General features: G+C 43.1%; 209 protein-coding genes and 1 tRNA gene (2 of these 210 cut by a window edge). 115 read left to right on the forward strand and 95 right to left on the reverse strand.

The window, feature by feature from the left end:
- The 3 genes from minC to FHS24_RS07350 all read right to left on the reverse strand — a co-directional run.
- Window positions 1-533: the 5' portion of a septum site-determining protein MinC gene (gene minC / locus FHS24_RS07340; RefSeq protein WP_183620259.1), read on the reverse strand. 331 nt of this gene lie to the left of the window's left edge; only the first 533 of its 864 coding nucleotides appear in the window; the start codon lies at window positions 531-533; its stop codon lies off the left edge, out of view.
- Between the two features lie 170 nt (window positions 534-703).
- Entirely contained in the window at window positions 704-1,798 is a 1,095-nt protein-coding gene (locus FHS24_RS07345; protein ID WP_183620260.1) for a hypothetical protein, read from the reverse strand.
- Window positions 1,799-2,086: 288 nt separating this feature from the next.
- Window positions 2,087-3,055 (reverse strand): acyltransferase, encoded by a 969-nt coding sequence (locus FHS24_RS07350; RefSeq protein ID WP_183620262.1) that lies wholly within the window; start codon window positions 3,053-3,055, stop codon window positions 2,087-2,089.
- 574 nt (window positions 3,056-3,629) lie between these two features.
- Here FHS24_RS07350 and FHS24_RS12575 point away from each other — a divergent pair.
- The 7 genes from FHS24_RS12575 (at window position 3,630) to FHS24_RS07385 (ending at window position 12,098) form a co-directional block, all read left to right on the forward strand.
- Window positions 3,630-4,283 (forward strand): OmpA family protein, encoded by a 654-nt coding sequence (locus tag FHS24_RS12575; protein ID WP_183620263.1) that lies wholly within the window; start codon window positions 3,630-3,632, stop codon window positions 4,281-4,283.
- Between the two features lie 306 nt (window positions 4,284-4,589).
- On the forward strand, window positions 4,590-6,044 hold the full coding sequence (locus FHS24_RS07360) for an imelysin family protein (RefSeq protein ID WP_183620265.1): 1,455 nt from the start codon (window positions 4,590-4,592) through the stop codon (window positions 6,042-6,044).
- Window positions 6,045-6,261: 217 nt separating this feature from the next.
- Complete coding sequence (locus FHS24_RS07365) at window positions 6,262-7,938, forward strand: di-heme oxidoreductase family protein (RefSeq protein WP_183620267.1); 1,677 nt, start codon at window positions 6,262-6,264, stop codon at window positions 7,936-7,938.
- Window positions 7,939-8,042: 104 nt separating this feature from the next.
- Window positions 8,043-9,188 carry an imelysin family protein gene (locus FHS24_RS07370; RefSeq protein WP_183620270.1) on the forward strand — a complete coding sequence of 382 codons (1,146 nt, stop codon included), beginning with the start codon at window positions 8,043-8,045 and terminating at the stop codon, window positions 9,186-9,188.
- Window positions 9,189-9,191: 3 nt separating this feature from the next.
- Window positions 9,192-10,745, forward strand: coding sequence for a DUF1513 domain-containing protein (locus FHS24_RS07375; RefSeq protein WP_183620272.1), 1,554 nt, complete (start codon window positions 9,192-9,194; stop codon window positions 10,743-10,745).
- Window positions 10,746-10,747: 2 nt separating this feature from the next.
- The gene (locus FHS24_RS07380) at window positions 10,748-11,416 is read left to right on the forward strand and encodes a M48 family metallopeptidase (RefSeq protein WP_183620274.1); all 669 of its coding nucleotides are present in this window, start codon (window positions 10,748-10,750) and stop codon (window positions 11,414-11,416) included.
- Between the two features lie 79 nt (window positions 11,417-11,495).
- Window positions 11,496-12,098 (forward strand): methyltransferase domain-containing protein, encoded by a 603-nt coding sequence (locus FHS24_RS07385; protein ID WP_183620276.1) that lies wholly within the window; start codon window positions 11,496-11,498, stop codon window positions 12,096-12,098.
- Here the strand turns inward: FHS24_RS07385 and FHS24_RS07390 are convergent.
- Both FHS24_RS07390 and FHS24_RS07395 read right to left on the reverse strand, forming a co-directional pair.
- Entirely contained in the window at window positions 12,079-12,756 is a 678-nt protein-coding gene (locus FHS24_RS07390) for an HD domain-containing protein (protein WP_183620278.1), read from the reverse strand. The two genes, FHS24_RS07385 and FHS24_RS07390, sit on opposite strands and share 20 nt — an antisense overlap.
- Before the next feature lie 45 nt (window positions 12,757-12,801).
- Complete coding sequence (locus FHS24_RS07395; protein ID WP_183620280.1) at window positions 12,802-13,710, reverse strand: hydrogen peroxide-inducible genes activator; 909 nt, start codon at window positions 13,708-13,710, stop codon at window positions 12,802-12,804.
- 276 nt (window positions 13,711-13,986) lie between these two features.
- Between FHS24_RS07395 and ahpC the strand changes: the two genes are divergently transcribed.
- Window positions 13,987-14,553 (forward strand): alkyl hydroperoxide reductase subunit C, encoded by a 567-nt coding sequence (gene ahpC, locus FHS24_RS07400; RefSeq protein WP_183620282.1) that lies wholly within the window; start codon window positions 13,987-13,989, stop codon window positions 14,551-14,553.
- Window positions 14,554-14,737: 184 nt separating this feature from the next.
- Here the strand turns inward: ahpC and FHS24_RS07405 are convergent, their stop codons facing one another.
- Entirely contained in the window at window positions 14,738-14,986 is a 249-nt protein-coding gene (locus FHS24_RS07405) for a YdcH family protein (protein WP_183620284.1), read from the reverse strand.
- A gap of 525 nt (window positions 14,987-15,511) precedes the next feature.
- On the opposite strand from FHS24_RS07405, the gene ahpF reads away from it, so the two are divergent.
- The gene (ahpF, locus tag FHS24_RS07410) at window positions 15,512-17,089 is read left to right on the forward strand and encodes an alkyl hydroperoxide reductase subunit F (protein WP_183620286.1); all 1,578 of its coding nucleotides are present in this window, start codon (window positions 15,512-15,514) and stop codon (window positions 17,087-17,089) included.
- A gap of 68 nt (window positions 17,090-17,157) precedes the next feature.
- Here the strand turns inward: ahpF and FHS24_RS07415 are convergent, their stop codons facing one another.
- From FHS24_RS07415 to FHS24_RS07440, 6 genes are all read right to left on the reverse strand, one after another.
- Window positions 17,158-18,018, reverse strand: coding sequence for a bile acid:sodium symporter family protein (locus FHS24_RS07415; protein WP_183620287.1), 861 nt, complete (start codon window positions 18,016-18,018; stop codon window positions 17,158-17,160).
- 163 nt (window positions 18,019-18,181) lie between these two features.
- Window positions 18,182-18,922: a glutathione S-transferase family protein gene (locus FHS24_RS07420; RefSeq protein ID WP_183620289.1), complete on the reverse strand. Its 741-nt coding sequence runs from the start codon at window positions 18,920-18,922 to the stop codon at window positions 18,182-18,184.
- 152 nt (window positions 18,923-19,074) lie between these two features.
- The gene (locus FHS24_RS07425; RefSeq protein WP_183620291.1) at window positions 19,075-19,407 is read right to left on the reverse strand and encodes a protein tyrosine phosphatase family protein; all 333 of its coding nucleotides are present in this window, start codon (window positions 19,405-19,407) and stop codon (window positions 19,075-19,077) included.
- An 81-nt stretch (window positions 19,408-19,488) separates the two neighbouring features.
- Window positions 19,489-19,815, reverse strand: a complete 327-nt coding sequence (locus FHS24_RS07430) for a protein tyrosine phosphatase family protein (RefSeq protein WP_183620293.1) — start codon at window positions 19,813-19,815, stop codon at window positions 19,489-19,491.
- 215 nt (window positions 19,816-20,030) lie between these two features.
- Window positions 20,031-21,740, reverse strand: a complete 1,710-nt coding sequence (locus tag FHS24_RS07435; RefSeq protein WP_183620295.1) for a SulP family inorganic anion transporter — start codon at window positions 21,738-21,740, stop codon at window positions 20,031-20,033.
- Between the two features lie 56 nt (window positions 21,741-21,796).
- Window positions 21,797-22,168 carry an ArsR/SmtB family transcription factor gene (locus FHS24_RS07440; protein ID WP_406947778.1) on the reverse strand — a complete coding sequence of 124 codons (372 nt, stop codon included), beginning with the start codon at window positions 22,166-22,168 and terminating at the stop codon, window positions 21,797-21,799.
- 283 nt (window positions 22,169-22,451) lie between these two features.
- Here FHS24_RS07440 and FHS24_RS07445 point away from each other — a divergent pair, with 283 nt between their 5' ends.
- Together FHS24_RS07445 and trxA are read left to right on the forward strand one after the other, a co-directional pair.
- Window positions 22,452-23,318 (forward strand): MBL fold metallo-hydrolase, encoded by an 867-nt coding sequence (locus FHS24_RS07445; protein ID WP_183620298.1) that lies wholly within the window; start codon window positions 22,452-22,454, stop codon window positions 23,316-23,318.
- A gap of 241 nt (window positions 23,319-23,559) precedes the next feature.
- The gene (gene trxA / locus FHS24_RS07450) at window positions 23,560-23,997 is read left to right on the forward strand and encodes a thioredoxin (protein ID WP_183620300.1); all 438 of its coding nucleotides are present in this window, start codon (window positions 23,560-23,562) and stop codon (window positions 23,995-23,997) included.
- A gap of 149 nt (window positions 23,998-24,146) precedes the next feature.
- Here the strand turns inward: trxA and FHS24_RS07455 are convergent, their stop codons facing one another.
- The 4 genes from FHS24_RS07455 to FHS24_RS07470 all read right to left on the reverse strand — a co-directional run bounded on the left by FHS24_RS07455 (window position 24,147) and on the right by FHS24_RS07470 (window position 26,738).
- Entirely contained in the window at window positions 24,147-24,548 is a 402-nt protein-coding gene (locus FHS24_RS07455) for a hypothetical protein (RefSeq protein ID WP_183620302.1), read from the reverse strand.
- Window positions 24,549-24,735: 187 nt separating this feature from the next.
- Complete coding sequence (locus tag FHS24_RS07460) at window positions 24,736-25,095, reverse strand: SirB2 family protein (RefSeq protein ID WP_183620304.1); 360 nt, start codon at window positions 25,093-25,095, stop codon at window positions 24,736-24,738.
- 131 nt (window positions 25,096-25,226) lie between these two features.
- The gene (locus tag FHS24_RS07465; protein WP_183620306.1) at window positions 25,227-25,565 is read right to left on the reverse strand and encodes a BolA family protein; all 339 of its coding nucleotides are present in this window, start codon (window positions 25,563-25,565) and stop codon (window positions 25,227-25,229) included.
- Window positions 25,566-25,925: 360 nt separating this feature from the next.
- Window positions 25,926-26,738: a M48 family metallopeptidase gene (locus FHS24_RS07470; protein WP_183620308.1), complete on the reverse strand. Its 813-nt coding sequence runs from the start codon at window positions 26,736-26,738 to the stop codon at window positions 25,926-25,928.
- A 614-nt stretch (window positions 26,739-27,352) separates the two neighbouring features.
- Between FHS24_RS07470 and FHS24_RS07475 the strand changes: the two genes are divergently transcribed.
- A tRNA-Gly gene (locus FHS24_RS07475) sits at window positions 27,353-27,427 on the forward strand.
- A gap of 263 nt (window positions 27,428-27,690) precedes the next feature.
- On the forward strand, window positions 27,691-28,482 hold the full coding sequence (locus tag FHS24_RS07480) for a glucose 1-dehydrogenase (protein WP_183620310.1): 792 nt from the start codon (window positions 27,691-27,693) through the stop codon (window positions 28,480-28,482).
- 162 nt (window positions 28,483-28,644) lie between these two features.
- Here FHS24_RS07480 and FHS24_RS07485 read toward each other — a convergent pair whose 3' ends face one another.
- The 3 genes from FHS24_RS07485 to FHS24_RS07495 all read right to left on the reverse strand — a co-directional run bounded on the left by FHS24_RS07485 (window position 28,645) and on the right by FHS24_RS07495 (window position 31,645).
- Window positions 28,645-29,448, reverse strand: coding sequence for an SDR family NAD(P)-dependent oxidoreductase (locus tag FHS24_RS07485; RefSeq protein ID WP_183620312.1), 804 nt, complete (start codon window positions 29,446-29,448; stop codon window positions 28,645-28,647).
- Complete coding sequence (locus FHS24_RS07490) at window positions 29,448-30,587, reverse strand: MBL fold metallo-hydrolase (RefSeq protein WP_183620314.1); 1,140 nt, start codon at window positions 30,585-30,587, stop codon at window positions 29,448-29,450. The genes FHS24_RS07485 and FHS24_RS07490 overlap by 1 nt, the downstream gene beginning before the upstream one ends.
- A gap of 152 nt (window positions 30,588-30,739) precedes the next feature.
- Window positions 30,740-31,645, reverse strand: coding sequence for a LysR family transcriptional regulator (locus FHS24_RS07495; protein WP_183620316.1), 906 nt, complete (start codon window positions 31,643-31,645; stop codon window positions 30,740-30,742).
- A gap of 135 nt (window positions 31,646-31,780) precedes the next feature.
- On the opposite strand from FHS24_RS07495, the gene FHS24_RS07500 reads away from it, so the two are divergent.
- Together FHS24_RS07500 and FHS24_RS07505 are read left to right on the forward strand one after the other, a co-directional pair.
- The gene (locus tag FHS24_RS07500; RefSeq protein WP_183620318.1) at window positions 31,781-32,170 is read left to right on the forward strand and encodes a DoxX family protein; all 390 of its coding nucleotides are present in this window, start codon (window positions 31,781-31,783) and stop codon (window positions 32,168-32,170) included.
- Window positions 32,171-32,247: 77 nt separating this feature from the next.
- A complete protein-coding gene (locus tag FHS24_RS07505; RefSeq protein WP_227671732.1) occupies window positions 32,248-32,970 on the forward strand; it encodes a YoaK family protein in 723 nt (240 codons plus the stop codon).
- 175 nt (window positions 32,971-33,145) lie between these two features.
- On the opposite strand, the gene FHS24_RS07510 is transcribed toward FHS24_RS07505, so the two are convergent.
- Window positions 33,146-33,496 (reverse strand): GNAT family N-acetyltransferase, encoded by a 351-nt coding sequence (locus FHS24_RS07510; RefSeq protein WP_183620320.1) that lies wholly within the window; start codon window positions 33,494-33,496, stop codon window positions 33,146-33,148.
- A gap of 307 nt (window positions 33,497-33,803) precedes the next feature.
- Here FHS24_RS07510 and FHS24_RS07515 point away from each other — a divergent pair, with 307 nt between their 5' ends.
- The 3 genes from FHS24_RS07515 to FHS24_RS07525 all read left to right on the forward strand — a co-directional run bounded on the left by FHS24_RS07515 (window position 33,804) and on the right by FHS24_RS07525 (window position 36,344).
- Window positions 33,804-34,517, forward strand: coding sequence for a pirin family protein (locus tag FHS24_RS07515; RefSeq protein ID WP_183620322.1), 714 nt, complete (start codon window positions 33,804-33,806; stop codon window positions 34,515-34,517).
- Window positions 34,518-34,582: 65 nt separating this feature from the next.
- Window positions 34,583-35,521, forward strand: a complete 939-nt coding sequence (locus FHS24_RS07520; RefSeq protein ID WP_183620323.1) for a pirin family protein — start codon at window positions 34,583-34,585, stop codon at window positions 35,519-35,521.
- A 211-nt stretch (window positions 35,522-35,732) separates the two neighbouring features.
- Complete coding sequence (locus tag FHS24_RS07525; RefSeq protein WP_183620325.1) at window positions 35,733-36,344, forward strand: nitroreductase family protein; 612 nt, start codon at window positions 35,733-35,735, stop codon at window positions 36,342-36,344.
- A gap of 198 nt (window positions 36,345-36,542) precedes the next feature.
- On the opposite strand, the gene FHS24_RS07530 is transcribed toward FHS24_RS07525, so the two are convergent.
- The 3 genes from FHS24_RS07530 to nadR form a co-directional block, all read right to left on the reverse strand.
- Window positions 36,543-36,995, reverse strand: coding sequence for an Mpo1 family 2-hydroxy fatty acid dioxygenase (locus tag FHS24_RS07530; RefSeq protein WP_183620327.1), 453 nt, complete (start codon window positions 36,993-36,995; stop codon window positions 36,543-36,545).
- Between the two features lie 203 nt (window positions 36,996-37,198).
- The gene (pnuC, locus tag FHS24_RS07535) at window positions 37,199-37,957 is read right to left on the reverse strand and encodes a nicotinamide riboside transporter PnuC (RefSeq protein WP_183620329.1); all 759 of its coding nucleotides are present in this window, start codon (window positions 37,955-37,957) and stop codon (window positions 37,199-37,201) included.
- Window positions 37,958-38,094: 137 nt separating this feature from the next.
- Window positions 38,095-39,135, reverse strand: a complete 1,041-nt coding sequence (gene nadR, locus FHS24_RS07540; protein WP_183620331.1) for a multifunctional transcriptional regulator/nicotinamide-nucleotide adenylyltransferase/ribosylnicotinamide kinase NadR — start codon at window positions 39,133-39,135, stop codon at window positions 38,095-38,097.
- Window positions 39,136-39,678: 543 nt separating this feature from the next.
- Here nadR and FHS24_RS07545 point away from each other — a divergent pair.
- From FHS24_RS07545 to FHS24_RS07560, 4 genes are all read left to right on the forward strand, one after another.
- Window positions 39,679-39,891 carry a PspC domain-containing protein gene (locus FHS24_RS07545; RefSeq protein WP_183620333.1) on the forward strand — a complete coding sequence of 71 codons (213 nt, stop codon included), beginning with the start codon at window positions 39,679-39,681 and terminating at the stop codon, window positions 39,889-39,891.
- 476 nt (window positions 39,892-40,367) lie between these two features.
- Window positions 40,368-41,363, forward strand: coding sequence for a glycine--tRNA ligase subunit alpha (glyQ, locus tag FHS24_RS07550; RefSeq protein WP_183620811.1), 996 nt, complete (start codon window positions 40,368-40,370; stop codon window positions 41,361-41,363).
- A 9-nt stretch (window positions 41,364-41,372) separates the two neighbouring features.
- Window positions 41,373-43,466 carry a glycine--tRNA ligase subunit beta gene (gene glyS, locus FHS24_RS07555; RefSeq protein ID WP_183620335.1) on the forward strand — a complete coding sequence of 698 codons (2,094 nt, stop codon included), beginning with the start codon at window positions 41,373-41,375 and terminating at the stop codon, window positions 43,464-43,466.
- Window positions 43,467-43,643: 177 nt separating this feature from the next.
- Entirely contained in the window at window positions 43,644-43,970 is a 327-nt protein-coding gene (locus FHS24_RS07560) for a hypothetical protein (protein ID WP_227671733.1), read from the forward strand.
- A gap of 127 nt (window positions 43,971-44,097) precedes the next feature.
- On the opposite strand, the gene FHS24_RS07565 is transcribed toward FHS24_RS07560, so the two are convergent.
- Window positions 44,098-44,541: a cell division protein ZapA gene (locus FHS24_RS07565; protein ID WP_183620337.1), complete on the reverse strand. Its 444-nt coding sequence runs from the start codon at window positions 44,539-44,541 to the stop codon at window positions 44,098-44,100.
- Between the two features lie 155 nt (window positions 44,542-44,696).
- Entirely contained in the window at window positions 44,697-45,137 is a 441-nt protein-coding gene (locus FHS24_RS07570) for a hypothetical protein (protein ID WP_183620339.1), read from the reverse strand.
- Between the two features lie 207 nt (window positions 45,138-45,344).
- On the opposite strand from FHS24_RS07570, the gene FHS24_RS07575 reads away from it, so the two are divergent.
- The 4 genes from FHS24_RS07575 to FHS24_RS07590 all read left to right on the forward strand — a co-directional run bounded on the left by FHS24_RS07575 (window position 45,345) and on the right by FHS24_RS07590 (window position 48,772).
- Window positions 45,345-45,998: a UPF0149 family protein gene (locus FHS24_RS07575; RefSeq protein WP_183620341.1), complete on the forward strand. Its 654-nt coding sequence runs from the start codon at window positions 45,345-45,347 to the stop codon at window positions 45,996-45,998.
- Between the two features lie 126 nt (window positions 45,999-46,124).
- Window positions 46,125-46,607: a nucleoside deaminase gene (locus FHS24_RS07580; RefSeq protein WP_183620343.1), complete on the forward strand. Its 483-nt coding sequence runs from the start codon at window positions 46,125-46,127 to the stop codon at window positions 46,605-46,607.
- Window positions 46,608-46,653: 46 nt separating this feature from the next.
- Window positions 46,654-47,904 (forward strand): acetylornithine deacetylase, encoded by a 1,251-nt coding sequence (gene argE / locus FHS24_RS07585; protein WP_183620345.1) that lies wholly within the window; start codon window positions 46,654-46,656, stop codon window positions 47,902-47,904.
- A gap of 127 nt (window positions 47,905-48,031) precedes the next feature.
- Window positions 48,032-48,772 carry a LysE family translocator gene (locus FHS24_RS07590; protein ID WP_183620347.1) on the forward strand — a complete coding sequence of 247 codons (741 nt, stop codon included), beginning with the start codon at window positions 48,032-48,034 and terminating at the stop codon, window positions 48,770-48,772.
- Between the two features lie 95 nt (window positions 48,773-48,867).
- Here the strand turns inward: FHS24_RS07590 and miaB are convergent, their stop codons facing one another.
- A complete protein-coding gene (gene miaB / locus FHS24_RS07595) occupies window positions 48,868-50,370 on the reverse strand; it encodes a tRNA (N6-isopentenyl adenosine(37)-C2)-methylthiotransferase MiaB (protein WP_183620349.1) in 1,503 nt (500 codons plus the stop codon).
- A gap of 403 nt (window positions 50,371-50,773) precedes the next feature.
- Here miaB and FHS24_RS07600 point away from each other — a divergent pair, with 403 nt between their 5' ends.
- The 4 genes from FHS24_RS07600 (at window position 50,774) to FHS24_RS07615 (ending at window position 56,031) form a co-directional block, all read left to right on the forward strand.
- Complete coding sequence (locus FHS24_RS07600) at window positions 50,774-52,972, forward strand: lytic transglycosylase domain-containing protein (protein WP_183620351.1); 2,199 nt, start codon at window positions 50,774-50,776, stop codon at window positions 52,970-52,972.
- 449 nt (window positions 52,973-53,421) lie between these two features.
- Window positions 53,422-54,129 carry a T2 family ribonuclease gene (locus FHS24_RS07605; protein WP_227671734.1) on the forward strand — a complete coding sequence of 236 codons (708 nt, stop codon included), beginning with the start codon at window positions 53,422-53,424 and terminating at the stop codon, window positions 54,127-54,129.
- 454 nt (window positions 54,130-54,583) lie between these two features.
- Window positions 54,584-55,573, forward strand: a complete 990-nt coding sequence (locus FHS24_RS07610) for a malate dehydrogenase (RefSeq protein ID WP_183620353.1) — start codon at window positions 54,584-54,586, stop codon at window positions 55,571-55,573.
- 218 nt (window positions 55,574-55,791) lie between these two features.
- A complete protein-coding gene (locus FHS24_RS07615) occupies window positions 55,792-56,031 on the forward strand; it encodes a DUF2789 family protein (RefSeq protein WP_183620354.1) in 240 nt (79 codons plus the stop codon).
- Window positions 56,032-56,128: 97 nt separating this feature from the next.
- On the opposite strand, the gene ribF is transcribed toward FHS24_RS07615, so the two are convergent.
- Window positions 56,129-57,169: a riboflavin biosynthesis protein RibF gene (gene ribF / locus FHS24_RS07620; protein WP_183620356.1), complete on the reverse strand. Its 1,041-nt coding sequence runs from the start codon at window positions 57,167-57,169 to the stop codon at window positions 56,129-56,131.
- A gap of 329 nt (window positions 57,170-57,498) precedes the next feature.
- Here ribF and FHS24_RS07625 point away from each other — a divergent pair, with 329 nt between their 5' ends.
- Window positions 57,499-58,143 carry a GNAT family N-acetyltransferase gene (locus FHS24_RS07625; RefSeq protein WP_183620358.1) on the forward strand — a complete coding sequence of 215 codons (645 nt, stop codon included), beginning with the start codon at window positions 57,499-57,501 and terminating at the stop codon, window positions 58,141-58,143.
- 30 nt (window positions 58,144-58,173) lie between these two features.
- Here the strand turns inward: FHS24_RS07625 and FHS24_RS07630 are convergent, their stop codons facing one another.
- From FHS24_RS07630 to ampD, 4 genes are all read right to left on the reverse strand, one after another.
- Complete coding sequence (locus FHS24_RS07630) at window positions 58,174-58,812, reverse strand: hypothetical protein (protein ID WP_183620360.1); 639 nt, start codon at window positions 58,810-58,812, stop codon at window positions 58,174-58,176.
- Window positions 58,813-58,946: 134 nt separating this feature from the next.
- Entirely contained in the window at window positions 58,947-60,497 is a 1,551-nt protein-coding gene (gene murJ / locus FHS24_RS07635) for a murein biosynthesis integral membrane protein MurJ (RefSeq protein WP_183620362.1), read from the reverse strand.
- 180 nt (window positions 60,498-60,677) lie between these two features.
- Entirely contained in the window at window positions 60,678-61,196 is a 519-nt protein-coding gene (locus FHS24_RS07640; protein WP_183620364.1) for a hypothetical protein, read from the reverse strand.
- Window positions 61,197-61,243: 47 nt separating this feature from the next.
- Window positions 61,244-61,831: a 1,6-anhydro-N-acetylmuramyl-L-alanine amidase AmpD gene (gene ampD / locus FHS24_RS07645; RefSeq protein WP_183620366.1), complete on the reverse strand. Its 588-nt coding sequence runs from the start codon at window positions 61,829-61,831 to the stop codon at window positions 61,244-61,246.
- Between the two features lie 214 nt (window positions 61,832-62,045).
- Between ampD and FHS24_RS07650 the strand changes: the two genes are divergently transcribed.
- The 12 genes from FHS24_RS07650 (at window position 62,046) to lpxC (ending at window position 77,876) form a co-directional block, all read left to right on the forward strand.
- Window positions 62,046-64,259: an Lnb N-terminal periplasmic domain-containing protein gene (locus tag FHS24_RS07650; protein ID WP_227671735.1), complete on the forward strand. Its 2,214-nt coding sequence runs from the start codon at window positions 62,046-62,048 to the stop codon at window positions 64,257-64,259.
- Window positions 64,260-64,346: 87 nt separating this feature from the next.
- Window positions 64,347-65,204 (forward strand): SDR family oxidoreductase, encoded by an 858-nt coding sequence (locus FHS24_RS07655; RefSeq protein ID WP_183620370.1) that lies wholly within the window; start codon window positions 64,347-64,349, stop codon window positions 65,202-65,204.
- A gap of 66 nt (window positions 65,205-65,270) precedes the next feature.
- Entirely contained in the window at window positions 65,271-66,278 is a 1,008-nt protein-coding gene (locus FHS24_RS07660) for a hypothetical protein (RefSeq protein WP_183620372.1), read from the forward strand.
- A 75-nt stretch (window positions 66,279-66,353) separates the two neighbouring features.
- On the forward strand, window positions 66,354-67,094 hold the full coding sequence (gene pyrE / locus FHS24_RS07665) for an orotate phosphoribosyltransferase (protein WP_221185033.1): 741 nt from the start codon (window positions 66,354-66,356) through the stop codon (window positions 67,092-67,094).
- A gap of 123 nt (window positions 67,095-67,217) precedes the next feature.
- On the forward strand, window positions 67,218-68,189 hold the full coding sequence (gene gshB / locus FHS24_RS07670) for a glutathione synthase (protein WP_183620374.1): 972 nt from the start codon (window positions 67,218-67,220) through the stop codon (window positions 68,187-68,189).
- A gap of 406 nt (window positions 68,190-68,595) precedes the next feature.
- On the forward strand, window positions 68,596-69,681 hold the full coding sequence (gene murG, locus FHS24_RS07675; RefSeq protein ID WP_183620375.1) for an undecaprenyldiphospho-muramoylpentapeptide beta-N-acetylglucosaminyltransferase: 1,086 nt from the start codon (window positions 68,596-68,598) through the stop codon (window positions 69,679-69,681).
- Window positions 69,682-69,773: 92 nt separating this feature from the next.
- The gene (gene murC / locus FHS24_RS07680; protein ID WP_183620377.1) at window positions 69,774-71,213 is read left to right on the forward strand and encodes a UDP-N-acetylmuramate--L-alanine ligase; all 1,440 of its coding nucleotides are present in this window, start codon (window positions 69,774-69,776) and stop codon (window positions 71,211-71,213) included.
- A 29-nt stretch (window positions 71,214-71,242) separates the two neighbouring features.
- Complete coding sequence (locus FHS24_RS07685; RefSeq protein ID WP_221185034.1) at window positions 71,243-72,349, forward strand: D-alanine--D-alanine ligase; 1,107 nt, start codon at window positions 71,243-71,245, stop codon at window positions 72,347-72,349.
- Window positions 72,350-72,916: 567 nt separating this feature from the next.
- Window positions 72,917-73,714: a cell division protein FtsQ/DivIB gene (locus tag FHS24_RS07690; protein WP_183620379.1), complete on the forward strand. Its 798-nt coding sequence runs from the start codon at window positions 72,917-72,919 to the stop codon at window positions 73,712-73,714.
- A gap of 110 nt (window positions 73,715-73,824) precedes the next feature.
- Complete coding sequence (ftsA, locus tag FHS24_RS07695) at window positions 73,825-75,165, forward strand: cell division protein FtsA (protein WP_183620381.1); 1,341 nt, start codon at window positions 73,825-73,827, stop codon at window positions 75,163-75,165.
- A 233-nt stretch (window positions 75,166-75,398) separates the two neighbouring features.
- A complete protein-coding gene (gene ftsZ, locus FHS24_RS07700; RefSeq protein ID WP_183620383.1) occupies window positions 75,399-76,595 on the forward strand; it encodes a cell division protein FtsZ in 1,197 nt (398 codons plus the stop codon).
- Window positions 76,596-76,958: 363 nt separating this feature from the next.
- Window positions 76,959-77,876: a UDP-3-O-acyl-N-acetylglucosamine deacetylase gene (gene lpxC / locus FHS24_RS07705; RefSeq protein ID WP_183620385.1), complete on the forward strand. Its 918-nt coding sequence runs from the start codon at window positions 76,959-76,961 to the stop codon at window positions 77,874-77,876.
- Between the two features lie 298 nt (window positions 77,877-78,174).
- On the opposite strand, the gene FHS24_RS07710 is transcribed toward lpxC, so the two are convergent.
- Window positions 78,175-78,690, reverse strand: a complete 516-nt coding sequence (locus FHS24_RS07710; RefSeq protein WP_183620387.1) for a hypothetical protein — start codon at window positions 78,688-78,690, stop codon at window positions 78,175-78,177.
- Window positions 78,691-78,854: 164 nt separating this feature from the next.
- Between FHS24_RS07710 and FHS24_RS07715 the strand changes: the two genes are divergently transcribed.
- Window positions 78,855-79,583 (forward strand): CHAP domain-containing protein, encoded by a 729-nt coding sequence (locus FHS24_RS07715; RefSeq protein WP_183620388.1) that lies wholly within the window; start codon window positions 78,855-78,857, stop codon window positions 79,581-79,583.
- A 144-nt stretch (window positions 79,584-79,727) separates the two neighbouring features.
- On the opposite strand, the gene FHS24_RS07720 is transcribed toward FHS24_RS07715, so the two are convergent.
- Together FHS24_RS07720 and FHS24_RS07725 are read right to left on the reverse strand one after the other, a co-directional pair.
- A complete protein-coding gene (locus tag FHS24_RS07720) occupies window positions 79,728-80,648 on the reverse strand; it encodes a DOMON domain-containing protein (protein ID WP_183620390.1) in 921 nt (306 codons plus the stop codon).
- A 292-nt stretch (window positions 80,649-80,940) separates the two neighbouring features.
- The gene (locus tag FHS24_RS07725; RefSeq protein ID WP_183620392.1) at window positions 80,941-81,252 is read right to left on the reverse strand and encodes a YhbY family RNA-binding protein; all 312 of its coding nucleotides are present in this window, start codon (window positions 81,250-81,252) and stop codon (window positions 80,941-80,943) included.
- A 391-nt stretch (window positions 81,253-81,643) separates the two neighbouring features.
- On the opposite strand from FHS24_RS07725, the gene FHS24_RS07730 reads away from it, so the two are divergent.
- The 7 genes from FHS24_RS07730 to FHS24_RS07760 all read left to right on the forward strand — a co-directional run bounded on the left by FHS24_RS07730 (window position 81,644) and on the right by FHS24_RS07760 (window position 89,445).
- Complete coding sequence (locus tag FHS24_RS07730) at window positions 81,644-82,276, forward strand: RlmE family RNA methyltransferase (protein ID WP_183620394.1); 633 nt, start codon at window positions 81,644-81,646, stop codon at window positions 82,274-82,276.
- Between the two features lie 460 nt (window positions 82,277-82,736).
- Window positions 82,737-84,632: an ATP-dependent zinc metalloprotease FtsH gene (ftsH, locus tag FHS24_RS07735; RefSeq protein WP_320158066.1), complete on the forward strand. Its 1,896-nt coding sequence runs from the start codon at window positions 82,737-82,739 to the stop codon at window positions 84,630-84,632.
- A gap of 204 nt (window positions 84,633-84,836) precedes the next feature.
- Window positions 84,837-85,733, forward strand: a complete 897-nt coding sequence (gene folP / locus FHS24_RS07740; RefSeq protein ID WP_183620398.1) for a dihydropteroate synthase — start codon at window positions 84,837-84,839, stop codon at window positions 85,731-85,733.
- A gap of 155 nt (window positions 85,734-85,888) precedes the next feature.
- Window positions 85,889-86,170 carry an FAD assembly factor SdhE gene (locus FHS24_RS07745; RefSeq protein WP_183620400.1) on the forward strand — a complete coding sequence of 94 codons (282 nt, stop codon included), beginning with the start codon at window positions 85,889-85,891 and terminating at the stop codon, window positions 86,168-86,170.
- 41 nt (window positions 86,171-86,211) lie between these two features.
- Window positions 86,212-86,670 carry a protein YgfX gene (locus FHS24_RS07750; protein WP_183620401.1) on the forward strand — a complete coding sequence of 153 codons (459 nt, stop codon included), beginning with the start codon at window positions 86,212-86,214 and terminating at the stop codon, window positions 86,668-86,670.
- Window positions 86,671-86,945: 275 nt separating this feature from the next.
- Window positions 86,946-87,674 (forward strand): YidB family protein, encoded by a 729-nt coding sequence (locus FHS24_RS07755; RefSeq protein ID WP_183620403.1) that lies wholly within the window; start codon window positions 86,946-86,948, stop codon window positions 87,672-87,674.
- A gap of 313 nt (window positions 87,675-87,987) precedes the next feature.
- Entirely contained in the window at window positions 87,988-89,445 is a 1,458-nt protein-coding gene (locus FHS24_RS07760) for an anion permease (protein WP_183620405.1), read from the forward strand.
- A gap of 26 nt (window positions 89,446-89,471) precedes the next feature.
- Here the strand turns inward: FHS24_RS07760 and FHS24_RS07765 are convergent, their stop codons facing one another.
- The 3 genes from FHS24_RS07765 to trmB all read right to left on the reverse strand — a co-directional run bounded on the left by FHS24_RS07765 (window position 89,472) and on the right by trmB (window position 93,564).
- A complete protein-coding gene (locus FHS24_RS07765; RefSeq protein WP_183620407.1) occupies window positions 89,472-90,530 on the reverse strand; it encodes a regulatory protein RecX in 1,059 nt (352 codons plus the stop codon).
- Between the two features lie 40 nt (window positions 90,531-90,570).
- Entirely contained in the window at window positions 90,571-91,629 is a 1,059-nt protein-coding gene (gene recA / locus FHS24_RS07770) for a recombinase RecA (protein WP_183620409.1), read from the reverse strand.
- 1,062 nt (window positions 91,630-92,691) lie between these two features.
- Window positions 92,692-93,564 (reverse strand): tRNA (guanosine(46)-N7)-methyltransferase TrmB, encoded by an 873-nt coding sequence (trmB, locus tag FHS24_RS07775; protein WP_183620411.1) that lies wholly within the window; start codon window positions 93,562-93,564, stop codon window positions 92,692-92,694.
- A 260-nt stretch (window positions 93,565-93,824) separates the two neighbouring features.
- Between trmB and FHS24_RS07780 the strand changes: the two genes are divergently transcribed.
- On the forward strand, window positions 93,825-94,754 hold the full coding sequence (locus FHS24_RS07780; protein WP_183620413.1) for a DUF2628 domain-containing protein: 930 nt from the start codon (window positions 93,825-93,827) through the stop codon (window positions 94,752-94,754).
- A 13-nt stretch (window positions 94,755-94,767) separates the two neighbouring features.
- Here the strand turns inward: FHS24_RS07780 and FHS24_RS07785 are convergent, their stop codons facing one another.
- A complete protein-coding gene (locus tag FHS24_RS07785) occupies window positions 94,768-96,654 on the reverse strand; it encodes a monovalent cation:proton antiporter-2 (CPA2) family protein (protein WP_183620415.1) in 1,887 nt (628 codons plus the stop codon).
- Window positions 96,655-96,730: 76 nt separating this feature from the next.
- Window positions 96,731-97,435: a hypothetical protein gene (locus tag FHS24_RS07790; RefSeq protein WP_183620417.1), complete on the reverse strand. Its 705-nt coding sequence runs from the start codon at window positions 97,433-97,435 to the stop codon at window positions 96,731-96,733.
- A gap of 201 nt (window positions 97,436-97,636) precedes the next feature.
- Here FHS24_RS07790 and FHS24_RS07795 point away from each other — a divergent pair, with 201 nt between their 5' ends.
- Window positions 97,637-97,945, forward strand: a complete 309-nt coding sequence (locus tag FHS24_RS07795; RefSeq protein WP_183620419.1) for a hypothetical protein — start codon at window positions 97,637-97,639, stop codon at window positions 97,943-97,945.
- A 129-nt stretch (window positions 97,946-98,074) separates the two neighbouring features.
- Here the strand turns inward: FHS24_RS07795 and FHS24_RS07800 are convergent, their stop codons facing one another.
- From FHS24_RS07800 to gmk, 6 genes are all read right to left on the reverse strand, one after another.
- Complete coding sequence (locus FHS24_RS07800) at window positions 98,075-99,268, reverse strand: cation diffusion facilitator family transporter (protein WP_183620421.1); 1,194 nt, start codon at window positions 99,266-99,268, stop codon at window positions 98,075-98,077.
- Window positions 99,269-99,485: 217 nt separating this feature from the next.
- On the reverse strand, window positions 99,486-101,783 hold the full coding sequence (locus FHS24_RS07805) for a primosomal protein N' (protein WP_183620423.1): 2,298 nt from the start codon (window positions 101,781-101,783) through the stop codon (window positions 99,486-99,488).
- A gap of 145 nt (window positions 101,784-101,928) precedes the next feature.
- On the reverse strand, window positions 101,929-102,309 hold the full coding sequence (locus tag FHS24_RS07810) for a RidA family protein (RefSeq protein WP_183620424.1): 381 nt from the start codon (window positions 102,307-102,309) through the stop codon (window positions 101,929-101,931).
- Between the two features lie 146 nt (window positions 102,310-102,455).
- Window positions 102,456-104,654 carry a RelA/SpoT family protein gene (locus FHS24_RS07815; RefSeq protein ID WP_183620426.1) on the reverse strand — a complete coding sequence of 733 codons (2,199 nt, stop codon included), beginning with the start codon at window positions 104,652-104,654 and terminating at the stop codon, window positions 102,456-102,458.
- Window positions 104,655-105,153: 499 nt separating this feature from the next.
- Entirely contained in the window at window positions 105,154-105,414 is a 261-nt protein-coding gene (gene rpoZ / locus FHS24_RS07820; protein ID WP_011280985.1) for a DNA-directed RNA polymerase subunit omega, read from the reverse strand.
- Between the two features lie 220 nt (window positions 105,415-105,634).
- Window positions 105,635-106,261: a guanylate kinase gene (gene gmk / locus FHS24_RS07825; RefSeq protein ID WP_183620428.1), complete on the reverse strand. Its 627-nt coding sequence runs from the start codon at window positions 106,259-106,261 to the stop codon at window positions 105,635-105,637.
- A gap of 474 nt (window positions 106,262-106,735) precedes the next feature.
- Between gmk and ispH the strand changes: the two genes are divergently transcribed.
- The 12 genes from ispH (at window position 106,736) to FHS24_RS07885 (ending at window position 118,682) form a co-directional block, all read left to right on the forward strand.
- Complete coding sequence (gene ispH, locus FHS24_RS07830; RefSeq protein ID WP_183620430.1) at window positions 106,736-107,692, forward strand: 4-hydroxy-3-methylbut-2-enyl diphosphate reductase; 957 nt, start codon at window positions 106,736-106,738, stop codon at window positions 107,690-107,692.
- 1 nt (window position 107,693) lies between these two features.
- Window positions 107,694-107,933, forward strand: coding sequence for a hypothetical protein (locus FHS24_RS07835; RefSeq protein ID WP_183620432.1), 240 nt, complete (start codon window positions 107,694-107,696; stop codon window positions 107,931-107,933).
- 122 nt (window positions 107,934-108,055) lie between these two features.
- Complete coding sequence (locus FHS24_RS07840; RefSeq protein ID WP_183620434.1) at window positions 108,056-108,871, forward strand: thioesterase family protein; 816 nt, start codon at window positions 108,056-108,058, stop codon at window positions 108,869-108,871.
- A 383-nt stretch (window positions 108,872-109,254) separates the two neighbouring features.
- Complete coding sequence (locus tag FHS24_RS07845; RefSeq protein WP_320158067.1) at window positions 109,255-110,787, forward strand: catalase; 1,533 nt, start codon at window positions 109,255-109,257, stop codon at window positions 110,785-110,787.
- Window positions 110,788-111,074: 287 nt separating this feature from the next.
- Window positions 111,075-113,075, forward strand: coding sequence for a molecular chaperone HtpG (htpG, locus tag FHS24_RS07850; protein WP_221185035.1), 2,001 nt, complete (start codon window positions 111,075-111,077; stop codon window positions 113,073-113,075).
- A gap of 331 nt (window positions 113,076-113,406) precedes the next feature.
- A complete protein-coding gene (locus FHS24_RS07855) occupies window positions 113,407-114,870 on the forward strand; it encodes a C13 family peptidase (RefSeq protein ID WP_183620436.1) in 1,464 nt (487 codons plus the stop codon).
- Between the two features lie 95 nt (window positions 114,871-114,965).
- On the forward strand, window positions 114,966-115,856 hold the full coding sequence (gene fghA / locus FHS24_RS07860; protein ID WP_183620438.1) for an S-formylglutathione hydrolase: 891 nt from the start codon (window positions 114,966-114,968) through the stop codon (window positions 115,854-115,856).
- Window positions 115,857-116,168: 312 nt separating this feature from the next.
- Entirely contained in the window at window positions 116,169-116,447 is a 279-nt protein-coding gene (locus tag FHS24_RS12580) for a TIGR03643 family protein (protein ID WP_406947781.1), read from the forward strand.
- A gap of 130 nt (window positions 116,448-116,577) precedes the next feature.
- The gene (gene rpe, locus FHS24_RS07870) at window positions 116,578-117,267 is read left to right on the forward strand and encodes a ribulose-phosphate 3-epimerase (RefSeq protein WP_183620440.1); all 690 of its coding nucleotides are present in this window, start codon (window positions 116,578-116,580) and stop codon (window positions 117,265-117,267) included.
- Between the two features lie 88 nt (window positions 117,268-117,355).
- A complete protein-coding gene (locus FHS24_RS07875) occupies window positions 117,356-117,745 on the forward strand; it encodes an alkaline phosphatase family protein (RefSeq protein ID WP_221185036.1) in 390 nt (129 codons plus the stop codon).
- Between the two features lie 116 nt (window positions 117,746-117,861).
- On the forward strand, window positions 117,862-118,173 hold the full coding sequence (locus FHS24_RS07880; protein ID WP_183620456.1) for a hypothetical protein: 312 nt from the start codon (window positions 117,862-117,864) through the stop codon (window positions 118,171-118,173).
- A 197-nt stretch (window positions 118,174-118,370) separates the two neighbouring features.
- Complete coding sequence (locus FHS24_RS07885; protein WP_183620458.1) at window positions 118,371-118,682, forward strand: hypothetical protein; 312 nt, start codon at window positions 118,371-118,373, stop codon at window positions 118,680-118,682.
- A gap of 139 nt (window positions 118,683-118,821) precedes the next feature.
- Here FHS24_RS07885 and rpmG read toward each other — a convergent pair whose 3' ends face one another.
- Window positions 118,822-118,977 carry a 50S ribosomal protein L33 gene (gene rpmG / locus FHS24_RS07890; RefSeq protein ID WP_010201403.1) on the reverse strand — a complete coding sequence of 52 codons (156 nt, stop codon included), beginning with the start codon at window positions 118,975-118,977 and terminating at the stop codon, window positions 118,822-118,824.
- Window positions 118,978-119,132: 155 nt separating this feature from the next.
- Window positions 119,133-119,369, reverse strand: a complete 237-nt coding sequence (rpmB, locus tag FHS24_RS07895) for a 50S ribosomal protein L28 (protein WP_010201401.1) — start codon at window positions 119,367-119,369, stop codon at window positions 119,133-119,135.
- A gap of 485 nt (window positions 119,370-119,854) precedes the next feature.
- Here rpmB and FHS24_RS07900 point away from each other — a divergent pair, with 485 nt between their 5' ends.
- Entirely contained in the window at window positions 119,855-121,933 is a 2,079-nt protein-coding gene (locus FHS24_RS07900) for an Ig-like domain-containing protein (protein ID WP_183620460.1), read from the forward strand.
- Between the two features lie 190 nt (window positions 121,934-122,123).
- Window positions 122,124-123,053: a formyltetrahydrofolate deformylase gene (purU, locus tag FHS24_RS07905; protein WP_233449102.1), complete on the forward strand. Its 930-nt coding sequence runs from the start codon at window positions 122,124-122,126 to the stop codon at window positions 123,051-123,053.
- A gap of 96 nt (window positions 123,054-123,149) precedes the next feature.
- On the opposite strand, the gene FHS24_RS07910 is transcribed toward purU, so the two are convergent.
- On the reverse strand, window positions 123,150-123,956 hold the full coding sequence (locus FHS24_RS07910) for a cytochrome C assembly family protein (RefSeq protein ID WP_183620467.1): 807 nt from the start codon (window positions 123,954-123,956) through the stop codon (window positions 123,150-123,152).
- Window positions 123,957-124,407: 451 nt separating this feature from the next.
- On the opposite strand from FHS24_RS07910, the gene ffh reads away from it, so the two are divergent.
- The 7 genes from ffh (at window position 124,408) to FHS24_RS07945 (ending at window position 130,855) form a co-directional block, all read left to right on the forward strand.
- The gene (gene ffh, locus FHS24_RS07915) at window positions 124,408-125,961 is read left to right on the forward strand and encodes a signal recognition particle protein (RefSeq protein WP_183620469.1); all 1,554 of its coding nucleotides are present in this window, start codon (window positions 124,408-124,410) and stop codon (window positions 125,959-125,961) included.
- A gap of 214 nt (window positions 125,962-126,175) precedes the next feature.
- Window positions 126,176-126,874 carry a tRNA (adenosine(37)-N6)-threonylcarbamoyltransferase complex dimerization subunit type 1 TsaB gene (gene tsaB, locus FHS24_RS07920; RefSeq protein ID WP_183620821.1) on the forward strand — a complete coding sequence of 233 codons (699 nt, stop codon included), beginning with the start codon at window positions 126,176-126,178 and terminating at the stop codon, window positions 126,872-126,874.
- Between the two features lie 122 nt (window positions 126,875-126,996).
- Window positions 126,997-127,839, forward strand: coding sequence for an undecaprenyl-diphosphate phosphatase (locus FHS24_RS07925; RefSeq protein ID WP_183620471.1), 843 nt, complete (start codon window positions 126,997-126,999; stop codon window positions 127,837-127,839).
- Between the two features lie 49 nt (window positions 127,840-127,888).
- Window positions 127,889-128,764, forward strand: a complete 876-nt coding sequence (locus FHS24_RS07930; RefSeq protein WP_183620472.1) for a class I SAM-dependent methyltransferase — start codon at window positions 127,889-127,891, stop codon at window positions 128,762-128,764.
- 139 nt (window positions 128,765-128,903) lie between these two features.
- The gene (locus FHS24_RS07935; RefSeq protein ID WP_183620473.1) at window positions 128,904-129,146 is read left to right on the forward strand and encodes a hypothetical protein; all 243 of its coding nucleotides are present in this window, start codon (window positions 128,904-128,906) and stop codon (window positions 129,144-129,146) included.
- A gap of 121 nt (window positions 129,147-129,267) precedes the next feature.
- Window positions 129,268-130,185 (forward strand): 4-hydroxybenzoate octaprenyltransferase, encoded by a 918-nt coding sequence (gene ubiA, locus FHS24_RS07940; protein WP_183620474.1) that lies wholly within the window; start codon window positions 129,268-129,270, stop codon window positions 130,183-130,185.
- The gene (locus tag FHS24_RS07945) at window positions 130,178-130,855 is read left to right on the forward strand and encodes a DUF4112 domain-containing protein (RefSeq protein ID WP_227671736.1); all 678 of its coding nucleotides are present in this window, start codon (window positions 130,178-130,180) and stop codon (window positions 130,853-130,855) included. The genes ubiA and FHS24_RS07945 overlap by 8 nt, the downstream gene beginning before the upstream one ends.
- A 108-nt stretch (window positions 130,856-130,963) precedes the next feature.
- On the opposite strand, the gene FHS24_RS07950 is transcribed toward FHS24_RS07945, so the two are convergent.
- The 5 genes from FHS24_RS07950 to ispZ form a co-directional block, all read right to left on the reverse strand.
- Entirely contained in the window at window positions 130,964-131,581 is a 618-nt protein-coding gene (locus FHS24_RS07950) for a hypothetical protein (protein WP_183620475.1), read from the reverse strand.
- A gap of 184 nt (window positions 131,582-131,765) precedes the next feature.
- On the reverse strand, window positions 131,766-133,910 hold the full coding sequence (gene mnmD / locus FHS24_RS07955) for a tRNA (5-methylaminomethyl-2-thiouridine)(34)-methyltransferase MnmD (protein ID WP_183620476.1): 2,145 nt from the start codon (window positions 133,908-133,910) through the stop codon (window positions 131,766-131,768).
- A gap of 26 nt (window positions 133,911-133,936) precedes the next feature.
- A complete protein-coding gene (locus tag FHS24_RS07960; protein ID WP_227671737.1) occupies window positions 133,937-134,488 on the reverse strand; it encodes a hypothetical protein in 552 nt (183 codons plus the stop codon).
- Window positions 134,485-134,826: a YciI family protein gene (locus tag FHS24_RS07965; RefSeq protein ID WP_183620478.1), complete on the reverse strand. Its 342-nt coding sequence runs from the start codon at window positions 134,824-134,826 to the stop codon at window positions 134,485-134,487. The genes FHS24_RS07960 and FHS24_RS07965 overlap by 4 nt, the downstream gene beginning before the upstream one ends.
- A 147-nt stretch (window positions 134,827-134,973) precedes the next feature.
- On the reverse strand, window positions 134,974-135,525 hold the full coding sequence (gene ispZ, locus FHS24_RS07970; protein WP_183620480.1) for a septation protein IspZ: 552 nt from the start codon (window positions 135,523-135,525) through the stop codon (window positions 134,974-134,976).
- A 202-nt stretch (window positions 135,526-135,727) separates the two neighbouring features.
- Here ispZ and FHS24_RS07975 point away from each other — a divergent pair, with 202 nt between their 5' ends.
- Both FHS24_RS07975 and FHS24_RS07980 read left to right on the forward strand, forming a co-directional pair.
- Window positions 135,728-136,609, forward strand: a complete 882-nt coding sequence (locus FHS24_RS07975) for a PHP domain-containing protein (RefSeq protein ID WP_183620482.1) — start codon at window positions 135,728-135,730, stop codon at window positions 136,607-136,609.
- Window positions 136,610-136,855: 246 nt separating this feature from the next.
- A complete protein-coding gene (locus FHS24_RS07980; protein WP_183620484.1) occupies window positions 136,856-138,403 on the forward strand; it encodes a GGDEF domain-containing protein in 1,548 nt (515 codons plus the stop codon).
- Between the two features lie 64 nt (window positions 138,404-138,467).
- Here FHS24_RS07980 and truD read toward each other — a convergent pair whose 3' ends face one another.
- Window positions 138,468-139,739 carry a tRNA pseudouridine(13) synthase TruD gene (gene truD / locus FHS24_RS07985; protein WP_183620486.1) on the reverse strand — a complete coding sequence of 424 codons (1,272 nt, stop codon included), beginning with the start codon at window positions 139,737-139,739 and terminating at the stop codon, window positions 138,468-138,470.
- A 289-nt stretch (window positions 139,740-140,028) separates the two neighbouring features.
- Here truD and FHS24_RS07990 point away from each other — a divergent pair, with 289 nt between their 5' ends.
- Both FHS24_RS07990 and FHS24_RS07995 read left to right on the forward strand, forming a co-directional pair.
- Window positions 140,029-141,657: an FAD-dependent oxidoreductase gene (locus FHS24_RS07990; protein ID WP_183620488.1), complete on the forward strand. Its 1,629-nt coding sequence runs from the start codon at window positions 140,029-140,031 to the stop codon at window positions 141,655-141,657.
- Window positions 141,658-141,764: 107 nt separating this feature from the next.
- Window positions 141,765-142,439 (forward strand): GNAT family N-acetyltransferase, encoded by a 675-nt coding sequence (locus tag FHS24_RS07995; protein WP_183620489.1) that lies wholly within the window; start codon window positions 141,765-141,767, stop codon window positions 142,437-142,439.
- Between the two features lie 74 nt (window positions 142,440-142,513).
- Here FHS24_RS07995 and FHS24_RS08000 read toward each other — a convergent pair whose 3' ends face one another.
- Complete coding sequence (locus FHS24_RS08000) at window positions 142,514-142,783, reverse strand: hypothetical protein (protein WP_227671738.1); 270 nt, start codon at window positions 142,781-142,783, stop codon at window positions 142,514-142,516.
- 148 nt (window positions 142,784-142,931) lie between these two features.
- On the opposite strand from FHS24_RS08000, the gene FHS24_RS08005 reads away from it, so the two are divergent.
- Window positions 142,932-143,300 carry a hypothetical protein gene (locus tag FHS24_RS08005; RefSeq protein WP_183620491.1) on the forward strand — a complete coding sequence of 123 codons (369 nt, stop codon included), beginning with the start codon at window positions 142,932-142,934 and terminating at the stop codon, window positions 143,298-143,300.
- A gap of 116 nt (window positions 143,301-143,416) precedes the next feature.
- Here the strand turns inward: FHS24_RS08005 and gorA are convergent, their stop codons facing one another.
- From gorA to FHS24_RS08020, 3 genes are all read right to left on the reverse strand, one after another.
- Entirely contained in the window at window positions 143,417-144,772 is a 1,356-nt protein-coding gene (gorA, locus tag FHS24_RS08010; protein ID WP_183620493.1) for a glutathione-disulfide reductase, read from the reverse strand.
- Between the two features lie 218 nt (window positions 144,773-144,990).
- Window positions 144,991-145,443 carry a threonine/serine exporter family protein gene (locus FHS24_RS08015; protein WP_183620495.1) on the reverse strand — a complete coding sequence of 151 codons (453 nt, stop codon included), beginning with the start codon at window positions 145,441-145,443 and terminating at the stop codon, window positions 144,991-144,993.
- 1 nt (window position 145,444) lies between these two features.
- Entirely contained in the window at window positions 145,445-146,260 is an 816-nt protein-coding gene (locus FHS24_RS08020) for a threonine/serine exporter family protein (RefSeq protein ID WP_183620496.1), read from the reverse strand.
- Between the two features lie 161 nt (window positions 146,261-146,421).
- Here FHS24_RS08020 and FHS24_RS08025 point away from each other — a divergent pair, with 161 nt between their 5' ends.
- Complete coding sequence (locus FHS24_RS08025; protein WP_183620498.1) at window positions 146,422-146,703, forward strand: DUF503 domain-containing protein; 282 nt, start codon at window positions 146,422-146,424, stop codon at window positions 146,701-146,703.
- Between the two features lie 602 nt (window positions 146,704-147,305).
- Here the strand turns inward: FHS24_RS08025 and uvrA are convergent.
- Entirely contained in the window at window positions 147,306-150,212 is a 2,907-nt protein-coding gene (gene uvrA, locus FHS24_RS08030) for an excinuclease ABC subunit UvrA (RefSeq protein ID WP_183620500.1), read from the reverse strand.
- 599 nt (window positions 150,213-150,811) lie between these two features.
- On the opposite strand from uvrA, the gene FHS24_RS08035 reads away from it, so the two are divergent.
- The 10 genes from FHS24_RS08035 (at window position 150,812) to FHS24_RS08080 (ending at window position 162,596) form a co-directional block, all read left to right on the forward strand.
- Window positions 150,812-152,176, forward strand: coding sequence for an MFS transporter (locus tag FHS24_RS08035; RefSeq protein WP_183620502.1), 1,365 nt, complete (start codon window positions 150,812-150,814; stop codon window positions 152,174-152,176).
- Between the two features lie 196 nt (window positions 152,177-152,372).
- The gene (gene ssb, locus FHS24_RS08040; protein WP_183620503.1) at window positions 152,373-153,023 is read left to right on the forward strand and encodes a single-stranded DNA-binding protein; all 651 of its coding nucleotides are present in this window, start codon (window positions 152,373-152,375) and stop codon (window positions 153,021-153,023) included.
- A gap of 335 nt (window positions 153,024-153,358) precedes the next feature.
- Entirely contained in the window at window positions 153,359-153,682 is a 324-nt protein-coding gene (locus FHS24_RS08045) for an H-NS histone family protein (RefSeq protein ID WP_183620505.1), read from the forward strand.
- Between the two features lie 207 nt (window positions 153,683-153,889).
- Entirely contained in the window at window positions 153,890-154,726 is an 837-nt protein-coding gene (gene gspN, locus FHS24_RS08050) for a type II secretion system protein N (RefSeq protein ID WP_183620507.1), read from the forward strand.
- A complete protein-coding gene (locus tag FHS24_RS08055) occupies window positions 154,727-155,647 on the forward strand; it encodes a type II secretion system protein N (RefSeq protein WP_227671739.1) in 921 nt (306 codons plus the stop codon).
- 187 nt (window positions 155,648-155,834) lie between these two features.
- Window positions 155,835-158,105, forward strand: coding sequence for a type II secretion system secretin GspD (gene gspD, locus FHS24_RS08060; protein WP_183620509.1), 2,271 nt, complete (start codon window positions 155,835-155,837; stop codon window positions 158,103-158,105).
- Between the two features lie 339 nt (window positions 158,106-158,444).
- Window positions 158,445-158,612 carry a hypothetical protein gene (locus FHS24_RS08065; RefSeq protein WP_183620511.1) on the forward strand — a complete coding sequence of 56 codons (168 nt, stop codon included), beginning with the start codon at window positions 158,445-158,447 and terminating at the stop codon, window positions 158,610-158,612.
- Window positions 158,613-158,734: 122 nt separating this feature from the next.
- Window positions 158,735-159,724, forward strand: a complete 990-nt coding sequence (locus tag FHS24_RS08070) for a TatD family hydrolase (RefSeq protein ID WP_183620513.1) — start codon at window positions 158,735-158,737, stop codon at window positions 159,722-159,724.
- A gap of 208 nt (window positions 159,725-159,932) precedes the next feature.
- Window positions 159,933-160,739: a tRNA threonylcarbamoyladenosine dehydratase gene (locus FHS24_RS08075; protein WP_183620826.1), complete on the forward strand. Its 807-nt coding sequence runs from the start codon at window positions 159,933-159,935 to the stop codon at window positions 160,737-160,739.
- A 21-nt stretch (window positions 160,740-160,760) separates the two neighbouring features.
- The gene (locus tag FHS24_RS08080; RefSeq protein WP_227671740.1) at window positions 160,761-162,596 is read left to right on the forward strand and encodes a GAF domain-containing hybrid sensor histidine kinase/response regulator; all 1,836 of its coding nucleotides are present in this window, start codon (window positions 160,761-160,763) and stop codon (window positions 162,594-162,596) included.
- 171 nt (window positions 162,597-162,767) lie between these two features.
- On the opposite strand, the gene efp is transcribed toward FHS24_RS08080, so the two are convergent.
- Window positions 162,768-163,340 carry an elongation factor P gene (gene efp / locus FHS24_RS08085; protein WP_183620517.1) on the reverse strand — a complete coding sequence of 191 codons (573 nt, stop codon included), beginning with the start codon at window positions 163,338-163,340 and terminating at the stop codon, window positions 162,768-162,770.
- A gap of 174 nt (window positions 163,341-163,514) precedes the next feature.
- Here efp and epmB point away from each other — a divergent pair, with 174 nt between their 5' ends.
- From epmB to FHS24_RS08125, 8 genes are all read left to right on the forward strand, one after another.
- Window positions 163,515-164,522 (forward strand): EF-P beta-lysylation protein EpmB, encoded by a 1,008-nt coding sequence (gene epmB / locus FHS24_RS08090; protein WP_183620519.1) that lies wholly within the window; start codon window positions 163,515-163,517, stop codon window positions 164,520-164,522.
- Between the two features lie 333 nt (window positions 164,523-164,855).
- Window positions 164,856-166,661: a hypothetical protein gene (locus tag FHS24_RS08095; RefSeq protein ID WP_183620521.1), complete on the forward strand. Its 1,806-nt coding sequence runs from the start codon at window positions 164,856-164,858 to the stop codon at window positions 166,659-166,661.
- A gap of 285 nt (window positions 166,662-166,946) precedes the next feature.
- Complete coding sequence (locus FHS24_RS08100; protein WP_183620523.1) at window positions 166,947-169,055, forward strand: EAL domain-containing protein; 2,109 nt, start codon at window positions 166,947-166,949, stop codon at window positions 169,053-169,055.
- Between the two features lie 289 nt (window positions 169,056-169,344).
- Entirely contained in the window at window positions 169,345-169,800 is a 456-nt protein-coding gene (locus FHS24_RS08105; RefSeq protein ID WP_183620525.1) for a c-type cytochrome, read from the forward strand.
- 76 nt (window positions 169,801-169,876) lie between these two features.
- The gene (locus FHS24_RS08110) at window positions 169,877-170,836 is read left to right on the forward strand and encodes an AAA family ATPase (RefSeq protein WP_183620527.1); all 960 of its coding nucleotides are present in this window, start codon (window positions 169,877-169,879) and stop codon (window positions 170,834-170,836) included.
- Between the two features lie 89 nt (window positions 170,837-170,925).
- Entirely contained in the window at window positions 170,926-171,987 is a 1,062-nt protein-coding gene (locus tag FHS24_RS08115; protein ID WP_183620529.1) for a DUF58 domain-containing protein, read from the forward strand.
- Between the two features lie 5 nt (window positions 171,988-171,992).
- The gene (locus FHS24_RS08120; protein ID WP_227671741.1) at window positions 171,993-174,308 is read left to right on the forward strand and encodes a transglutaminase family protein; all 2,316 of its coding nucleotides are present in this window, start codon (window positions 171,993-171,995) and stop codon (window positions 174,306-174,308) included.
- A gap of 67 nt (window positions 174,309-174,375) precedes the next feature.
- Window positions 174,376-174,663 carry a DUF4031 domain-containing protein gene (locus FHS24_RS08125; RefSeq protein WP_183620533.1) on the forward strand — a complete coding sequence of 96 codons (288 nt, stop codon included), beginning with the start codon at window positions 174,376-174,378 and terminating at the stop codon, window positions 174,661-174,663.
- An 81-nt stretch (window positions 174,664-174,744) separates the two neighbouring features.
- On the opposite strand, the gene FHS24_RS08130 is transcribed toward FHS24_RS08125, so the two are convergent.
- Both FHS24_RS08130 and FHS24_RS08135 read right to left on the reverse strand, forming a co-directional pair.
- Window positions 174,745-175,263, reverse strand: coding sequence for a DUF302 domain-containing protein (locus FHS24_RS08130; protein ID WP_183620535.1), 519 nt, complete (start codon window positions 175,261-175,263; stop codon window positions 174,745-174,747).
- A 156-nt stretch (window positions 175,264-175,419) separates the two neighbouring features.
- Window positions 175,420-176,328, reverse strand: a complete 909-nt coding sequence (locus tag FHS24_RS08135) for a LysR family transcriptional regulator (RefSeq protein WP_183620537.1) — start codon at window positions 176,326-176,328, stop codon at window positions 175,420-175,422.
- Window positions 176,329-176,523: 195 nt separating this feature from the next.
- Here FHS24_RS08135 and FHS24_RS08140 point away from each other — a divergent pair, with 195 nt between their 5' ends.
- Window positions 176,524-177,648, forward strand: coding sequence for an S-(hydroxymethyl)glutathione dehydrogenase/class III alcohol dehydrogenase (locus FHS24_RS08140; protein WP_221185037.1), 1,125 nt, complete (start codon window positions 176,524-176,526; stop codon window positions 177,646-177,648).
- A gap of 72 nt (window positions 177,649-177,720) precedes the next feature.
- Here FHS24_RS08140 and FHS24_RS08145 read toward each other — a convergent pair whose 3' ends face one another.
- From FHS24_RS08145 to FHS24_RS08155, 3 genes are all read right to left on the reverse strand, one after another.
- Window positions 177,721-177,969 carry a DUF2164 domain-containing protein gene (locus FHS24_RS08145; protein WP_183620539.1) on the reverse strand — a complete coding sequence of 83 codons (249 nt, stop codon included), beginning with the start codon at window positions 177,967-177,969 and terminating at the stop codon, window positions 177,721-177,723.
- Between the two features lie 205 nt (window positions 177,970-178,174).
- Entirely contained in the window at window positions 178,175-178,843 is a 669-nt protein-coding gene (locus FHS24_RS08150; protein ID WP_183620541.1) for a DsbA family oxidoreductase, read from the reverse strand.
- A gap of 210 nt (window positions 178,844-179,053) precedes the next feature.
- On the reverse strand, window positions 179,054-179,608 hold the full coding sequence (locus tag FHS24_RS08155) for a carboxymuconolactone decarboxylase family protein (protein ID WP_183620543.1): 555 nt from the start codon (window positions 179,606-179,608) through the stop codon (window positions 179,054-179,056).
- Window positions 179,609-180,118: 510 nt separating this feature from the next.
- Here FHS24_RS08155 and FHS24_RS08160 point away from each other — a divergent pair.
- Window positions 180,119-180,970 carry an SDR family NAD(P)-dependent oxidoreductase gene (locus FHS24_RS08160; protein WP_183620545.1) on the forward strand — a complete coding sequence of 284 codons (852 nt, stop codon included), beginning with the start codon at window positions 180,119-180,121 and terminating at the stop codon, window positions 180,968-180,970.
- A gap of 523 nt (window positions 180,971-181,493) precedes the next feature.
- Complete coding sequence (locus FHS24_RS08165; RefSeq protein ID WP_183620828.1) at window positions 181,494-182,063, forward strand: GNAT family N-acetyltransferase; 570 nt, start codon at window positions 181,494-181,496, stop codon at window positions 182,061-182,063.
- 28 nt (window positions 182,064-182,091) lie between these two features.
- On the opposite strand, the gene FHS24_RS08170 is transcribed toward FHS24_RS08165, so the two are convergent.
- The 6 genes from FHS24_RS08170 to FHS24_RS08195 form a co-directional block, all read right to left on the reverse strand.
- Complete coding sequence (locus FHS24_RS08170) at window positions 182,092-182,763, reverse strand: class I SAM-dependent methyltransferase (RefSeq protein WP_183620547.1); 672 nt, start codon at window positions 182,761-182,763, stop codon at window positions 182,092-182,094.
- 370 nt (window positions 182,764-183,133) lie between these two features.
- Entirely contained in the window at window positions 183,134-183,748 is a 615-nt protein-coding gene (locus FHS24_RS08175; protein ID WP_183620549.1) for a hypothetical protein, read from the reverse strand.
- A gap of 67 nt (window positions 183,749-183,815) precedes the next feature.
- Window positions 183,816-184,433, reverse strand: a complete 618-nt coding sequence (locus FHS24_RS08180; protein ID WP_183620551.1) for a hypothetical protein — start codon at window positions 184,431-184,433, stop codon at window positions 183,816-183,818.
- A 189-nt stretch (window positions 184,434-184,622) separates the two neighbouring features.
- Window positions 184,623-185,372, reverse strand: a complete 750-nt coding sequence (locus tag FHS24_RS08185) for a PhnD/SsuA/transferrin family substrate-binding protein (RefSeq protein WP_183620553.1) — start codon at window positions 185,370-185,372, stop codon at window positions 184,623-184,625.
- A gap of 3 nt (window positions 185,373-185,375) precedes the next feature.
- Window positions 185,376-185,870, reverse strand: coding sequence for a PAS domain-containing protein (locus tag FHS24_RS08190; RefSeq protein ID WP_183620555.1), 495 nt, complete (start codon window positions 185,868-185,870; stop codon window positions 185,376-185,378).
- A 387-nt stretch (window positions 185,871-186,257) separates the two neighbouring features.
- Window positions 186,258-186,620 carry a roadblock/LC7 domain-containing protein gene (locus FHS24_RS08195; RefSeq protein ID WP_010201036.1) on the reverse strand — a complete coding sequence of 121 codons (363 nt, stop codon included), beginning with the start codon at window positions 186,618-186,620 and terminating at the stop codon, window positions 186,258-186,260.
- Between the two features lie 695 nt (window positions 186,621-187,315).
- Between FHS24_RS08195 and gdhA the strand changes: the two genes are divergently transcribed.
- The 4 genes from gdhA (at window position 187,316) to FHS24_RS08215 (ending at window position 191,500) form a co-directional block, all read left to right on the forward strand.
- Window positions 187,316-188,662 (forward strand): NADP-specific glutamate dehydrogenase, encoded by a 1,347-nt coding sequence (gene gdhA / locus FHS24_RS08200; RefSeq protein WP_183620557.1) that lies wholly within the window; start codon window positions 187,316-187,318, stop codon window positions 188,660-188,662.
- 443 nt (window positions 188,663-189,105) lie between these two features.
- Complete coding sequence (locus FHS24_RS08205; protein ID WP_183620559.1) at window positions 189,106-189,942, forward strand: amino acid ABC transporter substrate-binding protein; 837 nt, start codon at window positions 189,106-189,108, stop codon at window positions 189,940-189,942.
- A complete protein-coding gene (locus FHS24_RS08210; protein WP_320158068.1) occupies window positions 189,942-190,679 on the forward strand; it encodes an amino acid ABC transporter permease in 738 nt (245 codons plus the stop codon). Before FHS24_RS08205 ends, FHS24_RS08210 begins: the two co-directional genes overlap by 1 nt.
- A gap of 77 nt (window positions 190,680-190,756) precedes the next feature.
- Complete coding sequence (locus tag FHS24_RS08215; RefSeq protein ID WP_183620561.1) at window positions 190,757-191,500, forward strand: amino acid ABC transporter ATP-binding protein; 744 nt, start codon at window positions 190,757-190,759, stop codon at window positions 191,498-191,500.
- Between the two features lie 166 nt (window positions 191,501-191,666).
- On the opposite strand, the gene FHS24_RS08220 is transcribed toward FHS24_RS08215, so the two are convergent.
- From FHS24_RS08220 to uraD, 10 genes are all read right to left on the reverse strand, one after another.
- Entirely contained in the window at window positions 191,667-192,614 is a 948-nt protein-coding gene (locus tag FHS24_RS08220; protein WP_183620563.1) for a DMT family transporter, read from the reverse strand.
- Window positions 192,615-192,861: 247 nt separating this feature from the next.
- Entirely contained in the window at window positions 192,862-193,524 is a 663-nt protein-coding gene (locus FHS24_RS08225) for an anthranilate synthase component II (protein ID WP_183620565.1), read from the reverse strand.
- Window positions 193,525-193,557: 33 nt separating this feature from the next.
- A complete protein-coding gene (locus FHS24_RS08230; protein WP_183620567.1) occupies window positions 193,558-194,976 on the reverse strand; it encodes an anthranilate synthase component I family protein in 1,419 nt (472 codons plus the stop codon).
- Window positions 194,977-195,048: 72 nt separating this feature from the next.
- Complete coding sequence (locus tag FHS24_RS08235) at window positions 195,049-195,339, reverse strand: Trp family transcriptional regulator (RefSeq protein ID WP_183620569.1); 291 nt, start codon at window positions 195,337-195,339, stop codon at window positions 195,049-195,051.
- A 195-nt stretch (window positions 195,340-195,534) separates the two neighbouring features.
- Window positions 195,535-196,056, reverse strand: a complete 522-nt coding sequence (locus FHS24_RS08240) for an ureidoglycolate lyase (RefSeq protein WP_183620571.1) — start codon at window positions 196,054-196,056, stop codon at window positions 195,535-195,537.
- A 163-nt stretch (window positions 196,057-196,219) separates the two neighbouring features.
- Complete coding sequence (locus FHS24_RS08245; protein ID WP_183620573.1) at window positions 196,220-197,056, reverse strand: bifunctional allantoicase/(S)-ureidoglycine aminohydrolase; 837 nt, start codon at window positions 197,054-197,056, stop codon at window positions 196,220-196,222.
- A gap of 78 nt (window positions 197,057-197,134) precedes the next feature.
- Complete coding sequence (gene puuE / locus FHS24_RS08250) at window positions 197,135-198,115, reverse strand: allantoinase PuuE (RefSeq protein WP_183620575.1); 981 nt, start codon at window positions 198,113-198,115, stop codon at window positions 197,135-197,137.
- Window positions 198,116-198,203: 88 nt separating this feature from the next.
- Entirely contained in the window at window positions 198,204-199,541 is a 1,338-nt protein-coding gene (locus FHS24_RS08255) for a urate hydroxylase PuuD (RefSeq protein WP_183620577.1), read from the reverse strand.
- Between the two features lie 66 nt (window positions 199,542-199,607).
- A complete protein-coding gene (gene uraH, locus FHS24_RS08260) occupies window positions 199,608-199,976 on the reverse strand; it encodes a hydroxyisourate hydrolase (RefSeq protein ID WP_183620579.1) in 369 nt (122 codons plus the stop codon).
- A gap of 57 nt (window positions 199,977-200,033) precedes the next feature.
- Window positions 200,034-200,555 carry a 2-oxo-4-hydroxy-4-carboxy-5-ureidoimidazoline decarboxylase gene (uraD, locus tag FHS24_RS08265; protein WP_183620580.1) on the reverse strand — a complete coding sequence of 174 codons (522 nt, stop codon included), beginning with the start codon at window positions 200,553-200,555 and terminating at the stop codon, window positions 200,034-200,036.
- Between the two features lie 303 nt (window positions 200,556-200,858).
- Between uraD and FHS24_RS08270 the strand changes: the two genes are divergently transcribed.
- Window positions 200,859-201,593, forward strand: a complete 735-nt coding sequence (locus FHS24_RS08270; RefSeq protein WP_183620581.1) for a TetR/AcrR family transcriptional regulator — start codon at window positions 200,859-200,861, stop codon at window positions 201,591-201,593.
- 184 nt (window positions 201,594-201,777) lie between these two features.
- Here the strand turns inward: FHS24_RS08270 and FHS24_RS08275 are convergent, their stop codons facing one another.
- The gene (locus tag FHS24_RS08275) at window positions 201,778-203,211 is read right to left on the reverse strand and encodes a uracil-xanthine permease family protein (protein ID WP_183620582.1); all 1,434 of its coding nucleotides are present in this window, start codon (window positions 203,209-203,211) and stop codon (window positions 201,778-201,780) included.
- 725 nt (window positions 203,212-203,936) lie between these two features.
- Between FHS24_RS08275 and FHS24_RS08280 the strand changes: the two genes are divergently transcribed.
- Window positions 203,937-206,045: a TonB-dependent receptor domain-containing protein gene (locus FHS24_RS08280; protein ID WP_183620583.1), complete on the forward strand. Its 2,109-nt coding sequence runs from the start codon at window positions 203,937-203,939 to the stop codon at window positions 206,043-206,045.
- 331 nt (window positions 206,046-206,376) lie between these two features.
- Here FHS24_RS08280 and FHS24_RS08285 read toward each other — a convergent pair whose 3' ends face one another.
- The 4 genes from FHS24_RS08285 to FHS24_RS08300 all read right to left on the reverse strand — a co-directional run bounded on the left by FHS24_RS08285 (window position 206,377) and on the right by FHS24_RS08300 (window position 210,698).
- On the reverse strand, window positions 206,377-207,150 hold the full coding sequence (locus FHS24_RS08285; protein WP_183620584.1) for an ATP-binding cassette domain-containing protein: 774 nt from the start codon (window positions 207,148-207,150) through the stop codon (window positions 206,377-206,379).
- A gap of 80 nt (window positions 207,151-207,230) precedes the next feature.
- A complete protein-coding gene (locus FHS24_RS08290; RefSeq protein WP_183620586.1) occupies window positions 207,231-208,325 on the reverse strand; it encodes an iron chelate uptake ABC transporter family permease subunit in 1,095 nt (364 codons plus the stop codon).
- Between the two features lie 161 nt (window positions 208,326-208,486).
- Window positions 208,487-209,587 (reverse strand): ABC transporter permease, encoded by a 1,101-nt coding sequence (locus tag FHS24_RS08295; protein ID WP_183620588.1) that lies wholly within the window; start codon window positions 209,585-209,587, stop codon window positions 208,487-208,489.
- A gap of 58 nt (window positions 209,588-209,645) precedes the next feature.
- Window positions 209,646-210,698 (reverse strand): siderophore ABC transporter substrate-binding protein, encoded by a 1,053-nt coding sequence (locus tag FHS24_RS08300; protein ID WP_183620590.1) that lies wholly within the window; start codon window positions 210,696-210,698, stop codon window positions 209,646-209,648.
- Between the two features lie 496 nt (window positions 210,699-211,194).
- Here FHS24_RS08300 and FHS24_RS08305 point away from each other — a divergent pair, with 496 nt between their 5' ends.
- From FHS24_RS08305 to FHS24_RS08315, 3 genes are all read left to right on the forward strand, one after another.
- A complete protein-coding gene (locus FHS24_RS08305) occupies window positions 211,195-212,178 on the forward strand; it encodes an energy transducer TonB (RefSeq protein ID WP_183620592.1) in 984 nt (327 codons plus the stop codon).
- Between the two features lie 111 nt (window positions 212,179-212,289).
- On the forward strand, window positions 212,290-212,859 hold the full coding sequence (locus tag FHS24_RS08310) for a MotA/TolQ/ExbB proton channel family protein (RefSeq protein WP_183620594.1): 570 nt from the start codon (window positions 212,290-212,292) through the stop codon (window positions 212,857-212,859).
- Between the two features lie 190 nt (window positions 212,860-213,049).
- A complete protein-coding gene (locus tag FHS24_RS08315) occupies window positions 213,050-213,451 on the forward strand; it encodes an ExbD/TolR family protein (RefSeq protein ID WP_183620596.1) in 402 nt (133 codons plus the stop codon).
- 221 nt (window positions 213,452-213,672) lie between these two features.
- On the opposite strand, the gene FHS24_RS08320 is transcribed toward FHS24_RS08315, so the two are convergent.
- Window positions 213,673-214,212, reverse strand: a complete 540-nt coding sequence (locus FHS24_RS08320) for a DUF2799 domain-containing protein (RefSeq protein ID WP_227671742.1) — start codon at window positions 214,210-214,212, stop codon at window positions 213,673-213,675.
- Between the two features lie 355 nt (window positions 214,213-214,567).
- Here FHS24_RS08320 and FHS24_RS08325 point away from each other — a divergent pair, with 355 nt between their 5' ends.
- Together FHS24_RS08325 and topA are read left to right on the forward strand one after the other, a co-directional pair.
- Window positions 214,568-215,164: a hypothetical protein gene (locus tag FHS24_RS08325; protein ID WP_183620598.1), complete on the forward strand. Its 597-nt coding sequence runs from the start codon at window positions 214,568-214,570 to the stop codon at window positions 215,162-215,164.
- A 282-nt stretch (window positions 215,165-215,446) separates the two neighbouring features.
- Complete coding sequence (gene topA, locus FHS24_RS08330; RefSeq protein ID WP_227671743.1) at window positions 215,447-218,113, forward strand: type I DNA topoisomerase; 2,667 nt, start codon at window positions 215,447-215,449, stop codon at window positions 218,111-218,113.
- 139 nt (window positions 218,114-218,252) lie between these two features.
- On the opposite strand, the gene FHS24_RS08335 is transcribed toward topA, so the two are convergent.
- The 3 genes from FHS24_RS08335 to lon all read right to left on the reverse strand — a co-directional run bounded on the left by FHS24_RS08335 (window position 218,253) and on the right by lon (window position 222,803).
- The gene (locus FHS24_RS08335; protein WP_183620600.1) at window positions 218,253-218,810 is read right to left on the reverse strand and encodes a superoxide dismutase family protein; all 558 of its coding nucleotides are present in this window, start codon (window positions 218,808-218,810) and stop codon (window positions 218,253-218,255) included.
- Between the two features lie 171 nt (window positions 218,811-218,981).
- Window positions 218,982-220,049, reverse strand: a complete 1,068-nt coding sequence (locus FHS24_RS08340; RefSeq protein WP_183620602.1) for an META domain-containing protein — start codon at window positions 220,047-220,049, stop codon at window positions 218,982-218,984.
- 135 nt (window positions 220,050-220,184) lie between these two features.
- The gene (gene lon / locus FHS24_RS08345; RefSeq protein ID WP_221185039.1) at window positions 220,185-222,803 is read right to left on the reverse strand and encodes an endopeptidase La; all 2,619 of its coding nucleotides are present in this window, start codon (window positions 222,801-222,803) and stop codon (window positions 220,185-220,187) included.
- Between the two features lie 331 nt (window positions 222,804-223,134).
- Here lon and FHS24_RS08350 point away from each other — a divergent pair, with 331 nt between their 5' ends.
- Window positions 223,135-224,496: a Na+/H+ antiporter family protein gene (locus FHS24_RS08350; protein ID WP_183620604.1), complete on the forward strand. Its 1,362-nt coding sequence runs from the start codon at window positions 223,135-223,137 to the stop codon at window positions 224,494-224,496.
- A gap of 104 nt (window positions 224,497-224,600) precedes the next feature.
- Here the strand turns inward: FHS24_RS08350 and FHS24_RS08355 are convergent, their stop codons facing one another.
- Together FHS24_RS08355 and FHS24_RS08360 are read right to left on the reverse strand one after the other, a co-directional pair.
- Window positions 224,601-224,834: a hypothetical protein gene (locus tag FHS24_RS08355; protein ID WP_183620606.1), complete on the reverse strand. Its 234-nt coding sequence runs from the start codon at window positions 224,832-224,834 to the stop codon at window positions 224,601-224,603.
- The gene (locus tag FHS24_RS08360) at window positions 224,831-225,553 is read right to left on the reverse strand and encodes a 5-formyltetrahydrofolate cyclo-ligase (RefSeq protein WP_183620609.1); all 723 of its coding nucleotides are present in this window, start codon (window positions 225,551-225,553) and stop codon (window positions 224,831-224,833) included. Before FHS24_RS08360 ends, FHS24_RS08355 begins: the two co-directional genes overlap by 4 nt.
- 140 nt (window positions 225,554-225,693) lie before the next feature.
- Here FHS24_RS08360 and fumC point away from each other — a divergent pair, with 140 nt between their 5' ends.
- Together fumC and FHS24_RS08370 are read left to right on the forward strand one after the other, a co-directional pair.
- Window positions 225,694-227,097, forward strand: a complete 1,404-nt coding sequence (gene fumC / locus FHS24_RS08365) for a class II fumarate hydratase (protein WP_183620611.1) — start codon at window positions 225,694-225,696, stop codon at window positions 227,095-227,097.
- A gap of 379 nt (window positions 227,098-227,476) precedes the next feature.
- Complete coding sequence (locus tag FHS24_RS08370) at window positions 227,477-227,908, forward strand: ACP-like domain-containing protein (RefSeq protein ID WP_183620613.1); 432 nt, start codon at window positions 227,477-227,479, stop codon at window positions 227,906-227,908.
- 88 nt (window positions 227,909-227,996) lie between these two features.
- Here the strand turns inward: FHS24_RS08370 and FHS24_RS08375 are convergent, their stop codons facing one another.
- The 3 genes from FHS24_RS08375 to FHS24_RS08385 all read right to left on the reverse strand — a co-directional run.
- On the reverse strand, window positions 227,997-228,809 hold the full coding sequence (locus FHS24_RS08375) for a MipA/OmpV family protein (protein ID WP_183620615.1): 813 nt from the start codon (window positions 228,807-228,809) through the stop codon (window positions 227,997-227,999).
- Window positions 228,810-228,885: 76 nt separating this feature from the next.
- The gene (locus FHS24_RS08380; protein WP_183620616.1) at window positions 228,886-229,893 is read right to left on the reverse strand and encodes a rhomboid family intramembrane serine protease; all 1,008 of its coding nucleotides are present in this window, start codon (window positions 229,891-229,893) and stop codon (window positions 228,886-228,888) included.
- A 116-nt stretch (window positions 229,894-230,009) separates the two neighbouring features.
- On the reverse strand, window positions 230,010-230,686 hold the 3' portion of the coding sequence (locus FHS24_RS08385) for an alpha-hydroxy acid oxidase (protein ID WP_183620618.1). It continues 511 nt past the right edge of the window; the window shows 677 of its 1,188 coding nt (coding positions 512-1,188); the start codon falls outside the window, past its right edge — the gene reads right to left on this strand; the stop codon is at window positions 230,010-230,012.

The following is a 230,686-nucleotide window of genomic DNA, read 5'->3' on the forward strand; positions in this document are numbered from 1 at the left end:
CTGGTAATTTGCTCAGCGCTGATAAGCGTTTCTGCGGTCAAGGTGGTTTCAGCTACTTCAGGTATCGCGCTTGCTGCAACCGCTTGGTTGTCTGATATTAAGCCTGTATTATCGGCGGTGGTTGCAGAGTCAGTGCTGTTGTTGGGCACAGTAGCTGCGACTTGGCTCAGCTGAGTAATGGCTTTTTTGCTCGGTAAAATACGCTCGATACGTTTGCCATCAGCGGGAAATATTGCCAAACGTAGCTCGCGTGCTTGCGCGTCAAGCAAACCGGTGACCACGCCGATAGGTTGCAAACCCCAAGACCAAAGCAGCTCTACCAACGCCGATAAATCTTGCTCGACCTCGCTGTCAATCAATACTGGAATATTACTGTTCTTATTGCTCAGTGTGGTTTCAAGCTGTCCGGCAATCGCTGTAAAATCATCGGTGCTAAACTGCACCCGTGAAAAGGTCAGCATCTTGCCATAAAAGGCTAGCGCCGGCATGTTGGATGAGGTAAGGGCATGCTGCTCATTGTCTGAAATCGTCATAATATAAATCCTCAAAAATGGTTGTATTGCGGTGTTCACAGTGCCGTTTTTATTATCAAAGTATGGCTATATAAAACTATAGTGATTAAAAGCCAGTTCTTATTAAGTCAGTCTTTGGTAGTTCGTTCTTGGTAATCCTGTTTTTGCTAAGCCAGCTCTGACTAAAAATACTACAACCTAAGCATGTCCTGATGCTTCCACTGCTGCACTTTTATTTGTGCCTCAAACTCATCCAAACTGTCGGCAATAATACTTGATATTAATGTATCAAGGGCACTGTTATCGGTATCGATTTGAGCGACGCCGCTGGCAATAGCGACCATCAAAGCATCGAGACGTTCGGCGTCAAGCAGGCGCTCATTAAGCGCATATACTACATTTTCACCGATATTATGCCCGACATGCTGGAGCTGGGATTCAATTAAGCTACCAGCAATAGGTATCATGCGCAGATAGCGGCGTAGCTCAGGTGTATTGGCCAACCCCTCTTTAATCGCGTTGCCCATTTCGGTCGCGATAATAGTGCCGCCACCTGATGACTCAGTCAGTGCTTGGAGTTTTGGCGCCAGCTCTTTACGCAATAGTGATAACACTGCCGCCTCAATCTCATTGCGATTACGTGCGATGGTCGATTCAATAAACGATTTATGCATTTTAGGGTCAGTGAGCTGCTGCCGAAAAGTTTGAATGGTCGTTAAGATGACGCGGTCAGACAGCTCTTCTAAGAGTAAATCGATATAAAAGTTAATGCGGTTAATCCACGGCTGTGGCAATACTTGATAACCCAATTGATATAATCGGCGTCCGATAATCACCGCGCGAAATAAACGCAGCGCGCGCAGCTGCGGGAAACAGCCTAACACTTCATACCAGTGGACAAAAGGGAAAAAGAACCAGCGGTAATATACTTTTTCCTTAATAGCAATAGCCCAGCGTAATAGCAGCTCTACAATCAAAAATAAGGTAAAGAAGCCACCGGCTGTCCGTAACGAATCATGGATATGACTTTGATACCAGTTTAATGCCTCACTTAGGGTCAACCACTGCGCCGCGTCACGACTAAAACCACTCATTAAAATAGCGTCAATACTGATTAAGAATAAATCAATACTGATGGCGATAATCATTACGATATCATAGGTCAGCTTCAAGCGATTAGGCTTGGGACGATTCGGTCTTAGTGGCGGACTATTCGATAAGTCTGAGGACTGATTGCGCGCGGACGTTGATTTTATAGGCGCGCTGGTAGTAGAAGAGGCGGGCACAGTCATACCTTATTAAGTGATAAATGGCATCAGTAGTGAGTAGCTTTCGGCCAATCACTACCAAATAAGTAACGAGTCTTAACGGTCATTCACATTATCAATGAATCATGCCAAAAAACAAGCCATCAACCATTATAATTTGGTATTTTACTCATTATCTTTTTAGAGAAAAAATCCGCTGACACTATCACCCAATTTTAATAATAGAAAATTTTCAGCGCGAAAAAGTTTAAGAAGGCGTCATAACGTAGGGTAATTAGCTATTTTCTATTACTGACTTTCTGTACTTTAAGCATGACGGTTTTTATTCACTGCCGTCTCATCAAATTCAGCAAGCATCTCAGTAATGCGTTCGTCTTTTTGGCGCCAAATTTGCTCGACCCAATCAAACATCTGTGCTTTGACTGTTTCATCGTTTTCGTAACCACCGTTTTTAATACCAGCAAACAGCTCGTCAGGTATTTCAATATGGCGGACATCGACGCCTAAGCGTTTGATATTACCTTTCCACAAATCGCCATAGGTCGGTACGCCGTCAGGATAAACGATGGTCATATCTAAGATAGCATCCATGTCATCGCCCAAGGCGTTAATAGCCAGCGACAAACCACCGGCGCGTGGTTTTAATAGATGGGTATAGGGTGAGTTTTGTTTATCGTGTTTTTCTTGGGTGAAGCGCGTGCCTTCCAAATAATTCAGCAAGGTAAATGGCTTGTCTTTTAATAACGCACAAGCGCGCTTTGCTTCTTCGATATCTTTACCTTTAAGAGCAGGATTTTTAGCAACCGCTTCTTTAGAGTGGCGGCGCATCATTGGGAAGTCTAAAAAGTAAAAGGCTTGCCCAACGATAGGAATATAGATCAGCTCAAACTTAGTAAAAAAGCGGGTCAGCGGCAAGCGTTTTTCACTGATATATTGCACGATACTGGTATCCACCCAAGATTGATGGTTACTGACCAGCAGGTATTTACCGTCCATATGGACATCATCTGGTAAATGAATGCGCCAGTCTTTACGAGGCAACATATTATCTATCAGCGCATTGTTGCTGCTAATCCAGTGTTCAGCGATTTTAATTACTGTCTTATCGGCGATAGGAGCGCCGGTGATGATTTTACCAACCCCCATTAGCCATAACGGAATGCTACCGCCAAAGCTATTGACAGCGATGACCCCAGTTGCTGTGGCAAGCGACATGGCTTTTGCTAATTTTGGGGTACGTTCGTGTATCTTTTGTATGGCACAGTTTAAGCGCATATCCAATCCCTTCCTATTCATTTCGTTAATCACGTAACTTTTTTTAGAATTTTTTAACCAACCTCAAAATATATCACTGATGTGTCGTTAATGTAGACTCTTATTAATTGGCAAAAGCTATAGAGTATAAAGCTCATGATATAACACTTAACAAGTCATTATTAACAAGCGCCTATACTTCATTGAACCAATGTACTTTTGAATAGATTTTTTAATATTTTGAAAGATTTAATACCTCAACTAAGTTCAGTTGTTATTTCGCTTCAGGTCTTAATATTATTTATGAAATAATCATTTTGTTGGCTGATTTTAGCAGAAAAAAATTAGAGTGTACGACTGTAAACGTGACTTGCGGTAGCAAATTGGCTATGTTGCTAAGCAATAAGTCATAAATACTTATGCACTTTCCATACATAGATGTGACAAAATATTACACACAAATGGATGGCAATTGCCATAATAATGGCAAGTGTAGATAAACATCTAAACGATATTGCTGACCGATAATTGTCATACGTAATATTTATAAAAAGCAAATTTATCTATCGATTTTTTTAACTTAAGAGGAAATATTATGCGTAATACATTAATGATTGCAGCAGTAGCATCAGGTTTGGCTCTAAGCGGTTGTGCTACAGATCCATACACTGGCCAACAGACTCTTAACAAGTCTGCACTTGGCGCATTAGCTGGTGCAGCTGGTGGCGCGACTATCTCAAAAGCAACAGGTGGCGACAAAACAGGTCGTGATGCTGCTATTGGCGCTGCATTAGGTGCAGGCGTTGGTTACTACATGGATCGTCAAGCCAAGCAACTTCAGCAGCAAATGGCTGGTACTGGCGTGACTGTTACACCAAACGCCAACGGTAACATTGATTTGGTTATGCCAGGTAACATTACGTTCTCATTTGATGATGCGTCTTTAAACCCATCATTTAGACCAACGCTTGATAAACTTGCTTCTACAATGAATGAATATAACCAAAACACCATCACTATCGCTGGTCATACCGACAGTAAAGGTACTGATGCTTATAACATGAAATTATCACGTGACCGTGCTTATGCAGTAGCGAACTACTTAAGTGCACGTGGCGTAGCTTCTAACCGTATCAATGTAGTCGCTTATGGCGAGTCGCGTCCAGTTGCTGATAACAACAGTGATTATGGTCGTCAGCAAAACCGCCGTGTTGAGCTAACGGTTAACGCACCAAACAGCGTTCGTTAATCAATATTGATTGACTAAAAATCAAGAAAAAATAAAGAATTAAACAAAAAGACCAGCGCAAAGCTGGTCTTTTTTTGCCTGAAATTTATCATAAAACTTATGTAGGATTTTAAAATTATATTTGATAATAGTTATCAATAACATTATAATTCGCAAGTATTAAATTCTGCCAGCATCTAATGATATTGTTAAATCGACAGTTCTACTCTAATCAATATTTGCTATTTATCTTGCAAAATTCTCACATTCTAACTCTCTAGACTTCTACTTTGCTATTTTATTTAGTGTATCTCATCGAGGACGTGTATGAATATCAGCCCAGCGCCAAGCCGTAAAATTTTACCGACTACTTTAGCTGCTGCACTGGCAGGAATGCTAATGCTCTCAGGCTGTAGTAAACAGTCTGATAACACTGCAAATACGGCTGCTCAAACTGAGACGCAAGGGGCAGAAAATACCGCTACCACAACCTCATCAGCTGCTGCTCAAGCACATATCGATCGCTTGCTGATTAGCTATGCTGATATGGCACACGCCGCATACAAGGATTCTTTAGAAACTGCCAAACTATTACAAACGGCAGTCAATACCTATGTAGAAACGCCGACCGAAGCCAATCTTGACGCTGCTAAAGCCGCTTATAAAGCTGCGCGCCAGCCTTATTCACAGACTGAAATATTTCGCTTTGACGAAGGGTTTGTAACTGCTAATGACAAACGTGCGCTTGGCAGTATTGATGGTTGGGAAGGGCAGGTAAATGCTTGGCCGCTTGATGAGGCGTTGATTGATTATGTGAGTGACAGTTATGAGGGCGAATATAACAGTCAGGACAATATTATTAACAGCGAGAGCATTACAGTCGGTAGCCTAAAACAAGATACGACCACCATTACGCCTGAATTATTGGCTGAGATGAGTGAGATTGGTGGCAGTGAAGCCAATGTCACCACCGGCTATCATGCGATTGAGTTTATGCTGTGGGGTCAAGATACCAATGGCGTCGGTGAAGGCGCAGGCAACCGTCCGGTGAGCGACTATATAACAACAGACGGTGAATGTACCAGCGGTGAAACGGTCAATACTGATGCCAGTATTTGCGAGCGCCGTGGGCAGTATTTAAAAGCCGCTACTCAGCTGTTGGTTAATGATTTGACAGCGATGGAAGCTCAGTGGCAGCCTAACAGCGAAAACACCTTACGTAGCGATATGATGGAACGTAAAGACAAAAACGGTCTGCGTCAAATCATGTACCAAATGGGCAGCTTAGCGCTTGGTGAGCTTGCATCTGAGCGCATACAAGTAGCCTTTGTCACTGGCTCTACCGAAGATGAGCATGAATGTTTTAGTGATTTAACCCATTTAAGCTACGCCAATAATGCCCGTGGTATTCAAAATGTCTTTAATGGCAGCTATAAAACCGTCGCCGGTAAAACGGTTGGCGGATACGGCGTTAAACACTATCTTATCGATACTGGTAATACAGAGGCGGCTGATAAGCTGGCGGCTGATTTTGCTAAAGTAGAAGCGGCCTTTAAGGTAATTGTTGATAAAGGCGAAAAAGACGGTATCAAGGTCGACCAAATGATTGCGACGGTAGGACAAGCAAGCAAGCATGGTATCTCTGCTGAAGAGCAAAAAAAACGCCGTGGTTGGATTAAAAGCAGTATCACCAGTTTACAAGAGCTAACCGCTGGTATTGAAAACGCGGCAAAAGCAGTTGGTATTGATAATCTAGATGCTGATGCAGGCTCACAGTTTTAAGTATGCCTGATAAGTCGCTATACGTGAATGAGAATTATTTTGATGGAAAAGTAATTTAGGTATCATAAGCATGTTGTCGACTACCGTTGGCAGCGTGTTTTTTCATAGCGTATTAAAACAGCTAGATAGGCTGTTGTGCAGTGATTATTTATCGAATAGAAGTGAAAAAATTATAGCACGCGATTTTAATGGCTCCATATTAGAGCTAAGGTTCCCTATGAGCAGCAGTAAGGTGTTAAAAGCTAAACAATTTATCGCGTTTTCTCCCTCTTTGATATTTAAGCATTCGCCACTGAAGCTATCGCTAGGCATAATATGTGCAGCACTATCAATAAGCGCCTGTCAGCCAAGTGACAATCCAAGTAATAATGTTGCTAATAATGCTACAGATGACGGCAAAACCCAAGAAATCAGCCATTCTCAAGCAATTAGTTTTGAACGGGTTCAGACTATTGAGGGTTTAGCTGGCGTGCCTATGCAGCAGCTTGCCAGCTTTGATGCGCAAGAGATTAAGCAAGGCGGCGATACCGGTATTAGTATCACGACTAGCGAGAGCTACTCTAAACCTTCCTCAAATATTACCGCTTCACGCAAAGGTTCTTTCTTTATCGGCAATGCATTTTTTAGGCAGCCATGGGTAGTTGCGCCGGCGAGTACCGATAGCCGTGATGGTCTTGGGGCTTTATTTAACGTGGCTGCCTGTCAATCCTGTCATATCAAAGACGGTCGCGGTCATGCGCCTATGAGCAGTGAAGATGATGCTGATAGCTTGCTCATCCGTCTTGCTATGCCTGCTACTACCGATGAGCAGCGACAAAAATTAAAAGATTCCTTAATAGAAAAAGTTGTGCACCCTATGTATGGTGGTCAATTGCAGGACCGCGGTATTCAAGGCGTACCTGCTGAAGCACGAATTGCGGTACAGTGGAAAGATAAACCCGTTACCTTTGCTGATGGTCATGTCGAAACGTTGCGGTCGCCAACCTTTAAATTAGCCAAACCCGGTTATGGTGCATTTAATGATGAGCTGATGGTGTCACCACGTGTGGCTTTACCTATGATTGGGCTTGGGCTACTCGAGCAAATCCCAGACGAAGCTATTAAAAAGCAAGCTATAAAGACAAATAAAGCCAATGATGATATCAGTGGCAAATTCAACTGGGTTATGGATCCGCAAACGGGTAAAGTGACATTAGGTCGCTTTGGCTGGAAAGCTGGCCAAACTAAATTGATTACTCAAAACCAAAGTGCCTTTAATGAAGATATGGGACTGACTTCCAATATTCGTCCGCATGAATCTTGCATGCCAACGCAGGCCGCTTGTATAAATGCGGCAACGGGTGCTGATGAGCAAGGTAATGGCAAACTACCAGTTGAAGTCAATGATGAGGTGGTCAAGTTTGTTGAATTCTATACTCGTAATCTGGCAGTGCCGCATCGCCGCAATGCTGATGATAAGCTAGTATTAGGAGGCAAAAAACGCTTTTATGATATGGGTTGTCAAAGCTGTCATACGCCACGCTATCAGTTGCCAAAAACTGACGATGACCATCTTGAGCAGCATGGGCAAGTGATTTATCCTTATACCGATTTATTGTTACATGACATGGGAAATGATCTTGCCGATCGTACCATTGCTGGCAAGCTACCATCAAAAGATTTACAAGTTGAGTTTTTAGCCAACTCCTATGAATGGCGCACGCCTGCACTATGGGGCATTGGGCTGGCGCAAACCGTGGATTCGCAAGCGACGTTTTTACATGATGGTCGTGCCCGTACGCTGATGGAAGCGGTGCTATGGCATGGCGGTGAAGCTGAAAAGCAGAAACAAAAGGTGCTTAAGCTTGATAAACAAGGTCGTAGTGAATTAAATGCGTTCTTAAAGTCGTTATAAGAGTTAGGCTACGGGCTTTAAAAGCCATTTAAAAGCTATCCTCATCAAGTATATAGATTTGAATAATTGCTCATATAAATAGCCATATAAATACCGAGAAACCTATGAAAATAAACCATGCTCTAGCAATGGCACTATCAGCAATAAGTGCGGGTATCCTCATCAGCTGCGTAAAACCTGCTGATGAGAGCAAAGCGCCAGAAGTAGATAGCCAAGTTACACAAGATAGCGCTACTTCTACGGCTACAGCTGAAAAAGACAATAGTACAGATAAAATTACCGCTGTCGATATTAGTGACGATACTGAAAAGACCTATTTGACCCATGTGGCAAATGACATTGTTATTCCAGCTTATGCAGATGCAGCGAAGCAGAGTGATTTATTGCATGAGTTGGCACAAAAGCATTGTCAGCAAGCGCAGGTCAGCGGTGATGCGCTAAAAGAATTGCGCGAACAATGGTTGGTGCTCGCACAAGCATGGGCTGGCGCTGAGATGATTAATTTTGGACCAGCGACGGCGAGCATGAGTAATTTATATATCAATTATTATCCTGATGAGCGCGGTCTGGTGCATGGTGGCGTTGCCGATCTCATTGCTGCCAATCCCAAGCTTACCGCTGAGCAACTGGCTAATGAGAGCGCTATTGTCCAAGGTATACCAGGATTAGAAGAAGCGTTATATGCCAATGATAGCTTGGATGCTGGTCAATGTGCTTATGTGCTGACCGCAAGCAGTGCCTTAAGCACGCGCCTTAAAGATATTGAGAAAAACTGGCAGCAGAATGCTACTGATCTATTAGCCATTGATAAAACAGCTAAAAGCGATCAAGGATTGAATCAATGGTTTAATTCTTTATTGTCACTGGTTGAGACCATGAAGTCCAATGCCATTGATCAGCCATTAGGCTTAACCGGTAAGAAAAAAGGTCACCTGCCAGCTGCCACCGCAGGGCAAAGCCGCGCGATTATCAATGCTAAATTGGCCACGCTCAATAAAGCAATGACCGATCCCGTCTTAACCGCTATTCTTGGCAGCAATAATGAAAACGCAGTGGCGGATAATCTATCGACTGCGCTTGCTGATGCGACCACGTTATTGGCGCAAATGCCAGAAGACCTAGCGACTGCCGATAAAGCCACCCAGCAAGAGCTGTATGATAAGCTGACGACTATTACGCGCATCATTAAACGCCAATTAATTCCGACGCTCGGTATCCGTGTGGGTTTTAACAGCACTGATGGCGATTAAAAAATGCATTCTCTAAATACTAAAATAGCAAGTCATTCACAACAGCAGCCACAAGAGAATCAGCCTAATTCTGAGCTGTTTGTGACATCGGCATTGACCATGCTGTCTGCTTTCATGGGTACAGCCGCGCTTGTTAGTATCCATCATCGTTATCGTAAGCAGCGTCATCCTGATGCTAGCTTGCAAGATTATGCGGTAGGTATGCGCTCGCAGTTGCAGTCGCTAAGCTCAACACTAAAACGCGAGCTCGTACAGTTTCGCCATGCTTGTCAGCAAGCTACAACTGCATGGCAACAGGCTTATCGTTTACCGATAGAGGATAAGCAACACACCTATACTAACGGCGCAACTGAATTTAGCGCCGCACATACCACTACCGTATTGCCGCGCACCGTTTGCTGGGTTAGCGGTGTCGCCTCCATGCCAAAAAATATCGGGTTAGCAAATGATGGTAGCGCTGAGGCCTGTCATAATGGAAATGACTTTGGCGTGGTTGGTATCGATGCCGATAGACAAATCGTCTGGCAAACCACTATGCCTGAACGTGTCCACGATATTGTTGTTCAGCCTATTTTTGACCGTAAAAGCACATCTGCTAACCATAAAAAAAATCGTGATGTCGTAGTGATGGGTCGTCGTCCGAGTGAAAAGTTTTGGGTATTAGACACGGCGAATGGACAAGTAAAATTTGCTATTAAAGCATCAAGTAATCGTCATTTCTATGGGCATGCTTGTTATATCCTTGATGGTAAGTTGCTCTATGTCACCGAAAACGATACGATAAGTTTGGACGGTAAAATCGGTATCTATGATGCTGATGACAATTATAAAAAAATAGCAGAATTTGACTCGCATGGCATTGGTCCGCATGAGCTGATTATGCATCCTGACGGCGAGACGTTAGTAATTGCTAACGGCGGTATCAAAACCGAACAAGCGTCGCGTGAAGAACTCAATCTAGATAGCATGCGTCCATCATTGGTTTACCTCAATCGTCATACTGGTGCTTTACTTGAGCAAATTATGCCTGAACACAATCAAATGAGCGTACGTCACCTGGCCATGCATAACGATGGAACGGTGATGATAGGTATTCAGTTTCAAGGTGAAAAGCATATCAATGTGCCGCTAGTATTGACTCATAAACGCGGTGATGCTGATTTTAAAGCGCTTATTATGCCCAATAATCAATGGCAACGCTTTCATCAATATATCGCCAGTGTGGCGGTCGATAGTGGGCGTAACTTATTATGCGTAACCACACCGATTGGCGGCTGTGCGGCGCTCTATGATTTAAATACTCACACCTTGATAGATGATGTTAGCCTGCCAGATTGTGCAGGAGCAGCAGTACTGTATAGCAAATGCACTGATAATATAGATAGTCGTGATGAGCAATCAGGCTTTATTGTTAGTGATGGTCAAGGTCAGTTAACCGCGTTAACTGTTAATAACTTGGCAGCGGCAAAAATGAATGCTGTAGAGAAAAATGAGCGTATTCTTAAAGACAGCAAATGTCATATGATGTCGTTTGACAATCACTTGCAAGCGCTGTGAGTATGAATATGCCGTCTGCATACCAGTCACTTTTACTAGAGAAATCTATACATTATTTGGCGCAAGCGGATATTGAGCTACATATCAGCAAGAAGCGGGTTAAAAATATCAACTTTCGCTTAAAACCCCATAAACTGCTAGTTTCTGTGCCGTTATCTATTAGCTCAGCGCAAGCCGCACTCGCTATAGAGAAACGCGTGCCATGGGCAATAGAAAATCATGCGCAAGTTTTAGAACAATATAAACGCAAGCGAATCCCTTTAAAAGATGCTTCGATTGCCGATAACACGCTGCTATTGTGGGGTGTAAAGCAATCGTTCACGCTGAGTCATGATGAAAAGATTGCCTACTATCGGCAACAGCTTTCTGAAGTTGTACCTGCATTATTTAAAGAATGGCAACCAATTGTTGGTGCTCACGCTAATGAGATACGCCTAAAAAAAATGCATACGCGCTGGGGTAGTTGTAACACGCGTGCGCGCCGAATTTGGTTATCTGTGTATCTGCCTGCTTATCCTATTGAATGTACCGAATACGTCATCGTCCATGAGCTGTGTCATCTGCATCATGCCAATCATAGCCGCGCCTTTTGGCAAACGGTGGCGACCGCCATGCCCGATTATCAGTATTGGCATAATATGCTGGCAGGTAAAACAGGTCAGCTAGATTAAAGGATAGCCTACTTCAAATAACCGGATGTCATGCCTTAATCTGCTAAGATAAGGTTCTTTATCGAGACAAGGATGTGATATGGAAAACGTCAATCAAGTGCAGTTTTGGCAGCAGCGTTATGAGCAAGACAGTATCGGCTGGGATATGGGACAGGTGTCACCACCACTTAAAGCTTATATTGATCAATTACCTGAATCCGCTAAAGATCAAGCTATTCTAGTACCGGGAGCAGGTAATGCTTACGAGGTCGGTTATCTGCATGAGCAAGGTTTTACCAATGTCACCTTGGTTGATTTTGCGCCTGCGCCCATTCAAGCATTTGCTAAGCGTTATCCTAGCTTTCCAGCTGAGAATTTAATCTGTGCTGACTTTTTTGAGCTATCAGCTGAGCAATATCAGTTTGATTGGGTGCTGGAGCAGACGTTTTTTTGTGCCATAAATCCTGCGCGCCGTGATGAATATATAGCGCAGATGGCAGCATTATTGAAACCGAATGGTAAGCTGGTTGGTTTACTGTTTGATAAAGATTTCGGGCGACAAGAGCCACCATTTGGCGGCACAAAAGAGGAGTACCATCAGCGTTTTTCGACTCGTTTTGATATTGAAATCATAGAACCAAGCGATAACTCACATCCCGCACGGCAGGGCAGTGAGTTATTTATTAAGATGCGAGCGAAGTAATCTCACGCTTGATGTTTCGTCGAGCCGGCATTTCTAACCGCGTAGAGTAATAATCAGTTAGATAAAGCGTTGGATGCGCTAATAATCCTTTTAATACTGCTATGCGTCCAACGCGATAATCTTCGTTTGAGATATGCGCATATTCTTGGCGGATAGCTTGCGCGTACTGTTCATACTCCGACCAAGATGCCCCTAAAATACTTAAGTCCATATCTAGTAAATAGGCGGCATCGCTTTTTCTAGCTTTGTATGACCATTCATCAATGTCAGCAATTTGATGGCTAGCCGTCATCATAATCAGCGCGTAGATATGTTGGCATTGCTCAGCAGTTAGATAAGGAGTTAACGATTCTACGGCATATTCTGCACTCTTTAGCTCATTATCTAAGCACGTCGGCTTATATATTACATCATGATAAAACAGTGCCAAAGCAATGATATGCGGCTCATTCAAATGATGCTTAATCTGTTTAAACTGCGCAAATAATTGCTGAACATGACGTAAGCTATGATAAGCGCGCTGGCTTTCGTTATAGCGCACGGCAATATCTTGCCAAAGTGCTATTAATATTGCTGTCTCGATAGCACTATTAATAGCCGTTAAATGCCACTCGAAAAGCTTAGCAAGCTCAGTTTCTATTTGTGACAACCCGTCCATAGTTAACCTTTATTTGGCGACTACCTGTGATTTAAAACTAGCGATTTATTTTTTATTAGCCGCGCCTTCAAATGCTTGTTTAAAGAGCTTACCTAATAAATTGACATCATCGACGCGGGCATAATTTAAACGGGTGACGAAGGCGATATGACGATGCGGTCCTTCCTCGGCTAGTGGCACTGCAACTGCGTCTTGGTTTTGCAGATGCAGCTGATCTAATGCCATCTCTGGCACTAATGTCGTGCCCATATTGGCAAGTGCCATTTGAATAAGGGTGTTTAAGCTAGCATCAGAAAAACTTGATTTCATCTGTGCACGGTCAAAATGACAGACCGTCAAGGTTTGATCGGTTAAACAATGTCCTTCCCCTAATAGCATCAGATTGGCCGTTGCTAGCTCATCAGCATTGATGGTTTTAAGCTTGGCATGGACGTCGTCTTTTGGAAAGACGGCAAAGAAATCCTCCGCCCAGAACTCAAAAGTATGCAAGCCATCTACCGCATACGGCAGCGCAATAATAGCGGTATCAATATGACCGTAACGCACTTGTTCGAGTAAGCGCTCCGTTTGCTGCTCGACAATGGTCATACGAAATTCTGGATAGTGCTCACGCAGCGCAGGCAACACTTTTGGTAGCAGATAAGGCGCAATCGTTGGAATGATACCCACAGTCATAGGGTAGGCAAGGGGTGATTGATGACTATGCGCGCGCGTGGTCAAATCATTGACTTCCGAAAATACGCGCTGCGCCCGCGTTAGGATGTCTTCACCGATAGGCGTAATCAGTACTTGCTTATTATTTCGCTCAAAAATCTGCGTATCAAGCTGTTTCTCTAATTCTGCGATACCAAGGCTCAATGCAGACTGCGAGATATTACAATCCTCTGCTGCGCGTTTAAAGTGACGATGTTTGGCAACGGCTAAGGCAAACTCAAGTTGACGTAAGGTAATCATAAAAACTCTCTATTAATAGGTCTTTAATGCGATTTGTTTTACTCGTTTATCTTGTGTACCATAGCCATTTAATGCCGATGTACAGATAAAAAAGCAGATAGAATAGTTTAACAAGTTTAATAAAACAAAACATCACATTAAAAACTTTTAACTGGATTAACCATAGAATTCGCGTATAGTTTGTCAGGTAGCCCAGTTAAACAAAGGGTTAGTAGAAACAACCAACAATAAGCACTCATTAACTCAACAACAATCAATCAAAAAGAGGAGCCAATCATGGCGTCTATTATCAATCAAGAAATTCCAGAATTTTCAGCAGATGCGTTTGTAAATGGTGAGTTCAAAACCATCACTTCAGAAGACGTAAAAGGTAACTGGGCAATCTTCTTATTTTACCCAGCTGACTTTACCTTTGTTTGCCCAACTGAACTTGAAGACATGGCAGCTCATTACGAAGAGCTTAAAGGTTTGGGCGTAGAAGTGTACTCAGTATCAACCGATACACATTTCACCCATAAAGCATGGCATGATTCTTCAGAAGCAATCGGCAAAGTAACTTACCCAATGATCGGCGATCCTACTGGTCGTATCACTCGTGGCTTTAACGTCATGATTGAAGAAGCCGGTCTAGCTGAGCGCGGTACATTCTTAGTAGATCCAGACGGCTTAATTCAAGTTGCTGAGATTCATGCTGGCGGCATCGGCCGTAGCGCAAAAGATATGCTACGTAAAGTAAAAGCAGCACAGTATGTTCGTGAAAACGACGGCGAAGTTTGCCCAGCAGCTTGGGAACAAGGTCAAGAAACCCTAAAACCAAGCCTTGATTTAGTTGGTAAAATCTAAATAGTAGCTTAACGATTTAGATATTTGTGGTATTGAATATTCTAGTTTTAGTTATATCAATGCGATAAAAAAAGACCCCATCAGCTTAGGTTGATGGGGTCTTTTATGTCTTGTAAGTTATGTCATGCAAGAGATTGTATTTTTATTTTTCGCTAGTCCATATTTTTCATGAAGTAACTGCATGCTAGGCATGAGATTGTAATTTATTTTTATCGATTATTTTATAAATCTCATCTTTTAAATGCAGCTTTCGCCGTTTCATTTGCTCAATTTCTTCATCGCGACTGGCATGTTTGACCAAATCTTTATCTAGCTGGTTGATTTGCTGATCAAGCTGGGTATGCTCATCAAAAATAGTCGCAAAATGACTGTCCTTTTTCTTAAGCTCAGCAATAATATCTTTGTTATCTTGCCATGTATCTGTCTTTCTCATCTTGTCATCCTTGTTATGAAGCGCAAGCCTGCATAAGCATCCGCGCATAGTAGTTAAGATTTTTGTGATGAATTGCTATGATTATGAGACTTAGATTTTATGGAACCAAACCGTTATTTTTCCGAACAACGATTAGGCTTAACATTAGCATATTTACTCTTAAAAAATACTTTTAATAAACAGGTTTATCAAGTACTTATAAAAGAAAACGTGCTATCAGGCGCACAGAGTTTTTCTATCCGCTTTACTCGATTGTAGCGAAAAAAATACCTATATACTATGGTTAGTATTGATTATCATTTGTAAGTAATTTTGGAATTAAATAAAAATAATGATTTATGATAGGTTTTATAAAACATAAAGTTTGAGTTTATCAGCTTGTCCAAGACCGCCAAACCTTTGATAATAGAGGTATCAAAGGTTATATGCTGCATATAAATAGCAATACTAGCATATGACTCTCACCTATTTAAACGCGTAGCCCTGATGCGAACGTTACATATTCGATAATAATGAGGAACAATTATGATAGACCAAAGCTTATTAGATGCAGTCAAAAGTTACAGTGAAAATATGACCCGCCCAATTACCTTTGTATTGGGTAGTGGCGAACACAGTAAGCGCGCTGAGCTGATAGATTTTTTGACCAAAATTGCTGGAACCACAAATAAGATTAATTTTGACAGTACAGCTACCGATGAAAGCTTGCCAAGCCCGATTAGCTTTAAAGTAATCAGCCATATCGATGGTACATTGACCGATACCGGTATTGTCTTTAGCGGTATCCCTGGAGGTCATGAATTTACCTCGTTGATTTTGGCGATTTTGCAAGCGGGTGGTCATACGCTAAAACTTGATGAAGGTATTCAAAAGCTGATTAAGCGCTTTAATAAGCCGCTACAGTTTCAGACTTACGTGTCGCTCTCTTGCCACAGCTGCCCAGAAGTCGTACAGGCGTTGAACCAGTTTGCGCTGCTAAACGATGACATTAGTAATGAGATGATCGATGGTGCATTATTCCAAGAGCAGGTAGAAGCCAATAATATCCAAGGCGTGCCAGCAGTATTTTTAAACGGTAAGCCGTTTGCTAATGGTCTAATTGACACGGCTAAATTGATTGAGAAGTTGCAAGAGCAATTTCCTGATTTATTAGCAGAAGCTGCTGACGACACTGAACAGTTAGAACAGCAAGATGTGACGATTATTGGAGCCGGTCCTGCTGGCGTTGCGGCGGCGATTTACACGGCGCGTAAAGGCTTAAAAGTCACTATGGTTGCTGACCGTATCGGTGGGCAAGTAAAAGACACTCAAGATATTGAGAACTTAATCTCTGTACCTTTAACGACCGGTAGTGAGCTGTCGGCGAACTTTGAAAAGCATTTGCATGAATATGACATTACCCTCAAAGAGCATGTCAGCGTCAAAGAAATTAGCGAAACTGAAGAGCAAAACTATCGCATTCATCTAAATACCGGTGAGGCCTTTGAGACGCGTAGTATTATCTTAGCGACCGGTGCTCAGTGGCGTAAGCTTGGTGTCCCGGGTGAAGATGAGAATATCGGTAAAGGCGTGGCTTTCTGTGCGCATTGCGATGGCCCCTTCTTTAAAGGTAAAGATATCGCTGTCGTCGGTGGGGGTAACTCTGGTATCGAAGCGGCATTAGACTTAGCAGGTATTGTTAAGCATGTCACCGTCCTTGAGTTTGCTGATGATTTGAAAGCGGATCAGGTATTGATTAATAAAGCCAAAGAAAAGGCAAATATCGATATCATTACCAGTGCGGCAACCCAAGAAATTAAAGCGACAAACGATAAGGTATCGTCTCTCGTTTATCAAGATCGTAGCAGCAGTGAGAATAAAGAGCTTGATGTTGCAGGGGTATTTGTTCAGATTGGCTTAGTGCCAAATACTGAGTTTATCAAAGGCTTTGTCGATTTAAACCGCTTTGATGAGATTGAAATTGATGAGCGCTGCCGTACCGATCGTAAAGGTATCTTTGCCTGTGGCGACGTGACCACTGTGCCCTTTAAGCAGATTAATATTGCGATGGGCGAAGGTTCAAAAGCAGCATTATCAGCATTTGAATACTTGGTAATGCAATAAGTTATTTAGCTTTAAATTTAATGTTAAAAGCCATCTCATTGGAGATGGCTTTTTTTGTGCTTATACAATCAGTTTTTATTCCGAATCAACGCAATCACGGGCAGCGCAACCACATACATCAACACACCATAGACAGCAGCGGGTAAAGCGATAGCAGGTAGACCAACGGCTGTTCCCATGATAATAGGTGCTAAGGTAATCGCAGTTGTGCTGTTTTGAATACTGGTCTCAATAGCGATGGTTTTGGTATCAAACCAGCTGAGCTGCATGGCTTTAGAAGTTAAAATACTTAACGCAAATAAGATGATAATGATAAAGACTAGCTCAAGTCCAATAGACGTCAGCTGCTCTTGTAGTAATTGCCAGTTGGTCGCAATAGCAGCAAAGACAATTAAGACAAAAAAGAGACTGGCTAAGCCATTTAGAATGCTGCTTCTACGCACCATAAAATCAGTAAATTTATAACGTGCAAGCATACCTAGGGTCACAGGTAAGGTAGTCAATAGAAACATCACTACACCAATTTTTAGCGCGCTGATAGAGCCTGCTTGGTCTTTCATAAAATAATTAAAAGCCAAAGTGATTAAGATAGGCAGTGTCACCACTGATAACAGACTGACCACGCCCGTGAGCGCCACTGACAGCGCTACATTACCTTTAGCATAGTAGGTGAGCATGTTACTGGTCACGCCGCCTGGGCAAAAGCTAATTAGCATGATACCAAAGGCGATGGCGGGTGGTGGCGACATTAGTAAGACGACTGCTAAAGCCACAAGTGGTACAAAGATAACTTGGTTTACCAAACCCACAAAGAATGCTTTGGGATTACTTGCGATAACCTTAAAATCACTGGGCTTGAGCCCTGTCCCTAAGGTAAACATAATGTAGGCAAGGGCTAACGGCAGCAAAGCTAACGCGGTATTACTCATGGAACATTCCTTGTTAAATGTAGAGGCGTATTAAAGACATATTGAACACATATTGAAAGCGTATTAAAAGTAACTTGCTAAATAGATCACAGTCCTTGTATTCCTATCATCTTAAGCGTTATGAAAAATTTAGCAAACGTTTGATTTTGGCTTTGATAGATTTTTAACTTGCCAATACACCAGCTATCGAAAGTAATTTACCCGCTTCGTCTTCTTTAATCACACGAGTTTCATTGAGTGCTGCTTCTTGCCAAGTTTGTAGATGAGTATTGTTTAACATCGTTTCACAATACTGTTTCGTCATCGGTTTCAACTGTATGCCCGAGGCATCCACATAAGTCCGCAAGCGTAGAACCACAGGGGCGAAAAAAGCATCGGCAGCCGTGAATAGTCCAAATAGGTAGCTGTCTTTTGGGCGATTCTTTAAACAATCTGCAAAGATATTTTCTATACGTGCAATATCACTTAGACAGGCAGCGCTTGGTTGTATCTTCGCGGTAGCTCGAATGTTCATCGGCATCTCACTACGAATGCCCATTAGACCTGAGTGCATCTCAGCGATAATGCTTTGGCAATAAGCGCTGTTTATTCTGTTGCTGGTATTGCTGTTAGTATTAGACTTACTCATTCCTGTCCAAACATCTAAGTTCGTCAGATAATCATTGGCGTGAATAGTAATCGCTAAGGTATCCCAGACCGTGACTTTATCATCACCTTGAGCATAGACTAGAACCGGTACTTTGCCTGTTGGCGCATGTTCATTGAGAATAACTGTCGCTGATGAATGAAAGAGCTCAATCAATTGCTCATCGAAATCAATATTAAATGCTTTGAGTAGTAGCCAAACTCGCAATGACCACGACGAATAATTTTTATTGCCAATGATGAGTAACGGTTTTTGCATCATAAAGTCCTATTAAGGAGTATCAGTAGGATTTTATTATGTCTCCAATATTAAAAATTAACCAGTCTATAGTTGAGTAATATGCAAAAAAATGCCCATCCAAAGTTTGGACAGGCGTTTTTTAAGCAATGACAATTATATTTAAATCAGTATTAATCGTCTAACAAGTCCATACGCTTTGCCGCTTCGTAGATACCTGTTGAGCGGTTACCGGTACGGCAAAAAATTAGCATTGGCTGCTCAGCTTGGTTAAAAAAGTCAGCAAATGCTTCGACATGGTTTTGATTGAGCTCACTACCGGCGAAAGATACTTCTTTATAAGCAAGCCCTGCTTTTTTAGCAGCGGCTTCAATCTCAGCACTGGTAGGTTGATTCGGCTCTTCACCATCTGGACGGTTGTTAATAATGGTTTTAAAACCATTTTCAGCAATCATAGGTACTTGATCAGGGGTGATTTGTCCGGTAATACTAACTTGATGGCTCATAAGAGCTCCTTGTTATTTTTTAGCGTAAAAATGAAACTTTTACGCTTAGATTAAAGTATTTCAATAAAGTATATCTGCTCTCTACAACAAGCCTTGCATCAGCGCACTTTGATACAGTAATTTGGCGCGTGCACCTGTGCCGCAAAACATCAGGATGGGTTTTGGCATGGTGCGATAAAATGCCGCAAATTGCTCGACAGTCGCCATGCTTAAACGCTCATCATCAAATGGCAAATGCTGATAGGTGAGGTTAGCCTTTGCCGTCGCATGGGTGAAATCACAGCTATTAGGCTGCGTCTCTGTCTCAGCGTCAGGTCGAATATTGAGCACAGAGCGGTAGCCAAGCTCGGCAATCTTGACGCATTGGCTTGGGTAAATTTGCTTATAAATGGTTAAATCATCGGTCATAAGTAGCTTAGGTCGCATATATTAAATGGTATTAGAGTTTTTTGTATTTACAAAGAAAGTAATATTAAAGCTAATAGTAATTTAGCATAACACAGCTTTTATCATATCTCTGTTTTGTCAATGATGTTTTATAATTAAGCTTTTATCACTGATGTTTTGACACTTACAATAACGCTTATTAATAATTTAACTTGAGTTGCATAAATGCAGTGTTATTAAACATCCTTAAGCGCGTTGACCGCATCCATGGTGCTCAAATAAACCTGCCCTGATAGATGAGTAATAACTGGTGTATGCTCAATGATGTCCATCACCGGTCCCTTGATAAAGCTAAAGCTTAAGTGCTTTTTTTGATTCAACAGCTCTTGATTGAGGCTAATAAGCATCTCTTGTCCGGTCAAGTCAATATGATTGACCGCCGACATAATAAGAATAATTTCATGCGCTTCGGGGTACTGCAGCGTCGCTTGTATGACCCTGCGATGCACCGATTCACTATTGCCAAAAAACAAGCTTTCATCAATACGCAGCATTAATAAATTGCTAAAGGTCACCACATCATGACGATTGATGTTGCGAAAGTGTCCTGTGCCCGCTAGCTGACCAACAACGGCGACATGCGGTTTACTCGATTGCCAAATTAGGCTGGCAAACGACACCATCAAACCGATGACCAAGCCAGTATTTAACCCAAATATCAGTACGCCGATAAATGCCGCCAGAAAGCTTGCTGCATCTAAGCGGTCGCGTTGCCATGCTGACTTTAAAGTCGCCATATCAATGAGACCGACAATCGATGCCATGATAGTCGCGCCCAATAAAGCATAGGGCAGTGGCGCTAATAAATTGCCAAAAGCGATTAATGCTGCAATCATGACCAGTATCGTTACCAAGCTTGCGACTGGTGTTTTGGCACCTGAGTCAGCATTCATCGCAGTACGTGAAAAGCCGCCAGCGACCGTAAAGCTTTGAAAGAATCCGCCCGCCATATTGGCCAGACCCAAACCAGTAAGCTCACGATTGGCATCAAAGGTTTCACCGCGCAGGCGTGCGTAATTGCTAGCAACGGAACTGCTTGAAACAAAGATAATCAATGCCATCAAACCGGCGCTCGGTAGTAGGTTGAGCGCTTCATGAAAATCTGGCATATACGGCAGGGTAAAAGTAGGCAGACCCTGCGGAATAGTACTAATCGTTGCCACGCCGTGCGTTGTCCAGTGTAAGCTTATACTTAACACGATGGCAAGACCAAGTAAAATAAGCGGAAATAGACGCTCAGCCCACTTAGCATAAGAAGCTGACAACCAAGAGCGCCAAACCCATTTGCTCGCATAACGGTTGGCAAATAACAGCGTAAAAGCAATGACTCCAATAACTAAGGTTAGCGGATGCAGCTGGCGAGCGTACATCTGCATACTCGATAAATAACCGATGAGGCCATTACCTGCAATAGGAATCCCTGTCAGATATTTAAGCTGACTGACAAAAATTAGTACCGCTGCACCGCTGATAAAACCAGCAGACACACCGCGACTGATAAACTGCATAATCCAGCCAAGCTTAAGCCGACCTGCCAGCCATAACATCGTGCCAACCATCAATGACAGTAAACTGGCCATTAATATATATTGCTGCGTGCCCTCATTGGCATAAGGATGCAAACTACTCGCCGTCATAATCGCGGTGATAGCGACGGGACCTACAGCTTGTACATTACTCGAGCCTATCCATGCGTACACCAGCACGGGTACGATAGCCGCATAGAGTCCATAAACAGGTGGCAATCCTGCTAGCACCGCATAACCTAAGCTTTGCGGAATGACGAGCACCCCAACGACCAATCCCGCGATGACGTCAGTCGGCAGGGCAGACAGTTGGTACTGACGTAGCCAAGCAGGAATCAGGCGAGCAGCGATAGAAGGCATAGCAATAGGTCATCACAATAAAGAAATTTAAGAACAGCTAAGAGCTAAATAACCAGTTAGGTGTCTGTTTTGGCACAAAAGCGTTCATACAATAACTGTAGTACCGATAACGCATCGTCGCTTGCGATACTATAATAGATTTGCTTACCCTCGCGGCGGGTCGTCACCAGCTCATCTTTACGTAAGATACCCAGCTGCTGCGACAAGCTTGGCTGCCCGACACCGACTAAGTCTTCAAGCTCGCTGACGCAGTACTCACCTTGGGTCAGCTGACATAGCAGTAATAAGCGATCTGGATGCGAGAGCGACTTTAATAATTGACTGGCTTGCATAGATGCATGTTGCATTTGCTCAGCAAGGTCTTTGGGTGCAAAGTCTGCTACGCTGGCAGATACAGGCTTACCAGTGTGATGAGTAGACGTGCTCAATGCTGAAGTTGAAGTAGTCAGGGCGAACTCCTTATTTAAGATATAGATAAAAAAGGCAAAGTTTATAGATAAGATATGGTTATATATAGTTAATTATCAATGATATCGCAATTTATAGCAAGTTATCATTATTTACATTATATAAATTGATAAATTGTTGGCTGGTTGCTATAGTAGTATGCAAGATAGGTATTATGTACATGCAAATATTATAAACAAGTATTTATTATACGTAAGACATCATTAGATATTAAAAAATTCATATAAAAACAAAGAGGTAGCCATGCAAGTTCATTCTTTCTTACATAGCGACACAGAAACCTACACCCATGTACTCGCTGATGTGCAGCAGCAAGTGTGTGCCATTATCGACCCTGTTTTGGATTTCGATGCCAAGTCAGGACGCACGGATACCGCTAGTGTCGATAAGGTGATAGCGTTCGTGCGTGAGCAGGGTTGGGCGCTGGTTTATATTATAGAAACCCATGCCCATGCCGATCATATATCGGCCGCTATTCATGTAAAAGAGACACTTGGTGGCAAACTGGTCATCGGTCAACATATCACTGAAGTGCAAAAAATATTTAAGCAAATTTTTAACTTTGATACCAGCTTTCGTACTGATGCCAGTCAGTTTGATATCTTGACCGATGATGGAGAAACTTTGGCACTTGGCGGCATTATGATTACTGCCATGTATGTGCCCGGCCATACGCGCGCCGACATGGCGTATCTTGCCGCTGACGATGAAAAAACCGTGGTATTTGTCGGTGATACGCTATTTGCCCCAGATGTGGGTACGGCGCGCTGTGACTTTCCGGGAGGAGATGCCAAAACTCTGTATCAGTCTATCCAAAAACTGCTGGCACTTCCTGATGAGACCATGATGTATCTGTGCCATGACTATCCGAGTCAAGGTCGCAAGCACTGCCCAACCACGACGGTGGCGGCGCAAAAGCTCGGTAATATCCATGTTAAAGACGGCATTAATGAAGCTGAGTTTGTCGAGATGCGTGAGCGCCGCGATGCCAATCTAGAGATGCCGCGGCTGATTATCCCGTCAGTACAACTTAATATCGATGCTGGTCATTTTCCAAAACCAGAAGATAATGGCACCCGTTATCTAAAAGTACCGATTAATGCGCTTTAATTATTAATTGAATTTAAAAAAAATGAAAAATAACTGTTAAGAATTAAGTATAACTAAGCTAAAAGTTACGCAAGCACAATACGAGCAGCGGCTATCCTAATGCTAATCTGTATTATAAGTTGCATAACGAAATGAAGCCAATATAAAAAGCGTGATTAAGATTTTACGAGTCATCCATTAGCAGTGAGCATGGGCTCTCTATTAAGACGCGCGCCAAAGCTATATATAAAGGAGTTGTATAATGAGTGAGCAAAACTCTCATCTGGTCTGCCCGCATTGTCAGGCAACCAATCGCGTACCCGCCACACGTCTAAATGCGGCACCTAACTGCGGTAAATGTGGTCAGCCATTATTAACGGCCAGTCCGCATGAGCTAAACGCCCAGATGGTTAGCAAAGTCATACAAAAAAATGAGGTATTGACCATCGTTGATTTTTGGGCGAGTTGGTGTCAGCCTTGTCTAATGATGGCGCCGCAGTTTAAAGCGGCGGCCAGTCAGTTGCCGCAAGTGGTTTTTGCCAAAATACAAACCGATAAATACGAGCAAGCGGCGGCACCTTATAATATTCGTAGCTTGCCGACGATGGTTGCTTTTAAAAATGGCAAAGAAGTCGCGCGCCAATCTGGTGCCTTACCTAGCGACCAAATTGTGCAGTGGGTAAAAAGCTTAAACGCATAAGTGTTGCTTGAGTTTTTATTCCTGATAGTGAGACACAAAAAAAGCCAATATGCTTATCGCGTATTGGCTTTTTTCTTTTGAACAGCGTTTAACGTCATTGGAATAATAAACTATTAAACATGAGCTATTTAAACACGAGCTATCGAGCATTACTCACCATAAATCTTAATACCATTGGCAAAGCCACAACGCTGGATACGGGCAGACTGAATGATGGCATCACGCTCGCCATACAGTCTTGATAGCTTGGCATCGCGCGCTTTAGTATTGTTGCTTTGACCAACGCCAAAGCTGATATTAGGGGAGATACCCCAGCGTCCAGCCGAAACCCCAACGCCAACACCTGAAGCAGATAGGGTGGATTGCTCATTGCGTGCTGCATCGACATAGCGATTGACGCGGCTATATTCTTGGCTAAGCGCTTGGCAATCATAACCTTGGTAAGTGCTTGGTGGCACATATTGCGGGGTGATATTACCCGTTGAGGCGCAGCCTGAGAGACCAAAAACGCCAGCTGTTGCCAGTAATGTTGCTGCAGTAAGAGTTTTCATAGTGTCTCCATAAGCTAAATGAGTTTGTTTACCGTGCTTGTTAATTGCTGCTGTCCTTAATCAATATCTGTTTTGACGTTAATGAAGAACATTCCATTTTAAACAGGGCATTTTAGAAATGCGCATTTATTTAAGATAGCAAAAAATAGGCGATTAAGATATTGAAAAATATATCGTTTAGCAAGGATTAAAATAAATTACCCGGTTTGCTAAAGGCAAGCACCACGATGCCGATATAAGCCACACCTGCAATCAGAATACCGGTTTTTCTTTGGCTCAATGTTGCATTGTTATTAAAGGCTTTGATACTGGCGCTAAGGGCTGCAACGAGCAAGATGATTTTTGCAAACACCCATTGTACAGGCGCATTGGCACTCATCAACTGCATGAGCATACCAGCCCCTGAAAGAATAATAACGGCATAGAGGATATGGGTAGAGATTTTGAGTGCAAATGGCATTTGCTTGTTTGCGCTTAATACCAGATAGCTTTGATATAAAAACGCCGTAATCAACAGGACTGCCATGAGCATATGTAAATGTTTCATTGGGTAGAATTTCCTTTAAAGTTGCCGTTTATCAGCTGATTTACAGTATTTGAAGATAATGTCTAATCATAATTTTTAATGACAGTATGCAATGGTAAAGATTTAAAAATAGCGCACAATAAAACAGCCAACTAGCCTTTATTCTGTCCAGCACATAATGGACTATCAGGGCTTTGACCTTGCCACTCTGTCGGCGTATAAGCATGAATAGCTAATGCGTGGATTTGACCACCTTGTGAGGTCAGTAGCGAGTTTGCTAGAGCATATACCAGCTGATGACGCGCAACCAGACGTTTGCCTTCAAAGGCATCACTAACAATGGTCAGTTTAAAATGGCTTTCTTTACCGTAAAAGTAGCCCGCATGATTCATCGATTCATTTACCAGCTCAATATGCTGCGCTTGCAAAGCCTGTAGCTCATTATTAAGAGCGTCAGCGGTCGGAGTGTTAGAAGACGTATTGATAGTCATAATCATCCTTTATTTTATAGGGCTTAGCCATTTAGATGGCTGATTGCGCCCATTATAGCAGACGCAGTTCACTGTGCCGCTATGCAGCATTAAGTGACCGTTTATCGACGTGTGATAGTCCGTTTACTATAAAGTCGATACGTTAATAATTAGATGTAACTGGTATAAGTTTTCCTTATTTGCTGCTATTACAGAGGCTACGAACAATTCATCCCAGTCGCACTCGCACTGTATTTTTTTTAAAGTGAATCCACTATAAAAGGTTTTAGCAACACGCATAAAAAAGCAGAGTGTAATAACTATTACACTCTGCTTTTATCATAAATCAGTAGTTACAATGACATTAGTATCTAGACATAATTAACGACGTGATTTTTGATAAAGCGGCATCACTTTAGGCATCAATGCCTGCAACTCAGCAATACGGTTGCTACTGGTTGGGTGAGTGCTTAAAAATTGTGGTGGCTCGCCTTTGCTAGCGCGCTGCATTTTTTGCCACAAGGTAATCGCTGCTTGTGGGTTATAACCGGCACGAGCCATGAGCTCAAGACCGATTTGATCGGCTTCCGCTTCCTGTGTACGACTGTGTGGACGGCTCAGACCCAAGTCCCCTGCAACGTTCGCAAGTTGTGCTTGTCCTTGTGATAGACCAAAGATGCTCGCTGCCATACCAATACCGGTTTGAGTCGCATATTGACGTGATAAGCGCTCACGTGAGTGCTCGCGGAGTGCATGAGACATCTCATGACCCATAATTGCAGCAATTTCATCGTCCGTTAAATTTAAGCGGTCGATAATACCGGTGTAGAACATGATTTTACCACCTGGCAGAACAAAAGCATTCAAGTCGTTAGATTTAATCGTATGTACTTCCCATGGCCATCTTGTCGCATCGGGGCGATAAACGCCCACTTGACCGACCAGACGATTAGAGATTGTTCTTAAGCGATTGAGCTGAGCGGTATTAGTATCAAGCAAGCGTTTCGCTCGTGCTTCTTGTACTGTCTTATTATAACTCTGAGCTGAGAGCTGCAATACTTGCTCGTTTGATACTAATAATAGTTGCTGACGGTCAACGCCGACGGCACCAGTACTGGTTGTACTAGAACAACCGGTCATGGCCAATGCCGACAATGATGCGGCCATAACTGTTGTGGTAAGTAGTTTTTTCATAATAAACGTCCTCGCTGTAAATGGAAAAATAAAGTGGAACAATGCCAATATCAAAACAGTAGGGGAAAGGGTAGCTTATTATTGAAGTATTGCTACCATTTGCCGATCTACCAAAACAGTGAAATTTTACCGCAACTGTCATTGGCCATAAGTATAATAATGTTAACAACCTAAAACCTAGACAGAAAAAGTAACAATAGGCAGTAGGATTGTAAGTGATATTAAAAGGTAAGCAGTTAGCACAAGCACTGATGGAAGTGGTTAAAGAATGTAAAGCCGCTTTATCATTTGTGCGCAAGCACTTCTATTCCTATAATTTCTATGGAAAAGTCGTATTTTATTGGCGTTTTAACGTTGTCAACATAGAGTAAGCAGGCAAAAAGATTAGACTGCTATTATTTCCTCTATTTATTTAAAATTATTATCTTGATAATGTAAATTGAAATACCGCCTAGAATCAATACCCTATACATAGTTTTGTCTTAAAGTAGATTCAAAAAACCATACCTTAATTAAAAATTTGAAAAAAGCTGTTGACACGCACGGAATATTTGCTAAAATAGCCAGCCTATCGAGACGTAGTCGTTGTTAACAACATTGCGATTTGATATTTAGCGGGAATAGCTCAGTGGTAGAGCATAACCTTGCCAAGGTTGGGGTCGAGAGTTCGAATCTCTTTTCCCGCTCCAAATATGGCTTGCAAAAGCACTAAAGCCTCACATCTTATAAGATGTGAGGCTTTTTTTATGCATAAAATTCTTCTCAGTAGCACTGTATAACTTTTAACGTAAATCAATTTTATATTGAAGACGACCGTTACAAAAGACGGTCAATTTGTCACATCAAATCAAGTTGAAACACGCATAATTATAAGGTTAATTACATATAAGTAATAACCAAATTCTTAACGACCAGATAAAAATTATATAAATAACTATTATAAGGAATGAGTATGCAAAATTTTCAACATAAAGCATTCGACGAATTGTTTGATTTGTCTGGAAAGATAGCGATTGTGACGGGCGGCGCTAATGGTATTGGTAAAGCCACGGCGCTACGTTTGGCAGAAGCTGGTGCCAACATTGCCATTGCCGACTTAAAAATTGAAGATGCCCAAGCAGCAGTAAAAGATATTGAGGCCCTTGGGGTAAAAGCTTTAGCGATTGAATGTAATATTTTAAAAGATGATGATTTGGTCGCGATGGTAGATAAGGTTGTCGCTGAATTTGGCACTGTTAACGTCTTAATCAACAATGCGGGCGGTGGTGGTGGCGGTCGTGAAAATCCTACCAAAATATCGGTTGATGACATTCGCCGTGATTTTGAATTAAACGTTTTTAGTGGGTGGCGCTTGTGTCAGCTGTGCGTGCCATACATGAAAGAATCAGGTTATGGATCGATTGTATTTACTACCTCGATGTCAAGTATCAATAAGAGCCCGAATATGAGCGGTTATGGAGGCTCAAAAGCGGCTGTCAATCATATGGTGGCAAACCTAACGCATGACTTCGGTCCTGAGGTACGCATTAATGCTGTTGGCCCTGGTGCCACACGTACAGCGGCGTTAGAGAGCGTATTGACACCTGAGATAGAAGAGAGAATGCTATCGCATACGCCTATCAAACGCTTAGGCGAAGCCGATGATATCGCTGGTGCGATGCTGTATTTTGCGGCGCCTATCTCTGAATGGGTGAGTGGACAGACGTTATTTGTTAATGGTGGCGGTGTGCAAACGTTAGACTAGAATTAAGATTAACGATAATAGCTAGTGTAGAGAACTTGTCATAAAAAAGCGTCACCTAACTCAATGTTGGGTGACGACTTTTTATGGGGATTATTTTTGACTTACTGATTAAAAGTGTGTTGGCAGCGAAATATTAATGCAAATAAGCCATTTTTAGAAATGCTATTTCCTAAGTGAAAAAGCCACCATTTTGCCGCCTACCCAATTGACCCAACTAACGGGGAAAATACGCTGTTGTAATCTAATGAAGTTTGCCATTACACCAGGTACGACTAAAAACTTTCGGTTTTCTACCCCTTTGAGCATAGATTTAACTGCGTTTTCTATTTTAAGCTCGCCTGCTAACTTTTTCATACCAACGCCCGCTTGTGACATGACACCGACTTCAGCTCGGGTGAGTGGTGTATCTATCGGTGGCGGTGCAAAAACAGTGATATCAATGCCCAGAGGCTTCCATTCATAGTTTATCGACTGCATCATACCCCAAATGGCAAACTTCGACGCACTATAAGAGCTGTAGCCATAACTGCCTGTGAATGATGACATAGAAGCAGTCACCATGACTTGATCGCCACGTGATAAAAACGGACGCACAGCTGCCAGTACGTTGCGAGTGCCAAACAGGTTGATATTCATCACCCGCTCAAACTGCTCTTGACTCATATCATCAAAGCTCCAAGGCCCCGTAATTCCCACAAAGTGCATTAGAATATCTGGCGATAAATTCTTAGCCGCAGTCGCCATTTGCTTAGTGGTTTCGTCGGCGTCGGTAACATCCAGCTCATAAGTGGTAATTGAGATGTTGGATTTATTCATTGCTTGTAAAGCAGCTAAGGCTTCATCGAGCGGTTGTACGTCAAACAATACCAAGTTTGACCCTTGGCTGACAAGTTGTCTTGCCGTCTCAAACCCGATACCAGAGGCCGCCCCAGTGATATAAACTGTCTTATTGGTAAAATAACTCATTAAGCAATTTCCTTTTGCAATGCATTGTTTTTTGTGATATCTGTTGGCGCTGAGTGATTTTTTGCCGATTTTTTCTGCAAGCTACCAAATTTTGCCTCACCGATTAAATGACTGACTTTATGGCTGGGGATAAGCCAATAGGGAGTCGCTTCACTGCTTGAGGCACAGTTAGGAAAATCAGGGTTTTGAGAGGGGCCAGCAATGGTTTTTTCGACGACCATCGAGATATATTGGTCGTTACTGCCTTCTAGCGTGTTGCCGTTTAGGATAACTTCCATGCCTGTCTGTTTGGCATAGCGGCGAATTGCATTCACTTTTGAATTCATTGGCTCATAAGCGTCTGCACCCACGCCATTTTCTGAGGTAACTCTTATACCATCTAGCACACGTGCGACTAGCGAATGATTGCCTTCGGTATGACCTGGGGTATGCACCAGCGCCAAGCCTTCGCCTAACTGAATGCTGCCTGTAAACTGAATTACTTTATCAGGATCGACGCCTTCGATACCGTTGGGACAATACCAATCTGCTTGAACTGGCAACAAGGCACCAGTGCTTTGCCATTCTTGTTTATGAATCAAAATCTTGGCATTAGGGAAGTAGGCAGCTGTATCTTTAGTGCCTAGCCAGCGGCGTATATCTTGGGTATGTAGGTGGTCGTAGCTGATGTAATCAACATCTTCCGGCGCTAAACCGACTTCGGCTAGTGCGCCAGCGACATCACGAATGATGGGAGCAACAACACCTTCAAGCGGCAACCAGTTAGGCATCTTTTCCGTTAAGCGCTTAAAGAAGGGTGTTTCACGATCCGCTTCGATATCAGAAGGGGAAAAAAGTAAAGTTTTTAATTCGCCTAAGAAATCATGATATTGAATAATAAAGATGCGGTTTAGGATATGAAGATAGGGGAATTTATAGGTATTTTGCGTGTAGACGCCACTATAAGCATACCAAGTTGGATAGGGCACTCTGACCATATCGGCACTTTGATAAAACTGTACGGGCGGCTCATCCATAAAGCGCTCTCTAAATGCACTTGCTTGCACGCGAGCTGCTTTTAGACGCTCTTCTGGTAATGGACTTTGGTGAACCTGATCGAACTCATGGATGGCTTTTATACCTAACGAGGATAAATCCATAATGCATCTCCTTATGACCAATGGATAGATTTCTGCAGATTATAGTAGCAACATTATTTTGGTCTTGATAGCAGTATTTAGAATATTGCTAGGTTTACCAAGTTTTATCAAGTAGGTTGCTAAGGTATATTAAATAGTTCTATTAGAGCGTATCAGAATTCGTCCCAATAAGGGTCATCGCCAAAACGTTCTGCAATAAAGTCAATTAGATAGCGGCATCGCTGTGATAAAAAGCGGTTCTTTGGGTAAACGGCATAGGCATGGAGTGTGGGTAATTGATACTGCTCAAGAATAGGCACCAGCTCACCTTTGGCCAATCTTTTATAAGCGATAAAAGTTGGGATAAAAACGATACCGTGGCCTTTTACCGCCAAATCAACTAAGAACTCACCATTAGTCGCTTTAATTTTTGCGTTTATTGTATGGTTATGCTTTTTGCCTTGCGCATCAGTCAGCTCGAGATTGCTAGTTTTACTAAGAGCATACTGCAAAAACTCATGTTCTTGTAGCTCCTCTAGTGTCTCAGGCGTACCCATTTTTTCTAGATACTCAGGGCTGGCACAAAGTGCATAACGAATCAGCGCCAGACGCTTTGCTTGATAACTGGAATCTTGTAGCTCCCTAATACGAATGGCCAACTCATATCCCTCTTCAATCAAGTCAACGTGTCGATCAGAAAAGTCTAATTCAAAGTTCAGGTTGGGATGCTGGTTGGCGTACTCGTCAATGACCTCATTCAGGTGCATGAGTCCAAATGATAGCGGTGCGGTCATCTTTAACGTGCCTTCGATGCGTGTAGGCGCGCCACTGGTCTGCTCATTGAGCGCGTCAACTTCACTTAAGATGTTGCTCACTTGCTGATAGTACTGCTCACCTGCCTGTGTCAAGTTGGATTGGCGTGTGGTGCGGCTAATTAGCTGACTGCCTAACCGTGTTTCCAACTCTTTGAGGCGGCGGCTGACGGCTGACTTAGCGATATTTAATTGCTCAGCGGCTTTGGTAATACTACCGGCTTCGACAATGCGCACAAACATTGCCATATCTTCTAACTGTCCCATTTAAGATTCTCCCGACTGTTCTATAAATAAGAACTGTCATTTGTAATTATTGGTGTTTATCCTTTTACATTCAACAATTATACTGGCGCCATTCTATGATTAAAACGTATTTAAACACATTCTTGGAGAGTAACGATGGACAAATTACAACAGCTTAGTGCCCCGATTGGTCGCCTATTTCTATCAATGATTTTTATTTTTTCAGGCTTTACTAAAATTACAGGGTATGCTGCCACTCAAGGTTATATGGAATCGATGGGCGTACCTGGTATGCTATTGCCTTTGGTTATTGCTATTGAGCTGCTTGGTGGTATCGCTATTCTATTAGGCTTTAAAGCGCGCTTAGTAGCGATTTTAATGGCTGGCTTTAGCGTGGTTTCAGCGCTACTTTTCCACCAGTTCTGGATTGATGAATCACAAATGAACCCATTTATGAAAAATATCGCGATGGCGGGTGGTTTCTTGATGATTTTTGCTCATGGCGCAGGCGCTTATTCAATAGATAATAGTAATACGCACAGATAATCACCTATCACTAAAACTAAGAAAACGATGATTAAGTGTACATTGATGCTCACTACTACTTATGCCAGTCCCTTATTATGACAATTAATAATCACAGCGTATCCAATGATAATTTGCCAAGTTTTTGGCAACGTCACCAAACGCCGGTGCTATTAACGGTCGTCGGCGGCGCGATTGATACGATCGGTTTTATCACCTTGTTTGGTTTCTTTACTGCACATGTCACGGGTAACTTAGTGATGGCGGGTAGTGGCTTGGTCAAAGGTGAAGATGGTCTATGGATTAAGCTTGCTGCCTTGCCGTTGTTTATTTTGACGGTCATGGTCACTAAGATATTTATTGATCATAGTAAAAATAAGCAGCTAACGCTGAGCCATTTATTTTTAGCGGAAGCCGTTTTTTTAACCGCCTTTATGATAGCTGGTCTTTACTATCAGCCTTTTGTCGACGCCGGCGATATAAGCGTGGCAATAACGGGTGGACTCGGTCTAATTGCGCTAGCGATTCGTAATACTGCTAGTAAAACGGTGATTAAACATATGAGCCCTACCGTGCTGATGACGGGTAATACCACACAACTGGGTATCAATCTGACCGATTACTTGGTTAATCGGACAGGCGAAAATGGCAAAAAATTGGCCCATAGTTCAGTATTGGTCTTTAGCTTTTTAGTTGGCGCTTTAGTAGGTGCCTTGCTATATACGCAGCTGAGTTTTTGGGCAGTAGGCTTATTTGTATTGCCAGTGTTATATCTGTCAATAATGGCACGCGATAAAGAATTTTTAGAGCATATTGCTTAATAAGTTTTAGCTTAATCATTCCACTGCTTATATTATTGCTATTAGAAAGTATCGCTTATAAAAATCATTGCCCATAAAAAATCCTACCCATACAAAACATTGCCAATAAAAAACGCCATATCCGTAAAGATATGGCATTTTTTTGCTTTCTATTTAAGCGCTTATGTGTAGCTATTTAAGGCGTAGCATTATGAAACACTGAGTTGTCTTGGTACTCTGGATGCTTGTCGATATAAGATTTTACATAAGGACAAGTCGGTTTCACGCGCAAGTTTTTCGCAGCCGCATCATCTAAGATATATTTGACCAAGTAACCTGCAATACCTCGACCACCTAACTCTTCTGGCACTTCGGTATGTTTGTATTCAATACCTTTTTCACCTGCGCTGGTGGTAAAGAATTCATAATCTTCCAAAGCAATCTTGCCATCGATATGAATCTCAAAACGCTTTTTATCGGTATTATCGATAATTTCATAACCTAATGCTTCTCTATTTTTTTTATCTGACTTTGCCGTATCTGACATGGTTAAATTTCCTTATATCGTAAGTATGATTAACATCTTCTAGATTTAATTTACATTTGCTATCGTTGCTTTTTTCATAACACTTTTATCATAACTTTGGCCATAGTAACAGCTTATGCTAGTTGACCTGTTATCCATATATTACGCTATCTTTATGACGTTATTGTTCTAAAAATAAGAATAGTTAATTGCGATTATCATTGTTTATCTATTAGTAGACAACAATTATAATAGATCCATTGTTTAAACAATTTAATGAATCATAAATTCTAAAGCTGTTTAACTTACTAATAATTAAGGATAAATTATGAAAACGATCTATCATGCAGCAGATTCTCGTGGCGATGCCAACCATGGCTGGTTAAAAAGTAAGCATACCTTCAGTTTTGCCAATTATCACAATCCAGAACGTATGGGTTTTGGCGCTCTACGCGTCATCAACGATGACTTCGTTATTGGCGGTCAAGGCTTCGGTAAGCACTCGCACCGCGATATGGAAATTATCAGCATCCCATTATCAGGTAAGCTCGGTCACGGCGATAATATTGGTAATAATGGCATTATCGAGACGGGCGAGATTCAAGTCATGTCAGCGGGCACTGGTATTACGCACAGTGAAATGAATGGCGATGACAAAGAAGATGTGAAATTCCTACAGATTTGGGTCATCCCAAATAAAATGAACGTTGAGCCTCGTTATCAGCAAGTTCGTATGGACGATATCCTTAAGCCAAATAAGTTCAACCAAGTATTGTCGCCAAATAGCGACGACGCAGGGGTATGGATTCATCAAGATGCTTGGTTTAGCATGGGTGATTTTGATAAAGGTATCACCCAAACTTATGAGCTAAAAAACCCTAATAACGGCGTTTATATCTTTGTCATTAGCGGTAAAGTCGTCGTAAACGGTAACACTTTAGATACTCGCGATGGTCTGGGCGTTTGGGATACTAAGAGCTTTACGATGGACGTAGAAGAAGATGCTAAAGTATTGCTAATGGAAGTTCCTATGAGTTTTTAATGCTAAACAATGAGCTTTATCTTTTCGTCACACTATATCCAGTATCAAATAATAAGAGGTGAATCATGAGTATCGAAACCTTAGAACCACGTTTGGCCGATGTTGGCGGTATTCCTATCGCGCGTCTATTACCCAATACAGGCAAAAAGCCAATAGGCGCGTGGTGCTTTTTAGATCACGCCGGTCCTGCCGAATTTGGTGAGGATGAGTTAGGTATGCAAGTCGGTCGCCATCCGCATACCAACTTGCAAACCTTTAGCTGGATGTTAAATGGTGAGGTGCTGCACAAAGATAGCTTGGGTAATGAGCAAGTTATCAGCAAAAATCAAGTCAACGTCATGACAGCAGGTACGGGTCTGACACAAGGTATCAGTCATACTGAACAAAGCGTTTTCCCCGATACGGGCGGCTCAGCAGATGCAGCACGCGGCTTGAGTATGGTGCAGCTGTGGATTGCATTACCGACCGATCAGCAAATCGAGCGTAGCTTCCATCATTATCCAGAGCTGCCAACATGGCGCGAGGATAGCGTCAAGATGATTCTAACGACGGGCAGCTATACCAGCGTATCAGGTGAGCGTTACGAAGCGCCTACCATCCAGTATTCAAAAATGGTTGGTATCGATGTGTATTTCGTTGAAGACGGTGAGGTCACGCTTAACTTAGAGTCGGGCTTTGAATACGGAATCTTGGTGACAGAAGGGCAGATCGAGTCTGAAGGCAAAATCTGCAAGCAAGATCAGTTGTTTCGCTTCCATGATAGCGATGTTGCCAATAATGAAAGCATCAAGCTGGTCGCCAGAAAAGGTACCCGTGTGATGTTTATCGGCGGTGAGCCATTGAACAACCAAGTGTTACTGTGGTGGAACTTTGTTGCTGACAATAAAGCAGAGATTGAGCAATCTATCATCGACTGGAATAACGGTCATGAGCGTTTTGGTAATGTCGACTCTGATATGAATCGCTTGCCAGCGCCAGAGTTGCCTGAAGGTTTCAAAGGTTAATTTAACGGTAATTTTTATTCGTTAAACTATTTTTGCAATAGGCATTCATCATTAAGTTTTTCTTGCAAAAGTAAAGTGCGGATTTATCTCAAACATCCATATAATAATTGAGATTAAAGAGTAGGGTTTTTTTAGATAATTCATTGACCCTATTGATTTAACGGTTATTTTCATTGGATTAAAATTATATTAGTCATATGGAGAAATATATATGTCAGACCTAAAAACATTACAGCAATTGGCTGAAAAGCGTCGTTCTATCTATGCATTGAGCAATCAATTGCCAGTATCAAACGATGAAATCATCAAGTTGGTTGAGCATGCAGTTTTACACACACCATCAGCGTTTAACTCACAATCAACGCGTATAGTCGTTTTATTTGGCGATGACCATAACAAGCTTTGGCAAATTACCGAAGATACGTTACGTGGTATCGTTGGTGACGATGAGAAGTTTAAGTCAACAAAAGAAAAAATCAATGGCTTTAAAGCCGGCGCTGGTACCATTATGTTCTTTGAAGACCAAAGCGTCGTAAAAAGTATGCAAGAAAACGCGCCTTTATATGCAGATAAGTTCCCAACTTGGGCACATCAAACCAGCGCGATGCATCAGTATGTTATTTGGACGGCATTGGCCAGCATCGACGTTGGTGCAAATCTGCAACACTATAACCCTGTCATCGATGACAAGGTTGCTGAAGCATGGAATATTGACAAAGACTGGGCGCTGAATGCACAAATGGTATTCGGTGCCATCGAACAGTCAGCAGGCGATAAAGCATTTAAGCCAGTTGAAGATCGTATGCAAGTATTTGGCAAGTAATATGTTCTATATTAGCGTATCAAACGTATGCTAAATAACGGACGTGTTTAATGCTTGAAGCGAAAAATTAGTAGTGAAAAAGTAGCAAAATCAAAAAAGCGCCATTCAACTATCCGTTGGGTGGCGCTTTTTTTGCATAAATGGTTAGGGCGTGAGCTTGCAAATGCTGAGCTTAAAGATAACGGCAATAGAGAATCGTTAGGATTGACTTTTTTTACGACCCATTAAGCTATTAGCCACCCAGGCTGGACCAATTAATAAGAATTGTAAATCTTCAAAAAATGATGGTTTTTTACCCTCAATCTTATGACCAATAAACTGTCCAATCCAAGCAACGATAAAAATACCTGCCCAAATCTTAAAGCCCCATGGTAATAACGTCATTACTGATAGGCAAATAAGAATAAAGATGCCCATTGCTAAAAACAGCGGTGTCGATAAGCGCATATAGAATATTAAAACCAAAGCGCTCATCACTAAAGTAAACCAGACTGAAAGCGACATACCCATGCCTAGCAAACTGACAAAAATGGCCGGAACACATAGCCAATGGATTTTTTTATTGACTAGGTTTTGATGACTGACAGAATACTCACTGAGCCATTGCTCAAGTGTGCGTTTAGACATGCGATTGTGCGACGTACGAGACATACTAACCTCCCTGTTAGTAAATAAATGACGGTTAAGCAATAACAGCCAGTAGATAAATGGAAAACTCCACTAATTAATACCAGTTGTAGCACTAATTAGCCCAATCTGCCATTTTATCTGGTAGACCGTACAGTCAAAGCTTGTTATCTTTTTAGTCTCATTTGCCTGTTTTTCAACTTTTCTTCACTTACTAAAATTATCCATTAACGTATTGGTTTTGCCAATTCTACAGAATCTTGCTCGCTACGATACCACTCATAGAGTCCGACAAACGAGTTCACTTGATAAACCATGGTTTGGATAGCAAAGATATAATTGCCCGACATTAAGTTGACGGTCAGCCAAACGAAATTTGATAAAATCCATAACCACCAATTAAATGAATAGCGCAGAATCATCGCTGCCTGCGCGGTGATAGACAGTACAAAGGCAATGACGTTAATCCAAAAGAAAGAGATAAGCCCTAAAAATTTACTATTATCATCTTCAACGACGGCATAGCCATAGCTGGCAAGTAAATCATTTACGGTAGGAAATAGCGCCAAACCAATAACCATAAAGGCAATGGTCAGTAGCCAAATCCAGCGACTGGCAGATTTGGGCACCATATCCCCATCGGCATCAGTATGCTTTGACCAATAAAAAATCCCATAAAGATGGCTGAAAAAGTTGAAAAGTGGCGCTAACATCAAACCGACTGCGCCAGAGGTTGCTTGGACGACAAATTCCCCTGCGGTCGCTGCCATGCCAAAGCCATTACCCATTATGTTTTTGCGAAATGATAGTGATACCACGCAAATCAAACCGATAAATGACACGGCTAAGTAAAACCAGTCAAGGGTCGTGTGCTCTGTGGTCAGCCAAAACCCTGCTGATAAGGCAATCACGCCGCAAATAAACCAAATGACAATCCATTGTATCGCCCATTTTCCGGTGATATTGTCTAAGAGTTGAATACGCATAACGCCTTTTTCCTTAAAGTATAAAAGCTATAATAGTTTTTTTCTTATTTTTAGTATGCCGTTTTTGCCATCGCTAATATTTGTCACAATCATTTATTTGTAGCAATCATTTTTGCTTTCGTTCATTTTTGATACCTTTATTTGCCATAAATAACCTCATCGATAATTAATAAGGCTTGCTTATAGCGGGCATCATAATCGGGTTTATCAATCATGTGCGGCTCGATATTATGACGGGCGAAAATATCTAATAAGCGCTGCTCAAAGCGTCCGCGTGCCTCGGGCGTACCCAATGAGCGCATACCATCATCAACCCATGGCGTATTGTTATCGAGCATAATCGTATGATCTAAGCGAAACTCATCGATACAAGCCGCCACAAATGGATGACTACGATCCTCATACTCTTCACAAAAGGCTTGAGTGGTGACAAAGTCAGTATCAATAATAGTGACGGGTGCTGTTGCCCTAGCGGAGGCCTCGCGGATAGCTTGGGCGTGATTGAGCGCAATGGGACCATAATCGCTGTACTGCAAGCCAATCTCGCTACCACCCAAATCTGTACCGACGTATAGCCGCCCCATCTCTAGGGCAAAGCTAGCTCCATAATAATTGGCAAGTTTATGTACTAAGGTTGTCTTGCCTGAGCTTTCACCGCCGACAATCGCAACCGTTTTAGTATAGTCACCGCGTACTTGTGGGTGCAGCGCCGACCAATGCGCGACCGGATTACGCGCAATCGCATAAGAGTCAAATTCAGGCTGTAGTGGAGTGGTAAGCACTGGCATGATTAGCTGCTTACAAACATCGGTTTGTGCCAATGGATGATTTTCTGCGACAAACAATACCGTCTTTGTTGGCAACGCTAACGCGTCAATCAAGCGGTGTAATTTGGCATTGCTAGCAGCCAAATCTATTGCGACGTCAGCAAAGCTCTCATGCAGTGGTAACTCAATCTCATCAGTCGTATGAATATGCACGAACGGCAAATCAGCACACGCCATCTGTAGCCAACGTGCCTTATCTTGTAAAGTGATTTTAAAGTCTGGGTGCGGTGCTGGATGCGCTATAATCACGATATTTAAGGTTTTTGCTTGTCCTGCTGCGTCCAATATACTGCGCATTTGTCCTAAATGTAGCGGTTCAAAATGTCCAATCATTAAGCCTGAATCGTACATAGCTATCCTTACTATTCTAAAAATAATTAATCGACAGTCGTTGTTTTAGTTATTTATCAGCATGGTATAAAGGTTTAAACAGATTTACAGGTAGGTTATTGTAAATTGGCAGTGGTTTATGAGTTTTTTATTGATAAGTAATAACATCAAGCCATTCATTTTCTCGTCATTATTGAAGATAATTCGCAATTTTTGCTAGTAAGTTTATAAGATTTGCTGAGCTATTATTAATCGCCCCTTACTAAGTTTGTAACAAGAGTGGTAAGGTAGGAGCAACAAAGTTGATTATGAAACATTTTGAAATAATTATTTAAAATCAGGGGCTTACAAGTAGTTTTGAGAGGTTAGGGTAAGCTTAAGTAGCATAAATTCACAAAGCACGTCTACATCCTCAACAGATAGAATATGAATAGTTGCTATACTGATTCGTAACTTGAAAAGACTAATATGAATTCAAGAATAGTTTTGAAAAATAATATTCAAAAACAATGATAAATAATAGCTATAAAATAAATATAACCAATATTAAGAGAGGTATTTGATTTGGCTAAGTTAGCAAAATTACATCGCTCACAGAATAATCGCATGATAGCAGGTGTGATGGGTGGCATTGCAGAGTACGTCGGTTGGTCACCTACGTGGGTGAGATTGCTATTTGTTGTTATATCGACAATGAGCGCAGCAGTACCAGGTATTTTGATTTATATCATCTTATGGATAATCATGCCAAAAGCAAGCAGTCAGTCTTATCAATAAGATTTTTCTAAAATTTAAAAAAAGTAATAAAATGCAGAAAACAAGATGTAAAAATTAAGGCCAATAAAAAAATAATAGCCCATGAAAAAATAAAAAGCCTGATTCATCAGGATATCAAAGACATACTTTTCCTCCTGCCCAGATGCTCTGCATTTGGGTATTTTTTTATTTGGGTGTTTAATAACTCATATCCGAAGACCTATGCGGACAGTTCAAGGATAAATAAGACTTATAACTGAGTATTTAAGCTGATTAGACAAATTTAATTGCGCTAAATATAGATAAAATAGTCAATTTTTAGTAAGGTGAGCAGGCAAATAGAGTCGTCGCCGAATAGGCTATACGAGCGCTATCAATATTTTATTTCATAATACTAATTCCACCGTGGCTTTATTACAATGCCCCAAACTATGACAATCCAAACTATGACATCACAAGCGACAAACTCGATGACACAAGAAAAAGACTCTCAACCGATGACGTTTCAAGATCTCATCCTAACTTTACAAAATTATTGGGCCGACAAGGGCTGCGTTATCTTGCAGCCTTATGATATGGAAGTCGGCGCGGGTACTTTTCACACCGCGACATTTTTGCGCTCCTTAGGTCCTGAGCGCTGGAATGCTGCTTACGTGCAGCCATCACGTCGTCCGACCGATGGTCGCTACGGTGATAACCCGAACCGTTTGCAACATTATTATCAGTTCCAAGTAGTTCTAAAGCCCAATCCACCTAATATCCAAGAGTTGTATTTGGATTCATTAAGAGCCATTGGTATAGATCCATTGGTGCACGATGTGCGTTTTGTTGAAGACAATTGGGAGTCGCCAACGCTAGGTGCGTGGGGACTTGGTTGGGAGATTTGGCTCAACGGTATGGAAGTCACTCAGTTTACGTACTTCCAGCAAGTGGGCGGCATTGAGTGCTTCCCAGTGACGGGTGAGATTACTTACGGTCTTGAGCGCTTGGCGATGTATGTACAAGGCGTCGATAGCGTCTATGATTTGGTCTGGGCAGATGGTGAGTTTGGTCGCGTGACTTATGGCGATGTTTTCCATCAAAACGAAGTTGAGCAATCGATCTATAACTTTGAGCATGCTGATGTGCCAATGATGGGTCAGATGTTTGACTTTTATGAACAACAGGCGGATAAGCTAGTTGCTGAGGGTTTGCCATTACCAGCCTATGAGATGGTGCTAAAAGCCTCGCATGCCTTTAACTTACTCGATGCTCGTGGCGCGATTTCGGTGACCGAACGTCAGCGTTTTATTTTGCGAGTGCGTACACTGGCACGTAAAGTCGCCATTGGTTATGTCGAAGCACGCGCTAAGTTAGGCTTCCCATTGGCTGATGAGGCGCATCGTCAAGCGGCGCTCGATAAGTATTTGCCAAAAGAAGAATCGGTAACAGATGACGTTACAGACGCTAGTCAGTCTACTGAAAACAATCAAACTACTAAAAATAATAAATAGGAGCATCCCATGAGTACTATTCTATTTGAACTGGGGTGTGAAGAGCTACCTCCAAAAAGCCTAAAGCCTTTACGTGACGCGCTACAAGCCAGTGTCACCGAGCAATTGACTGAAGCTGATATCACGTTTGATAGCATCAAAGCCTTTGCTGCTCCGCGTCGTTTGGCGATTCAGATTCAAGGTATTAGCGACAAGCAACCTGACCGTAGCGAGCAAAAGCGTGGCCCGGCGATTAAAGCGGCGTTTGATGCAGAAGGTAATCCAACCCGCGCGGCAATGGGCTTTGCCAAGGGTTTAGGTATTGAAGCCAGCGAGCTGATAACCATTAATACCGATAAAGGCGATTATGTGGGCTATGAGCAAGTCATTCATGGTCAAGCGACCACTGAGCTGCTACCTGCGATATTCCAAACGGCGCTTGATAACCTGCCAATTGCCAAGCGTATGCGTTCAGGCGCAAGCCGCAATGAGTTTGTACGTCCGGTGCAGTGGGCAGTCTTGATGCAAGATGGCACTGTCATTGATGCCACTATCCAAGGACATCAGACGGGTACGCAAACCCGTGGTCATCGCTTCCATAGCCCTGATTATCATACTATTGCGCACGCCAATGATTATGAGCAACTGCTCGATGGTTTAAAAGTGGTGGCTGATTTTGATAAGCGTCAAATGCTGATTAAAAATCAAGTTAAAGCGCTGGCCGATGAAGTCAATGCGGATGCTATCGTACCGCAAGATTTATTAGATGAAGTAACCGCGTTGGTTGATTTCCCGATTGCGCTGCGAGCAAACTTTGAGGCGCGCTTTTTACAAGTCCCGCAAGAAGCGCTTATCTCAACCATGCAAGCCGATCAAAAGTATTTTTGCTTGACCGATAAAGCGGGCAAATTGCAGCCGTACTTTATTTTTATTACCAATATTGAGTCAAAAGACCCCAATCAAATTATTGAAGGTAATGAGAAAGTCGTGCGCCCGCGTTTAGCCGATGCCGAGTTTTTCTTCTTACAAGACCAAAAGCAGCCATTATTTGCGCTGACAGAAAGCCTTGAAACGCGCGTCTTCCAAGATAAGCTAGGTACGATTTGGGAAAAATCTGAGCGTATTGCGAAACTTGCCGCTTTTATCGCTACTTTAATGCAGCAGCAAGGTCGTGATATTAGTATTGATGAAACGGTACGTGCTGCAATTTTGTCCAAAGCAGACCTGGCAAGCTCGCTCGTCGGTGAATATCCTGAATTGCAAGGTATCGCAGGCACGTATTATGCGCGTTTAAATGGCGAGCCAGAAACAGTCGCGGCAAGTTTAGAAGAGCAGTATCTGCCCAAGTTCAGTGGTGACGTATTACCGCAGACGCCGATTGGTATTTGCTTAGCTTTGGCTGATCGTTTAGATACGCTGGTTGGTATTTTTGCCATTGACCAAGCACCAACAGGTTCTAAAGACCCGTTTAGCTTACGTCGTTCAGCGATTGGTATTTTGCGTATTTTGATTGAAAAGCAGTTACCGATTAACTTGGTGGCTCTCGTTGAGCAAGCGATTAAAGGCTATAGCACGAGCGATGGTAGCAAGATTGCCAAGATGGGCGATACCTTTACCCAAGTGATGGCGTTTTTAAATTCACGCTATCGTGCTATGTATACCGAGCAAGGCGTTAGCGTCGATACCATTCAAGCAGTGCAAGCAATCAATCCGCATATGCCGCTTGATTTTGATCAGCGTATTCGCGCCGTACAGACCTTTAGTAAAGTGTCACAAGCTTCAATGTTGGCAGATTCAAACAAACGTGTTGCCAATATTTTAGCCAAATCAGAAGTAAGCGTCGCTGATGATGTTGATGAGTCATTGCTAAGTGAGACTGCTGAGCAAGAATTGTATCAAGCTGTTCAGCAAGCGCAAGCGGCTGTTGAACCGTTGCTAGAAACGGCTGACTATACGCAAGTATTGCAAACACTGGTCAGTTTAGATGCGCCATTGACCCATTTTTTCGCTGATGTCATGGTCAACAGTGAAGATGCCGCACTAAAGAACAATCGCTTAGCACTGCTTAAGCAAGTTCGTGCCTTATTCTTAACCGTTGCTGATATCAGTGAGCTGCAGCTATAGTTGGTTCATTATAGTTTGAAAGTTATATTTGACAGTCATAGCCCAATAACACTCTGAGCATTTATGCTTTTGATTTACTAATGAAAAAAAACTGGCTCCATGTGGCCAGTTTTTTATGCGCGTATTCTGCAGCGTTAAGTTTATAATGTCTTAGACCCTATTCGAAGGAGCACTGCCGTGTTGGCCGTTATTATTGTAATTCTTATTATCTGGGCTGTAATGTGGGGCTTTTATAAGTTTATGTATCCGCGCGCGCCCAAAAGTATGATGCCAAAAAAAGGCGATGTAACCACGCCGCGTCAGTGCAATTTTTGCGGCAATAGTTTGGCTGAATATCGCGGTGTGTTAGAGCCCAAGCCCATTTCTGTGGAAGAATCAGCAGCAGATTTGGCGATAAATAGGGACATCGGTAATGATATGAAAGGTCATAAAGAATTGTTCTTTTGCAATTATGAGCATCAAGCGGATTTTCATGCCGGTAAGACTTATCAAATAGATGCCTAAATTTTAAGTCATAAGTGGCAAATCATAAGTCGATAAACTGTTATTTACATTAAAAAAGCGCTTAACTTCAGTGAGTTAAGCGCTTGTCTTTTTAATGCATCACTAGCAATTTAATATCGGTAGCAGCTTATAAAATAGAATGGGCATCTTTCATAATTTTATTTATCAAGGCTTCAGACTGTTTGCTTTGCTGCAGACGATCTTCTTCATTTCTCTGATTGGTATGGATTTTCTCATACAAATTTAAGCAGCATAGTACAAGTAGACTTTCTTGACTCAGGCTTGGCGCATCGCGTTTTAGGTCGAGCGCATAGTTATTGATATAAGAAACAGCCGAGTGCAACTCTTCTTGCTCATGCACGGGACAATAAATCGGATAGGTCACGCCAGCAATCGCCACATCGACCTTTTTGATTTGCGGTTCAGGAGCGCTTGTCGGTTTAGCAGCACTGCTATTTACCACACTGTTATTTGCACTGTTGCTATTTGTATTACTACTATCAGTGTTCGAATTATTTGGCATTGGTTTTTGTGTTTGACTGTCTACAGGGTTTGCGCGGTCATCGGTCATGATAAATCCTACAATATATGTCAGTAAAGTGAGTAATTAACTATCACGGCTATAAATGTGGTAATGATAAACTTAGTGGCTTAATCAGCAAAAAATTAGCAAAAATAGGCAACAAGTTAAGCGTTATTCATTGCAATCGGCGCCTAATATTCTGCTTAGCTTTCTGCTTGATCAATACGGGTTAAGCGCTTTAGTACCACTTGCGTGCGCTCAGCTGCCAGCTCATTTTTCTTCCTCAAATCGTTATTTTGCTGTTTAATATCGCTGTACTGTTGCTTTAATTCATTATTTTGCTGCTGTAGCTCATTATTTTTTTGTTGTAATTGGCTAATCTGTTTTTGCAAATTATCTTGCTCTTCGCCTATCATGTGATGTGCTTCGGCAAGGTTTTGATAACGCTTATCTAAATCGCTCAATTGTTTTTTGGCACCGTCACGCTCGTTATAGCTGCTGTCGAGTTTGGTTTTTAGCGCGACAAGCTCCTTTGGGTCAGTCATTGGTTGTTGCTTGAGGCTGTTAAGTTCAGCACTGACAAGCTGATACTGTTTTTTGATGTCGAGTACCATTTTTTCTAATATTCTAAGTTGGTCATACATAGTCAGTTTTTATCCTTAACAAGTAAGCGTGAATGAATTTTGTTCTCTGCGTTTAATAATGCCATAGGTGACCGCATAATATCTATATCAACAAAGTAATTGTATGCCGCTTTGTCTCGTTGCTTTTAGCAATCGCCGCCTTATTCATAACATCGTGCGGCGTTTGTTTATATTTAATACTATTAATCAATAACAAGGACCTCTATTATGAATGATAATATCTCTGGCTGGAACACTTGGCTGACTGCGTTTGACGACTGGACTGACGTCTCTATCAGTGAGGTACACGGCTTGATGACGGGGCTGATGACCGCCTGTGATGCACCTGATGAGCAGGTATGGGCAAAGGTGTTTGAGGAGCTGAGTTTTGCGCCATTACCTGATGAAGCATTAACATTGTTGACTGAAGAAGCGGAAGACACCGTGTTTCAGTTAAAAGATAAAGACGATGCTTATTCGTATACGCCGCTTGTGCCAGATGATGAACATGACTTGTACGAGCGCGTGATGGCTCTGAAACAGTGGGCAAATGGCTTTATGACTGGTTTCGGTATTACTGACTGTAGTTTGAGTAGCGATGAAAACGAGATGCTATCGGATTTGGCTAAAATCGGTGGGATTCGTTTAGAAGATGACGAAGACTTTGAAGGTGGTGAAGAGTCTTATCTGCATATTTATGAGTTTGCGCGCATGGTGCCAGTGAGCTTTGCTACCCGTAAGCGTAAAGCTGTGAAAGATATTGCTTTGATTGCTGGGTTGGCTATCGATGCCAAAACCACCAAAGAGCTACAAGCAGCAGGTAAGTTGCCAAAACCGATGCCGCCAGTGCTTGATGTGATGAATCAAAACCGTCCTTCATAATAAAGACGCCATCGTAAAAACCAATTGTTATAAAAATCAACTTATCATCAATGCTAGGATTTGCTAAGAAGGTATGATGGATTTTAAGAGCCAGCATTGGCTCTTAATAACAGAAGGGAAGCTATGATGATTACTGACAATGATATGATTTATTTGCGCCGCTGCATTGAGCTTGCTACGGAAGCATTAGAGGCGGGGGATGCGCCGTTTGGTAGCGTATTGGTTGATTGTGATGGCACTATATTACATGAAGATCGTAATCGTGCTAATACGGTCGATGCGACTTACCATCCTGAAATTGCCGTGGCAAAATGGGCCGCTCAAAATATGACCCTTGCAGCAAGGGCAAAAGCAGTAGTCTATACCTCGGGTGAGCATTGTGCCATGTGCTCAGCGGCGCATGCGTGGGCAGGACTTGGTCGTATTGTTTATATCAGCTCATCAAGGCAGCTAAGCGAATGGATGAATGAGATGGGCGTGGTAGCAAAATCGCCCATCAATTCATTAAGTATTCAAGAAGTTGCGCCGGATGTATCAGTATATGGTCCGATTGCTGGCTTAGATGAGGAAATCAAGGCACTGCAACAGCGTTCATTTCAAAAAGACTAATCAAAAGGCTGGGTCTTTTTATCTTGTAGTACGATAAGGATGTCTTATGACGGTAATAAATTACAATAAAGGTAAAGAGCGAGCAACGCCTCATGCTAGTTATCCTACTGCCAATTATCCCACTGACAGCATTGACTGGCTAACACGGCTGATTGCTTTTGATACGGTCAGTCGCCATTCAAACTTAGCACTCATTGAAGATGTGCAAGCTTACTGTGAGCAATTAGGCTTAACAGTAGATTTGACCTTTAATGACGTTAAAAATAAAGCCAATTTATTTGTTACTGTCCCAGCAGGGGCAAACACTGACGAAGTCAATCACGGTCTCGTGCTATCTGGTCATACTGATGTCGTACCTGTCGATGGTCAACACTGGACCTCGGAGCCGTTCACCGCGGCGATACGCGGCGACAAGCTATACGGACGCGGCGCTTGTGATATGAAGGGGTTTATTGCCTGTGCGTTGACGCTATTGCCACAAGCGGTACAGCTATCTAATGCAGGCAAGCTACGTCGTCCATTGCATTTGGCGTTGTCATTTGATGAAGAAGTTGGTTGCTTGGGCGCGCCATTGATATTGGCCGATTTAAAGGCGCGCGGTATCACACCTGACTACTGTATCGTTGGTGAGCCAACCAATATGGCGATGGTGGTGGCACATAAAGGCATCGCGGTTTACCGTTGCCGCGTCCATGGCAAGTCTGCGCATTCATCATTGACTGCGCAGGGTGTCAACGCCATTAGCTATGCCAGTCGTTTGATTGGTTATGTTGATGAATTGGCAGAACAGATTAGTCATCGAAGCGATAACGATGCGCTGTTTGATGTGCCTTACTCGACATTGTCTGTAGGTACCATACAAGGTGGGACGGCGACCAATATTGTCCCCAATCTATGCGAGTTTACCTTTGACTATCGTAATCTGCCGCATATGACGCAAGACGATATCCTTGTACCAATTCAGGCAAAAGTTGCAGAGCTAAACGCGCAAATGCAAGCACGTTCGCCAGAGACGGGAATTGAGTTGCTACAAGAAGAAAGTGTACCAGCGATGACCGATAGCGACAGCGCCGAGCTACAAGCCTTAATAGCAGCTCTGACGGGCGATGATACACGTCATAAAGTTGCTTATGCGACGGAAGGTGGTCAATTTACCAATGGTGGCATCCCAACGATCATCTGTGGCCCCGGCAGTATTGAGCAGGCACATAAAGCCGATGAGTATGTGGCGCTAAATGAGATGGCACGCTGTGATGGGTTTTTACAAAAGCTGCTAAACAGCTGTGCCAGCAATTGATACAATAGGCAGCAAGTAGTTCTTTCCAACATATATGAGCATAAAATACACCGTCTTTATGGCGGTGTTTATTTTTTAAGCATTAAGCATTTAAATTTTTCTATTAATAAAAAGTAGGGGTTAGTTGATGTCTTGGCATCTGTTTGCGGTATTTTTTGCAAGTACGTTTTTTATTTCAGCGACCCCTGGGCCGAATATGCTGCTGGCATTCCAGTATGGTATGAATTATGGCGTGAAGCGCACCTTATGGACGCTGTCAGGTCTGAGTTTGGGTTTGTTTTTACTACTACTATCGACATTGCTAGGCTTGGATGTGATTAGCCGCCAGTCGCCTTGGGTGCTGACCGTTATTAAAGCTGTGGGCGCCGCCTACTTAATCTATCTGGGCATCAGCTCGTGGTGCGATGCTGGTGATAGTAGTTTGATGAGCGATGCCCGTGAAATGGGCGAGGAAGTCGCAGCTGACTATCCCGATACGATGTCAGCTGTGACTGATAAAACAACGCCACAGCCCCGCTCACTATCTAGTGCGGCGGTGGTCAAAGTATCGCCGAGCAATATGACCTTATTTCGTACCGGTATTTGGGTGTCGCTGTCTAATCCAAAAGCGATCTTGTTTTTTGCCGCGTTTTTCCCCAAATTCATTAATTTTAGTGCGCCGCTATGGCCGCAATATATTTTATTGACAGCAGGGCTGTTTTTAAGCGAGACAATTTGGCAAATCGTTTATACCCTAGGTGGTACAAAGCTGGCAAGTTGGCTAGATGTTGGTAATCGTTTAGCGTGGTTAAATCGTGCGTGCGGGGTAATTTTTCTGTTAATTGCAGCGGCTTTATTGGCTGAAGTATTTAATGGTTTTATGAGTTAAAAGGCTATTGCTTTTTGAAACTGTTATGACTCACAAAAAAGCCGTTCACTATTTAATAGTAAACGGCTTTTTTATTGATTCAGTGTCTTAAATGTTTAAGCCAACACTTCGATTAGCTCGCCTTTCACCATATGCGGGCTGACAAAATCGGTAATACGCACACTCACGATTTTACCAAGTAGCTCATCCATTTTATCAACGTCATAAGGGAACATAACCGTACGTGTGTTATCGGCTGTACCAATTAAGCAATCAGGATGACGATTAGCAATTTGTTCGACCAAGACGCGAGTGGTGGTACCGACCATCTCATGGGTTTTGGCAAGCGTTGAGTCGATAATGACTTTTTGGAATTCTGCCAAACGCTCTTTCTTAGTTTTAAAGCTCACATCATCCGGCAACTCTGCTGCTGGCGTGCCTGGACGTTTAGAGTAGATAAAACTATAAGAGTGATCGAAATTTAATTCTTTTGCTAGATTTAAAGTATCTTGGAAGTCTTGCTCAGTCTCACCGGGGAAGCCAATGATAAAGTCGCTCGACAAATGAATATCAGGACGAATGGCTTTAAGCTTATTAATCTGATTGATATAAACATCAATAGTATGGTTGCGCTTCATCGCTGCCAAGATAGCGTTTGAGCCACTTTGTACTGGCAAATGCAAATGTGATACCAGTTCTGGCAATTGCGCATAAGCATCGATGATATCATCGGTAAACTCGAGCGGATGACTGGTGGTATAACGAATACGCTCAACGCCATCAACGTGCGATACATAATGCAGCAGTTCTGCGAAACGGCAAATACTGCCGTCATCTTTTTCGCCGCGATAGCCATTGACGTTTTGGCCAAGTAAATTAATTTCGCGCACACCTTGAGCGGCAAGACTATCAATTTCAGCCAATACATCATCTAGTGGACGTGATAATTCTTCCCCACGGGTATAAGGCACGACACAAAACGAGCAATATTTTGAGCAGCCTTCCATGATGGACACAAAGGCTTTATAACCTTCTACTCTTGGCTCTGGCAGAAAATCAAACTTTTCGATACTTGGGAATGAGACATCCACTGTACCAATGCGATTTTTAGGCGAGATTTCACGCTGTTCGTGAGACTGGTCATACAGCTCTGGCAAACGGTGCAAGGTTTGTGGACCAAAAACCATATCGACATAGGGTGCGCGTTTTTGGATGTTGTCACCTTCTTGAGAAGCGACGCAGCCGCCAACACCGATGACTAAATCTGGACGTTTTTCTTTCAATTTGCGCCAGCGACCCAATTCTGAAAAAACCTTTTCTTGCGCTTTTTCGCGAATTGAGCAGGTATTCATTAAGAGCACATCGGCTTCATCGATATCGTGCGTCACTTCCATACCATGCGAATCACCAAGTACGTCGAGCATTTTGCCAGAGTCATAAACATTCATCTGACAGCCCTGGGTAGTCACAAAGACTTTTTTTGGCGCGCCATTGACTGATGTTTGGGCTATTGATTTTTGGACAGAGCTTGGCGCTTTGAGTGCCGTAACGGCAGGCGCAGTAACCGTTGTGTCAACAGCAGCGTCATCGATGCGGGGATTAAATACAGTAACACTCATAAGCGAAGTCCATGATTGACTAAAAATATAGCGGGGTAGGCGATTAACTGGTGGCGTATTTTATCACAACCTCGCCCCAATGTGAAAAGTTAGCGTACGCTTATAGGGATAATTATGCTAGATTATTTATAATAGTATCAAATGCTTACCTAGTATTATTCAATAATAAATGCTATTAATTACGATTGTCACTGTTTTAAGCGTCGTAACACCTCCGTGTTACGCAGGGCTATCCGATTTATTAACGAAAAGTAAAGCTTATGGTTGAATGTGCAACGAGTATAGTATGATGAAAACAACCATAGCTGCACTATTGTTTAAATGAGTGTTTTGACCAGGATGGAAACATCATTTAAACCTCTATTGAAACAATTTATTTAGACTTATTATAAAGAGAATTCGTATGACAAAGCCGCAAGTTGCTCAAGGTATTAAGGATAAAAATGCCAAGCGCCAAAATAACATGCCAGATCGTCTTAAAAAAACGACGCTAAAAACCAGCGCCTTGGGTTTGGCGACGGCGATGGGTGCAATGGGTTTGTCGCAAGTCGCTTGTGCCGAACTCACTTGGGGTAGTGATAGTAGCTATCCGCAAGAAGGCAAGTATCAGCCAGAAAGTTATCAGCCGCAGAGCTATCAGCCTGACAATTATCAACCACAGAGTGCGCCGTCAAACAGCAGCTATCAAGCAAATAATGGCGTGGGCTCATTTACAGCGGCGGCGATTGCAGCAGAGCGCGGTGATGTCAACGCGCTTTATAATTATGAGCAAGCGATGAGTGGCGGCTTGTTCGCCATGTATCCGACTTATTGGCGTATGAATGTCGATTTGAATTCGCAAAGTCCAGCGGCGGTGTCACAGTTTGTGCGTCAATATCCAGATACGGTGATGGCAGAAAAACTCGCGGCTGATTTTGCGGAAACCAAAGCGGGCTCCAATGATTATGCCGCCGTACGCCAAGTGGCGAACCTGATTACCAACGCTGATGATAGTGAGCGCTGTGCGGTTGCGCTTGGGTTTAATAATGGTGGCGATAGCATGCGCGCTATGGCAGCCAAGCCCGATGTCTGGCTGACCACCAAAAAGCAGCCAGCCTTGTGCGACCAATTGGCGCTAGAGATGAATAATAACGCCCTGATTAGCAATCAAGATAGAGTATCACGCCTCAAGCGTATGCTGCGTAAAGGTAAAACAGGCGATATTATGGCGCTGTCTTCACGTCTGGGTACGCCTATTCCTTACTCGTCGTTGAGTGAAATTCAGCTGAATCCATCATCATTTTTTAGCCGCTTTGCCCGCGAAGCAAATACGCAAACCAATCAATACTTGTATTTATATGCGTTGGGGCGCGTGGCGGAAAAATCCTATCGCGAGGCGGCGCTACAACTAGACTTTGATATTAAGCAAGACAATCAGCGCTCAGCTAAGTTATTAAATGATGACACCCGTCGTTATGCTTATCGTATTCTTGGCGTACAGCGCATGAATCACAATACCGATGATGGCTTTAATGTTGAAGCGGTTGACTGGTTCCGTAATAGTTTAGATGATGACTTTAGCTTTGAAGAAGCCGAATATTATGCCATGGCAGCGATTCGCTTTAGTCGCTGGGATGATGTGGTCGAAGCCATCTCAAAAATGGACGCCGAAACGCAAAAAACCAATCAATGGCAATATTGGCTGGCTCGTGCTTATGAGCAATCAAGTGATGCTAACAAACGCAGTACTGCCAAAAAAATGTATCAAAACTTGGCAAAAAGTAATGAGTATTATGGCTTAATGGCAAAGGATAAAGTCGGTCAGCGTTTTGATGCCAGTCGCTTAGGTGGTAGTAACCTACCCAACGTCAGTACCGCTGACCGCGCGCGCGTCATGCAAAACCCACACTTTGCACGGGCATTTGCTCTATATAATGCCGATGCCAGTCGCGCCTATGCCAACCGTGAGTGGAACTGGGCGGTGAAAAAAGCCCGTGATAGTCGCGATGAGAATTTGATTATTGCCGCCGCGCGCCAAGCGTATGATATGGGCTGGCTCGACCGTGCCATATATGCAATTGACAATACTGACAACGTAAACAGCGTTGCGATATCGCATCCGATGCCGCACCAATCAGCAGTCGTTCGACACAGTCAGTCGGCGGGTATCGATCCAGCGTGGGCATATGGCATCATGCGTCAAGAAAGTCGTTTTGTGGCCTCTGCACGCTCAAACGTTGGCGCCAGCGGTCTTATGCAGGTCATGCCTGATACAGCAAAATATATTGCCCGTAACTTAGGCGAGACTTATAGCGCCAGCCGTGCAAATAGCGGCGATACCAATATCCGTTATGGTACTTGGTATATGGGCGATATCTTTGGCAAATTGAACAGCCAGCCTGTTTTGGCAACGGCAGGCTATAACGCCGGCCCAAATAATGCCAAACGCTGGCAGCCGACTTATGGCTCACTTTCTGCTGACCAGTATGTAGAGTCGATTGCCTTTCCTGAAACCCGTAGTTACGTCAAACACGTGATGGAAAACGCTACTATTTATAGCAGTCTATTAGGTCGTGATCAGCCTATCAGCCAGCGTATGGGAACGGTTCCTGCGGCATTCTAATGCTTTTTCCTTACCCTATAAAACCACTATCAGCTTGCTGCTAGTGGTTTTTTTATAAGCGTTTCTTTTATAAGTACGGTTTTTATATGTAAGGCTTTTATATGCATTACTTTCATATAAGGTGCTTTTGGAGCGCTGATATATGACGGTTTTAAGTCGTACTTTTAAAATAAGTTATTCACTTTTTAAGCACTGTTTACGTTTTTGCTATAGATTAAAAAAAGCAATTTGCTACCATGACTCTAAGTACCGTCTGCGTTTTTCGTTGGTTGATTCTTAGGCTGCTGATATTTTAAAAGCAAACTGGCTTAATGCCGAATACAACCAACTCTAGAAGCTATCTTCTTCATTGTTAAATGCTCTAACCTCTTATGATTAAAAAATATTTCACTCTGCCTATACGGTCGCAAGTAAAGCGTCGGTCATGTGTTCAGACAAAGGTGGGCTCGATGTCAAAGACAAGGCTATCGGAGCATTTTAATCAATGCTTGATCAGCAAAAAGTATGAAAGTAAGGGCAATGTTGCTAATGCTACGATAGGTATTACAGCTTTACTTTTGCTGCAGGGTGTCATGGTATTGCCAGCGCAAGCGGCAAGTGCTGCCAAAACGGGACAGCGTGTATTGATGATTGAGATGACGCCAGCGCTGTGTAGTTTACAACCGACGCGTGCGCGTATGCGCCAGTGTTTGGAAGGCTATTCGTTAACTGTTTCAGGTTTGGATATGGGTTATGGCGAGCGCTGCGGGCGTGGTAGTGAGCCACGTTTGACGCCACTACAATTAAAAGTCGTCAACCGTATCATGCCCGATACCACCGTGCGTACCCAAGCATGGCAACGGTATGGCATCTGTAGTCCGCTTAGCGCCAGTAATTATTTTCGTCAAATCACTAACTATGCCGGCGACTTAAAACTGCCGAGTGAATTGAATACGGGCAACAGTTATACGGTATTAAAATCGCGTTTTGTGGGACAAATGACCCGCTTAAACAGTGGTATGTCAGCGGATAGCGTTGATTTGATTTGTCAGGCAGGTGCGCGTCGTCAAATGGTTTTGACAGATGTCCATGTTTGTTATGAAGGCAGTGCGTTTGGCACTTGTAGCAACGTCGTCGATAACTGTGGCAGTAAATTTATTATCTCAGGCGGCAAGTAAGCAGCAAGTAGGCATTATTCATAATCAGTAATGAACTACAAAGAATATCCCTTTAGATTTTTAGGGCGTGATTATTCATAAGCAAAAACGACCATGTTATGTATTTGACGGTAATACAACTTATGTAGTCGTATTAAATTCTCTTAAATAATGCTATTAAAAGTCCTATGAGTTCTTTTCTTTGACCACCTCTTATATCCCTCTAAGACTTTATTTTTATAGCTTTTTATAACAAGATAAAACATCTGTTCGTATAAAATGTAACAATATAACCAGCATAGTTATCTATCACATTCGCGCTTTCTCTAGACGGTTAATAGGCTGAGGTGCTACACTAGCTCTCGGTTTATGACTGCTATATTCAGCGAGTAAATCGCTATCTAAAACGATCATCCTCAATCAGAACCATCAATCAGAATCATGAATTATCTAATCTATAATTAGGGAGTATTCAATGTCAATGAAACAGCCTTTACGTGTTGCCGTCACTGGTGCCGCTGGTAATATCAGCTATGCTATGTTATTTCGTATTGCATCTGGTGAGATGCTAGGTAAAGATCAGCCAGTTATTTTGCAATTGCTTGAAATCGCCCCAGCACTTGACGCCCTAAAGGGTGTGGTCATGGAGTTAGAAGACTGTGCATTCCCATTATTGGCCGGTATCGTTCAAACTGATGATGCGACCGTTGCATTCAAAGATGTAGACTATGCTTTGCTAGTCGGTTCACGTCCTCGTGGCCCAGGTATGGAACGTAAAGATTTGCTAGAAGCCAACGCTGCGATTTTCTCAGCCCAAGGTAAAGCATTGAACGACGTTGCAAGCCGTGATGTAAAAGTATTGGTCGTCGGTAACCCTGCCAACACCAACGCACTTATCGCTCAGCGTAATGCGCCAGATTTAGATCCACGTAACTTTACTGCCATGACTCGCCTAGATCATAACCGTGCCATGGCACAGTTGGCTGAGAAAACAGACAGCACTGTTAATGACATCAAAAACATGACTATCTGGGGTAACCACTCATCTACTCAGTATCCAGACCTAACGTCTGCGACTGTAAACGGTAAGCCAGCACTAGATTTAGTCGATCGCGAATGGTACGAAGCTACTTATATCCCAGAAGTACAACAACGCGGTGCCGCTATCATTAAAGCGCGCGGCGCATCATCTGCCGCTTCTGCTGCCAACGCTGCTATTGCACACGTACGTACATGGGCACTAGGTACTGATGAGAATGATTGGGTATCTATGGGCGTTTATTCAAACGGCGAATACGGTATTGCTGAAGGCTTAATCTACTCATTCCCAGTAACCTGCGCTAACGGCGACTGGTCTATCGTAGAAGGCGTTGACGTGTCATCAGATTTCTCAAAAGAGAAAATGGCCGCCACTGAGCAAGAGCTTAGCGAAGAGCGTGATGCAGTAGCACACCTGCTTCCATAAGTAGGCAATCTACTTAAGCTGTTATATAAGATTTAATTAAAAAAGCCCTCTACGATAGAGGGTTTTTTTGTGCCTTGCGTAACCATCAATACAATTGCTAACGTTAGCTAAACGTTGGTTAACAGCTATTAGCATCAAGGTTGCTACAATAAAGTGGTTAATTTAAATAATAAGTACAATCAAATCATTATTAATTTTTTGTCATTAAGGAAAAGACTATGTTGGGTGAACCTGAATACAATATGAATGAGTTATTTGCGCAGTTAGGGCTTGATAGCTCGGATGAAGCGATTGATAGTTTTGTCGAAAATAATAAACTGGCAAAAGAAGAAAAGTTAATCGAAGCGGCGGTATGGAATGACAATCAGCGTGCCTTTTTGCAAGAAGAGTGGAATAAAGACGCCGCATGGGTAGAAGTTATCGATGATTTAAACGTGCGTATGCATCCTGATGCCTAAAAGATAATAAAATATTAGACTAAATAAAAACCCACAGACGTTATTCACGCTGTGGGTTTTTTATACATTAGTCTTTTATAGGCTCATAACTACTATTTTAATTCGACTGCTTAGCACGCCATTCGAGTAAATCGATAACATCGTTATGAATACCTGCTTTTAACGCCTCTAAACTCTCGTAATGGCGCTCGCCATGTAAATAATGCAAGAAGCGTACTTGTAAGGTTAAGCCATATAAATCTGCTTGTAGCTTAGGGAAATGTACCTCTAAGCGCCAATCATGCTCTTTATCTACCGAAGGTCTGATACCAATATTGGCCGTACCAAATAAGCTATGCGGGCGTAAACCTGCAATCCCTGGATTTTCGCTATTTGTCAGTGCGGTCAAGCCGTTCGGTATGACATCACCATTATCATCAAGGCTAACGACATCGACAGCAAAGATGCCATGTAACGCTGGTTTTATGCGTTTTAAGTCGACATTGGCAGTGGGGAAGTCCATAGTGCGACCGATTTTATCACCACCAACGACAACGCCTGTCATCGCATAATCTCGACCCAATAAGGCATTAGCCGCATCGATGTCACCGGCCAATAATAGGTTACGTATACGCGTAGAGCTAATGCGAGCGCCTTTACCTTTATCATCGATCACGGTATGCAGATTGGTCACATCTAAGCCATAATCACGCAAAAACTGACTGTCACCGGTACGATCATGACCAAATTTAAAGTCATCACCCAGTACCAATGCTTGTACGTTCAAACGCTGCGCTAAGATATCGGCAAATGCCTGCGCTGATAGCGAGCGAAACTCCGCATCAAAGCTTGCGACAATTAAAGTTTCAATGCCATACTCTGCCAGTAAAGCCTGTTTTTCGGCAAGATTGGTTAAGCGGGCAGGTGCGGTAGCTGGCGCAAAAAACTCACGTGGCTGGGGCTCAAATATCATGACTGCCGAGCCAATATTTTGTGCTTTGGCAATATCACGGACGTGCGCAAGCATCGCTTGATGACCCAAGTGTACGCCATCAAAATTACCGATAGTCAGCACGCAGGGTGCTAAATCTACTGGGCTAGTATTGGCAGACAAAGCGCTTGGCGATGCCATCAGTTGCTCAAGAAAATAGGTGTTCATAAATTTTCAGCTATGATAGATAAGACCAGATAAAAAATAAAAAACACACCTCTACCAAAGATTGATGTGTCTAAAATCAGTCATTATAAAGTAAAATAGCCATACTAACATCCTATAGTCTGCTGATAATCAAACAACCACGTTAACAGCTCAAAAGGTAGCATTTTTATTTTTCTTACGTTGCTTGCTTTGTTAGTTACTTCCGCTACGTACAGCTAGATTAGATAAAAGATGCAACGATTAAGTGTTAAGCCTTAAATACTTATTACTAATCAGCCGTTATTTATTACTTATCATTTATTTTTACTATTAATAACCATGGAAACGCTATGCCTGATGCTATCTCTGTCGCTGCTTGTCATAAAGCCTCTCATTCGATGGCACCTGTCTTGGCAATTAATAAGCTCAATGAGGGCTTTACGGTACAGCGTGCCAATAAAGAAGACTTGCCAGAAATTTTAGCGATTTATAACCAAAGTATCGCGGGCAAACAAGCAACGGCCAATCTAACGCCAGTGAGTTGTGAAGAGCGTCAGGATTGGTTTGATGAGCATGTAAATAGTGCTACGCGACCTATTTATATTGTTCGTGCTGTTGAAGAGTTAGAAGTTGTAGGTACTGAAGGTGAGGCGCAAACAGTATCGTCAATCGTCGCTTGGGGCAGCTTTAGTGATTTGTATGCACGACCGGCTTATCATATCAGCACTGAGATTAGTATTTACTTGCATCAGAATTATCACGGTCAAGGATTGGGTAGCTTATTGACACGTTGGATGCTGACGCAAGCGCCGAGCTTAGGTATTCATAATGTGGTGGCACTTATCTTTGCTCATAATCAACCAAGCTTAGGATTGTTCCGTAAGCTTGGGTTTGAGCAATGGGGCTATATGCCAAAGGTTTGCGATATGCAGGGGTTTATCGCTGATGTGGTGATGCTTGGTAAAGCAGTGATAGCAGCTAATAATGCCAAATGAAGTAAATTTAGATATTAGTAGATAGGTGTTCTATCCTAAAATCTTCCATTTTCCATCTATCTTTTGTAGCTCATAAGCCAAGGGTGCAGGCTCGCTTTGTCCCCTTAGCATCAACTCGCCAGTGATGGTGGCACGGGTTTTATCATTATTGTATTTGGTGTCGGTGATAGTGACGCCATCAACCGTTTGCTGAAAAGCCGACTGGGTCTTAGCAAGCTCTTCCTCGAAATTTGCCATATCTACTTTATAGTAGGTAGCAGCTTGCTTGACGTCGCCATAATACAAGCTGTCTAGAGCTTGTTTAACGGTATCTTCTGGCGTCCCGTCTTGGGTCGGATTGGTGACTAAGCTTTTTTGCTTAGCGGCAGCAGTGACTGGATTGAGATTGTCGTTAGCAATCGTGGTTTCATCCTTTGTGCTATCTGCTGCCTGTTTACTATCAGTTTTAGTGCCTGTTAATTCTACTTGGCTCGCGTCGTTCTCAGATGTTTGCGCGACCGCTGTAGCATCTTCATTATTACTGGCCGCCGTCTCAGTTTCACCCTTACCATTATTGCTACAACCACTTAAAAGTAGTCCGGTGCTCAGGATGCCCGCAGTCAATAGGGTTGGTAAGCGTAACAAGGTTGCTGATAAAGCTGTTTGTGAAGCTGATGATTTAGTCGTCATATTAGTCCTCAAAATTCATTTATTCATTAGACAGTAATTATGGCAACTATCAGCAGCGTTCACTGTCAATTCTCATACTAAGCTTGTTTTGGTTTGGTAAGTTAAAGCCTTGCCTAGTGCTTAAAAGTTAACCCTTAACCATGTTTTAGCTGGCGCGGACGGAAGCCTGTTGCTAATAGCACGACGCCATAAACCACTGCACCGACGACGCACATAATCAGTAGCGCGACGATACGTTTCCATTGAAAATCATTGGTTGGGAAATAGGGCAGCATGACATAAAGCACCGCAATCATAGAGGCGGTAGAAATTCCAAACTGGCCAAAGAGTTTTTTCCAGTGGCTACCAAAGCGGAAAATATCACGCTTATGCAAGAAGTAATATAACAAGCCTGCGTTCACAAATGCTGCGCCCGTGGTTGCCAGTGCCAAACCACCATGCAACGGCATATCGAAGAAGTAAAATATGCCGATAAAAATGACACTAAAAACCATGTTGGCAAAAACGGAAACAATACCAATTCTGACTGGCGTTCTGGTGTCTTGACGGGCGAAAAAGGCGGGTGCGAAGATTTTAATTAACATAAAACCTAAAATGCCGCCTGCCATGCTTTTTAACGCCAATGAGCTCATTTGTGCATCGCGTAAGGTAAATTCGCCACGTAAAAACAGCGCCTGCATAAGTACGTCAGAGAGTATAAATAGTGCCGCCGATGCTGGAACGCCGACCAAAATAATTAAGCGTGCTGCCCAGTCAATGGTCTTTTTAAAGCTAACGTCATCTTTTCGCGCTTCACTTTTTGATAGACTTGGCAAAATGACCGTGCCTATGGCCACGCCAATTAACCCTAATGGTAACTCGCTCATACGCTCGGCAGCATAAAGCCAAGAAACCGAACCGCCAATCATTAATGAAGCAAAGATAGTGTTCAGTAGTAGATTAATCTGAGTGACAGAGACGCCAAAAATAGCCGGCAGCATCAGCTTTAAAATACGGCGAACGCCTTCATGCTGAAAGTCAATCTTGGGTGCAACTAACAGCTTTTGCTGCGAGAGTTGGGGCAGTTGTATCAATAGCTGGAGTAAACCTGCTATAGCGACAGAATAGCCAAGCGCCATAATAGGGACATCAAACATCGGCGCGAACACCAGCGCACCACCAATCATAGATAGATTGAGTAGCACTGGCGCAAAGGCTGGCGCGGCAAAACGGCCGTAGCTTTGCAAAATACCGCTGGCAAAGGCGGTCATAGAAATAAATAATAAATAAGGAAAGGTTAGGCGTAGCAGCTCAGCGGTGATGGCAAATTTATCAGGCTGATTGGCAAAACCGGGCGCAAATAAAGTCACCACCCAAGGGGCGATTAAAATTACCACGACCGTCAGCATGGATAATACTAACAGCAGCGCTCCTGAAGTGCGACTGACTAAAATCTGTACCTGCTGTAGGCTATATTTTTCTTTATATTCTGACAGCACAGGGACAAACGCTTGGCTAAAAGCCCCTTCTGCAAATAGACGGCGCAAAAAGTTCGGTATCTTAAAGGCGACCAAAAAGGCGTCCATCAGACCACCTGCCCCAAAGACACCTAGTAATACGATATCGCGTACCAGACCTAAAATACGCGACAGCATGGTCATACTACTGACCACCATGGTTGAACGAAATAACCGACTTTTTGCCATGAGAACCTATTCTGCTAATTTATTTGATGAAGGTTGTTTGCTGGTGTAGTGTTGTCAAAAAACTGACGGATTATAGCACTTTCATTGTCCTGATAAATGGATTGAATATGGAATATAGAATGATAAAAAATCGTTGATAAGTGGCGATAATTTTTTTAATTGCGACAAATAAATTAAAAATTAAATAGTTTTATAGATTTCATTCAAGAGACTAAATAGCTCGGAGCGTTTATCAATCATAGACTTTCTATAGTTGGTTGTATCATTTGGATCAAAAGGTATATCTATGGAGTCTATTCTTTTTTTAAAAGAGATAACTGTTTCGCCATAATCTCTAAGCTTAATTTGAGCGCTGCTATAGCCAAATAGTAGTAATAAAGATTCCGCTTTCGTTAGCTCACTAAAGCTGTCGAATAATTTATTTTGAGCATCCAAGAATCCATTAGATTTAGGAAGCGAAGAGTCTAAAATTAACCTGCGCCGCCAGTCGGTGGCGAATGCCCAATAATTCAAAGTAATACTATTAAAGTTCTCTACTTTTTCTGGGACTTCCTTTAACATCTCAAACTCGCGTTCTACTTTAGCTTTTTTAAGCTCATTACGATGTTGTGTTGAGGATAATAGAAAAGTAATAACGCCTGCTATCAATGCGCCCAAACCTATTTTTACTGCTGAATCGACCACTTCCATCCAAGTCATAGTTTTTCCAATCGATTATTAATCATTATTAAAGTTGAGTAAGCCTTTTATTTTAATAGAGCTGCAACCATCTCACGCAACTTTGTCCATTCAAAATAATCACCGGGGTCAGTTTTGCGACCGGGCGCGATATCACTATGACCAGTCAGATGCCTGCGAGTTTTTGGATAAGCGTCATAGATAGTGACGATAACTTTGGTAAGCGCTTCATATTGGGCGGCGGTAAAGGACACAAAATCTGAACCTTCAAGCTCAATGCCAATGCTATAATCATTACATTCAGGGCGACCCAAGTAGCTGGAGCGTCCGGCATGCCACGCGCGTTCGTTAAAATTGACAAACTGGGTAATCGCGCCATCGCGCTCTATAAATAAATGCGCTGAGACTTCTGCACCTTTAATGGTTTGAAAATAAGGATGCGCCTCCCAGTCTAATTGATTGGTAAATAAGGCTTTAACGTAATGTAGTCCGTCAGTATCACACGCCCCAAACTCATTGGGTGGCAAGCTAATATTGTGAATAATAATGGCATCAATCGCGACATTTTCAGGTCGTTTATTATGATTGGGCGAGGCAAGCCAAGTCGCAGCTGATAATCGACCGGCATTAATAGTCATTGACGATGCTGTGGACATAATACTCTCTTTTATAATGTGATAAATAAGTGCGCAGTAAATGCTGATGAGTATGTTTTTTTATCAATAAATGGCGTATCTACCTGAAAAGCTGTCATTCGAAACAATAGTTTGAAGCAGTCGTTCAAAACGATAATTTATAATATCACTCTGACAATTCGATAGAACTCATAACGCGATACGCGTCTGACTCCTACAGTGCGAGATGTTACTCATGTCCATATATTCCAAATATTCAAACCTTTTGCCGATAGATTGTACGCCAACAAAGATTGGCAGGCGAGCGCGTTTGCCGCTCACCATAGCCGGACTGCTGCTGACCGCACAGGCACAGGCATTTTTGCCGACGCCCGCATCGCTTGTGACAACAGGGGAGTTAGCGCTAAATACTCCTGATGATAATTCCGCCTCTAAATCACAAAGCAATGAGCCAACATTGGTGGCTTATACTGAGCCAAATAATACCATCAAGCCAAGTATTGGCTCAAATATAGCAGAGACTTCTGCTACGTCTAACCATCAAAGTATAAGTAGTTCCAACGCCCAACAGCTATTAGCATCATGGCGTGCGCAAGCAAAAACAAAAAACCTTGCAAAGCATATAACATGGCGACGGTTATTATATTTCTTTGATGATCAAAAGAATTTAATCGGTAAGAAAAAAGACAGCAGTATCGTTGATGATGCTACATTTTACTTAAATAAAAATGGACAGCAAGATTCAGCGGCTGAGCTTGATGCATTGCTGGTTGCCCTTGCTGACGAAATGGCTACGACTCCGGATAACAGTAATGCTAGTAATAGTGCATCCAATCGTGCGACTAAAAACTCTGTACAAAACTCAGTATTATGCCGTTTCCCAGCGCGCGTCCAATGGCTGACCGATACACTCAATATCGACAAAAGCGGTTTGCAAGTCGACTGTCCAGAGCTGAATGACTGGATGCAAAAGCTGGCACCCGAGCAGCTGTCTATTATGTTTGCGCAAGAATATTTAGATAATCCTATCTCAGCTTTTGCTCATACGTTATTGCGTATTGACTCTAAAGCCAGCGTGGCGGATCCAAGCCAAATTCATCATGCTGTTGCGCTTAATTATACGGTGGGCGGTGACTCAACCGATAATTTTTTGGTATATGCCATCAAATCGATGAGCGGCGGTTATGACAATCTGATTGAAATTGACTCTTATCCAGAGAAGCTGGCGAAGTATCTGCAAGAAGATGAGCGTGATGCGTGGACATACCAATTGGCTTTGACCCCAGCGGAAGTGCAGCAAATTATGTTGCATGTCTGGGAAACCAAAGATTTGAAATTGCCGTATTACTTCACCACTGATAACTGCGCGTCTGAGATTTTACGCTTAATTGATGTGGTGCGCCCGCAGCAGCATTTATTAAGCCGCCTACCTTATGCCGTAATTCCCTCAGATGTCGTGCAGTTACTTAATAGCGAAAACTTACTTGCCAGCACTAACTATACACCCGCTGATAGCACCTTGCGCCAAGCGCAGTTAAATAAGGTTAAAGAGCAGCGCGAGCAATTGGGCTATCATAATAACGCTACGCAGACGTTAAATGAGATTAAGTCTGCCCAGTTAAATCCAACCTCGAGCATAGCTGCCGACGGACAAACGCTACTACCACGCCGTATTGCGGTAGCTGATAACAATCCAATAGACAGGCATCCTCTGCAACTTGGGTTTATCGGGCTAGGGCAGCGCGGTGATAATAATTATATTGATTTGGGCGTGCGCGCAGGTTATCACGATACCCTTGATCGACCGTCAGGATTTCCACAATTCTTTGATTTAGAAGGCGCGGCTGCGACTTTACGCCTGTATGATAACGATAATGATAAGGCCAATCAGCCAAGCAGCGTGGTTTTGCAAAATGTGACCTTGGTGCGAGGGCGTTCGTTTAATCCAGTTAATTCTGCCAAAAAAGGCAAAACGTGGGGCGCAAGTATTGAAGCGACCCGTGTGAACGACGGCTCGCAGCAAGATGGCAGCGATCATTTAGTCGGTAGTTTGGGCTATGAGACGGGTTGGTCGTGGGCGTTTGGCACACCTAGCGCGGGCACAGGCGAGATACCGCCGCAGCTATGTTATACGTTTTTGGCAGGTACGGCGCAAGCAGGGCGCGGTATCAATAAAGGCTATCGTGTTGGCGCAGGCGTCAATGCCGGTTGTCGCTATCAGATTAACAATCAGTTACGTGCGCAGGCTGAATTGCAACTGCCATATTGGTATCATGGCAGCAGCGATGAGTCTAATGCCCGTGGTCATTATTGGCAGCCGATCTCAAGCTTAGGTTTGCAATACGATATCGATAAAAAACAAGCATTACGTATCAATGCCAACTACGAATGGCAAGATCGTATCGATGCCAAGGAAGATATACAGCTGTCGTACAGACGCTATTTTTAGCGCTTGTTATTAAATTATAAAAAACCTTCTTAGCCAGTCATTAGCATAGTCAGCCATTAAAAGCAGCTTTTGAATAAAGGATATATGATGAAAATGCAATATTTACTGATTATTGGTCAAGGTGACATTGGTTTGCCAGTCACCAATAAGCTAGCGCAGGACGGTTTAAACGTCACTGGGCTGGCACGTCGTGAGCGTCATCATTATGCTCTAGATGATAAAGCTAACTTTCTACAAGCCGATGCATTAACGCTAACTGCAGAGCAGCTGCAAGACTTTACGGCGTTGGCGATTATCGTCACTCCTGATGAGTATTCAACCAGCGGTTATCATGACAGTTACTTAGCCATCAGCCAGCATTTGGCAACACTGGCCGACAAACTCACCAACCTTGCGCGCATTGTTTTTATTTCATCAACTGCTGTCTATGGGCAAGATAATGGCGAATGGATTGATGAAGACACCGCGCCTGTGATGCCTGCGCGTGAAGCATCGCAAGTGATATTGCAAGCGGAACAAACACTTCAACAAGATTTTGGTGATAAAACCATCATCATTCGTCCAAGTGGTATTTACGGACGCGAGCGCCTCATGCGTCTGCGTAAAGCTAAAGAGAAACAAAAAGAACCAGTGGCCGCCGCGCATTGGAGCAATCGTATTATGGATCGCGATTTGATTACTATTATCGCTAATGTCATGACTATCGATGAACCAAAACCCCTTTATATCGCCACTGATTATGAGCCAGTCACCACTTTTGAGCTAGGCACTTGGTTAAGTGGGCAGATAGATGAGGTGCCGCCTGTTCTTGATGACAATAAAAAAGTGGTAACGGGAAAACGCCTACACAGTAATATTCCGTTAGCTTGGCTGGATTATCCTGATTGGCAAGCAGGCTACCGAGATATTCTGCACCATCAAGATAAAGAGCAACATCAAGACTAAAATGTCATTTTGATTTGATTGATTTTATTTTTACGACTTTTAAATTTGTAAGCCTAGGGAAAATTCATGACCCAGCATTCTACGTCTGATGACTGGCTATCCAATGCTAGCTTTACAGCAGCAGAGGCTCAGCTTGCAGAAGGGCATGCTGAGCCGTCCGCTGTGTTAGCAAATAGTCAGCAGCCAGCGATTGTACATCCTAATTTTGATCCAAAGCGTTTGCAATTAGACCCTGCACGGCCATTGACTGATATTCCAGAGCCTGCACGGCGCTTAAATAGTCAACTGCGCCGTTTATATGGCAGTTCGACCCGTTTTTATCAGCCCAATACAGACAGCCTATCGAAATGGGCATTGATGGCTTCAGAAGCATTGGCTGAGCATTTATCACTGCTCAGTGCCGCAAAACTGGTTGAGTTGCCCGAGAGTTTCTATCACAATCATAGCGAGCAGCCGTTATTAGCTTCATTAACAACAGACATGACTTTGCTTGATATGGCGGATATCCAGCGCGCGCTGCAAGCGTACCCAAAACTGACGCGTTATGGGTTTTTGGCTACTGACAATATAAATACTGACAATATAAATACTGCTAAGAATATTAAGAAGCCTTTAGCGTCAGAATCTTTGCGAGCATTGACCAAACGTTATAATCCTGATGAGCTACTCAATAGTATCTATGCTGACGATTGGCAAGTAGTATTGCAGCCACAACAATTTGACAGCGGCGAGGGCAGTTTGGCGACTGATCTTATAGCCTGTAGCGTTGCCGTCCATGCTTTAAAGCAATGTAGTACGCGCAAAACTATCAATCACAGCTACAGCGCGGCGCAAATTTGTCAGCATGTTCGCAGCTACTTGCTCAGTCAGATTGTTTTTGAGCCAGCACAGCGCCACGCCTATCGCCAAGTGCGCTTATTCACGGGGCATATTATCGTTGCCGCCTATCATTTGGGCTGGGATATACAAGTCAGTAGCGATGGTCAATGCTACTTTAATATCTCATCGCGTTGTAGGTTATTGACGCGTTATGCGAATATGCAGGATTATGATATCAATGGTTGGTCAAGTTAAACCACGACGACTATAATGCGCTTCACAACTTTTCATTGTTTAACTTTCCATTTTTTTTGCTGATAGGAATACCCTATGCTTAATGCCACAACGCCGAATAACCAACCTGCTAACAACGCGTCATTTTTATCGCATCAATTTATCCAATTAGCGTTAGACAATCAGGTTCTAAAGTTTGGTGAGTTTGTTTTAAAGTCTGGACGTATTAGTCCGTATTTTTTTAACGCAGGTTTGCTGGCGTCGGGTGAGATGTTATCGTTATTAGCACGTGGTTATGCCGATGCTCTAGCTGAAAAAGTGGCTGAGCAAATGGCTGCACAAGGCTTAATGGCAAACGCTGGCACAGATGAGCAAGAGCTGGTTATTTTTGGTGCTGCTTATAAAGGTATCCCATTTGTGGCAGCAACTGCGCAAGCGTTATGGCTACACCATGGCATCAATGCTAAATGGGGCTACAACCGTAAAGAAGCCAAAACTCATGGCGAAGGTGGTAATTTAGTCGGTGCTGATGTCAAGGGCAAAGCAGTCTGGGTGCTTGACGATGTGATTACCGCTGGCACAGCGATGCGTGAAGTGGTTGATATTTTAGAGCAAGCGGGCGCAAGTGTGGCCGGTATTATTGTCGCTCTTGATCGTAAAGAAAAAGGTCTGGCAGAGCATTCTGCTATTCAAGAGCTGGCGTCGACACTAGAAGTACCAGTGCGTGCCCTTGTTGATATCGATGATTTAATCAGCTATTTAGCAGAAAGTAGCCCAGAAAAAGATGCGACCCAGCTTGCAAAAATGCAGCATTACCGCGCCCAGTACGGCGTATAATTTAGCGCAGTCATTGCTATGTTTCAGCTATATTGGGTGAAATTTGAGTCATGTTATTGATGTCTGTTCGAACGATTAATACTATTTTAAATGATTAATACTATAACGTAAGTGAGCCTTACCATGAGCCAAGAAAACCAAAAGAAATCTTTAAATATACTCGTCATCATGGATCCTATCGAGCAGGTCAATTATAAAAAAGATACTAGCCTTGCCATGATGTGGTCGGCGCAAGACCGTGGGCACAGCCTTGGCTACTGTCAGATTCATGATTTATGGTTGGATCGTGGGCAGTTGATGGTGGATACCCAGCCGGTAACGGTCAAACGTGACCCTGAAGATTTTTATACCTTAGGTGATAAAGCGACAGCACCAGTCAGCGACTATGATGTGATTTTGATGCGTAAAGATCCGCCGTTTGATATGCGTTTTATCTATGCGACCTACATGCTTGATCATGCCAAAGCCGCAGGCGTGCTGGTGGTCAACGATCCACAAGCGATTCGTGATTGTAATGAAAAGCTATTTGCCACCTGGTTTAGTGATTATATGAGCCCAACGATTGTGACCAGCAAACAGGCACACATTCGCAAGTTTATTACTGAGCAGCAAGACGTCATCGTTAAGCCTTTAGATGGTATGGGTGGCACTGGTATTTTCCGTTTGACTGCTGACAGTCCAAATATCGGCGTGACGCTTGAGATTTTAACCGAGCTTGAGACGCTACCTATTATGGCGCAGCGTTATTTGCCAGAGATTAAAGAGGGCGATAAGCGTGTGCTAATCGTCGATGGCGAAGTGGTTAATTATTGCTTGGCACGTATTCCGGTGAAAGGCGAGACCCGTGGTAATCTTGCGGCAGGTGGTAGCGGTGTTGCGATGCCGCTCACCGATGTCGAACGTCAAGTGGCAGAAGTCGTGGCACCTATTGTCAAAGAAAAAGGGTTGATGTTCGTTGGTTTAGACTTAATCGGTGGCCGTATCACGGAGATTAATGTCACCAGTCCAACCTGTGTGCGTGAGATTGATGATCAATGTGGTACTGATATTGCAACTGACTTTATTATCGCTATTGAGAAGAAGTTAGCAGTTTAAGTACTGCCGTTTAAGTAATGGCATTTAAATCATGTCTCTTAAATAAAACAATGTATGCAAAGCGGTAAGGATACAGTAATTTATTACTAAGCTATGTGCACAATACTTAAAAAACGGTGTGCTAAGATATATTGATAAACCGTATTGCTTAATAGCGCCTTTAAACAGCGCCAAAACGTCATTAAAAGCGCTGTTTTTATGATTTTTTAAACGTATTTATAAAAGCCAAGCCGCGATTACTCATGGCTTGGATTTTTATTATTTGCGCTGCATAAAGTGCTGTCTATCAGGCAGTGATTTACACTATACTATGCGGGCTTTTATAGGCTCATTTTGGTTCGATAGACAATACGGTCAAAAGATAATAAGTCTTTCATATAAATAAAGAAAAGATAGGCAGGCGTTCATGAAAACACCGCATATATTAATGATGGCAGCTGGTACAGGCGGGCACGTATTTCCAGCGCTTGCGGTTAGCGAAGAATTGACCAAGCGCGGTGCTGTTATTCACTGGCTTGGTACGCCAAATGGTATGGAAAATGGCTTGGTTGCACCTACTGGTTATCCTCTTCATGCGATTGATATGCAAGGATTGCGCGGTAAGGGATTGGGACGCTTGCTGAAGCTACCCGTGACGTTATTGTCAGCGACGATGGCGGCGATTAAAGTCATTCGTGGCAATCAAATAGATGTGGTCGTTGGCTTTGGCGGTTATGTCTCTGCGCCTGGCGGTATTGCGGCGCGCTTGACGAAGACACCGCTTATTATCCATGAACAAAATGCCATTGCAGGTATGAGCAATCGGTATTTGGCGAAGATGGCGACCAAGGTATTGCAAGCGTTTGAAAATACCTTTGCCAATAGCCAGCATGATAGCAAGATTGAAACGGTGGGTAATCCGGTGCGCAATGCCATTAGCGGTGTTGCCGAACCCGGTGTTCGTTACGATGTTAATGACAGCTCGCCGCTTAAATTGCTGGTGGTTGGTGGTTCGCTCGGTGCGCAAGTGTTAAATGAGACGCTGCCAAAAGCACTGGCATTGATTGACCGTCCTTTTGAGGTCCGTCATCAATGTGGACGCAATAATGAGGCTGGCACACAAGCGGCGTACGATACTGAAGATTTAAGCGCTCATCAATTTACCGTACAGCCCTTTATTGATGATATGGCAGCAGCGTACAATTGGGCTGATGTTGTGGTGTGTCGGGCAGGTGCTTTAACGGTCACTGAAATTCAAAATGTCGGTATAGCGGCGATATTTGTGCCGCTACCAAGCGCGGTTGATGACCATCAGACGGCAAACGCGCGCACCTTGACCTCACACAAAGCAGGTATTTTATTACCACAAAGCGAGCTGACTCCCAAAAAGCTGAGTAGTGAGCTTGCGATGCTAGATAGGCGTGCTTGTTTAGAGATGGCAGAAAAAGGTCATGCGCTTGCAAACCGGCATGCCTGCCAACAAGTAGCCGATATTATTTGGCAGGCCTTATAAAAGCTGATTGTCTTAATCACTATTTTATTACCTATTATTTTTATTACTTATTATTAACCAAATTTGTTTGTCTACAATAAAGAGAAAACCCTATGCCAACCTCTGCTAAAGCCTTAACTAAGCGTTTGATTGAAATACCAGAAATGCGTCGTATTCAGCATTTGCATTTTGTCGGTATAGGTGGCTCGGGGATGTGCGGTATCGCTGAGGTCATGAACAATCAAGGCTATGAAGTCAGTGGTTCTGATATCGCTGAGAGCTTGGTGACTAAGCGCTTAGAGCAGATTGGTATTACTATTGCGATTGGACATGATTCTAAAAATATCGCCAATGCCGATGTTATTGTCGTATCGTCTGCTATCGACCGTAGTAACCCTGAAGTCAAAGCGGCGCTTGAAGCGCGTCTGCCAGTGGTACGCCGTGCTGATATGCTCGGCGAGTTGATGCGCTATCGCCATGGTATCGCCGTCGCTGGCGCGCATGGCAAGACCACCACCACCAGTTTGCTGACAACCATGATGGCAGAAGGGCAGCTTGATCCCACCTATGTGATTGGCGGGAAGCTCAATGCTTCAGGTAAAAATGCCGCGCTCGGTAGCAGCCGTTATTTGGTTGCCGAAGCCGATGAGTCTGATGCGTCATTCTTATCTTTACATCCGATGGCGGCGATTGTTACCAATATCGACCAAGACCATATGGAAACCTATGGCAATAGTTTTGACAACTTAAAGGCCGCTTATATCCAGTTTTTACAAAACATGCCGTTTTATGGTTTGGCGGTGGTCTGCGGTGACGATCCTGAGCTGTACTCCATGATTGATGATATCGGTCGTCCGGTATTAACCTTTGGTCTTGAACCCTTTAATGATGTGCAAGCCGTTGACTTGGTAAGCGAAGGAACAAAAACTCACTTTACTGTTTTGCGCCGCGACCATGAGCCATTGCGTCTAACCTTGAATATCCCAGGTGTACACAATGTTTATAATGCGCTGGCTGCGATTACTATGGCAACCGACGAAGGCGTGGATGACGAAGCGATTAAGCGCGCTTTGCAGAAATTCGAAGGCGTTGGTCGCCGCTTTGAGCAGCATGCCTCTGTAGATATCGATGACGGCAATGTTTTGCTCATTGACGATTATGGTCATCACCCAAGAGAAGTCGACGCGACCATTAAAGCGGCCCGTCAAAGCTTCCCTGAGCGCCGCTTAGTGATGATGTTCCAGCCACATCGTTATAGTCGCACCCGTGATTGTTTTGATGATTTCGTCGAAGTACTTTCAAGTGTCGATGAGTTATTGTTATTGGACGTTTATGCTGCTGGTGAAAGTCCGATTGCTGGTGCTGATACCAAAGCTTTAGCACGTAGTATCCGTTTGCGCGGTGCCGTTGAACCGACGATTATCGATAAGGATAATTTGGCACCAGTAATGCAGCGTTTGCTTCAAGCAGATGACATGTTGATTACCCAAGGTGCGGGTAACGTTGGACAAATAGCGATTGAATTGGCCGCCAATAATTTATATATCAAATAAGCCGCAAACGAATTTTAGGAACGAGACTCATGACGACTCATAACCAAGAAAATGAAAGCAACATTGATAAAAGTATTGATAATAAAACTATCGATACCGAAGTAAGCATCTCCATTATCAATCCAGAGGCAGCCCTAGCAGCCGCTGCCCAAGCAGAGAATAACGATGTGGAAAACCAGCAATCAAGCCAAAATACTCTATTAAATGTTGCTCCTAGCAAAGTAAAAGATGCGAGTGAGTTTGGTAAAGTGGCCGTGGTTTACGGTGGCAGTAGCAACGAGCGCAGTGTCTCTTTGGATAGTGGCGCGGCTGTTTTACAAGCGCTACAAAACCGAGGCGTTGATGCCACGCATTTTGATCCGAAACACCAAGATATTACTGAGCTTCGTCAATATGACCGCGTGTTTAACGTTTTGCATGGTCGCGGTGGCGAAGACGGCTTGTTACAAGGCGTACTGCAATGGTTTAATATTCCGCAGACTGGTTCTGGTATTTTGGCATCAGCACTGGGTATGGATAAAGTACGTACCAAGCAGCTGTGGCAAGGTTGTGGTTTATCAACCGCACCTTTTTCATTGCTAACCGCTGATACCGACTGGCAGCAAGTGGTTAATATGTTAGGACTGCCACTGATTATCAAGCCCGTTCATGAAGGCTCAAGCATTGGTATGACCAAGGTTAATAATCTTGATGAGCTTCCTGCTGCTTATTCAACCGCCGTACAGTGCGGTGATGCAGTGATGGCTGAGCGTTGGATTACCGGTCGCGAATTTACCATTGTTATTATCGATGATGAAGCTTATCCGGTTATTCGCCTTGAGCCTGCTGATATCACCAACTTCTATGATTTTGAAGCCAAATACAACCGTAACGATACCAGCTACTACATTCCCTGCGGTCTAAGCGCTGCGGATGAAAAGCATTTGCAAGATTTGAGCTTGGCTGCATTCCGTGCGGTTGATGCAAAAGGTTGGGGACGTATCGATGCGATGCAAGACGAAGCGGGCAACTTTTGGCTGCTTGAAATTAATACCGTACCGGGCATGACCAGTCATAGTTTGGTACCCATGGCAGCCAAAGCTCGCGGTATGGATTTTGAGAGCTTGTGCTGGCATATTTTGGCGCAAACTGTATAAGTATTGATTAATGATTTTGCCGTTAGTTAATAGATGTACGATTAATAAATAGAAGATGCGTGCTTAACAAGCGTTCAATTGGCTATTAAATAATTTATTGGACGTCTTATATATAGGTATGCAGATATTTAACATAAATCTGCTTATTATGTCTCGGCTAAAACAAGTTTTGATAGTTGTTTAATTATGATAATTAGCCTGTCTAAATATAGCCAAATGTATCGCTAGCGCTGCTATAGCACAGCTTCATGTAAACTTGTGTAAATTCGATGTTAGTAGTAGGGGTTAGGCTATTGTTTAAATGTAAAATACGTTAATATTGTAAATATTGGTCTATATTCGTGATATTTATGATTATTTACGCCGTTATCTCTTAAGTCATTCATTAAATGAGAAAAATGTTACGTTTTAATGACGATAAGTGCACGTTATAAACCGTTTTAGATAAATAAATTGATAATATGTTAGTTTTATAGATTCCTGCAATGTTTAGCAGATTTACTTTTAATACAAGCACTATTGGCGTTATGCAAATAGCTTTAAGCAAAAATAGGGACGAAGTTTATTATGACTCAAACTGTCAATGACGTCGCTGACTTGATGAGTGATAAGACCCGTCGCCCGACATCTAGTTTTCAAGTACCGACTACGGTCAGATATTTCTTTACGGTACTGGTGTTGGGTTTGCTTGTGCTGATATTAATCATGGGTGGTAAGGCACTACGCGACGCACCGCCTGCTGCTATTCATGTAGATAATCGAGATTTGACATTTGCGCAGTATCAAGCGTTACAGCATGTCATGAGCCAACAGAGTGTCAGTAGTTTTTTTACCTCTGATTTGCAAGCGCTAAGAGATATTACTACCAGTTTGGCTTGGGTTGACCAAGTAAGCGTGAGCCGTGATTGGCAGCGCGGTATCGTCATTAAAGCCTTACCAAAACAGGCGGTGGCGAATTTCGGCACTGAGCGTTTGGTTGATGCAAAAGGGGCGGTTTTTGTCCCTGCTGATAGTCGAGATTTAACACAAGAGCGTTTTGCGACGTTACAAGGTGACATGGCGCAAGCGCCTGTTATTATGCAGCAAATGCAGCAAGTCAATGATTGGTATGCACCGCTTGGTATGCAAGTTGAAGATATTATCTTGTCACCAAGAATGACCTGGCTAATTCGCTTTGATAATGGTCAACGTGTCATCGTTGATAATGAAAACACTGCGCAAAAATTGTTGAATTTAAGTCAGCTACTTGGCAATCAATTAAGTAACCGCCGCGATGAAATACAGTCTGTCGATCTTCGTTACAAAAATGGATTTACAATCGCATGGAATCTCGCACCGCCAAAAACTATTGAAACACCACCGTAAATGAATAAAACATTAAGGAAGCAGTCAAAACCTTATATTTGTCTGCTTTCTTAATATAGAGAGTTTGAATACAATATCACCGCGTGCTGCTAGCGCTTTTTAATGATTTAATGGAGACGTCATCTGGTCTCCTGTTTAGCGATAATTTGTCTGGTACCATGAAAAATACTGAAAATCTGGTTGTTGTCCATCTAAGTGCCACGGCAGTATATGTCGTCATTGGCAGTGTTGTCTCTGCAAAAGACATTCGTATTATGGGTGTGGGGCAAGTTAAGAATAGCGACTTTTATCAAGGTCAGATAAAGCATCGTGAACGTTTGCAGGGTGCTATCAAACAAGCCATTCAAGAAGCAGAAGATACGGCCAATTGTCGTGTACATAGTGTTTGGTTGACCATGGCGACGCCTGAGTTATTAAGTAAGAATAGTGCAGGCGATGTCAGAGTCGAAGACGAAGTCGTTCGCGCCAAAGATATGGTGCAAGCGCTGTCGAATGCGAAATCGCAAGACTTGTCGCCTGATTATTATTTGATGCATTGCTGTCAGCAAGGTATCTATATCGATAATCAAGAATTTATGGTTGATGATGCCATTGACATGGTCGCGCACAATATTACCGTGATGTATCACATGATGATGATGCCAGTGTCTAGCCGTCAGAATATCCAAAAATTATTACAAAGCTGTGACGTCGGTATCGATCATATTGTGTTTGATGCGGTTACCAGTGCCGAATATAGTTTGATGAGTGATGAGCGCCAGCAAGGGGTTTGCTTGGTCGACATCGGTGCTAGTACCACCAGTATTTGCGTTTATAAAGAAAATAAGCTGATTTTCACTCATTGTATTGCTACGGGCAGCCATGAAGTAACGATGGATATTTCAGCCGATGTTGGTATTTCTATGATAGAGGCTGAAAGGCTTAAAAAAACGTATGGTACCGTTGATATCAATAGCGTCGATCCCAGCTCATTCTTTCTTTTTAAGCCTCAAGGCTCGGGCGATGAAATTAATATTGGTACGTATAATTTAGCGCGTATTATTGAAGCGCGATATGTGCAGATTTTTACTGAAGTGGTTCGTCAATTACATGATGCGGATTTGCTAGGCTATATTGATAAAGGGATTGTACTTACAGGTGGTGGCAGTGCTATTAAGGGCATGATACCTTTTGCCAAAAAGCTGCTGAAAATGCCGGTGGTATTGACCAATACCCATCCTGCTATCAGTGCTTATAATCATTTTGATAATGATGAATCGTTTAAGCAGCTGAATATGCAGGTCAATGATCGCGCTTATCAAACCGCGTTTGGTACATTACTATATAGTCAAAGCGAGCAGTTTCGCCGTAGTGAAAAAAGTGAGCCGGAAGCGATTCAAAAGAATCGTGTTACGGGTGTTTTTCAAAGTGCAGGGCAACGTTTTGCCAGTGTACTCAAAAAGATATTATAATCTGCTGTAAACTTACCCAGATGAAGCAGTTAAGAGCATGCCGCAATATTATAGGTAAGCATATTTAAAGCAACACCCTGTACAATAACGGCATATATTGGCTAAACACAACTATTTAAGCCTTTGCCCTGTTTTATTTAAATACATTTATATATAGTAAGTCGATAGCGCGCCATATGAGTGTGTTACCACGTATCGACCATCACGCTATCTGCAACTGGAGAAACCTTTTTATGTCAAAATACACCATGCCAGATGATAATCAGCTTCAAAACAATGGCCAGGCAAGCTTCACTGTATTCGGTGTGGGCGGCGGCGGCGGTAATGCGGTTGAGCATATGGTACAACAAGGGATTAGAGGTGTAACGTTTGTCTGTGCCAATACGGATAAACAAGCGCTTGATCGTCTGACAGCGCCGCATAAATTGCAGCTTGGCGCTAAGACCAACCGTGGTCTTGGCGCAGGGGCAAACCCAGAAGTGGGTCGTGAAGCCGCAGAGAGTGAAGAAGAAGCCATCCGTGCCTTACTTGAACACTCAGACATGGTCTTTATTACTGCAGGTATGGGTGGTGGTACAGGTACGGGCGCCGCTCCAGTGGTCGCGCGTATTGCTAAAGAGATGGAAGTGTTGACGGTAGCGGTTGTTACCACACCATTTAAGTTTGAAGGTGGTAAACGTATTAAGGCTGCTAAGGCTGGTATTGAGCAGTTGACCAATTTCGTTGACTCTATCATTACCATTCCAAACGACAAGCTTATGAGTGTGTATGGCAACATCTCTATGCAAGATGCCTTTAAAAAAGCCGATGACGTCTTGTTGCATGCGGTACAAGGTATTGCAGAAACTATCGCCAGCGAAGGTATGATTAATATTGACTTTAACGATATCCGCACGGCGATGACAGCTAAAGGTCATGCCATGATGGGTATCGGTCGCGCTAGCGGCGATGATCGTGCGCGTCAAGCGACCGAGAAAGCCATCCGCTCACCATTACTTGATGATTTACGTTTAGAAAATGCCAAAGGCTTACTCGTTAACGTCATTTCATCTGAGTCTTTATCATTGGATGAGATGAGCAAAATCAGTGTCATCGTAGAAGAGATTACTGATATAGATGATGCGCATATTTTCTATGGTTCAGTGATTGATGAGAAAATGGGTGATGATTTACATGTAACAGTCATCGCAACCGGTCTGACCTTAGATGAAAATGCGGGTCAAGAGCCTGAAGTGGTAGAGCAGCCTGTGCCATCGGTAAATAGCACCCAGCCTGTGGATCCAAACTTGCATACCAGCGCGCTTAACAGTCAAAAACAGTCGCAAGCTCAGTATCAAGAAAGCCCGATACGCGCAAATGTGACTCAAGAGCAGCCTAAAACCAAAACCAACAGTATTCAAGATTATCTTAAGCGCCAACAGAACAAATAGTACTTAGAATAAGTAGTCATTAAAATGAAAGCTTATTGTAGATAGTATGAATAAAAAAGAGCCAGTATTTCGATACTGGCTTTTTTGTGCCTGTCATTAAGCTTTGTCTATTTACAAGCGAGCTATTTATACAACCTTTATAAATAAAGTGACCCTCTATCGGATTGCTGCTTATAAATAGCTATAAACCGTTATTTATCGGTGATTGACAGTTTATTGTCTGCTAAAAATCATCGTTAAAATAATGACGATAAGTGTTATCAATCAAAGACATAAGCAAATTAACGCTTTTTAGCGCTAGCGAACTAGGGCCGGGTAATGCTACACTATGCCAATTGTAACAAAATATGTGAGAAGACAGCCATGAACCAACGAACCATAAAAACAGCAATAGCCGTTACAGGTACTGGTCTTCATAGTGGTCAACCTGTTGACTTAGAGTTTCATCCGCAGCCTATCAATACGGGCATCGTATTTGAACGTTCTGATATTGTTGGTAGCAATCCTATTCCTGCCAGTGCCTTTTTGGTACAAGATACCATGATGTCATCAAATCTCGTATTTGGTGGCACCCGTGTGGGCACCGTTGAGCATTTGCTCAGTGCGGTCGCAGGACTTGGCGTTGATAACCTGTTAATCCGCGTGTCAGCCTCAGAAATACCGATTATGGATGGTAGTGCCGCCCCATTTGTGGGTTTGCTGCTACAAGCAGGATTTTGTGAACAAGAAGCGTTAAAACGTTTTATTAAAATTGTGCGCCCAGTACGCGTTAAAGTTGATGATAAATGGGCAGAGCTACGTCCTTATGAGGGTTTTGAGCTCAATTTTGAGATTGATTTTGACCATCCTGCCATTAATAAAGATTTTCAGCATGCACAATTGCAGTTTTCAACGCAGAACTTCATTGAGCAGTTGAGCTCAGCGCGTACTTTTGGCTTCTTACGCGATATTGAAACTTTACGTCAGAATAACTTGGCGCTAGGCGGTAGCATGGACAATGCCATTGTCATTGACGATGCTAGTATCCTTAATGAAGAAGGCTTACGCTTTAATGATGAATTTGTACGTCATAAAATTTTAGATGCGTTAGGCGATTTATATCTGATCGGTTATCCAATTTTAGGTCGTTTTAATGCTTATAAGTCTGGTCATGCACTAAACAATATGTTGGTACGTGAAATATTATCGGACTCTAATAACTTTGAAATTGTAACTTTTGATGACAATGTAACCTGTCCTATCGAATATTTACCTTTAAATGGTTTAACAGTTGAAGGATGAATACAGGAATATACACGAAGTATCGAAACATTTACGCAATATTACATAAAATGGTTATAAGTAGCACGAAATAATATTCGTTTAAATAGATGTTTTCTTTTTCATTTTACCAATAACCTGCTTCAGAGTAGGTAAAATAAAACATGTGGGGAATAATAAAATCATCTGTCAGTGAGGTTCACATTGTGAACGCCACTGACAGATGATTTTTTTTGTTGATGAAATTACAAAAACGCAGCTTTATCCGCCTCAAATAAGGGTTTTGTTTACATAAGATTACAAAGTAAAGGGCGGATTTTTACGGATTAATCAAGCGTAAAAGTGCCTTTTTTAGATTTTCATCATTGGTGACATGCTCTGCAGCCTGTGATATAGTCCGCTTTGTGTTTTGGCTAAGAGTCTGATTTTCATGGGCTTTAAGAGGCTTTGATAAGGGTGCCGACGAGGCTTGTGATGATTTAGAATAATCGTTATGAGCAGTATTTTTAGCTACGACGACGCGGATTTGCTTGAGTTGTTTAAATGTAATTGACTGCTCTGTTAACACCTGCAAATAAGCGCTCTGTAAATAGCGAATATGATTGGCGGCAGTCATCGAGCCCACACTGAGTATAAGTTGCTCAGAAGTTAAGCCCACGACCCAGCAGTTATTGAGGATTTCCTCAGGTAGACAATCTACCAAAAGCTCTTTTACCTCGGTCGTAGCTTGCAGATATAAACGCATATTATCAGCCAATGTTTGAGGTAGCGCACTACCAGCAAAGGCTTGATGATCGATAAGTTTAGCAAGTCGGTTAGGTTGTTTTTTTGACATCGTGAACACTCATCTAATAGGTGACAAAATCGATATTCATCATAAACAGCGAGCTTTTGTACTAAGGATTTTATCATGTTTATTTCATGGTCATCTTCCCTAAATTAATTCATGCTTTGTCACGGATGACGAGCAATCCTGTATTCACAATAGGTAGTAAATTTATGAAACAAGCTTTATTAATTTTGTCAGTATTGGGAATGGGTATAGCACAGACGAGTGGTGCTGTCGAAACAACCTTTCAACCAAATAATACCTTGAGTCATACCATCACAAATATCTCTACTTCTGCGAACTACGGTTCAAGTCGCAATATCTATAGCACCAAAAGTGGTGCTTATGTCTCAAGCAATGATGAAATCAGCCAAGCAATCGATAATTTAAGCGCCCATGCCAAGCAAAAAGAATATCAGCTTGCCTCGCTAACTAGCCGCTTGTCTTATGAGCAGCGCCAGCAGCAAGCAAGTTCGGTGCCAGATCGTTATTCTGCACCTGCGATTGCCGCCGCCAATGCTTCACGTGTGGCGCTATCTAGCAGTACTGGTTACTGTGCTCGTTATGTGCGTAAAGCATTACAATCAGCGGGTTATGAATTTACGCCTAACGCTTCGGCTTATCAGTATGCCTCTCGCGGTACATTGGCCCAAGCTGGCTTTACCAAAATCAGTAACAATATGCAGCCACAAGTAGGCGATGTCGTGGTCTATGATCGCACCTCAAGACGCCCACATGGTCATATTCAAATATTTGATGGTAATGATTGGGTTTCTGACTTCCGTCAAAACAGCATTAGCCCATACAGCGGTCATCATAACTATACGACATGGCGTGATTCAAGATACGTCGATGATGCATCAGATCGCGGTATCTACCTTGCAATGGCTGACAAATAAACAGCATCTAGATATAACGTAATTCGAAAGTTTTCTCCGAACCCAGTAATGATCTTTATGACATTACTGGTTTTTTTTGCTTGGCATAATGTGATTGCTATTTAGAGGCGCTTGTTAGTTAAAGAAAATATTTAATTTAAAAAGTTATTTAGCCAGTGCTGTCTGTTTATCAAATACTGACCAATATTGCAGATTGTGGAAATCGGGTGGGGAGGCGTGTTTGGGTGCAAAATATAATGCCATTGTATCAAGCCTTGTACCAAACGTCGTACCAAAGCTTAAAATCACACAAGGATGAATGTAATCAATGGCAGTATCGTCCATATCAATTTTCGCGTTGGATAGTTGGCTTAAGGGCACAGTAAAGCTGCGTTGATAAACATAAGGGTTAGCAGTGCTAGTTTTAGGTGTTAATGAATCGATAGCAGGTTCGATCTGCGCTGATAAGGAGTTTTGCTCTGTGTTTGCAGTGCCATTATTCGCAATGCCATTACTCCCAGGGTAATGGCTGGCTGTCCAGTTAATAAACGCCTGCGTTTGTCCATCAGGTTGTAAAAGCGGCATTGGCGGCAGTGTGACGGGGTTACGATAGCTTCTAAAATGATAAAGCGCATAACGCCCGTCTGGATTGGCATTAATCTCAATATAAGCGCTTGTTTTATTAGCGTCCACTCCATCAATGCCAAGCTCATTAACATCATTTATCGAAGCGCTATCATTTATTAACCTGTCTGTTATTAACCTACCTGCTAAAAAGCACTCAAGGCAAGTTTGCTCCCATAAATAGTCTTTGAAACCTACCTGCGTCGGTTGCCATTTTGACCAGTCTAATTGCGCCGCTAACGATTTAAGTGGCATGGTTACGCGATAATCAAGCTGTAAATGCCACTCTGGCTGCTGAGCGCTTTGGGTTATCTGTGCGGTTTGGGCTATCTGATTTGTTTGAGCTAAGGTTACGATGACTTCTACCTGAATGCTTTGTAAGTCTTCTATCGTCACGCCAAGAGTCTGAGCATCAGCGGCGAGGGTGTCGGTTGCGAGGCATAGATGAAAAATTTGGCTCATAGGTCGATAATATCCGCAGTTTAATAGTATTGAGGACATTTTATAGGCGCTCCGCTATAAGATGAACACAGAGCTACTGGTATGAATTTTGCGCAGCCTCTGTCTACGTAGGCACAGCAACCAAGGAAAATTAACACCAGTAGCGCGTTATAATACTTGTGCTGATTTTATTTAGGACTGACTATAAATAGAAAACAGGAAATAGGTTACAAATAGCATAAAAGCCGCGAGCAAAATGCTGCGCGGCTCTTATTAAATATGATAGAACATAAACTAAGCTGAAAATAACAACTTACTGCGCATGACGAGCAAGGTTTGATAGCTTAGGATTTGCATGTGGGTTTTTACGTAGCAAAAGCGCCATACGACCAATTGAATGAACCAAAGAGGCATTAGCCGCTGCTGCAAGCTGAGCACCGATGACATCGCGTTCTTCTTTCGTGCCAGCTGGGAGCTTTACTTTGATAAGTTCATGATCCGTTAAAGCGCGATCAATCTCTTCAGTAATGCTTGGGGTAATACCTTTGTTGCCAATCATAACGATAGGTTTTAGGTCATGACCAATGCCTTTTAGGCGTTTGATGGTAGCGTTATCGAGTTGCATATAATTCCTAGATGTTGGTAAAAATAAAAGATGGTGCTATTGAGAGCAGATAATGACCATTATAGATAATCTATGGTCATCTTGCATGAGATCAGCAGGATTTTGCACGATTTTACGTGATGAAAATGTTAAACTGAAAGTATGAGTACATTATAAACGCTACGGTCTTATAAAGCAGTGTTTTCACCAAGAGAATTTAACCGTAAAAGGTTACAAGGTGCAGCAAAGGCGCTTAAGCTCTCTAGCAAGATAACTTAGTTAGAAAGCTTAAGCACCTAATAATAGCCATGTTATAGATAATTGTTTTATAAATAGACAGATATTGAATCGTTATAGATAACCACTTTATAAGTCGTTAGCCGTGTTTTGCAAAGCAATAGGAGCAGTCATTTTGGTCACGCGTATTGAAAATAAAAAGTTGTCAAAGAGCAGTAGTGCTTGGATGCAGGAGCACATTGACGATCCTTATGTGAAAAAAGCCCAAATAGATGGCTACCGTGCCCGTGCTGCTTATAAATTGCTTGAGATTAATGAGAAGACCAATCTAATTAAGAAAGGCATGACCGTCGTCGACTTAGGCAGTGCACCGGGTAGTTGGTCGCAAGTTGCTGGTCAACTGGTTGGTGAAAAAGGCGTCTTGATTGCCTCCGATATTTTACCAATGGATACCTTGCCAGACGTCACTTTTATTCAGGGCGACTTTCGCGAGGCAGAAGTGTTCGACCGTATCATGGCAGAAGTGGGCGATAGACAGGTCGATGTGGTGTTGTCCGATATGGCACCGAATACCGCTGGCAATAGTGCTATCGATCAGCCACGCATGATGTATTTATGTGAGCTGGCAGTCGATTTCGCCCTTGCAACCTTACCAGAAGGTGGCGCGCTTATTATGAAAGTGTTTCAAGGCGAGGGTACACAAGAATTACGCAAGCAGATGCAGGCGGATTTTAGTAAAATTCGTAGTATCAAACCGGGCGCTTCACGACCACGCTCAAAAGAGATGTTTTGGATTGCCATCAAGTAGCAGGTATGCAAACCTTTCTATTAAATGGTTTTAAGGTCAATCAGTTGCGCACATTTTCCATATGATGTTATTTCATCATCGAGCGTATTGCTGATTAAAATAAAACCGCTACAATCGTTAACTGAATAAATAGGAATGCTGCTTGAATTATTCAGGTTAGCACCACATATCATGGTATATTAACTTTGTTTTGAATCTATATCGTTTTAAATATATACCTATTAAATCAAGGCTATATTTTAGGCAAAGTTGTTTTAAACAAAGTCGTCTAACAGCAACTGCTTTATTAGCTCAGTTATTTATGTTCGTTTGTATATTGATTTTGCTCGGGGTTTTAAGCTACTTAAATCCAAGCTTGAGCGATAATTTGCAATTGGGCATTGAATAATGAGACATACGTTTGCATATAGACGTCACGTGTTTAATAAACACACCAATAAGTAAGGGATGGGAATAACTAGTGAGCGACATGGTAAAAAATACCTTATTGTGGCTGGTGGTAATCGGCGTTTTAGTGCTGGTGTTTAGCGGCTTTGATCAATCCTCTGAGCCGGATAGCCTTAACTACTCTGAGTTTGTGACCGCTGTGTCAGAAAATCAAGTAGCCAGTGTTGAAATCGATGGCGAGCAAATCACCGGCGAAAAGAAAAATGGCTCATCATTTGAGACCATTCGACCAGCCGTGGCTGACGAACAGCTAATGCCGCTATTGCGTGAAAACCAAGTTGAAGTGCAAGGTACCGCGCCTAAACGTCAAAGTGTCTTAATGCAACTATTGATAGCCAGTTTCCCAATTTTATTAATTATTGGTCTGTTCCTATTCTTTATGCGTAATATGCAGGGCGGCGCTGGCGGTAAAGGCGGTGGCCCGATGAGCTTTGGTAAATCAAAAGCCAAAATGCTGACCGAAGACCAAATTAAGGTTAACTTTGATGACGTTGCTGGCTGTGAAGAAGCCAAAGAAGAAGTCGTTGAAGTCGTTGAGTTTCTGCGTGACCCTGATAAATTTACTAAATTGGGTGCGACGATTCCACGCGGTATCTTGATGGTAGGTCCACCGGGTACGGGTAAGACGTTGCTAGCACGAGCCATCGCTGGTGAAGCTAAAGTACCGTTCTTCTCAATTTCAGGTTCTGACTTTGTTGAGATGTTCGTTGGTGTTGGTGCCTCACGTGTGCGTGATATGTTTGAGCAAGCGAAGAAAAGCGCGCCTTGCATCATCTTTATCGATGAGATTGATGCGGTCGGTCGTCATCGTGGCTCTGGTATGGGCGGCGGTAACGATGAGCGCGAGCAGACATTGAACCAATTATTGGTTGAAATGGATGGCTTTGAAGGCAATGAAGGTGTTATCGTCATTGCAGCGACCAACCGTGCTGATGTACTGGATAAAGCATTGTTACGTCCGGGTCGTTTTGACCGTCAGGTACAGGTTGGTTTGCCAGATATCAAAGGTCGCGAACAAATTCTGAAAGTGCATTTACGTAAATTGCCAAATACCATCGGTGTCGATGCGCACGCATTGGCGCGTGGTACTCCTGGATTTAGTGGTGCGCAGCTTGCTAACCTTGTCAACGAAGCGGCCTTATTTGCCGCGCGTCGTAACAAGCGCAGCGTTGATATGAATGACTTTGAAGATGCAAAAGACAAGTTATATATGGGTCCTGAGCGTAAATCAATGGTCATCCGTGAGGAAGAGCGCCGTGCGACTGCTTATCATGAGGCAGGTCATGCCTTAGTCGCTGAGCTATTACCGGGCACCGACCCTGTGCATAAAGTGACTATTATGCCACGTGGTTTTGCCCTTGGTGTCACATGGCAACTGCCTGAGCACGACCAAACCAGTATGTATAAATCAAAAATGCTCAGTGATATTGCAATTTTATTTGGTGGTCGTATTGCGGAAGAAGTATTTATCAATCAGATGTCAACGGGTGCCTCAAACGACTTTGAACGTGCAACCAAGATGGCACGAGCGATGGTTACTAAATATGGTATGTCAGATGCGCTAGGTATCATGGTCTATGAAGATGATGATAACTCACAAGGCTACTTCGGTGGTGGTGGTCGAACGATTTCAGAAGCGACACAGCAAAAGGTCGATGAAGAAGTGCGCCGTATGTTAGAAGAGCAGTATGACATCGCGCGCGAATTGATTGAAGGCAATCAAGAAAAAATGCATGCAATGGTAGATGCTTTAATGAAATGGGAAACCATTGATCGCGATCAATTGCAGGACATTTTAGCCGGTGAACAACCTCGTCCGCCAAGAGTTTATCAGCATAATGAAGTAAACTTATCGAAAAATGATGTGAAAACTACGAACTCAACACCGCCGCCATTACCAGCGATGTAGTTTCTGGTTTATTAATTTAGTCTTTTAAGATTGCATCTATTTTTGATAGAAAAAGCCCTTTTCAATAAAGGGCTTTTTTGTTGCTACAATTTTATGAAGGCTTTAGGACAGCATAAGATTTGCTGCTATCATAGGCATTATAGCTTGGTAAATTATTGCTGTAGCTAAAACGATTTTACGAATTGAATTTATAATGGATACCTTATGTCATTATTCCACCCTTTACCTAATTATACGGTGATGAGTCGCGATAAAGTATTAGATTTATCACAGCCGCATATTATGGGTATTTTAAATGTTACCCCAGATTCTTTTTCTGATGGTGGGCAGTTTAATGCTGTCGATAGCGCCCTTGTGCATGCTAAAGAGATGATTACCGCAGGTGCAACCCTTATCGATATTGGCGGTGAGTCTACACGCCCAAACGCGCAAGCCGTGGCGACTAGCGATGAAATACAGCGCGTTGTTCCAGTGGTTAAAGCAATTCGTCAGCAGCTAGGTGATGGCATATGGTTGTCAATTGATACCAGTAATCCAGCGGTTATGCAGGCAGCTTTTGACGAAGGTGCAGATATTTGGAATGATGTACGAGCGCTTAAGCGTGACGGTGCCGCAGAATTAGCGGCAAAGCTTGATATACCTGTCATGCTTATGCATATGCGCGGTGAGCCGACGACAATGAATAATTTGGCACAGTACGACGATGTAATTAAAGACGTCAGTGCCGAGCTAGCAGCGCGTATCGATGAGGTAACGAGTGCCGGCGTTAAGCGTGAGAAAATTATTATCGATCCAGGTTTTGGCTTTGCAAAAGACTATGAGCATCATTGCGCTTTATTAAGCCAGCTGACACGATTGCAAGCACTGGGATTACCAATGATGTTTGGTATTTCACGAAAGCGCTTTTTAGCAGAAGTGCTGACTAAAAGTGGAGTCGAAGCCGTTGCTACTACCCAAGCGCTAGAGCGTGATGCAGTCGGAACGGCTGCTGGAATTTTTGCGCTGCAGCAGGGTGCTAGCATTATCCGTACCCATAATGTCGCTATGATGCAGCAAGCTGTGGCATTATGGCAGCAATTATCGACTTATCATCAAAGCTAATAGCCTAATAGCTTTTCATAAAATAGTTTTTATAAGAAAGCTTTTTATAAACGACATCTTTGTAAATACAGCTTAATCCTATTATTTATTAACCTTACTATTTATCTAAATGCCTATTCAGTCAAATAGCCCTTTTAACCTGTGAGAACACTTTTATGACGACTAGTAATCAACCAGAACCCACCCTCGAGCAACGCCGCATTATTTATCAAGCACGCCGCGGATTAAAAGAATTAGACTTTTATATTGACCCTTATATTAAAGAGTTATATTTAACTGCTGACCCGAGTGAGCAAGCGACTTTTGCAGAAATGCTAACTCATGAAGACCCTGATTTATTGGACTACTTTACCAACCAAAGCCGTCCAGAAAATGAGGCCATATGGGATTTGGTCAATAAAATTAAAACATGGCGCCATAGTAAAGACTTGACGTAATCATTTAAACTGTTGTTTTAAGTATGCTTGGAGATTCAACTATGATATCGCCAACCTCGCTACGTATTGATACTCCTATCAAGCCTGCAAGCTATTTGCGCCTGTTATTTTATATGCTCTTAGCAGGTGTGATGGTGATATTGGCAGGACTTGCGTCATTGGCGTTGTGGCAATATGTACTCGTATTTGTGGTTAGCGTCGCCGTCGTCAGCTACTTGGCGTTATCGCGCCCGATGTTATTGCATCTAAGCCAGCCGCCATTGGATAAAAGCGTTTATCAGCATTGGCAATTACTCATGCGTAGCAGTCGCGGTGATGCCTTATGGCAAGCACAGCTTACTACGGTTACAAGTTATCAGTGGGTTATATGCTTAAGCTTTATTGTCACAGAGCCTTATCAGCGCCATTTATCAGTAACGGTATTTCAGGATCAAGTCAGTGCAGAACACTGGCGCGAATTAACGATTTTGGCAAACACCATTTCTCATAAAACCGCGTAAATAAGGCCAGTCTTATACGTTTTACTGGCATTCCTTTCATCTGTTTTCTTGTTAATCGCTAACGATATACTACATCCCATAACAAAATGCCTATCTAGATATCGAAAGAGATTTGCTATATTGCAATGGAGCGTCAATAGCTAATTTATCTTAGTGAGTTTTTACAACGATTTGTTATAACCACTTGCCATACTTTTGGTAAATGGTTATTTGCATGAGTTAACTGGATAAAAAGCTTTTGATGAAGAATTTTTTATAATAAAAAGGAATCGATTATGAGTTTATTAGGGAATTTAGTGAGCCAAGTGGCACGCAGTGCCATGGACCCAGAAGATGCGAAGCGCAATCCGGTCAATCAACGTATCAATCCACGCCGTACTGGCGGATTAGGGGATATCTTGGGTGGCGTATTGGGCGGTGGTAATCAGCCGAGTGGCTACAATCCGCAGCAGTATGAGCGCCGCGCTGATAATGGGTTTGGTTTAGACGATATCATTGGCGGGCTCACAGGGGCCAACCAACGCGGTGGTATGAGCTCTGGTGCTGGTGGACTGGGTGATATTTTAGGTAGTGTATTGGGTGGTCAGGCGACTGGCGGTCGAACTTCTAGAAGTGGCTTTGGTGGTAAGGGTATGCTAATTGCTGCGCTTATGCCTATGGTGCTCAGTTGGATCAAACGTAATGGTGGTTTAAGCGGCGCTTTATCAAAAATCACCGGTATGGGCTATGATAATCAAGCGCGTTCTTGGATGAGTAATCAAGAAGCCAATGACAATCTGGACCCTAATGAAATTACCCGTTTATTTGATGAAAGTGAAATCCAGCAGGTAGCCACACATACTGGCGCAAATGAGATGGAAGTACGCCAAGGTCTCGCTGAGCTGTTACCTGAAGTGATGAATCAATTGACGCCCAATGGTAATTTGGATAATGAACCAGAAGCCAATGAAGAGATTGATCAAATTATGAATCAGTTATCCAGTCGTTTAGGGACGTTGAAATAATTGACCACTTTGAAATTCAATATGATCAAATATCAACTTTAGCCAAAATATCATAAAAAAGGAGCGCTTTTGATAAAGTGCTCCTTTTTTATGCCCAATGATTTAACGCTATTATTAATAACTTATCTCTGTATATTTATGCTGTATGCTCAATAAATATGTTAAAAATGGTCAACAATAAAAAAATGGTTATATATATCTTATAAGATGTTCATATGACCCATGTGTTTTCCCTATCGCAGTTACTATTTCGATAGCATTTCATACGACATGATTGTGTGATTTTATAAGCATTCATAAGGATATATTTCTCATGCCATTTAAACCTATTCAAGCAGCGATTGCCATTGTAGTTGGTTTAATCATCTGGTTTGTTATTCCGGTACCAAATGGAGTCACACCCGAAGCGTGGCATATGCTGGCTTTATTTATTGCTACTATTGTCGCTATCATTGGTAAGGTGTTACCCATCGGCGCGATTGCCATTATTGCCGTCACCTTGGTGGCGCTTACTGGGGTGACCAATGAGAGTCCAAAAGAAGCCATCGCTGATGCTTTATCAAGCTACTCAAGTCCTCTGATTTGGCTGATCGGTATCGCCGTGATGATATCGCGTGGCTTGATTAAAACGGGTTTAGGTCGGCGTATCGCGTATTATTTTATCTCTATTTTTGGTAAAAAAACCATCGGGGTTGCGTATTCTTTAACCGCTGCAGAGCTGATGATAGCGCCTATTACGCCTTCTAATACCGCTCGAGGCGGCGGTATTATTCACCCAATTATGAAGTCGATTGCGCAAAGCTTTCATTCGACGCCAGAAGAGGGCACTCAAAATAAAATTGGCCGCTACTTAGCTATGGTTAACTACCATGCAAATCCGATTACGTCGGGCATGTTTATTACCGCCACTGCACCAAATCCATTGGTGGTGGATTTGGTCAATAAGGCAACAGGTAGTGAGATTCAGCTGTCATGGACGACGTGGGCAGTGGCTATGTTCATACCAGGAATGTTGTGTTTATTATTAATGCCACTGGTGATTTATCTGATTTATCCGCCCGATGTTAAGGTAACGCCTGATGCGAAAAAGTTTGCTACAGACAATCTAACTGAGATGGGGCAGGTAAGTTTGCATGAAAAAATCATGTTGGGTGTCTTTGCACTGATGCTGATATTATGGGCCAATATTCCAGCGCTGATTTTTGGTGAACAGTTAAGTGTTGATGCCACTACTACCGCGTTTATAGGTTTGACGACCTTGATACTGACTGGTGTTTTAACTTGGGATGATGTGCTCAAAGAAAAATCGGCATGGGATACCATTATTTGGTTTGGTGCTCTGATTATGATGGCATCATACCTTAATAAACTCGGTCTCATTAGCTGGTTCTCAGGCAACATCGAATCAATGATTGGCATGATAGGAGTCGGTTGGGTTGGTGCTGTGGTTATTTTGACTTTGGTATATCTCTATATTCATTATTTCTTTGCCAGTACCACCGCGCATATTACCGCGCTGTTTGCCGCTTTTTATGCGGTCGGATTAAGCTTAGGCGCACCGCCGATGTTATATGCGCTTATTTTAGCGGCAGCCGGTAATATCATGATGACGCTTACCCATTATGCAACCGGTACTGCGCCTGTTATTTTTAACTCAGGCTATGTGACATTAGGAGAGTGGTGGAGTATTGGTGCCATTATGAGTGTGGTTAATTTGGTCGTATGGATTGGCGCAGGCTTGGTTTGGTGGAAGCTGCTTGGTTATTATTAATGGTTAATAATGATCGCTTAAACGAGCTAAAAGCGCTCATCTAAAGTCTCCAGAGTATAATTTAGCGCTTCAAAGCAAATATCGGTATTAAAGCCGCGATATTGTAAAAACCGTAGCTGGCGTGCTTTGTCTTTTTGTTCAGTCGGTATATCATCGCCGTATTTTTTGGTGCGTGCGCTGACTGCCAGTTTTAGCCAGTCAATGCCTTCAACTAAATTATCGGCGCTGTCATCTATAAACTCGCTAAATTCTTCTGATTCGGCATTCGCCATATCAATAAGCTCATCGATATTACCGGGCATAGCAATTTTTTTACGATAAAACTCCTGCTTGATACGCCCGCGTCCGCGCCCTTTGCGGATATTTTCACGTATAAGCATAAGAGTAGTGCGGTAATCGCTTTGATAACCTTTTTCTTCAAACTCATCGAGAAGGGCATCGATTTTGTCTGGGTCTTGCTCTTTATCAAGCAGCTTTTGCTTAAGCTCAGCCTTACCGTATTCACGGCGTGATAAATAATAAAATGCTAACCAACGTAAGCGGCTTTCCGCTTTGATAGCGTCAATTTCCGCTTGTTTCTGTTCAGGAGTGCGTAAATACGCTTTGAGCGCAGAAGGTAGGTTGTCGAGGTCTGCTTGATGGCTTTCAGCAAACTCTTTTTGATGCTTGTCACTGTTTATAGGATTGTCATGAACGTTATTCTTAACTTCAGCGAGCATCTGCTTAATACTTTGAGCTTCTGGAGGCTGATAAGCAGGCACATCACTAAGCTCAGGGATAAAGTTAACCGCAGGATGAAAACGCTTTTTACGTTTCTTGGATTTAGAAGGATTTTTGTTAGTAGAAGAGTGAGCGTCAACTGGTTCTACCTCAAAGCCATAGTCATCAGATAACGAATAATCTTCACTAGAGTAGGTTGAATGCTTGCGCGTCTTAGCTATTTTTTTAGGCTTATCTTGATAGGAATGCTGAGAATGTTTGACAGATTCAGAAGATTTGATAGGTTTTTTTGCTTTGATGTTAGGGCTACTCGCTGAATCGGCGTCCGATTCAGCGAGTATTTCAGCTAAGGTTTTAATTTTCATAACAAGTCATGATCATTGATAACGGTGAATAAGTAAGCCGCTACTGTACAGGTTCAGAAGCCAGCTCTTCATTGGCTTCGTTAATATCTGTGGCTTTAGCGGTCTTTTTCGACCCAAGCTTTTCCTCACGGATTTTGGCTTCGATTTCCTGTGCAATCGCAGGGTTTTCTTTTAAGAACAGCACAGAATTGGCTTTACCTTGACCGATTTTTTCATCGCCATAGCTATACCAAGAGCCAGCTTTGCCCACTGCACCAATCTCAACACCCAAGTCAATCACTTCTGCTAAATGGTTGGTACCTTCGCCATAAGTAATTTCAAATTCAGCCTGACGGAAAGGTGGTGCCATCTTGTTTTTGATGACTTTAACACGGGTTTGGTTACCGATGATTTCATCACCGTTTTTAACCGCACCGATACGGCGGATATCCATACGTACCGAGGCGTAGAACTTAAGCGCGTTACCACCAGTTGTGGTCTCAGGGCTACCGAACATCACACCAATTTTCATACGAATTTGGTTAATAAACACCACCATACAATTTGAGCGTTTGGCGTTACCGGTAATTTTACGTAGCGCTTGGCTCATTAGACGTGCTTGCAGACCCATGTGTGAGTCGCCCATCTCGCCTTCAATCTCCGCGCGCGGCGTCAACGCAGCCACGGAATCAATGACAATCATATCAACCGCCCCAGAACGCACTAGCATGTCGGTGATTTCAAGCGCTTGCTCACCATTATCAGGCTGAGAGAGCAGTAGGTCATCAGTATTGACGCCAAGCTTGCGCGCATAAACTGGATCTAGTGCATGCTCAGCATCGATGAAGGCGCAGACACCGCCTTGCTTTTGGCATTCTGCAATTGCTTGCAAGGTCATGGTAGTTTTACCCGAGCTTTCTGGACCGTAAATCTCAACGATACGGCCTTTTGGTAAACCGCCAATGCCAAGCGCAATATCTAGACCCAATGAGCCTGTTGATACTACATCTACGTCCATAATGGCTGAGTCATCGCCTAGGTGCATGATGGTATTTTTACCAAACTGCTTTTCGATTTGACCAAGGGCTGCTTTGAGGGCTTTGGCTTTATTTTCGTCCATATAGGACTCCTTGTTATTAATAATAAGTGTGCTGATTATTTAGAACTGCTCGTCACAAACCACTTGCTCAATGGGGTAGCTTACAGGCTCAGTCGTCAGTAAGAGATGTTTTCAAGCAAAGTTGAAGTGGCTACAAATATTAGGTTTCAGACGGTGATATCGAATATATCACCCTACTATACAGTAAAATTCAATAATGAGAAAAGCAAAAAAAAGTTCATAAATTTTGCTAGTAAGTAAGCATGATAATAGCAGTGAGCTCAGTTAACACGTGATTTTCACATATTTTTTAAGCTAATCTGTTTTATATCACTGTTGATTAGATAAGGCAATTATAACAAAATCCAAGGCCAATATTGAGGGTGCTAAGAGGCTAAACGACAGTGAGTGTCGTATGATGTTCTATTCGAATATTTATAAAACAGGCTTATTTTAACTTTCAGTTTCGAACTTGATGATAGGGTCATTTGTCAATATATTTATGAGTTGTCCACAATAAAAAAGGTGTTTTTATTGAGTGCTTGTGAAACATCCATAACGGTTAAATTTATTTTAAAAATTTTAAAAATATATTACTTTGCTTTCAAATTTTGTCTAAGTAGTTGATTTTAAATGTTTTAAAAATTGTACAAAAAATGAACGATTTTACCTAACCCTTTAAGCTGCCTAGGGAAATACTTGTCAAGTGGCGACTTATACACAGGGTTATCCACAGCTTATGGGGAGAACTCACGAAGCCCTTATGCTATCAATGTTTGCGCAGATATGAAATATTGCATGCAAGCCAAATATAGGCTATTTCTGTTTTTGCAACTTTAAATTTAGTCATAAAATTGCTGTCTAATGCCTATGTTTCACATATTGCTAGCGGGTATCTAGTGGATATAGAGCACGCATTTAAAGGCTTTAACGATTTAAAAGTAGCTAGCACAACGCGCGACGCCTTATATATCAACAGATAAAGTAGGGCAGGAGAGATATTCAGCCACAAAAAAACGGCTAAGTACTTTTTCAGTATCTTAGCCGCTATAGGGCAATATCGCTAGGGTAGTGCTATCGAGATTAGTCTTTGATATAGATTAAATCCCAAACACCATGTCCGCGCTCTAAACCGCGGCGCTCAAACTTGGTCATTGGACGAAAGTCAGGACGGTCGGTGAAATTACCGGCGCCTGCTTGATTGGTCAGCCCTACAAAACCATCCAACACTTCAACCATCCAAAAGGCATAATGCTCCCAGTCAGTCGCCGTATGGAACCAGCCGCCTTGCTTTAAGCTGCGCGTGACAATCGCCATGCGCTCAGGACTGACAAATCGGCGTTTATAATGGCGCTTTTTTTGCCATGGGTCAGGGAAGTAAAGCTGGATACGATCAATATGGTTTTCTGGTAGCTGTTTCAGCAATTGAATAGCATCACCGTTAATGATTTTAACGTTGGTTAAACCTTGCGTACCTGCCATATAAGCGCATTTACCGATACCTGGCTCATGGACTTCGACACCAACGAAATTGCGCGTCGGCTCAGCAGCGGCCATCTCGATAAATGAATCACCCAAGCCAAAACCAATCTCTACCGTAAGGGGCGCGTCACTGCCGTTAAGGCTATCTGCGAATAACGCGCGCAAATCGTTAATGCCATCAAGATTGCCATCACCAAAACTGTTATTGGCTAAATAATGCGCAAACTCTGGCGCAGTCAGTGCCAGTTCGGCATTTTTATTCATATGCGTACGGCGTTTCATAAAGGTATTAACGATACGAATATGTTTGTCCGTTACATGCTCATTCTGGCTGCTAGTATCGGCATCCATGCTAGTTACAGTATCAGTTATAGCGTGAGTTTCAGGGTTCATAGGGTTAAGGCTATTAGGGTTTTGCTCATCAGTAGTATTAGCACCATTGATGTTGTCATTGATATCAGGATGTTGACTCATAGGATTAACAAGGCTTAATTAGGTGGGTAAAGTTGCTTCATTATAAGTGAAATCGTGACTAGTGTGAACGGACAATCCACTTTTAGTAAGTTTGCCATATATTCTATGTATCACTACGGTTTCTCTAGGGTATACAAGGCCATAGACGATTTTTCTTTATAAAGATTGCATATATATGGGTTTTCTATAACTGGCTTTTGGCGTTATCATATAATATATCTTTGATACTGTATTTTTGAGAATCTATAGAGCAGACTGCCATGTTATTTATCGAGACAGATTCGCCGCCCCCTTTTTATCAAGAACAGCTAACGCCTGAAAAGCGTCAGCAGCTTGATAAATGGTTTATCAGTCAGCGTAGCCAGTCATATTATCTTAAGCGCTTTGAGGCGTTTGATAAGCAAGGATATCTGTCGCCAAAATGGCATTGGGCCGCATTTTTTGTCACTTTTCCTTGGCTGCTGTATCGTAAGCGTTATATGGATGCGATTGTTTACAGCGTCGCAGGTTGGTCGTTTATTCAGCTTAATGTAGCGTTGGTGTTAGTAGCGTTTGAATTTGTGGCGATGCCTTATATTACCGATGCTTATCAGATGGGCATACGTATCGTTATTGCGGCACTGATATGGCTGTTTTGGTCGGTCATGGTTGCACGCTGGACGGACGCTTATTATTACCGTATGGCAAGGCGTGAGATTGCTGATTCTATCAATGACTATCCACGCGATGAGGCAGCACAAAAAGCGCATTTAAAAAAAGAAGGTGGGGTTAGCTTATTTGGCTTGGGCTTGGGCTTTGGGTTTTTTGCCTTTGCTTTAATGGTAATAAAGGTGCAGTTTTTACCCATTGTCGCTAAGCCTAAAGAAAATGAAGTATTGTTTGATGCTTACGATACGGCTAAAACTGCGCAAAATCGTGTGGCACTGGCATATCGGAAAACAGGGCAGTGTCCTAGTAATCTTACTTTAGATATGGGCACAAAGCAGGTACATATCGATATTGATACCAAAGCCGCGGGCGTGCCAGCAACAGACTGCGCAGTCCTAGCTACCATCCAGAACGTTAAGTTCCCGATTCGCTACTTAAATGAGCAGACGCTGGTCTTTTATCATGTGCCCGATAGCGATAATTGGAACTGTATGACCTCATTAAATAAAAGACAGGCGCCTAAAGGTTGTAATGAGAACTAAAAGTTTTTGACACTTAAGGTTTAGAGTCAGTGGCCAGATCATCTTTATCATCCACTGGTATCGCTTGGCTCTTTAAGGCCTCATAAAAATCAGTCAAATCCATTTTACGGGCTTTATCGATATCCTCATCAAATAAGCTTTCAAGCTCTGCCATCGCTGACTGTGCTGACTCAATCATGCTAGCTTCATCACCATAAATGGCTTGCTGACGTTCTATCAAATCATCATCATAATCACGGAAAGTCTGTACCGTTTCGCGCGCCTTTTCTGGTGAAATACCGAGTAATTGTAATGATTCGCGCGACATATCTAAAGATGATAAATAGGTTTCCCGCCAAATATGACGCACACCGACTTCACGCAGGCGATAATAGTGCTGGCGGTCACGGGCGCGTGCTAAGACAATCATATCAGGATAGTTTTTACGCAAATATTGGGCGGTAGTGATAGAACGCTCTAAATCATCGATGGCGAGAATAAAGACGCGCGCTTTTTTAATGCCGGCAGCGCGTAATATCTCGGGGTTTTTTGGATCGCCATAATAGACTTGGTTACCAAACTTACGCACGAAATCGACGCGATTTGCCGAGCGTTCAATGGCGGTAAATTCGATATTATGCATACGCAGCACACGACCAATAATCTGACCAACGCGCCCAAAACCGGCAATAATCACCTGATGCTCATGATCAGGAATGGCATCGTACTCGCGGCTTGGTTTGCTTTTAGCAAATATTGGCTCACCGATTTTTTCTAAGAGTAAAAATGCCAGTGGCGTCAGTGCCATAGAAATGGTGACGATAAGATTTAAAGTATTGGCAAGCTCAGGACGCAACACATTTTGCGCCGTAGCAACACTAAATAAGACAAAAGCAAACTCACCACCTTGAGCAAGGGTCACGCCCAATCTAATGCTGGTTGGCCAGCGATTGCCTGATATTTTGGCAATGGCGGTAATAACACCGAATTTAATCACCATCAATGCCATGGCACAGCCGATGATAAACACAGGCTTTGCTAAGATGAGTTTGACATCGGTAAGCATCCCGACCGACATAAAAAACAGCCCTAGCAGCAGCCCTTTAAAAGGCTCGATACTGGCTTCTAACTCATGACGATACTCAGAATCCGCCAGCAATACGCCGGTTAAAAAAGCGCCTAATGCCATCGATAGACCGATTTGCCCCATCAAAATAGACACGCCCATGACGATAAATAAAGCGACTGCGGTTAAGAGTTCTGATGCGCCACTAGATGCCACAAATTTAAAGAAAGGTCGAATGATATAACGGCTGGCAAAGATGAGTCCGGCGAAGACGGCAAAAACTTTACCAAAATAAATCAAATCGTAGCTCTGTTCGCGCACCCCTGACAAAAACGGAATGACAGCTAATAAAGGGATAACGGCAATATCTTGGAATAATAAAATCGTAAAGGCTTCACGGCCGTGGGTACTTGAAAGCTGCTGTTTTTCTGTCAGTATTTGTAGCACAAAAGCAGTCGATGATAGGGCCAGACCAAACCCGACGATAAAAGCAGTATCAAGTGGCAAGGCAAAAAACTGATGTAATAGCCACATTAATAGCGTGCCGGTCAGACCGACTTGTAAACCACCAAGGACGAATATTGAACGCCGTAGCGCCCATAATCGCGAAGGTTGTAGCTCAAGGCCGATAATAAACAACAGCATGACCACGCCAAACTCAGAAAAGTGTAATAAGCTTTCTGCATCGCCTGCAACATCTAAACCACTGGGGCCTAATATCAATCCTGTGATGAGATAACCTAAAACCGTCGCGATGCCAAAACGTTTACCAAGGGGTACAAAGAGCAGGGCTGCTCCCAAGAAGATGGTAGCTTGTAACATTAAATTTGGTGAGCCGGCGGCGGCAGCGAGCATCTGGAATCCTTAGCAGTAACGATAAAATCAGCAGTACAACGGGGTAGATCAATAATCAAAAAATTTTGAACATCGTTTATTTCTTATGGTAAATCTTCCACACGCCATTATCTGCCAGCGGATTACTATAAGCATCGTTACGGCGCTTACGCGGTGTCTGTCGACTGTCGACGATTTTAAAATCGGGCAGCGCATGAACAATAAGCCCCGTTCGATAAAAGCGTACGCGCTCAGGCTCTAGCATCTCGCCCTTGCTATCACGGCAAAATACATACGCACGCAAATCAATAAATTCACGATGCGCCACCAAACGCGCTTCATCATCATTATCAAATACGGCGCTCATAAGCGCAATTTCATCAGCGCTGTAATCGCCACATTTATCAGTAAGCGCACCGACCGATCCAAAGCTTTTGGATTCTTTGGCACGGGTCTTGGTTAGATGGAGTCTTTGCACATGGTAGATAAATTGCGGTATCTCAAGGCTGGCTGGTAGCGGCAGATAATCAGGCGGTAGGTTGGCCGCCGGATAAAACGCCATCGCACGCTCAAGCAGATTATGCCAACGCTGCTGATAGGCTTGGACTTCGGCTAAATTGCCTTCATAAATCGGCATATCACGAATTTGACGCAAAATGTCAGGCGGAAACTGCTCGTCTCGAAAGCTGGCAATATCTTCTTGCAGCGTTGATAACAATGCCTTGGCATGCTTTTTACCCTCGCTTGAGATAGGGTCATCAATGTAGCTTGGAGCAACGAAAGGAGCGGAGCGTCTCGACATGGCAAAAGGTCATCAATTGATTATGAATAAGGGTTTTAAGCCCTAAGTATACAGAATTTATATGAAAAATATGGCGGCGCGGCCAAATTTTCCATTATTTTTAACATGCTCTTACAATGATAAAAATCTGCGTGATATAAGCTTATTTGCAATAAAGATTTTTTATTTATCTTTTTTAAGCCACTTTTTAGGAGATTCTTTATGAATCGTCATTTACCTTCTTCGTTGATTTACGATAATTGGCGTGGCTTATTAAGCATCTTTGGCAAAATAATTTTAGGGATTGTTGGTGTAGGACTGGCGCTGTTATTTGGATTTTGGTTATTGCTTGCTTCCAATATGGGACCGGCTTATCTGCCAAACATTCTGGGCGGCGCGCTAGATTTTTGGATTCGCATGATGTTGTTAGGATTGGGATTAGGTATTTGGCTAATAACAGCACTTTGGATAATTTGGCTGGTGCTGCGTTATGGCCAGCACTTTATAAAGAGTTACTTTATAAAACGCTAATTGATAAAACGTCGCTCATAACTGACAACCAGATAGGCGACGTATTAATTGATAATTGCATGAAGGATAGCGTTTTAACATTTGGTTTTAATGTCTAATGATCCATATTTTATTATTAATGTCATATGCTTAATGGTTGTGACCAATATGACTGTTAGCATCAGTCGGCTGCTGTGAGATATCGCAAACTAAGGCATCGCTATGCGTCTTATTTTGCGGATGCGCTAAGCTTTCAACTTGAATGGTCGCGTGGTGAATATCAAGTTCAAGGAGGCTTTTCTCTAAATTGGTAATCAAGATGCTAGACTCATAAATACTCATTTCGCCATCGACGACCACGTGACATGATAGGGCGTTGAGACCACTGGTGATACTCCAAACATGCAGGTCATGGACTTGGCGTACTTGTGGATGGGCAAGCAGTTTGTCCTCGACCTCCACCAGCGATATGCCCTCTGGTGTGCCTTCCATCAAGATATGTACCGAATCGCGGACGACGCGGTAACCACTAAATAAAATCAATATGGCGACAATCACCGAGGCCGCCGCATCCGCCCAAACCCAGCCAAAACTCATCATCAAAAGCGCAGCAACGATAGCGGCAACGGATCCCATCAAATCGCTCAAGACATGCAAATAAGCACTTTGCATATTCAGATTGACCGGTGCTTTACTCTCATTTTTCCCTTGACTGTCCTTGTTACTGCCAGCATGACTGTGACCATGCGCATCTCCGCCGCGACTGCCGCGGTGCATCAGCCAAGCGACTAAAATATTGACCAACATACCAATGGTAGCAACGATAAGCATACCTTGGGTCGCAATCTCAGGCGGCGAATTAAAGCGCTTAATCGCCTCATAAAAAATCATGATGGCAATAATAACCAGCGTCGCACCATTGACCGTCGCCACTAAAATCTCAAAGCGTTTATAACCAAAGGTTTTTTGATGGGTGGCGGCTTTTTCACCAATTTTAAATGCCATTAACGTCGCGCCAAGGGCCACGGCGTCACTGAGCATATGACCAGCATCAGACAGCAGCGCCAAACTACCAGTGAGCCAGCCGCCGATGGCTTCGACAAACATATAGGCAGTAATAATGATAAAACTAAATAGCAAGGTACGCTGATAGCCTTTGGTATCGCGTGGTGCAACCGTCTGTTCCAGGTGTTCATCGTGGTCATGATTGTCTTGATTATCGTCAGTATAACTGTCCTTACTATAATGACCTTCTTCATCCTTTTGACCGTGCTTATGGTTATCAGCCGCATCCTCCTCATGAGAATGGTCATGTTTTTCAGGTTTTGGGTGGTTTTGATTCATAACAACACTCAGGATGATAAAAGATAAGATTGATTATTTGTAAAGCTGTGGTTGCTGTATACAAACCAGACAGATATAAATAATTTAGCATATTTAATAAATGCTTGCTGTATCTAGGCGGTAAACGATGAATTACCGATTTTGAATAGCATGGGTTAGTCACAGTGAGCCATAGTGTAATAATTCTAGTTAAAGAATCATGGTTAGGAATTGTATGTCACCAGCCAACAGGGTCAATATCCAAGGTTAGCTTCAGATATTTAGCGCTTGGCAAAGCAAGGACGGGCTGCCACCAATGATTTAATACCCGATGTAATTGCTGTCTATCTTTGCCTAACAGCAGTAACTGCACGTGGTAGCGACTGTTCTTTTTACTCATCGGCGCATCGATAGGACCGAGGACGGCAAGATTATGCCCATTAGGCAAAATGGCAATAGCATCTTTAAGGGCTTGAGTAGTAGCCGCAAGGGTTTTACCTTCGCAGCGTATTAGTGCGGCGTGGCTATGAGGCGGTAGCCCCATCATTTTGCGCTCTTGCAACAGCTTACGCGCAAACGATAGATAGCCATCTTTTACCAGTTTTAATAACAGCTCATTATCGGGTTGTAGTGTTTGAATCAGTACGCGCCCCGATTTATCACCGCGACCGGCACGTCCAGCTACTTGAATCATAAGCTGTGCGGTATGTTCTGGCGAGCGAAAATCAGCTGATAAAAAGCCACGATCGGCATTGGGCAAGCAGACCAAGGTGACATTGGGAAAATGATGACCTTTGGCAACCATCTGCGTACCAACTAAGATGGCAGGAGTGCCTTCATTGATACGTTGATAGATATTCTCCCAGCTGTCTTTACGTCTGGTGGTATCGCGATCGATTTGGATAATGGGATACAGCTCTTTACTGGTTTGCGGATTAGCAAAAATCGCATGCAGGTTTTCGCTGAGCCTTGTGGTACCCATCCCTTTGGTATTCAAATTTTGACTGCCACAATCAGGGCAAACCGTTGGAATATAGGCTTGCCAATCGCAGTGGTGGCATTTTAAATATGAGCTGCTTGAGTAGGAATTAGATTGAGATTGGCTATTATAATGAACGGTTAAATGCGCATCACAGCGCGGACAATCTGCTTGCCAGCCGCAAGCTTCGCATAGCAAAACTGGCGCATAGCCGCGACGATTTAAAAATATTAATACTTGATCGCCAGCTTCTAGTGTTTGCTGTATTGCGCCAATAAGCGCATCGGTCAGACCAGTATCATAGTGTGCACCTGCGGCCGTCGTTTGTTGATGAGTGCTTTGCAGGCGCGCATCAATCAGCTGCATGGTGGCAAGTTTGGCATTGCCAGGTCGAGTTTGCAGTTGACACTCTACCAGCTTACCGTCATCGACCAGTTTTAGGTGCTCAAGAGAAGGCGTAGCAGTACCAAGCACAACGGGGACATTGGCTTGTAGTCCGCGATAAAGCGCGACATCAGCAGCATGATAGCGCAACGTATCTTGCTGTTTATAAGAGCCATCATGCGCTTCATCCACGACAATTAAGCCTAAATTTGCAAAGGGATAAAGCACCGCTGAGCGCGTTCCGATAATGATTTGCGCATGACCGGTACGGCAATCTTGCCAGCCTTGCAGGCGATGGGTATTGTTCATACCTGAATGCAATAAGACAATATGAGCGGCAAAGCGACTGGCAAAACGCGCGCGCGTCTGTGGCGTCAAGCCAATCTCTGGCACCAAAATCAAAACTTGCTTGCCAGCTTCTAATACCGCTTGCATCGCCTGCAAGTAGACTTCGGTCTTACCACTACCGGTAATGCCGTTTAATAAAAACCCCGTATATTGCTTGGCTTCATGAGCAGCAATAATCACGGCAACGGCAAGCTGTTGCTCTTCATTAAGGTCGAGCGGCATGGTTGCTAATTTAACAGGAGCAGGTGCTTGTTTGCTTTGAATATAGCGTTCGATAAGACCTTTTTCTTCTAGCGCTTTTAAAAAACTGCGCTGCATCCCTTCTAAGAGCAGAATGTCTTCACTAGCGCCATGCTCGCCATGTAATTTGAGCATATCAAATTGTTGCTTCTGCTTTTTTGCATTGGCGCGAAAGTCGTCGTCGCTTACATGCGGCAAAATTCGCCAATGGGTAATCAGTAAATCCAGCGGCTTACCTTGACGAACGAGCGTTGGCAACATGACGGCCAAGACGTCACCGAGCGGATAGTGATAATAGCGCGCCAGCCAATGCGCCATTTTTAGCATACTGGCATCCAAAATAGGCTCAGCATCCAAGCATTTATTAATAGGTTTGATCTTATTAACAGGTACGTCGCTATCCGCTGCAGCAATATGAGCAATAACGATACCGATTAAGGTTTGACGACCAAAGGATACTTCGATACGGCTACCAATAGGCGGTATATGAGATGAAGTGCCGTTTGGCAAAGCGCTGCTATCTGCTGGCAAGCTGTAGTCAAATACCCGATAAAGGGGAACGGGTAGCGCAACTTGTAGCAACATAAAAGGGCTTCGCAGTCTTATCAGGTGAATGGGGATTAGGAAGAAAGATTAAAATACAAATAGATGGAGACTAATAAGCTTAGCATGATGCTAAGCTTATTATCATTGAACATAAAACAGTAGAGCTTAATTAAGCTCTACTGTTTTATTCAATATACATAATAGATTCAATTTCAACCACACCGCCTTTAGGTAGCGCGGCAACTTGTACAGCTGCGCGGGCAGGGTATGGCTCGCTTAAGTTAGCGACAAACACTTCGTTTAGTGCAGCAAAGTCATTTAAATCGGTCAACGAGACGTTGAATTTGACCACATCATTTAAGCTGCCACCTGCAGCTTCACAAATGGCTTTGATGTTTTCAAATACTTGCTTGGCTTGCGCTTCAAAACCTTCTTTTAGCTCCATAGTGTCAGGATCAAAACCTAGCTGACCTGAAATATAAACAGTATTACCCACTTTTACCGCTTGTGAATAGGTGCCAACGGCCGCAGGTGCTTTATCGGTTTGAATGGTTTGACGAGTCATATTATATCCTTATGATATTTTCTGATGTTTGTTTGGTTAAAAATTTAGCAATAATTGTTAGCTTATACTGAAAGCTTAAAATTAAATATAAAGGCAGATGCCTAATATTTGAAAGGGATAGATTTTAACATTTATTTTAACTGCTTTTATAATTGGTATAGCCGGATAATATTAGGGAAGCCAAGTAATGAGCGTAGTTCGCGAATACCTTGCGCTAAATGATTGCGACTACGCACCACGATATGAATAATGGTATCGCTGCTACGCACGTCAACCTTTTCGACCCCCATATTTAACTGGCGCAAATGATAAATCACTTCACTGATTTGCTCATCGCTTAGGGCGATTGAGAGCTTAAGATAAGCGGGGAAACGAATTTTGCTACCGTGTTCGTCTGAGTTGCTTTGTTTAATCGCTTTATCATTACGCCAGCGCAACTGAATAACTTGATAAGGATTGTCTTTACGGATATCGTCTAATGAAAAGCATTTATGTCGGTGGACAACCAAACCATGACGGGATAAATGGCCGACAATAGGATCGCCATAAATCGGGTGACAGCAGTTGGCAAAATCAAGCTCAACGCCGGACGCATTAACAATCAGCTGCTGTGGCTGGGTCATATCATCGATATGTTCTTGCGACTGAATGTCACAGACCTCATCGCTAAACAAACGCGTGACCACCAGTTGTGGCAGTAGCGTACCCGAACTTATTTGCTCAAATAGCGCATTTTTTTCTGTGAGACCACGCCATTCGGTGAGGTTTTTCCAGTCGCTTTCGCTTAAGTCATCGAGGCTTTTTTGATAAGTTTTTAGGGCGCGGTCTAAGGCTTGCATGCCATGATGCTGCTTATCTGCAGGAGATAAATCTTTAAACCAGCGTAAAATCTCTACACGGGCTTTATTTGTGACCACAAAGCCTAACCATTCAGCTTTTGGCTCAGAGTGGCTATTGACTTCAATCTCAACCAACTGTCCGTTTTTTAGTACCGTACCGAGTTTTGCATGTTTATGATCGACATTGGCACCGACGGCGACATTGGCACCGACGGCGACATTGCCGACCACGGCATAAGCAAAGTCTAGCGCAGTTGCCCCTTGTGGTAGCTCATAGGCACGCCCTTGTGGACTGTAGCAGATGATTTTACTCGAGTGTAGATAGTCCATCAGCTCATTAATAGTAGAGACCGCCGCTGAAAAGTCAGGGCTATCCTCATTTAAGCTGTCTTCATCGTCGACCAAGTCTTTCATATTGCGTAATGACGCTTGAATGACCGATTGACTGACATCGGAGGCGTGTTCTGCGCCAATAACGCCAAGCCTTGCAGCGTTTTGCATTTGCTTGGTTAAAATCGTCACTTTAACAAAATCATTGTCGCGCTCATAAATCAGGGTCAGCGACTGATTGCCACCAGGCAGCGGACGGCGAATATTATCAGCGATATGGCTGTCATCAATCTGATATTTTTTAATCAAATAATAAGCCAATTTGTCACAGGCTTCGATATTATCAAGGACAATCTCAAACGCATAATGACGCAGTAGCGCATTGATTTCACCGCGATTACGGAAAAACTGTCTGAAGATAACCACGCGATTGTCTAAGACTTTGACCATACCATTCAAATCAAGATTGTTTAGAACAATACTTAAATAGCGATGAATGGCTTCTCTTTGAAAATTACGCCCAAGCCCATGCTGTAGCAGCTTATCAGACAGTTTGTTATACATATCTGAGTCAAGGTTACGATAACACAATACTTCAATATAATCGGCAATGTCATTTAAACCCATTAAACGTGCAAAGGGCACATAAAAATCTAAGGTTTCTTGCGCGGTGGTGCGCTGTTTTTCTGGACGTACCGCATCTAGCGTCGACATATTATGTAGGCGGTCAGCCAGTTTGATAATCAATACCCGCGGATCAGCGAGGGTAGCCGTCAAGATTTTATGAAAGGTGGCAGCTTTATTTTCTTGTTTATTATGGGTTGAAGATTTTAATTTGGTCACCCCATCGACCAGTCTTGCCACTATTTTGCCATAACGCTGCTCAATCTGCTCAGCACTGATTTCGGTATCTTCGACCGTGTCATGGAGAATGGCTGCAATAATCGTATCGCGATCTAAGCGAAAGCCTGCCAATATTTCGGCGACCGCAATCGGATGGGTAATATAAGGCTCCCCTGATTTGCGCTTGTCTTTGATATGCGCAATATCACCAAACTCACAGGCATCAATAATATCACTACGTTCAGCCGCAGTGAGATAACCTACTGAGCGTAGCAGATTATATTGAGCGTCATCGACTAAAGGATGACTGAGTTTGGGTAAGGTTTGATTCATAAAGCGGCGATCCTATTTTCCAATACCTATTGGCCAGTTCAGAACAGCTTGTCGGTTCAAGATAGTTTCTTAGTTCAAAACAGTTTCTTGGCTTAATACGGTTTCTTGGTTCTGGACTGTTTAGGTAAATGGTGACTGAATGAATGCTGACCTACGCTATCAAAGCTTAAAGACGCAGAGCTAAAAAAGGGCAGACCACCCTCTAATTAATCGTAAATCGCCTTCAATGTCAACTACTAAGCGATTAGGCTATGCAAAAATTAAGAAATTCCCACTGAATGGTAGGGTTTTCGCTATAAACGGTCGTTAAAATTGCTGACTATAATGCCCCAGTATTAGTGACTTAGCATTATAAGTAGCGTCATAAATAGTCTTACAACCAAAAAACCACAGCCTATGCTGTGGTTCTTATTAATCAGGAATGTCATCACTTAATAAAGTGGTCATACAAGCTAAGTGCTAAAAGCCATGTTTCAAAAAGCTGGCTGATAAAGTCTTATTAAAAGCTATGATCGCCTGATAACGCTAAATCTAATGAGCTTGTAGCAAAGTTATGCTCTGGCTGATTTAAAATATCACGGGTGATTTTGCCCGCAGCAATTTCACGCAAGGCCAATACAGTAGGCTTGTCATTATCAACGTCAACTAACGGTTCAGCGATACCTTTGGCCAACTGACGGGCGCGTTTGCTTGCGACCAATACCAGCTCAAAGCGATTATCAACATTATCCAAACAATCTTCAATCGTCACTCGTGCCATAAATAGCTACCTCGGTTGTTTTTATTAGTCACGGAGCTTGCCCGCCACTCAATAAAAATAATATCAAAAATACAAAAGGGGATAGCTAGGCATTATAGCATTTTTTGTTTAGGCGCGTGGTTGCTTTTTATATCAGCTGGTACTTATATCTACGCCGCCGCGCGTAATGCTCAGATAAGGGGACGGATAATTCGATTTTAGTCTTAGTCTTTGCTTTCGGCTACTCTTCTACTTTAGTACTTAGTAAATTGGTAATGGTGCGATGATAACGCTGCTGTTGACGTTTAAGTGTCTGTCTATCAGCAACAATAATGGATTTTAGCTCAGTTAAAGCCACTTCGAAATTGTCATTAATAATCACAAAGTCAAAATGTACGTATTGCGCCATCTCTGTTACTGCACCTGCCAAACGCTGCTCGATAACTTCTAGCGTATCCTGCGCGCGCGTCGATAGACGTTGACGTAAAGTGGCGATACTTGGCGGCAAGATAAAAATCATCGTCGCATCGGTAAATATTTTTTTCACTTGTAGCGCCCCTTGCCAGTCAATCTCTAAAATAACATCGACGCCTGCTTCTAACTGCGCCCGTACGCTTTGTTCTGAGGTACCATAGTAGTTGCCAAACACTTCGGCATGTTCTAAAAACTTGCCTTCACCGATAGCAGTGACAAATTTATTAACATCGGTAAAGTGATAATGATGACCATCAATCTCACCCGGACGCGGCGCGCGTGTGGTGTGCGATACACTGACAGTCAAGTCATTGGTGGTGGCCAATAACTGTTTTACCAGCGAAGTCTTGCCCGTACCCGATGCGGCGGTAATAATAAATAATGAACCTGTCATACGATTTGTCCTAATGGATTGTTTCCTAATGAAATGTTTTCTAAGGTAGTCTGCTCTAATGCAATGTATTTTAATAAAGTGTGTCTTAGCAAAATCTAGGCTAGTAAAAATGTATCCTACTAAAAGGCTCAAAACAGTTTTAGTAGATGGCTAAAAACTGGTAAAAATAAAAAACGCCATCAGGTATGGCGCTAGAAACTTATATTGAATGGTAATCGATGCCTTTATTATAAACTGCTTTTAGCGCTTTTATTTTATTTAGCGCCAGCTTTTTATTACTTAGACGTTGTTCTGACATACTTCTTAAATGAAAAGTAGCTTTTGCCAATGTGTTGTGAATTTAAAACATGGCTATTTTCAAAGGCAATAAAAGCAAATTATGCTAAAGTAGAGCATTGATTTTATCCCAGTTTTTAATGTGAAGCTGTTCGATATTTAGCTTTAACTATAAATTATCTAATGATAGGCCCTCTTATGCAAATTTATCTTGCCAATCCACGTGGATTTTGTGCTGGTGTAGATCGCGCGATTGCGATAGTGAACGAAGCATTGACTCGTTTTGAGCCACCCATTTATGTGCGTCATGAAGTCGTTCATAATAAATTTGTGGTGTCTGATTTGGCCAATCGCGGTGCGGTGTTTGTTGAAGAGCTACATGAAGTACCCGATGGCTCAATCGTTATTTTCTCAGCTCATGGCGTCTCAAAAGCAGTCGAAGATGAAGCGCAGCGCCGTGACTTAACGGTATTTGATGCGACTTGCCCGCTCGTTACCAAAGTGCATATCGAAGTGGCAAAATTCGCCCAAGATGGTATGGATGCGGTATTGATTGGTCATGCAGGACATCCTGAAGTGGAAGGTACCATGGGGCGCTTCAATCGTCGCCACGGCGGTGAGATTCATTTGGTCGAAAATGAAACCGATGTCGAAGCATTAACTGTACAGAATGCTGAGCACTTAGCTTTTGTTACTCAAACAACTTTGTCGATGGATGATACCGCGCGTGTTATTGATGCATTGCGTGAAAAGTTTCCGAGTATTCAAGGCCCGCGTAAAGACGATATCTGCTATGCCACCCAAAACCGTCAAGATGCAGTCAAAGATTTAGCCAGTCGCTGCGAAGTAGTCCTAGTGGTTGGTTCACCAAACTCATCAAACTCTAATCGTTTACGTGAATTGGCCGAGCGTATGGATTGCCGCGCTTATCTGATTGATAATGCCACTGAGATGAATAGACGTTGGTTTGATGGTATACAAAGCGTCGGTGTGACCGCTGGGGCGTCAGCGCCCGAAGTATTGATTCAAGAAGTATTACAGCAGCTGCAAGATTGGGGCGGTGATTTACCGAGCGAGCTGTCAGGTATCGAGGAAAATGTCACCTTTAGCTTACCAAAAGCCTTGCGTATTCCGGTCACGCAAGTAGGTAAATAACATGAAAAAGCAGAAATTTGTCTTGGCAGAAGCGTCGCTTGATGAGATTAATAAGCAATTGAAAATCAATATGTTTACCATTGTCATGCTGATATTGGTGCTTTTTCTTAATATCGCGCAATTTATGAGAGATTACAGCCTGCTATATGGTGCACTTATTGCCATTATGGCTTTTTTCCTATTTGTAATGGCTAAAAGTCGTACGCTACTGACGATGAGAAAACAAGAGCTTACCAAATAAATGATGAAGGCAAAGCAGATTTAATCATCATTATAAACTATCAACACAAAGCTACCGACTTCTCACAGCGGTCAAAATTACTAAATCAATAAGAAATATTGGATTAAAGATTAAGGGTGTTCATGTCAGCTTACTATCATTTTATCAAACGCGAACAACAAGAAGGCGGCCTCAGCGTTGCCCATTATCAGCCAACCAAGCATGCACAAGGCGCTTGGAATGAGCACGAGCAGCATATGGCACCAGCGACAGGGTTGCTGACAGCAGAGCTCAATGCCTATGCCCCGCAAGCCAATACCCGTATTGCCCGTATCAGCCTAGATATTTTAGGCTTGATTCCGCTTGATGATTTTACGATTACCACTCGTTGTATCCGCCCGGGTAAGACCATTGAGCTGATTGAGGCGGTCATGAGCAGTCGCGGCCGTGATGCGATTATTGCGCGTGCATGGCGTCTCATGACCCAAGATACCAGTGCAATTGCAGGTCTTGAAGATCAGAAATCGTTACATAAGCCTGAAGAGTTGCCCTCCTGGGATGGGATGAAAGGTTGGCCAGGTGGTTTTATTGAAAGTGTACGTTTAGTGTCTGAACCTGACCGTCGTCCTGGTCGTGGCATGGTATGGATCACCAACGATATGGAAATGGTAGAGGGCGCGCCTACCGATGATTTGGTGCATCTATTGGGTATGGTCGATACCGCCAATGGCGTAGTGCCGCGCCTCGGTCTTGGACTATCGCAGTTAGAGTGGATGTTTCCCAATACGGATTTACAAATCCATATGCATCGTATCCCAACAGGCAAATGGCTTGGCATCGAAGCCATGCAGCAATATGGCGCTGATGGTATAGGGCTAACCAGTGCGGTACTGCATGATATATATGGTCCATTTGGTCGTAGCGAGCAAATCTTGACCATTCGTCCGATGCCGCGCTAAAGGTTAGCTGCTATTTCATGAAGTACTATTTGATTATGCGTGAATCAATTCTATTTGAAGGTGAGATATTGAGCTCGTAGCCGCGCTGCTATTATGAAAAGTGTCTTTAGGCAATAAAGCCGTTTGGATAAAAAAACACTCTAAGTGGTTCTGAAAAATAAAACAAAATCATGTGGTTAATTAATTATACAAATCAATACCAATCGGTTGTAATGGTGGCTAATCAGTCGACAAGCACGACAACATCACTACACTGACAGGTTATTAGGAAAAAGAATCATTATTTTTCGAACAAACTGACCTCTATTCTAAATCTACTGCTAGAAGCTTATTCAGAATAGGTTTTGTGTTTTCATCCATTTGTTTTTCAAAAGAGTATCACTATGAGTAACGATATGAGCGATAAAAAATGTCCCTACGCACCAACCCAATTGACCATGAGCAATGGTGCACCAGTCGCTGATAACCAAAATAGTCTCACCGCAGGCAAGCGCGGACCGTTATTAGCGCAAGATATTTGGCTAAATGAGAAGCTTGGCAACTTTGTTCGCGAAGTGATTCCAGAGCGCCGTATGCATGCTAAAGGTTCTGGTGCTTTTGGTACCTTTACCGTCACCAACGACATTACTAAATATACCCGCGCTGCTATTTTTAGTGAAGTCGGTAAGCAAACTGAAATGTTTGCGCGCTTTAGTACGGTGGCAGGCGAGCGTGGTGCCGCTGATGCCGAGCGTGATATTCGCGGTTTTGCTTTGAAGTTTTATACCGAAGAAGGCAACTGGGACATGGTCGGTAATAACACCCCAGTGTTCTTTTTGCGTGACCCGCGTAAATTCCCCGACTTAAACAAAGCAGTCAAGCGTGACCCACGTACCAATATGCGTTCGGCGACCAATAACTGGGATTTTTGGACCTTGCTGCCAGAAGCTTTCCATCAGGTTACCATCGTGATGAGTGATCGCGGTCTTCCAGCGTCGCATAGACATATGCATGGTTTTGGTTCGCATACCTATAGTTTTTGGAATACAAACAATGAGCGTTTTTGGGTAAAATTCCATTTCCGTACGCAGCAAGGTATCAAAAACTTAACAGATGCAGAAGCGGCAAATGTGGTTGGTATGGACCGTGAAAGTCACCAAAAAGATTTGTATGATGCCATCGAAAATAGCGACTTTCCAAAGTGGAAAATGTATGTGCAAATCATGCCAGAAGCTGAGGCTGACACTGTCCCTTATCATCCGTTTGATTTAACCAAAGTATGGCCAAAAGGTGATTATCCGCTGATTGAAGTAGGCGAGTTTGAGTTAAATAAAAACTCTGATAACTATTTTGTCGATGTCGAGCAGGCGGCATTTGCGCCAAGTAACCTAGTTCCAGGTATCAGCGTCTCACCGGATAAAATGCTACAAAACCGCTTGGTAAATTATGCCGATGCACAGCGTTATCGTATTGGGGTTAATCATCAACAGATTCCGGTGAATAAGCCACGTTGTCCTGTGATGAGCAATCATCGTGATGGTCAAGGCCGTGTTGATGACAACTACGGCAGTCGTCCACATTATGAGCCAAATAGCTTTAGCCAATGGCAAGAGCAGCCTGAATACGCTGAGCCAACCTTAAAAATTAACGGCGATGCCGCGCACTATGATTTCCGTGAAGATGATAGCGATTATTTTAGCCAACCTAGAGCTTTGTTTAATTTGATGAGCGCTGAGCAGCAACAAGTGTTGTTTGAAAATACCGCACGAAATATGGCGGGTGTGCCTGACTTTATTCAGTATCGTCATATTCGTAACTGCAACTGGTGTGACCCTGCTTATGGCGAAGGCGTTGCCAAAGCGTTAGGCCTAACGGTTGACGAGGCGATGGCAGCTCGCGCGTCTGACCCAGCTCGTCATTTGGCCAGCTGCTTATAGTTGATGATTTAATATTAAGTCATTTTTAAGCAAAAGCCGTTTATTAACTAAATATCAAAAACACCGCCTTAGGAGACTAGGGCGGTTTTTTATGGCTAATAATTTTTTTAACTTGGTTTGGGCTGTTTACGCTTGAAATTTTCTTCCGTGCCCCTATCTGATTAACCAGCCTCACAGTATTTGGAGCGCAGTCTTATTAACCAGATTGGCTATACTGTTGGTATTTGAAAATTTGCGATTTATGTGTGCTGGCAACAGCATTTTTGGTAACAATAATAGGAGTTTTTATGAGTGAGCAGACCCAAGCGGATAATAAAAACGCTAATAACCTTGATGTGAATAAAGAGACCCCTGAATTAAAAAAACATACCTTTGAAGCAGAAGTGGCGCAGCTGCTGCATTTAGTAACGCATTCGCTTTACTCTAACGCCGATATCTTTGTGCGTGAGTTGGTCTCAAACGCCTCTGATGCCTGCGATAAATTGCGCTTTGAAGCGACCAATGATGACAGTCTTTATGAAGATGATGGTGAGTTAAGAATCCGTATCAATGTCGATAAAGATGCTAAAACCATTACCTTTACCGATAATGGTATTGGTATGAACGAAGCCGATGCGATTGAGAACTTAGGCACGATTGCCAAATCAGGTACCAAGGCTTTCCTAGATAAATTGTCTGAATCGCAAAAACAAGACGGTCAATTAATCGGCCAGTTTGGCGTTGGTTTCTATTCAGGCTTTATCGTTGCTGACACCATCAGCGTTGAATCACGCAAAGCGGGTGAAACTGCTGATAAAGGCGTGCGCTGGGTATCAGATGGCACAGGTAGCTTTACCGTTGAGCCTATCACTAAAGCCACGCGCGGTACGGCCATTACGTTGCATCTAAAAGAAGAGTATTCTGAAGGTGAAGACAGCTATCTAGACCGTGGCAAAATCAAGCGTTTAGTTAATAAATACTCAGACCATATCAGCCTGCCGATCCAGATGCGTAAAGAAGTTTGGCAAGAAGACGAAGTTGAAGAGGGCGACGACACACCAGCTAATGGACAAATGGTACTGACCGATGAATGGGAAACCATTAATAAAGCCAGTGCACTTTGGACGCGCTCAGCATCTGAGATTGAAGATGATGAGTATGTCGATTTTTATAAAAATATCACCTATGACATGGATGCGCCGCTGACGTGGACGCACAACCGTGTTGAAGGACGTGTGCAATATACCCAGCTGCTTTATATCCCTAAGAAAGCGCCGGTAGATTTATATACGCGTGAGCAGCAGCATGGTCTAAAGCTGTACGTCAAACGCGTCTTTATTATGGATGAAGCTGAGCAGTTATTGCCGATGTACCTACGTTTTGTTAAAGGGGTCATTGATTCAGCAGACTTGCCACTTAACGTCAGCCGTGAAATCTTACAAGAATCACGTGATGTAAAATCCATCCGTGATGGTAACGCGCGTCGTATTTTGACTTTGCTTGCTAGCCTTGCTAATAGCGAAGACAGCGATAAGCAAGAAAAGTTTGCTCAGTTCTATAGCGAATTTGGTGATGTGATCAAAGAAGGTCTTGGCGAAGACATGGGCAACCAAGAGCGTATTGCCAAATTGCTGCGTTATGCGACTAGCACCAATGACAAGGTTGAGACCAGCTTTGAAGACTATAAAGGCCGTATGAAAGAGGGTCAAAAGGCCATCTATTATCTCACAGCTGATAATTTGGCGGCGGCAAAAAATAGTCCTCAATTAGAGCTATTTAAGAAAAAAGGCATCGAAGTTATTTTGATGACCAGTCGTGTCGATGAATGGGCGATGAACTTCTTAACCTCATTTGATGAGACACCGCTACAAAATATCGCTAAAGGTGCGGTAGACTTGGGCGACTTGCAGGATGAAGCTGAGAAGGCTGAAGCTGAAAAAGCACAAGAAACTATGAAACCTGTCGTTGATAAGTTAAAAACGGCTCTAGGCGAGCGTGCCAAAGACGTCAAAGTTTCAACACGTTTGGTAGATAGTCCAGCATGTCTAGTAGTTGGTGAAGGTGAATTATCACCACAAATGATTCAGATGTTAAAGCAAATGGGTCAAGATGTACCAGAGAGTAAGCCGACGCTTGAAGTCAATCCTGATCACCCGCTGATTAAAAAGCTTGAGAGTAGCGAGCAGTCTGACGGCGATTTTGACAAGCTTGCGCAAGTGATTTTTGACCAAGCATTATTGGCGGATGGCGGTCAGTTAGATGATCCTGCTGCCTATCTAAAACGCGTCAATGAGCTATTGATGAGATAATGTTTACTGTTTGATAAAAAAGGAGGTCTTAATGTTAAGGCCTCCTTTTTTATTAGGTTTTTAGAGGGCTTTTCAAGCGATTTTTACAAATCAGCCTTATGCTCTTGACCGACAATCCGTTACAATCGCGATAGATTAGCGAGCCAAACGATTTTGTTGGGTTTTTCGCATCTTATACCTATTTATCGTAAATCAGATATGAAATTGCTGTCGATATGGCTTATGAAAATGTAGGATGGTTATATTAAACCTCCTATTAAAAAGCACTCACAGCAAAATACTTTATCATTGAGTTGCGTTATTTCTCTCGACTGGCTAGAGGTCTAAGTCTTTGTCACTTGCGTCGTTAAAAACTGTCTCACTTCAGCGCTTTTCGCTCAATTTCGCTGCCAATATTATTGCAACCTTATGGATGCTAGTAGGGTCAACGCGTGCTTTTTCTTGGGTAAAACCCACCTTTATTCAGTTCGCGGTCTTTGCTTTATTAGCGCTAGGTAGCAATGTGCTTTTCTCGTGGCTAGCGGCAGAAAATGGTAGCGTCTTTAATGAGCAAGGATTGGTCAGTTATCTGATATGGCCGATGATTATTCTGTTAGGTGGCATTATTTTGGCACGCCGCGCGGGTAATCAAACGCTGGTTTTTGTGCCTGTGGTGCTGTGGTTAGTCGCCGATACCTTATCTGCGCTACTGCAAAGCCTCGTGCAGTTTTTTGGCAGCTATGGCTGGCTACCGAGTTGGAGCTATTCACTTTTACCTATACTGTTTTTAGTGCTATTTTTATGGCAAACATTGGCTTTGTTATGGATTTTTTCCCGGCGCTTGCGAGTCCCTTGGTGGGAGCGCATTATTGTCATAATAGGGGCAGTGGCATTATTGACCATTTGGCAGCGCAATGTCGCTGACCAGCCGATATTTAAGCAAATCCCTGTTGAACCTGTACTAGAAGAGGCGGCCTTATACGAGCAGCCAAGATTGCTGCAGCAAGCCCTAGACCGCATTGATCCCAGTATACCGGGTAAAAGCGACTGGTATTTTATGGGCGTGGCAGGATTCTCTGATCAAAACGTCTTTCGCTCTGAGATTAATAAAGTCCGTGAGCTGTTTGATGTGCGCTTTGGTACCAGCGGGCATTCATTGGCATTGATAAATAATAATTACACTTGGTTGGATGAACCCATTGCGACTAAGACTAGTATATTGCGTGGCTTAAAAACCATCGGTCGGCAAATGAATGCTGATGAAGATGTGCTATTTATGACCCTATCATCGCATGGCGATCAAGATTTTATTCATCTATCAAATCCGCCGCTAGCGATGGATAATTTGGACGCCACTTGGCTGCGTGAGGCGTTAGATGCTTCCGGTATTCGCTGGCGTATCATCGTAGTGTCCGCATGCTATTCAGGCTCATTTATCGATGAGTTAGCCTCTCCAACGACGGTGGTAATTACTGCTTCAGCTGCTGATAAAATGTCGTTTGGCTGTACCAATACTGCTGAGATGACCTATTTTGGCCAAGCGTTTTTTGCCGAAAGTTTGCGTGAAAACACCAGCTTTTCTGATGCTTTTAAAGACGCCGCTTACCGCGTACAGGAGCGTGAGCTTTATATGGGCTTTGAGCCGTCAGAGCCGCAAATGGTCATTGGTAGCTTAATGGAAACCGCCTTGCCAGCATTTGAGCAAGCCTTATTTGACAAAACACGACCGTCGCTTGCTAGCATGAGCAATAGTACTACCAACGCTGATACGACTTCAAGTGTGCCAATCAATACGGCTCCTGCGACTCTTGATTGAATATTAATTGCCTATTGCTAGTTTCTAACTATTAACTCTAAATTACCAATTATCTTTCAACGCTTATTTTGTCTTAGATACAAAGGATATTACTCATGAATAATGCTTACAACCATAGTTTTTCAGCCAGTAACCAGTTGACACAAAAAAGTGTCAATCGCTGCTTCGATGGAGAGCAGCATTACTATAGCCACGAGTCGACGTCGACCAAAACGCCGATGACGTTTAGTATTTATCTGCCAGATGAAGCGCTTGCCGGTCGCCGCTGTCCCGCGCTTTTATATCTCTCAGGCTTGACCTGTAATGCCGATAACGTCACTCATAAAGCGCATTTTCAACAAAAATGCAGTGAGCTTGGCATGATTTTTATTGCGCCTGATACTTCTCCTAGAAGCAGTGAAAGTCACGATGTACCAAACGATGAGCGTTATTTTGTCGGGCAGGGCGCAAGCTACTATGTTGATGCGACGCAAGCACCGTGGTCAGAACATTTTAATATGCAAAGCTATATCGTTGATGAATTATACGATTTGCTGCGCTCTGAGTTTCCGATTGATAGTATTGGTATCACTGGACATTCGATGGGTGGTCATGGCGCGTTATTGTTGGGCTTTAAGTTCCCAAGTAAGTTTGTCAGTGTCTCCGCCTTATCGCCTGTTTGCGCAGCCAGTGAGTCAGCTTGGGGGCAGGCCGCTTATACGGAATACTTTGGTGATGATAAATCATTATGGGCGCAAGCAGATGCTGCACAGTTGATTATGGAAGTTGGGCAGCAGTACACCAATATTTTGGTCGATCAAGGGGGTGCTGATAATTTCTTGGCAGAAGGACAACTGCAAACCTCTAAGCTCCAAGAAGCCTGCAATATAGCACAGCAGCCGCTGACATTGCGCTATCTTGCTAGTCACGATCACAGCTATTACTTTATTCAGACAGTGATTGATGACCATATCGAACATCACTGGCGTATGGCGCAGATGGGCTAAGCCGGTTAAATAATGACCGCCTGATAGATAAGCTGACAGCCTGTCATATAACTTGACAGACAGTTACGCTGATTATTTAACCAAGCGCACTTATTGGTATAAAATAGAGCTTGGTTGAATAATCAACGTTCTTAAAGGTAAGGTTTTATGATAAATAGTCTGACAGCGTCGGTAAATGCGGGTGCAAATAATACAACGCATAAAGCTGAATCATTACTTACGGTTATGCAAGCTGATATGGCTGCTGCTATCAAGAATAAGCAGCAAGATAATATTGCGCAAAAAAGCAACCTGAAGCCCGCTGCCAGTAACGTGAAATCATCTTCTGTAACTACCGCTAAGGAGCCTGATGCTGTGCAACTATCACGGGTGATAGAGATGGCGTGGGAAGACAGGACGCCGTTTGAAGCGATAGAACAGAGTTACGGTCTCGATGAGACAGCAGTTATCAAGCTGATGCGTCAAGAGTTAAAGCCATCGTCTTTTCGCTTATGGCGTCAACGTGTCACCAACCGTGTAACTAAGCATCAAGCAAAGCGCCCGTTTGACGTTGGTCGCGCCTATTGTAAAACCCAATATAAGCCGCGTTAGTTATTTAGCTTTATTCATTTAATAGCCAGTTATTTACAGCCAATGCTTTAAAAGCAGTGATTTGAATGTCAGCAACATTAAAACCTTTTTTATTAAACTTTTATACAAACCTCAATTAGGTAGCTCAATTATGATTAGCCCCTCTAAACCGTATCTAATCGCTCCTTCTATTTTATCTGCTGACTTTGCCAGACTGGGTGAAGAAGTAGAGCGTGTATTAGAATCGGGTGCGGATGTCATCCATTTTGACGTAATGGACAACCATTATGTGCCCAATCTAACTTTTGGTAGCATGATATGTAAAGCGCTGCGCGACTATGGTATTGAAGCGCCCATCGATGTCCATCTTATGGTATCGCCAGTCGATAGTATGATTGAGCAGTTTTTAGAAGCGGGTGCGAGTGTTATCACCTTTCATCCAGAAGCCAGCGCCCATATTGACCGTTCTTTGCAGCTCATCAAAGATGGTGGGGCTGAATGTGGCTTGGTGTTAAATCCAGCGACGCCGCTACATTATTTAGATTATGTAATGGACAAAGTTGACCAAATCTTACTCATGAGTGTCAATCCAGGTTATGGTGGTCAGTCATTTATTGAGGGCACCTTAGATAAAGTCCGTCAAGTTCGCCAACGTATTATTACCAGTGGTCGTGACATCAGACTAGAAGTAGATGGCGGCATTAAAGCCAGCAATATCCGTGCGATTGCCGAAGCAGGCGCAGATATGTTTGTTGCCGGTTCCGCTATCTTTAACCAAGAAGATTATAAAGCGGCTATCGATGCTATGCGCGCTGAGTTGGCCTTAGCAAATGGCTATTAATTACTCTTTATAGCCATCAGAATGAATGATAACTATAGAGTGATAATCATAGAATCATGACCAATAACCAGTCATGCAAAGGTGAAATATGGATACGAAAAAGCCAGTTAACGCCCCAGTATCGCCTCAATCTATCAAAGAGACTGAGTCACAGCTCGCTAGTTCGCAATTATCTAGCTTACCTTCACTAAGCTTAGTGCCCAAAGGTATTACCATTGGCATGGCGGCTTTTGCCTTGGTGCTCAGTCTTGCCGGTTACGGCTTTCGCTTGATAGTTGGTGAGGATGTGGGAGAGGTGTTACGACATGCGGCGGTCATAGTACCAGCCTTTATGATTGGTATTCCGCTGTTTTTCTGGGTAGGTTCGCGCATTTTAAATAAGGTTAAAGACTTACATATAGCGAGCTGGAATGCCATTAGTTTGGGTTATTTGACCTCTTGTATATCGATTCTTTGGCTAATGGGTACTTATAGCTAATATAAGCGCCTCATAATACCGATGTTTTTATGATTTAAAACTTTGCCTTTATTACACTTATCGATTTCTCCTCATTAATAAATCGCGCTTTATGACGTGACTGGACACTTGCTAGTATGGCCACATCTTCTAAGAAAATCACCGATATCATTTTCCCAAAAGACCTACCAAACGGTTTATTTATTGCGCTGATTATTGCCTGTTTGTTATTAGGTTTATCCTACCTGCGTCACGGGACAGGGCTGCAAGGCTGGCTACACGTCTTTGAAAACTGGCTACTCATGCTGCTAATCATTCCGACCGCCACTGCCACCGTTGCCTTACCATTCAAATACCGTGACCCTACGCTTGAGCTTAAACTGACCTATTATCTTGGTATGTTTGTCGCTTTCTTATTTACCTTGGCAAAATTGCGCTATTGGCGTTAAGCATCAGTTTTTGTTGATCGAGCAGGGTAGAAGTGCATTTATGCAAAAGACTTGGACGTCAGCCCTTGAATTGTAGGCATAAAGCGTCCATTGTATGAGTAAGATAGTTTTGCCCGCATGACTGTAAGACGAGCGCTTTCATAAATAACATAACCGCATTTTTACAGGTGTAACACGGGATAATAAGGAAAAAATGAATGCCATACGATATTGATAATGACATAGAAGTAGATAGCGACAGTAGTGATCAGTTTGCAGGATTTGCCAAAGAAACCACGCTTGAGCTGGTAGAAGCAGATGATGGTCGCTTATTGTTACGTGACGCTGAACAAGATGAAGCGCCACTCATGACCATTGATTTTTCTGAAAAGCTCAAAGAAATACTTGGCAGTGATACTCAGGCGATAGGTCAACATATGATTCATGCCGCGATTCAAGTCATCATGCAAAAGCAGATGAGCCAATGGCATGCTCATGTCTATGATAAAGAGCCAACGCACTATAGTTAATGAATCACTGGTAAAAACGAATAAATGGTCAAAAAATTGGCAATAAAAAAGGGTTTATCATTTGATAAACCCTTTTTTTGTTCAAATAATTTATTTATAGAACATATTTATAAAAAATACATTTTATAAAAAATAACAATTATTTGATTTTAGCTTCTTTAAAGATCACATGCTGGCGTACTTTTGGATCAAACTTTTTGATTTCCATTTTGCCAGGCATAGTGCGCTTGTTTTTGGTAGTGGTATAGTAATACCCAGTACCAGCAGTTGATACTAACTTAATTTTATCTCTCATGATAGCTTTCCTGTAAATGAGGGGTCTTCAAACGATGGGTATGGGTCTAAAAGATTAAATCGCTAACGATATTGACTTTATCAGCCAATCAATCACTAGCGTCAAAGCAGCCTATATAACGAAAATCATCGCTAAGACAGGCTGCAAGTTTTTACTTAAACTTTTTGACCTTGTGCGCGCATATCTGCTAACACTTTGTCGATACCAAGTTTGTCGATAGTGCGCATACCTTTGGTAGACACACGTAGACGTACAAAACGATTTTCAGACTCTACCCAAAAACGATGGTTATGAAGGTTTGGTAGAAAGCGACGACGGGTTTTGTTGTTTGCGTGCGAAACATTATTACCCACCATAGGGCGCTTTCCAGTCACTTGGCAAACTCTAGACATGGCGAACTCCTAATCTATGAGGTATGAGGGATTCTCATACCAGTCTGGGCAAGTTGCACGTTTTTGCGGCATGGACACAGCAAGCGGCAGCTTTGCACCAAACAAAACTATTATGAAGGTTGAGCTGATATTACTGTCATCTAAAGGCAAATAACAGGCAAACCAATTCAGAAAATTTTAAAGCCGACATTTATACCATAAAAGTAATGAATACTCAAATATTTTTATAATAATCGCCGCTTTAAACGATAGCTATTATACCCTGAATTGCACGCGCTATGTGATTGATTATTTAATAGTAAAGATTCATTTTTTAGTTGTAAGTTATGACAAAAGTCAGTAAAGTTGCGGTTATATATTTAATACAATCTGTTAATACAACTGTTATTATTGTAATTCTATGTATCATTACCAATCAAATATGAAGCCATGTAATGATTATGTGTATTTACTCAAACAAATTGCGTCCGCCGCGGAGTTCAAAAATGTCATATAGCTCACTACCTCTTACCTCTAAGTTATTCCAACTCACCTTTTTGACTTGTGCATTAGCTTTGGCGGGTTGTGGTGGTGGGGATACAGTAGATTCTATTGCACCAGTGCCTGATACAGGTGTGACACAGCCTGGTACGGGTGGTGGTAATGGAGGCGTAGGGAATGGGGATATAGGAAGTGTTCTTAAGATCAGCCCAATGTCACTCTTAGACTCTAATGGTAATTTAACTCGTACTATTTCAATGTCAGGCGCGACTGCAAAAGTAACTGTTACTGACGCTTCAGGGAATGGAGTCGGTGGGGCGTTGGTCACCTTCAATGGCGAAGGCGTTGGGTTTGGAACAACAAACGGTGCTGTATTGACTAATGCTGAAGGGGTTGCAACAACATCAGTAGTGCCATTATCTCCTAATGATACTGGTAGTTATAGTTTATCAGCCACAGCTAAATATGAGGATATGACTGACACTACCGCTGATTATAACTACTCTTTACAAGCTGTTGATATTAGTCTAATTAATTTAAAAACTGGCGAAACTCTTTTAGAGTCAGGTGCATCAACTGTAGTTACTTTACAGACAAAAGATATCAGTACTGGCCAATTTCAAAATGATGTTACCGTAAATTTTTCAGCTACCTGTGGTTCATTTGATCCTGCCAGTGTAGTTTCATCAAATCAGGGCAATGTTACTGCGACTTATAAAGCAATAGATAGTAATGGTAATTTATGTGAAGATAAACAAATCATTACCGCAGTAACAGCTAATAATACATCTTCTACTCAAAGTATCGAAGTTAATATCAAAGCTATAAAAGCTAGTAATATTATATATACTACCAGTGAGTCAGTGGTACTAGGTGCAAAGGATAGTGGTTCTTCATCTTCTGGTCAGATTGAATTTACCGTATATTCTAACGGTGTGCCAGCAGCTAACCAAGAAGTGATACTTGATTTAGTTAAGGCCCCAATCGACTTTAACTTTATCTCGCAAGGTAATCGAGATTCTAAACCATTAAAAAGTAATTCATCAGGTAAGGTCACTGTAAATCTATATCCAGGTAATATTCCTGGACCAGTAGAGATTCAAGCCACTTTAAAATCAGATATGACTATCTCTGCTTCTGCTAAGAATATAGCTGTTGCTACAGGCAGACCTACGCAAAAAGGTATTACCCTCGCACTGGAAAAGAATGTTCTAGCTGATAATGCTATTGACACTTCAGGTGTGTCAGTCTATTTGACTGATCGTCAAGGCAACTTTGTTCCGGATGGCACAGTAGTTAGTTTTATCGCTGAAGGGGGCACCATTACTCCAAATTGCGCAACAACTCAAGGGAATTGCTCTGTAACTTTCACATCTCAGAATCCAAGACCTGCAAATGGTCGAGTTAGTGTGATTGCATACGTAGAAGGCGATAAAGCATACTCTGATTTAAACGGAGATAATGTCTATACGGCAGGCATAGATAGCCTGTTGGATAATATTGGTAACTTCTTTCGTGATGACAACGAAGATTTGAAATATAATCCAGGTGAGTTTGTTTACAAAAGAGGAGCGTTCCCAGCGAATGCTAAGCAAGCCTCTTGTGCGGTAAGCACTTTATCCCAACCTAACCTTTTCAATTTTCCGAGTATGGATAATCCTACTACATGCGATGACTCATTAGAGACGGTAATACGTAAACAAGTTATCATGGGCTTTGCTAATGATACGCCAACCTTTTACAATTATACGGTTACTCCAGGAGCAATATCATTTGAAATGTATGGTAATAGCTTGAGAACAGTATCAATGCCTTCTAACACTAGCTTAAGTCTTTCTGTACAGGATAAAACTCCTGACAATGATGTGAGTTGTGAAGCTGAAATTACCGATGGTAATTTAACTGTACCTAGTCTAGTAAGTTTGAAAAGAGTCGATGGCACTACAAATCAAAACTTTTTTGAAAGTAGTGAAGATATTCTCTATACGGTATCAACTGTTGGTTGTCAGGCTGGTGATAGTATTAAATTATCAGTCACAACTCCTTCTCCGACTTCAAAAACTACTACAGTTCAACTTTTTTAAAACTAAGTTGTAGCTAAATGAAATAAAACCCTCGACGTTATGTTGGGGGTTTTTGTATTCATAATCTCAATAATTAAATACAAGCAACTCAATCAGCAAATTTTTGCAAAAGCGATTAGAATAGTCGGTTTCCTATGCCGCTAACTATATTTAGAATAAGCAGCAAGTTTCATTTTTAATTGGGCACATTATGTCAGACAATACCACGACTGCTACAGCAAGCATAAAGTCGAGCAAGACTTCTCAAAATACACCAGTTGCGGCTGCTATTGATACCGCGACTTTATTGATTAAATGCCGCGATCAAGCTGGCATTGTACAAGCCGTATCTGAGTTCATTCATCGTTATGGTGGCAATATTATTACGCTCGATCAGTATTCAACCGCTCATGAAGGTGGTCAGTATTTTATGCGTTTGGAGTTTGCTTTAGCAGGCTTGAGCGAGATTATGGATAATTTTGAAGCCAGCTTTGGGCATACGGTGGCCAAGCGCCATAATATGGCGTGGCGCTTACATAACAATGCGATTAAAACCAAGGTTGGCATCTTAGTGTCAAAGTTTGATCATGCTTTGTTGGATTTACTGTGGCGTCATCAGCGCGGATTATTAGATTGCGAGATTACGTCTGTTGTCAGTAATCATGAGGATTTGCGTCAAGCGGTAGAAAACTTTGGTATCACCTTCCATTATGTGCCAGTCAATAAGGATAATAAAGCCGAGGCGGAAGAGCAGATTCATACGTTAATGGCAGGCAATGACTTGCTGGTATTGGCGCGTTATATGCAGATATTATCATCTGACTTTGTCAAACGTTGGCCGATGCAAATTATCAATATCCACCATTCATTTTTGCCCGCGTTTGTCGGTGCCGACCCTTATCGTCAGGCTTATGAGAAAGGCGTCAAGCTTATTGGGGCGACCGCGCATTATGTCACAGCCGAGCTTGATCAAGGTCCTATCATTGAACAAGATGTGCATCGTGTGACCCATCGTCAAGGGGTGACAGAGTTACGGGCTATTGGCCGTGATATCGAGCGCAATGTCTTAGCACGCGCTGTGAACTGGCATGTGCAAAACCGCGTGATTGTGGCAGGTAATAAAACCGTGGTTTTTAATTAGAGTAGTTTTAAACTGACATGAGAGCGTAAAAAAAGGCTGCGAGTATTAGTATTTAATACTCGCGGCTTTTTTTCATCAGATTGCTGCTTTTTTAATTTATAACAGCATTTCTAACACAAATTTGCTACCGACAAAGCCAATTGCTAATAAAATAAACGCATAAATTGTCATGTTAGCAGCACGTTTGCCACGCCATCCTGCCCGCCAGTTGCCTAACAGTAGCGCGCCAAATAACAGCCAAGATAGGACGCTAAATACCGTTTTATGGGCAAGATGCTGCGCCATTAAGTCTTCTACGTAAATAAAACCAATCCCTAGCGCGATACTTAGCAAGACAAAGCCGACCAATAGCATGTCGAACAATAGGCTTTCCATGCTCTGTAGCGACGGCAGTTTATTTACCCAAAAGCGATGAATCGATTGGTGTTTTAGCTCACGTATTTGTAAGCGCAAAAATAGCGCTTGCAGCGCTGCCATCAGCAGCACACAATAGGCGGCAAGCGATAGTAGGATATGCGCTTCAAGCCCGATACTGATATCCATGATGGGACGGTAAGGCGCGCGGCCAATATAACCGACAATCAATCCGACTAATGCCGTCGGTGCTGCTAAAATACCAAGACTAACGATAGGGCGGTATAAGCTAAAAATAACGTAGAAAAATAGGAAAAATAAACTGATCAGGCTAATGATGTTAAATAGGTTGAAATTTAGCCCATATAGCGTGACCACATGCGGATAAAGTAATGCTGCATGTGCCAACATACCGATAACCAATAAACCTAAGCTCACGCCTTTGTGGATAGGTTTATCCTGAATCAGCGCCCAACCAATGTAGATGCTGGCCAAAATATAAACCATGCCAGCCAGTAAAAATGCAAGTTGCAAGATAAAAAACCTCATCTCATGATGAGCGCAAAATCGCCGCTCAATTGAATGCTAAAATGGTATTATCAGAATGATTAGAATAATCATCCAATTTATCATAAAATGGCAAGCAATTGAGTGCCATATTACGGATTGATTATAAGCACTTGTAAGACAGTAGCGCTAAAATTTAGTATTTATTAGCTATAAACTTAAGTGGTCAGCTTTATTTAATCCTATATTTGCAAACTGTCATTTGCAAAACGACTAAACGACTATAAGCTTTGCAGCGCCTTAATGTTATAGTGTTGATAATATGCTGCTTTTTATAATGATTTTTATAAAAACGCCACCTCATATGCTATAGCACACCTTAATAAGAGTTATCAGCAAGCAACGCTGAACCAAGTTTAATGACGTATTGTTGTCATAGTATTTTTCACCAAGAATTATTTTCACTAAGAATTATTTTAATTGAGAGTCATTTATGTTTGATACCTTAACAGAGCGCTTATCGTCGAGCCTGCGTAATATCGTCGGCACTGGGCAGTTGACCGAAGATAATATTAAAGACACCTTGCGCGAAGTGCGTATGGCGCTGTTAGAAGCCGACGTCGCGCTACCGGTCACCCGTGATTTTGTGAAGCGAGTAAAAGAGCAAGCGCTTGGTGCTGAAGTGCTGAAAGAGTTGGCACCAGGACAAGCATTCGTTAAAATCGTCCATGACGAGCTGACCGAAATGATGGGTAGCGCCAATCAGCAGCTTGAGATGACAGGTAAACCGCCTGTTGTTTATTTATTAGCGGGTTTGCAAGGTGCGGGTAAAACCACCACCGCTGGTAAATTGGCGAAATTCTTACAAGAACGCCATAAGAAAAAAGTGATGCTAGTTTCTGCTGACGTTTACCGCCCAGCGGCAATTGCTCAGCTTGAGCAAGTAGCAGGGCAAGTAAATGCCAAGTTCGTCAATTCAAGTAGCGACGAGAACCCAATTGATATCGCCTTGCGTGCTATCGAAGAAGCGAAAATTCAGTATCAAGATATTTTGATTATTGATACCGCCGGTCGTCTGGCTATCGACGAAGCCATGATGGAGGAAATCAAAGCGCTTACCGCGGCGGTCAATCCATCTGAGACGCTATTTGTCGTTGATGCGATGACCGGTCAAGATGCGGCCAATACCGCGAAAGCCTTTAACGATGCGTTGCCATTGACGGGTGTTATTTTAACCAAGACCGACGGTGATGCTCGCGGCGGCGCGGCATTGTCTGTACGTGCGATTACCGGTAAGCCGATTAAGTTTTTAGGTCGTGGTGAAAAATTAGACGCGTTAGAGCTATTCCATCCTGAACGTATCGCTCAGCGTATTCTTGGTATGGGTGACGTCTTAAGTTTAGTTGAAGAAGTCGAGCAAAAAATCGACCGTGATAAAGCCGAAAAAATGGCGAAAAAGATGCAGAAAGGCGGCGAGTTCGACCTTGAGGATCTATTGACCCAATTTCAGCAAATGAAAAGTATGGGCGGCATGGCAGGCTTTTTAGATAAGATGCCAGGTATGGGCGGTTCTGATATGCAAAAAGCGGTTGAAGATGCCAAGCCTGAAGAAAAAGTACGGGAAATGGAAGCCTTGATTAATTCAATGACACCATTTGAGCGCAAAAATCCTGACAAGATTAATCCAAGCCGTAAGCGCCGTATTGCTGCCGGTTCTGGGCGTGAGATTCAAGACGTCAACCGTTTGCTCAAACAGCATAAGCAAATGGCAAAAATGATGAAAATGATTTCTAAGCCTGAAGGCATCAGTAAAATGATGAAGTCGATGCAAGGATTGATGGGTGGCGGCGCTGGAGCAGGTGGCGGCGGTGGTGGTCCATTATTCGGTGGCGGTGGTCAGCAAGGCGGTGTCAAAGATGTGAACCCGCAGCAAATGGCAAAGCAGATGGGACTCGATCCAAATAATATGCCTAGCACTGAAGAGATGCAAAAGCAGATGCAAGAGCTACAAAATCAAGGTCCAAAGAAATTTAAAACACGCTTTTAAATAAACGTTGATTATATTAGCAGTCACTATTAGCAAGTATTTTTAAAAAAAACCTCAAGCCTATATAAGATTTGAGGTTTTTTTTACGTCTCTCTTATTTAGACAAGTTCTCATCAATAAAGTATGAAAAAGGTATAAATTAATAAAATTTGCCTATCCTAAATGCTATGATAGGCGCTGTTTTATAATGCCAAGCGAATAAGTCGAGGTAATGATGTTTTTAGCAATGGATACCGTGTTTGATCAGTGTTCGATCGCGATTTTAGATGCCAATGGTCAGGTGCTGTCGAGTCATACTGAGACGGGTAAACGCCAGCAGACCCAGCAAATCCTACCGATGATTGATGCGGCATTGTCTGAGGCTAAAGTTCGTCTTGCTGATATAGAAGCATTGATATTCAATCGCGGTCCTGGCGCATTTAGTGGTATACGAATCAATACGGCAGTGGTGCAAGCACTATCTGTCGCACATGATATCCCTTGTGTGGGTGTGTCTAGCCTGCAAGCAATTGCCCAATGTGCGTATCAAAAGTATGGTTTGAAGCAAGTATATAGCTCACTTGATGCGCGTATGCAGCAAGTTTATTTTGGGCAGTACTCGATTTTAGGCGATGTAGCAGGCAATGCTATCATGCAGCCTATATTGGTTAATGATAGCGATAGCACCGAGCAGCTGCTTGATTATGATAGCCAAACAGCGCTTAATCTGCCTATCGTCGGTAATGGTGCGACGCTATTAAAAGCGAATGACGAACAAGTAGGTTATGAGGATGTCTCGCCGGATGCGGTAGTGATCGGACAATTGGGTATCGCCCAATTCACGAATGTTGGCGGTACTGATGCCGCCAATGCCTTACCAAGATATCTGCGCAACCAAGCATGGAAAACGCTCAAAGAGCAAGGTAAGGCTTAGTTTTTGCTTGAGACCATAAAATATAGTTCATCACAAAATATTTGCATCAAGAAAATATAGAATATTATAAAAGCAACGATCATATAGGACAGGCGATAGCACTGTTTTTTAGGGAAGCAACTGTGGATATACTGTTATTAATCCAAGCGGTCATCATGGGTATCGTTGAGGGTATCACTGAATTTTTACCCATCTCCAGTACGGGATATTTGATTTTATCAGCGGATTTGATGGGCTTTTGGACCAAAGAAAAGGTTGATTTGTTTGTGGTGGTAGTCCAGCTTGGCGCTATCTTAGCAGTCATTTATGATTATTGGGATAGATTGTGGCAAGCGCTCATGGGGCTGCTGACCGGTAAAGCGGAAGGCATGAGCAATCCAAGACAGTTGGGTCTAAGTTTAATTGTCGCGACCATTCCAGTGATGATTGTGGGCTTTACTTTCGCCGATGAGATTAAGACGTATTTGTTTAACCCTATCGTCGTTGCAATTATGCTGATTGTTGGCGGTTTGCTGATATTTTATGTAGAAAATCGCCCTAAAACAATTGTTGCGCAAGAAGCAGAAGATGTCAGCCTAAAAACGGCATTGATGATTGGGTTGATGCAGTGTCTGGCATTGATACCAGGGACTTCACGCTCTGGTGCGACTATTATTGGCGCACTATGGCTTGGTGTCTCACGTAAGGCTTCTGCTGAGTTTTCTTTCTTTTTGGGTATTCCAGTTATCGTAGGCGCGGCGTTATTAGATTTACTCAAGCACCATGACGTATTGACCAGTAGCGAAGACTGGTTGGTGCTCGGTATTGGCACTGTAGTTTCATTTATCGTCGCCTTACTTTGTATTCGCCTATTGGTTGCTTGGGTTAGCCGTCGTGACTTCAAAATCTTTGCATGGCTACGTATTATCACTGGTGTGTTGGTATTGATCGCCGCGTGGGGTTTTGGCTATCAGATGGCAGGCTAGAATATAGCCATGATTTATGGTTTTTTGAGCTATTAAAGTAAGGGCAATCATGAGCAGTCTGCAACAAACATCAAGCAACTTTATGCATTGCCAACTTATTTATGTGAATGAAGCCCAATATACTCAGATTGAAAGCCTAAAAGCGCTCATAGCTCAGCATCAATTGCCTATTATTTTAGATATTGAGCCATTTACTGATAAGCTTAATCAAAAACGTCGCCAGCAGTTAAGTGAAACCTCTACTCAACCTATTCTCTTGTTGGACGAAAAAGATAGGCTTTCATGGCTGAGTGATGGTCTCAGTGTCGCACCTGAATGGGATAAGCTACAACGCCGGGTGGTGAGTGCGGGGCGTAAGTCTGAATTATTATTACAAGCTGCTAAAATGACATCGGATAGTACAGTCATTGATGCGACGGCAGGCTTTGGGCATGACAGCCTCATATTAGCCAGTACAGGCGCACGGGTCATTATGCTTGAGCAACAACCCCTGATGGCGTTGTTGTTGCTAGCTGAGCAGCAGCGTATGCGTGCGCTACCAAATTGGCAAAAGCTGATGAGCCGTTTGCAGATTATTAATACCGATGCGCTCAGTTATTTTACAAAACCACAAACTGATGCTAAAGCAGTCGATGTGGTATATCTAGACCCTATGTTTCCAGAGGATAGCTATCAAAATAACAAAACGGGTAAAGGCGCCAAAGTAGGCAAGCATATGCAAGCCTTGCACCAATTGGTTAGTCCACCAACCCTAGAGCAAGAGAAACAATTGCTACAATCTGCGCAAGCCGTTGTCAGTCAGCATGGTGAAAAACAAGGCCGCGTAGTCGTGAAGCGTCCGCAACTTGCACCATTACTTGCCAATCAACCAGCCAGTGAGAGCTGGCATAACGAAGCGGTACGCTTTGATGGTTATTTTGTTTGATGGCTATTATTTGAAAAGATGCTTTTTAATAGGCGTTTTTTTTTCATCATAAGCAATGTACTTAGTTATTAAGCCTAGAATGCGCAGTTAGAAATTTTATGTTTGCCAAGTTTGGATTTGTTAAATTTAGGAGCAAGGAATGTCGACGCTAATCATATGGATGATGGGTGCAGGTTTATTATTAATTAATATTGTCTTACGCACTCGGATATTAAGATTAGAGGCGCGTTTAAAAGAATTGAGTAATCCGCAAGAGCAATTGGCTTTTTTGCGTCAACAAGCAGCACAAAAAGATAAGGTTCCTGCGATTAAAGCTTTGCGTAAACAATATCCTGAGCTGTCGCTCATTGAGGCCAACAAATTGTGGCAACAAATCCAATAGTTCGCCAATCTATTAATAATCTAATGTAATAATAAGCAATCTAATAGCACTTCATCTAAGAGCTGCCAAAAAAGTAGGCAAACACGCACAAAAAATCTTCTATCAATGATAATAAAAAACCATGACATTTAATGACAAACTACAAGCCTACCTGCAACTGACGCGCTTTGATAAACCAGTAGGTATAGAGCTACTGCTCTGGCCAACACTTTGGGGTGTGATGCTGGCTGCTATGGGTCAGGCGCAGCAACAAGGGGCAACGGCAGGTCTTCCTAATCTCAAGATATTGCTGATATTTGCGTTGGGCGCGATTTTTATGCGTGCGGCGGGCTGTGCGATCAATGACTTCGCCGATCGCAAGGTCGATGGTCATGTCAGCCGTACCAAAGACCGCCCATTAGCAGACGGACGCTTATCTGCTAAAGAAGCCATTGCTGCTTTTTTAGTATTGGTATTGCTTAGTGCCAGTTTGTTGTTTTTTTTGCCTATTGCCGTATTTTATTGGTCGCTTGGCGCAGTCATATTGGCGTTTATTTATCCATTTATGAAACGTTATACGCATTTACCGCAAGTGTTTTTAGCCGCAGCGTTTGGGTGGGCGATACCAATGGCGTATGTCGCGATACAAGGCGCGCCTGATATCTGGTGTTGGCTATTGTTTATTGCTTATATGTGTTGGACAGTGGCTTATGATACCCAATACGCGATGGCTGACCGTGAAGATGATTTAAAAATCGGCGTCAAATCAACGGCCATATTATTTGGTCGCTATGATGTGATTATCATCTCGCTACTACAAACCGTATTTTTACTTATTATGGGTACGGTTATGTGGCATTACTTTGCGCCAACCAGTGTAGGTGTGATACCAGTATTTGGTTTGGCGCTAGTGGCGATGATGTTTGCCAAGCAAAACAGCGCTTGTGCCAGTCGTCAAGCACTGACCTGTTTTCAGGCGTTTTTAGCCAATATATGGGTAGGGCGTTATGTCTTTGCTCTTATCGCAATCGCTTGTTTATGGACAACTTTTAATGGATAACTTCAAGAAGCTCTTAAAGTCAAAAGCGAAAAAGGGTGCTAATATTAATGCGCCAGTTATCGATTATCAAGCAAAGCTGGCTGAGCATGGTCTAACACGTGAGCAGGTTATCGCCACCGAGCGTAAATTGGCTAAGTTTGCCAATACCATGGATTCGCTCGTACGCGTGCCTTTTACCAAGCAGGGCATGGGCGCCGATGCAGCGCTTTCAACCATTCCGCTGGCGGGAGATTTAGCCGGACTGGCTTTGACAAGCTATGCCTTTATATTAGGTCGGCAGTTGGGCGTGCCTGCGCATAAAATGACGCCAGCAGTTAGGCTGGCGCTGGTTGATATGGTGGTTGGTATCGTACCTGGTATCGGCACGGTGCTAGATATTTTTATTCGTCCCAGTCGTAAGACTTTGACCATTGTGCATGAGCATCTACATGATGAATATGGCATTACCGAAACTATGCATATGGATCGACCGTTTTTGCATCAATCATTAGAAGATAAGCAGCAGCAAGGCCGCTTTGCTTTTTTTTGGCGCAATCCTATCGTTGCTTGGCTATATTTGCACATTCCTGATCTGCTTGGATTAATCGTTATTGTGGTCATCGGTTGGGGCTTATGGGCGATGATAAGCTGGCTGGTCAGTTTATTTGGTAAGACCACTGGTTTTGGCTAAAGGTAAACTAGAGCTAAAAAGGGGGCAAATATCTATAATATTTGCCCCCTTTTTTATTGCTGAATTTATTATCTCTAATAGGCTCTAAGCGCAGTTTTATTGTTAAAACTACTCAGTGATAACTTCTGCATCTACACTGATGGCCTCAAAGCTCATTGTTTTATTATTTTGAATAAGGTCGATGCTGCTACCACCGCCATGGCTGACCAGTTGAATACTGCCATCGTTTGAGCGATAAGTAGGGTTATTACCTTGGCCTTCTGGCGCACTCAAGGTCATTTTTGGTTTGCCCGGCAAGGTGACGATAGCGTTAAGCACACCTTTTTCTGAGGTTTCAAAGATAACAAATAGCGTCTCACCGGTGGCGCTGCGATAGTTGACATCAGTGATTTGCGCACCTTTGATGGCTTGTTCTGGATTGGGCGCTATCGCGGCAGTCTTTTCTGAAGTATCCGCTGCGCCAAGCTCGTTTTCTAATTCAGTTAAGCTCATATCTGCTTCTGCATTAACAGCAGACTTATCAGTATCTTCATCAGCAACTTTAGGTGCATTAATATTCGAGCTTACTGGCGTCGTTTGAGTGGTTGTGTCAGCAGAATTCTCATTAACGGTCTCAGGTTCTGGTGTCTTTTGGCAAGCACTCAGTAGTGGTAGGCTTAATAGAGCGACAGAAATTGCTTTAAAGTATGGTTTTGATTTTACTAAGGTAAAAATATCGGCTTTCATAATAGACAGCTATCCATTTATAATGGTTATTTAAGTGTTTTAAGCTTTAAGGCTAGTCTAGCATTATTCTTCAAGGCGGCTTCTATACTGTTATAAATACATGCTTTGGCTTTGAGAGCATTTGTATAAAATAGCATCTGTATAAATATTGATAAAAGTTAGCGTAAAGTTAAATTATTACCTTTTACGTTTTACGCAAGCGCGCCCGATTGGGTGATAATCGCGCTAAGGTAATGGCAGATAAAGGCGCAAAGCAGCTTAACATCATATCTGCTAATGCTTCAGCGCATATCGGTGCTAAGGCATAACCCTTTGCACCCATGGCAGAGAGCGTCCAAATGCGGCGACTTTGCGCAAGTCGCCCGACTAAGGGATGGTAGTCAATCGTTTGGGTGCGCACACCGGCACGCGCTTGCCATGCGCTGGTATCGTCTGGCAGGACATTGCTTAATTCAGGAATATCCTCCATTAATTTGTCATAATTTTGCTGATTTTCTTCACGACGGATACCAGTACTGGCGTCAGCATCTACAAAGCTGGCGCCAAGTAAAAACTGTGGCTGGTTGTCGCTAATATTATTCACTTCAGCATCACCACTTTGCACGATAAAGGGCGCGCAATAACCACTATATTTGAGCGGTAATTTAGGCAGACCAAGGACTTGCTCAGCAGTGGGCGTAAACCAAGATAATTGCCCACGAATGGTACGGCATTCAACGATACGTTTATCTAATTGATGGCTTTCATACGCGGCGCAAATCACCACATTGTCAGCGCAGATAGTAACAGGGTTCTGACTGTTATTACCATTATCACTGTCTTTATCACCAATCACCGTAACCTTATCTGCAGTTTCTTTGATATCGGTGACGCTAAGCTGCTGATAATTGATATTTGGATGTTTAAGAATAATGGTTTTTAGTGCTTGTGGATTGATCAGACCAGATTGTGGTAAATATAAATTGTCCGCTAAGTCTTTAGTTTTTAAACCGCTTAATTGCCATGCTTCTTCAGTCGTAATCGTGGTTGCCATCTCATTGGGATAATCGGCAATCTGCGCCGTGCCAATATTGGTTTTTATCAGCAAGTCTAACGTGCCTGTTTGCTCAAGTATTAGTGGCGTTTGTTGCATAACTGCTTGTTGATTAAAATAACGATATAGTCTGCCGCTATATAGATAACCAATAGAGTGCAGGTGCTCATAGACATGATGAATGGGTGTCATGTTCGGCGCGAGGAGGGCACGTGGATTGCCAGAGGCGCCAGCAAGCGGCGCGACCTTATCTACTATGGTGACTGCAATACCGCGATTGGCTAGCGTCCAAGCCGTAAGCAGTCCGGCAACGCCTGCGCCAATCACTACTGTATGGCTAGGAAGGTTTGGGTAAATTGAAGCATTACTATCGTCATTTAGAGATACAGACTCGATTGATAAAGTCTCAGTTGGTAGAGAATCAGTAATGCCAGCCATGACTGCCGTCAGCATTTCACGCTTGCGCCCAAAACCTTTCACCTTATTGATCTCAAAACCATGCGTTTGCAAGCCACGTTTGACGATACCGGCACAGCTATAAGTAGCGGCAGTCGTGCCAGTACGAGATAGGCGCTGCATCTGAGTAAATATCGTATCAGCCCACAAAGTCTCATTACAAGAAGGCGCGAAACCATCTAAAAACCAAGCATCAATATAAGGGCGATTGATAGAGGTCTCAGTTTCTAGGCTTGCCAAACTATCGCCTGCATCGCCCAACCAAATATCAAGCGTGATATTATCGTCGATAAAATTTAGTCGATGACAGCCCGCAATCAGTGGTGGATAGTTGGCTAAAAAATCTTCAATCAATTTTGCAAGTTCAGGGGCGCGCTGTACCCATAAGCTGAGTATCTGCGTTAAGTCGGAAAGTGGGATGGGGTATTTTTCAGTGGTGATAAAGTGTAAGCGGGCGCTTGTTAAATGCGGATGCTGAGCACGAAGCTCACGCCAAAGCTGCCATGTCGCTAAAAAATTCAAGCCCGTACCAAAGCCCAATTCAGCAATAGTAAAGCATCGCTTATCGGCAAGGTTTGCTAGGCGCTCGGGTAATTGGTTATGGGCTAAGAATACATGACGAGATTCTGCCAAGCCATCAGCATGCGAGAAATAGACATCGCCAAACTCCCCTGATACTGGCACTTGATTGCCAGCATCATCGGTTTGCCATGCAATCTTAGCAGGGGTAATTACGTTCGGGGGAGCTGGTTTTTTAGGGGGTTTGCTGGCTTTATAAGGTTTATGCGAGTCAGAAGAGGTAGGCTTAGATATAGCAGATTTAGACTGAGGTTTAGACATAGGTCATCACATTTATAAAGGATTTACTACCAGCGTTCACGGCGAACAAACACTAACCACGAAATAAAAATCCCGACCAATAAGCTAATTAACACTGTAAATGCACCATATAAAAACAATTGACCTTTGCTTTCATAAACCAAAACGTTTACTTGCGTTTGTAAGTCATTGACTTGACGCTGAAGCTGGGCATTACGGCTAAGCAATTCTTGATTGGCCTCAGATAGCGCTTTATTCGATGGTTGTAGCTGGGCTGCTAAGGTATCGTTAATGTTGGTCGCAGGCTGATCACTAGCAGCAAGGTTCGGTGCTGTAGTAGACACCATAGTTGAGCCAGTATTTGACGGAGTTATTTGATTCACATTGTTAGGCGCTAATACAGCATTAGGCGTTAGCGTGGCCGTTCCTGCCGCAGGGTCAGCATTGGTCACAGTTGGCGCTGCTTGTACCGACAAGCTAGCAAGCAATATCAGGCTAGCAACACTAACGTTAGTGACGCGGCCATAAGCGCGCTCACTAGTATGATTAGTAACGTGATTAGAAACAGAACTATTTAATAAAAATGACCGCTTAATCACGATGCTGCTACCTTATTGGCTGGTTTATCTGCTGCGCTGTCGGTAGGTGCAGGCAATGTCTGAACAAACGGCTTGATATCTACATGACTGTAGACCCCATCCCGCAAATAAGGCTCAGCGCTTGCCCATGCTTGCGCAGCATCGAGGGAATCAAAGTCAGCAATAATCAGGCTGCCTGACACCTCGGTTTTACCGTGCTCAATGGGCGTTGGACCAGCAATAATGAGTCGCTGCTCACTTTGTAATACTTGCAGGCGGGCAACGTGTTCGGCGCGCGTTACCTGACGTTGTGCGCTGCTACCAGCAACATCGTGACCGATAATGGCAAATAAGGACATGGGGCTTCCTCAAGTAAATAGTATGAATAAAGTGCTAATTAACCGCAATGAAAAATAATAATCATATATCTCATTATGCTTTTGAATCATATATTATGATTAAACCAGCTTTTACGATTAAACTAGGTCTTATAATTAAATCAGCTTTTATTTGTTAGTTTTGTCGGTTAACGCTGGATTGAGATGGTTTTTCAACAACGCAAATTGGGCAACCACAAATACCAACATAATCGGAATCCAGCCGTAGGTTTTGAAGTTAATCCAAGCCTCATCAGACATAGTAAATGCCGTGATATAATGCAGAACGCCCATAAAGGCAAAAAACAATGCCCAAGCGACGGTCAGTTTTTTCCAGCCACTCAGCGTGAGTGAAAACACCTCTTTCATGGCCAATTGCATCAACGGTTTATTAATCGCAGCGCTGACCAACAGCGTTAAGGCAAAGATACCGTTGATAATAGGCGACTTCCAACGCAAATAGATGTCGTCACGCAATAGCAGCGTACCACCGCAAAAGACAATAGTTAATAACAAAACGACCCACTGCTGTTTATCAAACTTGCCTTTTTGACGCACAAAATGGATGGCATAAATGATAATAGTGGCAACGAGCAATGCGCCTGCTGCTGCTAAAATGCCACTGTAACGCGCGGCAACAAAAAAAGCGATCAACGGAATGAAGTCTAATAAGGCTTTCATAGCAAATAGGATGTCCAACAAAAAACGTATGGGGTAGTTTACACGTCTACTGCCGCAAAAAAAAGCAATCAACCTTATAATCGTCCGATATGCTGTTGATATGCCATGTCTTCGCCGTTTTTAACTTGTTTTACTGATAATATAGTTAGTATCAACCGCATATTTAAATGAACAACACCTTCAAAACCTTAAGGCCAGCTTTATGAAAATTGACTTACATTGCCACAGTACTTGTTCTGATGGTACTTACGCGCCCGCCGAGGTGGTACAGCGCGCTCACAATGCTGGCATTAATGTACTGGCGTTAACCGATCATGATACCTTGATGGGTATCGATGAGGCGCGCGTGGCGGCTGAGGCCTGCGATATACAGTTAATCAATGGGGTTGAGATTAGCTGCGAGCATACGCTTAGCGGCGGCTATGGCAAAAATAAATCCACCAATAAAATTATTCATGTCCTTGGACTGGATTTTACTGATTTTGAGAAAATGCATGCCACCTTGCAACAACTGCAAGACAGCCGTGCCACGCGCGGTCAACGTATCACTGAAAAACTCAGCGAATTATTAACCATTGATTACGACGAGTTATGGCAAGCGGTGCTCGATAAAGCTGGCGGCAATCCACAAGCGGTAGGGCGTGCGCATATTGGTCAAGTGTTATTTGAGCGTGGTGAGGTAAAGACCGTGCAAAAAGCCTTTGATAAATACTTGGCGGATAATAAGCCGGCTTATGTGGCGATTGAAGCATTGACGATGCAGCATGGTATTGAGCTGATTCATGCTTGCGGCGGCAAGGCAGTGCTGGCACACCCAACACGCTATCAGCTTTCAGCCACCCGCGTACGTAAACTGATTGAAGAGTTTGCGCAGCTTGGCGGTGATGCTTGTGAATTACCAGCGAATAGCGAACCAGTTAGTACCCGTAGAATGGTCGATCGCAGCATTGCTGAACATCAGCTAGCTGCGTCTATCGGTAGTGACTTTCATGGCAGTAATATGCCATGGCGACGCTTGGGCGACGTGCCAAACCTTAACCCTGAACAGCAAGGTATTTGGCAGTCATTTGCAATATTGGCTTAGTTAAAGCGACCATCTAAAATGATAGGCTGACCCTGCAAATTTATATTGTAAATAGGCATTATCGTTACTTAAAACCATACGCCAAAATGAGGTGTTGGATACTGACGCATAAATCACTTAAACAGATTGATAATCAAAGGAAAAATTGCCACACTAAATGCGTCAGTTTAGATCTAATATAAGTCATCTTTTTTATTTTCTTATTTGGTTTAGCTCAATAAATTTCACTATCTGCGGTAGCCCATTATGGCTGTATCGATATCTCATCTAGGCTACAGAAAACTCTCGCGAGTGATTTTCGAGTGGCAAGCTGCTGATAGGGCGTTGCTGCTGGCACTGTTTATTTTGCTAGAAGTATCATCGCATTGGTTATGGTGCTTATTTGTCTGGTGGCGCCAAGATATATATGGCAGCTACGTAGATATGGACGTGCTGTATCCCTTGTGGATTGGCCTGACACTGATGGTCCTTTTCTTTTCTTGGATGGTCAGCCGTTTATCACCGATTAGAGAAGATACGGGGTCACTATATAAATGGCAAGCGATAATAGTTACGCTCTATAGCCTTTATATTGCCGTGGTCATTATAGTCATGGGTTATAGTAGTTTGGTCGCAGGGGTTTCACTCGTAGGCGGTGCGATGCTAGGGATGGTGCTGATACGTCGCCGCTATGTATGGAAAGCTTTTTTAGGGCATATCGCACTGATTTTCTTGGTAACTTTAATTCCTTATTTTGGCTTTACGATACCCAATCTACGCCAAATGACGATAGCCTCTTTCCCTTTAGATAGCTATAACTATCTCACCTATAACGAGATGACAGTGATCGAAAATGCCATCTCTGCATCTATTTTTCAAAATGGTACGCTGAGTTGGGACAGTTTTAATCAACTGCGTTTCTCCTATGCATTTTTTTGGCGTACCACCCATATTTATATGGCGCTGCCAAAGGCAGTGTTTATTATTTACATGTTTCGCACGCTGTTATTGATATTGGATAACAGTAAAGCTGAAATCATGCAGTATGCCAATCAAGATGAATTGACCCAGCTAAAAAGTCGCCGCTATGGTTTGACGCAAATGCAGCAAGCGCTCCTAGCAATGGGAGATAAGCAAGATTTTAGCGTGATTTTATTGGATTTAGATTGGTTTAAAAGCATTAATGACAACTATGGTCACGACGTTGGCGATCAAGTGCTGTCGGAGGTTGCCCAGACGCTACTAAAATCTTTATCAGAAGAGAGTATTGTCAGTCGCTATGGCGGCGAAGAGTTTTTGATTGTCCTGCCCGATACCCAGCATGATAGTGCCATGACCATTGCTAAGCAGCTACGCAGAGATATTGCGCAACATGTCATCAAGAGCGATGATGGTACGGATTTTAATATCACCGCCAGTATAGGGGTTTATACCCTGACCCATGATGAGCGCGCCCGTATTCAGAGTGAATATAAGACATTGGCATTAGAAGAAAGCACGCAGCCGCTTGCAGAGTCGCAAAAACCTCGGAAGAAAGAAGCCGACATTGATAAGGCTCGTACCAACAAAACCAGCACGCAAAAAGAGAGCTCGCAAAAAACTCGCGCCCAGAAAAGAATTTCTCATAGAAGAAAACGTGCTGCTACAGAAATCTTAAAGGCGCAGCTGCCGAGTGATATTTGTCAGCGCTTAATCTGTATCGCTGATAAAGCCCTATATGAGGCAAAAGACCGCGGTCGTAATCAAGTGGTCAGCGCCAATGATATGCTCGCGGCGGAAAAGGATAAGATTTCTGTCCTTTATGCCATTAGCTAAGGCGTGCCCTAGTTATTTTGTATATGGTTTCTGACATTAATCATATAATCACATAGTCTGACTTTTAACCCCTTGCTGATGATGTGTTTAGGTTTTGAACTAAGCTTGCCAGCACACTCGTTGCAAAACTGCCTGTGGTTAAAGTAAAGTTTAATACCAGTGTTTGCTCACTGCCATTTCCCCCACCTTGCCACTCCCAACTTAATTCTTCAATCGGTAGCCTTAGTGCTCGTCGTTGTGCTTTGATATCACGCTTCTCTAATCCTGCTGCTAGCTGATGTAATAATGGGTCGTTTTGCACGATATCATTTTCGATAGCGGCTGCTGCGCCGCTGACTTTATCATTACCCACGCCCCATAACACGGCAGTTGGATGAATATCGCCGCTGGCAAGTCGCGCTTGCAAAGTCTCATCGATTGCTTCGCTGGCAAATATCGAGCCTGACCCGTCCAAATTAAACACTTCGCCTGCAAGCCCATTAGTCCAACTACCATCGCGCACCCGTGCTGCCAATATTTCATTAAATATCAAGCTACGCGCAGCAGACAGCTCCATGCTGTTTTGCTCGCGCGGCGCTTGTTTGCGTTTGCTTTTTTTGGGTTGCGGCCGACTTTCTGGCGCTGGACGGGCAAACAATGCCAATGCTTCTCTCACATTATTGCCATTACGGCCAAAGCGCTGCGGACCAAAATAGTTGGGCACGCCCGTTGTGCTTATATGGGCTAAATGCTGCTCGACAGCACTCTTGTCACTTTCTTTAGCCGATAATAACTGCTCAAGCATTGGCGCTGCTGTATCAAAATCGGAAAACTGGATATCACGCAAGGTAATGATAAATTGATTAGCGCGGTGCGTGCCACGATTGAGCTTTTTGTTATGCCAATGCTGCGCAAGGATAGTAAGCGATTCATTGGCGCTAATATCTACGGGTGCAAATTCAGACTCTGGTAATTGCTTCTTAGGTATCCGCAGGCTAAACCACTGTGTCGTCAGCGCATGACGATCTTTAAGCCCTGAGTAACCAACATCGCGCAGTGGAATCTCTGCCCATTCTGATAGCAGTTTAGCCAGATAAGCGGTATTCATGCCCAGCTTTTCAATATGTAGCCATAAATGCTCACCCTCGCCCGTAAAGTCGAGCGGCAATATCTCATTAACCACAAAGTCTGTGGCATGGGCTTTATACGTCGCTTGCGCTAAAGGCGGCTGCATTGATTGTGGTAGGTTGGCCGTATCAGTAGCAGCGCTGATATCGAAGCTTGCGATATCAAATGTCTTATCATCAAGCGTTTCGTTATTAAGTAAGTCGTTATTTAAATCGTCTTGAGAAGTCATAAGGGCATCTTTTATTGATTATAGGTATTAAAGTAAATTGGTTGAGATATATGTTAAAGGTTTAAAAGGCATTAAAGATTTAAAAGTCAGAATTACGTTTTGCAACGCAGGCAGCATACAAATAAACAGCGCCTATCAAATGGGCTTGCTACTATCAAGGTATCTGATTTTTTAAATTGCGTATTTCTATCGGTATTGATTGATTCAATCAGCTTACATCAATACGTTTTCAGCAGGAATTTTTCAGCAGGAAATAATAACGATTAATATTAAATGTTAAGGATAACTTATGAGCAATGCAACGATTCATACCGTCACCATTAGCAAAGCCGACATTCCAAATGGTGGCATGAAATCCTATAAACAGGATGACGATAGTATCATTTTAATCACGCGTGATGAGGACGAATTTAGCGCCTTTGATGGTAAATGTCCGCATGCTGGCGCAGATTTGGGCGATGGGTTACGCTGTGGCAATCGTGTCATTTGTCCATGGCATCATGGCAGTTTTGATAGTCGTGATGGCACCTTATTAGAGCCGGTCGCTATGCGCGGCTTGACCCAGTATGAGCTGACCGACGAAGGCGATAGCTTAATCGTCAATACCGCCGCGAAGATAGATAAGCACGTGACCAATGACAAAATGACGGACACCCATACCATTATAGTTGGCGGCGGCGGTGCAGGTTTTATGACGGCCAATCAGCTGCGACATACCGGTTATGGCGGCAAGATTACCTTAATTAGCCAAGACGATAAAGCCCCTTATAATCGTCCTTTATTATCCAAAATGTTTTTGGCGGGTAAAATGGATGAGAAATATCTAATGCTAGGCGGCGCTAACTGGGCCAGTAACAATAATATCGATTTGCGCTTAAACCAAACCGTCAGCGAAGTACTACCTAATGAGCGTACCATCGTCATCACAGATGCAGACGGTAAAAGTGAGCAACAAACGGCGGACTTCTTAGTAGTAGCAACAGGCGCTGAGCCAAAAATACCGCCTTTTAAAGGTGCGGAGCTCGATGGTGTTTATACGCTACGCAGTATGGATGATGCCAAAGAAATTAAAAGTGCCAGTGATAATAAGCATGTCGTTATCGTAGGTACTGGTTTTATCGGTATGGAAGTGGCATCGGCGTTAATGGAGGCAGGGAAGGCAACCTCTATCACTGTCGTTGGACGTAGTCGACGTGTCATGGCTAATATCGTTTCTGAAGCCGTTAGCAATGCTTTAATCAAACTGCATGAGGAAAAGGGCGTTAATTTTGTATTCGGTGCCGGCGTTGACGAAATCAATGCTGCTGAAGACGGTACTGATAATGAAAGCACTAAAGTCAGCGGCGTCACCCTATCAGATGGCAGTACGCTTGCCGCCGATATGGTGATTTTAGGAACGGGTGTCGCACCGCGTATTGAGCTATTAAATGAAGTAAACGCGCCAGATGGTGTGCAAGTTGACGAGCATTTGCAATTGCGTGACGGCGTTTATGCACTCGGTGATATCGCCAAAGCCACCAATCAAATGGGGCGCATGCGTATCGAGCATTGGCGCGTGGCGTTGCAACATGGTTTGGTCACAGCAGCTGCTATATTAAATGAAGCTAATGTCGATTCGCTAGCGGAGCGTATTCCTTTCTTTTGGACAGCACAGTATGGCAAAAGCCTACGCTATAGCGGTCATGCGGCCACGCCTGATAATGGCATTTTATTTGGCTCGCCTGACAACCTTGACTATATCGAATATTATTTTGACGATGATGGGGAGGTTACGCGAGCCAGTGCCGCAAGTTCGCTTGGACGTGATAAAGAGCTGATTGCTTTCTCTGAATTATTGCGCCGTGGTCATGCGCCAACGCGCGCTCAAATTAAGGGAGGATTTGATATTATCGAGCAGGCACAGGTTTTATCGCGCTAGCATTTAAAGGGTTATAAAGTTTACTATAAAGGCTGGCTTGGTTATTCAGGTCAGCCTTTTATACCATAGCTTTTATAATAAACAAACGGAAAAGGAAAACCGATGTTATGAGTACAGACCACATTAATAAAGAAACACTGAATAAAGAAGCCCTTAATAAAAAACCATTAAATAAAAAAACCGTATTTTTACGTCAAGCTGAGGCAAGTGATATTGATGCGCTTGAACAATTGCTAAATCGCTGTTATCGGCAAGCGGAAGGCTGGACCAATGAAGCGGATTTAATTGGCGGTATTCGTACCACCAAAGACGAGCTGTTAGCCGTCATTGCTGACCCCAAACATTATGTTTTTATTTATCCAAGGACTAGTACAGGCGAGCGTGATGGTAAAGAAACGGGTGAATTACTGGGCTGTATCGCAGTCGATATAAAGGACGAGGCTGAGATAAATGAGAACGCTGGCAATAAAAAAGCCTATATCGGTATGTTTGCGGTACTGCCTGAACTACAAGGACATGGTGTTGGCCATCAGATATTGCAGGCAGCTGAGACGTTTGCGCAGCGGCACTTACAATCAAGTACGCCAACGCCTGATACAAATCCTGTGCGTCTGACCATGTCTATTTTAAGTCATCGTCCTGAGCTCTTGGCTTATTATCAGCGACGCGGCTATCAATTAAATGGTAATAGTATACCGTTTCCAGTCGATGGTAATAATGGCGAACCCAAACGTCAAGACTTACAATTACTAGAATTAGAAAAGCTCGTGAGTCAATCATAAGCCAATTAGGCTTATTAACCTCAATTCAGCTGACCTCACTTCAACTGAATCCAAAGTGATTAATCCCAAAGCAATCAACCCCAAAAACGTCCAAAGGTCATAAATAGCCCGACACTCAATAGGAGAAATGCCACGATAATTAAGCGCTTAAACCAGTTAAAAGCGGGCAAGCGCGTGGCATTATCATCAGACATCAAATAAGCAAACAAGCCAATTAGGCTTGCGACTAAGGTCATGATTCCTAGACCAATCGGTAATATGGAAAAATACATCTGCCACACAAGCATCTCGCAACGGTCATTATTAAGCGCATCATAGCAGTATCGCGATTGTACTGTCAGCATTAAGCATTAGCCGCACTTTAATCTTTTTATCTCATTACGCTATAAACGTTAATCATAAATAAGGTTAAGTAGATTTCCTAAAATTAAGTTGGGTTTAAAGACATAATTCTGTATAGTGAAGTAACATTACAGATACATAGAGACTGGTATGAATAATTTTAAAAAACTGGCTGTCATTGCATTGTTGACGTCTTTGTTTGCAGCGTGTTCAAACGCGCCTTCTGAAAGTACGGTCGAAGGGCTTATTGAAGCACAATATGAGCAAGCCAATAGCATCATGGATGATGCGATGGCGAATGCTGGCAACGATGAGATGGCGAAAGCTATGAGCGGAATGATGGAAGGTATGATGCCAAAGCTTGAGCGTGTCGAGAATATCAACTGTGACAGCGTTGAGGGTGATAATACTTATATGTGTACCGCTGATATCACCCAGACAATCGCAGGGAATAGCCGCACCAATAAGACCAGTTTTAAAGTTTATCAAGTTAATGATGAGTGGGTGTTGGGTAATTAAGAGTTTGGTAAGCTCGGACGTACAGGATTTAATGACTTAAAATAAAAAGGATGCCTAATAAGCATCCTTTTTTATAATTACTAAAACCGTGGTTGGTATCGCCCAGTCTATAAAAACTAACGCATCGTCACAAACTCTTCCGACCCTGTTGGATGAATGGCGACGGTATTGTCAAAGTCAGCCTTGGTCGCGCCCATTTTAATCGCTACCGCAAAGCCTTGAATCATCTCATCGACGCCAAAGCCGATGCCGTGCAAGCCAATGACTTTTTCTTCCTCACCTAAACATATCAGCTTCATCGTAGACTTTTGGCGATGCTGAGTCACCGCACTATACATATCCGTAAAGGTGGAGGTATAGCATTTGATATTGTCTTTACCAAATTGATTTACGGCATCGATTTCAGACAAGCCAATGGTACCGATAGGAGGGTGGGTAAAAATAACCGTCGGTATCAGCTCGTAGTTTAGATGCTCATCAGGCTTGTTATTAAACAAACGCTCCGACAAGCGGCGACCTGCGGCGATAGCCACCGGTGTCAAATCGACACTGTTTTCGATAATATCGCCGACCGCGTAAATCCCTTTAACATTAGTATTTTGGAATTTATCGACTTTAATTTTGCCAAACTCGGTCGTCTCTACACCCGTCACTTGCAAATTGATATTATCGGTAGAAGGCGCGCGACCGATCGCCCAAATCAAACAATCTACGGTATCAAGAGCACCATCTGTGGTACACAAAGTCAGGCTACCATCGTCATTTTTAACAATTTCAGTGAGCATGGTGTTGGTATGCAATTGAATACCGTCTTGCTCCATCTCTATCAGCAAGGTCTCCACAATGGTGTGATCAAACGAGCGAAGCGGCGAATGTTGGCGCACGTACTGATGCACTTCAGAGCCAAGGCTATTTAACACGCCAGCGATTTCGACAGCAATATATCCAGCGCCGACGATAGCCACCCGTTTTGGCAACTCGTTTAAAGCAAAAAAGCCATCAGAATCGATGCCGTATTCTGCGCCTTTGATATCAGGAAGAATCGGATGTCCGCCCGTCGCAATCAAAATATGGTCAGCGGTAATAAGTTCACCATTCACTTCTACCGTATTGGCATCGACGAATTTGGCAAAGCCTTTAATTACTTGAACGCCGTTTTTTGCCAAATTATTATCATAAGCGCGGTGAATGTTTTGGATGTACTGTTGGCGACTATTGACCAGCTTTTGAAAGTCAAAGCCTTTTAATTCAACGTCAAAGCCATAATCTGGCGCATACTTATGAATGGCTCCAGCAACTTGTGCACCGTACCACATCACCTTTTTGGGTACGCAGCCTAAGTTTACGCAAGTGCCACCCAATTGGTTGGCTTCAATAATGGCGCAGTTTTTGCCATAGCTTGCTGCTCGGTTGATTGAGGCAATACCGCCGCTACCGCCGCCAATGGCGATATAGTCATAATGTTTTGTCATGGTTAAGTCTCTTTATTCAGTACGTATTAATGCGTGTTGGTGCAATTTTGCAGTCTATTATTTTTTAATTCTGTTATTTTGAACTCTATTGTAATGGGTATCATTATTAATCTTACAAGGTTTTGCTTATAAGGATGTGCCAGCTAGCATCAGGCTATAAGATAATTTAAGCGAAATTAGTTCGCCATTTAAACCCACTTAGATTTATCTAAACTTACTTAAACAATAGCACGACGTCTATAAAATAACAGTCCAGGAATGGACAAGCCCAGCACCAATCCTGAGGTCACAAACAAGGCCTCAAACAAATACACCATCATTTGGCTAAATAATTCGTCTGAAAAACCAAAATAGCCAATCTGTACCATACTGACCATTGCCTTATAAGCGGCGATACCTGGCATCATACAGATGACACTCGGTGAGATTAATGCTTTGGGCGGTAGGGTATATTTTTTTGAAAAATACACGCCCAAAAAGCTGGCAAGCATCGCCCCAAAAAAGCTAGCCACCACCAGATGGACGTGCTGATAGACAAGCGCTGTTTTTAACCCAAATCCGCACGCGGTCATTAGCAAACACGGCAAAATATAGCGTTTGGGAACGCTGAACATCAGCGTCCAACCAAGGGTTATGATGCACGACAGCACCACAGTTTCAATGAACCACATCTTAAAACCCCCAGTGCTGTATTCGAAGTAAAACCAGCGCTATCACAATACCAACGCAAGCGGACAAGGTTAGCATATAGGTAAAAACGGCACGACCAATCCCAATATTGACATAGCCTTTTAAGATATCTGAGAACGAGTTGATTAACGGAAAGCTTGGTACTAGTAAGAGCACACTAGAGGCAACGGCAATATCGGCATTGTTACCTATATCAAAATAGTAAGTCGTCGACCCAATTAAAGAGGCAATAAAAGCGGTCACGATGACCGCTATAAAGGGATTGAAATGGTGTTTGGACAGATAAATACGGGTAAACATCGCTACCATACCCGCGATAAATGTTACGCCAGTAATCGACCAACTGCCACCATTTAGATACGCAAACGCAGCGCAAGACGCGCCAACAAATATGCTCACTAGCCATGTCGGATAAACCGTTTTATCTAATCCATCAAACGCAAGAGTAGTGCGCTCCGTCAACTCAGACTTTAGCTTATTGTTATCTGGCTTGTCGCTATGTGTATCGGCTTCGGTTCTGTTGATAATTTGCTGGATTTGTACCAATAAATTGACATTGATGCTCTGATTGATCGTGTCTCTGGTGGTGGTGATACAGCGCTCATCACAGATAGTGGTCAAGGTAAGGGCATTAAAATTCAGCGAACATTCTACGCTGTTCATCCCCAAGGCAAGCCCCAAGCGTTTCGATAAATCCACCACCACAGCAGACTCAGCGCCATATTGCATAAGGAGTAGTCCGCAGCGCACGCATAATCGAGTAATGTGCTGTTGCTGTACGTAGCTGATAGAGGTCATTGATTAGATACGCATATTGGCTATTGTGATTTTTATAAATGCTATAACTATAAACAGGGTGAGTGGTTATGCTATCGAGACAGTAAGGTAACGATAGCATAACTTGCCGAGCTTATTTGCTACTATTATAAAGCGTAAACCACTGTAGTAAGGAGAATAAAATGCATATCGCTATCTTAACCCTGACTTTTGCGCTACCCGGCTGTGGCTCATTAAAAGAAAAGCGCCAACGCATGGGCGGGTTGCACGCACGCTTTGGTAATACGCCAAGCGTTGCGGTATGTGAGAGTGGCGAGCGTGATCGACATGACGCTAGCGAGTGGACGTTTGTGATCGTCGGGCTGTCTAAACGTGAGGTCGAGTCACAATGCAGTCAAATAGAGGAAAAAGTAGAACGTACCGTAGATGCGCGGGTGATGAATGTTGAGAGGGAGTTTATTTAGTTGAGTATCATCTAACTATTTCTTCAAAGGCAATTCATCAGGGGTTATTCACTCTACAATGGGTAATATAAAAGTAATCACTATATAGGGTTAGTTGCTATGACAAAACTAAAGTTATTGCACTAAATAGCTTCTAAAAATACTAATTAAAATAAGATATAGAAGGAAAATAAGAAGCTGATGGACTTTATTAGGGAGATTGGGATTGGAATACTTCTATCTTGGCATATAAAAGGTCATCCTTTCTGGACAAGTTTTTTAAAAGGATACTATTACGCCTACTTAAAAACGAGGCTATCTTAGAAACATTTAGGCGAGATATGACGATGTTTTTTATACTTGGTACTATAATTTCTATAGTATTACTAACTTTTACTTTCATTCACAAATTTTGCTACCCAAATTAGCAGTAACGTTTCATAACCTAAGATTAGTATAAACAACATATGAATACTAAAATATTTCTCCTGTATACAATGTCGCTATAGGGTGTTGCCTTATATTTATAGTAATAATTTCATTATCTTAGTCAACTCAAAATAAGCCCAAAAAAAGGCCACTCCTTAAAGAGTAGCCTTTCATTAATTATTACCTAAGTTCTATTAACTCACTTCTTTCATCGCTTGCTTAAGCATCGGCTTCAAGAACTCACCCGTATACGAACCTTCGACTTCTGCCACTTCCTCAGGCGTACCTTCAGCGATAATCAGACCGCCACCTTTACCACCTTCAGGACCTAAATCAATCACCCAATCGGCAGTTTTGATGACATCCAAGTTATGTTCGATGACCACGATGGTATTGCCTTTATCGCGTAGGGTATGCAAGATATGCAGCAGCTTATCGATATCATGGAAATGCAAACCAGTGGTTGGTTCATCCAAGATATAGAGCGTCTGTCCAGTATCGCGTTTGGCAAGTTCACGAGCCAGTTTCACACGCTGCGCTTCACCGCCTGATAGCGTTGGCGCTGATTGACCAAGACGGATATAGCTAAGACCAACATCCATCAATGCTTGCAGGCGACGATAAATCGCTGGAATGGCTGAGAAGAATTCAGTCGCATCTTCAACGGTCATGTCTAATACGTCAGCGATGTTTTTACCTTTATAGTGAATCTCTAAGGTCTCGCGGTTATAGCGCTTGCCTTCGCAGGTATCACACGGCACATACATATCAGGTAGGAAATGCATCTCAACTTTGATAAGACCATCGCCCTGACACATCTCACAGCGTCCGCCTTTAACGTTAAAGCTAAAGCGACCAGCTTTATAACCACGGGCGCGCGCTTCTTGGGTTTGTGCAAACATTTCACGTACTGGCGTAAATACACCAGTATAGGTCGCTGGATTTGAGCGCGGCGTACGACCAATAGGACTTTGATCGATATCGACCATTTTGTCCAAATGCTCAAGACCGCTAATACTGTCATGCTTATCGGCGATAAGCGTTGAGGCGTTATTCAACTGCGTCGCTGCTAATGGCATTAAGGTACGATTAATCAGGGTCGATTTACCAGAGCCTGAAACGCCTGTGATACAAGTCATGATACCGATTGGTAGCGTCAAATCAACGTCATGTAAATTGTTGCCGGATGCGCCCTTAAGCTCAATAGTCATTGGAACTTGTTTGGGCTTGGCTTTACCTTTGACTTCCATATCGATCGTTTTGGCTTTATGACGAATGGTTGGAATCTCGATTCTTTTCTTACCAGACATATATTGTCCAGTTAGTGATTCTTTATTCGCCATGATGTCATCGACCGTACCCTGAGCGATAATATGACCGCCATGTACGCCCGCGCCGACACCGATATCGATGACGTGATCCGCTTGACGAATGGCGTCCTCATCATGCTCAACGACCAGTACGGTATTACCCAAATCACGCAAGCGCGTTAGGGTTTTGAGCAAGCGATCATTATCACGCTGATGCAAGCCGATCGACGGCTCATCGAGTACATACATCACACCCATGAGACCTGCGCCAATTTGGCTGGCAAGTCGAATACGCTGCGCTTCGCCGCCTGATAGCGTTTCAGCAGAGCGGGCAAGTGATAGATAATCAAGCCCGACACTGACCAGGAAGTTTAGACGCTCGTTAATCTCTTTAAAGATTTTTTCCGCGACTTCACCTTTATGACCGCCAATTTTTAGCGTTTTATAATATTCAGCGGCATCACCGATAGATAGCTTGACGATTTGAGCGATAGTATGCTCGTCCACGCGGACATTGCGTGAGATTTCATTGAGACGCGCACCATCGCAAACGTTACAAGTGGTATCAGCCAAGTATTTCGCTAGCTCGTCCCGCACCAGATTGCTTTGCGTTTTAGCATAACGACGCTCCAGATAAGGCAGTACGCCTTCAAATGGCACAGTTTTATTAGTTTTACGACCGCGCTCATCAGTGAAGTTAAAAGTCAGCTTCTCTTTACCTGAACCTTGCATGATGAGATCTTGCTGCGCGTTTGGCAGCTCTTGCCATGGCGCATCCATATCGATTTTGAAATGATTGCAGACGGTAGAGAGCAGGCCAAAGTAATAGGCGTGGCGCTTATCCCAACCATTAATCGCCCCTTGGTTGAGCGATTTTTCATGATGAGTAATCAGCTTTTCGGCTGAGAAATATTGGCGTTTACCGAGACCATCACAGCTTGGGCAAGCACCATAAGGGTTGTTAAAACTGAACATCCGCGGTTCAAGCTCAGAGACGGCGCGATCACAAACAGGGCAAGAATGCTTAGCTGACATCACTTGGTTGGCATCACCGCCTTCTTTTGGGTTGCCATCCATAAAATGTAGCGTCACCAGACCTTGACCTAAGCGTAGCGCAGTCTCCAAACTTTCAGCGACGCGGTTGCCTAAGTCATCACGGACTTTAAAGCGATCAACGACAACTTCAATCGTATGCTTTTTCTTTTTATCGAGTGTCGGTAGCTCATCAGTATCGTAGACATCACCGTCAACGCGTACGCGCACAAAACCTTGACCAATCAATTGCTCAAGCAGGACAGTATGCTCACCTTTACGCTCACGAATGACAGGTGCCAAAATCATAATCTTGGTGTCATCTGGCAATGCCATCACCTGATCGACCATTTCGGTGACCGACTGCGCAACCATTGGCTCGCCATGCTCTGGGCAATAAGGTGTACCGATACGCGCATAGAGCAGACGCAAATAGTCATAAATTTCGGTAATCGTGCCAACTGTTGAGCGCGGGTTATGGTTGGTTGATTTCTGCTCGATGGCAATCGCCGGTGACAAGCCTTCGATACTATCGACGTCTGGCTTTTCCATTTGTGAGAGAAACTGACGCGCATAAGCTGATAGACTCTCGACATAACGGCGTTGCCCTTCAGCATAAAGCGTATCAAAGGCCAATGAAGATTTACCAGAGCCTGATAAACCGGTAATCACCACGAACTTATCGCGTGGAATGTCTAAATCGATATTTTTTAGATTATGAGTGCGTGCGCCGCGAACCTTAATATACTCGTGTGCCATCGGTGATAGGTTTCCTATTTGCTAAAATGGTATTTTTAAAAAATTTAAAAGGGTCAACTAATATGAGTTAAATGATTCATTGAAAGCGTAGATAATTTTAAAAATGCTATTCAAATTACTATGGCTTTATAAAAGTATGTGGTTTTCATAAAGCTATAGTAATGGTTATCTCTTTTGCACAATACCTTTAATACTTGAAATGGATAAAGGTAATCTAAATAAAGGGTAACTAATATGAGTGGTTTGTTATAGATTTGGCAGAATAACGTCGTTTTATAAAAAGATTTGTCGTAAGATTTTTTCAGACCATTTTTCAGACCACAACGTTCTCAACGTCTTACTTTATTGTCATGATAGCTGCATTATTCAAGGTGTAGTGACCCATCAGATGCACTTGGTAACAAAATTATCGCGTAAAATGAATGGCTTAAGTCGGTGTCCTCTATGATGCTGAAGTAGGAGGGCAAAAGTCTCGGCAAGCAAACGGCGAATGTCTTATACTAGGGGGCTTAATTTGTAGGCTAAAGCCTTGATAGCGTCGTAATAATACAAGCAGAGCTGCCGTGATTAAACAGCAATGATGAACCAGTGAGGCAAGCATGAATAGCGTAGAAAAACGGGCAATCCTCGGGGTCGGTGGTATATTTGCCTTGCGGATGATTGGCTTGTTTATGATTGTGCCAGTATTTTCTGTGTATGGTGATAACTATGCGCACGCAACACCGTTTCTGATAGGTTTGGCCGTTGGTATTTATGGGCTAGGGCAGGCTATCTTTCAGATACCGATGAGTCTCGCCGCTGATAAATTCCCACGTAAGCCGATTATCTTTTTGGGTCTGATATTATTTGCGCTTGGCGGTATCATTGCCGCTAATGCCACAGATATTTATGAGGTCATTATTGGTCGAGCGCTGGCAGGTAGTGGCGCAGTTTCGGCGGTATTGATGGCGCTGTTAGCAGACGTTACGCGCGAAGAGATGCGTACCAAAGCGATGGCGACGATGGGTTTGACCATTGCGACCTCCATCATGCTCGCGTTTGCCTTTGGTCCCTTATTAGTGGGTTCGCTTGGTATTTCTGGACTGTTTTGGTTGACCGCTGGTTTCGCTATTTTGGCGATGTTGCTATTATTGTTTGTACCGACTCCGCTACGGGTGCTTAAGCATAATCTTGATAATAAATCGATTGGTCAGCAATTGTCTAGCGTGCTAAAAATCGGTGATTTGAACCGCTTACATATTGGTATCTTTGCGCTGCATTTAACAATGACAGCTATTTTTGTTATATTGCCACATCAGCTGAATGAAGTGATGGGACTGTCGGTACGTCAGCAGGGTTTGGTGTATTTACCATTATTATTTATCGGCTTTGCTGTTGCCATTCCCTTTATTATCATCGCAGAAAAGAAACGTAAAATGCGCCAAGTATTTTTAGGTGCAATTGCGTTAATGACCGCTGCTTTAGCGTTATTGGCCATTGGTAGTCAGGTCGGCGTAGGTATTATCTTAGGTTTGCTGCTGTATTTTATGGGCTTTAACTTACTTGAGGCGACGATTCCATCTTGGATATCGAAACGTGCGCCAGTCGCCAATAAAGCTACCGCGATGGGCTTGAACTCGTCAAGTCAGTTCTTTGGAGCCTTTGTCGGCGGTGCGATGGGCGGTTTATTATTAACGCAGCCCAATCTATTGGCGTGGGGCATATTGGCCGCTATCATGGCCGCGGCGCTACTGTTGATTATTCCGATTGCCGATCCACCTTATTTATCAAGTACCACAGTAACTATTCCTAAGAATATCAATATCCAAGACTGGTCACGGCAAATGCTTGCGGTAGATGGCGTTGATGAGTTGGTCGTGATGGCAAAAGAGCAGGTCGCTTATTTGAAATTAGATAAAACCCAGCTGACCGATTCTTCGCGACAAGAGCTGTCGCATTTGGCTCAAAGTCCTTTAGATATTTAGGGCATATAGTAATTTAAACCTAAGTATTAGTAGTGATGAGGCTATGCGACATTCAGCGTCGCATGTACGATTGTTGCTGTAGATATTTAAACAAAAATTGGTTAAAGTAAATTCATATTACTGATATTATTAATCAGTTTCATTTAATATTTATTAAAATATTCATAAAACAATTTGTCAATAGAAGGACAACATTATGCGCGGAGTTAATAAAGTTATCATCATTGGTAACCTTGGAGCAGACCCCGAGGCACGTCAATTCAGTAATGGCGGTAGCGTGACCAACATTTCGGTTGCGACTTCAGAGCAGTGGACAGACAAGCAAAGCGGTGAAAAAAGAGAAGCAACGGAATGGCATCGCATTTCATTGTTTAATCGTTTAGGCGAAATCGCGGCACAGTATCTTCGTAAAGGCAGTAAGGTCTATATTGAAGGCAGCTTGCGTACGCGTAAATATCAAGATCCCAATGGTCAAGACCGTTATATTACTGAGATTCGTGCTGAGCAAATGCAAATGCTTGATGGCGCGACCGGTGGTAGTAATGATGCCGGTGGTGGATTCAGCAATAACCAAGGCGGTCAAAGCAACCAAAACGGCTATGGCAATCAGGGCGGCCAAAGCTCAGGCCAAAATAATTATGGTCAACCAGCTAATAACCAGCAAAGTGGCTATAATCAAGGGGGCGCTCCAGCTTCTCAAGGTATGTCACAAGGCAACAATCAAAACAGCTTTAATAATCAAAATGCGCCAGCGCAAAATCAATTCAATAAGCCAGCTCAAGCACCAGCACAGTCGAAGCCGACAGGGATGCCAGACGGCCCTGTAGATGATGATATTCCATTTTAGGATACAACCATTTTAAATCATATAAGAAAGAATGTTGATTAAAAAATGAAGAGCCTGTGGATACAGGCTCTTTTTTTATGTTATTGGCTTTTGTAAGTGTTAATGATTAAAAGTATTAACAACATTATAAATACTAATGTCAAACTAATTATCGTTTAAAACCGTTTTTGCTTTAATGGCATTTATGAGTATCCTTTTATCATTGAATACCAATCAATACTTGTGATGGATTATATTTTTGTTTATATTACCGCTACTTACGATTTTTATTATTAATTAGTCATTAGTGATTATGCTATTTGATTTATAACCTTGATATAAAAGTGGAGATTATGATGAGCAAAAATAACGTGATTGATTTAAATAACCTAAATGTTGATGAGCTACGTGCCATTACAGAAAATGCTCAGCAACTTATTGCCCAGAAACAACACCAGCGTTTATATGATGCTTATATGCAGTTTGAAAAAATTGCTGAAGAAAGTGATGCCAGTATTGAAGAGATACTACAAGCGGGCGAGAAACTTGAGAAAAAACGTAGTATTAAATATCGCAATACCAGTAATAACGAAGAAACGTGGACTGGTCGTGGCCGCAAACCGACTTGGTTGGTAGACGCACTAGCTGCAGGTCGTAAATTGGAAGATTTTGCTATTTAATGAGTCAACAATTTTTATTAATGTCTGATTCTATTTTGTTTGAATGAGTCATTGATAATGGTTGCTTAATAAGTAAGTGGATAGATGAAAGCCAGTATCTTTATCACCAGTATTTTGGTGCAAAGATATTGGCTTTTTTTCTGTCATCTGTATGCCATTGTTTGCTATGATAATGACGTTTTTGTCTTATATAAGAGTTAGGTAACTGTGCCTCAAGTATCCACATCGTCTTACAAGCGTCCCCGCAAGCTCTGGTGGCTATTTGGCTTTATACTATTTGCGCTATTTGCCGTCTTGCAAATGCCAGCAGCATGGCTACTTGAAAAATACGCACCAGATACGCCGTATGTGCAACATGTGTCGGGCAACTTATGGCAAGGCTCTGCGATTTGGCAGCTGCCCGTGTCAGCAACGCCGCTTACAGGCGCCGCTGAGTGGTCGTGGCAGCCATGGCATTTATTGTTGGGCAAGTTAGGCGCAGAGGTTGATATCAGCTCAGAGCAGACCCGTTTAAATGGTCAGGTTAAAGTAGGCACCAGCTCATGGCAAATTCAAAACATGAACGGTAAAATTGCCCCTGAAACTTTGGCCAGTGTGGTCGATTGGCAATTGCCTAATGCGCCGATTCAGGTAAATAACGTTTCATTAAAACGTCAGTCTGCTGCAAATGCCGCAGCAAGCACTTCAAGCGAAAACTCAGGTAAAAATGTGGCGGGCTTTAGTGAGGCGAGTGGTCAGCTGACTTGGATTGGCGGTGAAGTGGGCTATCCTAGCGGTGGTAAGGTTTTTTATATCACCATGCCAGCGCTGCGTGCTGAGCTCAGTGCTGAGCAAAAGAACAATAAAAATTTGCTGCATATCAATCTTGTAAATAATCAAGATAAGCGCTTGGGTGATCTGTATATCGATGGCGATAATATGTTAGATGTGAGCTTAACCCAGCGTTTACTAGAAAACATGCCAGAATATAAAGGACAAGCACCGCAAGATACACCTGTAGTCAGTGTGCGTCAGCCGCTGCTCAATGGCTTGGGAGCGCGCTAGATGATGAATGCTACCGATATCTCTAGCCGTTTAAAACCTATTATTAACACGTTAAATCGCTTTTCAGCGTGGTTATTGTTATTAGCCATTATTTGGTTGTGCTGGACAGCGGCGCGCTTACTGTGGCTGCTGCTGGCCGCTCCATTAGCGCCTGCGTTACCGTTAGCACCTTTACAGAATACGGCGAACTCAAATACAGATTATAGTGGTTTGTTTGCCATCTTTGCTGACCCTGATCCTATCGCTGCTCCAGTCCAACCGCCACCTAATATCGTATTAAAAGGTGTGCTTATTGCCATACCAGAAAGTCTTTCTTCAGCAATGTTGGACGTCAATGGCGAAGTAAAAAACTACCGTATCGGTGATACTTTGAAAGACAGTGACTATACGCTGGTTGCTGTCGATTGGAATGAAGTTATTATCGCTGATGCCTATGATAAAGAAACCGTCATCAGAATGGCAGAAGCTATGCCACTTGACCAAAGTGCTATGCTGGCAGGTGCGGTGAGCAATCAGCGTTTGCCAGACAATACTATCTTGCCTAACTCGCCTAATACACCATCACCAGACCAAGTTAATCCTGAGACGGCGCCAAATGGGGAGACAAGCAGTGAGGGCGAGCCAAAGTCAGCAATCGATGAAGCCGTTACCGAATTACAATCCAATCCCGCCAGTTATTTAAGTCGAATGGGCGTCATGGCGTCGGGTGAGAGCTATCAGGTCACAGCTGCTATGCCAGCCAAACTGCGTAATCGGTTAGGGCTGGAACCTGGTGATAAGGTACTGACTGTTAATGGTCAAAGCGTTGGCAGTAATCCGGAGCAAGATGCCAACGTCTTACAGCAAGTAAAGCAAGCCGGTGAAGCACAAATAGAGGTACAGCGTGGCGATCAAGTGATTACCATTCGTCAGCAGTTCTAGCTTAGACTTTAAAGGCGATTTTTAGATATAGATTTATTTGCTCATGTGGTTGGCAAACCGCTGAAAACCATTGGTCAGTTATGAAATCTAGCTCATATTACGTTCAGCAAACATTTTGTTTAGCACACGAAACTTAGTACTCATGAAACTTAGTACATCCGCGACATCACTGTAGGTAATTATCAATATGGTCAGTTCTCAAAATTTCTCGGTCACGCCTTTACACCATATTTTGCAGCGTTTGATGCGGCTGTGTCGTCCGCTGTGCTTAGCAGTTCCGCTATGGGCGGCAAGTACGGGACTAGTAAGTGCGGAAAGCTGGAAGGTCAATCTACAAGATGCCGATATCAAAGCTTTTATTAATGAAGTGGCGACCATTACCGATCAAAACTTTGTTCTTGATCCGCGCATTAATGGTAACGTCACCGTCATTTCTAACAAAGCATTGTCGCGTGATGAGATTTTCCAGCTGTTTTTAAGTGTCATGCAGGTTAATGGTATTGCTGCTATCGACTCGGGTACGACGATTAAGCTGGTGCCTGATAACGTCGCCAAACAATCTGGTGTCGCGGTGGATTTACGCGGTGATAGTGTCGGCGAGGCGCTAGCAACGCGGGTGATTTATTTGACCAATACCCAAGCAGCAGAAGTGCTCGGCGTGATTCGACCGCTGATGCCACAGTCGGCTCACGCAGCAGCGGTACCGGGTGTCAATGCGCTAGTATTATCTGATCGCGCTGATAGTCTTAATCAGCTTACGGCGCTTATCCGTGATTTAGACAGCAACGTCAATGATAGCTTGCAAGTCATACCGTTACGTCATGTCGATGCCGAGCGCATGATGGAGCTGATTAGCGCCTTGGTGGCAAGCGCGGGCAGCGGGCAAGCCCAAGGTGCTAACAATCAGCTAAAAGTCATTGCCGATACCTCTAGTGATAGATTGTTGGTTAAAGGCAGTCCTGAGATGATTACCAAAGTGCAAGAGATGGTTAATCAGCTTGATACCACTCCTACAAGGCGTTTGAGTGGTCTACGGGTATTTCGCTTGAAATATGCTAGCGCCGGTCATATTGCAGAGATGCTACGTGGCTTACTTGCCAGCCAATCTATTAATAGCTCTGGTGCGACATCAACCTTAGAGTCTGCCTCTCTAAACGGTGCCAGTGGTACTGGCTCAACACTAAATAGCGGCGCTAATGCCAATGTTGGTAATGGTGCTGGCAACAACACTACTGGCAATAGCGGTACTGCCGCTTTATCGACTAGCAGTTCGGGTGGCGCAGGTACTGGTATTGGTGGTCGACCTTTTAGTATTATCGCTGATGAAACCCAAAATGCCGTCATCGTTAATGCCGCGCCTGAGCTGATGTTTGAGATTGAAGATGCCGTCAATCAGCTCGATAGCCGCCGCGCTCAAGTCTTAATTCAAGCAGCTATTGTCGAAGTATCAGGCGATGATGCGACCCAGCTTGGCGTGCAGTGGGCGCTAGGTAATGCCAATAGTGGTTATGGCGTCGTCAATTTCAATAACGTTGGCGCGAGTGCGGTATCGCTTGCAGCAGCAGCCTTGTCGGGTGGTGCAGGTATCAGTGCGGCCGCAGGGTCGATTGCAGGTGCTTTGATTGGAATCGGTGATAGTAAGAAAGACAGTCAAGGCAATACCCAATTTTATGGCGCTATCTTACAGGCTCTTGACTCATCGACCAGTGCCAATCTGCTGTCGATGCCCTCGATTCTGACTTTGGATAATGAAAAAGCGAGCATCTTAGTCGGTCAAAACGTGCCTTTCGTCACTGGCTCTTATACCACAGGCAGCGATTCTTCGACCAACCCCTTCCAGACTATTGACCGTCAAGATATCGGTATCAACCTAAACGTCATTCCTCATATTGGGGATAATGGCACCGTACGTTTGGAGGTTTCGCAAGAAGTCTCGTCGGTCGTACCGGGCAGCGCCGGCAATGCCAGCGGTCTTATTACCAATAAAAGCCTGATTAATACCACTATTTTAGCCGATGATCAGCAAACCATCGCTTTAGGTGGCTTGATGCGTGATAACACCACTACGCGCCAACAAAAAGTACCTGGTTTGGGTAATGTGCCATTGATTGGTCGACTGTTCCGCTCTGATAATGATAGTAATCAGAAGAGTAACTTAATCATATTTTTACAGCCGACTATCTTACGCGATGGCGGGGCTGTAGCCAGTGTGACTGAGCGCAAATACAATCAAATGCGCGTCCTACAGCTGGTTATCGATAAAAACGGTACGATTAAACAGTTACCGCTTAGCGGTACAGAGGGCTGGAATGGCAATATCAGTGCCGATTATGAATTGATGCCGCTTAATCCACTGGTGCCTAAGCGTAACCAAACGCCAAAAAATACTTCTCAGGGCTTTACCAAAGTAGATAGCCCTAGCAGCAGTGGTATTACGACTTATCCTTTAAAGCGCTAAAGCTCATAATAGATAAGCTGTAAGATACTGTATAAGCCTTAATAGCCCAATAGCTTGAGTTCTTAAGCTAATACTCAATAACAAGCATACTTAAACGTACGGCACGATAGTGACGCCGTACATAAGCTTGCGTATTCATAACACAGATATACACAGCGCCTCAATGATGCGCGTATAATTCAACCAGGAATAATAACTCATTGCTTTCATTATTGATTTTTATAGTCTGTCTTTTAAGTGTAGCTTGTTTGAATAAATTCAGTATGCATAAACGGCGATTAACTAACGTACAATATGTATTATTGAAAATACCTTTGCAAAAATACTTCGGTGAAACCAATGCGCAATCTTAACAATAGCAATAAAAAGAAGTGGTTGAGTTTAGGGGCAGTTGGCTTAGCTCTATTGCTTATCCCGCGCCGTAGTAGTCTAAAGGAAGATAGCAAACTAATGGATAACGCTGAAAATGAAGTTAAGAATAAAGTTGCTAATAAAGTCAGTAAATAGGATGAATCAGCGCTAGAATAGTAGCTGTTATTGATAATAATGGCTTTATTGCTAATAAAAAATGCTATTCAAATAAACTGGAAATACACTGTTTTAACCATTAAAAAATTTGGAGTTTATTGATGACGGTGATTGGCGCATCATTTAACGCTAATGAAGAATTACCTACCACTTTTCCTTTAATTGATACCCATACTCATTTTGATGCACCGGTATTTGATGCTGATAGAGATGAGCAGCTACAAAGAGCGTGTCAACAAAGCATACGACATCTGGTGTTGGTAGGGTATTTGCAGCGTCATTTTCAGCGCTTGTATGATACTGAGCGCTTGATCAATGAGCGGTATCCGTCGTCTATTACAGGTCAATCAGATTCACCGCAACAGCCACCTTTAAATGCGCATATTGCCCTAGGTTTACATCCTTTTTATATTGAGCAGCATACTGAGGCGCATCTACAAAATATGTCGCAAATGCTGGATAAAAAGCGTCCACTGGCCATCGGTGAGATTGGTTTCGATACTTTTGCTGATGAGATGAAACAGCCTAAGATGTTCGCAAAGCAAGAGTATTTTTTTAATGCTCAATTAGACATGGCTGTCAGTCACAAATTACCGGTGATGCTGCATATCCGTAAAGCGCACGCTGAAGCATTGGCGTTATTAAAAGCGCATGACTATGATGCGCATAAGCTTGGCGGCATCGCCCATAGTTTTAGTGGTGGTGAGCAAGAGGCAAAAGCATTTGTAAAACTGGGCTTTAAGCTTGGGGTAACTGGTCAAGTGACCAATCCAAACGCCAAGAAGTTACGCCGCGCTATTCAAGCGGCCGTCGCTAGTGATGGTATTGAGTGTTTGGTGATTGAGACGGACTGTCCAGATATGACGCCCATCATGTGTCAAGATTCGGGTGGTAGTCAGTCGGCGCTCGGGCAAAGCCCAGATAATGAATGGGGTAATGCGCCCGCTCATAATAGAAATGTCCCAGCCAATTTACCATGGGTATTACTGTGTTTAAGCGAGTTACTCGATGTGCCGCCAGCCATTCTTGCTGAGCAATTGTGGCACAACAGTTGCAACGCTTTGCAGACTGATTGGCGTTATCCAGCTTGATAATGACAAAAAAACTGCTTAATAATAGACAGTTTAATTAATAAATAATTGAATAATAAACCACCTTATAAAAGAGCTTTAACTTGTTATGACTGAAGAGGCGCAATTGCAGCAAACGACAACACAAACAGATACTTTAGCTAATCTAGATATCATTGCTACTAATGAACATCATAATGAACAGCAACTTGCTTCTGTAAGCGCAGATATGGCTGACGATGCCGCTGAGCAGTATGAGCGCCGCTTTAAAGGCACACAAACGCTCTATGGCGCATCTGCTGTCGATACCTTTGCTGCAGCGCATGTTTATGTGATTGGTGTTGGTGGGGTTGGTTCATGGGCAGCAGAAGCATTGGCACGTACAGCAGTTGGCACTATTACTTTGATTGATTTGGATGTGTTGGTGGCCTCTAACGTCAATCGTCAGCTGCCGGCGTTGGACAGTACCTTTGGGCAAAGCAAAATTGCAGCAATGGCAACCCGTATTCGTGAGATTAATCCAAAAGTCACCCTACATTTGATTGATGATTTTTTGACCCCTGAGAACGTCGCTGAGTTATTACCCAGTCGCGAGCAATCTAAAGCAGTGGCGCAAAAAAATCCGGTTGTGATTTTAGATTGTGTCGATGATATGAATGCCAAGCTTGCGATTTCATTACATTGTCGCTTTAACAAGTTAAAATTGGTTTGTGCTGGCGGGGCAGGCGGTAAAATAGATCCAAGCCAGATTAAGGTAAGTGATTTACGCGACAGTTATCAAGACCCGTTATTGGCTAAGCTGCGCAATAAGCTTCGCCACGAAAAAGGTATTAATAGCGCGATGAAGGAAAAATTCGGTATTAAGTGTGTCTATTCGACAGAGCCACCGCGCGTCGATAAAAGCTGTCAAACAGGCGGCTTGCACTGCGGTGGTTATGGCTCAGCGGTAGTCGTTACCTCAGTAGTCGCGATGCTGATGGTCAGTGAGGCATTACAATTATTGCTTAAGCAGGCGGCGGTTAAGCCAAGTGCCTAATACGAATTAATGGAGTCCATTTTGTCTACATCCAACGTGCCAAAAAACGATTATCCCATCGCAGCAGATGACGCTGAGCGTATCAATCGACTCAAAAAATATCAGGTACTGAATGATAATGAGGAACCTGCTTTTGCACGCTTAACAGAGCTTGCCAAACTGTTTTTTAATATGCCGATAGTCACCATCACTTTTATGGATGAAGACACCCAATACTTAAAATCGAGTCATGGGCTTGGCGGTGTTTGTACGACAACGCGTAAAGTGGCGATTTGTAACTATACTATACTCTCAGATAAGGTTTTTGTTGTCCCTGATTTAGCGGCCGATAACCGCTTTAATCAAAACCCTTTAGTCACAGAATCACCGCATCTACGTTTTTACGCCGGCGCGCCGATTATCATGCATGAGGACGGTAAAACATACCGTTTGGGATCTTTATGTTTGATGGATGTAGAGCCGCACCATGAGTTTACGGATAAGCACGCAGAGCTATTGGCACAGTTTGCGATGATGGCCGCCGATGCTTTGCAGCTACAAGATCAGCAGCGTCATGCTAAACATGCCAATGAGATGAAATCTGAGTTTTTGGCCAATATGAGCCATGAAATACGCACGCCGATGAATGGGATTATCGGTATGGTTGAGATGTTAAGCGAAACCAAGCTGAGCGCCGAGCAGCAAGAGTATATTGATAATATCAAAGTCTCAAATGAGCATTTACTGGCGATTATTAACGGTATTTTGGATTTATCAAAGGTTGAATCGGGCAAGATGACTATCGACTCTATTCCGATGAACTTATCGAGTCTATGTAATGAAGTGGTGAGCTTATTTGCGGTTAAAGCCCGCCAGCGTGGCTTGATTTTAGACTACCATTACACCGAGTCATTGTCGCCATATGTCAAAGGCGATCCCGTAAGACTTAAGCAAATCATGGTTAATCTGGTCAATAATGCCATCAAATTTACCCGCGAAGGCGGTCGGGTTACGATTGATGTTAAGCACATGGAAAATAATCCTTGTGATGATAAACAGGGTGATTATGACTCTAGCTGTCATGAAGACGGTTATTTAGGAAGTCATATATTAGAAAGCCATGTAGAGCAGGCCTCTCATTACGATACCGGTGATAAGAGTTTGGTCAATCATCAAGATATGACGCTTTGTATTGAGGTTACAGATACGGGTGTCGGCATTAAACCTGAATCATTAGAAGCGATATTTGATGCTTATGATCAAGCTAATAAATATACACATCGCCTTTATGGTGGGACGGGACTTGGCTTGTCTGTTTGTAAGTCGTTGGTAGAGTTGATGGGCGGCTATATTGAAGTAGACAGCGCCGTCGGTATCGGTACAACCTTTACTGTATTACTGCCGTTACCGACTATCGATGAGGCCGGTTATGAGACATGGCAAGACGAAAATGACTTTACCATGGCAGCGCCAAGTCATGAGCTTGTCGGGCATATCTTGTTAGTCGAAGATGATAGCGTTAATGCTATGATTGCCAAAAAATCACTTAATAATAGCGGCCATACGGTCACTCATGTCGGGGATGGGCAACAAGCAATTGAGATTTTTTCTTTAAATCCTGAGCTCTATGATGTCATTCTGATGGACCATCATATGCCCATTATGGATGGCGTCCAGGCAACCATTAAATTGCATGAGCTTTATGACCCACAAGCACTGCCACCTATCATCGCCTTGACTGCCAATGCGATGGATGGCGAGCGCAAAAAGTATCTTGATGTGGGGATGCAAGATTATTGCACCAAACCATTCAAACAAGAGCAGCTTAATGCTCTAGTGCAGTACTGGCTAATGCATAAGCAATCGATGGAAGAGTAAATATTTTGTTTAAAATTAAGTCTAATAGATAGGAATATTTTTTAGCCTTGTTTTCTTATGCTGGTTTTAATGTCAGTTATTAATAAATGCTATAGAGCATTCGGCATTAAAAAAGCTTAACCACTTATGAGCGGTTAAGCTTTTTTTATCTTTAATAAAATATAAACATGCTTAGCTAACGCGCGTTTGGTAATCACCGGTACGCGTATCAACACGAACCACTTCACCTTGCTGAACAAATAATGGTACACGTACCACAGCGCCTGTCTCTAGCTTGGCAGGTTTGCCGCCGCCACCTGACGTATCACCACGGAGACCAGGATCAGTTTCAGTGATTTGCAGTTCAACAAAGTTCGGCGGTGTTACAGATAATGGCACGCCATTAAATAAGGTAATGGTACAAAGGGCGTTACTGTTGTCTTTTAGCCATTTTGTCGCATCACCAATCGCGGTTTTGTCAGCTTGTAACTGCTCAAAACTCTCAGGGTGCATAAAGTGCCAAAACTCACCGTCGTTGTATAGATAGTTCATTTCGGTGTCTAAGACATCAGCCACTTCCAAGCTCTCGCCTGATTTAAACGTTTGCTCCAATACCTTGCCGCTACGAAGGTTACGCAGCTTAACGCGGTTAAAAGCTTGGCCTTTACCAGGTTTGACGAACTCGTTTTCAAGAATGGCACAAGGGTTGCCATCGAGCATGACTTTGAGACCAGCTTTAAATTCGTTAGTAGAAAAACTTGCCACGGAAGACTCCTAAGGGTTGTAAGTATTATCATCACTAATTGGATGTGGGGTTTGGGCCTTGCTGCGCTAAAATCGCTTATGATGCTTAGTGCTTTATGAATAATTCGTACGCTTTGATAGCTTGCGCACTAAGAGCGTATAATATCGGCTTTTGGGCACAGGTATAAGGTTGTCATGATAAACCATTTAATCACACAAAAAAACTGGCAAACGCAATTATCCGAAGCGATAACCTCTATTGATGAGCTGCTTGGGCTTTTAAAGCTGGAATCACTGCGCTCAGAGGTTTATATACCTGAGCACTTTCAGCTGCGTGTACCGCGCGCTTTTGTGGCAAAAATGACGGTCGGTGACAGTGATGACCCTTTGCTTAAACAAGTATTACCCAATAAAAAAGAGCAAATCGCTGTCACCGGTTACGTGGCCGACCCCTTAAGCGAGAGTACGCACAATCCGGTTAAAGGCTTATTGCATAAGTATCAATCAAGAGTATTGTTAACAATTACTGGTGCCTGTGCGATTCATTGTCGTTATTGCTTTCGCCAACATTTCGACTATAGCGCCAATATGCCAACCGCCGATGCCAAAGAGCATATTATCGACTATATCAGCGCCCATCCTGAAATCAATGAAGTGATTTTAAGCGGCGGCGATCCGTTAAATGTCACCAACAGGCGCTTGTTTGCCTGGCTGGATACTTTAGAGGCGATTCCACAGCTGACTACCATCAGGCTGCATACCCGTTTGCCATTGGTGATTCCAGCGCGCCTAGATGATGCCTTGTTAGATAGATTGTCGCAAAGCCGCTGCCAAATCGTCATGGTCATTCATTGTAACCATGCCAATGAGATTGATGCGCTGACCGCTGAGTACTTGCAGCGTGCGCGTGCGGCTGGTGTCACCTTATTAAATCAAGCGGTACTATTAAAAGATATCAATGATAGCGTGGCGGTGCAAACGGTACTCAATCAGCGCTTGTTTGCGGCTGGCGTGCTGCCATATTATCTGCATGTGTTGGATAAAGTGGCAGGCGCCGCTCATTTTGATAGTGATGTGCGCGCTGCTATTGCGCTTTATTGGTCGTTACTCGCCGTATTGCCCGGTTATTTGGTACCAAAATTGGTCAGAGAGATGCCAAATGAACCGTTTAAAGTGCCGATTGATATTTACAACGATGCTTAAAATGGGCAATATGGTGTATTTTAGTAAACAAAGAACGATTACAGCAGTTATTAATAGAGGCGCATCAGTGAGTCGTGTTGATTGAGTCGCTGACAGTGAGTTGCTAACAATAAATAGCTGCTAATGAATTAGCATTGATAAGATAAATAGTCAGCAAACAACCAAATAACGCAGCAGCCAGTACCAAATAAAGAAAAAACCACTAAAAAACAGTACTAAAAAATCGTTAATAGGTCAGGTAATAGTTATGTCTAAGGATAATGTTTCTGATGTAAATAAAGTATTAAACCTCCATAGACCTATTGATAACTTGCGTAATTACTAAGGATAGTAATGGTAAATTTATCGACGTTTCAACAATATTTAAGCGTTGATGCACCCTCATCTCGGACGTTAGCGAAATCGCTTAATTTAAAGAAGTCGCTGAATAAAGATGAGCCGCATTTGCTTAAATGGGCGGCGCGGTTGTCCATTCAAACAGAGACGCAGCAAATAGAGCAACTAGAAAAGGTACTCACAGAATTACGGTTGGCAAATATAGATGATCGCCAACGCCTGACATTACTTAATATTGTGCTGGAGGCAGCTAATAAGCTCATTGCGACGCTGCGCCAACACTATATATATGAGGTAGAGGCTTTTAATGACTATCAGCTCGGCTATGTGGCACAGGTAAAGTCGCTGTATTATCTGGTCATTATGGTATATGACGGGGTAATACAGCGAGAAATGGCCTTTTTAAAAGATAAAAAACTGCAAGCACCAAATGGTCTTTTACAGCGCTATCTTACTAATGAAAAATCATTAACAATCACATTAGCCATTGCTACTTACCAAACACTGCTGATGTATCAGAAGTTGCTGTTCGAAGACGCGCTTTGTTATCAAAAGCCAGCCGCATATTTGTGGTCTAATATAAATCAGCTCTACTATATGGCTTGCCAACAGCAAACCGTTGATATTGATTTGAGTTCCTATATTACGACCCACTGCGCGGATAATATTCATCGACTATATGATCAATTATGCCTACATAGCTTATTGAACGTACGCGCTATGCGCCGAGCCAATGTATTAATGGTGCAGCGTTTGCTCTTAGAGTGGAGCGAACATCTCGTCACATCCGTAGAGCCGCAGACTGAGACAAAAGTATTTGTTAATTTACACAGTGACAATCCTCCTACTTATTTGACCGCGCATTCTGTCATTAATCCCTACGACGCCCATCACGATTGTGTGTTTATAGAGTTGGCGCCGCTAATCGCCTATTTAAAATCACGGTCTCTCAAGCTCATCGAGGAAGGTCGAGAAGGGGTTGAGTGTTATTTACTGAACACTGTCGCCATGACATTGAGCTATCGCTATATCCAGCCGCCGTTGACGCTACCAATCAAACAAAGTGATAGGCAAGCGGTACAGCTTATTGCTGGGTTCAATCATATTCATTACCGACTGAGTAATGAGCAAGGCTTATCAAGCTTGATTGCGGCAAAATATCTGCCTGAGCATCAGCAACCTCGCTATGATACCGTTCCAAAAAACCAGTCTGCTTATAAAACGTTGATGGTAGAAACGTTTGATAGTAATAATGATTTGTCCCACTTTCGTACCTTGCGCTTGCTGTCAGATTCAGTGGAGCCAGCTATCAGTGCGAGCAGTGATGGAGAAAATACGCCTAAAGCAAAATATAGCGGCAATAAAGTAAAAGATATAGTAGAAATTGCAGAAAATGACGTACTGGCTTCTATCGAACCGCCGTCACTGCGAACTATGAGTCTTTTCTTATTATGTCGCTCTGATAATTTAGCTTCTGCTGATTGGTCAATAGGCGTGGTGCGCTGGCTCGATATGGACAGCGAAAAGCCTGAGGTTGACTGGCAAGTAATTGGCCATCAGCTGATATCTTGTGCTATTCGCCTGCAAGATAGAGACAGTCGCAGTCGACATTTTGTACCCGCTTTTGTCATCGGTGACGATGAGCAGCTACAAACTGGCTGTAGCCTCATAGTGCCGACCTCTTATTTTCAAGCGGGTGATAAAGTAATGATGCGTATCAATACCAAGCAAAAAACGTTGCGTTTAGTACGGCGTCTGCTAACGACAGATGAGTTTAGCCAATATGAAGTGGTGCAAATTTAAAGGGCTACTTATAAAGCATAAAATAACTTTACCACACTAAATTTTAACACTGAACGCTTAAGCTTTAAGATTGGGCTGAGCGTCTTTAATTCATCAGATTTATTCCATCAGAAATGGCATTATGATTGCAGCTTAATGGTAGCGATTCAGTGGCAGTGACTTAATAACTGTAATTAAATGAACAGCAATTCTATAAACAACACTTAGTGATTGTAACTTAAGCAGCAGTCGGTTAAATTATTGTCTATAATGACAAAACCGCTACTATGATTTAAAAGGCTTCCTATGCGTACTCAGTCCGTCTTAAACCTATTAGTAATCGATGACGATCAGCTTTACGCTGAACGACTGGTAGAATTACTAGGGTCATATTATGACAATGTGAACTTAGGTTTATTGGATGATAAAGAAGAGCTATTAAAATCGCTACGTCAATCATGGGATGTATTGGTTTTTGGTCAGGCTTATGATATGAGTTTTACTGACGTGGTTGGTGTCGTTCAAGAGCAGAGTATAGACTTGCCAACGATTTGTTTGATGAATAAGGAGGCTGCTGCCAACGCTCAAAACGAAGATGGCTTGCCTGCTGTGATGAATAGTACGATGGTTAAAGCCCTTTGCGTAGAGCAAGAGATGGCAGTCGTCATGGCGATTTGTTTGCAGCATGAGAGTTTACGCTGTCGTCAGCAGCTTAAAACTTTGCGTCATGTGTTGTCTGAAGCAGAACAACGCGCAAATGTTCTTATTAAAAACTCAAAAAGTGCGGTCGCTTATATTGACCAAGGGATTCATATTTTTGCCAATGACCCTTATTTGCAGTTGTTTGGTTTTGAGGCGATGAATGACATTATCGGTATACCTGTGATTGATTTGATTGCAGGGGGTGATAACGTTAAAGCTTTTAAGCAGTTTTTACGTCAGTTTGATAAAGGAAGTCGTAAAGACGTTGAGTTTAATTTTGAGAGCAAACGTAAAGATGGGTCTACCTTTGAGGCAAAATTACAGCTGGCCTCGGCAACTTTAGACGGTGAGCCGGTTACCCAAATTATTATTCAGCAAAACAACAGTAATAGCGCTGAAGTTGCGAAGCGTTTGGCTGAGGCTGAGCGTAAAGACAGCCTAACGGGTATTCATAATCGCCGCAGCTTTGAAGAGCAGCTCGCGGCATTATACCAACAGGCAAAACAGGGTGCGTCGACGGCAGGGTTATTCTATATTCAGCTTGATAATGTGGGTAAAATTAGAAGCAGTCTTGGTCTGCAAGGGATAGATGCCACAGTTAAGCAAGTTGCCTATGCTTTAGATAAGCTGGTAACAGATGAGATTTTAGAAGAAAGCCATGTAAGCCGTTTTAGTGATACTGTCTTTACCATCTTGGTGGAGAATCAAAGCACCGCAAATCTTGAAAAACTGGCTAAGAAAATTGGTTCAACCATCAGTGAGCTGTTTATCGAAGTCGATAAGCGTACGACGAATACCACAGCAAGTATCGCTATCGTTAAGATAGAAAAAAATACTCCTGAGCCTAGGGTGGTACTCGAGCGAGCGATAGATGCTATCAATCAAATTATGATTGAAACCTCCAATCATGGTGGTAGATATCATCTATATGATGCCAGTGAACATGCCAATAGTGATGATCATGCATTGGCCGAATCTTTGGTCGATGCGATTGCCAATAATCGCTTTGAGCTGTTGTTCCAGCCGATATATGACATTAATCATGATCGCAGTGATTTCTTTGAAGTATACCTGCGCCTACCATTGGCGGATGCGGACAATACGATATTGACGCCTGACCAGTTTATGGCAGTGGCCAAGGCGCATAACTTGCTTGAAAAAATAGACCGCTGGATACTCATCAATGCCTGTAAAAAAATCAATGACGTGCGTAAATCCCATCCAGAAGCGCGCTTATTGGTGCAACTGACCAACGCCTCTTTGATAGATAAAAAGCTGCCAAGTGTGGCCAGTCAATTGATCAACGCGGTGGGCGGTAAAGCGGGTGCATTAACCTTACAGTTTAATGAAAACGATATTGCTGACCATTTAACCGTCTCTAAATCTCAGTTTACCGCGCTTAATCAAGTAAACTGTCAGTTATGTATCAATAATTTTGGCTCGTCTGCTAAGTCTGTTGAGGTTGCCAATTTCGTGCAACCTGATATGGTGCGTCTAGCTCGTAGTTACGTGGAAGGAATTGATACCCCTGAAAATCTAGAGACAGTCAAATCGCTTATCGTCCGCACCAATGAGATTGGCGTCGATGTCTTGATGCCCTATATCGAAGATGCTGCGACCATGTCGGTTGCTTGGAGCGTGGGCGCGCGTTATTTGCAGGGTTTTTATCTCGAAGCGCCTAGCAATAGCATAAAAGTGGCTAGCGAGAGTTAAGCTATTATTTAAGCCTAAATCACAGTATAAATCCAAGCCTAAACCTAATACGTGAAAAATTTCAGGCAACTTGGCTTTAACTGGCAACTGAGCTTTAAAAGGTGATTGAATTTTAACTAAAGGCGAGCCAAACAACTTTTATGTTAGCAAAATCAGCAATTATTAATTTTTAGCAGTTACCCCTATATTTCCTACGCAGTGCTATGTGGGTGCATCCATCTTTGCCTTGTATAATGGTCGAGGTAGACGCATACATAGCCAATGCCCCTCAATTAAAGATTTCTACAACATGTCTATACTCAAAAAATATCAATTAAGCGGTATGTTTGCCGCTGCTCTATTGCTCACCTCTTGTGAGAAAACACCGCCTGACTATCGCGATCCTGTGACGTTGCCACTCTATACTGAGGGCGATGCCGATAATGGTGCGCTTATATATCAAGATGCTTGCGGTCAATGTCATCAGCTCAATCCTGGACTCAATAAAAAAGGTCCGCAGTTGATGAATATATATGGTGCCAAAGCGGCTGAGCTTACAGATTATACTTATAGCGAAGGGCTTAAGACATCTGGCTGGATATGGGATGCTGAAACGCTAGATACTTATATCGCTGATGCCGAAAAAGCCATGCCAGACTCGAAAATGCTATCAGACCCGATGCCAGATGCTAAAGAACGTACTGATGTGATTGCGTATCTATCAACGCTTCGTGCGCCGGTGCCAACGGCTGATGATATAAAGTAATGCCCGATTTAAACTTATTATTTGACATGACTATTTAAAATAATCATCACCATAAAAAATGAGCTAAGAATTGATAATGAACCATGCCGCCAATGACTATCCTCGCAACCAGCAAAAAATTGCTCATCTAATGACGCAGTTAAATCAAATCGTATTAGATAAACCGCAGGCTATCAAGTTAGCGCTGAGCGGCATACTGGCTGGTGGGCATTTATTGTTGCAGGATTTGCCTGGCATGGGTAAGACGACGTTGGCGCAAGGCTTAGCGCAATTACTTGGTCTGAGCTTTAGCCGCGTGCAGTTTACCAATGACATGCTACCAGCCGATATTCTAGGTATGAGTATCTATGACCAAAGCAAACTGCAGTTTGAGTTTCGTCCCGGTCCTATCTTTACTCAGCTATTGCTGGCAGATGAAATTAATCGCTCCAGCCCTAAGACCCAAAGTGCATTACTGGAAGCGATGGAGGAGCGGCAAGTGACGCAAGATGGACAGACTTATGCTTTGCCGCAGCCATTTTTTGTCATTGCTACGCAAAACCCATTGCAGCAAGCGGGCGTTTATCCATTGCCTGAATCGCAGCTAGATCGCTTCTTATTGTGTTTGTCGCTGGGTTATCCATCACCTGCCGCTGAGCGCGAGCTATTAAAAGGTCAAGACCGCCGCGAGCTATTAAAAGAGCTGCCCGCGGTGCTTGATACCCAAGCTGTATTATTAGCACAACACGGCGTCAAACAAGTGTATGTGGCGGATGTGGTTTTGGATTATCTGCAAAGACTGGTCGCAAAGACACGCGCAAGCTCTGAGTATCACGGTTTATCACCGCGTGGCGTACTGTCGCTACAGCGTGCTGCACAGGCTTATGCTTACGTGTCGGGGCATATGGAGGTCACGCCTGAAGATGTCCAAGCAGTGTTTGCTGCCGTCACCGATCATCGCCTCGGTCAGCGTTTTGTACCCGCGCATGTGACTGGTGGGCAAGCGACTCAGACCATTGCCCAACGCATTTTGGCAGAAGTAGCTGTTATTGTTTGACCATTTGTTTGCTCGTAATAGATTCACTTCCAAAGCTGCTCGTTTATTAGCGATAAGACTATTAACTTTAAGGTAAGGATAGGGTAGTCATGAGCCTTTTGCCAAAAGCCTTCACCGTACCAGCTACTTCCGCATTAAGCCGTTGGTTTGCCGCGCGGGCCCCAAAAAGCGATAGCGCCACGCTCAATTTGCGTAATGTCTATATCTTTTTTAGCCGCGAAGGGATGCTATATGCGGTGTTATTAATCATTACCTTTATCGCTGGTATCAACTATGGCAATAACTTGGTGTTGGGTCTGTGTTTTTATCTGGTCAGCGTTTGGCTTATCAGCTTTCATGTGACCTTTGCCCATATCTCAGGTCTTAAAGTACAGTTAATAAAAGTGACCATGGCAGAAGCAGGTGCGCCTGTCTGGGTGACCTTGCAGCTGATTAGTGAGAGCCGCCAACCAAGACGGCAGCTGTTATTTAGCTTTGAGCAGACTGACGGTAAGGTTAATAGCAAGGCTAATAATAAGACAGATAAAAAAGCCAATAAGAAAATCAAAAATAGCGCTAGTGCTCAAGAGTCGATACTGGTGACACGACTGCAAGCCGAGCAAGTGATTCGTTTGCCTGTACAAACGCACAGTCGTGGGCAGCTGACATTACCAAGATTAATTATCAAAACCGTTTATCCGTTAGGTATTATGCGCGCATGGTCTTATGTCTATTTTGCCCGTAGCGCTTGGGTGTATCCAAAACCTGAAGCCTTTGATTGGCAAGCACAGTATGCTGTTGCCAGTCAGGAGGATTTGCCAAGTGGCGGACAGACTAGGCAAGGTCAGGACGATTTTGAGCGGCTAGATAACTATATCGAAGGTGAGTCGCTGGCAAGGGTTTCTTGGGGTCATGTGGCGCGCGGTCAGGGAATGTTTACCAAGCACTTTGCCGATCCTATCAGTCATGAGCAAACGTTGGATTATGCTGATATGCCAGCGGCGCATCATGAACAAAAACTCGCACAACTGGCTTATGGCGTAGTGACATTAGGTGAGCTGGGTGTGCCATTTAACATGCGTTTAGCCGGCGACGCGCCTTCTGCTGCGACAATGGGTGACGGTAATGGCTTTGCACAAGCGTGCTTGCTAAGGTTGGCAAAAGCGCCATGACTAATATGAGCAATTCTAAAATATTTTTTTCAAAAAAAGCGGTAGATGCTTCTATTGGCTCTAACAAATCAGACTTTATAGACTCTGCAAGCTTTGAGCAGTTGGCTTTGGGTCAAAATATCAATGCTTATGCTGAGCATGGCGGTAATGATAAATGGTATCGTAGGCTACTCGCCTTACCAGCTTATTATTGGGTATTAATTGCTCAATTTGTCATTATCTTACCGCATGCGGCACACCTGCCATTATGGCTAATGGGTTTTTCTTTAATCAGTATTATTGCTCAGCTGCCCCGCGTAAAAGCGCGATTTAAAAAATTAGCACATTTAAAACGCGTCTATCAAGGCATGCAAATGCTGGGCTTCTTATTAGGGTTGACAGGTCTGTGGCTGACGTATAATACGGCGTTTGGACTGGATATGGGCGTGGCGTTTTTAGTGCTATGTCTCATTAGTAAGCTGTGGGAGTTGTATAAACGCCGTGATGCTTATGTGGTATTGAATTTATCATTGTTTGTCCTTGCCGCGCTTTTTTTGATGGACCAAGGTCTTGTGACGACGTTAGAAGTAATCGTCGGGGTGGTCATTGTCTTGTTGGCATTTATTGCTTTAAATGACGATGGTAATATTCGCGGTGACGGTCGCTTGCGTACATTAGGTTTGCTGGGTATCGGGGCGTTACCATTATTGGTCGTTTTGTTTTTATTCTTCCCGCGCTTGCCACCGCTGTGGTCAGTGCAGTTATCGGGTCAGCAAGCGACCACGGGTGTCTCTGATAGCATGTCGCCCGGTGATTTTGCCAATTTAGGACAATCGACCGAATTGGCTTTTCGGGTAGAGTTTGCAGATAACCGCCCGCCACAGCAACAGCTCTATTGGCGTGGTTTGGTCTTTAGCGACTTTGATGGAATTACTTGGCGTCCTAGCACGCAGCAACGACAATGGCAGCCTGCACTGCAAACACCGACATGGATAGAAAACGCCTTTGCAACTATCCCTGATGCCATAAAAGTTGCGCCTACCAGCTATGAGATTATCCTAGAGCCAACGCAGCAAAACTGGCTGTTTGGACTTGATTATCCTTTTGCGCAGCGCCAAGACGTTAGTATCACCTCAGACTTTACCTTATTAAAAGACCAGCCGGTTACCCAACAGCTTCGCTACGATGTATTGCAATTTGCACCGATGCGTATCGACCCTGTTCTGTCTGAGGAGTCGCGACGTCTAAATCTTACACTGCCCAATAAAGGTAATCCACAAGCACGAGCATTAGCGCAGCAGCTATTTGTTCAGTCAGACTCAGACCCAGTGCGCTACATGCAGTCGCTTGAGCGCTGGATTAATCAAACGGACTTTCGCTATACGCTATCACCGCCACGGCTGAATAATAACCGTATTGATGAGTTTTTATTTGAGACTAAAGCGGGGTTTTGTGAGCACTATTCTTCCAGCTTTACCTTTATGATGCGCGCTGCTGGCATTCCAGCGCGCGTCGTCGCAGGCTATCAAGGTGGCGAGCTGAGCCGCGGCGGCAATGTTTGGGAGGTGCGGCAAAAGGATGCGCACGCTTGGACGGAGGTTTGGCTTGACGGTCAAGGTTGGGTACGTGTCGACCCGACGGCTTTTGTTGCGCCTGAGCGTGTCGAGCAGGGGATGGATGCGCTGACGCAGGCACAAGGAGCGGCAATGTTCGGTGATGGCGCTAGTGCGCAAATCAGCTATCAGCAATATCAAATGCTACAGACCTTACGCCGCCTCTCAGATCAAGCAAGCTACTATTGGCAAAAAGATGTTGTTGGTTACGATCAGGACAAGCAAGCTGACTCGCTGCTCAAATGGTTTAATATCCACTCAATCATGCAGCAAATTATTTGGCTAGCAGCGAGTGCTATTACTGTCATGGTAATTTTGGTTTTTGTTATTTGGCAACGTCGCCGTAAGCGTTGGCATCCAGCAGACCTGCCACTTGCACAGTTATCAAAACGTATTGGTAAAAGTGATAAAGCGCTGGCTCGTCAAGAGAGCGAAGGACAGCTGGCTTGGCTTGAGCGCTTGGCAATAGCTGTCGATGACCGAAAAAATGATTCAAACACAGATACCAATACCAACACTGATACCAATGCTAAAAGTAGTAACAAGAGTCGTAAAGGTAGTAAGCTAACAGATAGCGGTGATTCAGAAATTGTCCAAGCAAAAATAATACAGATGAAGCAGCACTATCGTCAGCTGCGTTATGGACGTCTAAGTAGCCTTGAAATCAATGATAGTGAATACCAAACTGTGTTTAAAAAGTTTAAGAAAGATGCACGTGAATTATTTTAATGGCTGTTTTGTGAAAGCGTTATTTAGCACATGATAAAATGCTAAGGATAATAAATGAGGTGGCTCAATGGCGATATACGTAGATTTTATGCAGATAGAATTTAAAGGCTATAAATGGTGCCATATGCTCGCGGATACCTTGCAAGAGTTGCATGATTTTGCAGCGTTGATTGAAGTGGATAAGCACTTATTTCATCGTCATGCGAGTTATCCGCATTATGATGTCACCGTACAAATGCGAGAGACAGCAATTAAATATGGGGCTATTCCTGCTGGCCGAAAAAAGATTATCGAATGTGCAAAGAAGTTAAAAGTAGAGTTGCATGAGCAAATCGCACGCTCAGAGGATTGCTAATACGTTAATCCTCTGAAAATATAAAAAAGGTGGGAGTGCTTTTGCATCCCACCTTTTTTTATTCAGACTTGCATTTATAGCTTACTTTGCAATAGCTGCTTTACTAACGCCATCAAGGGCTTTTGCGATATTCGCTAACTGGGTATCGCAACCTTTCATATTATGACGATTTTTTAAATACTCAGGATTGTTATACGATAACCAAACTTTTTTATCAGCATCTTCACTGATGAGGATTTTTTGCGGCAGATCGATAGCGACGCTTTGCTCGCAATTCATCAATGGCGTACCGGCTTTCGGGTTACCAAACATAATAACTTGCGTCGGTCTTAATGTTAAATCGACACTTTGGGCGTTTTTCTGATGATCGACGCGCGCGAATACTTTCATGCCTTTACTTTCAATAATCGCCGCTAGCTTATCAGCAGTATCTTGAACAGAATGATTACTTTGCATCGTCACCAAACCCTTCTCAGCATTGATAGCAGTCATCGTTTCTGGCGTCGATTGCATCTTATCCGTCGCGCTTAAAATATTTTCAACATTGGCGCAAGAGGAAACAGCCAAAGCTAGGGCCGCAATAGAGATGATTTTAAGCATAAAAAGTCCTTTTTTATGGTGGTTGTTTATTCAGTGAGTGATGGCTGGCAACATCGAATATTCTTTGTGTGTCATAACATTGTGCGTAATAAACCGTGCATAGTAAAGCCTAGCATTGCAACACATCTCAAAGAGCTATTAAACCAAAGCGAACTACTAAACCAAACGCTCTGCGAGATAATCTACTAGCAATCGAATCTTTGGCGATAAGTGACGGTTGTGCGGATAAATAGCCCAGATACTTTCCTCTGGCTCTCTATAGTTATCTAATAAGCTAACCAACGCACCTGATGCCAAGTATTTTTGCACATAATAATCAGGTAGTTGCACGATCCCTAGACCTTTTAACGCCGCATCAACTAGGCTATGACCACTGTTATATTGCACTGTACCAGACACTCGCAGGTTTTTTTCTCTATCAGTATCCTTTTTAGAATCTGTTTTTTTAGAACCTGTTTCTTTAAAATCTATAAAATGCCAATAATCACGCGTGCCAAGTAAGCAGTTATGTTGGCTTAGCTCGGACAGAGTATTAGGCGCGCCGTATTTTTCGAGATAAGCGGGCGCAGCACAGACGAAGTTAGTACGACGGCTAAGTTTTTTTGCCATCATGGTCGAATCGCTTAATTTACCAATGCGAATTGCTAAGTCGTAGCCGCCATCTATCAAGTCGACTTTTTGATTGCTCAAAAAAGCCGTCACTTCGATATCACGATATTGCACCATGAAATCATTGACCAGTGGCAATAATTGCTGCTCGCCATAAGTGACAGGGGCGGTCAGTTTAATCCTACCTTGCGGTTTTGATTGTAAGTTGCTCACTGCTTGCTCAGCAGCATCCAAGCCATCGAGTACACCGCGGCAGTGCTGATAAAACACGCGGCCTTCTTCTGTCAGTGATACTTTTCGCGTCGTGCGATACAGCAGTTTAATATTTAGTCGTTTTTCTAAAGCGCTTATCTGCCGACTAACCTGCGCGGTAGAAATGCTCAATTCTTTTGCCGCCCGCGTAAAGCTCTCGTATTCCGCCACATGAACGAACTCGCTAATACCATCCCAACGCATGATTATTACTACTGTGTAAAAGATATTTGTAAATATAGCACATTGTTATCATTTCAGAAACGGCTATAATGGTCATTATAAAATCAAACTTTTTACAGACCGCAACAATGGTATCTTGCCTCTACTCAATAAGCACTATAAGCTAAATTGGTCTGCGTTTACTTAATGATAAAATCAATTAAAAGAGAGAATATTATGTCGGATAAATTTATCAAATCTAAAGCTGCCATTGCTTGGGGACCAAATGAGCCACTATCTATCGAAGAAGTGGACGTCATGCTGCCACGTAAAGGCGAAGTATTGGTAAAGATCGTTGCTAGTGGCGTTTGTCATACCGATGCGTTTACGCTATCTGGCGAAGACCCAGAAGGCGTATTCCCAGCTATTCTAGGTCATGAAGGTGGCGGTATCGTTGAGCAAATCGGCGAAGGCGTGACCAGCGTGCAAGTCGGTGATCACGTTATTCCTTTATATACTGCAGAGTGCGGCGTCTGTAAAATGTGTACCTCGGGTAAAACCAACCTGTGTTCAGCCGTACGCGAAACCCAAGGCAAAGGCTTAATGCCAGACGGTACCACGCGTTTTTATAAAGATGGTGAGCCAATCTATCATTACATGGGTTGCTCAACCTTTTCTGAATATACCGTATTACCAGAGATTTCTTTAGCGAAAGTCAATAAAGAAGCCCCATTAGAAGAAGTTTGCTTGTTAGGTTGTGGCGTCACCACAGGTATGGGCGCAGTGATGAACACCGCAAAAGTCGAAGAAGGCGCAACGGTTGCTATCTTTGGTTTAGGCGGTATCGGACTATCAGCGGTTATTGGTGCACAAATGGCCAAAGCCAGCCGTATTATTGCCATTGATATCAATGAGAGCAAGTTTGAATTGGCTAAAAAATTGGGCGCGACTGACTGCATCAATCCAAAAGATTATGACAAACCCATTCAAGAGGTTATCGTTGAGTTGACTGATGGCGGCGTTGATTATTCATTTGAATGTATCGGTAATGTCGATGTCATGCGCTCTGCGCTTGAGTGCTGCCATAAAGGGTGGGGCGAATCGGTAATTATCGGTGTTGCTGGCGCTGGACAAGAAATCTCAACCCGTCCATTTCAACTAGTAACAGGTCGCGTCTGGCGCGGCTCAGCATTTGGCGGCGTAAAAGGTCGCAGCGAGTTGCCAGGCTATGTTGAGCGTTACTTAGCAGGTGATATACCATTACAAGACTTCATCACCCACACCATGCCATTAGAGAATATTAATGAAGCCTTTGATTTGATGCATAAAGGCGAGAGTATCCGTACGGTTATTCATTTCTAAGAATCATTATTAATAACAGCGTGATAAAAAAGTGCCGTTCCTATTATGGAGCGGCATTTTTTGGTTTATCTTTTAGTCTTTTTTAAAGCTGTGCATATCTTCTAGCACTGCCGTGAATCTATCGTATAACCAAGGTTCAATATCATCAATCACTTGAGTATATAGATGTGGGCCTATGGTTTCGATAATAAAATCTAATAAAAACTTAGCGGGCAAATTACCAATATCGACATCAAACTCTGCACTCATATAATCTCTCAGCTTATCCAAAACGATTTCTTCTGCTTCATCTGATAAGGTGATCAGTTTATCTTTGCTCATATAAAACTGTCCTAATAGACATGCCAATGACGATGTCCAATGTTTAAACGTTTAAGTAATTACTGAAATTTAAATGATAGCTGAATGTTCAATAACTCTTAAATTAAGCAGTGCTCCTTTATTAATTTCAAAGAGCACGGTTAATCAAAAAGTGCAGCTTAATCGAAAATTATAGTTAATAAATTCCTGCGCTTATAGGCGATAACTACTCTTGCATAGTGGCCAATTGCTCTAAAATATTGACGTAATTTTCCACGCCTTGCGCGCCGCTAACCAAATGTCGCTCATTAAAAATCATTGCCGGTACACTTTGAATACCTTGCTGTTGCCAATGCTGCTCTTCTGCGCGTACCTCTTTAGCAAAACGCTGTTCTTCTAATACCGCGAGCGCCTCGGTACGATCAAGTCCTACTTCCGCTGCAATATCAGCAAGCACTGCATTATCAGAGATGTTTCTGTTATTGGTAAAGTGAGCGCTGAATAACGCTTGCTTTAAATCGTGCATACGTCCTTGTTGATTTGCCCAATGCAAAAGCTGATGCAGATTAAAGGTGTTGTGCATACGCGTGTCATCATTAAAGTTGAACTCAAAGCCAACTTCGCTACCCGCTTCCTTCAATCGAGTTCGGCTAGCATCAGATTCTTGTTTGCTTGAGCCGTACTTTTCCATAATATGCTCTCGCATATTTTGACCGTCGCTTGGCATATTGGGATTCAGCTCAAAAGGATGCCAGTGAATTTCATGCTCGGTATTGGTTTGCTCCAATGCTTGTGCCAGTTGGCGATAGCCGATGACGCACCAAGGGCAGACCACGTCAGATACAATATCTATGCGCAGTGGCTGCTCTGATGATAACTGCTTTGACTGTTCCATATGACCTCTCATTGTTATTATTTATGATTCTAACTGAAACCTATGGCTCTAATTGATACGTATTATCCTAACTGAGAAAACTGCTGCTCGAACATTTTCCGAACAACAGTCTTTTAGATAACAGTATAAAAACACCAAAGGGATTATTTCAACCCCAAATTGGTTGCTTCATTGGTCTGCGTCATTAATCAGCATCATTAGCCTGCGTCACTAATCAGCCTTGTGCCATTCAAACTTTTGGAAAGGCTTATCGATTGGCGTGTTGGCCAAGTGGTTAGTATAGTTGCTCATCACCTTTTGCGCAGCCGCAAGGACGACTTCTAGAATCTGGCGCTTGGTGAAGCCTGCATCCAAAAATGCTTGGACGGCGTCATCATCAACGTTACCACGATCACGGACGACAGAAAGCGTGAAATTACGCAGCGCTTCTAACTTATCAGTCGGTAGTGGTGTCTCATTACGTAATGCTTCGGTAATGGCATCATCCACTTTCATGCTTTTGGCAATGCCAGTATGCGCAGGAACGCAGTAATGACAAGCGTGCTCAACGTTGATGGTTTGCCAGACGACGGTGATTTCTTCGTCATTAAAGCTGCTGTCTAAAAACAACTGATGCAGACGTTGATAGCCTTCAAGCAATCCCGGCGCTTCTGCCATCACGGCATGCAAATTTGGAACCATGCCAAAGGCATTGATAGAAACGTCGAGTAGCTCTTTGCTATCTGTTGGTGCGCTTTGCTTGTCGTGTAATGTAAATTCGGTCATACAAAATCCTTAGCATAACTATTAACTAGTTATTGTTTCATTATTAAAGTATATAGCTTAAACCTCTTAAAATGACGAATTATTTGAGTGATTGCTCAATTTTATTCGTTGTAACTCTCTAAGTAGGTCAACTGCAACCACTATAAACCATTTTGAGCGAACGTTCAATTTAAATTGAGTGATTGCTCAAAAATAGTATCAAGTATGATTATTTGAATGTTATTGCACTGTTGGCTGAGGTTAGCAAGTCTTGTTTATTTTCTTCATTATGAACTTCGATTATACATTGGCCTATAGTGGTGTCAGGTAATCTTGGTAATATTGTGACAATTATAGGTATAACCATGGAATCATCAGTTATCAAAAAGTTACTTATTATAGAATAAAGCATTTTAAGCGTAAGCCACTGATGGAATAACAACACTTTCATTACAATGGGCGGCATTACGATAGATAAAATAGAACACGCATTCAAAACTTAAATAATAACTTAAATAGTAAGGACGACTCATGACTAAGACTATTTTAATTACGGGCAGTACTGATGGTATTGGTAAACTTGCCGCTCTAAAATTGGCAGAAGCTGGGCATCAAGTGTATGTGCATGGCAGAAATGCCGACAAACTTACCAGTGTCATTGCAGAAGTCAAAGCAGTAGCGACAGGCGCAGCAGTAGATAATATTGGTGGGTTTGTGGCTGATTTTTCAGATTTAAATGCAGTACGTAAAATGGCTGCAGAAGTGAACGAAAAGCTACCAAAGCTGGATGTACTTATTAATAACGCAGGGATTAATACTACTGCATCGGTAATGACTAAGGATGGATTGGACGTACGCTTCGTGGTTAATTACTTAGCGCCTCGCGAATTAACCAACGCCCTTTTACCTTTACTCAAAAAGTCTAGCGAAGCTCGTATCGTAAATCTAAGCTCAGCAGCCCAAGATCCGATATCCTATAAGGCATTCGTAGGACAAGAGCGTCTCGATGATAAAGACGCCTATGCTCAAAGTAAGCTAGCACTCACGATGTGGAGTATGGATTTAGCCGATACAGTCGCGGCAGATGACATCAATGTAATCGCTGTCAATCCAGGCTCGCTACTGAATACAAAAATGGTCGATGAGGCTTATGGAGAATATTGGGCATCAGCAGACAAAGGGGCAAACATCCTAACTGAACTTGCCATCTCGGATGAGTTCGCTAACGATAGCGGTAAATATTTTGATAATGACATCAAAGATGGCGCCCATGGTGACGCGAGAGGAGAGTTCGGACAACCGCATGCAGATGCTCTAGACAAAGAAGCTATTACAGAGCTTGAACGCCAAACTCAAACAGTATTGCAGTCGCTTTCTGCATAATATTTATATTTAGTCGCAGCAATATTAGCTAAGAATTATGTTTGAGTCATTTATAACTATAGGGTCTATTGGCAATGTGAACATAAATGTATGAACTATTTACCACCTATAGAGGTGGAGGAGTTCTGCCTGAATGGGCTAAAAATGACTACATTTTGCCAAGCAGTATCAGATAGATTGTCGATATTGTCCGCGCTAATTTTACTGTTTAAATGCAGTTCATCTCATTTTTGTCAGCATTTTTAAAATGAGAGTACACCTTAATAATGTGGGGTTTTAATAAAAAACCATACTCTAAGCACTACAAAGTAAGAACAAAGGTAACCTTTGCTGTCAGTCATGATAAGAAAATGAGGTTACCTTTAACTTATATGAGTCACGATTATTTAATAATCATCCGCTAGTGAGAAGCCAGCATGTCTACTTTGACGTCTCAGCTATGATGTTGACACGCCTGAGCAGCTTGTTTATGCCAAGCAACAAGGCTGGATTGATGAGGGGTATTAAAGACAGCGAATATTCTATGATACATGTGTTAGAAACAGAGCGGCTTATTCTCAGGCAGTGGCTGGCGAGCGACTTTGCTGTTTTTGCTGAAATGAATGCCGATGCTGAAGTGATGCGTTACTTTCCACAGCTATTATCTCCTACGCTAAGTGAAGTCATTGCTAATAAATGCCAGCGGCTCATTACAGACAAAGGCTGGGGTTTCTGGGCGGTCAGCCGAAAAGGCCGTTCAGAACAGGATGACTTTATCGGTATGGTTGGCTTGAATGAGGCTCATGCGGATATGCCTTTTGCCCCTTGTGTAGAGATTGGTTGGCGACTGCATAAGGATTATTGGGGACAAGGTTATGCAACTGAGGCCGCGCGAGCGTCGCTGAAATTTGCTGTTGAAGTTTTAGAGCTTAACGAGGTCGTTGCCTCCACCTCAGTCATTAATAAGCACTCTCAACTTATCATGCAGCGGATAGGCATGACCGATACACAGGAAGGTTTTTATCACCCTATGCTTGACTCTGAGCACCCGCTTGCTGAGCATGTGCTCTATAAAATAACGCGTCAACAGTGGCAAAATACTGCCACGACTTAACTTTATTTATGATTACCATGAACTGGGTTTATTCAACACTATCTCGTGAAAACGTCAAAATATGACCTTTAAATGGCAAATCGAGATATGTGGTGTTTTCAGGCTTAACATGCTCACTGCTAAAACCATATTCCAGCATTTTACTGGTTAGCTTGTTTTTGCGGCCACGACCAGGGTCTACGACAATGACTTCACATTTTGGCAACGCATGACGCTCGATAAATTCGGCCAAAATATCAATATGTTGGTCCTCATAAAGTAAATCACTACCGATGATCATATCAAACTTGCCAAGATGGCTATTGTCTTCTGCCCAGTCTAAGCGCTCAAAATTAATCTCTTTGTTATTATTTAGCGTGGTATTTCTATCTAAAAAATACTCGACCGTTGGATGATAATCGGTCGCTGTAATGTCCGCATGCCGATGATTAAGCAGTAAGCTTGATAATGCCATGCCGCAGCCAACTTCCAAGATACGCTTTCCGGCAATATCATAATCAAGCATATGATTGGCAAGCACCAAGCTTGACGGCCAAATCACGCCAAACATCGGCCATGACGCCGAGCAAATTCCGAGTTCTGATGCCTCATTATCAGGGTCACTAAATTGTTGATTGTCACGTAAAGTACAAATGTGGATGTCGGTGCTGCCAATTTCAATTGTTTGATAACGCACGCGCACGGTAGTCAGCGAAGTCATAAACTGTCCTAAAAAATAAGCAAAAATGCAAGGTTTGGCAAAGGGTGCCACTTTCGGGGAACATATGTATTACAAAAGGTGGTTTGAAGCTCGCAAATGTATAGATGTCTATCACGGATAACTGTTAAATGGTTATAGCAAGTATGACCTAACATTTGACAACTTGCTGTTAATTTTGAAGGTGTTCTTATTGCCGTATGAGCTTATGTAGAGAGCAGTGTTAATGGCAAAAAGCAAAGCGTGGAAAAGATAGCGGCAGCAGTTATACAACCATCATCATGAGACCGCTTAATAGCAAGGCATAAAAAATGCACCCCTTGTGGTTAAAGGGTGCATTTATACCAAGCTGCTAACGTAATTAAGTAAGGATTTAATTAGTAAATCTAAGCCCAGAGGTTTTTAATGCCCATACCAGCTCAACAAAGGCGCGATTGTTGGTCAAAGGTTCGCCATCGATGATAAGCACATAACCTGAGCCATCAATCCATAAGAACACAAAACTGGTTTCAGGAATCAGCAAATCGACTTGCTGAAAGAAAGAGATAGCTTGGCTTTCTACTGCCCAGCCGCGTTGCTTTTGGCGTAGCATAAAGCCTGAAAAGTCAGCTGCCGCCACACTGAGCATGTCCGCTTCTTCTTGGCTATAGCCAATCCGTGCCAAACAGAAACCTTCATCAGAACCAATCGCCGCACGGCGTTTACCAGACAGGCTTGAAACCACATAGGGTAAAAACTGGTCTAATGGTAAGTTTGGCGCAGGCAAAAACAGCGACAGCTTCTCAATCCAGCCATGCTCTAAAAAGCTATCTAACCACTGATCAGAATAACGCTTGAGCCAATCAGCGGCTAACAAAGTCTCGTTATAGGACAATAAGTCTTGTAGTGATAACTGCTCAGCCGTTGGCTCACTTTGTGAAAATGCCTCAAAAATGCCAGCTGGGGTCAAGGTAAGATAGGTTTTATCAGCGTTTAAATAAGAAGACATAGCGGCTACCCGTTAGATGGATTTTTTATGATGGGGTTAAAAATAAGCAAGTTAGGATCTAGGCGTTTTATACATTTGTAGTTTGGTCAAGTTTTTGCTGACAATGATTCCAGCGCTCATCAAATTGCCAATCACTTTTGCCTAAGCGAAACCAAACCAAGGAGAACGCCAGACGGTCATGACGAGCGATACAATGGGCAAAAAACTCGTTTTCGATTTGTTCTATGGTGTCCAAGTCTTGATTATCACGGGCAAGCATCAAGTCGCTGGTGATATCTTTGGCGATTTCTTTGGCATCATCACTACTGATACGCAGACGCTGGGTTTGTTCATTTAACGATGGCGAGACCAGTACGCTCCAGCGCGTTGCTAGCATACTGTTTTTTTGAATATAGCTTTTTTTATCAATACAATCACGAAAACCTTGCTCGATATGCGGCAGCATGCGACCTTGCAAGCGGGTAAACATATTGGTGACATCATAGGGAATGTCATACCAGCAGCCATAAAAGAAGTCGGCCACTGCGCCTTGCAGCGGCTCTTTTTCATTTAAAAGTAGGGCCGCATTGATGCGTTGTTCGTGAAAATGTCGATTGTTTGGGGCGATAAATATCTTACGTGAGTAAAGACGATAGACGCGCCGCGCCGCCATTTCACTTTCTTTAATGAGATCTAAATCAGACATAAGAGTGTCCTGTGAGCCATAGCTGTTATTCAATAAGTGCCGTTTAATGCTGATTGTTAAGCAGTTACTATCAAACAATTACTGCTAAACAAACATTATTAAAAGAGCGCTGTTAAACGAACGCTATTCAATAACTACTATGATTTAAGTAAGATGCCAATTAACCATAAACCATGAATCACAAATAGGCTAATCAAGTAAGGTTTGCATCAAATCAATCATAAATTCAGCGTCTTCTTCATCCATGGCTTCAAAACCTTGAGGCATCCCAAGCTCAGCCAAGGCTTCTTTACCATCATCATCGTTATGCAGATTAAGAATCGCATCCATCAAGGTGTCAGTATCAGTAAAGCCTTCTTTAATCAGTAAGACATGGCTGATATCTGCCAAATCACTCTCGATTAGCACTGATAACTGCGCTTTGGTTAGACGTGAAAAACTATGGAAAATCTCCGCCATAAAGAACGCCACTTGTGCGTCACCTTTAATTACTTGGCGCGCTGCCGCTTGATAAGTTTCAGTCACCTTCCAATTAAGGTCAGCCTCTGCTATATCGACCGCTTCAAGCAGGCGTAAACCAATCAGCTTTACATCGCGATTATCAGCCATCGCCACGCTAGCACCAGCTTTAATATCTTCTAGGCTATTGATATCGCTATTAGCCGCAGCGGCAATCACCATCTCATCCGATTTGCCAATAGGACGCGCAACCGCACGGTAGCCTTGCTCACGAATAAGCGTCGCAGCATCAAAAGGATTGGCGTAAATAACCTGAATATCGCCTTGATTGATAATGCCTTGTTGCTCAGCTTGCGAGCTGGGTATGTTTAGGTGCATATTGAGATTGGCACGCTTTTGAATCAAAGTGTTAAACATGTGCCAGCCTGCAAAACGCTCAGGCGAAAAATCAGGGGCGATTAACATATTATGTGTCGTCATGATTTACGCTTCCTCGTCTTTTTTCATTTGGGCATATTGAGCGATTGCCGCATCAATCTTGCTGCGTGATGGCTTACGGCGCACCGAAGTATAGCCAACGGTTTCGCCGCGGCGTACATTTGGCACCACAGTGGCATACACCCAATAATGGCTGCCATCTTTACATAAGTTTTTCACATAGCCATGCCATTTTTGCCCAGCAGCAGCGGTCGCCCATAAATCTTTATAGGCCGCTTTTGGCATGTCAGGGTGACGTAAAATATAATGCTGCTTGCCAATTAATTCATCGACGTCATAGCCGCTAATCTCGACAAAGGCATCATTAACGTGGGTCAAAACACCGTTTAAATCGGTACGTGACACAATCAGCTTACCGTCAGGGTAAGGGCGTTCGATACCGGTATCATAAACAGTGCGCGAAGTGCCATCGTGATAAGTCATGCTGACTTGTTCGGCTGGCATCTCAGGCTTCATGGCGTCGGGGAGTGGAGAACCCATTGTAATCTCCTTTATTTATCATTATTTTGATAATTATTAAAAAGCGGATTTGGTTTCAGTTTATGGTCTTAAACGTATGGTTGAAACTAATTGCTTAAGCCGCTGTCTGAAACCAAATGGTTAAACTCAAATATAAAACTTGTCTGTTAAAACTGTTAAATAAGGCTCGATATAGGCTCCAAATACTTCATGGTGGTTAGGCTTTTTAAGTGTTCGGTAAATCCGTGTTTAACCAATCCAACCACCTATTCAATATAAACAGTGTGCAATACCTTAAATAATTTTTATAAGACAAGGTGTCAGTTTTCATTTAAAGTGTTGTTTATTAAATAATTTATAGTGCTGATAGCGCATAACACTGTATCGAAAAACCTTTAAATTTAGCAGTTAAATCAGTTTTGCAAGGGCTTCAGAGGCCCGTTTAATGTCTAAGAATATTAAACCCAGTTTGGCATTTGGTTTTGCCATAATGGTTAATACCGCTTCATCGCCTGATGAGGTCATAATCACGTAGCCTTTTTCGCCTTGGATCATAATACGGTCGATACTACCACGAGCCAATTCACGACCTGCGCGGTCACCTAATGACAATAAAGCGGCAGACATCGCGCCAACACGGTCTTCATCAACGCCTGTCGGTAAGGCCGATGCAATCATAAGACCGTCGTTAGAGATAAGGGCCGATGCTTCCACATCGGCTGATGAGCTGTTTAGGTCTTCTAAGATTTGCTGGAATGAATCTGTACGCATAACAATTTCTCTGTAACGAGTGATTAAATGGAAAAAGTGACACAATAAGAAGGAATAAAATCTTCAATAGTCTGTGATGAGCGGGCAATATTATAAACCCTTACTATTAGTATTGATATAGAGAAACTCTCGTTAAAGGCCTAAAGTTGCTTATTTTTAACCTTTGAGTGCGCTTTGATGACCGTCTATCTTAGACAGTCTATTTTTAGTAAATATAAGTTGGCTAGTATGATTATGTTTTACAAGTTTGAACCTTTATTTAATCATCTAAATAATTAAATAAAACAGTGAATGCCATGTCATTACCCTATGTTTTGTTTATGCAATGGCATTAAAAAAGCCAAATAAATGTAAAGGTTTTTTGACCCATGAGTTTTCACGACCACGTCGTCGATAGCTTATAATGAGAAAAATGTCCATTATAACTTTTCATGATGGCGATATTTACTAGACTTATACACCAAAAAAATGATATATAGTTATGAGATAAAACTTGTTTGTGCTTCTGGGTTTATGATTTAGAGACACATTCAGTTGGCTTCTAATCCCATCAGTTCCTATACCTAGCAGCACTCAGCAGCGTATAGGTACGATTTCAATCCCACACTCGCGTTTTTCATCCCGTCGTTTGCGGTTAAACGATAAAACGCCGGTGTAAATCAGCATGATTACCATTTTTACCTTAAGGAACCTATATGAGTATCAGTCAGGCAATCGAAAAAGTTGAAGCACGTTACGCCCACCAACCTGAGTTTATTCAGGCAGTAAAAGAAGTTGCAATCACTATTGCCCCGCTATACGACGCTCATCCGGAATATGAGACCCTCAAAATATTTGAGCGTCTTGTCGAGCCTGACCGTGTTTTCGCTTTTCGTATCAACTGGGAAAATGATAAAGGTGAAGTACAGGTAAACCGCGGCTGGCGTGTACAGTTTAGTAACGCCTTAGGTCCTTATAAAGGTGGCGTCCGCTTCCATCCTACCGTCAATCAATCGGTGCTAAAGTTTTTAGGATTTGAGCAGATTTTTAAAAACGCTTTGACGGGTTTGCCAATGGGCGGCGGTAAAGGTGGTGCTGATTTTGATCCTAAGGGTAAGTCTGACAGCGAAATTCGTCGTTTTTGCTACGCCTTTATGCGTGAGCTGCATCCGTACATCAGTAAAGACATTGATGTGCCGGCTGGTGATATCGGTGTCGGCGGACGCGAAGTCAGCTATATGTTTGCGATGTATAAGAACTTGACGCGTGAGCACGGCGGTGTCTTGACTGGTAAGGGCGTGGGTTTTGGCGGTAGCTTGATGCGTACCGAAGCGACTGGATATGGCGCGGTTTATTTCTTAGAAAGCATGCTGGCTGCGCAAAACGACAACATTAAAGGTAAAAAGGTTCTAGTATCAGGTGCCGGTAACGTCTCACTACATGCTGCTGAAAAAGCGCATATGCTAGGTGCAACGGTACTGACCGTATCTGACTCACAAGGGACGCTTTATGATGCAAACGGCATGGATCAAGAAAAAATTGATTGGCTAAAACAACAAAAAGCCCAAAGCAAACCATTGTGTGACTATGTTGATGTGTATGGTGGTGAGTGGCTAGCTAAGCAAAAGCCATGGCATATCAAAGGTGATATCGCCATTCCATCAGCGACTCAAAACGAAGTCAACGAAGACGATGCTAAGTTAATGGTTGAAAACGGCATCAAATATATTGCCGAAGGCGCTAATATGCCATTGACCGCTGAAGCGATTGATTATATTCGTCTGCATCGTGTGCACTATGCGCCAGGTAAAGCGGCTAATGCGGGCGGTGTTGCCGTATCTGGTCTTGAGATGTCACAAAACTCAGTTCGCCAATATAAAACCTTTGAAGAAGTCGATGAGCGCTTAAAGTGCATTATGAAGAATATTCATGACTGTGCAGCTGAAGCGTCAGAACAATATGGTCAAACTGATGATGGCTATATTGACTATATGGCGGGTGCAAATATCGTTGGTTTTAAACGCGTGGCTGATGCGTTGTGTGCTTATGGGATTTTGAACTAAGTATTTATTAAAAACTAACGCTGTCTCTTAAAAGCCGTGCTTATCTTATATGATAGGCGCGGTTTTTTTATAGCTGGTTTTATTTAAAATTTGAGACATAAACATTTATTAGCCAGTAAATGCTAGCAATCTTACCCATGCTCACTGTTTTTGTACGTTTATTCTTACCCAATTACGTTAGTATAGTAGTAAGTCAGTGTTGCATAACCTGCGTTGTCGGTTAAAATTATTATTAATATTAACCGTCACTTAGCTTGGCCAATGCAACATAATATAAAAACAGTATTGAAAAATATCTTTAGCATCCTCAAATCGGGAAATCAAAGCCAAGTATGACAGTCAATAGGCTCGATTTTTTAGTCAAAACTGTTTGCTCCGTTTTTCTCCCTATTTGTTGGTCTGATACTTTTTTGCATTATTCACCTACTTTATAAGGACGTCTTATGAAACGTCGTACTCTTTTAGCCCTTGCTGCTAGTACCGTATTACTTGCCGCTTGTGGTCAGTCATCTACCAATGAAGCTGAAACCAACGCTGCGGACAGTGCCACGAGTGGTGGTTCTGATTTGCTCCAGCGTATCAATAATGGCGGAACCATAAACGTCGGTACTGAAGGCACTTATCCGCCGTTCACGTATCATGATGAGAGCGGTAAGCTCACCGGTTATGATGTCGAAGTGACACGCGCCGTTGCTGACAAACTAGGCGTGAAGGTTGAATTTAAAGAAACCCAATGGGATGCGATGCTGGCAGGTTTAGACTCTAAGCGTTTTGATATGGTCGCCAATCAGGTCAGTCTCACCACCCCTGAGCGTTTAGCAAAATATGATAAAGCGACAGCTTATAGCTGGTCAGGTGCTGTTGTTTTAGCCCCAACTGATGACAATCGCTATAGCTCGTGGGAAGGTCTAAAAGGTCTACGTTCAGCACAGTCGCTCAGCAGTAACTATGGTGAGCTAGCAGAGCGTTATGGCGCAGAAATTGTCCCTGTCGATGGTATGGCGCAAGCGATTCAATTGGTTAAACAAGACCGTGCTGACCTTACAATGAATGACAATCTTGCGGTATTGGATTATCTAAAGAAATTTCCAGACGCTAAGCTTGAGATTAAACTGACAGCCCCTGTTAGTGAGCAGACCGGTTCGGGATTGGTATTGCTAAAAGGTGATGATGCCGTTGTAGCAAAATTAGACGAAGCCATGGCCGCGCTAATCGCCGATGGGACGCTAACCAAACTTAGCGAAGAATTCTTTGGTGCTGATATAAGTCAACAAAAATAATGCTCGCCTCCATCACGTCTATGATAGCTGAACTATTGGCACTGCTGCCATTTATGGACCCTGCGCGAGCGCAGATTGTTATCAATTCGTTTTGGCCAATGCTCAAAGGCGGTATCTATTATTCGATACCGCTGGCATTGATTTCATTTGCGATTGGTATGGCAATTGCGCTGACAGTGGCGCTGATTCGTATTGTGCCGCGTGCTGGCTGGTTTCACGAGATTATCTATAGACTTGCCCGTATTTACGTGTCTGCCATTCGCGGCACACCGATGCTCGTGCAGCTGTTTATTATCTTTTATGGCTTGCCCAGTGTTGGTTTAAAGCTTGATCCGTTTCCCTCTGCGATTATTGCCTTTTCACTGAATATCGGTGCTTATGCGTCAGAGACGGTGCGTGCCTCGATCTTGTCTATTCCAAAAGGTCAATGGGAAGCAGGTTCGACTGTCGGTTTGACGTATCTACAGACCTTTCGTCATGTGATTTTGCCGCAAGCGTTACGCGTTTCCGTGCCACCGCTATCCAACACCTTTATTAGTTTGGTAAAAGATACGTCGTTGGCGTCACTGGTACTGGTCACGGAGTTGTTTAAGGAAGCACAGATTATTACCGCGCGTAACTATGAGTTTATGCTGGTTTATACTGAAGCGGCGGTTATTTATTGGGGTATTTGTCTATTCTTGACCTTTATCCAAGGTAAGCTTGAAACCCGTCTCGATCGATATGTGGCTAAGTAGCTTGTCCGCTCATCTACTGATTTTATGACAGTCTTAGCAATATCGCATTTAGCATTAACCGCTTAACAGGAATTTTTATGATTCAAGTCAGCAATATTCACAAAGCCTTTGGTAGCAATCAAGTGCTCAAAGGCATTGATTTGACCATTCATAAAGGTCAAGTAGTCGTGATATTAGGCCCTTCAGGGTCGGGTAAAACGACTTTTTTGCGTTGTCTGAATGCACTAGAAATCCCTGATCAAGGCGTTATTGCTTTTGATGATGGCAGCTTGACGGTGGATTTTGCCACTAAACCTAAGAAGAAAACCTTGCTAGCATTACAACGTAAAGCTGGCATGGTGTTCCAGTCTTATAATTTATTTCCGCATAAGACCGCGCTTGAGAACTTGATGCTTGGGCCGACGGTAGTACAAGGTCAAAGCAAAGCGCAAGCGCGCGAACAGGCTTTAGCCTTACTCGAAAAAGTCGGTCTATCAGATAAAGCGGATTTGTACCCTTTTCAGTTATCTGGCGGTCAGCAGCAGCGCGTTGGTATTGCGCGTGCGCTCGCTATTGAACCGTCGTTACTGTTGTTCGATGAGCCAACCTCGGCGCTTGATCCAGAGCTGGTACAAGATGTCCTTGGAACCATGAAACAGCTGGCCTCTGAAGGCTGGACGATGGTTGTTGTGACCCACGAGATAAACTTTGCGCGTGATGTCGCTGATCATGTGGTCTTGATTGAAGACGGTGTTGTAGTCGAAGAGGGCAGCGCGCAGCAGTTATTTGAGGATTCAAAGCATCCACGTACGCAAGCATTTTTGCAGCGCATTGTGCAATAATGAGAGTGATTCAAATTGTCTATTAAGTTTTATAGCGTAAGTGCTTTACCATAAAGTAAGGTTTTAAAAGCTGTTAAGCAAAAGCCCCAACGATATTCTTATAGTTGGGGCTTTTTTTGTCTTATAAAAACTAAAAAAAGGCTGTTCAAGATAGTAGAAAGTAAGACTAAATCTTTTGCCGTCTTTTTAACCAACGCGGTACACGAGTGGTATTACCATTTAATACAGCATTGAATAAAGCCGCCAGTAAAATCAATATCACGCCCACGTATTGAATCCACGATAATGATTGATGCAGTAATAGCGTGGCCAAAGCAATCGCGGTTAAAGGCTCAAAGATAGTAAATATCGATGCGCGAGTGGCAGGCAGCTTTTCCAATGCCTTCATATAGAGAGCAAAGGGCACGACGGTTCCAATCAAAGACAGTCCTAAGGCGTAGCCCCAAGTATGTAAAGGCAAGGTCAATAGTTGCCCATACGTTTTATAGGTCTCGGGTAGTAATAGCAATACGCCAGCACTGATAACAATAGAGGTAAAAAACACCAAAGGAGCAGGGTGCGCATAGTGCATCGCGCGCTTACCGAGTACACCATAGAGCGAATAACACACGCCTGATAGTAGCCCAAGCACGATGCCCCAGTTGACCTGTGCCGCATCGCCTAACATGGTTAAACCAACGCCGAATACTGCCATCAGCGCCAGTAATGCTGACTGCCGAGTAATGGATTCATTAAGCAAAACTGCCGAAAATAATAAGCTAAAAACGGGCGCGGTATAAAGCAAAGCAACGGCAGGACCTGCACCAACGTAGATAACGGCAAAAAAATAGCAGACCGACATACCGAGTACGCCAATTAATGATTGTATTGCCAGTCCAAGCCACTGCTTTAGACCCAGCTTAATTAGGTATGGCCATAGCTTTGGTAACATGACAAGAATAAGAAAAGCGGCGGTCACAACACGTAAAATGGTAATTTGCCAGCCACTAAAGCCGATTTGATTGAGGTAGGTCGAAAATATCCCCAAGGTACCCCAGCAGACAGCGGCTGTGATAATTTGAATAGTGCCTATCCATGACTGCCGCGCTGACATTGCGCTATCCGTATGTGCCATATCACTCTCTATTTTAATTGCAATAAAATCCACACAATAAGCTGTGTAAGCTTTTTAGCTAATGGCGCTTTTTTGACTTAATACTCATTGCCCATTGCCTATTGCTTAGTACTATGCTGAAATAATAAAAGACAACCTTGTTAAAGGCTGCCTTTTATTTGTTGTTTTCAGTCTATCATTAAAGCGTTAATGAAGGACTAATACAAGTCCGTTAAACTTAAAATTCAATTTACTTGAGCTGCATGATTTAAACTTGCAGTAAAAAATTGGTTAGTAAGCGTTTGGCACCTTCAGTAGCAAACGACTCTGGGTGGAACTGTACACCTTGAATCGGATATTCTGTATGCTGCAGTCCCATAATTTCATCACCAGCTAGTGCCGAGTCAGCCAAACTTAAATCATGATGTTCGTCATTAGCAACGACGGCGGTGACGGTTAAGCAGTCAGGTAAGGTGTCAGCCTGCACCATTAAAGAATGATAGCGCATGATTTCTATCTCTTGCGGCAAGCCTTGATAGACACCTGCGTCGTCATGGCGAATGGCTGAAACTTTGCCATGCATCGGTACGCCGGCTCTTACCACATCACCGCCAAATACGTGGGCGATACCCTGCATACCCAAGCAAACGCCAAGAAGCGGCGTTGTTTTTCCCATTACCTCAATCACTTCTGCACAAATACCGAAATAAGCTGGGTCATCAGGGGCACCAGGACCGGGTGAGATGATGATACGGTCAAGATTCATTGCTTGCACATCAGCTAAGGTAATCTCGTTATTACGTTTGACGATGACATTGGCTGCTTCTTTAACACCGTCTTTAACACCGTCCATGGTTTGCAAAATCTCACCGATATATTGATAAAGATTAAAGGTAAACGAGTCGTAGTTATCGATAATTAAAACATTCATAAGTCATAAGCTCTTTGCTGAAATATAGGGAATTTAGGCTGTCATAAAGCTGTCTAAGACCACTTTCATGGCAGAAAGCTTACGTTGGATTTCTAAGTATTCATCAGCAGGATTGGAGTCGTAGACATTACCGCCGCAGGTTTGTGCATAGGCGGATTCGCCATTGATAAATAGACTGCGAATAGGAATGGCAAAAATGCAGTCACCATTGAAATTAAATGAGCCAAGCGCGCCGCCATAGGCACCGCGACCATCAGGTTCTAGCTCGTTAATAACTTTGATTGCTTCGATTTTTGGTGCGCCCGATAAGGTGCCAGCGGGGAAATTGCTGGCAAGGGCGCTAAACATATCTTCATCAGGATGCAAAATCCCAACGATTTCAGAGGAGATGTGTTGGACGTGTGAGAAGCGTTTGATATCCATCAGGCTACGGACTTTTACCGTACCAAAGCGTGCGACGCGACCGATATCGTTACGGTGCAGGTCAACCAGCATATTGTGTTCGGCAATCTCTTTGGCATCATTAAGTAGCGCACGGGCAAGCTTACGATCCTCCACTATATCGACGCCTCGCTTGGCGGTGCCTGCGAGAGGATAGGTTTCCATCTCACCTTGACGTAAGCGAAATAATAGCTCAGGGGAGGCGCCAATAATGCACTGCTTAGCAAATTTCATAAAGTACATATGCGGTGATGGATTGACCGCACGCAGCTTTTCATAAATCGGCATCTTATCACCGGCGATGCGATATTTGGACTTAAAGCCAACCTCACACTGAAAGATACGCCCAGAGACGATGTCTTCTTTGACTTGCATAACGACTTTAGCATGCTGTTCTTGGCTCATGCCATCACCCAAAAACTCAACGGTGGGCGGCTCATAGCTTGGGATAGGTTCGTCGAGCAAAGCTTTGATTTGCTCGATGCGATTATCTTGCTGTGCGGTTGGATAGTAAAAATAGAAAATCTCGCCTGTCATCTTATCAAGCGTCAGACCATCTAAATATACGCCAAATTTAAAGGGTTCAAAATCGTCGCTCGCCTTAGCATTGAGGCTGGGCTCAAAAAAATTGACACTGTCATACCCTAAGTAGCCGACAAGTCCACCGCTTTGATCACGAGCAATGACGTGCTGCGGGGTAATTCCACGTAGTAGCTCGTAAGGGTTGTCAGTTTGATAATGATTGGTTTTAGCGGTTTTATTATCAGTAATCGCTAAGGTACTACGGTCGATAGCGGCGATGGTCATAACGGGGTCGAAACCGATGGCATGATGGCGCGCCATATGACCATCTTCACCCAATGATTCAAGTAAATAACAGGTCTCAAAAGCGTGTTCAATACGTTTAAATAACGCAAAAAAATCTATATCCTGCGTGAGCTTAATACGCTGTGGTTTGCTAGGAATATCAATAGCCGCAGGCTGATTAGGCTTGGAAGTAGCAGAGGTCATAATAATGTCCAAAATAGTTCAATTATTTATCAGATAAAAATAAGGCGGATTAACATCATAATTTTTAACGAGTTAAGCGTCTTTAGTAGATGTGCTTTCTCTATGAGTCTTTAGTAAAGCACTCAGGTCATGCGCTTGCATTGCTTTAGCGCCGCGCGAAACAGTAGCGATACCAACACCCAGTTGCTCAGATATCTCACGCTGGGTCACACCACGCTCAAGCAAGTCAAAAATACGAATTCGATTGGCGATTTCTTGCTGCTCTTTATGGGTTAATAGTGCACTGAATAATAGCTCTATAACGGCACTGTCACTGCAATTTGCGAGATGAGTTAATAAACTGTGATAGGGGTTAGTGCTCATAGTATTTAATCTTTATAATAGTAGGGCAAATGATATCTTGTTTCAGTATTCTAGTACAGTAGTACAAGAAAAACAAGTAATCTGACTTAATGTTTCAACAGTAATCGATATAATATTTTTTATTGAACAAGTTTAATGTGTTAAATCTGAGCTAATAAGCATAAGAAGCCAGCTAATTGCTATTAGCTGGCTGGTCTATTTTGCAAGCTCAATTTGTACCTGCCAATCATTGATATCGAGCTCATAGCAGTTATTGCCTTCGCCATTGATACGGTCAATCACTAAAAAGTTAGAGTCACAGCCAAGTGCGAGCAGTGGATGATGCCAAACATTGGCGTCATATTGCACACCTTGATGAGACTTGGCATAAAATACGGTCAAATCATCAGCAGACTGTGGCGGCTCGCCTTTAGGCGCAACCACGACAATATAATCCTGACCATTCATCGAAAAGAAAGCCTGTGTACCAAACGGATGATACTCCATCACTGATAAGGCAATAGGAAATTCGCGCTTTTTGGCACAGAAAATACTCATGCCTACACTGCCACCATCAAGCTTAGATTCAGCGATAGCATGATGGCGCTTGGCGTAGCCATTGTTAATCTCATAACAATTTTCAGGCGTTTCTTCGTCTTTATCATACGGCTCAATAACCTTACCATACGGTGCAAATTTAGCTTTAGTCAAAGGTTTGGCTATAATTGTAGTACTCATGAATTCACCTTACTATGTAGTTAGTAATGTTGGCAGGGTCATTTAATTGGCAGTATCGGCAGCTTTACTATAGACCCGTACGTGGCTTAAACCATCATCTGAAAGAAAATGACTCAATCGCATTAATGATTACGCTTATATACTGTTTATTGTTGCGGATGTCTTATCGTGCTGGGCGAATAAACGGCATATGACGATTCACGTCTTTATATAGTAAATATCTAAATGGACCAGGACCACCAGCGTAACAAGATTGTGGGCAAAATGCGCGTAGCCACATAAAATCACCCGCCTCAACTTCTACCCATTCACCGTTTAAGTGATAAACCGCTTTACCTTCTAATACATACAAGCCATGTTCCATAACATGCGTTTCATCAAATGGAATCACACCACCCGGTTGAAAAGTGACGATATTCACATGCATATCGTGACGCATATCAGACTGCTCTGTAAACCTAGTGGTTGCCCATACGCCATCTGTGCCCGGCATCTCAATCGCTTCAACATCGTGATCGCTGGTGACAAAAGGTTCGGGCGCATCAATACCTTCTACAAACTGATAAGCTTTGCGAATCCAATGAAATTTAACGTGTTTGTCGCTATTGTTTTTTAATGTCCATTTACATGCTGGTGGTAAGAAAACATAGCCACCCGCTTCAAGATGATGCGCTTCGCCTTCGATAGTAATATCCATTTCACCTTCAACGACAAACAATACGGCTTCTGCATTGGTATCCAGCTCAGGCTTATCAGAGCCGCCATTCGGTGCGACTTCAACGATGTATTGTGAAAAAGTTTCTGCAAAACCGCTTAAAGGACGGGCAATCACCCACATCCGCATGCCTTCCCAAAACGGTAGGTAGCTAATAACAATGTCGGTTAGTACACGTTTGGGAATAATCGCATAAGCTTCGGTGAAGATAGCGCGATCGGATAGTAGCTGTGTTTGCGGAGGCAAGCCGCCAGTTGGGGCGTAATAAGTACTTTTTGTTGACATAGTTAATAATCCTTAATGATTTTTTTCCGCGATAAATTTGTGTTTAAAACTGGTGTCTGAATTTATGATTTGAGCTTGTTACATCCAGTCAGCGGTATTATCAGCCGTTGCAGGATGGTTTTCATACCAGTGCTTGGCAATCTCATCGCGGCGACATATCCAAATTTCGGGTTTGTCCGTAATATACTTTAAAAACTTTTTAAGCGCGGTGATGCGACCAGCGCGGCCAATGATACGGCAATGCAAACCAATCGTTAGCATCTTAGGCGTGTGCTGACCTTCTTCATAAAGCGTGTCAAAGCTGTCTTTTAGATACTGATAAAAGGGTTCAGCATGAGTAAACCCAGGGCTTGACGAAAAGCGCATATCATTGGTTTCAAGGCTATAAGGAATAACCAAATGCGGCTTGCGAGCGATTTTATTACCATCTTCTACCTTAACATTAAGCCAATAAGGCAGCTCATCAGCGTAGGAGTCGGAGTCATAAATATAGCCACCTTGCTCGGCGACTAGCTCACGGGTGTTAGGACTATCACGGCCCGTATACCAACCTAGCGGCTGCCCACCAAGCATACGCTCGAAGATTTCAGTGGCGCGGCGCACATGCTCGCGCTCGGTCTCACGATACATATATTGGTAGGTAATCCAGCGCAGTCCGTGACTAGCAACTTCGTGACCATCTTCTAGTACACGCTCGATAATATGCGGCGTTTTTTCAGCAGCAGCAGCACAAGTAAAAGTAGTTATAGGCACGCCATATTCTTTAAACACATCGAGCACGCGCCACACACCGACACGGCTGCCGTATTCAAAGGCTGATTCGATAGACTGATGACGGCTGTTAAAGGAGGGCGTGCCTAAGACATCTGATAAAAAACGCTCTGATTCTGCATCTCCATGAAGAACGCTGTTCTCAGCACCTTCCTCGATATTGAGAACGAACTGGACAGCAATCTTTGCACCGCCCGGCCAATTGGCTTTTGGTGGATTGCCTGCATAGCCTTTTAGGTCACGTGCATAGGTATCGTGATTAAAATCGCTGGTTATTTTTTTACTCATTGTAAATATATCCTAAATATTTTAAATAAACTAAAGCAAAATAAAGGTGAGCTTTGCTGAATGGCTACTTAACTACTAGCATTTAAAACTACAAACCTGAGGTATAAGCAACGATTTGTTGGCGTTCGGCATCAGTCAATTGGGTCAGATTGCCCAGTGGCATATAGCCTGTTTGCACTGCCGTAATAATTTTGTCTTTATGGATTTTCATATCTGACGGTGTTTGGAGGATAATACCTGCTGGCGGCGCTGCAAATCCTTGCTGAGTTGGCTGCGCAGCATGACAAGTGCTGCAGCGCGTGTGCACAACAATCATGATGGCATCGTCAGCCGATGCAGTCACTGGAATTGCTGCTGCGGTAACGTTTTCATTAGACTTAAAATCAGAACTGGCATCAGAATCAACAGTGGTGTTTGCGACGTCATCGCCAGCAGTTGGTGGCGTGCTGTTAGTTACTGAATGCGCGGCAGCTGTTTGAGTATTAGAAGCAGGAGATAAAGGTTCGATTGGCTCTGGACGCATCCAAATAATCAATAAAACGGTTAAAACAGCAGGGATAACCAAATAGCGTGGCTTATGATTGTCTAAATGCTTTTGATTAAAGTAATGGCGAACAATCGCAGTGATGATGCCGACGTAGACCAATACCAACCAGCCGTGTGCATGAGAATACATCATCGGATAGTGATTACTAATCATGGTAAAGATAAGCGGTAAGGTAAAGTAGTTGTTCATTAATGAGCGGTTTTTTGCTTGTAATGCTAAGTCGGCCACTTCTTTACCAGGCTTTTCGCCGCGCCGCACACAATCTACAAGCGCCCGCTGAGCAGGCATGATACCAAAGAAGACGTTACCGGCCATGACCGTACCCAATATGGCACCGATATGGATGAATGAGGCTCGGTCACTAAATAACTGGTAAGAACCCCAACAAGCAATGACTAATAAGATAAATATAATGGTGCTAAAGATAAACGAGTTTTTACCTAAGTGACTGCGAACAATCACTTCATAAATAAAGTAGCTACCAAATAAGAACAGTAAGCTAGTCGATATCGCACCGATACTGCTACCAAAAGCGACTTTACTGGGATCAATCAAGTAAGCTGTTGCATTGACATAGTAGACGATAGCAAGCATCGCCATACCAGTCAGCCACGTGGTATAAGCTTCCCATTTAAACCAGTGCAGGGTCTTTGGCATCTCTTCAGGTTCAAGCTTATATTTGGCAATCTCATAAAAGCCGCCCCCATGTATTGCCCATAAGTCGCCTGAGATACCTTTATCGGCTTTCCACTGTGGCGGTTTTCGCAAGCTTAAATCCAACCAAACAAAATAGAAAGACGCGCCAATCCATGCAATCCCAGCGATAACGTGAAACCAGCGAAAAAATAAAGCTACCCAATCGAGAAGATATGCGCCCATGTGGCAAGTGTCCTTTTGTCCAATGTACTTTTATCCAGTGTGCTTTTAAACGATAACGTAATAAATTTACGAACCGCGATAGGTGCTGTAACCATGTGCGCTAAGCAGTAGCGGGACATGGTAGTGACCGTTATCATTTATCATAAAATCGATGACTACTTGCGGATAAAAAGCCGTTAAGCTTTGTGTATCAAAATAAGCTTGGGTATCAAACGTTAAAGTATAACGACCAACATCTAAGTGATATTCAGCAATATCAATAGTAGGGTTAAACGACCAGCTATCTGGTGTCACGCGTCCATCAGCGTTGGTGACGCCATTGGCCAATAGTGAAGCTTCGCCTTTTGCGCTTACGCGGTGTAGCGTCACTGCGATATCAGCGGCAGGTTTGCCAAGATGGGTATCTAAGATATGTGATGAGAGAGTACCTGACATGATAATTCCTTTTATATAGTGAACAACTAAGGCGGCGTTTAAGTTAAAGACTATACGTTAAGCGGCGCCTAGCAGTTTTTGTAAGCGTAAACGCGTAATTTTATTTTGCTCAGCAGCGGCATTAGCCAGCTCAGTAGCGTGATTGTTTGGTATACGCGCTAACAGTAAATCCAGCATTTGCTGGGCACTTTTGCCAGTCGCAAACACGATAAAGATAAAGCCGAATTTATCGAGATAATCTTGGTTGCCCTGCGCTAATGCGGCAATCACCTCATCCTCAGCATCATTCGCGCCTGATTGCTCATGCGCGGCACTGTCTTGAGTGTCGCGGTATTTTTCTTTTAGCGAGTCGACGTTGCCGATTTGTGGGTGACCATCAAAGGCCTCAAGCAAATTGGCCTCGTTGGATTGTGCTTGTTGCCACGCGTTATCACTATGAGTGAGTAAGTTATCTATATCAGTGAAAGGACGGTGACTGACTAATTCTGTTGCCCACGCTGTACTGGTACAACAGGTCAATAGAAGTGAGGTCGCGTCGGCTGGTGCTAGGTGGTTAAATTGCTGTAGCGATAATTTCACAGTGGCATCCTTTTCCTTTATCCCCAATCCATAGGGTTGAATAAGCTGATATTGATGTATAGCGCCATGCTAATATCTATTGATAAAAAATCTCATGCTAAATGGTATGCATTAATCAGTAATTGGTTTAATATTAACCATTCTCCTTAAACCTGACCATTTGGTCAACTACTTTGTGCAAATAATTTATTTTAGTGAGTTATATTCTCTAAAAATCAGGCTATAAGCCTTACGCTTTATTAAACTATAAACCTACATTGGCGCATTGCCACTCATTGATCATCATTACAGGCGTTACTAATCATGGCAACCAGCAATACAACAAAAAAAGATACAACTAAAAGCGTTACAACTGGAAAAGATACAGCACACAATAACGACGTTGATACCTCAGAGCGTTCAGAAGCCCTTGTAGAGGAAAATGTCCAGCGCAATCAGCAAGACATTCGCGCCCACAATCAAGCTGTTATTTTGGCGGCTGCAGAAGAAGAATTTGTGCTACAAGGTTTTCGCGGTGCGACGATGCAAGGTATTGCCGATAGAGCTGAGCTGCCAAAAGCCAATATTCATTACTATTTTAAAAATAAAAAGAATCTGTACCAATCAGTACTGCATTCTATCATCCAAGAGTGGAATGAGGGTTTGGTGACTATGACAGTCGAGAGTGACCCCAAGGAAGTTATCGAAAAATTCGTGCGGACGAAACTGCATCAAGCATTTGCGCACCCAAACCAACATAAGCTGTTTGCGCTTGAAGTCATTGGCGGAGCACCACACTTGCACGATTTTATGTCAACGACGATGCAAGAGTGGGCAGTTGATAAGGCGCAGGTCATGAAAACTTGGTATGAACAAGGCAAAATTGGTGTTAGTGATCCATTACAGTTATTAATTTTGATTTGGGCAACGACGCAGCGATATGCCGAGTTTGAGACAGAAATCGTCGGTTTAATGGGTAAGGATAAATACGATAAGCAAGATGAAGCGCGTGCTGCTGATTTTTTAGTACCATTTATTTTGCGTGGTTGCGGGCTTTAGTATCTTATATAGTCTATTCAAAATAAAAAGGTACATACAGAAAATCGCCTTAACGATAGAGCGTTATGACGACTTTATCGTTAAGGCAGTGATTGAAAAGCAGAAAAAATCTCTCACTGCGCTCAATGGCATTTTATGGCAATTATGATATCCGTTATGACAACTAGAACATCTGTTATGACAACTATAATATCTGACCTTCAATAGCACTCTCAGATATTTCACGAACAGGCTTGAGCTTTTCATCAGCATGTTGCTCTGGCTCATCAAACTCTACACCGTAATTTTTTGGCAAAATCATATCGAGAGCGATAGCAACGATACCTGACATCGTCACCGCAGAACCAAAGATATTGCGGAATAACTGGGGCGTTTGGGCGAATACATCCGGCACAAAGGCCACACCCATTGATAAGCCCAGTGATGTTGCAATGATTAAAATATTACGGTGGGTAAACTCAACTGTCGATAGGATACGAATACCAGCAGTGGCAACAGTAGCAAACATCAGCAGCGTTACACCGCCAACCACTGGCTTTGGCAATTGCGTAAAAATTGCGCCGAGGATAGGGAACATGCCCATGGTGAATAAGATAGCACCTACATAAAAGCCGACATATCGGCTAGCGATGCCGGTCATCTGAATGACACCATTATTTTGGCTAAAGGTCGTCACTGGGAAGGTGTTGAACACCGCTGCTATCAGCGAGTTAACCCCGTCTCCTAACACCCCACCTTTGATACGTTTTTCATATAGCGGGCCTTTAATGGGTTCGCCTGAAATCATCGAGGTCGCCGTCAAATCCCCTGAGGTTTCGATACTGGTAATAATATACATAAAAGCAATAGGGATAAACGCTTGCCACTCAAAGCCAAAGCCGAATTTAAAAGGAACAGGCAGGGTAAAGATAGGGGCTTCAGCGACCAAAGAGAAGTCGATACGTCCCATAAACATGGCGGCAATCAAGCCTAGCATTAACCCAATAAAGATGGCACTTGAGCGAATAACTTTATTGTCAATAATACTGATTAACACCACACTCACCAGTACACCACCACCAAGCAATAGGTTTTGCATACTCCCAAAGTTCTCTGCTCCGACCCCGCCTGCCAAATCGGTCAGACCCACTTTAGTCAATGACAGTCCGATAGTGACAATCACGCAACCTGTCACGATAGGGCTCATTAAGGATTTAAGCTTGGTAATGAATTGGCTTAAGAAAATCTCGACGAATGCCCCGAGAAACGAGACCCCAAAAATCACAGAGAGAATCTCCTCTGGACTACCGCCTTTATTCTTCACCACAAAGCCTGCTGCCAATACTGCCGCTAAGAAACCAAAACTGGTACCCTGTAGCGCCATCAATCCAGAGCCTACGGGTCCAACTTTGTGCGTCTGAATAAAAGTCGCAACCCCTGATACCATCAAAGACATACTAATAAGGTAAGGGATGTGTTCTCCTAAACCTAGCACGCCCCCTATAATTAGTGATGGCGTAATGATACCGACAAAGCTCGCGAGTACGTGTTGGATTGCGCCTAAAAAGGCTTTTGCAGGGGCGGGGCGATCGTGTAAACCATATAATAAATCGCGGTTCCCTTGAGTGTGCTCACTCATCTTGGCTTCCTCCTGAAGTGACTTTTAGTCCAATCTCTGCGGCATTTACTCAGCAATATCATAACTACCTAGAGTCGACAAAAATGATGTCATCGCTAGAGCAATTCATATTGCTTATCTGTTCAACAGCCAATCGCCAACAGAAAATCGCACTTATCCTTGTGCTAATAAATAATCATACCTAACCATTATTTATCAAGATTGCCAATCATTGTAATAAAAACCTGACTAATTGGTCAGCTATCTAAGGGTATAGTGAAAGGCTCTGATATTGCAACGTTTTTTTTCATACTCGTAGATTTATTTATATCGCAATAATGATGGCTCAAAAGTGCATAGTCCAAGCTCCCGAGCTAAAAACCCTGAGATTATCAATTGTTTATAGAGAATGGACAGCAAGTCTTCATTGCATGCTTACATTCACAACCTAATCATTGAAGTGAATTTCTCACATTATTTATTGCCAAATTGTTGATACTTCGTTATTATGCCTGTCATTATTTAAATGCTAATAATTATCATTAACATTAACTATGTGATTCGCAATACGATTTGAGAATTGATGAGTATTGTCAACTTGTAGGTGATACAGGTCTTTTAGCGCAGTGGCAGAGCTGTCGTTGTAGAGCAAAGCCTCCAATAAGCTTTGTAAAAACCTCTTAAATAAATTCTCAAAAATGGCTCTTAATTCCTTCAATCCTAATAGTAAGTAAAGTGAGTGTGTTATGCGTGAAGTCAAGTCAGCAACGTTTTCTAATCAATTAACGGTCTTATCCATGGCGGTTTCAGCCGTTTTATGGTCACAGATGGCAATGGCGTTAGAGGAATTGCCAAGCACCACCTTACAAACCATCACCGTGACAGCCAATAGCTCAGCACGTGAAAGGGTACAAGAAGATGGCGTTTATATTGAAGACTATACGCCCGCCGCTCAGGCCAACCATTTAAGTGATGTATTAAACGTGGTACCCGGTGTGACCGTCGGCGGCACCTCATCAGTCAATCAGCGCGTGCGCATCCGTGGTCTTGATGATACCAATTTAAAAGTCACGATTGATGGCGCGCGCCAACAAGGCAAGATGTTTTATCATATGGGCGATTTGACCATTGACCCTGACTTATTAAAACAAGCAGACGTCTCGGTGGGTAACAATTCAGTGACGCTCGGTAATGATGCGCTTGGCGGCGCGGTGGCATTTAAAACCGTTGATGCCGCAGATTTGCTCAAACCTGGTCAAAAGATAGGTGCCAAGCTTCATGCAGGTTATGCCAGCAATAATGATGAGTTACTGACATCAGCAACGGTATTTGCCGCGCCAACTGAGAACGTGGATTTGCTTGCCTATTATGGCAAACGTGATGCCGAGGCGGGTGAAGACGGTGAAGGTCGTAAGATTCAAACTGAAGACAGCAAGGGCGAAAATATTCTATTAAAAGTCGGTGCCTATGTCGGCGATGAACATCATGTAGGTGCAAGCTTTAGCAGTACCGAAAACGAAGGGAGATTCCCATTACGCCCTGATTTCCCTGCCAGTCCAGGCGTGGGTAGCTGGAATGAGATACTACCGCATAAAGTAAAACGCGATACGTATGGGCTAGACTATACTTACAATCCAGTTAATAAATTGATTGATATTGATAGCAATGTTTATCAAACCAAAACTAGGATTTCAAGAGATACTGACTATACGGTAAATCCTGGTTATGACTGGGAAGCAGGCGTTAAAACAACAGGCGGTAAAATTCAGAATACCAGTGTGATTGATAATAGTATCGTTGAGGGTATCTCAGGCACCCATAAGCTTATCGCTGGGGTTGAGCATTATAAAAAAGAGTCTGAAATGGCGCGTGACGGTACTAGTACAGGCACTGATGAGGCAAAAAATACCTCAGTTTATCTAGAAGACCAATGGCAAATGGGCAAGTTTAGCCTAACGCCGGGCGTACGCTATGACCGTTATGATTCTCCAGAATTCGTCGCTGGTGGTAAGACTTATAATAATGTCGTCGGTGGCTTGGCCGCCAGCTATGAGATTGCCCCGCGTACACAATTATTTGCCAGTTATACGCAGTTATTCAATGGTCCAGATTTAAGCCAAGCGATTTTTAACCAAAATGGTGCTGGAACCTTTGTTAACAATGACTTAAAGGCAGAAGAAGGTGATAACGCAGAGGTTGGTATTGTCAGTACTTTACGTGGTTTGACCACTGATGATGACGCGCTGCAATTAAGTGCGAAATACTTTGAAACAAATATCGAAAATTATATTGAATTTGTACGTTCTGGCGGTAGTCGTATTGGTTTAGATTGTGCGACAGGTCAGTTAGGCGGTAGCTGCCAAGGTGCGATTAATAAAGACGAAGACTATAAAATTAAAGGTGTCGAGCTTGCCGCCGACTATAAAATGAATAACTTTAATATGGGTTTAAGCTACGCTCATACCCGTAGTAAAGGTGAAGACAGTGGTCATAGCATTTCTTCAGTGACAGGGAGTAGCTCTGATTCTGGTGATAAGTACATGGTCAACCTTGGTTACGCGCCAACGGACACCACAGAGCTTGGCTGGCGCAGTACCTATGTCGCTTCAGTGACGCCAAATACAGGTGGTGACGATATTGAAAAACCGGGCTATGATGTCCATGATATCTTTATGAGTTATTCACCAAAACAAGTAGACGGTTTAAAAGCGACGGTTGGGGTCTACAATATCTTTGATGAAACCTATGCCAGTCATGCCTCACGTATCGTGGCGCCACGCCCTGACGATGGTACTTTACGCACCGACTTTGAGCCGGGTCGTAATGTCAAAGCTTCTTTAACCTATCAGTTTTAAGTCTGCATTTATAGTTTATTAGCAAAGCACACAAACGAGCCAGCTTTCTGTCTAAGAGAGCTGGCTTTTTTATGGATGCTTTTGAAATCAAGGCACGCCCAAGGAAGAGTTATTTTAATATTTAAAATATAACAGCAAAAATAAAAGGGGCTAAAAATGAGTAAACCTAGCCCAAGAGTGTTAGAAGTAAAACGTATCGCTGATATCACACCCAATATGTGCTGTATTACTTTGGGAGGGGAAGATGCTGCATTAGGGCTATAAGTGGCAAATATAAACAGCAATATGACATAGTTAAATTATAAGGAGTCCGTAGTACAATAAAACGGCGTTATAATAATGTATCGACAATCACTGGTCGACCTTGATGATTTAATACCGTCACATCGACGTTATATAAGTCCTTCACCGTCTCTTGGGTGATGACATCGGTTGGTCTGCCAACGGCCATTACCTGACCTGCTTTCATAGTGACCACCGTATCGGCGAATTGCGCCGCTTGATTGATATCATGCAGGACAATCACCACGGTTTTTTGCTGGCTGCGACTCAATTCGCGCAGCTCACGCATCAGGCGACCAGCATGGTACATATCCAGATTATTCAGTGGCTCATCAAGCAATAAATACGGCGTATCTTGGCAGACAATCATCGCAATCAGCACGCGTTGCCGTTGACCACCGGATAATGTTGATAAAAAACGCTCGGCTAATGGTTCTAGCTCAAAGCGTTCGATAATATCCTGCACTTTTTTTTCATCATTCGCTGTTGGTTGCCCTTGATGGTAAGGATAACGGCCAAACATCAGCAGCTCATGCACGCGCAATCGCCCTTGCACTTGATTGTCTTGCCCGAGCATCGCCACTGTCTTAGACAATGTTCGCGCATGACAGCTGACAATATCACGTTCCTCATTATCTACAACGAAACTTACCTGTCCTGACTGTAGCGGTTGCAGTCGTGCCATCACTGAAAACAAGGTGGATTTACCCGCACCATTTGGGCCTATTAAGGCAATAATTTGTGAGGGTGGCAAAAATAGAGTGATTTCATGCAGGATTTGCTGTTTGCCAATATAGTGGGAGATATTATCGAGTTTAATCATAGTCATTCTTATTTTTAGATAAATTCTTGGTCAGTTTTAAATAGTTTAAGCTCTTTTATACAGGTCAATACGCCGTGTCATTAACGACGCTGAGTCATAAAAATCAGTATTAAAAATACCAAGCCACCAGCCAATTCAATTACCACTGACAGTACACCTGCCATACCCAGCACTTGCTCGAATACCGTCTGACCGAGTACTAAGCAAATCATCGCCACCAAGCTGACCAATATCAGTCGTTCACTATGATACATATGACGCGCGATGCGATTGGTTAAGGCGCAGACCAGTAAACCAAAGAAAGTCACTGGACCGACCAATGCGGTTGCCGTGGCGACCAATACTGCGATGACCGTTAATAGCCCAAATGCTAAGCGTTGATAATTAATGCCAAGGTTAATCGCTTGCGCCTTACCGAGCATAAATACATCGCATTGATAACGCCAGCGCCAGATAAATAGCGCGCTTATGATGCAGATAAAAAGGCTGATACCAAGCAGTTGCGGATTGACCGTATTAAATTGTGCGTAACTGGCAGATTGTACGACCACGAAATCATCAGGATTAATCAGGCGTGCAATCAGTGCCGATAAGCTGCGAAACAATACGCCAAAAATAACGCCCACCAATATCAACCGCGTCAAATCCTGACTGTTTTTTGAAAATAACAGTCGAAATAACAATAAGGACGCGCCGAACATGAGGATAATTTCAAGGGTGAATTTGGCAATAGGATTAATGCTAGTAAAGCTCATCGCACCCAAAAAGAATACCAATAAGCTTTGTAGCAAGACATATAGCGAGTCAAAACCCAACAGTGATGGCGTTAGAATAGGGTTGTGCGTTAAGGTTTGAAAGAGCAGAGTCGATACGCCAATCGCATAACCGACCACCATGAGCGCCAGTAATTTCTTACCACGTAGCGGTAATGCAAAATCCCAATAACCGTTGACATTGAGCGTCAAAAATAGTGTCATTGAGATCAATAAGATAATGGCGGCAATTGATTTTGGATGGTTGGCGATAAATGCCCAAAGTTGTGCTAAATGACTCTGTCCAGAAATGTTTGCATGACTGTCGTTTTGCAAAGTAGCATTTGTTAGAACACAATTTTCTGCTGAGCCAGACTTTGTAGAACTGTCATTTATAAAGTCATGTTTAAACGGTGAGAACATACGTAAATCCTACTATGCTACCTTTAGTAGTAACAACGCCAAGCTTATCTAATCAGACAACAGGACGAATAAATTAAGAAAAGAGTTAGCTGTGATTAATAGGTTATTGTTAGTAACGATTATTAATAAGCTTCTATTAGTGAGTTGCCAGTTAATGAGCTTTATTGCTCAGAAGGCGCGCGTAATAACAGCCATAAAAATAGTACGGTGCCAACCACACCAAAGACGGTAGCGACTGGCACTTCAAACGGGTAGCGAATAGAGCGTCCGATGATATCGCAGAGTAATACTGCTGAAGCACCTAGTAGTGCGACTGCTGGCAAGCTACGGCGTAATTTATCACCCATCAATCGGCTGACGATATTGGGTACGACCAAGCCAATAAAGGGAATCATGCCAACCGTCACGACGACGATAGCGCTCATCATCGCCACCATACCGACGCCAAGCCACGTGACTTGGCGTTTACTAATCCCTAAGTTTAGCGCGATATTATCCCCCAAACCCACGATGGTCAGCTTGTCGGCAATGATATAAGCCAGCACGCACAGTCCACCTGTTAGCCACAACAACTCATAACGACCGGCTAATACGACAGAGAAGTCACCAAATTGCCAAACGCTAAGCATCTGTAACGATTCAGTTTGATAAGCGATAAAGGTCGTCACCGCCTCAATTATGCCGCCAAAGACAATGCCAATTAGCGGAATCATCAAAAAATCAGTCGGCGGAATACGGTGAATGAGCAGCATAAATAGCATCATGCCAAACACCGCAGTGACAGTTGCCACGCCCATTTTTACGATGAGTGCGCTGGCTGGAAACAGTAGGCTGACGACCAATAAACCCAGTGCCGCGCTTTGAGTCGCACCTACCATCGATGGTTCAACGAAGCGGTTTTTTAGCACTACTTGAATAATCATCCCAGCCACCGCCATCGCGATACCAGTTAAAATGATGGCAATGGTACGCGGTATACGGCTGACCAATAGCAGTGAGCTATCTGAGTTGGCGCTATGATTGATAATGCTGTGAAAGATACCCGCCCACGAAAAGTCCGCCACCCCAATCGATAAGCTTAACAACACCAAAAACCCCATGATAATGAGGCTACCTGTGTTGATTAACCATGGTGGTATGGCGGCACGTTGATGTTTAGGACTCAGACCATTGCGAGTCTTTTTTTGCCAACTTGATGGTACAGCTGGCAAAGCAGGATTGTCTTTGACACTGGCATGAGCGCGAGATGAAAATAACGACATAACGTCTACTGGCTTATAAGTGGGTAATTAAGAAATATGGCTCGTATCGTTATCAGGTCTATTTCGCGCTAGCAAAAGCATCTTTAATGGTAGTCAAGTCCTGCATCCATTGATAGTAACCACCGAATGCTAGGTAAGAATCTGGGCTAAGGTAAACCACTTGATCATTACTCCAGGCATTGATTTGCGCGACCAATGGATTGTCCAATACTGCTTTTGCGCCAGCGCCGTCTTCGCCAATTGCAGCACTGCGATCGACAACGAATAACCAGTCAGGGTTGGTTTTTTGTAGATATTCAAAAGATACAGGCTGACCGTGACGCGCGTCGGCGATTTGGTCATCAGCCATTGGAATATCTAATACCGTATGAATAAAGCCATAGCGTGACTTATCACCGTAGGCGGACAGCTTATTGCCATTTACCATCACCACTAAGCCTTTACCCTTGTCCTTGGTTAACACTTTGGTTTCGTCGATGAGCCCATCGATATTACCTTGCAGTTTCGCTGCCTGATCACTTTTACCAAACAATGCACCCAAATCATGCAGACGTTGCTTGCTCGACTCATAAATATTTGCCGCATCAATGGTCATATCAAGCGTTGGCGCAATACTTGAAAGCGAATCGTATTTTTCTGCCATCCGTGAGCCGACCAAAATAGCTTGTGGCTGCATGGCGTTCAATGCTTCAAGATCTGGCTCAAATACAGTACCGACGGCTTTTGGCTCAGGTTGGGTCTTAGAGTGTAGATTGTCTAAGTGCAGCCCACTTGGCATGCCATCGACAGCCACATCTAGCGCTGCCAGATCTTGCATCAAAGTCATATCATAGACCACCAGTGGTGACGGATTCATTGCCAAGTCGACCTTACCTTTTGTCGTATCAACGGCAATGGTCGCCACAGAAACGTTGTCATTATTAGCAACATTTGAGGCATTATCTGCCGTTTGGTTCTCAGTCTTGGCATCTGCTGGCTCAGAGTCGTTGGACTCAGGTGAGCTACAACCGGCCATGCTAATAGTGGTGACGAGTGCAGTCATCATAGCGGTCAATAATGGACGTTTAAAAAAAGAAGTAGTGGAGCGATTGGATAATAGGGTGGTAGGCATAGTTAACTCGGTATATCAGATGTGTAAGCAGCCCTTAAATCATCAGCTGCAACTGTAAATGTCGAAAGCAAAAAGAGCTGAACAAGCGCCGTTGAGGGATACGCTAATACAGTACTCGTTTGGTTGGTTTATTAATGCTATTAAGCGTTTCTAAATTTTATAAGGGCTATGATAAAGTAATTGAGACTCATTATCAATTGAAATGATAACGGTTTTTATTAACGTCACTTTTTTTAGGTGAATGTACCACTCTAATCCTATATTCTAATAGTAAAACTTGATAGACAGATTAGGCTTACCGGATAAGGCTGCTTAAGATAAGGAGGTTGCTCGCGCAAATTTTTATGTGGCTGAGCAATCATAAAAAATTGCACAATCAACACTGATTAAAAAGAAAATATTAAATTTATTATTGATAATAATTCTCGTTTGCATTATTATCTACGCCATTGTTGCCCACCAGTATGAATGCATGGCTGTTAATTATTAGGTTGTTATGAACTCAACGGATTTAGACACGCCACCCCTTAAACTGATACTCATCGCTATCGTGATAGTTGTGGGGCTGCATGTGCTGACGGCAGTAGCATTGGTTGCGATGAAACCTGCTGAGCCAACAATCAAGCCACCAGTAGATACGCCGCCTATCGAGATAGAGTTTGTCTCATTGCCTGCTCCAAATACCGAGCCTGAGATAGAAGCGGAGCAAGCAGCTGCTCAGCAAAAGACTCAGTCAAAAGTAAAGCCTGAACGTATAGAACCGCCTAAGCCGCAGCCGCAACAAAAACCAATAGCAGAATCGAACACTAAAGTGGTAACAGTAAAGCCAACAATAAAAACACTAGAGATAAAGAACAAGAAGGCTGATATCGAACCTGTTGCTAAAGTAGAAAGAAAAAAGCCTGGCATTATTAAAAAAGAAGCCCCTAAAATAGATACATCGATGGCGGATGAGCAACGTAGGATAATAGCGGCACAAGCGGAAAAAGCTGCTCAAGATGCCCACGCTAGGGCGGTTGTAGACGCCAAAGCTGCCCGCGAGGCACAAGCGCAGGCAGACGCTAAAGCGGCAAATGATGCCGCTAAAAAGTCGGCAGAAATAAAGGCTGCGATACAAGCAGCAGAGGCCGCTGTTCGAGCAAAAGCAGATGCTGCCGCCAAAGCTGCGGCATCAGCGAGTAATGAGCCTGTCAATTTTACGGCCAGCAATGCCAATTGGGCATCAGCGCCAAACTTTAGCTTTCCTGAGCGTGCCGCCAAGCGAGCCCGTTCAGGCGATACGCTCAACGTGGTATTAGTATTAAGAGTCAATAAACAAGGCAGCATTGATAGCGTGCGAATTGTCCAATCATCAGGTAATGCGATAGTAGATAAAGAAGCGCAGCGTCAGGTACGCTCTGGAAAATTTAAACCCTTTACCAAAAACGGTGTGCCAGTGGTCGGTAATGTGACCTTGCCTATCGCTTATGCAATTCCATAGAGATACAAAAAACGGCTATCGCGGTATTTAAGTGGCACACACTATTGCCACTAACTGTTATCGATAATAATAAAACAACAAGTAATGACATCCCACTTTAAGGAGTCTGATATGGACTTTACGAGCTACTGGCAATACAGCGATATGGTGACCAGAACCTTATTTTTCTTGCTCCTTACCTTATCTATCGTCTCTTGGGTGACCGGTATCATTCGCATACTGCAAAGCCGCAAAATGGCTGCTAGTGTCGCCGATGATTTGAGTGCACAGATTCATAGTAAGCAAGCAAGCTTGATTGATACGGATGGCGCGACACGGCGTTTGGTGATTGAGCAAACCTTACTTAAACATATCGGTCGCTACCGTTTTGCCAGTGAGCGCGGTCTACCTATCCTTGGTACAACGGCAGCAATTGCGCCATTTATCGGATTGTTTGGCACGGTATGGGGTATTTTTCATGCGCTGCATAATATTGGCACGAGCGGTCAAGCAGGACTAGGGCAAGTAGCAGGGCCAGTTGGTGAAGCCCTTATTATGACGGGTTTGGGTATCGCCGTTGCGATTCCAGCCGTGGTGTTTTATAACCTTGCAGTGCGTATCAATCGCCGCGTGATGTACCATGCCAATGATAGAGCGCATGATTTATTGGCACAATCAACCAAAAGTATAAGCTCTGAGTAACCAACCGCTCAATTATCTGAACCTTGTCGTAAGTCAGCACCATCGCAGCTGTCATGATTGTTTAACAAAGAAGCGCTAAGCTAAAGCAGTTTCAAAAAGTAATTTAAAAAACCAATTTTAAAAAAGTAATGCGAAAATCAGCTAAAAGCACGAGCGGCAAAGACGCTAATTAACGGTATTGAGAATAATTATGGCATTTCAACTGGGTGATGATGACGTTCAAAGCATGAATGAGATGAACCTTATTCCGCTTATCGATATCATGCTGGTATTGATGATTATCTTTTTATTGACGGCGACGGTTCTAAACCCAACCGTACCCTTAGATTTACCAAAGACCAGTGCCGAGCTAAACCAAGCGCCGCCAGAAGCCATTCAAATTAGCATCGATAAAGATGCAGGTTTATTTTGGGACGATGAGCCAATCAGTATGGAAGCGTTAGCGGCGCGTCTGCAAGCGCAGTCGACGAGCGGTAAGGATCCGTCTATCCAGCTGCGCGCTGATAAAGAAGGTAAGTATGATACCGTGGCGCAAGTATTGGCGGCTGCCAGTCAAGCGGGACTAAGTAAGATTGCATTTGTTAACGAGTAAGGTTTAAACGAGTAATGTTCAAAAATAAATGTGCTATGAAAAACAGCCTTTAGAAGAACGGTTTCTAGAAAAACAGACTACCCAAATAAACTAGTAGGCTTATTAATAAAAAAACAACCAAGACAATAACAAGAATAATTAAAATAATAACTTTTTTCTCCGGCCTCGCTTGGGCAACCTTGCGAGGTTATCTTTTTTTTAGCTGTCTTTGAGCTAAGCGATTACCAGCCATAGCCAAATGGGCGATAACCATAACCTAAGCGTCCAGAGCCATAACCAAACGGATAAGGCGAGCGCAGATAATCAAGGTCACGCTGACGGATATAATAGTAGCGCCCTTGGGAGTAAGCTTCCTCGAGCTTTTCGATGCCTTCGAGCGGACAAACAGGCTGCCAATCATAACCTTCGCGCCCAAGTTTATAGGCATTGAGCTCAGTACAGTAATTTTTCAGCCCTTGCTGACGACCTTGCTCCCACAACACGCGGTTTGAGGTTGCGCCAATGACACTTGCGCATTGATTGGTATAATGCCCAAAGTAAGCACCTGAGCGCCCACGGATACCATCAGCATAGCCGACTTCTTGCCAATTGCTGCTTTGGCATTGTTCGGGCGTTAGGCTTTGGGTCGTTGCACAGCCGGATAAAGTAAACAAGGCTGCACCCATTAGCAAGATAGCAAGACGAGGTTTACGCATGATTTTACCGGTACATTTACTGACTTGCGAGGCGGTCGATGAGTTTCGCTTAAGATGATAATTCATAATAAACCTGCGCGTGTTTAAAATAATGGTTTATCATAGCACTTTTTTATGCGCCCAACTTTTTGCATCTTGTTATCGAATCAGTAGCTTTCTGTACTAAGTATTTGATATGCCAATATAAATAATAAAGCGTTGCTAAGTGTCAGGTTTGCTCAGCGTTTCGCTACTTATAAACGATAGCATTTAAGGGCGCTTGATTTTTAATGGTTTGCGCTCATTATAAGCACGTAGATATTAGGTATTAACTAGCAGCCGTTTGTATTTAAGCTTTTTATATAAATAACCACGCTTATAGGTTATTAGCCCTATTTTAATTTATAGCATTACTTCATTTAAGCTAAAAGGTCAGACTGTTATGGGAATGTGGATTGCGATCGCCATTGTACTATTTGTATTAGGGAGTATGATGGCGCTCAAACCTAGCGGAATCGACCAGCGTTTGGATAAGCTGCGTATGACTGCGCGTCGTTTACAGCTCAATCCCAAATTGGTGACTTGCCCAGATTGGGTAAAGGGCAAAGACAATGAGTATGGTCGCGGGATGCTAGGACAATACTGCCTAGTGCTAGACGATATGCAGCTGCCGCATACTCGCTATCAAGTGATTGATGGACAATGGCGACCAGATAGCAGTTTTGTTGATACGTCCACAGAAGATACCAAACTGACTATTCCGAGTGCCATTCGTTCCAGCCAAAACAATACCAAAACGGATGTCAAAAAGACCAATTTTAGTCTGGATAAGATGCCACTCGATTTGCCCGTTAGTATTGAACCATTTGTCAAAGGTCTATTAACCAAGGCCAATAGTATCGTTATTTATTGGGAAGATATCGCTTATGTGCGTCCATCGACCAATCCTGCTTATCAGCAAAAATTGATTGAGGCTGACTTGCTGGCACTGAAAGAAAACCTTGAGAGATGGGCATTACAGATGCAAAAGCAGCTATAAAAATCGCGATGAGCTAGCAAATGAATTTTTCGTCTCCATTAAGAGGCAATATGCAAGTCCTTTTGGCAAACTCTCAGTCATTTTAAGTTGACAGCTTAACGCTTAGCAGTGTAACGTCTTTATAACTGTATCTATGCGTTATGGTTATTGTTTGTTTTATAACCGTTTTTATCGGCAGCCCTTACTACAATAATTCGCTGAGCCATTATAACTAACTATTATAAATTGCCATGCTGCTGAATTTATCCTTATTTCAATTTACTTATTATGGTGTCGTCACTTATGGCAAAACCCGCAACCAAAAAAAGTCCAGCTGCGGCTGCTGACAAAACTAAAGACAGTCCAAAGGGCAAGTCTTTGGTGATCGTAGAATCACCCGCCAAGGCAAAAACTATCAATAAATACTTGGGCGATGACTTTATCGTACGCTCAAGTATTGGTCATGTCCGTGATTTGCCAGTGGGCGCGAGCAAAAGCGCGAAGAAGCCAGCGGCGAGCAAAAAAGATGACAGCCTGAGCAAAGAAGAAAAAACCCAGCAAGCATTGGTACGGCGCATGGGCGTTGACCCAGAACATAACTGGGCGGCAGTCTATGAGGTATTGCCTAACAAGACCAAGGTCATCAAAGAGCTTAAAGCCTTAGCTAAAGATGCTGACAAAATCTATCTCGCAACGGATATGGATAGAGAAGGGGAAGCGATTGCTTGGCATCTAAAAGAAGTCATCGGCGGCGCAGACAGTAAGTATGAGCGCGTGGTCTTTAATGAGATTACCAAATCTGCCATTCAAAATGCCTTTAAGCAACCATCCAAACTTGATATTGACCGTGTGAACGCCCAACAAGCGCGGCGCTTTTTAGACCGCGTCGTTGGCTTTATGGTATCGCCACTACTTTGGCAAAAGGTTGCTCGCGGACTGTCAGCAGGTCGTGTCCAGTCAGTTGCCATGCGTTTGGTGGTGGAAAGAGAACATGAGATACGCGCCTTTATTCCAGAAGAATACTGGCAGATTCATGCTGATACTCACGTCGCTAGCAGTAAAAAAGATGCTGAGCAAATTGCCATTCGTCTAGAAGCGACCAAGCAAGGTGGCAAAACGCTAAAGCTTGTCAATAAAGAACAGACCGATAAAGTCTTAGCAGTGCTTAACTCAAGCGACTTTATCGTTAAAGAACGCGAAGAGAAGCCAACGCAATCACGTCCAAGTGCGCCGTTTATCACCTCGACGTTGCAACAAGCCGCCAGTACGCGCTTGGGTTTTTCGGTTAAGAAAACCATGATTTTGGCGCAGCGTTTATACGAAGCCGGTCATATTACTTATATGCGTACCGACTCGACTTTCTTGTCTGGTGATGCATTAGCTGCCGTACGTGGTTATATCGAAGACAGCTATGGCGCAAAATATGTGCCAGAAAAGCCAAACTTCTATGGCAATAAACAAGGCGCACAAGAGGCGCATGAGGCGATTCGTCCGTCTAACGTCAATATGAAATCAACCCAGCTAAAAGGTGTTGAGCGTGATGCCATTCGTTTATATGAGCTGATTTGGCGTCAGTTTGTTGCCTGTCAGATGCTGCCAGCAAAATACTTGTCAGTGAATCTATTTGTTGCTGCCAATGATGTTGAGCTAAAAGCGCGTGGTCGTACGTTAGTGTTTGATGGCTTTACTAAAGTCATGCCACCAGCGAAGACCGACGATACTTTATTGCCAGATGTCAAAAAAGGCGATAAATTAACACTAGATAAGCTCGATCCTAGCCAACACTTTACCAAGCCGCCACCGCGCTACACTGAGGCAAGCTTGGTCAAAGAGCTTGAGAAGAAAGGCATTGGTCGTCCATCGACCTACGCTTCTATCATTTCGACCATTCAAGATCGCGGTTATGTAAAGCTTGAAAATAAGCGTTTATTTGCCGAAAAAATGGGTGATATCGTTACTGATAGACTGACCGCCAGTTTCCCAGATTTGATGGATTATACCTTTACCGCTGCATTAGAAGACAAGCTTGACCATGTTGCTGAGGGCGATACGGATTGGAAAGATGTCCTCGATAACTTTTATGGCGACTTTAAAAAGACTCTAGATCGTGCCAAAGAAAAAGATGGCATGCGTCCGAATGATCCAACTGATGTGCCAGATGTACATTGTGATATTTGTGATCGTCCGATGCAACTGCGTACGGGTTCAACAGGTGTATTCTTAGGTTGTACTGGATATAACTTACCGCCAAAAGAGCGCTGTAAAGGCACTAAGAACTTAATGCCGGTCGAAGCGTTTGCCAATCTTGATGATGCTGAAGGCGATGACGAAGCGGCTGAAGTTAAAGATTTGATGGAGAAAAAACGCTGCCCGAAATGCGGTACGGCCATGAATGGCTATATCGTCGACGGTGGTCTCAAGCTCCATATCTGTGGTAATAATCCTGATTGCGACGGTTATATCTTAGAAGAAGGTAAGTTTGAAGTACCGGGTTCAGACGCTCCAACCATCGACTGTAATAAATGTGATGGGCAGATGGAGCTAAAGACCGGACGTTTTGGTCCTTACTTTGCTTGTCAGAAATGTGACAATACCCGTAAAGTACTGAAAACCGGCGAAGCTGCACCACCGCGTATGGATCCTATTCATCTGCCAGAGCTAAAATCAACCAAGCACGATGATTATTTTATCTTACGTGAAGGCGCGGCTGGAATGTTCTTAGCAGCATCTAAGTTCCCGAAAGTACGCGAAACACGTCCGCCAAAGCTTGCTGAGCTACGCGAAATCAAAGATAAGATGGAAGACAAGTTCCAGTATCTTTTTGAAGGACCAGATGAAGACCCAGATGGCAATGCAACCATTCTACGTTGGTCGCGTAAGAAAAAAGAGCAGTATATCGGCTCTGAGAAAAACGGCAAAGCCACGCGTTGGGGTGTGTATTGGCGTAATGGTGAATGGGTAGAAGAGTAAGCCTCTTTAACCACTTTATCTCTAAGCCATATCTTTAAACCATAAAAAAACCTCTTAGATAATCTAAGAGGTTTTTTTATGGTTTAAAGTTTAATGATACTAACAGTATTAAGCTTTAAAAGTTATTGGCTAAATACGATTAGTTCTTTTCGATGATACCGCAAGCAACGCGATCGCCTGCATTACCAGCTGGCTGGCTAGTATAGTCGTCAACTCCGCTGTGTACGATAAATGCTAAGCGGTTAACACTATATTTCCCGGCATCAGCAGCGGAGATTTTCTTATTTACAAAGTTGATAGTAGCAACACCATCAGCATTGGCGGTTAAGTTCGGCAAATCGCCCGCATGACCATTCATATCATCAGGGTTAGAGTGCGGTTTATTATCTGGATTAAAATGACCACCTGCCGCTTTACCCATATCAGCACAGCTACCGGTTTCATGGATGTGTAGTGATACCGTTTTACCTGGTTGCAGGTTCATAAGCTTACCGTAGACTTGTACACCGCCATCAACTGGACGTAGAAATACTTGACCCACTTCATTCTTATTACCAGCGACTGCATTGATCGTAGATTTTAGCGCAGGTTGGCTCAGTGGATTACCGGTTTGCATTTGACCTTCGACGGTTTGGCAACCTGTCATTACTAACGCTGAACCACATAATAGGGCACTTGCAAGCATCGTCTTATTCATTATTATCTCCATTTATGTTTGATCGTTATGATGAGTTTCTATAGTTTTAGTTAAGATATTCAAATATTGCCTAATACCGCAACCAGTATAGCCAAGCGTTAGATATAGTTATTCATCAAATGCGCAACAATCGGTTAATAAATGTAAGTATCGTATGGGTTTGCAAATGGTTTATGGTGTTTTCTTTGCTTCGTTTTGCCAAATAAGCGTTTCGCCTGATTCTAACTTTTGAGTAAGGAGATAGCTGGATTTAGAATTATCAGAAGGATTAGATATCCTCTGATTATCAAGATTGTTCAGTGTTAACTGACTAGAGCTATAAAGCATTAGGCGGCTAAGGCTTGATTCAATATCATCAATGTCATCACCACACCCTACCATCGTTGAAGGGTTGCCACCAATTAGCAACGTTTGATTAGTAGATAAAGCATAAGACCCACCAGCCCCATTGCATCCGACAGAAAATCCAACACCTTGGCTAAAACTACTTTGCTGAGGATTGCTATAATCATGTGAACCAAGTCTGTAGTTTGCAGTAATAGGTACATCTGGACGATTAAATTTATTAATAGTTTTATTAGTATCGTCAGTTGCACTAATAAGACGCCATTGGTATTGCTCTAATAGTTCATTGGTAAGCGGTATGCCCGCCACAGGATATTCAGGCTTGGGCGTACCCGAAAAAATCAGTGTTTTTCCTTTATTGGTTTTTAGAGCCAGCTGTTTTAATGTCTTGTTAGAACTCTGTGCAGAGTTTGGTAGTACTGGATCAAATCTGAAATCTGTATCTGAATAGGGTATAAAAACACCATTTACGACATTTCCTGTTTTGTTTTTGATTGTGTTTTTATTACTCAAATTTTCGATAATTGAATGGTTTACTGTGGTGCAGTTATCAGATAGTTCTCTGACATTGATTTGCCAGTAAAGGTACGGTAATGGTAACCACATATCAAAAGAAACTTGGTTAAGCTGACAGCCTTCTGTAAATGTTAAAAGGCTTGGATGTACCTCCATTATCAAAGGCAGCTTTTGGTTAAAAGGCTTAATTCGACCATTATCATCGCTGACATGGGTTAATTGCCACTCATATTTTGTGGTGGTTTGAAACAGTCTGGATTCGAGCGTGGTCGCTGACCAGTTTTTATCATCGATAACGGTACTGGTTTGGCAGCCTAATAAAGCGAGGGGTAGTAATGTGCTTATTACAACTAGAGGCACCCTTAAATGTTTTAACATTGTACTTTCCTAATTAATAAACCTTTGTCTAAAATATAGCACAAGGTCTTAACCAAATTATTTTTTATTATTGCCAAAAAAAGCCGCCCATCATGACGATGAGCGGCTTTTTGATTTATAAGATTGAATGAATAATTAATTGTGTAATGCTTTACCTGAGGTTTTATCAACCGTCACTTTAGTAGGCTTAAGCGGCACTGGCATACTGACCAAGGCAACTTTTAATATCTCATCAATCGTTGCCACTGGCTGAATAGTCAGACCGGCTTTGACGTTATCAGGGATATCGGCCAAGTCACGCTCGTTGGTCGCTGGAATCAACACATGCTTGATACCACCGCGATGCGCAGCAAGTAACTTCTCTTTTAGACCACCGATGCGCAGGATTTTACCGCGCAAGGTAATCTCGCCTGTCATCGCAATATCTGGACGAATGGCAATGCCAGTTAAGGCCGAGACCAGCGCTGTGGTTAGCGCACCACCAGCAGATGGACCATCTTTCGGGGTTGCGCCTTCTGGCATATGTACGTGGACGTCAGTGGTTTTAAAGGTCTCGTAATCAATGCCTAAGCTATCACCACGAGCACGTACCACGCTCATGGCAGCGCGAATCGACTCTTTCATCACATCGCCGAGTGAACCGGTAAAGCTCAGCTCGCCTTTACCTTTCATCGCCACGGCTTCGATGGTTAATAGCTCGCCACCGACTTGTGTCCAAGCAAGCCCCGTAATACGACCAATCTCAGGCTCTTCTTCCGCCAGACCATAGTCATACTGATGCACACCTAGATAGTCATCGATATTCTTGTCATCGACCACGATTAGCTGACGTTCTGCTTTTTTCGGAGCACGTGCGCCATGACTTTCGACCGAACCACGAACCACTTTACGGCAGATTTTATTGACTTCACGCTCAAGGTTACGCACACCGGCTTCACGCGTATAGCTACGTACGATGCTATGTAATGCCGCTTCAACAATCTCAATTTCGCCTTCTTTGAGACCATTATTTTTAATCGCTTTTGGCACAAGATACTTCTGCGCAATATTGACCTTTTCTTCTTCGGTATAACCCGGTAGACGAATGACTTCCATGCGGTCAAGCAGGGCAGGCGGGATATCCATGCTGTTGGCAGTACAGATAAACATCACTTGCGATAAATCTAAGTCCATATCGAGATAATGGTCGTTAAAGGTATCGTTCTGTGATGGATCTAGCACTTCAAGCAAGGCTGACGCTGGATCGCCACGGAAGTCTTGCGCCATCTTATCGATTTCATCTAATAAGAACAGCGGGTTTTTAACTTCGACTTTCGCCAATGACTGCACAATTTTACCCGGCATCGCACCGATATAAGTACGGCGATGACCACGGATTTCCGCTTCATCACGGACGCCGCCAAGCGCCATACGCACAAATTTACGACCGGTTGCACGCGCAATCGATTCACCCAACGAGGTTTTACCAACACCAGGAGGACCGACTAAGCAAAGAATCGGACCGCGCAGTTTTTTCACGCGTGATTGTACAGCGAGATATTCTAAAATGCGGTCTTTTACATCTTGCAAGCCGTAATGGTCTTCGTCTAAGACGGTTTTGGCTTTATCTAAATTAATCGAAACTTTGGTCGTCGCATTCCACGGCGTGTCCAAAATCCACTCAATATAGTTGCGTACCACTGACGATTCACTCGATGCAGGTGGCATCATTTTGAGTTTTTTCAGCTCTTGCTCGGCTTTTTTGCGGACATCTTCTGGCAAGTTAGCATCTTCTAGACGCTGCTCAAGCTCAGCCACATCGTCTTCACCATCGAACGCACCGTCATTCATATCTGACAGCTCATTTTTGATGGCTTTCATCTTCTCGTTTAAGAAGTACTCGCGCTGATTGTCTTCCATTTGCTGACGAACCGCATCTTGGATATCTTGCTCGATATTCTGCTCAGCGCTTTGCTTCACTAAGTACTCAGTCAAGGTGTTGATGTGGGTTTTGATATCGTCTTCTTCTAGAAACGACTGCTTAATATCCAAATCCATCGACACGCGGGTTGAGATGAAATAGACCAATTCAAGCAAATCATCGATGCGTTTTGCCACGCGAGTTAGCTCACGCGCATTACGCAAACGTGCGTCGGCATAGCCTTCAAACAACGTGGTTAAGGCTTGAATGGTGTTTTTCTGTTGGCTCTCATCCATACTGACATCGAGGTCAACACGGTCAAAGCTTGCCATCAATAGCTCGTCATGATTTTCAATGTTATTAACGCGCGCGCGGTATTGACCTTCAATTAGCACTTTGATGCAATTCTCATCGCTATCATGCGGCATGGTGCTGACAATGCGGCACACAGTTCCGTATTGATACAAGTTATCTTGATCAATATCTTCGGTCAGTGAGTCTTTTTGCGCCACCACCAATACTTTATTACCATATTCGGCTTGTGCCAATTCAACAGCTTTCACCGATGGCGCACGGCCGACAAATAAGGCAATTTGCATATGCGGATAAACAACCACATCGCGCAACGCTAGTAGCGGTAAATAGTTTTCTTCAGCGTCTTTAGCTTTAATGCCTTCAGAATCGCTGCCTTTACTCTCATTGTCTTCGACAGTTTCGTTTTTAACCGTTTCAGACGCCGACTCGTTTTCCAACATATCATCAGATGAGGTATTTAGAGCATTATCATCAGAAACGTTAGATGAAACGTCGACATCGATGTCGATATTGTCTTGGGCAATTTTATGTTCACTCATATATTCTTCCTCGTTCACCAGACTTGTAAAGTCAAGTTAGTGGTTCATGTTTAGATAAATGGTGCTGCTAAATGAAATTGCAAGGCTATATGACCAACCGCAAGGAGAATATTGCGCCTTTATTTGCATTGTCGCTGATATCCGCTAGGTTTTGCGCGTGGGCTTTATGGCTAAAATCAGGTAAAATGACGCGCGTCTTAACCGCTCCGTTCAAATAGCAACTATATGGATTAAAGTGTGAGTTAAAACGCTAGGGCGAAATAAATAGGTCGGCAATATGACAATAGCGTGTCAATAGCGGGCCAAAAAACATAGGGTAAGGGGCGAGAATATGACCATCAATGCGGTGCTACTAGCGGTAGTCATCATGCTAGGGCTGTCTTTGGCGCGGGTACACGTGGTACTCAGTTTATTAATCGGGGCGCTGGCAGGTGGGTTGATTGCTGGTCTTGGCATGACTGATACCTTAAATGCTTTTCAAGAAGGTATCCGTAATGGCGCGCAAATCGCGCTGTCTTATGCCTTATTGGGTGCTTTTGCGGTAGCGATTGCGCATTCGGGCTTGCCGCAGTCTTTGGCAGGAGCGGTCATCAAGCGCATTGATGCCGGTGGCACTAGTGGCATGATTAAATACATGCTGTTTGCCGGTCTGGTTACCATGAGCTGCTTTAGCCAAAACTTAATCCCGATTCATATCGCCTTTATTCCGCTGCTTGTACCGCCTTTATTGCTTGCCTTTAACCGCATGCAAATCGATAGACGCCTAATTGCCTGTCTGATTACTTTTGGTCTTGTGACCACTTATATGTTTATTCCTTATGGCTTTGGCGATATTTATCTCAATCAAATCATGCTTAAAAACGTCGGTGAAGCGGGTATTGATGTATCGAATATTTCGGTCACCAAAGCCATGGCGATTCCAGCACTTGGCATGCTCGTTGGTTTGCTAGTGGCAGTATTTATCAGCTATCGTAAGCCGCGTCAGTATCAGCAGCTAGCAATCGATAAACAAGCGCGCGATGCGGTAGTAGAAAATGATTCTTTAAGCAAAACCGCCGCCGATGCACAAACGCAAAGCAAGATGAAAACCATCGTCGCACTGATTGCTATTGTCACCGCCTTTGTTGTACAGCTCTATACCGACTCACTATTACTCGGTTCAATGTTTGGTTTTGGTGTCTTTATGGCAACGGGCGTGGTCAAATGGCGTGATGCCGATACGGTCTTTAATGACGGTATTAAATTGATGGCGATGATTGGCTTTATTATGATTACCGCGCAAGGTTTTGCCGAAGTCATGAAAGCAACCGAACAAATTCAACCATTGGTTGATGGTGCTGCGTCTTTATTTGCAGGTAATAAAGCGATGGCCGCATTTATTATGCTATTAATAGGTTTAATCGTAACAATGGGTATTGGTTCGTCATTTTCGACCATTCCTATTTTGGCGGCAATTTATGTGCCGCTATGTATCTCTTTAGGTTTTTCGCCTTTGGCAACCGTTGCAATTATCGGTACAGCTGGCGCGCTTGGTGATGCCGGTTCGCCAGCGTCAGATTCAACGCTTGGACCAACCTCTGGTCTAAACGTCGATGGGCAGCATGACCATATCAAAGACAGTGTGGTGCCGACCTTTATCCATTACAATATTCCGTTATTGGTGTTTGGTTGGATTGCGGCGATGGTGCTTTAAGTAATAATCCAAACTCTGATAATAGACATGAAAAAGGCGAGTGATTTTATAATCATTCGCCTTTTTGGTTTTTTGTCATAGAGTCATGTATGCCTTTCTCAATACTATTCATCAAAATCGGTAATCTCAAGATTCAAGCCATTCAAAAACTCATCACTCTGCGCCATCAGCTCATTTAAGCGGCGTTCATTGATAACTCTTGCCAGCTCATCAGCGCTAAAAGTCTGCTCTTGACTATAATATAGCAGCTCATAATCCGCTTTTTCTAACTCTTGCAAATGTTGTTCGACATTCTCTGCACTAGAGTTAGTATCTAGAGATTTCTTATTATCATTCATCGAAACCACCTCAACCCACTTGGTGTAATCAAACCATCTAATGGCACATCCCATAGTTGACGTTCTAATTGCTCAAGGACTTGAAAGTCGTAACACCAACCGATCTTCAGCGGTTTTTTAGAGCCAGACTGATGGCTTTTACCAAGGGTCGTATCATAAAAGCCACCACCCATGCCCATGCGGTTGCCTTTTTTATCGACCGCGACCAATGGACAGATAATCACATCTAACTCGCGCGCCCAAAGCAGTCGGCGATGATGGTTTTGTTTCATACCTAAGCTATGAATGCGCGTCGGTATATTAAGTAGTTTCGACTGATAAATAGGCACAAAGCGCAGCCGTTTATCATCGTTGCCATTTCTAGTACGTCCGAGCGAACCAACCACAGGCAGATAAGGTAAATAGCCTAAGCGTTGACACCAGTCCAACAGTAGCTGAGTGGGCAGCTCGCCAAAGCCATCATAATATAAGCCGATACGGGCGAGCGGTGGTAAGCGCTGTTGCAATTTAACCAAATGCAAACTTGCCATACGTGCGTATTGTCTGCGCTCGCCATCCGTGAGCTTACGGCGCTGACGGGTAAATTGCCGTCTGGGTGGATTGGCCAAGCTATCAGCGACTTTAACCTCTTTTTTAGAGTGAGCGTCATGAGTAGATAACTCAGGTAATGAGTCAGATAACGAAGTAGCAGATTGTTGTTGGCTGGTGCTTTTAGACATCAGTTAGCCTCACGGACTTGGAGAAATTTATGATAAGTCATGCTATCATAACGGCACTTTAAAACGTATTTTCCTTTATGTGCAGCGTGTGTTGCACTTTTTCGAAGCAGCTATACAACAAACCATCAAAGAGGGTAGTTATGTCGACACAGAATCAGGCAACTCGTACCGAAAAAGATACCATGGGCAACGTGGAAGTCCCAGCTGATGCTTATTGGGGTGCGCAAACTCAGCGTAGCCGTGAAAACTTTAAAATCGGTGGCGAGACTTTGCCACGTCCGATGATTGAAGCAATGGCATTAGTAAAAAAAGCCGCTGCGATTACCAATGCAAGCCTTGAGCGTATCGAAGGCGATAAGCGCGATTTAATCGTGCAAGCTGCTGACGAAGTCATCAACGGCGGTCTAACCGATCAGTTCCCATTGGTTGTATGGCAGACTGGTTCTGGTACGCAGTCAAACATGAACATGAACGAAGTATTGGCCAACCGTGCTAATGAGATTGCTGGTAATGAGCGCGGTAGCTATACGCCGATTCATCCAAATGACCATGTCAACCATGCACAATCTACCAACGACAGCTTCCCAACCGCGATTCGTGTTGCTGCTGCTCGTGAAATCAATAGCTTATTGATTCCAGCGGTAAAAGCGCTACGTGATACGCTAGCTGCTAAAGCCAAAGAATTCGATAGCATTGTTAAAATTGGTCGTACGCATTTGCAAGACGCGACTCCTTTGACTTTAGGTCAAGAGTTTAGCGGCTATGTGAGCCAGCTTGATCATTCATTGGTGCGTATCGATAATGCGTTACAAGGTCTATATGAATTGCCATTAGGCGGTACCGCAGTTGGTACTGGTCTAAATGCGCATCCTGACTATGCAGTAACTGCTGCTGAGCAATTAGCGACATTGACTGGCTTGCCGTTTGTGACCTCACCGAACAAGTTTGAAGCACTAGCGGCTCGTGATGCCGAAGTGTTTGCTTCAGGCGCATTAAAAACGCTAGCCGGTAGCTTGAATAAAATCGCTAATGATGTACGTTGGTTGGCATCAGGTCCTCGTTGTGGTCTAGGCGAATTGACGATTCCTGAAAATGAGCCAGGCTCTTCTATCATGCCGGGTAAAGTTAACCCAACTCAGTCAGAAGCGATGACCATGGTTGTTGCGCAAGTCATGGGTAATGATGTGACTATCAGCATGGCTGGCGCATCAGGTAACTTTGAGCTCAACGTCTATAAGCCAGTAATTGCCTTTAACCTATTGCAATCTATCAAGCTACTTGGTGATGCGTGCAATAGCTTTAACGAAAACTGTGCCGTTGGTATTGAGCCAGTAAAAGACAAAATCGATGACTTCTTGCATAACTCATTAATGCTAGTGACCGCATTGAACCGTCATGTTGGTTATGAAAACGCAGCAAAAATCGCTAAGACTGCTTATAAAGAAAACAAAACGTTGAAGCAAGTTGCAGTTGAGCTAGAGCTATTAACTGAAGCTCAGTTTGATGAGTGGGTTATTCCTGCTGATATGGTAAACCCTAAGTAAGCTATCTAATAGTTTCTTAGAATAGTAAAAAGACCTTGTCATCCTTTATAAATGGATGTGGCAAGGTCTTTTTGATTTAACAATACTATTTTTATTTAGAGTCAGGGCTAACCACTTAACCATTACATAAGAACACTTTGATAAAGCAGCAACATTCTATTGATATTTTAATGCCAATCTATTACAATATTTGTTATGTTATAACATAACTATACAATAATAAAACTTTAAACTAACAGCGAGTAAATAACTATGGTTTTATTATATCCCTACATTCCAAGTGCTCAGATTAAAAGTATTTAAAAATAGCATTTGGTTATTTGGGTGGAGATTCTTTCATCTATCATATTGTTGTAATTTCCTAAGTAAGGTGCTTTTTATGAAAAAATTAACGACTGTATTATCGTCATCGGCTATCTTAGCGGCCACATTAGCTTCAGGTTCAGCACTGGCTTATTCAGAACAAGTTATGGATGCTGCAACCAGCCATGATACTGCAGTTAAAGTTAGACAAGTGAACTACAGCTGCCAAAATAATAACAAGGTAAGCGTGACTTATGGCTTCAATAAGCAGAACTTGCCCACTTATGCTAGTGCTAACTTAAACGGTAAAGATAGATTTTTGCCTATTAACTTAGGGCGTTCGGACGATGTTGATACCGTGTTTGGCGATGAAGATAATTACAGTATTATGAGTAGTGCGCTAAGTCTGGGTAACTACCATAAATCTAGCGTTAATATTCAAGATGCCAGCAGCAAAATCGTTTATAAAGGTTGTGATGTTAAATCTATCAAAAAGCTTAAAGGCTAATTTTTAGCAGGCTGATAAATTTAGAGAATGTAAAAGACCTTGTCACGTAATGTGACAAGGTCTTTTTTATCTTATATATTGCGCTCAATTAGAACTTATAAAGCAACCCAAGCGTCGTCGTTGCATCTGTACGCGAGTCAACCATCGGGCTATCGTATTGCTCATTTGGTAGATAGCTCAAACTCTGATTGGCAAATCCTGCCCAGCGCTCATTAAAGTCATAGTTGGCGCTGATATTGATATACGGATTCAAGCTCGAGTTAGAAGTATAAGCCGCAACGCCTGTCTTCGTTGATTCCTCAGCACTGACACCATAGTAGTATTCATTATAGTCGGCATCATGATACTCAAAGCCAATGCTTGGATAGACCGTCAGCTTGTCTTTAGTGATTTTGGCAAGATAGGTCAAGCGCGCCGTATTGCCACCACTATTATCTAAAACGTCAGTCGCGACTTGCAGGCGGAAACCGCCAACAGGCGTACGACGCAGATACGATAGACCGGCAGCGGCTGATGCTTTACGCTTATCCAGACCTTGCAGCGCGCCAGTCGCATCGTCAGGGTCGAACTCACTGCCATCTAGCTGCGCGTAAGCGGCCAGCTGATTGGTGCCATCATTGATGATATAAGCGCCAGCCTGCGCACCGCGTGCATAGATTCTGTTGTTATCATAAAACACACCCGGCAATACTTTTATCTCAGTACTATCTTCCAAGTCATAGGCCGATTTTACTGCCATGACGTTGACGCCGACGCTTAAAATTGCATCTTTGTCAGTCGGTAAGTTGTTCTTAAATAGTGCGGCATTAGAGATGCTGGCGACACTAAATAGGGCAGTAGCGGTCAATGCGCTAAGGACAGTGCGCGTCAATGGTTGCGATAGCGCTGATGATTTAAACATGATTTGCTCTCATAGGTGGGTGGGATAAATGGTAAAAACAGAGTCGATGAATAGAATAATAAATAAGTCTGGTGTTTTACTCAATGGCTGCTAGCACCAGTAATATTTGCTGATGAATATCTTGCCACCACCATATAAAGCCAATACTGATCAGCAGCATGACCAGCCACGGTAACACTTGCCAAATAAGCGTCGATTTGGTCGCTGTTTGTTGTTCATCAAGTTTACTGTGATTAAGGCTTGCGTGATTGGCATGACTATTTACAGGTAAGTTTACAGCAGAGTCATGATTAAAACTGCTGTTATTATCAAAATTGCCATCATTGTCAAAGCGAGGATTGTCATTCTCGAAGCGAGAAGTGTCGGCAGAAAAGTCAGTATCGCGGTTTACTGGAGAGTTGATATACGTCGTTTGATAAATATCTCCATCTCGGCTAGGTACAATCTGTAGCGTAGCAGCCAGCCGCTGACGGTAAGCAAGCGCAAACGCCAATGCAATCACCAATCCCGTTACTGCGCCGCCAATATGACCGGCATTATCAATCCCTGGTACCGCAAAGCCATACACCAAGTTGATGCCCATAATAATGATCAGGCTTTTAAGATTCAGCACCATGCCATTGACTGATATTTTAAACAGCGCAGCTATCAATAGCGCAGCACCGATACCCATGATGCCGCCAGACGCGCCAGCCGATATACCCGGTTGTCCAGTGCCATCTAAGATACCTTGCCACGTAATATGGTTGTTCAGTAGGTTGCCACCGATAGCTGCAAGTAAAAATAAAGCCAAAAACTTCGCTGAGCCAAACATCGGCTCGGCGATTTGCCCAAAGAAATACATGGCAAAACCATTAAACAATAAATGCATCAGACCGATATGCAAAAAGGCACTACTTGCCAAGCGCCATGGTTCACTGTCCATGGTATAAGGCAAGGCATTGGCGCCCCATTTCAGCAATTCTTCAGTCGATGGATTATTGGCATCGACGCCGCTCAGCACCTGTATGATAAATAGCCCAATAAAGCTGATTAATAACAAAGTGGTGACGGGCGCGGTTTTTAATAATTGTTGAATGGTCATAAAATCTAATTATCAATAAAAATTATCAGTACAGTATAAAGGCTTGGGTTAGGGCGTGTCACCCATAAGTGGGTTATGAATATTTAATAAAGGCTACCTTTTTAATAAGAACCAGTTTAATAAGAATTAACTTTAAGATTCTCATAAGTGCCTTTGACCAAAATATCATTCGTCACTTGATTGATATCGGTATGACCACAAAACGCCATACTGATATCACACTCGTTATAAATAAGCTCTAGCGCACGGCGCACGCCGTCTTCACCGTAAGCACCAAGCCCATATAAAAACGCGCGACCAATCATCGTACCAGTAGCGCCTACAGCGAGTGCTTTGAGCACATCTTGACCGGAGCGAATACCACTATCAAGCCAAATCTCAATATTGCTATTTTCCGCTCGTACCGCTTGCACGATATCAGCGAGCGCGGCAATAGAGGACAGCGCCCCATCAAGCTGACGGCCGCCATGGTTTGAGACGACTAGCGCATCGGCACCGCTACGGGCCGCCATGATGGCATCTTCAGGTTCCATTATGCCTTTTATAATAAGCTTACCGCCCCACATATCTTTAATACGTGCGACATCGTCCCAGCTCAGCGCAGGGTCAAACTGTTCAGCCGTCCATGCTGATAGCGATGATATATCTTCAACGTTTTTGGCGTGGCCGACGATATTGCCAAAGCTATGCCGTTTGGTGCCGAGCATATTCATGCACCATTGCGGCTTGGTCATGAGATTCAATATGTTGCCAAGGGTAGGTTTTGGCGGCGCTGATAGACCGTTTTTGATAT

The organism is Psychrobacter luti, assembly GCF_014192115.1.
Classification (GTDB): domain Bacteria; phylum Pseudomonadota; class Gammaproteobacteria; order Pseudomonadales; family Moraxellaceae; genus Psychrobacter; species Psychrobacter luti.

Coding starts and splice junctions, on each gene's coding strand:
- FHS24_RS07350 (WP_183620262.1), bottom strand. CDS start 3,055: ATGCGCTTAAACTGTGCCATACAAAAGATACACGAACGTACCCCAAAA.
- FHS24_RS12575 (WP_183620263.1), top strand. CDS start 3,630: ATGCGTAATACATTAATGATTGCAGCAGTAGCATCAGGTTTGGCTCTA.
- FHS24_RS07360 (WP_183620265.1), top strand. CDS start 4,590: ATGAATATCAGCCCAGCGCCAAGCCGTAAAATTTTACCGACTACTTTA.
- FHS24_RS07365 (WP_183620267.1), top strand. CDS start 6,262: ATGAGCAGCAGTAAGGTGTTAAAAGCTAAACAATTTATCGCGTTTTCT.
- FHS24_RS07370 (WP_183620270.1), top strand. CDS start 8,043: ATGAAAATAAACCATGCTCTAGCAATGGCACTATCAGCAATAAGTGCG.
- FHS24_RS07375 (WP_183620272.1), top strand. CDS start 9,192: ATGCATTCTCTAAATACTAAAATAGCAAGTCATTCACAACAGCAGCCA.
- FHS24_RS07380 (WP_183620274.1), top strand. CDS start 10,748: ATGAATATGCCGTCTGCATACCAGTCACTTTTACTAGAGAAATCTATA.
- FHS24_RS07385 (WP_183620276.1), top strand. CDS start 11,496: ATGGAAAACGTCAATCAAGTGCAGTTTTGGCAGCAGCGTTATGAGCAA.
- FHS24_RS07390 (WP_183620278.1), bottom strand. CDS start 12,756: ATGGACGGGTTGTCACAAATAGAAACTGAGCTTGCTAAGCTTTTCGAG.
- FHS24_RS07395 (WP_183620280.1), bottom strand. CDS start 13,710: ATGATTACCTTACGTCAACTTGAGTTTGCCTTAGCCGTTGCCAAACAT.
- ahpC (WP_183620282.1), top strand. CDS start 13,987: ATGGCGTCTATTATCAATCAAGAAATTCCAGAATTTTCAGCAGATGCG.
- FHS24_RS07405 (WP_183620284.1), bottom strand. CDS start 14,986: ATGAGAAAGACAGATACATGGCAAGATAACAAAGATATTATTGCTGAG.
- ahpF (WP_183620286.1), top strand. CDS start 15,512: ATGATAGACCAAAGCTTATTAGATGCAGTCAAAAGTTACAGTGAAAAT.
- FHS24_RS07415 (WP_183620287.1), bottom strand. CDS start 18,018: ATGAGTAATACCGCGTTAGCTTTGCTGCCGTTAGCCCTTGCCTACATT.
- FHS24_RS07420 (WP_183620289.1), bottom strand. CDS start 18,922: ATGCAAAAACCGTTACTCATCATTGGCAATAAAAATTATTCGTCGTGG.
- FHS24_RS07425 (WP_183620291.1), bottom strand. CDS start 19,407: ATGAGCCATCAAGTTAGTATTACCGGACAAATCACCCCTGATCAAGTA.
- FHS24_RS07430 (WP_183620293.1), bottom strand. CDS start 19,815: ATGACCGATGATTTAACCATTTATAAGCAAATTTACCCAAGCCAATGC.
- FHS24_RS07435 (WP_183620295.1), bottom strand. CDS start 21,740: ATGCCTTCTATCGCTGCTCGCCTGATTCCTGCTTGGCTACGTCAGTAC.
- FHS24_RS07445 (WP_183620298.1), top strand. CDS start 22,452: ATGCAAGTTCATTCTTTCTTACATAGCGACACAGAAACCTACACCCAT.
- trxA (WP_183620300.1), top strand. CDS start 23,560: ATGAGTGAGCAAAACTCTCATCTGGTCTGCCCGCATTGTCAGGCAACC.
- FHS24_RS07455 (WP_183620302.1), bottom strand. CDS start 24,548: ATGAAAACTCTTACTGCAGCAACATTACTGGCAACAGCTGGCGTTTTT.
- FHS24_RS07460 (WP_183620304.1), bottom strand. CDS start 25,095: ATGAAACATTTACATATGCTCATGGCAGTCCTGTTGATTACGGCGTTT.
- FHS24_RS07465 (WP_183620306.1), bottom strand. CDS start 25,565: ATGACTATCAATACGTCTTCTAACACTCCGACCGCTGACGCTCTTAAT.
- FHS24_RS07470 (WP_183620308.1), bottom strand. CDS start 26,738: ATGAAAAAACTACTTACCACAACAGTTATGGCCGCATCATTGTCGGCA.
- FHS24_RS07480 (WP_183620310.1), top strand. CDS start 27,691: ATGCAAAATTTTCAACATAAAGCATTCGACGAATTGTTTGATTTGTCT.
- FHS24_RS07485 (WP_183620312.1), bottom strand. CDS start 29,448: ATGAGTTATTTTACCAATAAGACAGTTTATATCACTGGGGCGGCCTCT.
- FHS24_RS07490 (WP_183620314.1), bottom strand. CDS start 30,587: ATGGATTTATCCTCGTTAGGTATAAAAGCCATCCATGAGTTCGATCAG.
- FHS24_RS07495 (WP_183620316.1), bottom strand. CDS start 31,645: ATGGGACAGTTAGAAGATATGGCAATGTTTGTGCGCATTGTCGAAGCC.
- FHS24_RS07500 (WP_183620318.1), top strand. CDS start 31,781: ATGGACAAATTACAACAGCTTAGTGCCCCGATTGGTCGCCTATTTCTA.
- FHS24_RS07505 (WP_227671732.1), top strand. CDS start 32,248: ATGACAATTAATAATCACAGCGTATCCAATGATAATTTGCCAAGTTTT.
- FHS24_RS07510 (WP_183620320.1), bottom strand. CDS start 33,496: ATGTCAGATACGGCAAAGTCAGATAAAAAAAATAGAGAAGCATTAGGT.
- FHS24_RS07515 (WP_183620322.1), top strand. CDS start 33,804: ATGAAAACGATCTATCATGCAGCAGATTCTCGTGGCGATGCCAACCAT.
- FHS24_RS07520 (WP_183620323.1), top strand. CDS start 34,583: ATGAGTATCGAAACCTTAGAACCACGTTTGGCCGATGTTGGCGGTATT.
- FHS24_RS07525 (WP_183620325.1), top strand. CDS start 35,733: ATGTCAGACCTAAAAACATTACAGCAATTGGCTGAAAAGCGTCGTTCT.
- FHS24_RS07530 (WP_183620327.1), bottom strand. CDS start 36,995: ATGTCTCGTACGTCGCACAATCGCATGTCTAAACGCACACTTGAGCAA.
- pnuC (WP_183620329.1), bottom strand. CDS start 37,957: ATGCGTATTCAACTCTTAGACAATATCACCGGAAAATGGGCGATACAA.
- nadR (WP_183620331.1), bottom strand. CDS start 39,135: ATGTACGATTCAGGCTTAATGATTGGACATTTTGAACCGCTACATTTA.
- glyQ (WP_183620811.1), top strand. CDS start 40,368: ATGACGTTTCAAGATCTCATCCTAACTTTACAAAATTATTGGGCCGAC.
- glyS (WP_183620335.1), top strand. CDS start 41,373: ATGAGTACTATTCTATTTGAACTGGGGTGTGAAGAGCTACCTCCAAAA.
- FHS24_RS07565 (WP_183620337.1), bottom strand. CDS start 44,541: ATGACCGATGACCGCGCAAACCCTGTAGACAGTCAAACACAAAAACCA.
- FHS24_RS07570 (WP_183620339.1), bottom strand. CDS start 45,137: ATGTATGACCAACTTAGAATATTAGAAAAAATGGTACTCGACATCAAA.
- FHS24_RS07575 (WP_183620341.1), top strand. CDS start 45,345: ATGAATGATAATATCTCTGGCTGGAACACTTGGCTGACTGCGTTTGAC.
- FHS24_RS07580 (WP_183620343.1), top strand. CDS start 46,125: ATGATTACTGACAATGATATGATTTATTTGCGCCGCTGCATTGAGCTT.
- argE (WP_183620345.1), top strand. CDS start 46,654: ATGACGGTAATAAATTACAATAAAGGTAAAGAGCGAGCAACGCCTCAT.
- FHS24_RS07590 (WP_183620347.1), top strand. CDS start 48,032: ATGTCTTGGCATCTGTTTGCGGTATTTTTTGCAAGTACGTTTTTTATT.
- miaB (WP_183620349.1), bottom strand. CDS start 50,370: ATGAGTGTTACTGTATTTAATCCCCGCATCGATGACGCTGCTGTTGAC.
- FHS24_RS07600 (WP_183620351.1), top strand. CDS start 50,774: ATGACAAAGCCGCAAGTTGCTCAAGGTATTAAGGATAAAAATGCCAAG.
- FHS24_RS07605 (WP_227671734.1), top strand. CDS start 53,422: ATGTCAAAGACAAGGCTATCGGAGCATTTTAATCAATGCTTGATCAGC.
- FHS24_RS07610 (WP_183620353.1), top strand. CDS start 54,584: ATGTCAATGAAACAGCCTTTACGTGTTGCCGTCACTGGTGCCGCTGGT.
- FHS24_RS07615 (WP_183620354.1), top strand. CDS start 55,792: ATGTTGGGTGAACCTGAATACAATATGAATGAGTTATTTGCGCAGTTA.
- ribF (WP_183620356.1), bottom strand. CDS start 57,169: ATGAACACCTATTTTCTTGAGCAACTGATGGCATCGCCAAGCGCTTTG.
- FHS24_RS07625 (WP_183620358.1), top strand. CDS start 57,499: ATGCCTGATGCTATCTCTGTCGCTGCTTGTCATAAAGCCTCTCATTCG.
- FHS24_RS07630 (WP_183620360.1), bottom strand. CDS start 58,812: ATGACGACTAAATCATCAGCTTCACAAACAGCTTTATCAGCAACCTTG.
- murJ (WP_183620362.1), bottom strand. CDS start 60,497: ATGGCAAAAAGTCGGTTATTTCGTTCAACCATGGTGGTCAGTAGTATG.
- FHS24_RS07640 (WP_183620364.1), bottom strand. CDS start 61,196: ATGACTTGGATGGAAGTGGTCGATTCAGCAGTAAAAATAGGTTTGGGC.
- ampD (WP_183620366.1), bottom strand. CDS start 61,831: ATGTCCACAGCATCGTCAATGACTATTAATGCCGGTCGATTATCAGCT.
- FHS24_RS07650 (WP_227671735.1), top strand. CDS start 62,046: ATGTCCATATATTCCAAATATTCAAACCTTTTGCCGATAGATTGTACG.
- FHS24_RS07655 (WP_183620370.1), top strand. CDS start 64,347: ATGAAAATGCAATATTTACTGATTATTGGTCAAGGTGACATTGGTTTG.
- FHS24_RS07660 (WP_183620372.1), top strand. CDS start 65,271: ATGACCCAGCATTCTACGTCTGATGACTGGCTATCCAATGCTAGCTTT.
- pyrE (WP_221185033.1), top strand. CDS start 66,354: ATGCTTAATGCCACAACGCCGAATAACCAACCTGCTAACAACGCGTCA.
- gshB (WP_183620374.1), top strand. CDS start 67,218: ATGAGCCAAGAAAACCAAAAGAAATCTTTAAATATACTCGTCATCATG.
- murG (WP_183620375.1), top strand. CDS start 68,596: ATGAAAACACCGCATATATTAATGATGGCAGCTGGTACAGGCGGGCAC.
- murC (WP_183620377.1), top strand. CDS start 69,774: ATGCCAACCTCTGCTAAAGCCTTAACTAAGCGTTTGATTGAAATACCA.
- FHS24_RS07685 (WP_221185034.1), top strand. CDS start 71,243: ATGACGACTCATAACCAAGAAAATGAAAGCAACATTGATAAAAGTATT.
- FHS24_RS07690 (WP_183620379.1), top strand. CDS start 72,917: ATGACTCAAACTGTCAATGACGTCGCTGACTTGATGAGTGATAAGACC.
- ftsA (WP_183620381.1), top strand. CDS start 73,825: ATGGAGACGTCATCTGGTCTCCTGTTTAGCGATAATTTGTCTGGTACC.
- ftsZ (WP_183620383.1), top strand. CDS start 75,399: ATGTCAAAATACACCATGCCAGATGATAATCAGCTTCAAAACAATGGC.
- lpxC (WP_183620385.1), top strand. CDS start 76,959: ATGAACCAACGAACCATAAAAACAGCAATAGCCGTTACAGGTACTGGT.
- FHS24_RS07710 (WP_183620387.1), bottom strand. CDS start 78,690: ATGTCAAAAAAACAACCTAACCGACTTGCTAAACTTATCGATCATCAA.
- FHS24_RS07715 (WP_183620388.1), top strand. CDS start 78,855: ATGAAACAAGCTTTATTAATTTTGTCAGTATTGGGAATGGGTATAGCA.
- FHS24_RS07720 (WP_183620390.1), bottom strand. CDS start 80,648: ATGAGCCAAATTTTTCATCTATGCCTCGCAACCGACACCCTCGCCGCT.
- FHS24_RS07725 (WP_183620392.1), bottom strand. CDS start 81,252: ATGCAACTCGATAACGCTACCATCAAACGCCTAAAAGGCATTGGTCAT.
- folP (WP_183620398.1), top strand. CDS start 84,837: ATGTCATTATTCCACCCTTTACCTAATTATACGGTGATGAGTCGCGAT.
- FHS24_RS07745 (WP_183620400.1), top strand. CDS start 85,889: ATGACGACTAGTAATCAACCAGAACCCACCCTCGAGCAACGCCGCATT.
- FHS24_RS07750 (WP_183620401.1), top strand. CDS start 86,212: ATGATATCGCCAACCTCGCTACGTATTGATACTCCTATCAAGCCTGCA.
- FHS24_RS07755 (WP_183620403.1), top strand. CDS start 86,946: ATGAGTTTATTAGGGAATTTAGTGAGCCAAGTGGCACGCAGTGCCATG.
- FHS24_RS07760 (WP_183620405.1), top strand. CDS start 87,988: ATGCCATTTAAACCTATTCAAGCAGCGATTGCCATTGTAGTTGGTTTA.
- FHS24_RS07765 (WP_183620407.1), bottom strand. CDS start 90,530: ATGAAAATTAAAACCTTAGCTGAAATACTCGCTGAATCGGACGCCGAT.
- recA (WP_183620409.1), bottom strand. CDS start 91,629: ATGGACGAAAATAAAGCCAAAGCCCTCAAAGCAGCCCTTGGTCAAATC.
- trmB (WP_183620411.1), bottom strand. CDS start 93,564: ATGAGTCAACATCCTGATATCAATGACAACATCAATGGTGCTAATACT.
- FHS24_RS07780 (WP_183620413.1), top strand. CDS start 93,825: ATGTTATTTATCGAGACAGATTCGCCGCCCCCTTTTTATCAAGAACAG.
- FHS24_RS07785 (WP_183620415.1), bottom strand. CDS start 96,654: ATGCTCGCTGCCGCCGCCGGCTCACCAAATTTAATGTTACAAGCTACC.
- FHS24_RS07790 (WP_183620417.1), bottom strand. CDS start 97,435: ATGTCGAGACGCTCCGCTCCTTTCGTTGCTCCAAGCTACATTGATGAC.
- FHS24_RS07795 (WP_183620419.1), top strand. CDS start 97,637: ATGAATCGTCATTTACCTTCTTCGTTGATTTACGATAATTGGCGTGGC.
- FHS24_RS07800 (WP_183620421.1), bottom strand. CDS start 99,268: ATGAATCAAAACCACCCAAAACCTGAAAAACATGACCATTCTCATGAG.
- FHS24_RS07805 (WP_183620423.1), bottom strand. CDS start 101,783: ATGTTGCTACAAGTTGCGCTACCCGTTCCCCTTTATCGGGTATTTGAC.
- FHS24_RS07810 (WP_183620424.1), bottom strand. CDS start 102,309: ATGACTCGTCAAACCATTCAAACCGATAAAGCACCTGCGGCCGTTGGC.
- FHS24_RS07815 (WP_183620426.1), bottom strand. CDS start 104,654: ATGAATCAAACCTTACCCAAACTCAGTCATCCTTTAGTCGATGACGCT.
- rpoZ (WP_011280985.1), bottom strand. CDS start 105,414: ATGGCACGAGTGACGATTGAAGATTGTTTGGATAATGTTGATAATCGC.
- gmk (WP_183620428.1), bottom strand. CDS start 106,261: ATGACAGGTTCATTATTTATTATTACCGCCGCATCGGGTACGGGCAAG.
- ispH (WP_183620430.1), top strand. CDS start 106,736: ATGCAAATTTATCTTGCCAATCCACGTGGATTTTGTGCTGGTGTAGAT.
- FHS24_RS07835 (WP_183620432.1), top strand. CDS start 107,694: ATGAAAAAGCAGAAATTTGTCTTGGCAGAAGCGTCGCTTGATGAGATT.
- FHS24_RS07840 (WP_183620434.1), top strand. CDS start 108,056: ATGTCAGCTTACTATCATTTTATCAAACGCGAACAACAAGAAGGCGGC.
- FHS24_RS07845 (WP_320158067.1), top strand. CDS start 109,255: ATGAGTAACGATATGAGCGATAAAAAATGTCCCTACGCACCAACCCAA.
- htpG (WP_221185035.1), top strand. CDS start 111,075: ATGAGTGAGCAGACCCAAGCGGATAATAAAAACGCTAATAACCTTGAT.
- fghA (WP_183620438.1), top strand. CDS start 114,966: ATGAATAATGCTTACAACCATAGTTTTTCAGCCAGTAACCAGTTGACA.
- rpe (WP_183620440.1), top strand. CDS start 116,578: ATGATTAGCCCCTCTAAACCGTATCTAATCGCTCCTTCTATTTTATCT.
- FHS24_RS07875 (WP_221185036.1), top strand. CDS start 117,356: ATGGATACGAAAAAGCCAGTTAACGCCCCAGTATCGCCTCAATCTATC.
- FHS24_RS07880 (WP_183620456.1), top strand. CDS start 117,862: ATGGCCACATCTTCTAAGAAAATCACCGATATCATTTTCCCAAAAGAC.
- FHS24_RS07885 (WP_183620458.1), top strand. CDS start 118,371: ATGCCATACGATATTGATAATGACATAGAAGTAGATAGCGACAGTAGT.
- rpmG (WP_010201403.1), bottom strand. CDS start 118,977: ATGAGAGATAAAATTAAGTTAGTATCAACTGCTGGTACTGGGTATTAC.
- rpmB (WP_010201401.1), bottom strand. CDS start 119,369: ATGTCTAGAGTTTGCCAAGTGACTGGAAAGCGCCCTATGGTGGGTAAT.
- FHS24_RS07900 (WP_183620460.1), top strand. CDS start 119,855: ATGTCATATAGCTCACTACCTCTTACCTCTAAGTTATTCCAACTCACC.
- purU (WP_233449102.1), top strand. CDS start 122,124: ATGTCAGACAATACCACGACTGCTACAGCAAGCATAAAGTCGAGCAAG.
- FHS24_RS07910 (WP_183620467.1), bottom strand. CDS start 123,956: ATGAGGTTTTTTATCTTGCAACTTGCATTTTTACTGGCTGGCATGGTT.
- ffh (WP_183620469.1), top strand. CDS start 124,408: ATGTTTGATACCTTAACAGAGCGCTTATCGTCGAGCCTGCGTAATATC.
- tsaB (WP_183620821.1), top strand. CDS start 126,176: ATGTTTTTAGCAATGGATACCGTGTTTGATCAGTGTTCGATCGCGATT.
- FHS24_RS07930 (WP_183620472.1), top strand. CDS start 127,889: ATGAGCAGTCTGCAACAAACATCAAGCAACTTTATGCATTGCCAACTT.
- FHS24_RS07935 (WP_183620473.1), top strand. CDS start 128,904: ATGTCGACGCTAATCATATGGATGATGGGTGCAGGTTTATTATTAATT.
- ubiA (WP_183620474.1), top strand. CDS start 129,268: ATGACATTTAATGACAAACTACAAGCCTACCTGCAACTGACGCGCTTT.
- FHS24_RS07945 (WP_227671736.1), top strand. CDS start 130,178: ATGGATAACTTCAAGAAGCTCTTAAAGTCAAAAGCGAAAAAGGGTGCT.
- FHS24_RS07950 (WP_183620475.1), bottom strand. CDS start 131,581: ATGAAAGCCGATATTTTTACCTTAGTAAAATCAAAACCATACTTTAAA.
- mnmD (WP_183620476.1), bottom strand. CDS start 133,910: ATGTCTAAACCTCAGTCTAAATCTGCTATATCTAAGCCTACCTCTTCT.
- FHS24_RS07965 (WP_183620478.1), bottom strand. CDS start 134,826: ATGTCCTTATTTGCCATTATCGGTCACGATGTTGCTGGTAGCAGCGCA.
- ispZ (WP_183620480.1), bottom strand. CDS start 135,525: ATGAAAGCCTTATTAGACTTCATTCCGTTGATCGCTTTTTTTGTTGCC.
- FHS24_RS07975 (WP_183620482.1), top strand. CDS start 135,728: ATGAAAATTGACTTACATTGCCACAGTACTTGTTCTGATGGTACTTAC.
- FHS24_RS07980 (WP_183620484.1), top strand. CDS start 136,856: ATGGCTGTATCGATATCTCATCTAGGCTACAGAAAACTCTCGCGAGTG.
- truD (WP_183620486.1), bottom strand. CDS start 139,739: ATGACTTCTCAAGACGATTTAAATAACGACTTACTTAATAACGAAACG.
- FHS24_RS07990 (WP_183620488.1), top strand. CDS start 140,029: ATGAGCAATGCAACGATTCATACCGTCACCATTAGCAAAGCCGACATT.
- FHS24_RS07995 (WP_183620489.1), top strand. CDS start 141,765: ATGAGTACAGACCACATTAATAAAGAAACACTGAATAAAGAAGCCCTT.
- FHS24_RS08000 (WP_227671738.1), bottom strand. CDS start 142,783: ATGCTGACAGTACAATCGCGATACTGCTATGATGCGCTTAATAATGAC.
- FHS24_RS08005 (WP_183620491.1), top strand. CDS start 142,932: ATGAATAATTTTAAAAAACTGGCTGTCATTGCATTGTTGACGTCTTTG.
- gorA (WP_183620493.1), bottom strand. CDS start 144,772: ATGACAAAACATTATGACTATATCGCCATTGGCGGCGGTAGCGGCGGT.
- FHS24_RS08015 (WP_183620495.1), bottom strand. CDS start 145,443: ATGTGGTTCATTGAAACTGTGGTGCTGTCGTGCATCATAACCCTTGGT.
- FHS24_RS08020 (WP_183620496.1), bottom strand. CDS start 146,260: ATGACCTCTATCAGCTACGTACAGCAACAGCACATTACTCGATTATGC.
- FHS24_RS08025 (WP_183620498.1), top strand. CDS start 146,422: ATGCATATCGCTATCTTAACCCTGACTTTTGCGCTACCCGGCTGTGGC.
- uvrA (WP_183620500.1), bottom strand. CDS start 150,212: ATGGCACACGAGTATATTAAGGTTCGCGGCGCACGCACTCATAATCTA.
- FHS24_RS08035 (WP_183620502.1), top strand. CDS start 150,812: ATGAATAGCGTAGAAAAACGGGCAATCCTCGGGGTCGGTGGTATATTT.
- ssb (WP_183620503.1), top strand. CDS start 152,373: ATGCGCGGAGTTAATAAAGTTATCATCATTGGTAACCTTGGAGCAGAC.
- FHS24_RS08045 (WP_183620505.1), top strand. CDS start 153,359: ATGAGCAAAAATAACGTGATTGATTTAAATAACCTAAATGTTGATGAG.
- FHS24_RS08055 (WP_227671739.1), top strand. CDS start 154,727: ATGATGAATGCTACCGATATCTCTAGCCGTTTAAAACCTATTATTAAC.
- gspD (WP_183620509.1), top strand. CDS start 155,835: ATGGTCAGTTCTCAAAATTTCTCGGTCACGCCTTTACACCATATTTTG.
- FHS24_RS08065 (WP_183620511.1), top strand. CDS start 158,445: ATGCGCAATCTTAACAATAGCAATAAAAAGAAGTGGTTGAGTTTAGGG.
- FHS24_RS08070 (WP_183620513.1), top strand. CDS start 158,735: ATGACGGTGATTGGCGCATCATTTAACGCTAATGAAGAATTACCTACC.
- FHS24_RS08075 (WP_183620826.1), top strand. CDS start 159,933: ATGGCTGACGATGCCGCTGAGCAGTATGAGCGCCGCTTTAAAGGCACA.
- epmB (WP_183620519.1), top strand. CDS start 163,515: ATGATAAACCATTTAATCACACAAAAAAACTGGCAAACGCAATTATCC.
- FHS24_RS08095 (WP_183620521.1), top strand. CDS start 164,856: ATGGTAAATTTATCGACGTTTCAACAATATTTAAGCGTTGATGCACCC.
- FHS24_RS08100 (WP_183620523.1), top strand. CDS start 166,947: ATGCGTACTCAGTCCGTCTTAAACCTATTAGTAATCGATGACGATCAG.
- FHS24_RS08105 (WP_183620525.1), top strand. CDS start 169,345: ATGTCTATACTCAAAAAATATCAATTAAGCGGTATGTTTGCCGCTGCT.
- FHS24_RS08110 (WP_183620527.1), top strand. CDS start 169,877: ATGAACCATGCCGCCAATGACTATCCTCGCAACCAGCAAAAAATTGCT.
- FHS24_RS08115 (WP_183620529.1), top strand. CDS start 170,926: ATGAGCCTTTTGCCAAAAGCCTTCACCGTACCAGCTACTTCCGCATTA.
- FHS24_RS08120 (WP_227671741.1), top strand. CDS start 171,993: ATGAGCAATTCTAAAATATTTTTTTCAAAAAAAGCGGTAGATGCTTCT.
- FHS24_RS08125 (WP_183620533.1), top strand. CDS start 174,376: ATGGCGATATACGTAGATTTTATGCAGATAGAATTTAAAGGCTATAAA.
- FHS24_RS08130 (WP_183620535.1), bottom strand. CDS start 175,263: ATGCTTAAAATCATCTCTATTGCGGCCCTAGCTTTGGCTGTTTCCTCT.
- FHS24_RS08135 (WP_183620537.1), bottom strand. CDS start 176,328: ATGCGTTGGGATGGTATTAGCGAGTTCGTTCATGTGGCGGAATACGAG.
- FHS24_RS08140 (WP_221185037.1), top strand. CDS start 176,524: ATGTCGGATAAATTTATCAAATCTAAAGCTGCCATTGCTTGGGGACCA.
- FHS24_RS08145 (WP_183620539.1), bottom strand. CDS start 177,969: ATGAGCAAAGATAAACTGATCACCTTATCAGATGAAGCAGAAGAAATC.
- FHS24_RS08150 (WP_183620541.1), bottom strand. CDS start 178,843: ATGGAACAGTCAAAGCAGTTATCATCAGAGCAGCCACTGCGCATAGAT.
- FHS24_RS08155 (WP_183620543.1), bottom strand. CDS start 179,608: ATGACCGAATTTACATTACACGACAAGCAAAGCGCACCAACAGATAGC.
- FHS24_RS08160 (WP_183620545.1), top strand. CDS start 180,119: ATGACTAAGACTATTTTAATTACGGGCAGTACTGATGGTATTGGTAAA.
- FHS24_RS08165 (WP_183620828.1), top strand. CDS start 181,494: ATGATACATGTGTTAGAAACAGAGCGGCTTATTCTCAGGCAGTGGCTG.
- FHS24_RS08170 (WP_183620547.1), bottom strand. CDS start 182,763: ATGACTTCGCTGACTACCGTGCGCGTGCGTTATCAAACAATTGAAATT.
- FHS24_RS08175 (WP_183620549.1), bottom strand. CDS start 183,748: ATGTCTTCTTATTTAAACGCTGATAAAACCTATCTTACCTTGACCCCA.
- FHS24_RS08180 (WP_183620551.1), bottom strand. CDS start 184,433: ATGTCTGATTTAGATCTCATTAAAGAAAGTGAAATGGCGGCGCGGCGC.
- FHS24_RS08185 (WP_183620553.1), bottom strand. CDS start 185,372: ATGACGACACATAATATGTTAATCGCCCCTGATTTTTCGCCTGAGCGT.
- FHS24_RS08190 (WP_183620555.1), bottom strand. CDS start 185,870: ATGGGTTCTCCACTCCCCGACGCCATGAAGCCTGAGATGCCAGCCGAA.
- FHS24_RS08195 (WP_010201036.1), bottom strand. CDS start 186,620: ATGCGTACAGATTCATTCCAGCAAATCTTAGAAGACCTAAACAGCTCA.
- gdhA (WP_183620557.1), top strand. CDS start 187,316: ATGAGTATCAGTCAGGCAATCGAAAAAGTTGAAGCACGTTACGCCCAC.
- FHS24_RS08205 (WP_183620559.1), top strand. CDS start 189,106: ATGAAACGTCGTACTCTTTTAGCCCTTGCTGCTAGTACCGTATTACTT.
- FHS24_RS08210 (WP_320158068.1), top strand. CDS start 189,942: ATGCTCGCCTCCATCACGTCTATGATAGCTGAACTATTGGCACTGCTG.
- FHS24_RS08215 (WP_183620561.1), top strand. CDS start 190,757: ATGATTCAAGTCAGCAATATTCACAAAGCCTTTGGTAGCAATCAAGTG.
- FHS24_RS08220 (WP_183620563.1), bottom strand. CDS start 192,614: ATGGCACATACGGATAGCGCAATGTCAGCGCGGCAGTCATGGATAGGC.
- FHS24_RS08225 (WP_183620565.1), bottom strand. CDS start 193,524: ATGAATGTTTTAATTATCGATAACTACGACTCGTTTACCTTTAATCTT.
- FHS24_RS08230 (WP_183620567.1), bottom strand. CDS start 194,976: ATGACCTCTGCTACTTCCAAGCCTAATCAGCCTGCGGCTATTGATATT.
- FHS24_RS08235 (WP_183620569.1), bottom strand. CDS start 195,339: ATGAGCACTAACCCCTATCACAGTTTATTAACTCATCTCGCAAATTGC.
- FHS24_RS08240 (WP_183620571.1), bottom strand. CDS start 196,056: ATGAGTACTACAATTATAGCCAAACCTTTGACTAAAGCTAAATTTGCA.
- FHS24_RS08245 (WP_183620573.1), bottom strand. CDS start 197,056: ATGTCAACAAAAAGTACTTATTACGCCCCAACTGGCGGCTTGCCTCCG.
- puuE (WP_183620575.1), bottom strand. CDS start 198,115: ATGAGTAAAAAAATAACCAGCGATTTTAATCACGATACCTATGCACGT.
- FHS24_RS08255 (WP_183620577.1), bottom strand. CDS start 199,541: ATGGGCGCATATCTTCTCGATTGGGTAGCTTTATTTTTTCGCTGGTTT.
- uraH (WP_183620579.1), bottom strand. CDS start 199,976: ATGTCAGGTACTCTCTCATCACATATCTTAGATACCCATCTTGGCAAA.
- FHS24_RS08270 (WP_183620581.1), top strand. CDS start 200,859: ATGGCAACCAGCAATACAACAAAAAAAGATACAACTAAAAGCGTTACA.
- FHS24_RS08275 (WP_183620582.1), bottom strand. CDS start 203,211: ATGAGTGAGCACACTCAAGGGAACCGCGATTTATTATATGGTTTACAC.
- FHS24_RS08280 (WP_183620583.1), top strand. CDS start 203,937: ATGCGTGAAGTCAAGTCAGCAACGTTTTCTAATCAATTAACGGTCTTA.
- FHS24_RS08285 (WP_183620584.1), bottom strand. CDS start 207,150: ATGATTAAACTCGATAATATCTCCCACTATATTGGCAAACAGCAAATC.
- FHS24_RS08290 (WP_183620586.1), bottom strand. CDS start 208,325: ATGTTCTCACCGTTTAAACATGACTTTATAAATGACAGTTCTACAAAG.
- FHS24_RS08295 (WP_183620588.1), bottom strand. CDS start 209,587: ATGTCGTTATTTTCATCTCGCGCTCATGCCAGTGTCAAAGACAATCCT.
- FHS24_RS08300 (WP_183620590.1), bottom strand. CDS start 210,698: ATGCCTACCACCCTATTATCCAATCGCTCCACTACTTCTTTTTTTAAA.
- FHS24_RS08305 (WP_183620592.1), top strand. CDS start 211,195: ATGAACTCAACGGATTTAGACACGCCACCCCTTAAACTGATACTCATC.
- FHS24_RS08310 (WP_183620594.1), top strand. CDS start 212,290: ATGGACTTTACGAGCTACTGGCAATACAGCGATATGGTGACCAGAACC.
- FHS24_RS08315 (WP_183620596.1), top strand. CDS start 213,050: ATGGCATTTCAACTGGGTGATGATGACGTTCAAAGCATGAATGAGATG.
- FHS24_RS08320 (WP_227671742.1), bottom strand. CDS start 214,212: ATGAATTATCATCTTAAGCGAAACTCATCGACCGCCTCGCAAGTCAGT.
- FHS24_RS08325 (WP_183620598.1), top strand. CDS start 214,568: ATGGGAATGTGGATTGCGATCGCCATTGTACTATTTGTATTAGGGAGT.
- topA (WP_227671743.1), top strand. CDS start 215,447: ATGGCAAAACCCGCAACCAAAAAAAGTCCAGCTGCGGCTGCTGACAAA.
- FHS24_RS08335 (WP_183620600.1), bottom strand. CDS start 218,810: ATGAATAAGACGATGCTTGCAAGTGCCCTATTATGTGGTTCAGCGTTA.
- FHS24_RS08340 (WP_183620602.1), bottom strand. CDS start 220,049: ATGTTAAAACATTTAAGGGTGCCTCTAGTTGTAATAAGCACATTACTA.
- lon (WP_221185039.1), bottom strand. CDS start 222,803: ATGAGTGAACATAAAATTGCCCAAGACAATATCGACATCGATGTCGAC.
- FHS24_RS08350 (WP_183620604.1), top strand. CDS start 223,135: ATGACCATCAATGCGGTGCTACTAGCGGTAGTCATCATGCTAGGGCTG.
- FHS24_RS08355 (WP_183620606.1), bottom strand. CDS start 224,834: ATGAATGATAATAAGAAATCTCTAGATACTAACTCTAGTGCAGAGAAT.
- FHS24_RS08360 (WP_183620609.1), bottom strand. CDS start 225,553: ATGTCTAAAAGCACCAGCCAACAACAATCTGCTACTTCGTTATCTGAC.
- fumC (WP_183620611.1), top strand. CDS start 225,694: ATGTCGACACAGAATCAGGCAACTCGTACCGAAAAAGATACCATGGGC.
- FHS24_RS08370 (WP_183620613.1), top strand. CDS start 227,477: ATGAAAAAATTAACGACTGTATTATCGTCATCGGCTATCTTAGCGGCC.
- FHS24_RS08375 (WP_183620615.1), bottom strand. CDS start 228,809: ATGTTTAAATCATCAGCGCTATCGCAACCATTGACGCGCACTGTCCTT.
- FHS24_RS08380 (WP_183620616.1), bottom strand. CDS start 229,893: ATGACCATTCAACAATTATTAAAAACCGCGCCCGTCACCACTTTGTTA.